Source organism: Verruconatronum alginivorum, assembly GCF_056590205.1.
Window position 1 is genome coordinate 4,149,818 of record NZ_JBWPVQ010000001.1, and the last position, 230,686, is coordinate 4,380,503.

At 58.9% G+C, this 230,686-nt stretch carries 146 protein-coding genes and 2 tRNA genes (2 of these 148 cut by a window edge); 94 read left to right on the forward strand and 54 right to left on the reverse strand.

The annotated features are described in order from the left end of the window. Positions 1-895, forward strand: partial view of a TIM-barrel domain-containing protein gene (locus tag ACWUI2_RS14920; RefSeq protein ID WP_486983649.1) — the 3' portion only. It extends 428 nt beyond the left edge of the window; the window shows 895 of its 1,323 coding nt (coding positions 429-1,323); its start codon lies beyond the left edge, outside the window; the stop codon is at positions 893-895. A 3-nt stretch (positions 896-898) separates the two neighbouring features. Here the strand turns inward: ACWUI2_RS14920 and ACWUI2_RS14925 are convergent. Further along, a protein-coding gene (locus tag ACWUI2_RS14925; RefSeq protein WP_486982479.1) for an IS630 family transposase occupies positions 899-2,028 on the reverse strand; the annotation gives its coding sequence in 2 pieces (ribosomal slippage) (positions 899-1,602 and positions 1,602-2,028; 1,131 coding nt in all). A 73-nt stretch (positions 2,029-2,101) separates the two neighbouring features. Continuing rightward, on the reverse strand, positions 2,102-3,268 hold the full coding sequence (locus ACWUI2_RS14930) for an IS4 family transposase (RefSeq protein ID WP_486981265.1): 1,167 nt from the start codon (positions 3,266-3,268) through the stop codon (positions 2,102-2,104). Between the two features lie 198 nt (positions 3,269-3,466). On the opposite strand from ACWUI2_RS14930, the gene ACWUI2_RS14935 reads away from it, so the two are divergent. From ACWUI2_RS14935 to ACWUI2_RS14980, 10 genes are all read left to right on the forward strand, one after another. Then, positions 3,467-4,387 (forward strand): alpha-amylase family protein, encoded by a 921-nt coding sequence (locus ACWUI2_RS14935; protein ID WP_486983650.1) that lies wholly within the window; start codon positions 3,467-3,469, stop codon positions 4,385-4,387. Positions 4,388-4,501: 114 nt separating this feature from the next. Continuing rightward, positions 4,502-4,633: a hypothetical protein gene (locus ACWUI2_RS14940; protein ID WP_486983651.1), complete on the forward strand. Its 132-nt coding sequence runs from the start codon at positions 4,502-4,504 to the stop codon at positions 4,631-4,633. A 463-nt stretch (positions 4,634-5,096) separates the two neighbouring features. After that, a complete protein-coding gene (locus ACWUI2_RS14945; protein WP_486983652.1) occupies positions 5,097-6,953 on the forward strand; it encodes an FAD-dependent oxidoreductase in 1,857 nt (618 codons plus the stop codon). A gap of 25 nt (positions 6,954-6,978) precedes the next feature. After that, entirely contained in the window at positions 6,979-9,399 is a 2,421-nt protein-coding gene (locus tag ACWUI2_RS14950; RefSeq protein WP_486983653.1) for a hypothetical protein, read from the forward strand. A 143-nt stretch (positions 9,400-9,542) separates the two neighbouring features. Further along, positions 9,543-11,042, forward strand: coding sequence for a glycoside hydrolase family 16 protein (locus ACWUI2_RS14955; protein WP_486983654.1), 1,500 nt, complete (start codon positions 9,543-9,545; stop codon positions 11,040-11,042). 195 nt (positions 11,043-11,237) lie between these two features. Continuing rightward, the gene (locus ACWUI2_RS14960; RefSeq protein ID WP_486983655.1) at positions 11,238-14,438 is read left to right on the forward strand and encodes a glycoside hydrolase family 16 protein; all 3,201 of its coding nucleotides are present in this window, start codon (positions 11,238-11,240) and stop codon (positions 14,436-14,438) included. Positions 14,439-14,589: 151 nt separating this feature from the next. Next, positions 14,590-17,820 (forward strand): hypothetical protein, encoded by a 3,231-nt coding sequence (locus tag ACWUI2_RS14965; RefSeq protein ID WP_486983656.1) that lies wholly within the window; start codon positions 14,590-14,592, stop codon positions 17,818-17,820. Between the two features lie 22 nt (positions 17,821-17,842). Then, positions 17,843-19,540: a right-handed parallel beta-helix repeat-containing protein gene (locus ACWUI2_RS14970; RefSeq protein WP_486983657.1), complete on the forward strand. Its 1,698-nt coding sequence runs from the start codon at positions 17,843-17,845 to the stop codon at positions 19,538-19,540. A 107-nt stretch (positions 19,541-19,647) separates the two neighbouring features. Then, entirely contained in the window at positions 19,648-22,464 is a 2,817-nt protein-coding gene (locus tag ACWUI2_RS14975) for a glycoside hydrolase family protein (RefSeq protein WP_486983658.1), read from the forward strand. A gap of 12 nt (positions 22,465-22,476) precedes the next feature. Then, the gene (locus ACWUI2_RS14980; RefSeq protein WP_486983659.1) at positions 22,477-25,137 is read left to right on the forward strand and encodes a right-handed parallel beta-helix repeat-containing protein; all 2,661 of its coding nucleotides are present in this window, start codon (positions 22,477-22,479) and stop codon (positions 25,135-25,137) included. Here the strand turns inward: ACWUI2_RS14980 and ACWUI2_RS14985 are convergent. The 8 genes from ACWUI2_RS14985 to ACWUI2_RS15020 all read right to left on the reverse strand — a co-directional run bounded on the left by ACWUI2_RS14985 (position 25,110) and on the right by ACWUI2_RS15020 (position 37,807). Continuing rightward, positions 25,110-25,355, reverse strand: coding sequence for a DUF4143 domain-containing protein (locus ACWUI2_RS14985; protein WP_486983660.1), 246 nt, complete (start codon positions 25,353-25,355; stop codon positions 25,110-25,112). The two genes, ACWUI2_RS14980 and ACWUI2_RS14985, sit on opposite strands and share 28 nt — an antisense overlap. A 631-nt stretch (positions 25,356-25,986) precedes the next feature. Then, positions 25,987-26,655 carry a type II secretion system protein gene (locus tag ACWUI2_RS14990; protein ID WP_486983661.1) on the reverse strand — a complete coding sequence of 223 codons (669 nt, stop codon included), beginning with the start codon at positions 26,653-26,655 and terminating at the stop codon, positions 25,987-25,989. 143 nt (positions 26,656-26,798) lie between these two features. Continuing rightward, positions 26,799-28,256, reverse strand: coding sequence for a sulfatase family protein (locus tag ACWUI2_RS14995; RefSeq protein ID WP_486983662.1), 1,458 nt, complete (start codon positions 28,254-28,256; stop codon positions 26,799-26,801). 236 nt (positions 28,257-28,492) lie between these two features. Continuing rightward, complete coding sequence (locus tag ACWUI2_RS15000; RefSeq protein WP_486983663.1) at positions 28,493-30,328, reverse strand: glycoside hydrolase family 2 protein; 1,836 nt, start codon at positions 30,326-30,328, stop codon at positions 28,493-28,495. A gap of 288 nt (positions 30,329-30,616) precedes the next feature. Beyond that, positions 30,617-31,471 carry a hypothetical protein gene (locus tag ACWUI2_RS15005; protein WP_486983664.1) on the reverse strand — a complete coding sequence of 285 codons (855 nt, stop codon included), beginning with the start codon at positions 31,469-31,471 and terminating at the stop codon, positions 30,617-30,619. 176 nt (positions 31,472-31,647) lie between these two features. After that, entirely contained in the window at positions 31,648-32,766 is a 1,119-nt protein-coding gene (locus ACWUI2_RS15010; protein WP_486983665.1) for a LacI family DNA-binding transcriptional regulator, read from the reverse strand. Positions 32,767-33,010: 244 nt separating this feature from the next. Beyond that, positions 33,011-36,349, reverse strand: coding sequence for a hypothetical protein (locus ACWUI2_RS15015; RefSeq protein WP_486983666.1), 3,339 nt, complete (start codon positions 36,347-36,349; stop codon positions 33,011-33,013). 120 nt (positions 36,350-36,469) lie between these two features. Continuing rightward, entirely contained in the window at positions 36,470-37,807 is a 1,338-nt protein-coding gene (locus ACWUI2_RS15020) for an FAD-dependent oxidoreductase (RefSeq protein ID WP_486983667.1), read from the reverse strand. Positions 37,808-37,891: 84 nt separating this feature from the next. Here ACWUI2_RS15020 and ACWUI2_RS15025 point away from each other — a divergent pair, with 84 nt between their 5' ends. Further along, on the forward strand, positions 37,892-38,983 hold the full coding sequence (locus ACWUI2_RS15025; protein ID WP_486983668.1) for a PocR ligand-binding domain-containing protein: 1,092 nt from the start codon (positions 37,892-37,894) through the stop codon (positions 38,981-38,983). Between the two features lie 37 nt (positions 38,984-39,020). Here ACWUI2_RS15025 and ACWUI2_RS15030 read toward each other — a convergent pair whose 3' ends face one another. The 5 genes from ACWUI2_RS15030 to ACWUI2_RS15050 all read right to left on the reverse strand — a co-directional run bounded on the left by ACWUI2_RS15030 (position 39,021) and on the right by ACWUI2_RS15050 (position 45,697). Further along, positions 39,021-40,208 carry an MFS transporter gene (locus tag ACWUI2_RS15030; protein WP_486983669.1) on the reverse strand — a complete coding sequence of 396 codons (1,188 nt, stop codon included), beginning with the start codon at positions 40,206-40,208 and terminating at the stop codon, positions 39,021-39,023. A gap of 36 nt (positions 40,209-40,244) precedes the next feature. Then, complete coding sequence (locus ACWUI2_RS15035; RefSeq protein ID WP_486983670.1) at positions 40,245-41,141, reverse strand: mechanosensitive ion channel family protein; 897 nt, start codon at positions 41,139-41,141, stop codon at positions 40,245-40,247. Between the two features lie 130 nt (positions 41,142-41,271). Beyond that, positions 41,272-42,597 (reverse strand): C39 family peptidase, encoded by a 1,326-nt coding sequence (locus tag ACWUI2_RS15040; protein ID WP_486983671.1) that lies wholly within the window; start codon positions 42,595-42,597, stop codon positions 41,272-41,274. Further along, entirely contained in the window at positions 42,594-44,327 is a 1,734-nt protein-coding gene (locus ACWUI2_RS15045; RefSeq protein WP_486983672.1) for an ABC transporter ATP-binding protein, read from the reverse strand. Before ACWUI2_RS15045 ends, ACWUI2_RS15040 begins: the two co-directional genes overlap by 4 nt. Positions 44,328-44,554: 227 nt before the next feature. After that, a complete protein-coding gene (locus ACWUI2_RS15050; protein ID WP_486983673.1) occupies positions 44,555-45,697 on the reverse strand; it encodes a substrate-binding domain-containing protein in 1,143 nt (380 codons plus the stop codon). Between the two features lie 249 nt (positions 45,698-45,946). Between ACWUI2_RS15050 and ACWUI2_RS15055 the strand changes: the two genes are divergently transcribed. The 5 genes from ACWUI2_RS15055 (at position 45,947) to ACWUI2_RS15075 (ending at position 55,126) form a co-directional block, all read left to right on the forward strand. Further along, a complete protein-coding gene (locus tag ACWUI2_RS15055) occupies positions 45,947-47,347 on the forward strand; it encodes a sugar porter family MFS transporter (protein WP_486985071.1) in 1,401 nt (466 codons plus the stop codon). A gap of 125 nt (positions 47,348-47,472) precedes the next feature. Beyond that, positions 47,473-51,327 (forward strand): LamG-like jellyroll fold domain-containing protein, encoded by a 3,855-nt coding sequence (locus ACWUI2_RS15060; RefSeq protein WP_486983674.1) that lies wholly within the window; start codon positions 47,473-47,475, stop codon positions 51,325-51,327. 66 nt (positions 51,328-51,393) lie between these two features. After that, positions 51,394-52,080 carry a DUF1559 family PulG-like putative transporter gene (locus ACWUI2_RS15065; protein WP_486983675.1) on the forward strand — a complete coding sequence of 229 codons (687 nt, stop codon included), beginning with the start codon at positions 51,394-51,396 and terminating at the stop codon, positions 52,078-52,080. A gap of 81 nt (positions 52,081-52,161) precedes the next feature. Next, positions 52,162-53,097, forward strand: a complete 936-nt coding sequence (locus ACWUI2_RS15070; RefSeq protein WP_486983676.1) for a carbohydrate kinase family protein — start codon at positions 52,162-52,164, stop codon at positions 53,095-53,097. Between the two features lie 40 nt (positions 53,098-53,137). Next, positions 53,138-55,126 carry a glycoside hydrolase family 32 protein gene (locus tag ACWUI2_RS15075; RefSeq protein WP_486983677.1) on the forward strand — a complete coding sequence of 663 codons (1,989 nt, stop codon included), beginning with the start codon at positions 53,138-53,140 and terminating at the stop codon, positions 55,124-55,126. Positions 55,127-55,203: 77 nt separating this feature from the next. On the opposite strand, the gene ACWUI2_RS15080 is transcribed toward ACWUI2_RS15075, so the two are convergent. From ACWUI2_RS15080 to ACWUI2_RS15095, 4 genes are all read right to left on the reverse strand, one after another. Further along, entirely contained in the window at positions 55,204-56,592 is a 1,389-nt protein-coding gene (locus ACWUI2_RS15080) for an FAD-dependent oxidoreductase (protein ID WP_486983678.1), read from the reverse strand. Then, positions 56,576-58,177, reverse strand: coding sequence for a sodium:solute symporter family protein (locus ACWUI2_RS15085; RefSeq protein ID WP_486983679.1), 1,602 nt, complete (start codon positions 58,175-58,177; stop codon positions 56,576-56,578). Before ACWUI2_RS15085 ends, ACWUI2_RS15080 begins: the two co-directional genes overlap by 17 nt. 31 nt (positions 58,178-58,208) lie before the next feature. After that, positions 58,209-59,468 carry an exo-alpha-sialidase gene (locus ACWUI2_RS15090; RefSeq protein WP_486983680.1) on the reverse strand — a complete coding sequence of 420 codons (1,260 nt, stop codon included), beginning with the start codon at positions 59,466-59,468 and terminating at the stop codon, positions 58,209-58,211. Positions 59,469-59,857: 389 nt separating this feature from the next. Further along, entirely contained in the window at positions 59,858-60,907 is a 1,050-nt protein-coding gene (locus ACWUI2_RS15095) for a LacI family DNA-binding transcriptional regulator (RefSeq protein ID WP_486983681.1), read from the reverse strand. Between the two features lie 335 nt (positions 60,908-61,242). Here ACWUI2_RS15095 and sufT point away from each other — a divergent pair, with 335 nt between their 5' ends. Continuing rightward, positions 61,243-61,788, forward strand: a complete 546-nt coding sequence (gene sufT, locus ACWUI2_RS15100) for a putative Fe-S cluster assembly protein SufT (RefSeq protein WP_486983682.1) — start codon at positions 61,243-61,245, stop codon at positions 61,786-61,788. Between the two features lie 324 nt (positions 61,789-62,112). Here the strand turns inward: sufT and ACWUI2_RS15105 are convergent, their stop codons facing one another. Beyond that, a complete protein-coding gene (locus ACWUI2_RS15105) occupies positions 62,113-62,400 on the reverse strand; it encodes an NfeD family protein (RefSeq protein ID WP_486983683.1) in 288 nt (95 codons plus the stop codon). Next, the gene (locus tag ACWUI2_RS15110) at positions 62,397-63,320 is read right to left on the reverse strand and encodes a 3-methyladenine DNA glycosylase (RefSeq protein ID WP_486983684.1); all 924 of its coding nucleotides are present in this window, start codon (positions 63,318-63,320) and stop codon (positions 62,397-62,399) included. The genes ACWUI2_RS15105 and ACWUI2_RS15110 overlap by 4 nt, the downstream gene beginning before the upstream one ends. A 214-nt stretch (positions 63,321-63,534) precedes the next feature. Here ACWUI2_RS15110 and ACWUI2_RS15115 point away from each other — a divergent pair, with 214 nt between their 5' ends. Both ACWUI2_RS15115 and ACWUI2_RS15120 read left to right on the forward strand, forming a co-directional pair. Then, complete coding sequence (locus tag ACWUI2_RS15115) at positions 63,535-65,892, forward strand: PAS domain S-box protein (RefSeq protein WP_486983685.1); 2,358 nt, start codon at positions 63,535-63,537, stop codon at positions 65,890-65,892. A 72-nt stretch (positions 65,893-65,964) separates the two neighbouring features. After that, the gene (locus ACWUI2_RS15120; protein WP_486983686.1) at positions 65,965-66,528 is read left to right on the forward strand and encodes a 4a-hydroxytetrahydrobiopterin dehydratase; all 564 of its coding nucleotides are present in this window, start codon (positions 65,965-65,967) and stop codon (positions 66,526-66,528) included. Between the two features lie 54 nt (positions 66,529-66,582). Here the strand turns inward: ACWUI2_RS15120 and ACWUI2_RS15125 are convergent, their stop codons facing one another. Then, positions 66,583-67,551 (reverse strand): AEC family transporter, encoded by a 969-nt coding sequence (locus ACWUI2_RS15125; protein ID WP_486983687.1) that lies wholly within the window; start codon positions 67,549-67,551, stop codon positions 66,583-66,585. 1,779 nt (positions 67,552-69,330) lie between these two features. Continuing rightward, positions 69,331-70,422, reverse strand: a complete 1,092-nt coding sequence (locus ACWUI2_RS15130; protein ID WP_486983688.1) for a substrate-binding domain-containing protein — start codon at positions 70,420-70,422, stop codon at positions 69,331-69,333. A gap of 110 nt (positions 70,423-70,532) precedes the next feature. Between ACWUI2_RS15130 and ACWUI2_RS15135 the strand changes: the two genes are divergently transcribed. The 9 genes from ACWUI2_RS15135 (at position 70,533) to ACWUI2_RS15175 (ending at position 87,341) form a co-directional block, all read left to right on the forward strand. Then, positions 70,533-71,510, forward strand: a complete 978-nt coding sequence (locus ACWUI2_RS15135; protein ID WP_486983689.1) for a LamG-like jellyroll fold domain-containing protein — start codon at positions 70,533-70,535, stop codon at positions 71,508-71,510. A 41-nt stretch (positions 71,511-71,551) separates the two neighbouring features. After that, a complete protein-coding gene (locus ACWUI2_RS15140) occupies positions 71,552-72,565 on the forward strand; it encodes a LamG-like jellyroll fold domain-containing protein (protein WP_486983690.1) in 1,014 nt (337 codons plus the stop codon). A 144-nt stretch (positions 72,566-72,709) separates the two neighbouring features. Beyond that, complete coding sequence (locus tag ACWUI2_RS15145) at positions 72,710-73,573, forward strand: LamG-like jellyroll fold domain-containing protein (RefSeq protein ID WP_486983691.1); 864 nt, start codon at positions 72,710-72,712, stop codon at positions 73,571-73,573. Positions 73,574-73,750: 177 nt separating this feature from the next. After that, entirely contained in the window at positions 73,751-75,850 is a 2,100-nt protein-coding gene (locus ACWUI2_RS15150; RefSeq protein ID WP_486983692.1) for a LamG domain-containing protein, read from the forward strand. 287 nt (positions 75,851-76,137) lie between these two features. Continuing rightward, the gene (locus tag ACWUI2_RS15155; RefSeq protein WP_486983693.1) at positions 76,138-79,671 is read left to right on the forward strand and encodes an SUMF1/EgtB/PvdO family nonheme iron enzyme; all 3,534 of its coding nucleotides are present in this window, start codon (positions 76,138-76,140) and stop codon (positions 79,669-79,671) included. Between the two features lie 180 nt (positions 79,672-79,851). Next, the gene (locus ACWUI2_RS15160; protein ID WP_486983694.1) at positions 79,852-82,608 is read left to right on the forward strand and encodes a LamG-like jellyroll fold domain-containing protein; all 2,757 of its coding nucleotides are present in this window, start codon (positions 79,852-79,854) and stop codon (positions 82,606-82,608) included. A gap of 70 nt (positions 82,609-82,678) precedes the next feature. Beyond that, positions 82,679-84,994 carry a hypothetical protein gene (locus tag ACWUI2_RS15165; protein ID WP_486983695.1) on the forward strand — a complete coding sequence of 772 codons (2,316 nt, stop codon included), beginning with the start codon at positions 82,679-82,681 and terminating at the stop codon, positions 84,992-84,994. 18 nt (positions 84,995-85,012) lie between these two features. Further along, positions 85,013-85,618 carry a type II secretion system protein gene (locus tag ACWUI2_RS15170; RefSeq protein WP_486983696.1) on the forward strand — a complete coding sequence of 202 codons (606 nt, stop codon included), beginning with the start codon at positions 85,013-85,015 and terminating at the stop codon, positions 85,616-85,618. Positions 85,619-85,640: 22 nt separating this feature from the next. Further along, positions 85,641-87,341: a glycoside hydrolase family 2 protein gene (locus ACWUI2_RS15175; protein WP_486983697.1), complete on the forward strand. Its 1,701-nt coding sequence runs from the start codon at positions 85,641-85,643 to the stop codon at positions 87,339-87,341. A gap of 590 nt (positions 87,342-87,931) precedes the next feature. On the opposite strand, the gene ACWUI2_RS15180 is transcribed toward ACWUI2_RS15175, so the two are convergent. Continuing rightward, the gene (locus ACWUI2_RS15180; RefSeq protein WP_486983698.1) at positions 87,932-88,816 is read right to left on the reverse strand and encodes a hypothetical protein; all 885 of its coding nucleotides are present in this window, start codon (positions 88,814-88,816) and stop codon (positions 87,932-87,934) included. A gap of 528 nt (positions 88,817-89,344) precedes the next feature. On the opposite strand from ACWUI2_RS15180, the gene ACWUI2_RS15185 reads away from it, so the two are divergent. Next, positions 89,345-90,574 carry an SGNH/GDSL hydrolase family protein gene (locus ACWUI2_RS15185; protein WP_486983699.1) on the forward strand — a complete coding sequence of 410 codons (1,230 nt, stop codon included), beginning with the start codon at positions 89,345-89,347 and terminating at the stop codon, positions 90,572-90,574. Between the two features lie 1,049 nt (positions 90,575-91,623). On the opposite strand, the gene ACWUI2_RS15190 is transcribed toward ACWUI2_RS15185, so the two are convergent. After that, positions 91,624-92,538, reverse strand: coding sequence for a GntR family transcriptional regulator (locus tag ACWUI2_RS15190; protein ID WP_486983700.1), 915 nt, complete (start codon positions 92,536-92,538; stop codon positions 91,624-91,626). A 209-nt stretch (positions 92,539-92,747) separates the two neighbouring features. Here ACWUI2_RS15190 and ACWUI2_RS15195 point away from each other — a divergent pair, with 209 nt between their 5' ends. From ACWUI2_RS15195 to ACWUI2_RS15250, 12 genes are read left to right on the forward strand one after another with little or no spacing between them, the layout of a single operon-like run. Beyond that, positions 92,748-95,153 (forward strand): FAD-linked oxidase C-terminal domain-containing protein, encoded by a 2,406-nt coding sequence (locus ACWUI2_RS15195; RefSeq protein ID WP_486983701.1) that lies wholly within the window; start codon positions 92,748-92,750, stop codon positions 95,151-95,153. Beyond that, a complete protein-coding gene (locus tag ACWUI2_RS15200; protein ID WP_486983702.1) occupies positions 95,150-96,364 on the forward strand; it encodes a (Fe-S)-binding protein in 1,215 nt (404 codons plus the stop codon). Before ACWUI2_RS15195 ends, ACWUI2_RS15200 begins: the two co-directional genes overlap by 4 nt. A gap of 5 nt (positions 96,365-96,369) precedes the next feature. After that, complete coding sequence (locus tag ACWUI2_RS15205) at positions 96,370-97,017, forward strand: cyclase family protein (protein WP_486983703.1); 648 nt, start codon at positions 96,370-96,372, stop codon at positions 97,015-97,017. Beyond that, positions 97,014-97,964: a DUF6786 family protein gene (locus ACWUI2_RS15210; RefSeq protein WP_486983704.1), complete on the forward strand. Its 951-nt coding sequence runs from the start codon at positions 97,014-97,016 to the stop codon at positions 97,962-97,964. The genes ACWUI2_RS15205 and ACWUI2_RS15210 overlap by 4 nt, the downstream gene beginning before the upstream one ends. A gap of 16 nt (positions 97,965-97,980) precedes the next feature. After that, the gene (locus ACWUI2_RS15215) at positions 97,981-98,481 is read left to right on the forward strand and encodes an ureidoglycolate lyase (protein ID WP_486983705.1); all 501 of its coding nucleotides are present in this window, start codon (positions 97,981-97,983) and stop codon (positions 98,479-98,481) included. Continuing rightward, positions 98,478-99,323 carry an SDR family NAD(P)-dependent oxidoreductase gene (locus tag ACWUI2_RS15220; protein WP_486983706.1) on the forward strand — a complete coding sequence of 282 codons (846 nt, stop codon included), beginning with the start codon at positions 98,478-98,480 and terminating at the stop codon, positions 99,321-99,323. The genes ACWUI2_RS15215 and ACWUI2_RS15220 overlap by 4 nt, the downstream gene beginning before the upstream one ends. Positions 99,324-99,327: 4 nt before the next feature. After that, the gene (locus ACWUI2_RS15225; protein ID WP_486983707.1) at positions 99,328-100,080 is read left to right on the forward strand and encodes an SDR family NAD(P)-dependent oxidoreductase; all 753 of its coding nucleotides are present in this window, start codon (positions 99,328-99,330) and stop codon (positions 100,078-100,080) included. 21 nt (positions 100,081-100,101) lie between these two features. Further along, positions 100,102-100,905, forward strand: a complete 804-nt coding sequence (locus ACWUI2_RS15230) for a fumarylacetoacetate hydrolase family protein (RefSeq protein ID WP_486983708.1) — start codon at positions 100,102-100,104, stop codon at positions 100,903-100,905. Positions 100,906-100,909: 4 nt separating this feature from the next. Further along, positions 100,910-101,944, forward strand: a complete 1,035-nt coding sequence (locus tag ACWUI2_RS15235; RefSeq protein ID WP_486983709.1) for a zinc-dependent alcohol dehydrogenase — start codon at positions 100,910-100,912, stop codon at positions 101,942-101,944. A 15-nt stretch (positions 101,945-101,959) separates the two neighbouring features. Continuing rightward, the gene (locus ACWUI2_RS15240; RefSeq protein WP_486983710.1) at positions 101,960-102,721 is read left to right on the forward strand and encodes an SDR family NAD(P)-dependent oxidoreductase; all 762 of its coding nucleotides are present in this window, start codon (positions 101,960-101,962) and stop codon (positions 102,719-102,721) included. Positions 102,722-102,730: 9 nt separating this feature from the next. Beyond that, positions 102,731-103,933 carry a glycosyl hydrolase family 28 protein gene (locus ACWUI2_RS15245; RefSeq protein WP_486983711.1) on the forward strand — a complete coding sequence of 401 codons (1,203 nt, stop codon included), beginning with the start codon at positions 102,731-102,733 and terminating at the stop codon, positions 103,931-103,933. A 28-nt stretch (positions 103,934-103,961) separates the two neighbouring features. Beyond that, positions 103,962-106,529, forward strand: a complete 2,568-nt coding sequence (locus ACWUI2_RS15250) for an alpha-L-rhamnosidase-related protein (RefSeq protein ID WP_486983712.1) — start codon at positions 103,962-103,964, stop codon at positions 106,527-106,529. A gap of 43 nt (positions 106,530-106,572) precedes the next feature. Here ACWUI2_RS15250 and ACWUI2_RS15255 read toward each other — a convergent pair whose 3' ends face one another. Then, positions 106,573-106,998: a glycine zipper 2TM domain-containing protein gene (locus ACWUI2_RS15255; RefSeq protein ID WP_486983713.1), complete on the reverse strand. Its 426-nt coding sequence runs from the start codon at positions 106,996-106,998 to the stop codon at positions 106,573-106,575. Then, positions 106,991-107,356, reverse strand: a complete 366-nt coding sequence (locus tag ACWUI2_RS15260) for a hypothetical protein (protein WP_486983714.1) — start codon at positions 107,354-107,356, stop codon at positions 106,991-106,993. The genes ACWUI2_RS15255 and ACWUI2_RS15260 overlap by 8 nt, the downstream gene beginning before the upstream one ends. Before the next feature lie 223 nt (positions 107,357-107,579). Between ACWUI2_RS15260 and ACWUI2_RS15265 the strand changes: the two genes are divergently transcribed. Further along, entirely contained in the window at positions 107,580-108,020 is a 441-nt protein-coding gene (locus ACWUI2_RS15265) for a putative signal transducing protein (RefSeq protein ID WP_486983715.1), read from the forward strand. Positions 108,021-108,114: 94 nt separating this feature from the next. On the opposite strand, the gene rpmB is transcribed toward ACWUI2_RS15265, so the two are convergent. The 4 genes from rpmB to ACWUI2_RS15285 all read right to left on the reverse strand — a co-directional run bounded on the left by rpmB (position 108,115) and on the right by ACWUI2_RS15285 (position 112,075). Beyond that, the gene (rpmB, locus tag ACWUI2_RS15270; RefSeq protein WP_486985072.1) at positions 108,115-108,345 is read right to left on the reverse strand and encodes a 50S ribosomal protein L28; all 231 of its coding nucleotides are present in this window, start codon (positions 108,343-108,345) and stop codon (positions 108,115-108,117) included. Positions 108,346-108,457: 112 nt separating this feature from the next. Continuing rightward, positions 108,458-109,759 carry a GTPase HflX gene (gene hflX, locus ACWUI2_RS15275; RefSeq protein ID WP_486983716.1) on the reverse strand — a complete coding sequence of 434 codons (1,302 nt, stop codon included), beginning with the start codon at positions 109,757-109,759 and terminating at the stop codon, positions 108,458-108,460. A 201-nt stretch (positions 109,760-109,960) separates the two neighbouring features. Further along, positions 109,961-110,230 carry a Sec-independent protein translocase subunit TatA/TatB gene (locus ACWUI2_RS15280; protein ID WP_486983717.1) on the reverse strand — a complete coding sequence of 90 codons (270 nt, stop codon included), beginning with the start codon at positions 110,228-110,230 and terminating at the stop codon, positions 109,961-109,963. A 111-nt stretch (positions 110,231-110,341) separates the two neighbouring features. Continuing rightward, positions 110,342-112,075 (reverse strand): tetratricopeptide repeat protein, encoded by a 1,734-nt coding sequence (locus ACWUI2_RS15285; RefSeq protein WP_486983718.1) that lies wholly within the window; start codon positions 112,073-112,075, stop codon positions 110,342-110,344. 420 nt (positions 112,076-112,495) lie between these two features. On the opposite strand from ACWUI2_RS15285, the gene coaE reads away from it, so the two are divergent. The 11 genes from coaE to ACWUI2_RS15340 all read left to right on the forward strand — a co-directional run bounded on the left by coaE (position 112,496) and on the right by ACWUI2_RS15340 (position 128,151). Next, positions 112,496-113,071 (forward strand): dephospho-CoA kinase, encoded by a 576-nt coding sequence (gene coaE / locus ACWUI2_RS15290; RefSeq protein ID WP_486983719.1) that lies wholly within the window; start codon positions 112,496-112,498, stop codon positions 113,069-113,071. Between the two features lie 59 nt (positions 113,072-113,130). Beyond that, positions 113,131-115,356, forward strand: coding sequence for a transcription termination factor Rho (rho, locus tag ACWUI2_RS15295; protein ID WP_486983720.1), 2,226 nt, complete (start codon positions 113,131-113,133; stop codon positions 115,354-115,356). A 74-nt stretch (positions 115,357-115,430) separates the two neighbouring features. After that, entirely contained in the window at positions 115,431-117,170 is a 1,740-nt protein-coding gene (locus tag ACWUI2_RS15300; protein WP_486983721.1) for a GspE/PulE family protein, read from the forward strand. 40 nt (positions 117,171-117,210) lie between these two features. Beyond that, on the forward strand, positions 117,211-118,293 hold the full coding sequence (locus tag ACWUI2_RS15305; protein WP_486983722.1) for a type IV pilus twitching motility protein PilT: 1,083 nt from the start codon (positions 117,211-117,213) through the stop codon (positions 118,291-118,293). A gap of 19 nt (positions 118,294-118,312) precedes the next feature. Then, complete coding sequence (locus ACWUI2_RS15310) at positions 118,313-120,004, forward strand: GspE/PulE family protein (protein ID WP_486983723.1); 1,692 nt, start codon at positions 118,313-118,315, stop codon at positions 120,002-120,004. A gap of 6 nt (positions 120,005-120,010) precedes the next feature. Beyond that, on the forward strand, positions 120,011-121,267 hold the full coding sequence (locus ACWUI2_RS15315; protein ID WP_486983724.1) for a type II secretion system F family protein: 1,257 nt from the start codon (positions 120,011-120,013) through the stop codon (positions 121,265-121,267). A 160-nt stretch (positions 121,268-121,427) separates the two neighbouring features. Then, the gene (locus ACWUI2_RS15320; RefSeq protein WP_486983725.1) at positions 121,428-121,988 is read left to right on the forward strand and encodes a peptidylprolyl isomerase; all 561 of its coding nucleotides are present in this window, start codon (positions 121,428-121,430) and stop codon (positions 121,986-121,988) included. Positions 121,989-122,225: 237 nt separating this feature from the next. Beyond that, positions 122,226-123,116 (forward strand): phosphatidylserine decarboxylase, encoded by an 891-nt coding sequence (locus tag ACWUI2_RS15325; RefSeq protein ID WP_486983726.1) that lies wholly within the window; start codon positions 122,226-122,228, stop codon positions 123,114-123,116. Between the two features lie 440 nt (positions 123,117-123,556). Next, on the forward strand, positions 123,557-124,426 hold the full coding sequence (locus tag ACWUI2_RS15330; protein ID WP_486983727.1) for a bifunctional methionine sulfoxide reductase B/A protein: 870 nt from the start codon (positions 123,557-123,559) through the stop codon (positions 124,424-124,426). A gap of 139 nt (positions 124,427-124,565) precedes the next feature. Beyond that, positions 124,566-126,569 (forward strand): TonB-dependent receptor plug domain-containing protein, encoded by a 2,004-nt coding sequence (locus ACWUI2_RS15335; RefSeq protein WP_486983728.1) that lies wholly within the window; start codon positions 124,566-124,568, stop codon positions 126,567-126,569. 748 nt (positions 126,570-127,317) lie between these two features. Then, positions 127,318-128,151 carry a hypothetical protein gene (locus tag ACWUI2_RS15340; protein ID WP_486983729.1) on the forward strand — a complete coding sequence of 278 codons (834 nt, stop codon included), beginning with the start codon at positions 127,318-127,320 and terminating at the stop codon, positions 128,149-128,151. A gap of 147 nt (positions 128,152-128,298) precedes the next feature. Here ACWUI2_RS15340 and ACWUI2_RS15345 read toward each other — a convergent pair whose 3' ends face one another. From ACWUI2_RS15345 to ACWUI2_RS15355, 3 genes are all read right to left on the reverse strand, one after another. After that, entirely contained in the window at positions 128,299-128,742 is a 444-nt protein-coding gene (locus tag ACWUI2_RS15345) for a type II toxin-antitoxin system VapC family toxin (protein WP_486983730.1), read from the reverse strand. Then, entirely contained in the window at positions 128,739-129,116 is a 378-nt protein-coding gene (locus tag ACWUI2_RS15350) for a hypothetical protein (RefSeq protein ID WP_486983731.1), read from the reverse strand. The genes ACWUI2_RS15345 and ACWUI2_RS15350 overlap by 4 nt, the downstream gene beginning before the upstream one ends. 575 nt (positions 129,117-129,691) lie before the next feature. After that, a tRNA-Ser gene (locus ACWUI2_RS15355) sits at positions 129,692-129,784 on the reverse strand. A gap of 165 nt (positions 129,785-129,949) precedes the next feature. Here ACWUI2_RS15355 and ACWUI2_RS15360 point away from each other — a divergent pair. Next, positions 129,950-130,963, forward strand: coding sequence for a Gfo/Idh/MocA family protein (locus tag ACWUI2_RS15360; RefSeq protein ID WP_486983732.1), 1,014 nt, complete (start codon positions 129,950-129,952; stop codon positions 130,961-130,963). A gap of 235 nt (positions 130,964-131,198) precedes the next feature. On the opposite strand, the gene nadA is transcribed toward ACWUI2_RS15360, so the two are convergent. The 3 genes from nadA to ACWUI2_RS15375 all read right to left on the reverse strand — a co-directional run bounded on the left by nadA (position 131,199) and on the right by ACWUI2_RS15375 (position 133,108). Next, positions 131,199-132,185, reverse strand: coding sequence for a quinolinate synthase NadA (nadA, locus tag ACWUI2_RS15365; RefSeq protein WP_486983733.1), 987 nt, complete (start codon positions 132,183-132,185; stop codon positions 131,199-131,201). A gap of 93 nt (positions 132,186-132,278) precedes the next feature. Next, entirely contained in the window at positions 132,279-132,641 is a 363-nt protein-coding gene (locus ACWUI2_RS15370; RefSeq protein WP_486983734.1) for a TPR end-of-group domain-containing protein, read from the reverse strand. 5 nt (positions 132,642-132,646) lie between these two features. Continuing rightward, on the reverse strand, positions 132,647-133,108 hold the full coding sequence (locus ACWUI2_RS15375) for a Fur family transcriptional regulator (RefSeq protein ID WP_486983735.1): 462 nt from the start codon (positions 133,106-133,108) through the stop codon (positions 132,647-132,649). Positions 133,109-133,199: 91 nt separating this feature from the next. On the opposite strand from ACWUI2_RS15375, the gene priA reads away from it, so the two are divergent. Continuing rightward, complete coding sequence (gene priA, locus ACWUI2_RS15380) at positions 133,200-135,443, forward strand: replication restart helicase PriA (RefSeq protein WP_486983736.1); 2,244 nt, start codon at positions 133,200-133,202, stop codon at positions 135,441-135,443. Positions 135,444-135,915: 472 nt separating this feature from the next. Here priA and ACWUI2_RS15385 read toward each other — a convergent pair whose 3' ends face one another. Both ACWUI2_RS15385 and ACWUI2_RS15390 read right to left on the reverse strand, forming a co-directional pair. Further along, complete coding sequence (locus ACWUI2_RS15385; protein ID WP_486983737.1) at positions 135,916-137,286, reverse strand: MFS transporter; 1,371 nt, start codon at positions 137,284-137,286, stop codon at positions 135,916-135,918. A gap of 154 nt (positions 137,287-137,440) precedes the next feature. Further along, positions 137,441-139,363, reverse strand: coding sequence for a sialidase family protein (locus ACWUI2_RS15390; RefSeq protein ID WP_486983738.1), 1,923 nt, complete (start codon positions 139,361-139,363; stop codon positions 137,441-137,443). Between the two features lie 348 nt (positions 139,364-139,711). Here ACWUI2_RS15390 and ACWUI2_RS15395 point away from each other — a divergent pair, with 348 nt between their 5' ends. After that, positions 139,712-141,121: an arylsulfatase gene (locus tag ACWUI2_RS15395; protein WP_486983739.1), complete on the forward strand. Its 1,410-nt coding sequence runs from the start codon at positions 139,712-139,714 to the stop codon at positions 141,119-141,121. A gap of 10 nt (positions 141,122-141,131) precedes the next feature. Here the strand turns inward: ACWUI2_RS15395 and ACWUI2_RS15400 are convergent, their stop codons facing one another. From ACWUI2_RS15400 to dgoD, 4 genes are read right to left on the reverse strand one after another with little or no spacing between them, the layout of a single operon-like run. Beyond that, the gene (locus tag ACWUI2_RS15400) at positions 141,132-142,082 is read right to left on the reverse strand and encodes a 2-hydroxyacid dehydrogenase (RefSeq protein WP_486983740.1); all 951 of its coding nucleotides are present in this window, start codon (positions 142,080-142,082) and stop codon (positions 141,132-141,134) included. Next, complete coding sequence (locus ACWUI2_RS15405; protein WP_486983741.1) at positions 142,082-143,173, reverse strand: PfkB family carbohydrate kinase; 1,092 nt, start codon at positions 143,171-143,173, stop codon at positions 142,082-142,084. The genes ACWUI2_RS15400 and ACWUI2_RS15405 overlap by 1 nt, the downstream gene beginning before the upstream one ends. A 4-nt stretch (positions 143,174-143,177) precedes the next feature. Beyond that, a complete protein-coding gene (gene eda / locus ACWUI2_RS15410) occupies positions 143,178-143,855 on the reverse strand; it encodes a bifunctional 4-hydroxy-2-oxoglutarate aldolase/2-dehydro-3-deoxy-phosphogluconate aldolase (RefSeq protein ID WP_486983742.1) in 678 nt (225 codons plus the stop codon). A gap of 7 nt (positions 143,856-143,862) precedes the next feature. Then, positions 143,863-144,987: a galactonate dehydratase gene (gene dgoD, locus ACWUI2_RS15415; RefSeq protein WP_486983743.1), complete on the reverse strand. Its 1,125-nt coding sequence runs from the start codon at positions 144,985-144,987 to the stop codon at positions 143,863-143,865. Between the two features lie 64 nt (positions 144,988-145,051). Here dgoD and ACWUI2_RS15420 point away from each other — a divergent pair, with 64 nt between their 5' ends. After that, positions 145,052-145,876, forward strand: coding sequence for a helix-turn-helix transcriptional regulator (locus ACWUI2_RS15420; RefSeq protein WP_486983744.1), 825 nt, complete (start codon positions 145,052-145,054; stop codon positions 145,874-145,876). A 22-nt stretch (positions 145,877-145,898) separates the two neighbouring features. Here the strand turns inward: ACWUI2_RS15420 and ACWUI2_RS15425 are convergent, their stop codons facing one another. Next, positions 145,899-147,935: a beta-galactosidase trimerization domain-containing protein gene (locus ACWUI2_RS15425; RefSeq protein WP_486983745.1), complete on the reverse strand. Its 2,037-nt coding sequence runs from the start codon at positions 147,933-147,935 to the stop codon at positions 145,899-145,901. Positions 147,936-148,125: 190 nt separating this feature from the next. Between ACWUI2_RS15425 and ACWUI2_RS15430 the strand changes: the two genes are divergently transcribed. Next, the gene (locus tag ACWUI2_RS15430) at positions 148,126-150,885 is read left to right on the forward strand and encodes a sulfatase family protein (protein ID WP_486983746.1); all 2,760 of its coding nucleotides are present in this window, start codon (positions 148,126-148,128) and stop codon (positions 150,883-150,885) included. Positions 150,886-150,907: 22 nt separating this feature from the next. Here the strand turns inward: ACWUI2_RS15430 and ACWUI2_RS15435 are convergent, their stop codons facing one another. After that, positions 150,908-151,828 (reverse strand): AraC family transcriptional regulator, encoded by a 921-nt coding sequence (locus tag ACWUI2_RS15435; RefSeq protein ID WP_486983747.1) that lies wholly within the window; start codon positions 151,826-151,828, stop codon positions 150,908-150,910. Between the two features lie 341 nt (positions 151,829-152,169). Between ACWUI2_RS15435 and ACWUI2_RS15440 the strand changes: the two genes are divergently transcribed. The 5 genes from ACWUI2_RS15440 (at position 152,170) to ACWUI2_RS15460 (ending at position 159,432) form a co-directional block, all read left to right on the forward strand. After that, the gene (locus ACWUI2_RS15440) at positions 152,170-152,883 is read left to right on the forward strand and encodes a type II secretion system protein (protein ID WP_486983748.1); all 714 of its coding nucleotides are present in this window, start codon (positions 152,170-152,172) and stop codon (positions 152,881-152,883) included. A gap of 227 nt (positions 152,884-153,110) precedes the next feature. After that, on the forward strand, positions 153,111-154,472 hold the full coding sequence (locus tag ACWUI2_RS15445; protein ID WP_486983749.1) for a sulfatase-like hydrolase/transferase: 1,362 nt from the start codon (positions 153,111-153,113) through the stop codon (positions 154,470-154,472). Between the two features lie 76 nt (positions 154,473-154,548). Continuing rightward, positions 154,549-156,891 carry a right-handed parallel beta-helix repeat-containing protein gene (locus tag ACWUI2_RS15450; RefSeq protein ID WP_486983750.1) on the forward strand — a complete coding sequence of 781 codons (2,343 nt, stop codon included), beginning with the start codon at positions 154,549-154,551 and terminating at the stop codon, positions 156,889-156,891. 55 nt (positions 156,892-156,946) lie between these two features. Beyond that, a complete protein-coding gene (locus ACWUI2_RS15455; protein ID WP_486983751.1) occupies positions 156,947-158,299 on the forward strand; it encodes a sulfatase family protein in 1,353 nt (450 codons plus the stop codon). 230 nt (positions 158,300-158,529) lie between these two features. Continuing rightward, on the forward strand, positions 158,530-159,432 hold the full coding sequence (locus ACWUI2_RS15460; protein ID WP_486983752.1) for a hypothetical protein: 903 nt from the start codon (positions 158,530-158,532) through the stop codon (positions 159,430-159,432). Positions 159,433-159,759: 327 nt separating this feature from the next. Here the strand turns inward: ACWUI2_RS15460 and ACWUI2_RS15465 are convergent, their stop codons facing one another. The 3 genes from ACWUI2_RS15465 to ACWUI2_RS15475 are packed head-to-tail and all read right to left on the reverse strand — an operon-like array spanning position 159,760 to position 162,851. Beyond that, entirely contained in the window at positions 159,760-160,680 is a 921-nt protein-coding gene (locus ACWUI2_RS15465; protein ID WP_486983753.1) for a carbohydrate ABC transporter permease, read from the reverse strand. Continuing rightward, positions 160,673-161,566 carry a carbohydrate ABC transporter permease gene (locus tag ACWUI2_RS15470; protein ID WP_486983754.1) on the reverse strand — a complete coding sequence of 298 codons (894 nt, stop codon included), beginning with the start codon at positions 161,564-161,566 and terminating at the stop codon, positions 160,673-160,675. The genes ACWUI2_RS15465 and ACWUI2_RS15470 overlap by 8 nt, the downstream gene beginning before the upstream one ends. A 4-nt stretch (positions 161,567-161,570) precedes the next feature. Then, positions 161,571-162,851 carry an ABC transporter substrate-binding protein gene (locus ACWUI2_RS15475; protein WP_486983755.1) on the reverse strand — a complete coding sequence of 427 codons (1,281 nt, stop codon included), beginning with the start codon at positions 162,849-162,851 and terminating at the stop codon, positions 161,571-161,573. A gap of 137 nt (positions 162,852-162,988) precedes the next feature. Between ACWUI2_RS15475 and ACWUI2_RS15480 the strand changes: the two genes are divergently transcribed. The 21 genes from ACWUI2_RS15480 to ACWUI2_RS15580 all read left to right on the forward strand — a co-directional run bounded on the left by ACWUI2_RS15480 (position 162,989) and on the right by ACWUI2_RS15580 (position 212,590). Continuing rightward, entirely contained in the window at positions 162,989-163,945 is a 957-nt protein-coding gene (locus ACWUI2_RS15480) for a helix-turn-helix domain-containing protein (protein WP_486983756.1), read from the forward strand. A 111-nt stretch (positions 163,946-164,056) separates the two neighbouring features. Further along, a complete protein-coding gene (locus ACWUI2_RS15485; protein WP_486983757.1) occupies positions 164,057-166,366 on the forward strand; it encodes a hypothetical protein in 2,310 nt (769 codons plus the stop codon). Further along, entirely contained in the window at positions 166,363-168,219 is a 1,857-nt protein-coding gene (locus tag ACWUI2_RS15490; protein WP_486983758.1) for a hypothetical protein, read from the forward strand. Before ACWUI2_RS15485 ends, ACWUI2_RS15490 begins: the two co-directional genes overlap by 4 nt. A 182-nt stretch (positions 168,220-168,401) precedes the next feature. Further along, a complete protein-coding gene (locus ACWUI2_RS15495; protein WP_486983759.1) occupies positions 168,402-171,698 on the forward strand; it encodes an FAD-dependent oxidoreductase in 3,297 nt (1,098 codons plus the stop codon). After that, the gene (locus ACWUI2_RS15500; RefSeq protein ID WP_486983760.1) at positions 171,695-175,060 is read left to right on the forward strand and encodes an FAD-dependent oxidoreductase; all 3,366 of its coding nucleotides are present in this window, start codon (positions 171,695-171,697) and stop codon (positions 175,058-175,060) included. Before ACWUI2_RS15495 ends, ACWUI2_RS15500 begins: the two co-directional genes overlap by 4 nt. A gap of 306 nt (positions 175,061-175,366) precedes the next feature. Further along, positions 175,367-177,442: a hypothetical protein gene (locus ACWUI2_RS15505; RefSeq protein ID WP_486983761.1), complete on the forward strand. Its 2,076-nt coding sequence runs from the start codon at positions 175,367-175,369 to the stop codon at positions 177,440-177,442. A gap of 36 nt (positions 177,443-177,478) precedes the next feature. Beyond that, on the forward strand, positions 177,479-179,089 hold the full coding sequence (locus tag ACWUI2_RS15510; RefSeq protein WP_486983762.1) for an autotransporter outer membrane beta-barrel domain-containing protein: 1,611 nt from the start codon (positions 177,479-177,481) through the stop codon (positions 179,087-179,089). Between the two features lie 312 nt (positions 179,090-179,401). Beyond that, complete coding sequence (locus ACWUI2_RS15515) at positions 179,402-182,761, forward strand: FAD-dependent oxidoreductase (protein WP_486983763.1); 3,360 nt, start codon at positions 179,402-179,404, stop codon at positions 182,759-182,761. 6 nt (positions 182,762-182,767) lie between these two features. Continuing rightward, the gene (locus ACWUI2_RS15520; RefSeq protein WP_486983764.1) at positions 182,768-185,521 is read left to right on the forward strand and encodes an FAD-dependent oxidoreductase; all 2,754 of its coding nucleotides are present in this window, start codon (positions 182,768-182,770) and stop codon (positions 185,519-185,521) included. An 11-nt stretch (positions 185,522-185,532) separates the two neighbouring features. After that, positions 185,533-187,065: a sulfatase gene (locus ACWUI2_RS15525; protein WP_486983765.1), complete on the forward strand. Its 1,533-nt coding sequence runs from the start codon at positions 185,533-185,535 to the stop codon at positions 187,063-187,065. Between the two features lie 778 nt (positions 187,066-187,843). After that, on the forward strand, positions 187,844-191,188 hold the full coding sequence (locus ACWUI2_RS15530) for an FAD-dependent oxidoreductase (RefSeq protein WP_486983766.1): 3,345 nt from the start codon (positions 187,844-187,846) through the stop codon (positions 191,186-191,188). A 403-nt stretch (positions 191,189-191,591) separates the two neighbouring features. After that, positions 191,592-194,594 (forward strand): FAD-dependent oxidoreductase, encoded by a 3,003-nt coding sequence (locus tag ACWUI2_RS15535; protein WP_486983767.1) that lies wholly within the window; start codon positions 191,592-191,594, stop codon positions 194,592-194,594. A 198-nt stretch (positions 194,595-194,792) separates the two neighbouring features. Further along, positions 194,793-198,104: an FAD-dependent oxidoreductase gene (locus tag ACWUI2_RS15540; protein WP_486983768.1), complete on the forward strand. Its 3,312-nt coding sequence runs from the start codon at positions 194,793-194,795 to the stop codon at positions 198,102-198,104. Positions 198,105-198,143: 39 nt separating this feature from the next. Next, entirely contained in the window at positions 198,144-200,927 is a 2,784-nt protein-coding gene (locus ACWUI2_RS15545) for an FAD-dependent oxidoreductase (protein WP_486983769.1), read from the forward strand. A gap of 636 nt (positions 200,928-201,563) precedes the next feature. Further along, the gene (locus tag ACWUI2_RS15550; RefSeq protein WP_486983770.1) at positions 201,564-202,760 is read left to right on the forward strand and encodes a hypothetical protein; all 1,197 of its coding nucleotides are present in this window, start codon (positions 201,564-201,566) and stop codon (positions 202,758-202,760) included. A gap of 53 nt (positions 202,761-202,813) precedes the next feature. Next, a complete protein-coding gene (locus ACWUI2_RS15555; protein WP_486983771.1) occupies positions 202,814-204,778 on the forward strand; it encodes a carbon starvation CstA family protein in 1,965 nt (654 codons plus the stop codon). Positions 204,779-204,946: 168 nt separating this feature from the next. After that, positions 204,947-205,615 carry a DUF1559 family PulG-like putative transporter gene (locus ACWUI2_RS15560; RefSeq protein ID WP_486983772.1) on the forward strand — a complete coding sequence of 223 codons (669 nt, stop codon included), beginning with the start codon at positions 204,947-204,949 and terminating at the stop codon, positions 205,613-205,615. A 39-nt stretch (positions 205,616-205,654) separates the two neighbouring features. Beyond that, on the forward strand, positions 205,655-209,305 hold the full coding sequence (locus tag ACWUI2_RS15565) for a hypothetical protein (RefSeq protein ID WP_486983773.1): 3,651 nt from the start codon (positions 205,655-205,657) through the stop codon (positions 209,303-209,305). A gap of 55 nt (positions 209,306-209,360) precedes the next feature. After that, positions 209,361-210,374, forward strand: a complete 1,014-nt coding sequence (locus tag ACWUI2_RS15570; RefSeq protein WP_486983774.1) for an SGNH/GDSL hydrolase family protein — start codon at positions 209,361-209,363, stop codon at positions 210,372-210,374. A gap of 174 nt (positions 210,375-210,548) precedes the next feature. Beyond that, a complete protein-coding gene (locus ACWUI2_RS15575) occupies positions 210,549-211,610 on the forward strand; it encodes a glycoside hydrolase family 130 protein (RefSeq protein ID WP_486983775.1) in 1,062 nt (353 codons plus the stop codon). Between the two features lie 32 nt (positions 211,611-211,642). Next, positions 211,643-212,590, forward strand: coding sequence for a DUF1861 family protein (locus tag ACWUI2_RS15580; protein WP_486983776.1), 948 nt, complete (start codon positions 211,643-211,645; stop codon positions 212,588-212,590). 905 nt (positions 212,591-213,495) lie between these two features. On the opposite strand, the gene ACWUI2_RS15585 is transcribed toward ACWUI2_RS15580, so the two are convergent. Together ACWUI2_RS15585 and ACWUI2_RS15590 are read right to left on the reverse strand one after the other, a co-directional pair. Next, positions 213,496-213,570, reverse strand: a tRNA-Arg gene (locus tag ACWUI2_RS15585). A 152-nt stretch (positions 213,571-213,722) separates the two neighbouring features. Next, positions 213,723-214,637 carry a YihY/virulence factor BrkB family protein gene (locus ACWUI2_RS15590; RefSeq protein ID WP_486983777.1) on the reverse strand — a complete coding sequence of 305 codons (915 nt, stop codon included), beginning with the start codon at positions 214,635-214,637 and terminating at the stop codon, positions 213,723-213,725. Between the two features lie 245 nt (positions 214,638-214,882). Between ACWUI2_RS15590 and ACWUI2_RS15595 the strand changes: the two genes are divergently transcribed. The 6 genes from ACWUI2_RS15595 (at position 214,883) to ribB (ending at position 223,383) form a co-directional block, all read left to right on the forward strand. After that, the gene (locus ACWUI2_RS15595; RefSeq protein ID WP_486983778.1) at positions 214,883-215,482 is read left to right on the forward strand and encodes a DUF1439 domain-containing protein; all 600 of its coding nucleotides are present in this window, start codon (positions 214,883-214,885) and stop codon (positions 215,480-215,482) included. A gap of 22 nt (positions 215,483-215,504) precedes the next feature. Then, positions 215,505-217,391 (forward strand): DNA mismatch repair endonuclease MutL, encoded by a 1,887-nt coding sequence (mutL, locus tag ACWUI2_RS15600; protein ID WP_486983779.1) that lies wholly within the window; start codon positions 215,505-215,507, stop codon positions 217,389-217,391. A gap of 71 nt (positions 217,392-217,462) precedes the next feature. Further along, positions 217,463-219,967, forward strand: coding sequence for a glycogen/starch/alpha-glucan phosphorylase (locus ACWUI2_RS15605; RefSeq protein WP_486983780.1), 2,505 nt, complete (start codon positions 217,463-217,465; stop codon positions 219,965-219,967). Positions 219,968-220,131: 164 nt separating this feature from the next. After that, complete coding sequence (locus ACWUI2_RS15610; RefSeq protein WP_486983781.1) at positions 220,132-221,025, forward strand: DUF3108 domain-containing protein; 894 nt, start codon at positions 220,132-220,134, stop codon at positions 221,023-221,025. Between the two features lie 147 nt (positions 221,026-221,172). Next, on the forward strand, positions 221,173-222,210 hold the full coding sequence (locus ACWUI2_RS15615) for a hypothetical protein (protein WP_486983782.1): 1,038 nt from the start codon (positions 221,173-221,175) through the stop codon (positions 222,208-222,210). Positions 222,211-222,258: 48 nt separating this feature from the next. Further along, a complete protein-coding gene (ribB, locus tag ACWUI2_RS15620; RefSeq protein ID WP_486983783.1) occupies positions 222,259-223,383 on the forward strand; it encodes a 3,4-dihydroxy-2-butanone-4-phosphate synthase in 1,125 nt (374 codons plus the stop codon). 345 nt (positions 223,384-223,728) lie between these two features. Here ribB and ACWUI2_RS15625 read toward each other — a convergent pair whose 3' ends face one another. Next, positions 223,729-224,187 carry an NUDIX hydrolase gene (locus ACWUI2_RS15625; protein WP_486983784.1) on the reverse strand — a complete coding sequence of 153 codons (459 nt, stop codon included), beginning with the start codon at positions 224,185-224,187 and terminating at the stop codon, positions 223,729-223,731. 231 nt (positions 224,188-224,418) lie between these two features. Here ACWUI2_RS15625 and ACWUI2_RS15630 point away from each other — a divergent pair, with 231 nt between their 5' ends. Continuing rightward, positions 224,419-225,225 (forward strand): Fpg/Nei family DNA glycosylase, encoded by an 807-nt coding sequence (locus ACWUI2_RS15630; protein ID WP_486983785.1) that lies wholly within the window; start codon positions 224,419-224,421, stop codon positions 225,223-225,225. Between the two features lie 174 nt (positions 225,226-225,399). On the opposite strand, the gene ACWUI2_RS15635 is transcribed toward ACWUI2_RS15630, so the two are convergent. Continuing rightward, on the reverse strand, positions 225,400-226,905 hold the full coding sequence (locus ACWUI2_RS15635; RefSeq protein WP_486983786.1) for a glycine--tRNA ligase: 1,506 nt from the start codon (positions 226,903-226,905) through the stop codon (positions 225,400-225,402). Between the two features lie 378 nt (positions 226,906-227,283). On the opposite strand from ACWUI2_RS15635, the gene ACWUI2_RS15640 reads away from it, so the two are divergent. Next, a complete protein-coding gene (locus ACWUI2_RS15640) occupies positions 227,284-228,543 on the forward strand; it encodes a 6-phosphofructokinase (RefSeq protein WP_486983787.1) in 1,260 nt (419 codons plus the stop codon). A gap of 31 nt (positions 228,544-228,574) precedes the next feature. On the opposite strand, the gene ACWUI2_RS15645 is transcribed toward ACWUI2_RS15640, so the two are convergent. Together ACWUI2_RS15645 and ACWUI2_RS15650 are read right to left on the reverse strand one after the other, a co-directional pair. Beyond that, entirely contained in the window at positions 228,575-229,381 is an 807-nt protein-coding gene (locus ACWUI2_RS15645) for a Rieske (2Fe-2S) protein (RefSeq protein WP_486983788.1), read from the reverse strand. Positions 229,382-229,392: 11 nt separating this feature from the next. Continuing rightward, complete coding sequence (locus tag ACWUI2_RS15650) at positions 229,393-229,911, reverse strand: DUF2231 domain-containing protein (RefSeq protein WP_486983789.1); 519 nt, start codon at positions 229,909-229,911, stop codon at positions 229,393-229,395. A gap of 650 nt (positions 229,912-230,561) precedes the next feature. Here ACWUI2_RS15650 and ACWUI2_RS15655 point away from each other — a divergent pair. Continuing rightward, on the forward strand, positions 230,562-230,686 hold the beginning of the coding sequence (locus ACWUI2_RS15655; protein WP_486983790.1) for a transposase. It continues 412 nt past the right edge of the window; 125 of the gene's 537 nt are visible here — the first part of the coding sequence; it begins with the start codon at positions 230,562-230,564; the stop codon falls past the right edge of the window.

The window sequence follows — 230,686 nt, forward strand, 5'->3', positions numbered from 1 at the left end:
GATGGCTGACCATGCCGCCTATAGTGGTCGATCATTGCGGGATGTCCGAACCACGGTTGAGATGACCGGTTTTGATATGGATTCAGTCCGCCATGATCGCAGCTTGATCCGCATGCAAAGTAATTTCGTCATTTTCCCAACGCATGGATTTGCAAAAGTGAATATCGAACCCGGTGAAAAAGTGGTTCGAATTACCGAGGAAGAAAATGTGCAGGGTTCCAGGGGTATTCGCTCATTGCCTGCGCTCTATTACTTTGTTGGTTCGCCCAAGCAAATCTACCAATCTTTTCTGGATGTGCGAAACAAGGAAGGGTATCCGGTTTATAAACCCAAATATAGATGGTTTGGTGTGGGTTGGGAGGCTTTTGGAGCTCTCGCTTGGAACACCAACCATGAAACGGTCAAAGAAAATATCAATCAGTATCTTGAACTGGGGTTTCCTTTGGAATGGATGGTGATTGGTTCCGGATTTTGGCCGAGTGGGGAAGGTGAATTTGATGAACATGGTAACCCTATAAGGAGGTCAAGAACCGATGAGGAAGCGGCCGGAAAATTACGGGCCACGACCAGTTTTGGCATGTGGGATGCGGCGAAGTATCCTGACCCGAAGGCAATGATCGAGTATTTCCAGGGCCGGGGCTTGAAGGTGAATATCGGTATGCGCATCGGCTTTATCGAAGGCGGTCCATTCACGCAGGAGGGATTGGACAACAATTATTTCATTGAGAATGAAGAAGGCGAACCCCGACTATTCAGAGTAGCCTTTCCAAGGTCGCCGTCCTATCTGTTGAATACACGAAATCCTCAAGCGGTCGAATGGTATGTGGGGCTCAGCCAAAAATGGCTGAATTATGGCATCGATGGATTTAAAGAGGATCTCACTAGTATCCTGTAACATTTAAAACTTCGGATATAGTCGGCAGAGTTTCGTTCGGGCTTTCTCAGTGCTAAATTGCCAATTGACCAAGGTGTCGCGGTTGTTACGTTCGCGTTCCCAAGCCGCTGCTTGGGTTCTCATCTCATCGATTTCAGATATTCGTCGATTTAGACACTGGGACTTGAGAACGCTAAACTCGATCTCCGCGATGTTCAGCCAACTCCCATGTTTTGGGGTGAAATGGAGTTCCAGACGACGAGCAAGTGCCCGAGCCCTCTGGGGTTCAAATGCGACATAGAAGGAGGCAAGCGTGTGGGTGTTGAGGTTGTCCATTACCAAGCGAACCTTTTCGGCGTTTGGATATTTTTCGACCAGCAAGAATTCAATGAAGGCGGCCCAGTCCTTAGCGGTCCGGCGTTCTGTGATCGTAACGTAGCGACGTCCCCGCAGCGGCTCCACCGCTATGAAAATCTGGGCAACACCGTTTCGCACGTACTCATGGTCGATCAATTGTGGGTGTCCCGGCGCCATAGGAATGGGCGCGGCCACTTCTCCGATCAACTGTTGTGAGGATTCATCCATGCAGACCACAGGATAAAGCGGATCGTACGGCCGGTGATACAGATCGAGGACATCCTCCATGCAAGCTACAAATTCCGGATTTCGATCCGGCGGAATCTTCCAGTATTTGCTCAGGTGAGGCTTAAGTTCGTTTTTTTTAGTGTCCGTTGAATTGTCATCACGGAAACTTCTGGAGCGATCTCAAGTTCGACTACCTTCTCGGCCAACAGGCGCATTGTCCAGCGCTTGCGACCATCCGGCGCAGCCGAACAGGCCAGCGCCGTCAGGCGTGCTTCAAAGGCGCCATCGAAAGTGACTTCTCGTGGCGTGCATCGCGGCCGCGGCTCAAGCGCGGCCTCGATGCCCTCCTCAACAAAGCGCTGTTTTACATGTTCGATGGTGCGCGAAGTCACACCCAGCGCCTTGGCAACCTCCACGACCGTCCACGGTTTTTCCTTCGATGCGTAATCGCACAGAAGCAGGGCACGCGCATGAATGAACTTGCGGGCCGTTCCCTTGCCTTTTCTGGTCAGAGTCTCCAGGTGTTGGCGTTCTTCGCCAGTAAGAGTCACTCGGTATCTTTTGGCCATTCACCCAAGATCAATGACCGAGGAGAAATGTCAATTTGCGAAATTGTTTGTGTTACAAGATACTAGCGTCCAGTTAAAAGTCCTTGAATACCAGTTGGTTCGAAATATCATTCGCGGGTTTTCCGTTATTATAGTTTGCAAATAGCTGATTCATAGGGGTCTTCTGAAATACGTTGACGCTCAAGATTTGTAGAATTCGGCTGAGACTTTCATCGAGTCCATGGACCTTATTGAGACAGGCCACCATGAGGTAGACGCACGTGGCGATCCATATCTGGGTGCGCACCGCGTTGTCACTGGTTCCGTAGAATGCTTTTATTCGAAGATTCTGCTTGATCCATTTGAAGAAGAGTTCGATCCGCCAGCGGCTCTTGTAAATCGCGGCGATGGTTAACGCAGGCAACGTTAAATTGTTTGTAAGGAATGTCAGGCGCTTGTTTGTTTCGGTATCGAAATAAGAAATACGGCGAAGGCGGTCAGGGTAATCCCGTTTTCCCTTTTTCGTCCGCAAGACGATCACTTGATCGCATCTGAGACCAGTGGATTTATCAACCTGCCGAGATTCACACACGGTGAATCGGGTATTGGATTTACTGCGAATAACGAAGAATGCACCAGCCAGATGGATACGGAAAAGGCGGGCGAAATCCAGGTAGGCACGATCAAAAACATAGATGCTTCCCTCCTCAAATGCCATGCGATCGAGAAAGTTGACGTCATGAATTGATCCATCGGTAATGCTGATGAACACAGGGATCGAGCCGGCAAGATCGATCTGGGTATGCAGCTTGATCGCCGCCTTCGTTCTTCTGAACTTCGCCCACGGGAAAATAGAAAGGCACAGGTCGATAGTCGAGGCGTCAACCGCGTAAACCATCTCATCCATCTCCAAGCCGTTCGGCTCGTTGACGTAAAGGCGGCGCGCCTTACGAATGAGAATTTGGCCGAGCGCTTCATAAATTCGCCAATCCCGAAACTCGTTCGCGTAAGCAATGTTGGTTCGGGTGATGTTGCCCCGAATTCCCATGGCGTAGAGATGTTGACTGTTACGTAAACAAGCTTCGATATCACGCAATCCTTCGCGAAATGTGATCTGCGCAAATGCCATTGCCAGGAATTGGTCACGTGCGCTCATTCCCCGACTCTGGCGAGGCATCGGGTAGAGAGCAACGCAACGCTCAAACTGCTCGCGGTGCAGCGTATCCATTACTTGGGTGAAAATGAGACGGCCTTCGTTCATGAGGCCAGTCTCAATAAGCCCGCCCCGAACACCAGACCAAGCTTCAAATGCGTCACAACAAACTCACCTCTTTAGATCATGAAAATCCGTTACTTACAAATCCGAGGTGGCCCCTTAGCTGGACGCTAGTGAGAGGATCTGTATGGTTTTCCCCAGGAACTGCCGGATGATTTGATTGACCCGGTTAACCGGGCCTTGATGGATAAGGGAGTTTATATTATGGGGAGAAATCAGTATCTGGGCTCCCCGTCCGATATCCACCGGTATAATGATTTTAATTATAACCAGTCCCAGGATCGCGGGGCAATTAACGGACTGGCCTATGCCTATTCCGGCTTTCCTTACGTCTATCCAGATATTATTGGGGGCACCGGATTAGCTACCGGTCAATTCGGAAATGAACCGAAAGATATCATGAGGATGTATCTCATGCGATATGCCGAATACGCGGCTTTGCACCCAAGCATGTCGTTTGGGTATGGCCCCTGGAATTTTGACGAAGAAGTCGTCCGGGTAACCCGTGGTGCCGCGATGCTTCATGACCGGCTGCAGCCTTATACCTACAGTTACGCGATCAAGGCTTACAAAACCGGGTTCCCTTACCCGATGACCCCGCTGCCGCTGGTTTATCCGGACGATCCGGGCGTTTACGGCCTGGCTAATGCAACTCGTCGCAGTTACCAGTGGCTGATTGGAGAATCGCTCCTTGCCACTCCTTTGTATGGCGATGACTACGCTACGGCAACGGGCCGGGATGTTTATCTGCCGAAAGGCACCTGGATAGAGTATGACAGCGGTGAGGTCCATCAGGGGCCCACTACATTGGAGAATTACCCGTTGCCGGTTGGCAAAACGGCTTTATTTGTAGGAGGCAGCGGTATTGTGGTGGAAGAAGTTAACGGGCAGCTAAAAGGACGGTTGTATCCGGTTACCGACAATGCGGAGATGATTTTTTATGACAAAGATGGGGAAACTCAAAGCACGATTACTCTTGGCGATACGGATTGGGAGAATCCAACGGTGGTGGATCAAACCAACGGGAAGCCGGTAAGCGGAAGCTGGAACCGGCATGCCTATGAATTCTTATTTGTCCCAGGAAGAGATTACAGAGTTGAGTAAAATTGAGTTACAATCCGCTTGACGGGATTACACTGCCATCGGCTGGCTGCGCAAGGCGTGGAATACCTGGTGGCCCTATGCCGAGGGATGGATCGCCTATCTGTCCCGGCTGCGATGAAGAATGCTCTTTTCGTCGCCTCAATCCTCTGGATAACCGGTGCCATCGTTCTGCTGCCGGGAGTTCTGGTTCTCGTCGGCTCGCGGAAGATCGCCGCCAAAGCCGGTCTCGGTTTGGCGACTGAATAGGCCGATACAGGGTCAACGGTGTACCGGATAACGGTTTGTCCAGTGCATGGCTCTTGATTCAGTGTTTTTCATAAGAAATTGGACATGATGACTGGTGAGGCCCTTTCGGCTTATCGCCGGTGGGATGACAAATTGATGCGATACCTTGCGATAGTTTTACTGCTGACGGCCCCTGTTTGGTTAGGGGGGACGGATTTGGCGAACGATCGCTTCCAGGTGGAAGTCCTTACCGATCACCGGGTTCGGGTGACGGAGAAGGGGACCGGAGCCTCTGCGGATTTCGCGGGACCTTTCACAGTCAAATACCGCGCGAGCGATCCGGTCATGCGGACCGGCACCACGGAGGAAGCCCTGGGCGGCGGAACATTTCGGGTGCCGGAATGGAGCGGTGAAACCGATCTCTTTGCCAAAGCAACGGACCGGGTATCGAGTCGATGCCCGGCTACAAATACCATAAATAAAAGTGGCGAAAATTGATTTACATTCATTGACTTGCGATCTGCTGGTGGCGGGTGGTGGCCCGGCTGGGGTGCCGTGCGCGTTGGCCGCGGCCCGCAACGGTGCCAAGGTCATTCTCTGCCAGGATCGGTCGGTCCTGGGCGGGAACGCTTCCAGCGAAGTCCGGATGCACATTGTCGGGGCGGACAACCAAGGGGCTCGATCGGAGGAACTGGCGACCGAGGCGAGGGAAACCGGGATCATCGAAGAGATTCGGCTCGATACTTGTGTGCGCAATCCGCAAAAGTCGGCTTCGATGCTCGACCTGATTTTTTACGAGAAATGCCGGGCCGAGCCGAATCTCACGCTCTTGTTGAATACCACGGTTTGCGGCGTCGAAATGAAAGACGGACGAATTGCCGCCGTGCGGGCCGAACGGCCCAGCACCGAGGACGCCTTCGAAATCGAAGCCAAAATGTTTGTCGATTGCACGGGCGACGGGAGGATGGCTCTCGAGGCGGGCGCTTCATACCGGCACGGGCGTGAAGCTAAAGCGGAATTTGACGAAAAGCTCGCCCAAGTGGAGGCGGACGGAAAAACGCTCGGGTCGACCATTCTTTTTCAGGCTCGCAGACACGACCAGCCGATGCCGTTTATCCCCCCGCCATGGGTACGCAAGTTCACCGAAGCCGATCTAAAATTTCGTCCCCACGGGAAGCCCGGGCTCGATCAGGGACTGGAATACGGTTACTGGTGGGCCGAGTGGGGGGGACACCTTGACACGGTGAAGGACAACGAGTCCATCCGCGACGAGCTCCTCGCCATCACCCTTGGAATCTGGGACCACGTCAAAAACGGCGGCGATCATGGGGCCGATAACTGGGCGCTCGAATGGTTTGGGTTTCTTCCCGGGAAGCGGGAAAGTCGCAGGTTTATCGGCCTTCATACCTTGAATGAAGGCGATGTGTTCGAGTCGGCGGAGTTCCCCGACGCCATCGCCTATGGAGGTTGGCCAATCGATATTCACCCTCCCGAAGGCGTGGACAGGCCCGAAGAGCAGCCGTGCACGAAGCATATGATGCCGCATCTCTACGACATACCGTTGCGGGCCTGCATCTCCAAAGATGTGCCGAATCTGATGTTTGCGGGACGCAACATGTCGGCCACGCACGTCGCCTTTGCCTCGACCCGGGTCATGGCTACTTGCGCGGTGGTCGGACAGGGGGTGGGGACGGCGGCGGCTCATGCGCTGGCCAAAAACCTTCTTCCGGCTGAACTGGCCGCGGACTCCGTGGAGATGGGTGAGGTGCATCAGCGACTTCTGCGCGACGGCTGTTATCTCGTGGGACGCAAAAACGAAGAACCAGGCGACTTGGCGAGACAGGCTGAGGTCCGCGCATCAAGCGAGCAACCGGGAGGGGAGGCGTCCAATGTTTTGACCGGGCAGGCTCGAAGCGTGCACGGGAAATACGGCGCTCCTCCGGGGCGATCGGTTGCGGGCAGCAACCGTTGGATGAGTGATCCGTCACAAGGACTGCCCGCCCACCTCGAACTGAAATGGGAAGCGGCAGTGACGGTGCGGGAAGTGCAACTGGTATTCGACACCGGCCTCCACCGGCTGCTGACGCTGAGTCATTGCGCAGAGTACAGTCCGGACATGGTCTGGGGAAGGCCGCAACCGGAGACGATCGCGGATTACGAGATTCAACATCTCGGTGAGAGCGGATGGGAAACGGTCGAGACGGTAAGAGGAAACTGGCAACGCATCCAGCGTCATCGCTTTGCCAATCCTTTTGTCGCCAAGGTCCTTCGGATCGTGGTTACGGCGACGAATGGTATTGACCATGCGAGAATATGCGAAGTCCGCGTATACGCGGAATAATGGTAAACCGGAAGGAAATGATACGATGACACAACGAATGCAAACGATGAGAAAACTCTGCCGGACGGCCATTGTCGCCAGCCTGTTCACCGTGGGTGCGGCCCCCATGCTGTCGGGGGCGGACTGGGTCCATGATGTTTCCGAAACTGAAGAGGGCATCGTCGCATCCAGCGCGAACTATGAACTGGAGATCCTCAAGGAAGGCTTTCGCTATTTGTTCCGCGCCACCGATGGGAGGGTGATTGCCGATGCCCATCCCGAATCGGGAATCCGTTTCAGTGCTCCGGGCGGAAAGGAATTGTATGATGTTGCGAGCACGCAGTTGGACTCCGTCACGGAAAATCAAATTCGGATGACGGTGACAACCACGAACGGTGGTGTTGCCGAGGTCAATATTGACCTCTTCGAACACCATGCGAAGTTCAGCATCATCCCCCGTCAGGAGAACTCCGGGGAGGAGGCGCCGGGCCGGTTTATCATCGACGCCCGCACCGCCGCGCTCGATCCCGCGTACGGCTTGGGTGATTTCGGTTCGCATTCGAATGAATTCCGCGACGTCGACGCCCCGTGCAGCAACAATGTCGACGCCCGGGACAACGCACGATTGATGGGGATGGTGCGGGATGAAATGATCAACCAGGGAAGCTGCAGACGTTTTCTCTCCAATTTTGTCATTTTCCCAAGCCACGGGTTCGCCCAGGTTCTTTTCAATGACGGGAAAAAGCGAGTCGGCCTGACGGAAACCGAGAACCGTCTGGGCGTGGCGGATGAGGAAAAAGTGGATACGCTCTATTACTTCATGGGCGATATGGAGCAGATTTATTGGGATTACCGGGTGGCGCGCTACAATGAAGGTTACCCGGATGTGATGCCCCGCTATACCATGTTCAACGTCGGCTGGGAGGCATATGGCGCTCTTGGTTGGAACACCTTCCAGGCCTCGGTCATGGAGAACATTCAAACCTACCTCGACCTTGGATTTCCGTTGTATTGGGGCGTAGTCGGTTCCGGCTTTTGGCCCGGCGCCCGGAATTCCCGGACCCAGGGTACGACGGTCAGCTTCGGCATGTGGGATAGCACGCCGACCGAGAGAGACGATGGATTGCCAAATCCCCGCTACCCGGATCCACAGGCGTTGAAGGATCTGTTTGAGGAAAAGAACCTGAAACTGATCCTCGGACTCAGAAATCATTTCAAAGCACCGGACAGCCCCGGTTTCTCCGAACAAAACGATGGACGGTTTCCGTTGGAGGCGGTGGAAAGAGATCTCCTGCTGAGAGACAGGGAGGGGAACCGGGTTCGTTCCGAGATCAATCAGTTTCCCCGCGGGCCGATCTATTTCATCGATAGCTACAATGAAGCAGCGCTTGATTGGTACGTGCAGGGTGTGGCCAAGTGGAAGGCCGACGGCTTCAAGGAAGACGCGATGATTTATGACCGCCTTTACCATGACGGCATGTGGAACCGGTTCAACGAGAGACTGGCGGAGGAAGGGTATCTGATCATGGTTCGAAACGCGGCTTATTCGGTGCCGGGTGACCTGATCCGAATCAATGATTCTTATGCCGGAACAGGGGAGAATTTTCATTCGGATCCGCATCGGATGCCTCTCAATCTTCTGAATAATGCCGCCAGTGGCGCGGCGAACGGATACCCGGACATCATCGGCGGGACGCCGACCACCGATTCGTCGACCGAGACCTTCCGGAAGTATTTCGTCAGAAACGCCATGTTTGCCGCCTTGACCGCCGGCATGTCTTTTGGACGCGGACCGTGGGTCATGGAGCATCCCGAATATGAGGAGATCGCGTTGAAGGCGGCGTTGTGGCACGACAAGTATGCTCCTTATATCTACAGTGCCGCCATCGATAGTTATCATACCGGTTTTCCGTATACGATGACGCCTTTGCACATCGCTTTCCCGGATGATTCGGAAACGTATGATCTGATCGATCGGGAACGGAAGCAGTATCAGTGGATGCTCGGACCGTCCATGCTGGCGACACCCCTCTTTGGCATGGATTTCGAGACCGCGATGTCGCGGGACGTGTACCTCCCGGCGGGGACGTGGATCGACTATGAGACCGGCGAAGTTTACACCGGACCGACCACTCTGAAAGATTTCAGTCTGCCGGAGAGTAAAATCCCCGTCTTTATCGGCGGCAAAGGAGTGGTTGTATCCAAACAGGAACCACGTTCGGAAAAGATGAATGTCGAGGTGTTTCCGGTGGCGCGGGACGGTTCACAATATACCTACACCTACATTGATGGCAGGACGACTTCGACGATCACCAATCAAAACGACGGATGGAGTCCGGAGAAGATCGTGATCACCGACACCACGGCAGGTCAATCGGTCGACTTCGAACATAACGCGGTTACTGGATCGTTTACCTTCGCTTTGACTCCCGGGCATGACTACGAACTGACCGGCGGGAGTGAGTAGTATCTCGGATCAAACGCTAATGAGGATCGTGAATCATGAAGCGATCTAACTCTTTACTCTCACAACGCATCGGACGAGAAGGCAGGCTGTGCGCACTGCCGGGAATGGTGTCACTGTTGATCGCTGCGTCCACATCCGCGGCGATGGCGAACGAGCAAGCGCGGCCCGCGATCGATTTCCCCGAGGAATTGGTTCTTATTTTTGAGGATGAATTCGCGGGAGACGCGCTGGACGAGGCGGTGTGGCGTTCCCCTGATTACGGTGAGATTACCGGCATGAAGCGGGAGACGCTGCGTGGTCCCGGTAACATCGAGGTGCGAGACGGCGAGTTGCATCTTGTTACGCGCCTGGAACGCCGCGAGCATCGGGGGCGATTCTCCAAATGGACATCGGGGTATGTCTATATGATCGAGCCCTTGGAGAACAATGTGTATCTGGAGGCGCGGCTGCGTCCCGGTGACGCAGCCGGTGTCAATAATGCCTTTTGGCTGGCCGCGATGAGTGATCCGGGCGGAGCCCTCCGTGATCGCTACGAGATCGATATTGTGGAGGCGAGAAAACACGTCGAATCGGGCGAAGGAAGAGCCCATTTGGCCTGGCATGATTGGAAAACCAGAGCGTATGCGCGCAATGCTCAAGGCGCTTCCGATCATATAGCGCAAGGGCACAGCCTCCGTCATCCCTGGGGAGAATACCAGACCTGGGGACTATGGTATGGCGAGGAGGAGATGATCTGGTACTTGGATGGGCGTGAAGTCTGGCGGGGAAAGACGCATCCTCGTCTCGGTGAGCAATGGTGGACCGGGGTCGGCAAACTCGATCAATGGTTTCCGGATGAGGAAAAAAGGGCTTATGGCCGATATGGGCAGGAAGACTGGCTTTACCGGGGCGGCTACGCCGGTGACCGTCTGAATCTCATCTTCAGCACCCTTCCCTGGGAGGCCAGCTGGTCGCCCATCGTGGAAGAAGAGGTCGACGGGGATCGAATGATTATCGATTACGTGCGGATCTTTCGTCCACGCCGTCTCCTGGAGACCGAGCCGTCCCAGCAAACCCGCCCTCCTGGTCGCGAAGCCACTCTGGCCCCGGGGGCGAGCTGGAAGGTTGACCTCGACGAACCATTGGTCCTCGAACGGGAGCATCCCTGGTATTTTTCCCTGCCATTGGAGCGGGCGGGGGGCGGTGCTCTCCGGCTGAGCTTCGAGGATGCAACGGGCAAGGTGGTTTCCGTGGCTGAGGCTGGGAGCGATGGCCATTTGCAGGTCGGTTTCACCGAACCGGCGAGCACCGTTGATTCCTATCCCGCTATTTTGCGGACCTCTCCTTTTGTTGGCGAGGACCAGGAGCACCTTTTGGTGGTGCGCTACACACCCTTGCATGAAGAGTTGTCCGGCGCGGGCGCCTTCAGTTTCTCCGCGTTTCCGGTCGGCGAGGCGCCGGAACGGGAGCCTTATTTTTACCGCAACGTCGACGCTCGCGGAAATTCGTCGATTACGCAGGGGTGGGACATCAACCAGCGCGGCGAATCGACCGGTGTGATCGCGGTCGTTCGCGTCGAAAATGTGGGGGATCGGCCGGTTGGGGTTGGCCCCTTCCGGTCTGCCGCCAGTTATCTCGCCGTGAGCCAGACAAAGGAGCCATGATTCTGAGGAAAGGGCGTAGTGAGGGGCGGACTTTCCGCAAAGATTTCCAAAAACAGGATATTAGTATGAACAACTCTCATTGCCGTTCTCATTCCGTTCCATCGGGATTGGGACCTGTGGTGCCCTGACAGGCCACCTTTCTTTTAAATCCGCCCCTCCGCGTTGAATCCTGCTAACCTTCTCATGATTCTCATTATGAATAGACTCTCCTCTCTTATTCTGGCACTTTCATGCCCCGCGCTATTCCTAGCCTTTTCCGGGCAATCGGTGGCATCGCCGCCGGACGGATACGAATTGACCTTCAGTGACGACTTCACGAACGGACTCGACCCGGAGGTTTGGGTTATTGATTCGCAACGCTCCAATGTCGAAGTTGTCGACGATACACTCCAACTTGTGACCGAGCAGTTGTCTGAAGATACCTGGCGCGAAGGGAGGGTGTCGACCAGAAGGTTTCTTCAGCGGTTCGGGTATTACGAGGCCCGATACCGGATCGGAGCGGAGACCGGCTTGAACAACGCTTTCTGGTTGAACACCCCCGCCGCTTATTCAGTGGCTGCCAACATGTACGACCGGTTCGAGATCGATATCCAAGAAGCACATTATCCGAGCATGCTGCGTTTCAACGTTCATAATTGGGCGCCGGTTCACTATGGGTTGGGCAGCAGGGCCGTGGAGGTGTCAGAGGATCTCAGTGTCGACTACAACACCTACGGGCTGGAGTGGGCGCACGACAACACTCTCCGCTTTTATTTCAATGGAGAATTGATGCACACCGTGAGCGGTGCCACGGTGCGGAATGCGGGCAATACGATTCCCCTCGAACTGCTCTTCTCGACTAGAGTGATTCCGTGGGCTGGCCAGCCGGGGCCAAACCTGGACGGAAGTCGCATGATTATCGACGAGGTGAGAGTGTATGACCGTCCGGGGTTTCTCGGTTCCAACCATGGGAACTTTGGAACGGATGCGAATTGGGGAAGCGGACGGTATCCAAGAATTAATGACGCCGCTGTGTTCAATCGTCCCGTCGCCCACACCACCGTCACTGTTGCCGGGATTTCCAAAGAGGCTCGCGAGATCTATTTTGACCATCCCGACCTTCCCGGATTCACGTTTATCCCCCGCTCGGATTTTCCGGATGCCGTGCTGCGGCTGGGATCCGGCGGAGCCGCGGGTATCACCCTCAACAACACCGTTCCCACGGCGCAAGTCTTCGACCTTCCCATTGTGGCGCTTGAACGTCTGGCCCTGAGCAACTTCAGCACGAAGCCCGGCGCGCTGCTGGACCTGCGGGGGCCGATATCGGCTGAGACTCCCGGCGTCGGAGTGCTGTTCTTTAACGACGGCCCGGTGCTGGCGCAGGGGCCGCTCGAAAGCTCGATCGGCAGGGTCGATAAATACGGCGACGGCGAGGCTATTCTCGCGGCGGCCAATCAGCACGCTGGCGTGACGCGGGTGGCCCGGGGCGCGCTTGTTGTCGCGGCGGATGGAGCCCTGGGTTCGACGGGGCAGGGGACGGAGGTCGTGGCCGGAAGCACGCTTTCGCTCGCCGGCGTCGATTATTCTTTGCCCGAGCCGTTATCACTCGCGGGCGTCGGCGTTTCCGGATCGGCCGGGGTGCTCGAGGCGCGGGGCGGCGAGGCGTCAGGCTTCGCGGGGCCGGTTACGCTGGCGGCCCACGCGACGGTCGGTGCGCAAGATCCCGGAGGCTCCCTGCTGTTGTCCGGACCTGTGGGCGCCGAAAACAGTGGGATGGACCTGAGCCTGGCCGGGGCCGGTTTTACTGAAGTAAGCGGCGCCATCTCCACCGTGCGCCACCTCTTCGTGCGCGGCCCGGGAGTCGCTAAGTTATCGAACCCGGCCAATACCTTCGGTAGCGGAGCGACCGTTTACGTGGTGGCCGGTACTTTGCTTGTGGCCGCCGACTCTCCAAACGACGCGCCGGGCGCGCTCGGTGCCTCCTCCTGGCGGGTGCGGGTCGGCAGCCCTCAGTCGGAGCCGACGGACAACGCGGCCTTGCTGACGGTTGGCCCCCGGACGATCGGCCGGCCCTTGCAAATCGAGCCGGGCAATTTCCTCGGTGTCTCGAAGATCGGCGGCAGCACGCCGGATGTATCCACTTTTTCCGGCGCCATTTATTTTGGGCGCGAATTGACCGTCGAATCGGTTGAGGGAGGCGAAGTCATTCTTTCAGGAGCCTTGGTCAACCTGAACGCATCCGGCAGCATCAGGAAAACCGGAGCCGGGGCGGCCCGCCTCACCGCCAGCAATTCATACACGGGAACCACGACCGTGGAGGAGGGCTTGTTGCGGATCGACCAGGCCAGCTCGCTGCCCGGGGCCACCACGCTGATTGTCAAGCCGGACGGTGTATTCGACCTGGCGGGACAAAGCAGAGGGATTACCGGTTTTGTGCTCGATGGCGGACGCCTGATCGACTCGACCGGTTCCGGGAGCACTTTTCTCTCACTTGGAAACGGTGTGCCGTTCGATCTGAGGTCGGGCGAGGTCTCCACTCGTCTCGGCGGAATTGGGGGAGTGGTAAAAACAACGGACGGTGAGGTAATTCTCGCCGGGGGGCACACCTTTCAAGGGTCCATTACCATTGAGGATGGAACTTTGACGATCGACGGATCCACCACCGCCAGCGCCTCGGTCTCCGTGAACGGCGGCTGGCTTTCCGGGCGCGGCGTCATCGGCGCGGGTGTCTCTGTCGGCGGGGCGGGAGGTCTGGCATTTGGCCTTGATGGTCCGGCATCGGCGCATCAGCCGCTGTCGGTGAACGGAGCACTCGCCTTCGCCCCGGAAGCCCGCGTGCGACTGGCGATGGGCGAGGGAGCTCAGCCGGGTGTTTACCTGCTGGTGAATGCAGCGGGTGGTCTGACCGGGCCTCTGCCTGAGCTCGATCTTCCTTTCGGCTGGACCGGCCAATTGAAGGTGAATGGTTCCGGCATGCTTGAGGTGACGCTCGAGCAAGCGGAAATATCGGGGATCACCGCGTGGCGCGTCCTGCATTTCGGTGATGGTGAAGCGACCGGAGATGCCGCGGACGATGCCGATCCTGACGGAGACGGGTTGCCCAATATACTCGAGTATGCCCTGGGCGGAAAACCTCTTGTCGCCGATCCCTCCATTTTGCCGCGGCCGGGCAGTGAGTCTGGCAAAATGGCGTTGACGTTCAGCCGGGTAGGAGATCCAGAAATCGAATACATTGTTGAAGCGCGCAACAATCTTGGTTCTGCTGTCGAGTGGGAGACCATCTGGATCAGTTCAGGGGAGGCGAATACCGAAGGAGAAGTGACGGTGCAGGACACTGTTTTCATTGGCGAGCGCACCAGCAGGTTTCTCCGGTTGCGGGTGCGGTATCTTTACGAATCCGGAGAGCCGGGGGATTGATTTTTTCCAGCGGCGTTCGGAGCAAAATCCAGCAGGTCAACTGTCGAATTAGAACTGTCTTGGGTCGTTTCCGCTTTTCAATACTGTCTCCATTTGAACTGGGGCACCCCTCGCTCTCATCTTTCATTAGACCACAAACAACGATTGAATTATGAAATACTTACGATCCCTCCTTACCACCATGGCCTTGACGGCCGCCGTCAGCCTTCAGGCGACGATCTCGATCACCTCCGAGCATTTTTCTTATTCACAGGATTTCGATTCGCTGCCGACCGGCAGCTCCGGTTCCTCCCTCGACTGGACCAATAACAGCACGATTCCCGGATGGTACCAAGGGTATCAGGGTAGTACCAGCTTAACCACGGAATGGAGCTTTCAAGTGGTGCCGGACGGTGCCGGTCTTGTGACAGGTGGTGGGATTAGCACCAATCTCTCGGCCCGGTTCTCGAATCTCGGACATGCGAACTCCACCGACCGATCCGTCGGCCTCTTTCGCGCTAACAGTCTCACCGGTTCCGTGGGTGCCGTCTTCCTGAACAATTCCGGGATGGCACTGCCTGGATTCGCGGTCGGCTACACTGGCGAGCAATGGCGCCGGGGTGGAACCCAAGAGACATCGCTCTACTTTGAATACCAGGTCGTTGCCAGCGTGGATGGTCTCGACATTAATTCGGCCCCGGAAAACTGGACCCGGGTCGATGCGCTTCGGTTCGACAGTCCAAGAATCAACGGTGGTGGCCTGAATTTGGATGGGAAGTATCCTGCTCATCGCCAGGTGATCGCCCCGGTCGCGATCATGACCTCGATTCCGGAGGGAGAATTTCTGGTGATCCGTTGGCACCAGGACCGCAGGAATACCGATGGCGATGCCGTCACGGTATACCATGTGCTTGCGATCGATGACGTATCGTTGGCGGTGGCGATGGTCCCCCACCTGGCCGTCGATCTGGAGGCGGAGATGATCGATTACGCTTTTGGAACGGTCTATCTTGCCGATCCCGTTGCGGACAGTGAAGTTCGGAGCGTCCGTTTTTCGAATATCGCGGATGAGGATGTGGTCATCGAGACGATCTCGCTGTCGGATGACGCGGATGGAGCTTTCGCTTTGGGCGCGGGTTCGGAGACGCCGTTTACGATTCCGGCGGGAGGTAGTTTCGACGTCGAGGTTCTCCTTGGGGCGGCGGTAGCCGGAGGGGCGAATCTGGAGGGCGAGCTTCTGATCGAGTCCAGCCTCGTTTCCGATCCATCCGGCCCTCGGCCCCGGGTGGAGATGGCGTTGACCGGGCAGGTTTATACTGCGGGCGACATGCTTCCGCTGAACTCGAATCCGACTCTGGACGACGGCCTCAGCGGCTGGACGGCATCCGCGGGTGGAGTTCACGTTTCTCCCGGCTTCGACGGCTCCCTGGGGAAAGTCCGGTTGAGAGGGGAAAATGACTTGGGCGGTCCCGACAGTTTCGGGCAGACCTCGTTTCCGCAGGGAGGCAGCAGCTTCCGGGTCTCCTACCTGCTGGCCATCCCGGATTTTGAGGACGCCGTTGGGACCGCGCCGAGCGGAGAGGCGTGGGACAGGTCCTTCCAGTTCATTTTGCACTCGGCGACAAATATTCCCGTTGGGAGCGGCGCCATCTGGAGTGACGCGCAAGCTGCCACCGCGATGGTCAATCTCGCCTATCTGCCGGCGGGCGACGGATCGAGCGGAGAAGGGTTTTATCTTTATGACGGAGAGACCTGGCAACACTTGCCGGCACTCGGAACGTTGGAGAAATCGGTTGATCTCGATGGGAATGGGAACCTCGATGCCGCAGCCGGAGATACCGTCAATGTTTACCAGGTCACCTTGGCCGCTTATGACTTCGGAACTCCCGAAGCGAGTTATGACCTGTCGATTTCGGCGCCAAATTCGACGGCGGTCGCCGCCACCGCCACCGGCCTGACGGTTTCTCATTCGTCATTAATCGATGAATACACACTGGCCGCCTATACGTTCACCACGGGGGATCATTCGACTTCTTCAGGAACCGGTTCGACCAACCCCGCCTGGTCCTCCTCCTTCTGGATCGATGAAGTGACCTTTACTGCTCCGGTCGCTTTGCCTCATCCGGTATTTACGGTGACCGAACCGTTGATTCCGGTGCGGGCCTGGTCCGATCTCGGGATTCGCACGTTCACCATCGCCAACGCCGGTCTGGGTGAGGATTTGAATATCTCCTCGGCCTTCTTTGGTGACAGCCGCTTTCGTCTAGTGGTTCCGTCGGCGCCGTTCAGCATCGCGCCCGGCGAAGAGAAACGGGTGACGGTGGCATTCGATCCGAGAGGTCTTGTCGCGGAGGATGTGGTGTTGAGCGACATGGCGATTGCCAGCAACAATCCGTTGAACGCCGCAGATGTTCTCGCGGTGGAAGGCCACGTTTTGGAGACCGGAAATTACATCCTGGGATCCTTTGAAGTTCCCGGGACGGACCCGGTGGAGGGGACCGATACCTTCGCCGGGTGGCTTGAACTTGGAGCACCCGAATTGGCGATTGCGGTTCCTGGTTTGATTGACGGATCGACGACTGCCGCTTACCTGGGTGGGAGCACATCGAGTTCGGCCGGAAATCAAAATGCGGCGATTTTCGGCGGTTTGCTCAGGCCACTGAGTGATTTTGAACTCTCCCTCGCCTTCGCCATCCAGGCCGGCAGCAACCGTCAGTTTTCGATCATTCTTTCATCAAGTCCCACAGGAGTCGGGCTCAATCGATTGAATATCCGGTATGAAGGAGGAACCTGGGGCGCACATGATGGCAGCCAATTCCGAGCACTGTTTGGAACTTCGCTCACGCCCTCGGTGGATTCCAATGGGAACGGCAGCCTCGATGATCCCGGTGATACGAAAGTGGTTTACCGGTTGGTCGTCACCGGCCGGGATTGGAATGATGCGGACCTGAACGAATACGACGTGGCGGTGTATGATTCGGACGGGACGCTTCTCGGTTCGACAAGCGGTATCCAATATTTCACGCCTTCCGCGGCCACCGATGGTCAACCCTTTGCCGGTATTTCCATGTCGGCCGAATGGGGTTTCAATCCCGGATTCTGGGTGGACGACGTCGTGGTCACCGCTCCGGCCGGCGTCGAGCAAAGGTTTGGTGTTAACTCCGCGGCTTTTGATGCTCCTTCCGGGAACGTGACATTGCGGTGGAATGATACTGGCGCCACTTATTACATTCTTTCGTCCGCCGACCTGTTCTTCGATGACGCTTCCTGGATCGAGGTCACGGAGGAGAACGGAGTGGTCGACCGCACGACCGTTCCGGGTGAAGTGCGGTTTACCTTCGAGGATCCGGCAGCGACCGGTGACCGGCATTTCTGGAGAGTCTTCCAGACCGTTCAGGAGTGATTCGTCCCGGATCGGCAAGAAGATGATTGAGAAGGGCAAAGCAGTGAAGACAACCTGGACGATTCTGATTCTGGCACTCGCCCTTCCGGCCTCGCTGCTCGGCAAGAGCTTACATGTATCCGATTTCGGGGCGATTCCCGATGACGGGAAATGTGACATGCGAGCCATCAACGAGGCGATTCAGGCCGCGAAGCGGATGAACGCCTCGGAGCTGGTGTTTGACGCGGGGACCTATGACCTGATTGAGACGGTTAGCATTCCCGGCCGCGGCCATGGCAACTACATCGGCATCTTCGACGCCGAGAACCTGGCCCTTGTCGGCCAGGTCGACGAGGATGGAAGACCGGCGACCCGGTTGGAGCGTCACGTTGAGTTGGATAACGAGGCGATGCCGTATTATCAGGTGCGGATTGAGCATTCGAGCGGTGTGGCACTTAAGAACTTCGTCTTGACCAATACCCCCCCGCTCGGGTCGACCGCTCGGGTAATTTCGGTGGACAAGGAGAAGGACACGGTGGTCGTCGAAGTGCTTCCGGGCCTGCCCGCCTACGATGGAATGCGGGCCGCCTCGGCTCACGCGTGGGACTTGGAAACCGGAAAGCTCAAACGCTTCGGGCGCAGGCCGAGCGAAGGGACCCTGACCATCGGACTGAATATCACCGCCTTCTGGGAAGCTGTTCCGGAAACCGAGGCGCGACAATTGAAAATGACCGGCGCCGGCTTCGCGGAGAAAGTCGAGGTCGGCGACGGGATCTCGTGGCATCACAAAGCGACCGATTCCCACAATCAGACCCGGGTAATGCATTCCCGTGATCTCCTCTTCGAGAACATCATCATGCCGAATGTATCGAACATGGGCATGCTTGCGGGGTTCAATCATAATGTGACATTCCGCCAAATGCGTTTCGAGCCGGAGAACGGGAACCTGGCCGTTGGTGGACGCGACGCGCTCCATCTGAGCATGACATCGGGAGAGCTGTTGATCGAGGACTGCTATTTCAAGGGCTTGCGGATGGACCCGCTGGTGATCCGCAAGACCTTCGGAATTGTTGAGGAAATCAAACCGGACGGCGGCATTGTGGCGCAACCCGCGTTTGATGTTCCGGAAGGAGGGATTATTCGTTTCTGGGTCGGAGACGAACCGCAGGATCGGACGGTGGCGAGTTCCGATAGGCTTCGCGGCACCCGGTTCCTTTACACCTTTGCCGAGCCCATTCCGGAGGAGGCGGAGGTCGGGACGGCGGTGATGTATCAGAGCTACACCCTGGAGAAGGGGGTGATCCGGAACACGGTTTTTGAGGACAACTTCGGCAGTGCGATCGTAAATTTCGCCGATAACATCCTGGTCGAAAACTGCACCTTCGACAACAACGCCTACCAGATCAAATATGGCCCGAACCCGGTGGCGGGAGGTTTTGTGCGCAACAATGTTTTTCGCAACAATATTTGCCGAAACGTCAGTTGGATCGACATCGCCCGCCGGGGGCAGCCATCCATTCTGACCATTCACTCGTTGAACCGTTATTTCGAGGATCCGCTCTACAACCAGTACATTGAGATCACCGGCAACCTGTTTCAGAATCCGCACAACGACCCGGAGGCGACCGCGATTCATCTGATGCATGCGGCGGACGTCGATGTTCATGGCAATACCTTTGAAGGCTTCCAAGAAAATGTGACGGTCGACGAGCGGACCACGAGGAATATTCGGGTGAGATAGCGGAGAGAATGAGGCTCACGCTTGAAGCGTGAACAGAGCCCAGACAGCCAGGACAGGCAGGAATGCCTGTGTCACTTTCAATCCCGCAGGAGGCGGAACGAAAAAGCATGGACAGAACACGAAGAATCGGACGATGGGCGGCGACCCTATTGATCATCAACCCACTCATGGCACTCTCGGCTTCGCCCGACACTTACCGGTTGAACCTGTTGGAGGATCATGCGGTCGAGGTCTCGGTAGGGGGTGCCGAGCCGGTGCGGTTCGAACCGAACTTCATCGTCCTTTTTGCCGAGGAAGACCTCAGGCAGGTTCGGCAGCGTATTCCGTTGCCCCGGTATAACGTCACCGCCTGGCAAAAAGCCGGCGAGGATGGTCTGATTCTGGATCTCTTCGATGCGGCCACGCCGATCGATATCCGGGCGCAGTCGGCTGAGATCTCCGGCGAAACGATTCGTTGGAGCTTCGGCGAGCATTCTCATTTCGAATTAAGCGCCAGGTTGGAGCCATCGCCGGATGTTCGGGAACCGCGCCTGCGTTTTCAAATGACCGCCAAAGTCCCGGGAGCCTATTCGGTGGGGTATGCCGGGGCGCCGGAAATGCGAGTGGAGGAGACGGATGGGATTTTTCAACCCCTGGTGTGGCACGAGCGCCGGTTTCCCGAAAAATCGTATTTGACCCTGGAATACAATTGCTCGATCCCGGGAACCCTGGTGAGCGCCGGTGGGCTAACCTACGGAGTATTGGCCGACCCGAAATCTCTTCCATTTCGAGTGCCGACCTTGCGAAACAATCTTTTTGGGGTGACGGTGCGCAATGCCTCGGGCAATGCCCAGCCGATGGTTTTCGCTCCTGTTCCCGGCGGAGACGGATCGGTATTGCAGGCGGGGGATTCGATCGAACTCGACCTGTTGCTGGTGGTCCAGCCGGGAGAGTGGAATCAAACCTTTGAATACGTGGCGCGCAACGTCCTCGGTTTTCATGACTATCGCGAGAACACCATCGCTTCATTGAACCAGGCGTTTGAGAACATGTTGCGGTATGGGATGAGTGAATACAGCAGGTTTCTCGAAGAACACCGGGGCGCTTCTTATGCCACGGACATGCCGGGCGCGGTGAAAAACGTAAGCGCGCTCGATCCGTTTGGGGTCGCGCTGGTGGTCGACGACGAAGCGATTTTTCAAGAACGGGCGAAACCGTTGATCGAGTATAATCTTTCGCGGGAGAAGTTGTTGTTCTCGCCGTTGGGAGAAGTCGGTTCCCAAACGGCGACCAGTAACATGCGGGGGCCGAACGTTCCCATTTCGGAATTGGCCGAGCTGTATCAACTCAGTCGCGGGCGGACCCCGGTGTTTCTTCATTATGTGAAAGAACTCTATCCGGTGGACCGGGTCCTGAATATGGAGAAAGTTACGTATGGCGGGACCTGGAAAAAGGACTTTTCTCTCTACCAGGCCACCGGCGACCGAACCCATTTGGACGAAGCTGTTCGCAAGGCGAACGACTACATTGAAGAGCGGATCGGGAATCCGCCCAATCATTTCGAGGAGGCGATCGGCACCTCAATCGAGGCGTATGCCGGCCATTTTTGGGATGATATCCTTCCTAATTGGGTGCATCTCTTTGAGTTGTATGAGGAGACCGGAGACCCGGCGCACCTGGAAGCGGCGCTGCACGGAGCCCGGCAGCATGCTTCGATTGTTTGGTTTTATCCACGGATTCCCGATGAAGAGGTGCTGGTAAATGAAGGGGGGCAAGCACCGCTTTACCGGGGAGGTGAGCCGTTGAAGGCGCAGGAGAAACGAGTACCCGCCTGGAGGGTGTCGGAAGTCGGGCTGATCGCCGAGGGAATCGGCACCGCGGGGGGAACGCACCGGGGACTTTTTCTGAACACCTATGCTCCCTATTTTCTGCGCATGGCGCACCATACCGGGGACCGTTTCTTACGCGATATCGCTCGATCCGCGGTGGTTGGCCGTTACAGCAATTTCCCCGGCTATCACATGAACCTCGCCTATTCCACGATCCATGAAGAGCCCGATTTTCCTTTGAGAGCGCATCAGGAGCTGACCAGCACGTCGATGCACTACAATCATGTCTGGGTCCATATCAGGATGCTGTTGGATTACCTGGTGGCCGACGCGTTCGATCGATCCGAGGGAGCGATCGATTTTCCCTCCCGGTTTGTGGAAGGATACGCCTTTCTCTATGGGAAGATATACGGGGACAGGCCCGGGCGGTTTTATGAAGATGAGGATGTCCAACTCTGGATGCCTTCCGGGATTGTGAAGGTGAGTGATGTTCAGGCGAATTACCTGACAGCGACCGGCAACGGCAACTTTTACCTCGCGTTGAAAAACCAGGCGGACCGTGAGATCAAGGTCGTGGTGGAGTTGAACGATGACCTGCTCCCGGGCGCCCGCGCGACTGATTATCCGGTGCGCCTCTGGCGTGACAATGTGGCGGCCGGGGGGAGCCGCGTGAGCGATGGGCAAATCGAGGTGAAAATTTCTCCCCGGGGGATCACCGCCCTGGCGATCGACGGGTTGAGCGGCCAACCGGCCTTGCCTCCCCGGCTTCTTGCCGGGAATGGACCGCTTTCCCAGCAAAGCTTTGGGTCGGTTGATTCATTGGTCGGATCTGGCGACGGCGTTCCCGGGAAGCCGGCAGGGATGATTCTATCCTTTGGGGAAGAGACCTGGGCTTATGGATACCTCCGGGGATCATTCGGTGAATTGGTCGACTTGGAGGAGGTGGTCTTTCATTACCGGATGGACGATGCTGAATGGCGACAGGTTCCCAACCGTCAGTTTCCCTGGGAGTTTTCCACTTCGGGCTGGAATGGAGAGAAGCAGGTAGAGTTTTACATTTCGACCCAAACGACGGAGGGAGAGGAACGGTCTGAACGAGTTACCTTGCGCTGGTGAGTTTCCACCGCGATGAAATCCTTGCGAACCCTTATTGCAATCCTGGTCTTGACGATTGCCGTCACTGTTCAGGCAGCCATATCGATCACCTCCGACGAATTTTCCTACTCGCAGAATTTCAATTCGCTGCCAACGGGTGGGGAAGGAGCCTCTCTCGATTGGACCGACAACAGCACCATTCCCGGATGGTATCAGCGATATCAGGGCAGTGCGACCTCGCAGACGGAATGGAGCTTTCAGGTCGTGCCGGACGGGGCAGGACTCGTCAGCAGTGGCGGGGTCAATACGAATACTTCGGCACGTTTCGCCAATATAGGACATGCCGACTCCACCGACCGTTCCCTGGGACTCTACCGTGCTTTCAGTCACACCGGCTCCGTCGGGGTGGTCTTCCAAAACAATTCCGGAATGACGCTGCCTGGATTTGCGGTCGGCTACACAGGCGAGCAATGGCGCCGGGGTGGAACCGAAAAGACATCACTCTACTTCGAATACCAGGTTGTTCCCAGTCTGAATGGTCTCGACATCGACTCGGCGTCCGAAAACTGGAAGCGGGTCGATGCGCTCCGGTTCGACAGTCCGAGGTTCGATGGCGGGGTTTTGAACCTGGATGGGAAGCATGCCGCTCATCGCCGGGTGATTGCTCCGGTCCAGATCATGACCGCGATCCCGGAGGGAGAGTTTCTGGTGGTTCGTTGGCATCAGGACCGCAGGAATACCGATGGCGACCTTGTGACGGTCTATCACATGCTTGCCATCGACAATGTATCGATGAGCCTGGTTCCTGAGCCGTCTCAGGCCGGGGAACTGCGGATCATCTCTTTTTCGAGGAATGAACAGGATGACCTCGTGTTGACTTTCCGTTCGCCGTTTGCCGATCGCGAGCACGTGATTGAGCATCGGGACGATTTGATTGCCGGGGAATGGCGTGAGCGACCGGGCGTAACCACGACGGCGCTCGGCGAGGACCAGTACGAGGCCCGGTTTCCGTTTGACGAAGGTGTTCGTGGATTTTACCGGCTGGTAGTTCAACAAGAGGAAATGGTTTTGTCGGTGAGGGATTTCGGTGCGGTCCCCGATGACGGAAACTGTGACGCGGCGGCGATTAACGCAGCGATCCAGCATGCCCGCGCCACCGGGGCGACGGTGGTGGAATTCGAGGCGGGAGTCTATCATTTGAAATACCGGGAGGATGAAGAATCCCCTACGCTGATTATCAACAGTGTGAATGAACTGGCGTTGCGGGGGCAGTCCGATTCCACAGGGGCGCCCGCAACCGTCCTGGAATTGAACCTTCCTTTGCGGAATAACTTCGGAGTCAGGCATCTGGATGCCCGGAATAGCCGGAATTTGACGTTGGAGAACCTGGTGTTTGACCTCAATCCCAGGTTTTCGACATCCGGAGAGGTCGTCGAGGTGATACCCGAAGATCAGGAGGTGCGGGTGGAGATCCTACCGGGGCTGCCCCATTTCGAGGGGATGAGGTGTTATTCCGCCAACGCGTGGGACTTGGAGACGCGGGAACTGCTCCCGGTTCCACCATTAACCCTTAATATGCAGGAACCTTACTTCGAGAACCTGTGGCATCGGGTGGAGGACGAAGAACGGATCATTTACTCCATACGCAACATGCCATTTGTGGATCTCGTCGAGCCGGGCGATGGTATTTCGTGGCACTTTGCCGTGCAAACAACGGCGGGATTTACCCTCGCGTTCAATACGATTGATGGTCTGGACCTGCGTAACTTACGTATTTACAATTCCATTACCCTGTCCATGAAGGCTTACGATACGAGGGATATCACCATCACCGATGTTCGGATTGAACCGGAGGGCAATTCCCTCGCCGTCGGTCCTCGCGATGCGATCCATATCTCCAACCCTCGGGGGGAACTCCTGGTCGACAATCTGTATGTCAAAGGCGTGCGTTGGGACCCCTTTGTGAGCCGGGTCAATTTTGTGACCGTGGTTGAGGTGAATGGCAACAGTCTCGAATGCGTGTATAGCACGGTGGGCAACGCGGAGACCTTTTTTCAGGTCGGTGACCAGATCGATTTTTGGACTGGTGAAGAACCGTTCAAAATGGAGGTGGTCGCCCTGGAGGTCCTGAGCCCCAGAGGGGAAAAAAGGTTTTTGCTTGAGTTTGACCAGGAAATCCCGAGTTCCGTCCAAGTCGGCACCTTGATCAGTCCGCCGACCTGGGACCATGCCGTTATCCGCAATTCCACCTTCGAAGGAAACGTTGGCACGGCGATCGTGTGGGAAAACTCCAATTTGACGGTGGAGGAATGCCGGTTCCACAACAACACCTACAATGCGATCGGAATTGGGCCAACAAGTCTCAATACGGGTGCTTTTGGAGAAAACATCCTCATTCGCAACAACCATTTCAGCGCTTCAAACTGGGTCAGCAAATACGGGCGAAACCACGGTATGATTACGACCTTTGAGCAACACCCGGCTTTTACGAATGAGCCCTACAATCGTAATATCACGATCATTGGAAATGTGTTCGAGGATATTGAATACAACCCGGCAGTGGCTGCGATTCAAATTCGCAACGCGCAGAACGTCCATATTTCCGCAAACACATTCCGGAATGTGAGCAATACGGTGGTCGTCGATCCCGGGTCAACCAACGATATTTACATTGATAGCGGGACGGGGGATTGAGCCTGAATCCGGTACCGCGGCCCTGATGACGAAGATCGGAAAATCTTCAAGCTCTTAACAAGGCGCTTGCCGAAATTTCGATGATAAGGAGACAGCAGAAAAATCACAAAAGAAGCTTCCAGAATTGAAAGCCAGTCATTTTGTGAAAAATCCAAGTAGCACTTTGAAATTACACAACCAGGGTGTCGGGATAAAAATCTTCGTCCTGCACCCCGCACCCCGATAACTGAAACCTCGTACTGGCTCGTTCGCGCCGCTGACTATGCAAATCCCCGCAGTCACACTGTCAGCGACGACCGGCCCGGCCGGAAACACACCCCACCGCTCTAGCGAGCGGTAAGCCCCCCTCTCAAGAGCAAAAATCCGGACTGCGCCCGGGGAACAACATAGAATGAAACTTGGTTTCCGAGGCGGAGCCTCTTTGGAGTGCTCCGCGTCCCCGCGGAGCTTTCGAGCGGGCGGAAGAGCTTCGGTCGTCGAATGGCTGCCGGGCGCGCGGCTGTCAGCTGACCATTCGAAGCGGTGCGTCCCCGCACCGCACTCCAAAGCGCTTCGCGCGAAAACCTGATCGCCCTCCAACCCGCATGAACAGTGTAGTTTCATAGAAGGGGGTCTTTTTGTAAGCAGTTCCCCTCTTGAGAGGGGACCATGCGCGAGCATGGCCGTCGTCGCGCTGGCGCGCTTTGCCGCGCCGCGGATGGGGTGTATCGTCTGCACCGCTGTTCCAACCAAGCGAACGCCCGAAACCCTTTTCGGATCCCCTCTGGCTATGATCCTTGCAGCGAGGCCGGACCGATCGGAGGCCTGGAGGGCGATCTGTTTGAGTTGATCGGAGGTTATTTGATCAGCTTACCAGAAGTAAGTAAACCCCCCTATCGACTGCTGTGCTTCCATTTCGTCGAACGGCCGCCATTCGACCGAGCCGTCCACTCTCACGATGTTTCCGCCTTGGGGAACGTTGCGGGGCGCATGTCCGCTCCGGGCCTCAAAACCGCCGCTGGATTCACTGGTGATATCGACGACGATTTCCTGGCGTTGGAATTCTCCGTAGGTAGTGGTCGGGTAGTCGTGTCGTGGATCATCCGGAAAGGTCATACGCGGGTTTCCGGCGATGATCAAATAGCCGATAACGGGGCGCAAGGGATCGGTGCGAAACCATAAATCGTCCCGGTTCCAGGAAGGGTTGCCGGGGCAGTAAAAGACATCTCTCGGCAATTCGAAGTGATTGATGATAAGGTCGGAATAGCCATTGTGATCTCGGAGGTGGTTTGGGTGGTTGAGCCCGGGATCCATGAAGCGATCGTTATTGTAATCCTGGGCGATCAATATATGGGCCAAACCGAGTTGCCGGATGTTGGAGGTACATCCGGCCCGGCGCGCGCTCTCCCGGACTTTCCCGACGACCGGGATCAATATCGCCGCGAGAATCCCGATGATGGCAATGACGGTGAGCAATTCAATAAGGGTGAAACCTCGGCGCGAGGTTGGGCTAAGAAGGTGACGTGGAGGAGTTTTCATGATTGGCTTATGGTTGCGCGCCCAGCGGCGATACGGGACACCTGAACATCATTGGAAGCTGGGCGTTTGGATTTATAAGAATATGACCCGGAAGTTTCCTCCGAGACAAATGATTAGTGGGTACACAGTTGACAGGAATCCGGTCATCTCAATTCATCGAATTCGGGGTTTACGGCTCGGTCGCCGCCGCGCTGAAGAATGGCCCGCAACTCGTTGGGATGTTCTGGATATTGCCCAAGGTCGGGGGTTTCCACTTTCCATTTCGCCAGGATCATGCGATGGCGGGCCAGTTCTTTCGCGTATTTTGGATCGTGGACCAGGTTATTGGTTTCGTGAGGGTCCGCTTCCAGGTCGTAAAGTTCTTCGGCCGGACGCTCGTCGCTCATGAAGCGAGCCTGGGTTTCATTCAGTTTTCCTTCCACATGCAGCTTTCGCATCACTTGGGTGTAATCGAAGACATCGCGATATTGAGGCTGCATCCAGGGACGGTCCGTCATGAAGTTACGGAGATACTTGAAGCGTGCGGTGGTCACGGATCGAATGCGATCGATGGCGATTCCGCACCGGTCGCGTGCCGCGATCACATACTCCCTGTGGAAAGTCTCGTCGAAGATATCCATCCCGTGCATGTGGGGGGGCACAGCAATACCAGCCAGGGTCAGCGATGTCGGCCCGATGTCGATGCCGCTAACCAGATCGTCGCGAACCTCGCCTTTCGGGACTCCGGGTCCCGCAACGAGCATCGGCACTCGGATCCCGCCTTCGTAGAGGAATTGTTTGTGTCGCGGCAACGTCATTCCATGGTCGCTGAAGAAGATGATGACGGTGTTCCGCAACAGGTCGTCCTCTTCCAGCCGCCGAAAGATTTCCGCAACTTCACGGTCGGTCTCATGGATGGTATCGTAATGATGGGCGATCCATTCCCGAATCACCGGGTGATCGGGATAATAAGGCGGCACGTCGACGGCGGCCCGGTCGGTGACTTGTGGGATCTCTCCGCGCGGGTGTTTGTCGCCCAACAACTGGATCTGGCCGAAGAACGGTTTTCCTTCCGGACGGCCGGACCACTCGAAGCCATCCACCGCTCCGTTGAAGCCGAGGGGGCGGCGGTGTTGGTCGTAGATCGCATCCGGATCCCAAACGAAATTGTAGTCATCCTTTTGCGAGCCCGAATTGAAGGTGTAATATCCGGCCTGCCGGAACAGTTCGGTGATCGTCTTCACTCCCAGATAATTGGGCGCCCAGAGCGTCGGGTCCTCGTGGAAGCGGGAACTGCGGTGGTGATGGGCGTTGATGGACGTCTGATACATGCCGGTAATCAACGCCGAACGGGCCGGAGAGCAGACTCCAGCCGTCATGTAGGCCCGGTTGAAACGGACTCCCGTGTCCGCCAATCGATCGATGGACGGAGTGCGGGCGAGTTCGTCGCCGTAGCACCCCATCCAGTCATTGGTATCCTCAGCGACGATCCATAGGATATTGGGGCGGAAATCGTCAGGTTCCGGTTCTCCCGCGTGAATCTGCCCGGCCGGCCACAGAAGAGCTCCGGCTGTCAGCCAGGGGAACAGCCGGGGGGTGAGTATCGTTTTTAATCGTTTCATCGTAAGCTCCCTCCGTTTACCAGGCGAGGTTGCGGCCATCGCGGCAATCCAAATGACGCACTCCGAATTCATTCCGCAACGGCAGGTTCAGTTCCAAAACCGTGATCGGCTCCCTGAGCGGCGGATGGCGTACTGAAGCCGCAGGTGATCGTTCCGGCGATTCGCACCGCCCGGCCCGGCGGTAATTCGATTCGGGCGATGGACTTCAGAGCCATGGCTGCCGGATGGAGTTGTTGTTACCGGGAAGGATGGGAAGTCATCCACTCCTGCTGCCGAAAACTTTGCATCATGTGGAAGAAAAGGCTGCGGGGAGTTCGGTACTCATCCACCAAACCCCAGCGGCGGTATCCATCCGGTCCACTGCCTGCATATCGACTTTGGTAGTCATTGAATGCCCAATACGAAAAACCGCAGATCCAGGGCCGCTCCCTGACAAAGGCAAAAACCTCCTCGAAATGAGCGATGCGATCCTTTTCCTCGAACTGGTCCGCCCGGCGTCCGTATTCGCCCAAAAACACCGGCTTTTCCGGCCAGCGCTCATTGACCGGATCGACGAAGTCCGGAAGGTCGGCGGGTGCGAAATAGGAGCTGAGGGTGATGATGTCGACGTGGTCGAAGGCATGTTCCGCGTCGGGGTCGTCCCGCCCCTCCTTTATCTCGCGCAAGGCGGTTCCGAGGGTGTTGAATGTCACCAAACGAGTCGGATCGATCTCCCGGACAAACTCCGCCATGTCGCGGGTCCAGGCAACACCTTCTGGAAGCCACGATTCGTATTCGTTGCCGAGACTCCAGCCGATGACGCTGGGATGGTTGGCGGCGGCCTGGATCATTTGTTTCATTTCGAACTGGAATTGCTCGCGCAATTCCCGCGAGGCCTGGTCGGGCGCGGTGTAGCCCCACATCGCAATTTCGAGAATAAGGAGGAAGCCGTGCTCGTCGGCCCAGCGCAGAAGGCTCTTGCTCGGCGGTGTGTGCTGAATCCGGGTAAAGCGGAGATTGGCCGCTTTCATGAGTGTCAGGTCGTGAGCGATCAGCTCAGCCGGGTCACGCCCGCCGTGGACGGGGTGTCCCTTGGTGCGGTTGGCTCCGGGGAGCCTGACCACTTCTCCGTTGAGGTACAAGCGACCGTCGCGGGTTTCGATTTTGCGAATGCCAAAACGGTCTTCGAGCCTATGTTGACCGGCATCGCTGTCAACGCGTGCCGTGACGGAGTAGAGAACAGGATTATCAAGTTCCCACAATGCCCATTCGGCATCCTGCGGAACCTCCCCGTGAAGGCGGACCGTCTGTTCGCTTCCCGCGCCAATCGACACTTCCTGACGCAGATTCAGCAAATCGTCTCCGGCGTCGACCGCCACTACGGCCCGGATCTCTTCGGCGGTGTCATTCTGGACCGTAACCAGAATCTCAATCGACGCCGTCTCCATGGTTTCGCTTAGCTCGGTGCGGACCGCCTGTCTGCGGATGTAAACAGGGCTGTGTCCGGTCAAGTGAACATCCCCGAGGATTCCTCCGTAGTTGAGCCAGGCATACATTTTCGAATTCGGCCAGCCCTCGCGGCCGATGGTGGGGGTCCGGGCTCCCGGTAGAGCGCGGAAACGGACGTCGTTGTTTACCTCCACCACGATAAAATTATAGCGTCCTCGTTCGAGTTGTTCGGTTACGTTGAACTCGAAGGGTGTATAGCCACCCTCGTGCTCGCCGACCAACGTGCCATTTACCCAGACCCGGCAGCGCTGAAAGACCGTGGTGAACCGCAACCGCCAGGTCAGGTTCTCATCCACCTCGGCCGGAACATGGACCGATCTCCGGTACCAGGCGGTGCCGGTGTATCCATAACGCGGATCCGTCAGGAAGTCATGGGGGACATTTGCCTCATCCCATCGTTCCGCCGGATGGGGGCGGGCGCCGTCCCATTCCTCAATGGGCGCATGCCAGGCGGTCTTTTCGCCATGTTCCACAGGATCGAGGGCAAAGTGCCACGGGCCGGTCAGATCGAGGATGGTCTCCGGATCTCCGTATGCCACCAAGGCGGATTTCAGTAGAAGAGCGATGAGTAACAATTGTTTCATTTGATTAGTTATCCGTTGTCTGGGTGTTCATGGAAGAGAAAATCCGGGCTGCGCCCGGTGAATATAATGGAATGAAACTGGTTCTCGAGGCGGAGCCTCTTTGGAGTGCTCCGCGTCCTCGCGGAGCTTTCGAGCGTGCGGAAGAGCTTCGGTCGTCGGATGGCTGCCGGGCGTGCGGATGTCGTTGGCCGTTCGAAAGCGGTGCGGGGACGCACCGCACTCCAAAGCGCTTCGCGCGAAAACCTAATTGAAGTTTCATGGCTTTCCCGGCGAGTGGCGGGCGGGTGATTATCGTCTCATCAACCTCCGGCGGCGCGCGATCGCCAGAAGCAAGCCAAGCGATCCCAAGGCTCCGACGTAATGGGACGGTTCGGGAATCACGGTCATCGATACGTTGTCAATCGCAAGCACGTGGTAGATGGTGCTAGGGTCTCCGGCCGAGTTGACGCGTGCCTGGTACCAGCGGGTTACGAGGAACTCACCCTCCTGGATGGTTGCCATGATGGTGACCGGGTCGATGACCGTGCGGTTATTGGCATGTTTTCCATCCAGGTCCACAGCTCCGCCAACGGAGTTCGGACTGTTGAACTGAAGAGCATCGACCCGGGTCCAGTTTTGGGGGGCCGAGTTGATATTCAGCCCGTCGACACTGGCGACAATCTGGTATTCGAAGAAGAGCGGTGTCTCTTCGGCTCCGCCCCGCCGCCATTGTTCTCCGGTGTAGCCGAGTGAGAATCCAGTCAATGTCATCCCGGAGTTGTTCTGGAAGACCGCTCCGACGGATCCGGTGAGACTATTCGCGCGATAAAGACCGACGGAGCGGTCGGTGGATTCGGCATGCCCGAGATTGGAGAACCGGGCCGACGTATTCGTGTGGAATCCGCCACTGGATATACCTCCGAAGCCGCTGGGAACCACTTGAAAACTCCATTCCACCTTCGTCGTGCCGGAATACCCCTGGTACCATCCGGGAATGGTGCTGTTATTGGTCCAATCGAGGGACGACCCTTCGGCGGCGGTCGGCAGGGAATTGAAGTCCTGGGAGTAAGAAAACCCTTGCGAGGTAATGGGAATCGCTCCCTGGAGAGTGGCGGCGGTCGCCGCGAAAGTGAGGATTGATCCGATGAGTCGTAAGTTCTTCATGGCCGTTGATTATTTGTGGTTTCTGTTGAAAGAAATAAAAGCGATTGGTCGCACTTCAGAAGCGACTCTTAAAGAAAAATGGAGCCGATCCAACCGACATCCAGCTCGACAGTTGACCTGCTGGGCGCATCGCGATGAAGCGGGGCATGCTGATCTTAAAACCGGGAATTGGCCTATCAGCTCTTGTCCTCGATCAGGTCTGTCTCCGCCTTGAGCGGCATATCCTCCCGGAATCTTGGCGGCCGGCAGCGACGTTTGCGGCCATCGGCCGGGCGGAAGTCGTCGGCCAGGGAGAAGCCGGGTCGGAAATGACTGTCGACCAGGACCACTTTGGGCGATTCGGGCAGGCCGGTCAGATTCAGGTGGATCTGCGACAAAAGGAGTTTAATGGTCTCGCTGCCGACGAGGCGGTAGCGGTGGTTGGCGCCGGCCACCTCTTTGGGAGGATCGCAAATGTCGAGACTGGCAAAACCAAGATCGTCGGGGACCTTGAGGTTGATCTTTTCGAGCATCGAAAAAATAAAACCGGGACCGACGATGACCTCCGGTTTGTAGGCGGATACCCATCTGGCCAGGCTTGCCTCGGAGATCTGCCCTTTGGGCAGGATCGGGATTCTTTGGTCCGCCGGAATATGGGCTTGGTAAAAGAGATAGGAAGAGGAGAAGAGTTTGTGGCCGATGCCTCCCTCCTTGTAATGGAGCACCAGCCCGATTCGCCGATATCCCCGGGCCAGAACGGCTTCCAGGATCTCATCGAGCATCTGAAGGTAATTCGGACAAGAGCGGTGGAGAAGGGGACCGATGAGGCTGTAACCCGCGGTGGCGGCGGAGAACCCGGAGAAATCGAATTTCATGTCGCCGGGACCACTCGCGAAGGGAGCGACCATGATCCCCTTGATGCCCCGGGTGAGAAGGATGCTGCGCAGTCGTTTCGGGGTGATTCCCCGCTCTTCCAGAAAGAATAAATCCAGACCGAAACCGGCTTCTTTGGCTTGTTCCCGGGCGCCTTCGATCACTTCGTTGATAAAGGTTCCGGGCAGTTGGCTACTTTTGATTTCGGGAACCAGCACGGCGAGAGTGGAGACTTGACGCTTCGGCCGCGCTTTTCGCAGATGTTCCATCAGTTGGACCACCATCGGATCGCTGCGATAGCCCATTTCACGGGCGATGCGCTGAATCTCCTCGCGTTGCGCGGCGGAGACTTTTGGATGATTCCGCAGCGCGAGGGAAACGGCGGATACGGAAACCCCGGCCTTTCGGGCAATTTCCCTTTGGCTGACATACGGCTCGGACATGGATGTGACGGGTGAAACGATTGTGAGCGTTCCCGTCAACGATCCATACGGAAGGTAAACTGTCAACCTGTAATTGGCATTGGCCGACTTCCCGCTATTTCGATCTGGTCGATTTGTTGGAGTCCCGCCTTTAGGCGGTCTTTTCCTCTGGGCGAAGACCGCATGAATGCGGGACTCCAACAGGGCTGACGCCGCACCGCGGGAGGCTTATCAGAATGGAGCCCCATGGTTCTTCGGCGGTTAATTACCGGGTCTCCTTCCACTCAACCGTTCCGAAGGATTCGAGGAAGACGCGGATGTTGACCACGTCGGGATGGTGGTTGGTGTAGCCCAGGTATGGAGAAGTTCGATACGCGGGGAGGAGGCTTTCTTCGAATTCCTGGCGGACCTCTTCGGTGGACGCGTGGCGCACATAGGCGACGATGTTCAATAAAGGGCGACGAATGCTGCCGAGGGTGCGGGGGGCGTCGAAGAAATACTGGTTGGCTTCCGGCCAGAGGTCCTGGTAGGGACGCTTGGTGACCGGAAGGCCCCAGAGGAGATAGGAATACGGGTTTTGGACGTCGTCGCGGGCGTTGATGATCAGCTGGGATGATCCGGCGAATTCATTGAACTCGACATAACGTTCCCGCATGGCGAGTTCCACGTCCTCCAGGCCGACCCGGCCGGTTGCTTCGGAATTGGCCGCGCTCCATGGGCGGTGGCGGCGGACGTAGTGGATTCCGGTGGCGGCGGCGTTCAGGGAAACCAATTGCATCGTCGCCAGATAGGCTGCGTATTCCTCGAGTTCCGGCTCATTCAAATGCCGGGCCATGCGTCCGACCCCGAGCAGGCCGGCATAGAAAACGCCGCTTTCCTGGAGGCCGTTGCCGATCCGGGTGCCGGTGAAGAAATCCCAGCTTTGGTTGATCGCCCAGTCATGGCTATGGGGCAACAGATTGAAAATCTGTCGGATCAACGGCCAGTTCTGTTCGACCTCATCCCAGGCGTCGAGGGCGTCGGCGATTTGCCAGATGGCGTGGAGGCGGAACGATTCCATCACGACTCCGTCGAGGCCGCCTCGGCGGGCGTCGCGGGCGTTCATCGCCATCTCAAGGCCGTTGAGGGGATCGACCACCTTGGTGATCACCGGTTCATTCCGAAACGCTTCGGGCAGGCGCTGGGCCACGTCGGAGTCGGGGACGCCCGCCAAGAGGAAGTTTTCTCGCAGTTCGTTGAGCAGGATGTTCGAGAGTTTTTCCTGCAGTTCCTCCGACAGGAACGGGAGGGCGAGGGTGAAATGAGAGGTGGCGTCAGCGGCATAACCGGCCACGACTCCGCGGCCACGGATGGAACGGCGCCATGGATGGAGGTCGAGCGGTTCGGCGGCGATCGCGGCGCGGACGGCTTTTTCCAGGTAATCGCGGGCGTTTTGAAAGGAGGGATCCTCCTCGTCGAGGTCGGTCACTATTCGCTTCTGGCGCATGTAATGGAGCAGGTCGCGCACCTGGAACCGGACGGAGTCCGAGCGATGGGCGAGGACCAGGGGACCATGCAGGGTCGGAAGGGCCGGATCGATGATCGGGCGGTCGAAATCTATGTCGAGGTTGCCCGAGATCGCCGACATGACCAGCGTGGGTGACAGGGGGGCGTCGGTGGTGGGGGAAGTTCCCCAGGCATCGGAGATTCGCGAGAAGCGAATGCGGTCTTCCACGGTGAGTGCGTTGTTCTCGAAATCGACCGCGAAATCGCGTTCGACGAATTCCGGGAAGTGCAGGAGGGAGCGGGACCAAAAGGAGGTGGAGCGGACGATGTCGGTGGGAAGACGCCGCTGCCAGTCGGCGGTTTCCCCGGGAAACGGGAGTCTTACCCCGAAGAGAGGCATGCCGAAAAGATGTCCGGCCGGACCTCCGAATCGGAACCGCAGGGAATCTTCCCCGGCGGCGACGTTTTCCGGCCGCTGCTGGATGACAAAGAGCCAAGGCATGTCGAACGAATCCCAGTTCTCGCTGCCGTTGAACCAGACCAGTATCCAGTTTTCGCTCATTTCGTTTCCGTTCAATCCTTCGGCGGCATCACGGATCCGGACTCCGCCGGTGGTGGCGAATGCGAGGTGAGAAGGTTGTCCGATTCCCCATTCGCTCAGTTTGCTGAACAGGTGGATTTCCGGCTCATCGGTGCGCAGGCGGAAGGCGGGGGAGAGGGAGCTGTTGGTGAATTCAAGGGAGGCGCCGTCGGGATAGCGGAGGGTGTAGTGCCGTTGGGACCAGTTGGCGTCGACGTCGATCGTCCGTGGCGCGGCGGATTGTCCAATGGAAACGTAGCCGATCGGCCAGAGGTCGTTGTATCCGTCGTAGCGATTTCCCTGGGGGGTTCGCGGTGAGGATTTAGGTGCGGCGTGCACGTTGGTTTGATACAAAAGAATGTCAGGATAATCTGGAGACACCAGGGAAGTGAAGGTGAGCGATCCTCGGATGTCGTCTTCGCGGACGGCGGGATCGAGTTCTCCGTGGGCGTCGACCCGGCGTCCTCCGTAATGACCGACCGAGTCGTGGTGAATGCGGTGAGTCTGATTGAAGGAGACTTGGAGATCGCGGAGTTCGCGATCGACGGGGAGGGTGATCCGTGCGGGGCGTTGTTTCCGGGTAAAAGGCAGTTCGGCTGACCAGACCGCGTCGCCGTTCGCCCCGACCAAAGCCACCTCGCAAACGAATTCGCCCTCGGCGGGAACGTCCAGGGTGAGCAGGGGGGAGATGAACCGGCGGTAGGCGAGGGCGAATGATTCCGCTGATTCGAACACGGTTTCCCCGGCCTCGTCCCGCACGCGGAGCCGCAACTCGTATTCGGCGCCATGTTTCGCTTGGTTTAGCCCGGCGATTTCCGGATGAAGGCGGATTGGATTGCCGTAGAGAAACTCATTGAGGTGGACGGAAGGGGTGAGGTAATGAAGAAAAGCATCGCGATTGAAGGCGTTGTCCGCGGTATTCGGCCGAGCTTTGAGCGCGAAATTGACGGAGACTTCGTTCGCCAGGGAGGAAAAACGGTAAGGACCATCATACATGCCTCCGCCGGAACCGACGCGGACGCGAATCGCGAGGTCGTTGGTTTCCCCGAATCGAACCAGGGACGGGGCGACGAGATACCGGCGACGAACTCCCGAGGCTCCGTGCGACGGTTCGGCCGGGGGAAGGTTGCTGAAATGACCGACCTCCTCGCCATTCAGGTAGACCTGGTCGAAAACGGAGATGCGGCCGAGGTCGAGCAGGAAGTCGCGGTCGCTTTCCCAGTCGGCGGGGACGTCGAAACGGACCCGGTACCAATAGAAACCGGCGGGCGGATGTCCCTGGGCGGCGAGACCCATGCCCACTTTCACCGGACTCCAGCCTCTTTCCCCGGCGGCTTCGGGCTTGGCCCAAGCCGGATCGTCGCCGCGGCGGATCCGCCAAGTCGTCTCGGTCAGATCGATCGAATTCTCCATCCGGTAATCGAGATCGAACATTCGTCTCTGGTCGATCGGCCGGGAATCGGATTCGGCGGCGCCGGTGATCAGCGTTCCGGCCAAGCCGAGAGAGAGAAACGTGAGGAAGGTGAGGGATTTTTTCATCGGTAGTTGGACTGATTTTGCCGGTTTTCGGGCACGCGTTTCCGATGGGGAAACGGGAACCGAAATCGACGTGGCGCGCCATGGGAGGCGCGGGTGATCGGTTGGGTGAGTGAGATGGAATTAGACGAAGGCGCCGGCCCCGCGCAGATGCTCGCGCAATGCGTTCGGATCGAGGTCGCGGCAATCGCGCAACCCGGCGGCGACGCAAAGACCGGCCGCCGCCCCCGCTCCCTGGCCGATGGCGACCACTTGCGGAGTGATCCGGATGGCGGCATGGGCTTCGTGGGTGGAATCGATGCACCGGGAGGCTATCAAGAGATTGCGCACGCCTTTGGCGCAGACGCTCCGGTAAGGGACTTCGTAAAACTCGCCATCCGGCGGAGATTGGATTTCCGTGCCTTCGCCGCTTGGATTGTGGATGTCGACGTACCAGTTGCCGCGGGCGATGGCGTCGGGAAAACGGACACCCGAGGTGATGTCTTCGCCGGTGATGGTGTAATCGCAGGAGACGCGCCGGGTTTCCCGCACGCCGATGTGGCTCGCGGTGGAACTGACGTGGGCCGAGGCGAAACCGGGGACCCGCTTGCGGAGAAAACGGGCAATCTCCTGGACCTGGCGTCGACCCTCGATCATCGCTTCGCTGATGTCTTTGATTTGGGTTCCGTTCTTGCCGATGATCCGGGTGGTGTTGAAGACCCAGCGCCCGCGGACCGGCATTCGGCTCAAAAGGACGTTTTCGCGCGGCACGGTGACTTCGCCCGCCGTCTTGGCGGCCATCCAGGCCCGAGTGAGCCGGAAATCCCGGGCGCAAGCCGCTTCCGCCGCCTCGTCGTCGACGCCGTCCATGGTGAAAATCATCGTCATCGGTTGGACGCCGTTGTCGCCGTTGCGCCCGTAGCGGGTCTGCACCTTGGCGGCATGAGCGACATCGCCGTCGCCGCTGCTGTCGATGTAGTAGGTGCCGGTGATGACGCTGCGTCCCTGTTTCGATTCGACGACGATGCCGGTGATGGAATCGCCATCGCGCAACACATCGCTCACCTGGAGGAAAAAGTAAGGGATGACACCGGCCTCGATCACCATGCGGTCGAGGACCACCTTCATCGTTTCGGCGTCGTAGGTGCCGCCGAAGCCCGCGGTGTCCTTCACCGCGGTCGCGGCCGGACTCGACGGATCGTAGGGATCCTCGGTCGGGCTTTGCCACCAACCTTCGGCATCCGCGAGATTCTGTTGGATTTCGGAAAACAAACCGCGGACGAAGGGGAACGGCATGATCGAACTCAGGAGGCCGCTGGTCCAAGTCCCACCGAGCGCGCCGAACCGTTCGACCAGAATTGTCCGGGCTCCGGTCCGGGCCGCGGCGATCGCGGCGGCGACGCCACCGGGGCCGCCCCCCAGGACCACGACATCGGCGTGGTCCAGCAACGGAAGCTCTCGCTCTTTCTCAATGAATTTCACGGTAGAGGGTGCAAAGGACATAGTTGTTGCCCTAATCATAAATGCATTGCTCTTTCCTCACAATAGCATTTGATGACGTTAATTATGGCAGAAGATGATTCGATTCCCCCCGATGGCGGATCGCCCCCGCAAGACAATCCCCGAACCGCCGAAGCCCGGCCATTGGAGGCTTTCCTGAAAGTGATGGAGAAGCTGACCGGTCTTCAGATTTGCATCTATGATTTGAATTTCTTTCTTAACGAATCGCCCAACCTCACGGTGCCGAGGCGGTTGCGGATCCACAGTTGCTCTTACTGCCAGTTCATCAAGAGCAATCCCGAAGCGTATGCGAAATGTATCAAAACCGAGAACTGGCGGACGGCGAAGGCGGGGACGGCGGCCGGGCCGATTTTGCACACCTGTCACGCGGGGGTGACGGATCTGATCGTGCCGGTCCGGGCCGGCGGGACGCAGGTGGGTGCGGTGTTCCTCGGGCAGGCGTTGGCCGGCAACAATCGGGCGATTCAGGTCCGGTTGCAGAAACTTTGCGCCGCCTACGGCTACAAGCAGGAAGCTTTGGAGAAAGCGGCGAACGAGATGCCGCGGGTATCTACCGCCGATCTTCGCAAGGTCCAGCCGGTCGTCTCAGCGATCGCTGATTATCTGGAGCAGGCCGAGCGATTGGTGGCGCTTCAGGGAGAGAGCGATTATTGGGCCCACATGCAACAGGCGTACGAGTCGCTCCCTTCCGGGAAGATCAGTCTCGAGCAATTGCCGACTCCGGCGTTGGACCGGATTCGCACCTCGATTCAATCGGACGAGGACCGCCGGATTTGGAAATCCCTGGATTTGATTCGAGCCAGTTATCATAAAGCTCCGCCTTGCCAGGAGATTTCGCGGGCGGTCGGGATGAGCCAGTCGCATTTCAGTCGGGAATTTCGGCGGGTCACCGGGATGACTTACCGGCAATGCCTGTTGGAGTGCCGCCTCAACGCTGCTTTCTATCTGATCAAGCGGTATCGATTGACGATCGAGGAGGCGGCGGTGGTCGTCGGTTACGGGGACGGTTGCGCGTTGCAACGAGCTTTCAAGATGTTCATGGGGATGACGCCTCATCAGTTTCTCCGGCGTTACCCAAGGGCCTTCATGCTGGAGCGTTTCGAGGCCAACGAAAAAGTCGGCCGACGTAACAGCTGAATGAATACGTTTGCGGTGGTTTAAGGGAACGCGGGTGTCACCCATGTCCTGCCTCCGCGACGTGCTCGCGGAAGTTGAACGTGAAGAGCGCGACGGTAGCGATCCCGAGGCCGGCCGCCGCGAAGGGGACGAGCCGGAGGTCGAATTGGGCGAGTTGTCCGGCGGCGACGATGCCGATGATCCGGGAGATTCCGATGATGCTCATCGCGTAAATTCCCTGGATCGAGTTGCGAAACCGATCTTCGGATTGGTGGTTGAGGTAGATGATCGGTGAAATGAAGAGGGCCAGGATGATCATCCCGTGAAACACCTGCGCCAGGATGGCGATCCAGACGAAAGGGAAGAGTCCGAGCAACAGGGATTGGGCGACAAAACAGGCCGCGCCCCAAATCATGATGTTCCGCAGACCGAGCCGGGCTTGGATCCAGCCGAGTCCGAGGATGAAAAAGATCTCGAGAAGAACCCCGAAGTTGAAAATCAGTCCGACCCACTGCGGTTTGGCTCCGACGATCTCGACCAGGTAGAGCGGGTAAAAAACGCCCATCGAAGCGGAGCCGAGGGAAAAGAGGAAAATGGCGGCGCAGAACACCCGCATGTGGGGCCGGAAAAGGAGCCGGAAAGCCAAGGCGGTCGGGAGTCTTTGAGCGTCGTCGCCGTCATCGCGCGGTCGGAGCCGGGGATCCGGGAGCCGCAATACGTGGATCAGTGCGAGGGCGGAAAAGATCGAGGCGCAAATCAAGATGGCGGAGATGTTCCATCCCGCTTCCATGCCGAAATAGAGAATGATGCTCGGGACGATGAATCCGATCGTGCCGAAGACCCGTATCCGGTTGTAGGGGACGGTGGCGACCCGGGCGATTTCCTGTTTTCGCTGGATGCTGAATGCCATGCCGTCGTGCAGCGGGACGACACCGGCGTAGGCGAGGCTGTGGATCGCGAGCAAGAGCAAGGCGATCCAAAAACCGTGGGAGAGGAACAGCGTCAGCAGCGCCGTTCCACTGAGGGCGAAGATCAACGCCGTCAACCGCCGGGGATCGAAGCGGGTGTCGGCCAGCCACGTCATCAATACGGGCGTGAACAGAATCGACACCCCCGCGAGCCCCATCACCAAGCCGATTTGCCCTTCCCGGAAACCTTGTTCCTGTTTCAGGTAAATCGGGAGGAATGGGATGAGGCACCCCATGATCCCATACGCCAGAAAGTATTGTCGCTGGAGAACGTTCAATCGATCGGGCGATACCGGCGCCTCGGCTGGCTGGCGTTAATTTTTCGCACTCCCCGAGTCCGAGAGCACGTGAAGCGGAGGAGCGCTTCCTTGTTTATCCTGCCCCGGGTAGAGAGTGATGTGCGGGAACGGAATTTCGATATCGAGTTCGTCGAACCTCTTTTTTAACCGCTTGTTGAACTCCCGTCCGACCCGCCATTGTTGGATCGGTTTGGTGGTGGTCCGGGCGCGGACCACGACGGCCGAATCGTCGAAGCGATCGAGTCCGAGCACTTCCAGCGGGGAGAGAATGTCGTTTTTGAAATTCGGATCCTCGCGAAGTTCCTCGTCGACTTGTTTCATCACCTCGATGACCGCGTCGACATCTTCCCGGTAGGCGACACCGATATCGAAGACGTAACGTGAGAAATCCTTGGTCATGTTGGTGACGACGGTGATCTCGCCGTTGCGAACGTAATGCACGTTTCCGGCAAGGTCCCGCAGGATGGTCATCCGGAGATTGACGTGTTCGACGAGTCCCCCTTTTCCGGCGATTTCGACGACGTCGCCCACGCGGATCTGGTCCTCGAGCAGGATAAAAAATCCGGCGAGGATGTCGCGGACGACGTGTTGGGCGCCGAAGCCGATGGCCAAACCGAGAACCCCGGCGGTGGCGAGGATCGGGGTGATATCGACCCCGAACATATCGAGCAGCATCATTCCGGCGATGAGAAAGATCGCCACGATCAGGATGTTGCGGATCACGCCGCTCAAGGTTGCCGCCCGTTTTTGGGTTTCCGGATCGTCCGCGTTCCGCTTGCTGAATATCCGTTGGAGAAATCCGGATACCAGGTAGGAAGCCTTCAAGCCGAAAAGCAGCAAGGCGATGATGATCAGGATGGCCGGTCCGTTGGTGAGGATCCAGCTTCCGAGGTCTTGTAACAATTCTTCCATAATTCGAAACGGTTGGCTCCGGTTCACCCGGGCTGTCTGTTTAAATAGGAAAGATGCGGCCTCCTGTCACGCAGGAAACCGGAGAATGCCGAAGGGACTTTTACCCGAAGAATTTCGATCCCCGGGGCGGTCAGGACCGGCGGACCGCGCTGGGTTCGATCTCAACCAGAGGGAGGCGATAGCTGCGGTCGTCGCGCCAGACCCAGCGTAGACTGAAATCGAGGGGGCGCACTTCGGTGCGACGGACGGTTCCGTCCGGACGATATTCGACGGCCCGCAGATTGTTGCCGTTGAAACCATAAAGAAGAATCATCCCCGGACCTTCATCGAAATTTTGCGGGGCCGCCAACAGTAGACCGCGATCCAGGGCGATCCGGACGAACTCCAGTCCTTCGCGTCGGGCGAAGGAACGGGTTTGTCCCTGGGAAGCGCGGAGGTCGAAACGGTTCGCGTCGCGCACCTGACTTTCGATCCCGTTTTCGCCCAGACGGTCGGCCAAGGTCTGCAAAGAATCGGGGCGGGTGATTCGGACCGCTCGCGAGACGGTCTGGAGAAAGTCGGCCCGTATTTCCGGGTCGAGGCCGGTCACTCCCCCGGGGGCGGGTTGAGGGCGGGGAAAAGCGATCAGGGCGCCGGTGACCAACGGTTCGAGGATGCGATAGTCGAGGGGTTCCGAGCGTTTGCCCAGGGCCGGATCGAGCACCCAGAATCGGCGGCGCCGATCGTCGTAACCGATCGCGACCACCGCGTGTCCCGATTGGAGGTTTTCGTAGGAAATGATCACCGGTCGACCATCGGCGAGCGCGGTTCGGATGCCATCAAGGAGGTTGCGGCGTCCGGCGGTGTCGCGTCGGGAGGGAGGCGCGCTGAGGATCACCGTGTCGAGGCCGAAATTGCGCATGGCCCGGGCCAAGGCGGCAAAATCGGTGCCGGCGCTGCGGGCGGAGTCGCGCGAACTCACCCGGGCGATGTAGTCCTGGTCGAAATCGAGGCCGTGGAACCGGAGGACCATTTCGGCCGAGGCGGGAACACAAAAATTCTCGCGCTGGCTGACGTGACGCAGGCCCCGGATGTCGACCTGCGGGGGAAGCGAATCGGTCGGGAAATTCCCGGCTTGGTAATACCGGATCAAAGCGGCGTGTCGTTCCCGTTCGAGGAGGGCGAGGTGGTCGCGGTCAGCGGGCGAGAGTTGGGCCCGGCGGAGGGTGACCTCCCGCCCCCGCTGGTTGAAAAGAACGATCCTGTCGCCGTCGACTTCCTTGATTCGGCCGACGAATCGGCTTCCGGATGTGCTGGTCCAGACTCGCGACTCCTGGTCCCAGCCGGGCAGACCGCCTTCCGCTGCTTCCGGTGCCGGCGCGCCGACGGCGGCCCCGATCGTCCCGAAAAAGAGGAAGACCAGCCCGAGGAGATACCCACGGGACAATGAAGAGGCGAATGATCGTCGAAGTTTCATTTCACGGCTTGTTTGTCGTAAAGACCGCGATAAGTCGCATTGGTTTTGTGTAATTCGTCGTGGGTGCCGGTTGCGGTGATCCGGCCCTCTTCGAAGAGGAGGATTCGATCGGAGTGAAGGATGGTGCTGAACCGATGGGCGATGATCAAGACGGTTCGTCCGGCGGCCAGCTTTTGGAGCGCCTCCTGCAGCAACGACTCGCTCTCGGAATCGAGGGCGGAAGTCGGTTCGTCGAGGAGAATGATCGGGGCGTCTTTCAAAAAGGCCCGGGCGATCGACACCCGCTGGCGTTGTCCGCCGGAAAGACTGGAACCGCGTTCGCCGACCACGGTTTGGTATCCCCCGGGAAGAGCCTCGATAAACGAATCGGCGTTGGCCATCCGGGCGGCGGCGGTGATTTCTTCGTCGGTGGCGTCCGGTTTGCCGATCCGGATGTTGTTCGCGACGGTGTCGTCGAAAAGGATCGCCTCCTGCGAGACCAGGGCGATCTGGGCCCGGAGGGCGCTCTTCGTGACCTGGCGGACGTCCATGCCGTCGACGCGGACCGTGCCTTCGCTGACGTCGTAAAAACGCGGGATCAGGTTGAGGAAAGTCGATTTGCCGGCCCCGCTTGGACCGACCAGGGCGAAGGTTTTGCCGGCCTCCAGATCGATGGATACGTTTCGGAGAACGGGGGCCTGATCGTAAGCGAACCCGACGTTCTCGAAGGTGATCCGGCCGCGGGGTCGCGGAAAATCCCGGGGAGCGGCTGGTTCCGGAACGCTGTCGGGTTGGACGAGAATGTATTCCAGGCGGTCGAGCGACGCCTCGGCCCGGCGGATGGAGCTGTGCATTTGGCCCAGTTTTTTCACCGGCTCGTACCCCATGTAGAGAGTTCCGAGGAGGGCGGCGATGGTTTCCGGGTGGATGTCGGTGTCGATCGCGATGTAAAGAGCGAGGACCACGCCGACGGCCGAGACCACTTCGATCGTCGGGGTGAGGATTTTCTGATATTTGACCACCTTGAGACTGACCTTGAAGAAGTAGCGGCAACTCTCCTGGAAGCGGGAGATCTCCCGGCGTTCCATATTGTAGGCGCGGACCTCCCGGATCGCCGACAAATTCTCGTTGAGAATCCGGTTCATTTGTCCCGCTTCTGCTTGGACCTTGCGCGCTTTTTTCAGGACGCGTCGTCCGAAATAGCGGATCGGCAGGACGCAGGCGGGGACGGAGGTGAGGGCGATGAGGATGAAGCCGATTTCCCGTTGTTGGAAGGCGAGGTAGGTGAGGGCTCCGGCCGCGCCGAGCAAGGTCGCGGGTTGCTTGATCAAGTCGTTGACGACGGCGATCAAGGCTGTTTGCAACTGGGCCGTGTCGCCGAGGACCCGGCTCATCAGGTCGCCGATGGAGTTCTTGCTGAAAAACGTGAGGGGCAGCTGTTGAAGGCGGGCGAAAACGTCGAGCCGCATCCGCTCGAGGACATGGAGGCCGCAATAGGCCATCAAGTAGGAATTGAGGAAGCCTCCGACGGCCCGCAAAGTCAGGACGAGCGGCACCAAGGCGAGGATGCCGATCAGCAAGGCACCCCGGGGCGGATCGTCGCCGGTGACCAATGGAACGATCCGGTGGATGATCAACGGGATGCCGAGGCCGGAGGAGGCACCGTAGAGGATGCCAAAGGCGAGGCCGAGGCCGAACGGGAGCCGGACTTGTTTTAAATACGATAGATACGGACGAAAACGCTTCAGCATGTTTGTGGGGGAATCATTTGCAATGTGGCGCGGGAAACAAGCGTGTTCTTCCGGACCTGCGGGTCCGAACCGCGGAGGCCGGTCCAAGCCGCCTGGCGACGCGGGGTAGGGTCGTGGTTCGGTGGTCCTCGGCCGTGCTGTCGGGCGGGCGCGAATCTTCGGGGAAGATTCGCTACTTTTCATGCTATTTGCGCTCTTTTGCGGCTAGCCCAACTGCGGGGTCTCGTTCATCGGTCTGTTTGTGCGGGGTCATGCCTTAGTCGGCGTTGGCTCCCACAGGATTGGCGGATGATCAGCGGTGCATCGATCAGGATTTTACGAGCCGGCATCTCGGGGGATTCGATCCGGCTCAGCATCGTGCTGACGGCGGCGTTCCCGATCCAAGTGCATGGTTGATGGATGGTGGTCAGCGGTATTCTCAGCAACTTCGCATAACGGACGTCATCGAAGCCGGCCACGCGCACTTGGCTCGGGACCGCTACACCGATGTCTTCCAAGCTGTGCATCAATTCCCCCGCCGTCATATCGTTTGCGCAAATGATGGCAGTTGCTCCGTGGTCGATTACCCGCCGGACAAAGCCAGCATCCTCTGGATCTCCGTAATGAACCCACTCGGGATTTGGGAGGATCCCGCTTTGACGGAGCGCCTCCTGGTAACCGGCGACGCGGAGGTCCACAGTGGAGGCAGAAAGGGGACGACTGACAAAGTCGATCCGTTTGGCGCCAAGGCTGAGAAAATGTTGGGCGAGGACGAACCCGGCCCGCCGGTTATCAATTCCCACCAGGTCGTAACTGGATCGATTGGGTTCGGCTACCAGGTCGGAGTCGAGTAGAACGACGGGGATATTGGCTGCTTGAAGTTTGCTGAGGATCTTCGAATTGACCCGGTCTTTTTCGGTAGACAGCTCAAGCGGGGCGAAGAACACCCCGGCGACCGAGCGTTTGACAAGTTCGTCGCAAAGCCGCTCCACCTCTTCGGGCGTTGGTCCAGTCTGGGCGTCCCCGGATTGGCTCCAAAGAAGGGCGTGTTCCGAAGCATGGAGGCTCCGGGCAATCTGGGAGCAGATCGGTTCGAAAATCTCCGTCCGGTTCAATCCCGGGAACAATAATCCGAAGATCATTCCAACTCGATGATCACCGGAAACCTGTTTGATGTAGGAACCGGACCCGACCCGCCGTTCGATGAAGCCCTCCGTCGAGAGATCGCGAAGCGCCCGGGCGACGGTCGGACGGGATGCGGCAAAACGTTCAACGAGTGCGCTCTCCGAAGGCAGGCGATCGCCCGGCTTGGAACCGGGGGCTGTGATCAGACTGTAAAGGTATTTGTAAATTCTTTCATGCTTGGCCATCGCCGGTTCTCTTAAACTCATGCTTGGGAACATGGGCAAGTCACCGGCAAGCGCAAGCACTTAGGCGAATCTGCTATTACAACTTTAGTGTAGTTGAAACATATTTGCCTGCAAATAGGTAAGTTTTTTATGCGTTTATGTGTTGACAGGAGGAACTGCCATTTCCTTAATGGGCGTCATGACGTGCGATGAACCGACCCCTCCCCGTTATGGAGACTTTCGCGTTGGCCGGAGCCATAGGTTGAAAAAAGAAGGAGCGCTGTTGAGATGATGAATTCCTACGTTTTCAAATGTGCCATTGTGGCGGCCATGGGGGGATTTCTCTTTGGTTTCGATACGGTCGTCATTTCCGGTGCCGAGCAAAAGATCCAGAGGCTTTGGCAACTGAGCGATGCGATGCACGGTCTGGCGATCAGCATTGCCCTTTGGGGGACCGTTCTGGGCGCCTTGCTGGGAGGGTGGCCGACGAATCGTTTCGGGCGTCAGTGCACGCTGTTGTGCATCGGTGTTCTCTATTTGGTGTCGGCTCTTGGGTCGGCTTTGGCCGTGGATCCTGTGACGTTTATGGTCTCGCGATTCATCGGCGGTTTGGCAGTCGGCATCTCCACGGTGGCCGCTCCCCTTTATATTTCTGAGATCGCTCCGGAACACTTGCGTGGGCGCCTGACCGGGATGTTTCAGTTCAACATCGTCCTCGGGATCCTCATTGCTTTCGCCTCAAACGCGCTGATCGCGGGATTGGGCGAGAACGCCTGGCGGTGGATGCTTGGTGTGGAAGCCTTTCCCGCGTTGGTGTTCGCCGGATTCTGTCTGACGATACCGGAAAGCCCTCGCTGGTTAATCGGCCAACGGAACAATCGGGAGGCGGCTCGGAAGACCTTTGCTTTGGTGCAACCTCACCTGACCGCGGCGGAGTTGGATTCGAAGGTGGAGAAGATATCCGCCGCGGCTCATGCCAGTGGGAGCACCGTTCCGTTTTGGAGCCGCCGCTTGAAGGCGCCGATCACCTTGGCATTTCTCATCGCTTTCTTTAACCAGTTATCCGGGATCAATGCGGTGCTGTATTTCGCCCCCCGGATTTTCGAAATGACCGGGTTGGGGGAACGGGCCGCATTGCTTCAATCGATCGGAATCGGAGTCACGAATCTCCTCTTCACATTCGTCGGGCTCTGGTTGATCGATCGAATCGGCCGTCGCACGCTTTTGTTGGTGGGCTCCTTGGGGTATATCGTTTCCCTCGGGTTGGTCTCATGGGCGTTCTTTACGGAAAACTTCAGCTTGGTGCCCATTTGTATTTTCGCCTTCATCGCGGCGCATGCGATGGGGCAGGGGGCGGTGATCTGGGTCTTTATTTCGGAGATCTTCCCGAACCGGCATCGGGCTTCGGGCCAGGCATTGGGGAGTTCCACCCACTGGGTTTTCGCGGCCTTGTTGACCCTTGTCTTTCCCATTACGGTGAGTGCCTTCGCTCCCGCTTATGTTTTCCTCTTCTTCTGTTTCATGATGCTCCTCCAACTATTCTGGGTGATGTTCATGGTTCCCGAGACCAAGGGCAGAGCACTGGAAGAAATTGAAAAGAACCTCGCTGGCCTCCCTGCGGGGAACCCGGAACAAGAAGTCGCCTCGACGGAACGGTTGACCGAAGGAAATAAGACACTGGGCTTGAAGTAATCGATCAAGGGGGGCTCTAGCGCTCTCTCGCTCGGATCTTCCGTTTCAACATCAAACTATCAACCAGACCCTTAATCATTTAATGCACCAACGATGGTGCCCTAACAAAACAACCCACCCATCCCATGAAAATCAAAAAACAAACGTTTAAAGCAACCAGCTTGGTTGCCTTGGTCATATTTGCGTGCCAATCCCTCGGTGCGATCGGTATCACGGAAAACCTGTTAGGACATTGGGCTCTCGATGAATCAGACCCCCAGAATTTACAGGTCATTAACTCTGCTCCAGTCGCCGACCCTGAGCATGGGGTTCGAACGGCAGGCATTGAAGTGAATCAGCCCGCACCGACGGGGGCGGGTTACCTCTTCAATGGCCTTACCAATAACGACTACGTGGATTTGGGGACTTCCTTTTCGCCAATTCTTCGATTGACGAATGAGTTGACCATCAGCGCTTGGATTAATCCAGCCTTTCTTCGCTCCGGTTCGGGGGCAAACTCTCGGCAGACAATCCTGGGAGCCAACACCCATTTACAGTTCTCTTTGGAAAACGAGGGGCAGTTTGTCTATGTTTACCGAAGGGACGAGGCGTTCGTTACTGTTCGATTTGGGAATGCACCCAAGGTATCGGCGGGCGAGTTTATTCATGTCGCTATTACCCATGAGCATGATCCTGATAATTTTAATGATGATGCGATATCGCTCTATGTTAATGGAGAGTTGTTCGAACGCGTATATCCATTTCCCAGCATTCAAAACTTCGAAATCGATGGGAATACGTTGTTCCTCGGAAGATACGAGGGAAACACCACCCGTGACTTCGACGGCTTGATGTCTGATGTCGGCTTGTGGGCCGGCCGAGTATTGTCCCACCAGGAAGTCGCGGTAACGGGGGGTGTTGGCCGGGCAGGTTTTCCACTCACTTCCGCTGAAATCGATGATCTCCTTGCGGTGTACTCCGCAGGCGAGGGAACGGTGACAACAGGTTCATGGACGTGGACCTACACTAACAACGTGGGGACCCCCGCAGATGGATCATCTCTTGCCATGGGCAAGCATTTTTATGGAGAGGACGGTAATATATATGTGATTCTAGATGGTTCTGCTGGAGCCTGGACGGGGCTGAAGGCTGAGGGAGGTATTCCGTTCACCTTGCCTATTCGGATTGTGCAGGAACCGGCAGATCAAGAGGTGGATTTCGGAGGTTCTGCTGCTTTCTCGGTGGAGGTGGAAAGCCCTGGACCGGTCCAATACCAGTGGTTCTTTGGGACTTACGGGTCGGCGTTGGCCCTCGATGGTGAAACGACGTCTGTGTTGCATATAGAAAACGTGGGCCTCTCCGACGAAGGGACCTATTTTTGCGAGATCTCGAAGTCAGACGGTGACTTCTCCGTAACCACCCGCCAAGCTCAGTTGACGGTTTTGAATAAGCCAACCCCTGAGTCTGGCCTTGTCGGGCATTGGAGGTTGGATGAAATGGATCCTGAAAACTTGACCGTATTCAATTCGGTCGCAGGAGCATTGGAGCATGGAGTCCGAAATCCGACAATCGAGGTAGGGCAACCATCGCCGATCGGCAATAGTTATCTATTCGATGGGGCAGTGAGCGACAATCATTTGGTTGAACTCGGATCGTGGGTCGGCAGTGAGCTCACCGAAACCAACAGCGTCACCGTAAGTGCGTGGGTCAATCCAGATTTTTTCAGTCAGGTTTCGGGAGCGAATAGTCGTCACATAATTCTGGCGACGAACTTCCATTTTCAGTTTGCGCTCCATGCTCAAGGCCAACTTTTCTTTTTCTTCCGGGACGGTAATTCATCGAACGTCACCCTGGTTCAGTCGAGTGAATTTGAGGATCGAGTTCGAATCGGTGAATGGAACCATGTGGCCGTCAGGCGAACTGGTTCAGAAGCGGCCCTTTATCTCAATGGAGTCGAAGTGGGTTATCGAAACGACCTCCCGGCCGACAACTTCACCATGGACACCACTCAGGTGCGTCTCGGGTGGGATGGTGCCAACACGGTGCGGGTTTTCTCCGGCTTGATGAATGATGTCGGGCTCTGGAGCGCCGAATCCCTGACTCCGCAGGAGATTTCGGTGATAGGTGGGCTTGGGCGGATCGGTTTACCTCTTTCTTCCAAACTCGAAATGGAAGAAATACTTGCCCTATACAATGCGCAGACCGGAGTTGTCGTGACGGGCGATTGGGAGTGGAGTTTTGTTACCAGCTTTCCCGACCCTCGCGATGGATCCAGTATCGCAATGGGAAAGCATTATATTGACGTCAATAACGAGGTTTATGTGGTTCTGGGCGGAAGTCCGGGAGCATGGCAAGGTGTTCGAGGGGCGGGCGGCCCGTTGTGGGGTCCTCCCATTGAAATCGTTGAAGAACCGCAGGACTTGGAAGTTGAGCTGGGAGAGTCCGCGACCTTTCATGTTACTGTCAATAGCGCGGGGGATGTGAAGTATCAATGGTTTCAAAAAAGATACGGTGCAACGATCAGACTAGATGGAGAGACCGCAGACACTTTGCACATAGAGGACGTCGGGCATTCCGACGAAGGAAGTTATTTTTGCGAAATCTCGGAGATCAATGGGGATTTTTCCGTGACCACGCGCCAAGCTCAGTTGACCGTATTGAATAAGCCAATCGCCGGGCCCGGTCTCGTCGGACATTGGAGGCTCGATGAAACTCATCCTGATACCTTGCTGGTGAATAATTCGGCGGCGGGAGCGCCGGAGCATGGAATCCGGAATCCGGCGATCCAGGTGGGGCACCCATCGCCGATCGGGAATAGTTACCTTTTCAATGGGGCGGTGAGCGACAACCATATCGTCGAACTGGGCTCGTGGGCGGGGAGCGGTTTGACCGAAACAAACAGCGTGACCGTAAGTGCGTGGGTCAATCCAGATTTCTTCAGTCAAGTGGCGGGCGCGAACAGCCGTCATATAATTCTGGCGACGAACTTTCATTTTCAGTTCGCGCTCCATGCTCAAGGCCAACTCTTCTTTTTCTTCCGGGACGGCAATTCATCGAACGTCACCTTGGTTCAGTCGAGTGATTTCGAGGAGCGGGTTCGAATCGGTGAATGGAATCATGTGGCCGTTCGGCGGACTGGTTCGGAAGCGGCCCTTTATCTCAATGGAGTCGAAGTGGGTTATCGAGACGATCTCCCGGTCGATAATTTCACCATGGACGTCAATCAGGTGCGTCTTGGCTGGGAGGGCGTCAATACGGTTCGGGTGTTTTCCGGTCTGATGAGTGATGTTGGATTGTGGAGTGCCGCATCCCTGACCCCGCAGGAAATATCGGTGATTGGCGCGCTTGGGCGGGTAGGTGTTCCACTTTCCGCCGCAACTGAAATGGAAGCAATACTCGCCGTTTACAACGCGCAGAGCGGAGTTGTTGTGACAGGGGGCTGGGAGTGGTCCCCGACGGAGATATTCGCTGTTCCAGGGGATGGCTCGGCCATCGCCCTGGGACGTCATTATGTCGGTGAAGATAACAAGGTTTATGTAGTGCTCGGAGGCAGTGAGGGGGCATGGACCGGAATGGTCGCCGAGGCGGCTGATTTGGAGGGTTTCACGGAATGGGTTGAGAAGAACTTCAACGAGGATGAGCAAGCGAATCCGAATATCAGCGGACCCTACGCCACGCCGCTGGGAGATGGCGTGTCCAATCTAATGAAGTATGCGTTCGGTATGGAGCCAAAAGTTCCGGCTCCCCGCGAGAGATTGCCGCAATCCGTAGTTGAAGATGGTGAGTTAACGTTTACCTATACTCGCGCGAAGGCTCTTTCGGATGTCGATTTCGAAATCGAATTTTCGGTGGATTTGATAGATTGGGAACCGGTTTCCGAATTTACGGAGCAAATCGTGGATGACATTGAAACCGAATACGTGACCGTTAAACCGATCGGTTTGTCCGACGATTTTGATCGGATGTTCCTGAGATTACGAGCTCTTCTTCGGGATTTTTAAACCGATCCTTAGTGAATTCGACGAGATAAATTGAATTATTTAAAAACTTCAAACGAAGGTTGCGTCATGAGAAAATCAACCAGTGCGTTTACTCTTATCGAGTTACTTACGGTTATTGCAATTATTGGAATATTGGCTGCAATGCTCATTCCTGTTGTGGGTCGTGTGCGGGAATCGGCGAAAAACGTTAAGTGTTTGACCAACGTCCGGCAATTGGGGATGGCCGCCCTGCTTTATGAAAATGAGAATGAACATTTGCCTTGGGGAACGTTTCCTTCAGGATCCGCCTGGACCTACCATTTGATTCCTTATGTTGAAGGACAGGACCGGCTCACTGAACGAAATTGGAATCCTGTTCACGAATGTCCATCCAGGGCTCTTCCACCGAGGCCGGGCGTCGAATTTACGGTGACCTACGCCGCTAACCGAGCTGTTTTTACTCTTCCGTCTGAAGGAAGCAGACCCCCGAGCGTGTCTCAAATTGGACGCCCCACGGAAGTGGTAATGTTCGGAGACGCGACGCAACTCGCCCATGGGGATGCCAACAGTACATTTGGATCTTTTCCGGTTGCTGGAAGCGAAAGGAACTCCGATCAGCCAGTCGACATCGGACCGGATTCGGACCCGTCCACATCCGGAACATGGCCGCGCTATCGACATCAAGGCCGCGCAAACTTTGTCTATGTGGACGGACATGTTGCGGGGATTGCCAAGGGAAGCCTGCTTTACAGGAATGTTGTTTGGAATTATTGAATTCATAATATGAATGAAGACTATTAATTTTGTGAATAAATGATTTTAGATAGAACTATCTAAACTATTATGGCGAGATGTATGGATGTTGTGGAAACTGGATTTGAGGATAGTAAGCCGGTGGTAGTCGGGTTTGGAGAAGTGTTATGGGATAACTTTGTAGAACAATCTTCATTCGGGGGCGCTCCCGCTAATTTCGTCTGTCATGCCGCGGCAATGGGGGCCGATGCCCACTTGGTAAGTGCCGTAGGAAACGATGTTCTCGGTGACAAGGCGTTGACGATCTTACGGAAAAAGGGGGTCAATGTGGATTCCGTTCAGCGTAGTGGCGAATTACCCACGGGAAGTGTGGATGTGAGCGTTGATTCTTTAGGTCGTCCCTCTTATACGATAAACACTCACTCGGCTTGGGATTCGATCGGTTGGACTCCCGGATTAGCGACATTGGCTCGACAAGCGGACGCGGTCTGTTTTGGCACGTTGGCGCAGCGGGGCCTGGCCTCTCGCCGGACTCTTGCCAGATTTCTGGAAATGACGAAGCCGTCCTGTCTGCGTGTGTTTGACGTCAACTTGCGAGGCGATTTTTTCGACCGGGAAATGATTGAAAAGTCGCTGGGACGAGCTTCGGTGCTTAAGGCGAGTGATGAGGAACTGTGGGTATTATCCGAATTGTTCGACCTCAAAGGGCAGGGTGAACGGGATCGCATGAGGGAGTTGATCTCGCGATTTGATCTCAGGTGGATGGTTTTGACTTGCGGGCCGCGAGGGGCGGTTGTTGTGGGACCCGATTGCGAAATTGTCGTTGATGCACGCTCGGTCCGGGTCCACGATACGATTGGAGCGGGCGATTCTTTTTCCGCTACGATGACAATCGGTCTACTTCTGGGGTGTAGACTGGAGCCACTGGTTTCCCATGCATGTCGGGTTGCCGAATATGTATGTTCTCAAGCTGGTGCTCTTCCGAGTCTTCCCGAGTCTCTGGTGAAGCTTCCGGTTTATGAAGCGGGTAGAATCTAATATCCGTCTGAGGGATTATGAACCTTCCTCACCTAAGTTTATGAATAGAAAAATACTTAAAAGTCTGATCTTCTCGCTCGTTGTCATTGTGCCCTTGAGCGGCTACTCGGCGGAACGGGCCGATGTCGTTCTGGCGGATTTCGAAGGGGAGACCTTTGAACCTTGGCAGGTCTCCGGAGAATCTTTTGGTAAAGGTCCTTTCCGTCCGTCGGAGAATTCCTCCGGACCCGCGATTGAAGGATTCGAGGGGAGGGGGTTGGCTTCCTCGATCAACCGCGCCACCGGTTGGGCGTCGCAAGTGGGTGCCCTCCATTCTCCGGAATTTGTGATCGATCGCAATTACATGAATTTCCTGATTGGCGGAGGGGATTACGCTTTCCGCGCTTCCGTTTCGCTTTGGGTCGATGGCCGGATCGTTCGGACCTCTTCGGGAAACAACAGCAACCGTCTCGAATGGGTGACTTGGGATCTCCGGGACCTCCAGGGGGAGGAAGCGTGGATCGGCATTTACGACAATTGCATTGAAGACAGGCCGGGCTACGTTCTGGTTGACCAAATTACCTTGAGCGACACGGCCAGAGCGAAGGCCGGCGGTGATGTGGAACAAGCCATTCGTCAGGTCCGCTACCAGGCGGTCGAGGCGATCCGCCGGAACGCTCCCGTTGCCGCGGAAGATCCATGGCGGCCGATATACCATTATACCCCGCCGGCTCAAAGAATGAATGACCCAAATGGTCCCGCCTGGTTCAACGGCTATCATCATTTATTCTACCAGCACATGGTGTTCGTGGGTTCCGGGCCTGCTCGGGACGTGCATTGGGGGCATGCCCGAAGCCGCGATCTGGTCAACTGGGAGACTTTGCCGTTGGCCATTCCTCCCGCTTATGAGCTGGGCGAGCTGAGCGTGTTCTCGGGAAATATTGCATGGGACAAGGAGAACAATCCGGTCCAATTCACCACCATGGTTCCATATAAGAAAAACACTTTTCGCCGGGTGTGGGCAGCGAGGCCCGTCGATGACGACTGGATTGAGTGGGAGCGAATTCCGGAGGCTCCCGAGGGGCTGGTTCCTTATGGCGATCCGAATCAAAACCTGAAAGATGCTTTTCCGTTTAGTGCGGGTGACCGACGATTCCTGGTTCTGACGGCGCGCGATATTCCCATCTATGAAGCGGTAAATAACGATCTGTCCGAATGGAAATATCGTGGTTCGTTGGTGGAAAAGAGTGCCGAATGCCCGAATTTTTTCGAATTGGACGGGCATTGGGTTTACCTTTCGTCGCCCCACGGCCCGGTCCGCTACGCGGTAGGGGAGTTTGATCCGGAAACGGCGTCGTTCGTGGCGCATACCGAGGGGCTCATCAACCATCATCCGGGCGGGTTCTATGCGTCTACCGCGTATCGTGACAACGAGGGACGAACCATTTTGCATGGCATTACCCGCGGGCAGCGGAGCGGACGAGGTTGGACGGGGGCGTTATCGATGCCGAGGATTTTGACCCTCGGACCTGATTTGCGTCCGCGAATGCATCCGTTGCCTGCGTTGCAACAATTGCGACGGGAGTATTTCAAAAACAATGGATCGATCCATTTGAATAATGAAGGGAAAGTGATTGAAGGCCTTGAAGGCGACGCGATGGAGATTATTGCCCGCTTCAGTATCGATGATGCCTCGGCCTTTGGATTACGAGTGCGGCGCAGCGATGACGGGGAAAGGTTCCTTCGCGTCGAATGGCGAGAGGGGAGGATCATCGTGATCGCGGAAAACGCGGAGTATCCGTGTGAATATGAGATCAATCCGATGACCAATGAAGTGACGTTTCGGGTTTTTCTCGACAAGGGAATTCTTGATGCCGTCACCGGCGATGGCAGGGTTTTTGAATCCCGTATCCATTATGCTCCCGTGGATGATCTCGGAGTCGAGGTGTTCGCTGAGGGGGGGAGTGCGACCTTACTCTCCCTTGAGGCGTGGCAGATGGCGCCAGCCGAAATCGACCACTCGCTTTTGCTGTCGAGCGAAGTGCGATAGGGCAAGACGCCTGATCCCGTTGCGACTCGTTTTCCATCCGTGCTGCGGAAAACGAATCGCGGCGGATCCTCCCGATGTTACCTCGGATCCTTGCACCAGGGATATCCGAAATCAGGCCCTTCGTTCATGTAAGGGATTTGCGTGCGAACCCAGCTGCCATCGATTCGGGAGACCGGCGTGGCTGTTCGCACAGCTTCGGCGGCGGCGATGCCGGCGGCTTCACCGATGGCGTGCATCGTGGCCATGACGCGGATCGCCGCCGCGGCCTCATGCGATGCCGAAATCGCCCGGCAGGCGACGAGCAGGTTGGGGCAATGTGGGCTCACCATACTGCGAAACGGAATCTCATAAAAATCGCCCGGTGGAGGGCCGAATCCAGCTTTCACCCTGCCTCGGCCTCCGACCGTTTGATGGGGATCTCGGGTGCCGGTTGGATTATGAATATCGATGAAATAACGGGACCGGGCGATTCCGTCCTCGAATTTCCTCGCTTCGACGATATCGTCCATTTCCATGCGGTAAAGTCCGTCGATATGGCGAGTTTCCCGGACGCCGACCTGGCAGGCGATTTTATCGACGAAAGCGTCCTTAAACCACGGCACGCTTTGGACCAACCAGTCCCCGAGAACATAAACCTGCCGCCTGCCTTCAATTTCCGCGGTCGTCAGGTCTTCCGTCTTCAATCCTGAAACATTCGTAATCCGGGTCATATTGAAGTGAAGGATCCCCGGACGCGGATAATCGTAAAAATGAATAAAATCCCGGTAGGGGTAGTGCAATTCACCGGACGCCAGCGCGGACTGGAAGAATGCTTCCACCAGTTCCCGGGCCGCGCGCATGCTTCCGCTGGCGATCATTTCACCCTTATCGACATTCGCCATTCGGAAGCTCACGGTCATGGCTTGGGTCAATCCATCTTGATTTCTTCCTACTTGAAATGGACAACCTGCCAAGGCGGCGAGATCACCATCCCCGGAACAGTCAATGAAGGTATCTGCTGAAAACTCCGCGGGTCCGCCTTTCGATACTGTAATTACCGAATCCAATGCCCCTTCGTTCAAGCGTATATCATTCAGTTGGGTGTGGTAGCGAATGGTTACGCCGGCCTGAGAAAGCTTTGTGTCGTAAATATGTTTCAGTAGTTCCTCGTCGAATGCCCCGTTCATCAGGGCGGAACCAAATCCACCTCGATCCCGCAATTCCGTAGCGATTTCCTTGAAGATTCCCCCGATCAGGGAGGCGCTGTTTTGATTCGGAGCGAGTTGGTCTTCAAAGGCATGTCCCGAGAAAGGGTTGACCAGGGCCGCGGTTGCCATGCCTCCGCAGAAACCGTATCGCTCGATGAGGAGGGTTCTGCATCCGTTGCGTGCTGCCGCCAGAGCCGCCGCGACGCCGGAGGGTCCCGCGCCACACACCACAACGTCATAATGCTGCCTCGTCCGTGGTCGCCTATGTTCTTTTTTCATGAGATTCCTCAACGTTTGATCGACGAGGTCTATGGGACACGATCAAGCCGACCAGAAATATGCACAGCGTGGTGAAAACCACGGACATGTAGGTATGGAAAGAGCTTCGCAATGCATTCGGCAGAACTTCCAGATTCGGGGATACGATGAGCCAGATCAGCAGGCACAAGCCCGCGCAAAAGCCTGTTGCGGCTGACGTTTTGTCCGCCTTTCGCACGATAAAGCCGAGGAGAAACAGTCCGAACATACCTCCGAAGAAAATCCCACTCAGCTGCCACCAGGCGGCCAGGATGCTTTGAACGCCAATCATGGCCAAGGCCGCCCCCGTGGCGACGGCGCCCCAAACCAGCGTTGCACCATGCAATACTCTCATCGATTTCTTTTCATCTGCCTGAGGGTTAACATAGCGTTTATAGAAATCGCGCATAATAATGGTGGCCGAACTATTGAGACTGGAATCAATGCTGCTCATCGCGGCCGCGGCAATCGCCGCCAATAGCAGGCCGGCAAACCCGGCGGGAAGTCGATTGGCCAGGAAATGAGGAAACGCCCGATCCCCGACATCCGCGCTGGTGTAGGAGGCGGCGAGTTCGGCCACGGCATCCGGTCCCCTCAAGCTGGATTCCGGGGAAATGTCCCGCGAAGCAGTCGTCATAGCGACTTGCATCTTGAGGTCGTGATACAACTCCGGATCCGCCTGGTAATAACTATACAGCAAAGTGCCGATAAAAAAGAACAATGCGGATACGGGAACGTAAAGAAGAGCGCCTAACCACACTGCCTTGCTCGCTTCCCGATTGGACCGAGCGGTATGAAATCTCTGAACGTAGTTTTGGTCGAAAGCATAGTTCCCGGTATTCATGAAAAGGGCATATAGAAAAATAACCATCACTGTCGCCGATGTCAGTGATGGTTCCCATGATCCTAAGGAAAACTTGCCTTCCTCCGTGGCCGCGGCGATTGCTTCCATCGGTTCCGCCTGGATCGTAAACAACAGCAGGAAGAGGATGATGACGGCTCCGGCGGTCAGAAGAATTGATTGTGCGACATCCGTCCAGATGACCGCGGCGACGCCTCCTATTACCGTATAAAGGGTTACCGAGGCCCCGGCTATTATAATGATGGTAACAAGATCCCATCCGGTGAGCACATGCAACGCGAGGGCCACGCCGAACATGATCGTCGCCATTCGAGCAATCTGAGTAAACAGATAAAGAGCGGCGCAAAAGGAACGAGCCCAGCCTCCGAACCGTGCCTCCATATGGTGATAGGCGGAGATTTCCCCGGCATTCCGATAGAAAGGGACGAAGTAGCGCACACCAATCCACGCCGCCACCGGAAGGGTGAGACTGAAGACGAAAAAACTCCAGTCATAGCCAAACGCCCGGCCTGTCACCCCGATAAACGTATTGCTGCTCAAGTAGGTGCCGAACAGGGATAGCCCAATGGCCCATCCGGGAAGGGCGCCTCCCGCCACCATGAATTCGTTACTGGTCCGGCTTTTCCGGTAGAAAAAACACCCCAGTGCGACTACCGCGACGAGGTAGGAGCCAAATACGATGAAGTCAACTCCCAGTAGCGTCATGGTCTTTCAGGTTGTGCGACCATTTTTTCGATTAATTTGCCGGCGCCTTGAAGATGGTTGCCGCGATATAGCGATATGGGGGAGCGGTTTCCAGATCCGCATGATTGTAATAATAAATCGTGATGATTTTTCCGTCGGGTCGTTGAAACGCGACCGGATAACCCATGTCGTCGGTGACTCCATCCTTGCCCCGCACCAGGATTGGTTGACTCCAGCTAAGTCCTTCGTCGGAGCTGAAGGTGGCATACATGCCTCGTCCCTCGGGGGTTGTTTCGATGCGTCGGATTCCGTAGATCAGCGCCAGTCGCCCGTCCTTGAGTCTCAGGAGAGCGGGTGGATGACCGTTGGCGTCAACTGTCGCCGGATCTGGCAACTGACGCCAGGTCAGCCCATTGTTTTCGGTCAGATAACTAGCCATTTCCGGCGGATTCGTCCTGCGCATCGTCGTTATCATCCGGTTCGAGGACAGCCGCAGGGAAGAGGGCATGATGCTGTTCACCCGCTCCGGGCCGATCCAAGCCAGATGTTTCCAGGTGCGTCCGCCGTCCGTGGTGCGAACGCAAGCGACCTCTCTCCAATTCGCTCCTTCTTCACGGAAGGCCACCGTCAGGAATGCCGTCATGGAATGCGGGCCATCGACGATGTAATCTGTCCGACTGACAATACCGGTGGGAGTTCTGTCCGGAAAAGCCACTTGAAGATCAAAGGGGCCATTCCAGGATCTGCCGCGGTCATAGGAATAGTAATACGAAGACGGACCGTTCGTCAGGTTCTCCATCCGAAAGGTCATGGCAAAGTCCGGATGTTCGAAATCGATCGCTTTGCTCAACTCTTCCGTCGGTTGCGATTTATCTCCGATTTGGTGCTCGAAGGTTGCGCCGGTGATCCCGCTTGCATAGCCATCCTCAATCTTCCAGGTTTCTCCTCCATCGAGGCTGCGCGCGAATTGGGTCCGTGATGTCGATCGGTCATAGGTGTGACCGGACCGCTCCAGGTGATCGGCAAGGGTGAAACCCACCAGAATTTCCTGGTCCCAGGCCCAGGCCCCGAAATTCGCCGGCCATCCCCCGAATTTGCCCTCCTCGTAATAGACTGTGACATGTCGATGTTCGGCGGGCTCACCCAGAGAGGCGAATGGATCTTCCCGTCCGTCGACATGGATGGCGGCCAGACTGAGGCCGCACAGTGCCGCTCCGGCCACCCGGAGTAAAGGCGTGGCTGAGGCGAGAGTGATGCCGAGGTTCGTTTTCCAGGGGAATTTCCCAAGATGCCGATGTTTTTTCCGGTTCATTTATTATGTTGGTGTTCCTGATCGGAGAATCGCGAGATTAGACGAACGCCATCATGGTGGATTTGGTTCCGGAGAAAAACCGGTCCTTACTTTTTCTGTAAAACTGTGGGTTTCTGGACCAATTCGGAAGATCGTGCGTTTGTTTCCGCGCGCGCTCTCTTAGAGAAGGGCGATCAGGTTTTCGCGCGAAGCGCTTTGGAGTGCGGTGCGTCCCCGCACCGCTTTTCGAACGGTCAGCGATAGCCGCACGCCCGGCAGCTATCCGACGGCCAAAGCTCGCCAGCGCGCTCGAAAGCTCCGCGGGGACGCGGAGCACTCCAAAGAGGCTTCGCCTCGAAAAGCAGTTTCATTCCATGTTACTCCCCAGGCGCAGTCCGGATGTTGGCTTCCTATCGATGGTTCCGATTCCGCATACGAGTCGTGGTTCCATCGGTCCAATCACCTTCGATCAAGAGACTAAACGGGCGTCTCGGGATTCCTTTTTCGTTCCGATGGATCATTGCCACCACGGTTTCCACGGCCTGGGCCCCGATATTGGGCACATCTTCATCGATGCCGCTGATGGTTGGATCCAGGTAGGGCACGGAGGCGGCGGCGAGTGATACGTCGCGCGGGATTTTCAGACCGAAGCGGACAATCCATCGGGAGATCGGTTCGAGGAGGGTCGGGGAGACGACGATCGCGTCGGGATTATTTTCCCGGAACCATTCGGTGAATGCGACTTCGCCGAAATCTTTGGCCAGAAGGGGAGTCAATCGCGCGGCATCCGGAGGAAATTCGCTTTGGGCGACAAGGAAACCTCCCAAATAACTGTGGTCGACTCGTTGGTCGTTTTCCGCCGGCATCGCCAATCCAATTCGGCGATGGCCCATTTCGTTCAGTTTTTCAACGACCCGCTTCATGTTTCGGAACTGGTGGTTCATCACCACGTGCAGTTTGGGGCTTCCCAGGGAGTAACCCAGTGCCACCGGACAAAACTGCGACCAATCCAGTTTCAATTTACTGTGGGCTTGCGGCAGCGGCGCGATGATCAATCCACGAATTCCCCGAGCCAGCAGGATGTCGGTCGCCCTTTGGGCGTTCAGTTTCGGTTCCCCTATCCAGAATGATTCGAGGCGGTAGCCCAGTTCGTCCGCCCTCTTGGATGCGCCATCAAAATACCCCAAAGCCTGAATCAGTGTTTTCCACCCATCCGGACTGGAGAAATTGGTCACCCAGCCGAGAGTGCCATGGAACGACTTTGGCGCATGCTTATTGCGGTAAGCGTTCAGGGCGGACAATGCGGGATCGGGGCGGTAGTCATGCTGCGCCGCCAGCTTTTTGATGCGCTGGCGGGTCGTCGGCGAGATGGACTCGTGGTCACGCAAGGCCAAGGAAATGGTCGTTGGGGAAACATTGGCGATTTTGGCCAGGTCCCGCTGTGTGATCCGTTTATCCATTTCCGCGCATTTCAGTTGTTCGTGAGGTCGTTATCCGCAGGTGTCGCATGGTTGGCCTCCGATTTTTCTCTACCATGCGGGTTACAGACCGTGCAACCTTTCGCTCATCGCTGAGCGGAACCCGTGCACTATCTGACCGATAAGTTGTTTGGCGGTGGGGCGAGTGCCTTGTTGGAGTCCCGGCTTTAGCCGGTTCTGAGGCGAGGTGGGGGTCGGCTAAAGCCGCTTAAAGTTGGGGACTCAAACAAATCGGCCGGATGACATAACTTTGGGTGGGCTTGCACGAGGAATCTTTTCCTTTGATTTTGCCGGGGTGGGCGATAGGTTTTCGGCTTATGCTTCACGAAGAGATCGTTTTGAACCGGGATTGTCCGGCTACGGTGATTCCGGCGGGTGACAAGGTTTCGCTTCCGAAAGGAACGCCGGTATATGTCACCCAGGCGCTGGGGGGCACGATCACGGTGCGGGCTCAATCGGGGTTGTTCCGTATCGACAGCCGGGATCTCGACGCTTTGGGCGACGAGGTGGCCGAGGCGGTGGCGGCCGGCAACGAGGAGGTGGCGGGGGATTTCAGCGAGGAACGGGTTTGGGAGTCGCTTCGCGGCTGTTACGACCCGGAGATCCCGATCAACATCGTCGATCTCGGATTGATCTACAATCTCGCCATCGAGCCGCGGGAAAACGACCGGTTTTTCGTCGCCGTGAAGATGACCCTGACCGCCCAGGGATGCGGAATGGGGCCAGTCATTGCCGAAGATGCGAAAACCCGGATCGAAGCTCTACCGCAAGTTGAAGGAGCCAGCGTCGAGATCGTCTGGGATCCGGTTTGGACCCCTCAAATGATCTCCGAAGAGGGAAAGAAAAAGCTCGGGCTACTGTAAGAGCCGCTCGTCGTCCGATGAGCCAAGGTAGTGGGGTTGGCTGCGCCGCCCCATTGCGGGTCCGAATTGGCGGAGATCGATTCTACCCGTCTGCGACGCGGGGCATCGTTGTCGTTCGAAGGTCCTCGGCCGCAGCTGTCGGGCGGCGGAGGCAACCCGACCACGGCATTCCGGCGGCGGAGACCGAACCAAGCCGTTTTTGACGCGGGGATCGTCGTTGTTTGGTCGTCCTCGGCCGCTGCTGTCGGGCGGCGGAGCCAACCCGACCACGGGATCCGGGCGGGGGCATTTGCGCCGTTCCGGGCCAAATCGCACGCGATGTATTCAGTTAGGTTTTTCCACCGTCAGGCGGAAATCGCGCAGGCCGGTGACGCGAACTTCTTCGAATGGGTCGATGTAGGCTCCCATGGCCACCGCGTCGTAGGTTTTGCCTTCGATGTCGATCTCTCCGGTGGGATGAAGCGCGGTGGTCGTCCGGCCGGTGCGGCCGATCAATGGGTGCCGGTCCTTTTTGGGATCGTTGCTGAAGGTCGTGGCGTGGTTTTCATGAAGGTTTTCCAGAGTCCACTTTCGCCGGCGCCGATTGTTTTTCCTGGTGGAATCGTCGCTCATTCCGGATCGCTCTTGAGGAGGTCGATGCAGAGATCGATCAATGCTTGGCGGAGGGGTTCGCTGCGGGCGGCGAATTCCCGTTGGTGGCGTTCGTAGCAGGTTCGGCCTTCGGGGGTTTCAATCAAAATCGGCTCGAAACCGAGGCTCCGGAAGTCGTAGGGACTGGCCCGCATGTCGATTTCGCGGATCTCCGCCGCCAGGACAAAGGTGTCGGCCAACAACTCCGAAGACGCCCAGGGAAGGAGTTTGTAGGCCCATTTGCAGAGGTCCATGTTGACATGAAGGCAACCGCGCTGGTCGAGATTTGTCTGGTCCGGTCGGGTCAACTGGAATTGGTTGCGGGGCCGGGCGGCGGAAGTGAAGAAACGAAAAGCGTCGTAGTGCGAGCAGCGGAGGGACGAAGCTTCAACCACCTCGGCGATCTCTTCGGGGGAGAGCCGGAGGGGCCAGGCGGAATGGCGGACTTCCGGGCTGCGGTAAACCATCGCCCATTCGTGGAGCCCGAAACAGCCGAATTGGGGCGGGCGTTCCCGGCAGCCTTCGAGCAAGGTCAGGAGCCAGGCGACCGATTTCCGCCGGGCGGACGGGAGAGTCGCCGAGGCTACTCCGATTCCCCCGGGAAAACGGGCATAGTAGCGGTGGGAAAGATATTCGTCCGCCTGGTCTCCGGCCAATAATACCCCCGCCCCCGGATGCCACCGGAGCAGATGGGAGGCGCGTAATCCGTTGTAGTCGAAGAGGAAATCGTAAACGGGATGCTTTTCACCGAGTTTTCCCCGGGCCAGGTGGGGACCGACCCAGGGGGCCAGGCGCTCGAGATGGCGATTCCGCGCTTCGATCCATTCCGCCTCCGGGATTGTCCGAACCGGATCGGTGGCGGACGACTGCGGAGAAATTGTCTGACGGGCTGGAAACGGCATCTTCGTATCCTTTACGTGGAAGGTTCAAATCTGTCAAAATGAAGCGGTAGGAAGATGCTCGACTTTCTCCGCGTCCCGGGTAAATTGGGGGCACTTAGCGAGTGAAAGCCGGATTTCGTGTTGAGTATCGTCATTCTCTTCTCAACTTGCGGGAGCAAGGGGAACTCACGTTTTCCACTCACTCAATGATGAAGTCCGGAATTGAAAAATATACATGGGAAAGGTTTTGAACTCAGCCGCCATTGAGGAGCGGATTATTGTTTGTGTCGCCGATGGCAGGGACGCGGAAAAGGTTGAATCCGTTTTGCGGGAGCACGGAATTCGAGTGGACGCGGTGCAGGATCCCGCCTTGCTTTGGGAGGAGGCCCGGAAAGGAGTCGGGGCGGTCATTCTCGGCGAAGAAGTCGCCACCAAGGAAAAGTTGAACTCCCTGCTCTCCTGTCTGAACGACCAACCGGCCTGGTCGGATCTCCCGCTGATTTTGATCGTGGCCCAAGGAGAGGAGCTCTGGAAGCGATTGGAGAGCAGTGATTTGGGTCCGAGCGGTAACATCACTTTCGTGGAGTCCCCGGTCCGCGAGCTTTCGTTGATCAACGCCGCCCAGGTGGCGTTGCGGGCTCGTCGCCGCCAATACGATGTGCGTGATCTGATCGAGCAGCGGGAGGCGATTCTAACCAGTATTCGGGATCCCTTTGTTCTACTGGACGAGAATTTACGTTACATCTATGTCAACGACCGGGCGGCGGAGGATCGGGGCCGCGACCGGGCGGATTTGTTGGGTCAGTCGCAAACCGACGTGGTTCCCGGTGTCCTGGGATCCCCTTACCACGAAGCCTTGTTGGAAGCCGTGCGGGGGAGGGAGCCGCGCCGGGTGGAACATTTCGACTCCGGGATCCGCCGCTGGTATGAGATGCGGATTTACCCGTCCGGCGCCGGGGTGGCGGTCTTCGGCAGCGACATCACTGAACGCAAACAGGCGGAAGAAGCTTTGCGCCAAAGCGAGGAGCGGCTTCGTTTGATGATTGAAAGCGCGATCGAATACGCGATTTTCAGTATGGATTGCGCGGGAGTGATTACCTCCTGGAACAGTGGGGCGGAGCGGATTCTCGGCCACAAGGAGGATGAGATCATCGGCAAGCCGATGGATTTGATCTATACCGCGGAAGACCGGGAAGCCGGAATTCCCGCTCAGGAACGCAACCTGGCGGAGGTGAGCGGGCAGGCGGAGGATGAGCGGTGGCACGTCCGAAAGGACGGAACCCGGTTTTGGGCTGGCGGCCAAGTGATGTCGATGGTCGATTCCGAAGACAAAGTCCGGGGGTATGTCAAAATCCTCCGCGATTACACCGGCCGCAAACGGGCGGAAACCTGGCTGATGGCATTGAACGAGACCCTTGAAAAGCGGGTGGCGGAGCGGACCGCCGAAGCCGAGCAGCGGGCCACTCAATTACAAATGCTGGCGGGGGAACTGACCGAAGCCGAAGAGCGGGAGCGGCGCCGCCTCGCCGAACTCTTGCACGATCACTTGCAGCAGATCCTGGTCGCCGCCAAAATGCAGGTCGGCATGCTTTCGCAACGTCCCTTGGACAACTCGGTGACGGAGGCCCTGCAGCAGGTGGACAACCTGTTGAAGCGGTCGATCGAAGCGTCCCGTTCGCTGACCGTCGAACTGAGTCCGCCGATCCTTTACGACGCGGGACTTTGCCCGGCGTTTCAATGGCTCGCCCGCCGCATGCAGGAAGATCATGGGATCCAAGTGAAAGTGACCGCCGACGAGGAGGTGAATCCGGAATCGGAAAATCTCCGCGCGTTTCTTTTCCAAGCGGTCCGGGAGCTTCTCTTCAACATCGTGAAACACGCCGGGGTGAAAGAAGCCGAAGTGAAGCTGGTCCGCTCGGAAGGAACGGTCGAAGCCACGGTCGAGGACCGCGGGGTCGGCTTTCAACCCGGCAAACCGGGGTCGAGTTTCGAGGGGAGTGGATTCGGCCTCTTCAGTATCGGCGAGCGGGTGAAACTTTTGGGTGGCTCCATTCACATTGACAGTTCCGTCGGCACGGGCACTTCGGTTCGGGTGAGGGTGCCGTTGATGCAACCGAAACGGGCCTCATCGGCTAAAACCCGTATATTTGAAGTGGAACCGGCGGTCGAACCGACCACCGGCCGGATCCCGCCCCAACGGGTGGAAGGTCCCGAGGACCGGATCCGGATTCTCCTGGCTGACGACCATAAGATATTGCGCGAGGGACTGGCGGGGCTTTTGCGGGAACAGGCCGATTTCGAGGTGGTGAGTGAAGCATCCGACGGCCAGATGGCGGTCGAGATGGCGCGCGAGACGAAGCCCGATGTGATCATCATGGACGTCAGCATGCCCCGCTTGAACGGCATTGAAGCGACTCGCAAGATCACCGAAGAGATGCCTGAGATCAAAGTGATCGCCCTATCGATGCACGCCCAGGAGGATATGGCCGACGCGATGCGACAAGCTGGAGCGATCGCCTACATGACGAAGGGAGCCCCTTCGGAGATCCTGACGGCGGCGATCCGAAACGCGGCGTCCGGCGGGAGCAACTGATTTACCCGTCCGCGCCAGCCCTTCCGTCCGGACGGTTTTGCTTCCCGGGGCGGTTTCGGGTATCTTGGAGGCATGAGCATACTCAGTCAGGTATCGTGCACCCCTTGCCGGCCGGGCGAACCTCCGATCACCGATGAAGAAGTCGCGGTTCTGCATCCATTGGTCCCGACCTGGCGGATCGTCGATGAAAGCGGCGTGCGAAAATTGCGTAATGAATTTGAATTCGACGACACTGGGGCAAGTCTTGAGTTTGTCCGGCGCCTGGAGGAAATCGCCTCTAAAGAGGATCATCATCCGAAGGCCGAAGTGCACGGAAAGAAAGTGACTGTCGCCATTTGGACTCATGTGATCCATGGATTGCACCCCAACGATTTCATCCTGGCCGCCAAAGCCGACGGTGCTTTCACCGAAGTGATGGTCGGGGCGGAAGGAACGATGTACGTCAACGAATCGCTCCCCCGTCTGGGCGATCTGCCGCGGTTCCAGCATATGATGCAGCGACGGATCGCGCGAAGGCGGGACGATGATCCCGAGGCCTCCCGCCGGGTTTCGCTGGCCGGTCGAAATCGAATCGGAAGAAGATCGGTTGATAGCCACGAAAAGGCACAAAACACCCAAAAAAGAGAGCTGATTTAGTTCTTTTTACGCCCTTTGTGCTTTTTCGCGGCTATCCGAATCGCGGATTGCGGGTCAAAACAACACCACGATCAACGCCATGCTTGGAATGCAGAGCAAGGTGCTGAAAACGATCGATCCGGAGGCGAGAGCCTCGTCCCCCTTCATTTCTTTGGCCATCACGTAAGAGGCGACGGCGGTCGGGGAAGCGGCGAGGAGCATCAGCACCAGCAACGCCTTGCCCTCGACTCCGGCCAGCGTTCCCAGCCAATAACAAACCAGCGGCAGGGCGATCACCTTGAGCACCGAAGCGACGACGGAACTACGGATCCTTCCGTGTAAAGGCACATAGGCCATCCCGCCTCCGACGACCAGCAGGGCGGCGGGAGCGGCGATTTGTCCGACGAAGGACAGGGTTTCAAGCACCGCTCCGGGGAGATGCCACGGAAGAAGGAAGAGGCCAATGCCGATGAACGCGGCGAGAATCAACGGGTTCCGGGCGATCTTGATCACCATGGTCCGGAGCGGTCGATCGTCGCCACCGGTTTGCTGACTCCGCACCAGCACCACCACGGCGACGCCGTTGTAAAGAATCATTGTCGGGACGAACGCGAAGATGAACTGGGTGACCAAGGGCGAGGAAGTCGCCTCATCCAGCCCCCGGAGGGCGAAAACCAGCAAGGGCAAACCGACGTAGGCCAAATTCCCCCGGAAGGCGGCTTGGACGAACGTTCCCATCGATTGGATCGGCAACCGGAGCCACCACCGGTAGCAGATCAAACTCAGCCCGATGATGACGAAGGTACCGATGTAAAGGACGCCGATGATGCGGGCGGTTCCGTCGGGCACCGTCCCGGCGGTGGCGATGCTATGAACAATCAACGCCGGCAGTGCGACCCGGAACAGCAAGCCGTTCATTTCATTGAGAAACGATTCGCTCAACGAGCGGCGCCGCGCGAGGAAATATCCCAGTGCGATGATCACGAAAACAGGAAGCAAAGTATTGAATACGGCGGTCACGATCGAAAAATTCGCTCCGATCATCACCACCGGAGACGAAAAGATACAGCGGAAAATCGGCGGATGCTCCGGGCGGAAAGAGCGGCGCGCTTCAGTCGCCGTGGAGGGACGACCTCCGTGTCGTCCGCGGCGGATCGGCAGCTCGACGGATGCTCTGGTTAGCCCAATGGGCTTTCGCCCTCCAGCCCAGGGTTCGGCCGAGTGAAACGAGGCCTACCCTGGGTAAACCATCGACCCTCGTGAACCGCAACGCGGTTCCGCCGTCAGATCGGACGGGCGTAACCCCTTCGGGGTAAATTCATTGCGGGACCGATCCCAGGGTAGCCCGCGTTCGCGGGCAACCCTGGGCTGGAGGACGAAACGCCGTTGGCGTATGCGACGTCGAGGGTCGGCGCCGACGCGCGATTCCCGGGCTTCGAAGCGTGGAGGGACGACCTCCGTGTCGTCCGCGGCGGATCGGCAGCTCGGCGGATGCTCTGGTTAGCCCAACGGGCTTTCGCCCTCCAGCCCAGGGTTCGGCCGAGTGAAACGAGGCCTACCCTGGGTAAACCATCGCCCCTCGTGAACCGCAACGCGGTTCCGCCGTCAGATCGGACGGGCGTAACCCCTTCGGGGTAAATTTATTGCGGGACCGATCCCAGGGTAGCCCGCGTTCGCGGGCAACCCTGGGCTGGAGGACGCAACGCCGTTGGCGTATGGGACGTCGAGGGTCGGCGCCGACGCGCGATTCCCGGGCTTCGAAGCGTGAAGGGGACGACCTCCGTGTCGTCCGCGGCGGATCGACGGATGCTCTGGTTAGCCCAACGGGCTTTCGCCCTCCAGCCCAGGGTTCGGCCGAGTGAAACGAGGCTTACCCTGGGTAAACCTCTCGTGAACCGCAACGCGGTTCCGCCGTCAGATCGGACGGGCGTAACCCCTTCGGGGTAAATTCATTGCGGGACCGATCCCAGGGTAGCCCGCGTTCGCGGGCAACCCTGGGCTGGAGGACGAAACGCCGTTGGCGTATGCGACGTCGAGGGTCGGCGCCGACGCGCGATTCCCGGGCTTCGAAGCGTGGAGGGGCGACCTCCGTGTCGTCCGCGGCGGATCGACGGATGTTCTGGTTAGCCCAACGGGCTTTCGCCCTCCAGCCCAGGGTTCGGCCGAGTGAAACGAGGCCTACCCTGGGTAAACCATCGACCCTCGTGAACCGCAACGCGGTTCCGCCGTCAGATCGGACGGGCGTAACCCCTTCGGGGTAAATTCATTGCGGGACCGATCCCAGGGTAGCCCGCGTTCGCGGGCTACCCTGGGCTGGAGGACGAAACGCCGTTGGCGTATGCGACGTCGAGGGTCGGCGCCGACGCGCGATTCCCGGGCTTCGAAGCGTGGAGGGGACGACCTCCGTGTCGTCCGCGGCGGATCGACGGATGCTCTGGTTAGCCCAACGGGCTTTCGCCCTCCAGCCCAGGGTTCGGCCGAGTGAAACGAGGCCTACCCTGGGTAAACCATCGACCCTCGTGAACCGCAACGCGGTTCCGCCGTCAGATCGGACGGGCGTAACCCCTTCGGGGTAAATTCATTGCGGGACCGATCCCAGGGTAGCCCGCGTTCGCGGGCAACCCTGGGCTGGAGGACGAAACGCTGTTGGCGTATGCGACGTCGAGGGTCGGCGCCGACGCGCGATTCCCGGGCTTCGAAGCGTGGAGGGGACGACCTCCGTGTCGTCCGCTGCGGATCGGCGGATGCTCTGGGCGGACCAGACGGAGCTGGTCCCTCCCAGAAAGGAGCGGCGCGCTTCAGCCGCCGTCGTGGGGGAGCGCTTCAACGCCGCCCGGCTTTGTCCGGCAAGGAGTTCCCTTCTTTCCACGCGGGGGCGGTGACGGATGTGTGGGGATATTTCGGAAGTCCGAGGACGTTTCGCTGGAGGCGGCTGACGAGGTAGTCGATCACGCGGTGGCAACTGACTTCGACCCCGGTGTAGATGCCGCTATATGGGTTGGTCGCATCGTGGATGTTCAGATCGACCAAGGCCGTTTCGTCCGGGATGGAAACACCTTTGGCGCGCAAGACAGGCACGCAGGCGGTAAGGGCGAGACTGTTGGCGAGCAGGACATCCGGGCGCCAGCGGTCGTACCATTTGGCGAAGGCGTCGGGCAAGTTGCGGTCTTCCGCCACCAGGACCGGGAGGCGGCGGCATTTGCGGGTTTCCTGGACCGAAGAAAGAAACCCGGCACGCCATCGTCCCTGGGTCCGATAGTCACTGCTGGCCAATGAAATGTAACCGGGACGGGTGTATCCCCGTTCCAGGCAGGTTTTGAACGCGAGGCGGGCGCCGCCGTGATGGTCGCCGTCGACCCGGTCCATGGCTGGTTTGACGATGCTGGTGCTCATGGTGATCGGGGCGAAATGCTCCCAGTTCAAATCGATGATTTTTCCGTCGGGACGTTCCGGGGGAGGGAAGAAAAGGCCGCGGATGTTGCGGGCGTGGAGGGCTTTTTCCAGGCGTCGGGGGTCGTTGCCGTAATCAAAGATCTCGAAGTGATCGAGTTTGTAGCCGAGGTCGGCGGCGTGGATGGAGGCGGTTTTGTAGATGAGGGCGACGTAACCGTTGTCGACGATCGCATTCGAGTCGGGGGACCGGGTGATGAAACCAAGAGTTCCCTGGAAATCGGGTTGGGCGCCGGTCCGGCGTTGTTGCATGAGAGCGACGACCATCGGATTGGCCCGGTAACCCATCTCGGCGGCCAGCTTTTGCAACCGCTCCCGGGTATGGGCGGGGAGTTGCGGACTGTTGCGCAACGCCAGGGAGACGGTGGTCACATGGACGCCCGCCACCTCGGCGATCTGCTTCAAGCTGGTCGCCCGGGGCCGGGAACCGGAGGGGGAGGAGGAGTCGGGGGATTTCTTTTTCATTGGTCGACTCTACGATTAGAGTAACAAACCTGTCGACTTGAAAACGTCTTTGAGTGACCTTGGTGCATCCAATCGCAGCATCTTTCCACGCCCAACAGAAAGGATAATTTATGAAGTTACTTCGCCCGATCCGCATTGCGCTCTGCCTCGGTTTCGCTTATGCACTCACCTTCGTTTCCCCCGCCGCGGCCGGGGAAATTGTCGGACTTTGGCATTTTGATGGGAATGTGACCGATTCGTCCGGCTATGGTTCCACCGCCAATCAGTGGGGCCACATCCTGTTTGATTTCGAGACAAAGCAAGTGGGAACCGCCTCGGTGCATATCGATCAATCGGAGGTCCAGAGCGGCATCCGGCTGAATCTGAGCCCGGAGGCCGCCGCTCTGAAAGGGAAAACGGAAATCGGGTTTTCGGTCTGGATCTATCGGAACCGGGACGATGCGGGAAATCAGCGAGTGCTCGCCTTTAGCGATCACGCCAACGCGAGTCCCACGTTTCGGCTGCAGCGGTCGGCCGCATGGCCAAACAATCCCAACCGCTACCTCCTTCAAGCTCCCGGACTCAATTTGCCGAGTGGTTCGACCAACAGCCCGCAGATCATACTCCCTTTTCGGGAGTGGACCCATTTCGCCATAGCCTCGGATGGAACCCACGCTGGAGTTTATGTGAACGGCGAGCGAATTGGTCCGCTGGCAGAGGTGGGGACTGCTGGATTCGAGGCCGGCGCCTACCTGCAATTGGGAATGGAGGCCAGCAACGTCGGCAACCGGTCGGATGTGTTTTTCGACGATCTCGTTTTATACGATGGGCCGGCCGACGCTGACTGGGTTGCCCATCTGTATCAACTCGGTCTTCAAGGGATCAACGCCTTCATTCCCGAGCGGGAGCCGGACGAACCGGTGCCGGTTGCGATTCGTCAGGCGGGCGAGTTGGAGTTCGCGACGGAGGTAGGAAGCGTCTATCTCGTTCAATCCTCCGACGACGGTGAAACGTGGACCAACGAAGGAACCATGTTCGTGGCGGACGGCGAGATCACGCGGCGATTCGTCTCCGGGGACCGTCAATTCTACCGCGTGAGAACCCAGTAACGATCCCTTCGTCCAACCCCTTACTTCAAGGAGACACCAACATGAACTTTCGCACTATCACAAACACGATTCCTTCGGTCATCCTTTTCGGATTGCTGGCCGGCGCCGCTCCGGCGGGCGCCCATGTCGTCGGACTCTGGCACTTCGACGAAGATTTCAATGACTCGTCCGGATACGGCAGCACCTATTTTCATGAATATTCCGAGGATTGGGGAACTCCGGTGATCAGCACGGAGGTTTTTCAGGTGGGAACCGGATCGGTCAACTCGGGAGGCGTGAGCAACCCGCTCGACCCGCTTTCCGACACCGGGGTCCTTCGGCTCGACCTGAGCGAAACCGCCAAAGAGTTAAAAGGGTCCACCGAGTTCGGCCTTTCGATGTGGGTGTTTCGAAATCAGGACACCACCGGAAACACCCGGATCTTCGCGTTCACCACCGGGGAAACCTTTGCGGAAATCGAGCCGAAACTGGTGATCCGCACCCGGAGCACGACTCCGGCCGATCAATATTTCATCACCAATGCCGGTCTGAACGGGCTTGGGGAAGACACTAATCCGTTCTCGTTGCCCTTTCAGGAATGGACCCATATCGCGATCACTGCCGACGGATCGACCGCCGGGCTCTATGTGAACGGGAATTTGATCCATAGCACCAGCATCACCTCAGCCGACGGGGCCAATTTGGGAGACTACATCCACTTGGGATCCCTTCACGCCGGGTCGGGAAGCTACGCGAATTCCTTCTGGGACGATCTCGTTCTCTACGACGGGCCGACGGATGGAGAATGGGCGGCGACGGCCTACCAATTGGGGCTCGCCGGGGCGAATTTCGTGACCGAGGCGGAATTGACCCAAGACGTTCCCTTCGTGAAGAACCCGGCGGTGAAACTGGAATTCGAGACCGACGTGAACCGGTCCTACCAACTGCAACGGTCGGCGGACCTGCAGTCCTGGGAGGACGACGACCTAATCTTCCCCGGAACCGGCCAAACGGCCCGCCGGTTCTATGAAACCCGGGAAAAAGGGAAAGAGTTTTACCGCGTGTTGGGGGATTGATCGACGTTCCCTAAACACACAATTCTCGACGTGAAGGAGGTCGGGGATCTGCTAAATTCCCAGATACTCTACGATTAGAACAATGCCAGAATCGACGCCACATGCCGAATCTTCAACGATCGGGCCTGCATTCAAACCTCAAGAATGAAACCAACCAGAACAAAGCATATCATGAATCTTAGAACAATTATCCGAAACGTTGTCTCTCTCTCCGCGCTTGGACTTTTGACCTGCGGTTCGAACGCGGGAGCGAATATTGTCGGGCTCTGGCATTTCGACGGCGATTTTAATGATTCGTCAGGGTATGGAAGCACCGTTAATTCATTTGGTGATGTCACCTTTGGTTCCAGCCCTTCCCAAGTCGGGACCGGCGCTGTACATGTCGATCAATCGGAAGTCCAGAGCGGCTTCCGGTTGAATCTGAGTTCAGAAGCAACCGCACTAAAAGGGAGCACGGAGGTGGGGTTTTCGATCTGGATTTACAGAAATCGCAATGATACAGGGAACAATAGATTGTTCGCCTTTAGTGATGCCGCAAACGGCAGTCTTGCATTCCAACTGCAACGGTCCGATAGTTGGAGCGCGAACGCCAATCGCTATTATTTGAACGCTCCCGGCCTTGGCTTGCCCAGCGGAACTAGTAATAGCCCCCAAATACTCATTCCCTTTCAGGAATGGACCCATTTTGCCATTGCCTCGAACGGAACCCAGGCCGGAGTTTATGTGAATGGATCACGAGTCGGTGCGTTCGCGACGGTCGGCGATGTAGGTTTCAACTCTGGAGCTTATCTTCAATTGGGTATGGCTCTGAGTAATTCGGGAAACCGATCGGATGTCTTTTTTGACGAACTTGTTCTCTTCGATGGCGCCACTGACGGAGACTGGGTCAGTCAGATGTATGCCATGGGCGTCGCCGGGCAAAACATTCCGGAGCCGGCCACGACTGCCGCGCTGATTGGATTCGGGGTGTTGACCTTGGTGATCGCTCGTCGGCGCTGGAAGGCGTAGTTGGCGGCGAGGAGAACACACCCCACCATGCTGGCGCATGGTCCCCCCCTCTCAAGAGGGGATCAGCGTAGAGGAAGTTCCCCTCTTGAGAGGGGGGGACCGCTCGCTAGAGCGGTGGGGTGTGTTTCTGCACGAATTGCAGCAGCCGATGCCATAAACGAAAAATTCAAAGAACGAATGAAAATCACCCTCTATCGGCCGCTCGCGCTGATTCTCGCCATCAGCGTGGCGGCGACTTCCCTCGCGGCTGCCAGCGACGGCGAGATCGAGATCGTCGGTTTGTGGCATTTCGACGAGAACATGGATGATGCCACCGGTTCGTGGAGCGGTTTCGGGCGCGGATCGCGGGGCAAGATCGACCGCGAGGAATTTAAGGTCGGGTCCGGTGCCTACTCGGCGGTCCACGGGGAGGAGTCGGCCAGTAATTGGCGGCACCATGCCACCGGGCGGATCCTGTTAACCAATCACGCCGAGATCGATGGGGCCGAGGCCTTCGGCATTGCTTTGTGGATACGTCCGGTCAAGTCCTGGGCGAGGGAGGGACGGGTTTTCAGCTTTGGCCGGAATGCCTTCGGTCTGGCCGCGGTGCCGGGAGAGGAGGGGCGATTTCGGTTGGCCGATCCGGGGTTCGCGGCGGCGGATTCGCTTTCTCCGCTCGACCTTCCACTCGACGAATGGAGTCACCTCGCGGTGGCCGCCGACGGTGGAACGGTCCGGGTCCTGGTCAATGGCGAACTGGTGAACGAAGTCCCTCAGACCGGTCCGCTGAAAGGCGGGAGTGTTTTGTATCTGGGCGCGCTCGACAGCGGGGGCGTCGGTTTATTCGGAACCTGGATCGACGAGTTGGTGCTGGCACGGGGACCGGTCGACGCGGCGTGGGTGAAAGGTGTCTATGAGCAGACCCGGACCGGCGAGCCGCTGCCGTATGAACCACCCGCTCCGCCCGAGTTTGTCGCGGTGGAACGCGATCCGGGAAAGTTTCTCCGGTTGTCGCACGACCGGCTGGAGTTGACCGCCTCGCAGACCAAACGGCTGTCGATCACGGCGACTGAAACGCCATTGTTCGGTGGATACATTCCGTCGCGGATGATGAGCAACGAAGAGGAGGTGCGGGAAATCATCCGCGACTTGGAGGCCCACAATTGCAATACCATTATGGTGTCGCTGGAGTGGTGCATCGCGCGGGCCTCGTTGTTGCGGTTGTTTCACGAACACGACTTCCGGGTCTTCGTGGTCCTGCCGCCTCCGTATGGGGCCGATTTCGTGCGGCAAGTCCCGGACGCCGCGCAACGGGACGGCGAAGGGAATTCGCTGCGGACCGCTTCATTTTACGATCCCCGCTTTATCGAACATTTGCGGGAGAATTTTCTCGCCGAAGGATTGGAAGGGCGGGGGATCGACGCGCTGATTTTGGACGAACCGTCGCACCGCGACTACCGGATCGCCCTGCGCGAAGGAAGGCTGTATCACGCGCATCCCGCAGAGCAGGAAGCGTATCGGCAAATGCATGGCCGTCCCTTGGGGGAGCTCAATTTGAACACCCATCCGCCCGATCGCGCCGACTACGACCGGTTGATGGAATTTCGCCGGAAGATGATGCACGACTGGTTGGATCTGGTCGAAGAACTCGTCGCGTTGCGGGCACCGGGAGTCGATTATCATGTGGTGCTCACTCCGGACAACGTGACCAACTACCGCTACGCCGGCTACCTGAGAGGTCGGGAGGCGACCGGGGTCGATGTCGAAACATTGTTGCAAAGCGAGCGGCTCCGCGGAATTCAGTTCACCGCCTATATGAATGCCTGGGGGGACAAGGATCCCGAGTGGGTGGCTGGTTTTCTGCCTTTGTTCAAGACCCGGGCGCACGAGCAGGGCAAAGCTTCGATTTTCTGGGCTCAGGCTTATACGGAATCGCCGACCCAGGTGAGCCGAGGATTTCATCCGGGAGGGATCGGCGGATTGGTCGACGTCACTGTCGGTGAGGGCGTGGATGGGGTGTTCCTTTGGAGTTATCGCGGCTTTTCCCGGGAAGGATACGGTTGGCCGGAGTTCTTCAAGGAGTTCGCGGAAACCGCGGGACAATACCGGGACCGCCCCGCGGAAGGATTGACCTTCGCGCTTGATCCGACGGAGGCGACGATTTCCCTGGACGTCTCGCCCAAGGGGAATGGTCGGTATGATCTAGCGGTTCGAAGCGCCCAGCCGGGCGAGTTCACCTTGCGAGTGCGGAACCGGGCGGGGATTGAACAAGTGATTCCGGTGGTGGTCCGACGGTGAGAAGCATCGTTTTTTTAACCACGAATAGACACGAATGAACACGAATGAAGAGTCTGGGGAAACAACGGAGGATCTTCCAGCCGACCGAATACGAGAAGACGGCAGGATGCCATCCCTCCCAGAGCTCACGAATCAAATCGGAGGGTTGGCTTCCAGCCGACCAAATGCGGTGCTCACGCCGTTACTTACGCACTGCGGACGGCAGGATGCCATCCCTCCCAGTGCTCACGAATCAAATCGGAGGGTTGGCTTCCAGCCGACCGAATGCGGTTTCAATTTAAATTAGGATGAGAAAATGTCCGAAAGTTTACCCCAAGGTCGCTTCCTGGTGGATTCGAATCTTTGCCGCGGCGGTGACGGTGTGGGCTGTTCTGTCGGCGGCGGAGGCGCGACCGCCGGTGATTTTGCCGGGACCCGCGGGAACGGAGGAGACGCATCAGCTGGTTTGGGAAACCGTCCCGGGAGTGCGGTATGAAGTGCAAACGACGACGGATTTGTCGGACCCCGGGGCCTGGGAAACGGTGGTCGGTTATCCGGTGGAAGCCGCGACCGTGGTCGATTCGTTGCCGTTTTCCACCGTCGGCCAGGCGGCGCGGTTTTTCCGGATCATTCCGATCGACGAGCAGGCACCGACGATCGCGGGCCGTTTTCCAGAGGCTGGCAGTTTCGCGGTGTCACGTGTCTCGCCGTTGGTGATTGAATTGATGGATTGGAGCGGAATCGATCCCGCCACGATTTCGTTGGCCGTCGGAGGACTTGGAACATTCGGTCTGGGCGATCCGGAACTTTCGTATGTGGACGGGACGTTGATTTTCGACCGGGGCAACATTCCGCTCGGGGCCTATGGGGCCCATGTCGGCGTCCATCTCGTCGTCGCCGACACTCTGGGAAACGCGGGCAGCCACGCGTGGTCGTTTCGGCTCGAACAGGAGCCAAAGTTGGCGGGTGATCTTTTGGTCCTCGGCAGTCCGGAAGCGTTGGCGGCGGGCCAGCAACTGACCCCGGAACAACAGGCGGTCCTCGCGGCGGTGGCGTCCGCCGACGAATCCGGCGCGATGGCGGCCGGGAGCCGATGGTGGAGCTTGAGCGGAGTCACGCCCGGCACCTTGGTGTTCGACTATGACGGCGGCACGCCTCCGGATTTTCAGCCGGGGCAATTTTTGGCGAATCTCGCCCCGGGTCATGTGGACGAAGTTTTTTACCGGCAAGTGATTTCGGTCGCCGACCAAACGCCCGGATCCGGTCAGTTGACCGTCCAGACTGCGGATGTCGGTTTGTTGGAAATCTTCGAGCAAGCCTCGATTTCCAGTTCCAGGGAAACCGGCGGGCAAGTCGTTTTCGCCGTCGATGGAGATGGCTCGCTGGTGGGCGAGGGAGCCGGCTTCAGCGTCGGCGGCGCGTTCGAAGAGACCCTCGATTTCCTCGACGGAGGGATCGATTTCGATCTGGCGGGAATCTGGCTGTCCCAACCGGCGCTGCGGGTGGCGATCGACATCGAGGATTCGCGGGTCGAGGAATTCTTTTTCCGATACGACGGACGGACCACGATGCGGGTGGCCCCAACGGTCACGGTGGCGGGTCCGGCCGAGGAAACGGTGACGACCGATCTTCCGCTCCTGTCGAGTCAGCATCTCGTCTATCTCGGACAAGCGGGAGCGGTTCCGGTCTGGATCGATCTCGGCTTCTTGCTGGACGCGGAGGCGGGAGTCGAGGTCTCGGGGCCGGCCAGTTTCAGCGCCGCAGTGGAAAAGACCGAACGGATCTTCTTGGAGGCGAATTTCAGTGCAAGGGAACCGACGCGAAACGAATGGAAAACGTCGGGACCGATCACCGCTCTTTCGACGGAAGGGCCGAGTGTAGCCGTCGATGGATCCGCCAGGATCTGGGCGACCTTGTTGCCGCAGATCGATGCCGGCTTGGATGGCTTGTTTGGCCTCGATTTCGAACTCGCGTCCTCGTTGGAACTCGACGGCAACGGCTCGGGCGGAAGCGGGACTTTCGATCTGACGGGACGGATCCTCGCCCGGGCCGGCCTCGACTTGAGTGGGGTCGACGAGGAGGAGCTGCCGGTGTTGGCCGATCATGAACTGGCGAGGCAGCCCTGGCGTTTCCAACAACCGCCTCCGGGTTCGTTGACGATTCTGGAACACCCGGCGTCGGCTTCGGCCCAGTTGGGGGAGAGCGTGGTTTTCCGTTCCCTGGCGGTGGCGGGATCGGCGATCTCGTATCAATGGTATTTCGATGGGATCCCGCTTCCCCGTCAGACCGGACCCTCGCTCAAGCGGTCGCACGTGCGGCTCGAAGATGCGGGCAATTATTCGGTATTAGTGACTTCCGGAGGAGAATCGTTGATGTCGGAAGTCGCCACCCTGACCGTGACCCTGCCACCGGGACCGCCGGCCCCGGAAGGCCGGATTGTCGGATTGTGGCACTTCGATCACGATTTCAGCGACTCCTCGGGTTACGGCAGCACCGCCGATTACAATACCAGTCTCGGGACCCCGGTGATTAGTCATGAAATTTTCCAGGTCGGGTATGGATCGGTGAATTCGGGAGCCGCGTCGGAAATTAGCGTGCTTCGGTTGATCCTGAGCGAAGCGGCGGGGGCGCTCGATGGCTCCACCGAGTTTGGCCTGTCGATGTGGGTTTACCGCAATCAGAATGCCACCGGCAACACCCGGATGTTTGCGTTTTCCGTGGGGCCGAGGGATCCGACGGGGTTACATATTCGCCGGACGAGCGGAACTCCGCTGGATCAATATTTCCTGGCCAATGCCGGTTTGAACGGACTTGGGGGCGGAGCCTTTACCCTGCCTTACCAGGAGTGGACCCATATCGCCATCACCGCCGACGGCCAAAGCGCCGGGCTCTACATCAATGGCGAAATGGTTCACAGTACCGTGATCACGGATACCGGGACGCAAGGGGTCAGACTCGGAAATTTCATCCATCTCGGATCGCTGCATGCCGGATCGGGAAGTTACCTGAACACGTTCTGGGACGAATTGGTTTTGTATGATGGTCCGACCGACGGCGCCTGGGCGATGGATTGGTATGAACAAGGAAGTCAAACGGCACCGGTGGGCATGGTGACGGTTTCTGGAGGGACTTTGCCGGCGATCTCGGGACTGGGGGAGCTGGATGTCGGGGATTTCCATCTCGGGCGGAACCTGGTGACCTGGCAGGAGTGGCAAACCGTGCGTGACTGGGCCGTCGACCACGGGTACGATCTAGCCGATATCGGCGCGGGGTGCGACGCCCAGCACCCAGTGCATTCGGTCAACTGGTACGACGTTCTCAAATGGTGCAACGCCCGGAGTGAAATGGAAGGGTTGACACCGGTTTACCTGCTGGAAGGGGAAGGAACGATTTACCGGAGCGGAGAATTCGGACGGAGAGGAGCCGGAACAGTGACCCAGGACGCGGCGGCCGACGGCTACCGCTTGCCCACGGAGGCGGAATGGGAATTCGCCGCGCGCGGCGGAAACCAAAGCGGGGGGCATACCTTCAGTGGAAGCGACGACCTGAACCTGGTTGGCTGGTATGTCGAAAACTCCAGCGGAGCCGCTTGTGGCTTGTCCCAAGGGCGGGGAACCCATCCGGTCGGTCAGAAAGCCCCGAACGAACTCGGCATCTTCGACATGAGCGGCAACCTGTGGGAGTGGTGCTGGGACGCCGCCAACGACACCAATCGACGCATTCGGGGGGGAGATTGGAGCTCCGGCTACTTCATGTGCGCCCTCACCGTGAGAAATTTCAATTATCCGGACCTCCGCACCCAGGTCGACGGTTTCCGGATTGCTCGAAGGGTCAACGAGTAAGGGGTTCCCGGACTCCCCACCACACCAATTCCGAATGTTTCACTCTACGATTAGAGCAATAAGAGTATGGACTCCACAAGCGCATTAAAGGATCGTTTTAGCAGAGATCGAAGTTTCCCGATGAAGGTGACCCTCCCAGAAAAAAAAATCCGCTGTCGCAGGCAGAAAAGCATCCGACTCTTGGGTCGCGCTATCATTTTTATCATTCTAGTTTTCAGCTACTTGCAACTGGAATCGGTCCATTTGAACGCGGAGGTGGTCGGTCTTTGGCACTTCGAGACGGACTACCGGGATTCTTCGGGATACGGGAGCACCGCGACCGCGAATCTGGGAACCCCGCCGATCAGCCATGACGTTTTCCAGGTCGGAACCGGAGCGGTCAACTCCGGCGCCGCCAGTGGAATCGGCGTGTTGCGGCTGAATCTGAGCGAGGAGGCGGCCGCCTTGAATGGGGGCACCCGTTTTGGGATCTCCGTTTGGCTTTACCGCAACCAGGAGGCGGCTGGAAACCAGCGGATGCTCACTTTCAGCGAAGAGACCGGCGGCGGTTTCGGGATGACGATTCGGCGGGCCGGCACCTACACCGACACCAGTCGTTTCTTTCTGGAAGGCGCTGGATTGAATGGTTTGGGGGGGAACACGGTTGACCGGCAAATCAGGCTGCCGTTCCGGGACTGGACCCATGTGGCGATCACGGCCGACGGCGAGACCGCCGGGCTGTATGTCAACGGCAAGTTGGTCCATAGCACCAACGTCACCGGTGGAGAGGGGATCAACTTGGGGAATTTCATTCACCTTGGAGCCCAATCCGCAGCGACCGGCGGCTACATCGACACCTTTTTCGACGAACTGGTTCTCTACGACGGAGCCGCCGATGCCGAGTGGGTGGATCAATGGTATCAGCGGGGGCGGATCGTCGGCTTGTGGCCGTTCGATGACAGCACCGGGGATGTCACCGGCTCGTGGAGCGAGTTCGGCCGGGGATCCCGGGGCGGGATTGATCGGAATGTCCAGCGGGTCGGCACCGGGGCTTATTCGGCGATCCATGGAGAAGATGCCACCACCGATTGGCGGCATCATGCGACCGGGCGCATCCGGTTCGCCAACCATGCGGTGATCGATGGCGCGGAAAAATTCGGCATCGCGCTCTGGGTGAGGCCGGTGAAAGTCTGGACCACCAACGGCCGGATCATCAGTTTTGGCAGCAATAACTTTGGACTGGCGAACGTTCCCGGATCTCCCGGGTGGTTCCGTTTGATGAACCCCGGAGTCGCCGGCGCGGCCTCGTTTTCGCACTTTCAATTGCCGATGGACGAATGGAGTCATGTGGCGATCACCGCCGACGGCCAGACCGTCCGGTTTTTACTCGACGGAGTGGTACAAAACGAAGTGCCGCAAACCGGTCCGTTGAACGGGGGAGAACAGCTTTTCATCGGGGCAATCGATAGCGGGGGAGTCGGCCTGCTGAGCACCTATATCGATGAGTTGGTCATCGCCCGCGGATCGGTCGGGGTCGAATGGGCGCAGTATGTTTACAACACCACGAAGACCGGAACGCCGTTGCCGTATTCCACAGTGCCGCCGCCCCGTTTTCAACCGGTGGATCGGGATTGGTCGAAGTTTCTGCGGTTGTCGGAGAGCGAACTTCAATTGACCGCCGGACAGCCCGCCCAGTTCCCGATTCAGGCGCAGGAAACGCCATTGTTTGGTGGATACATTCCACCCGGGCGGATGACCAGCGAAGCTGAAGTGCTGGAAATCATCGCGGACTTGAAGGCGCATCATTGCAATACGATCGTGGTGCCGCTCACGTGGTGCATCGAGCGAGTCGCCTTGTTGCAACTGTTTCACGAGAACGATTTCCGGGTCTTCGTCAACGTGGCGCCGCCTTACGGCGCGGAGTTGGTTTTGCAGATTCCGGACGTGGCCCGCATCGACGAAAACGGCGACGCGCTTTCGACCGCCTCGTTCTACGATCCGCGTTACGTGGCTCATCTGGTCGAAACCTTTTTGGCGCAAGGAGTCGACGGGCGCGGGGTCGATGCCTTGATCCTCGACGAGCCTTCGCAACGCGATTACCGGATCGCTCTGCGGGAGGGACGTTTGTATCACGCCCATCCGGCCGAACAGGAGGCGTATTACCGGATGTTCGGCGAACCGTATCCGGACATCGATTTAACCGCGAATCCCAATCCGGCGGATTACGAGAAAGTGATGCAATTCCGCCAACGGATGATGCACGACTGGCTGGAGTTGATGGTTGAAAAGATCGTGCAACGTCGTGCGCCCGGGGTCGATTATCATATCGTCCTGACTCCCGACAACGTTTCGAATTCAATGTATGAAGGTTACCTGAGGGCGCGCGAGGCGACGGCGGTCGATACGGCAACGCTGCTGGAAGGCGACTACCTGGCGGGTATCCAGTTTACCGCTTATTTGAACGCCTGGGGCGACCGGGCACCGGAGTGGGTGGAAAACTTTCTGCCGTTGTTCCGCACCCAGGCCCATGCCCAGGGAAAGGCGTCGATCTTCTGGGGTCAGGCGTATCTGGAGTCGCCGACCCAGGTGGAGCGGGGGTTCAATCCGGGCGACATCGCCGAGTTGATCGACCGGACGGTCGGGACCGGAGTCGACGGGATGTTCCTGTGGAGTTACCGCGGATTCTCCCAGGATCCGTATGATTGGGAGGATTTTTTCGCGGAGTTCGGAGCAGCCGCGGCGCAATATTCGGATCGTCCGGCTAACGGCGTCACCTTCCGAGCGGATTCGCCGGACGGAGGTCTTTCGGTCTCGGTATCGGAACAGGGCGCCGGCGCCTATCAGTTGACCCTTCAAGCCGATCAACCGGGTGAATACGTTTTGGTCGTTCGAAATCGCGCGGGGATCGAACGACGGATCCTGGTGACCGTGAACGGATCCCATCCGGCCGAGGGCTGATGCCTATTTTTTATTTAACCAGCAATACACCAACCTTACACACCAACAGGAAGAGACAGGAGAAGATTTGATGACGGGAAAGATCACACGAGCGGCTGCAGGCGGAATTCTTGGATTGGCGATGGTATCGCCGGCCATCGCGTTTGATAAATTCGATGGCGTTCAATTCATGTCGGCGATGGTCCGCGATCACTCGATGGAAGACCGGAACGCGATGGCGCTAACCGATGCCCGAATGCTCGCCCGGCTCCACCAGATCGGGGTGGAGTTGGATTACTTGCCTCACCAGGAAATCATGTGGCAACGACTGAACGAGACCAGCGCGTTCTGGGGCACCAAGACCTTGATCCGTTTGCCCTACAGTCCCGAAGTGATCGATGAAGAGGGGAACGTCTTGTTTCGGCTCGGTCCCATCGAAGATCCTGAACGGAACCTGTTCGACCACGGCCACGCGGAGAAACGCCAGCTCGCGGCGGAAGCCATGGGACGCACCGTCGCCTCGCTCACGAGCGACTGGGTGATGATTGATGAACCGTTCTGGAGCTACCGAGGAATGGAGGATGCCCGTCAACTCCCGATTTCCCAAGCCCTGAGCGATTTGGTCCGCGAGCGGACCGGACGTCCGATCGAGAGCGTCGACGCGTTCGAAGAGGACCCGGAAGTTTGGCACGCTTTCGTTTACGAGCGGCAGCGCGCGCTGGCCAAGTCGTTGACGATGTTCAGCGAGGCCGCCCGCGAAGCCGGAAAGAAGATGGCGATCAACGTCTTTCCCGCCGCGATGGAAAGTGGGGCGGTGACCGGTTTCGAAATCGCCACCGCGATGGATGTTTTCGGAAACAACATTGATCAAATCGGGATCGATCCTTACTACACCTTGTTTGTCGAAGATCCGAGGTATGCCGGGTTCATGTTGCGGATCCTGGACGACTCCACTCCGCGCGACATGCCGATGATGGGGTGGATCGACGGCGTGAACGGACTACTCGAGCGGTTGGCTCTCAAGAACCCTCCGCCGGAAAGTATGAAGCCGCAGATCGCCACTTACCTGGCCAACGGCAGCGACCATCTCGCGGTTTGGGCGCACTCATATCTCGAAAGCATGGGCAACCGGGAGGCTTACCAGGAAATGGTCCGTTGGGTCCGCGACAATCAGGCGTTGTATAGCGGCAACCCGGAAATGGTGTCGGACACGGGACTTTATTATTCCAACCTCACAGTCGCGATGAACGATTATTTCCCGATCGGCTGGACCCATGGAACGGGACCGTTCGGTCAGTATTTCACGGCACTCAACACCTATTACATGGCGACGGTCACCCACGTTCCGGTCCGGGTGCTCTCCACTCCACTGGGTCATGAATACCGGCTCGCCGAAAAACTCGAACGGTTGCGGCGCCTGATCGTAGCGGATGCGACTGTCATGAGCGACCCGGAAATCGATGTCATCGAAGAGTGGGTACGGACCGGAGGCGAATTGATCGTCATTGGGGATTCCGGAAAACTCGACGCATTCAAACAACCGCGCGAAGCCGGGCTCAACCGGATCAGCGGAATCGCCCTGACCGAAGTGAAACCGCGGAGCTCGTTGCGATTCACGGAAGAGTGGCCGCGGAGTGGCGAAAACGCGCTCGCCGTCGAGATCAACGGCAGCAACGAATGGCTCTTCATCGACCGTTATCAGGACAACCGGGCCTACGCCCTGAACCCGGACCACGACGAACGCGCGCGCTATTTTCCGGAACGCTGGCCGCTGCATCTGCGGTCGACTCCGCTTGAGCCGACCCGGAAGTTGGAGGATCCGCAATATTCCGACTGGTCGCCCGGCGGGGCTCCCGGGTTGGAGGTTGGGGAAGATGCCGTGGTGCTGGCCCGCTACGACGACGGCGACGCGGCGATTGCCGAAGTTGCGGTCGGGGAGGGGAGAGTGATCCATGTCGCACCTTCCGATTGGTTGACCCGCTATCGCGATCCGGTGGCCCGCCAGGCGGCCCGGAATTTGTTTCACGACGTTTTGCAACCGGAATTCGTCTTGTCGGGGGCGGACGAAGCCGACCTCGCCTCGCTGGAGTTGGTCGTCACCGAGCGTCGCCACGGCGACCGCCGCGGAATCATGGTGCATCTCGTCCGTCACATCCATGACGATCAGGCGATTATCCCGAGCGGCGAAACGCTACGCGACATCACGGTGGAGCTTACCCTCGACCCGGGTGAAACGGTGCAATTCGTCACCCCGTTCTCGCCGGATACGGAGACTCTCAAATTGCATCACAGTCAAAATGACCGAACGCTGAAAATCACCTTTGAAACAATGGATGTTTACAACGCCGCCCTGATTGGCACGGGTCGGCAAGCGGAACATTCGTTGACCGGAAAGTTCCAACCTTAGAATGGAGATGAAGTTACCATGAAAGAACCACATTTATTACGCGGCCGGATGCTGCGTTCACGCGGGTTCACCTTAATTGAATTGCTCACGGTTATCGCGATCATCGGCATTCTTGCCATGATCCTGATTCCGGTCGTGGGCAAGGTCCGGGAGTCGGCCCGCCGGACGAAGTGCAGTTCCAATATGAGACATATCGGTCTGGCGATCGCGATGTATATGGACGAACACGACGGATGGACGCCACCGGCGGTGTTCACCTCTTCCGGGGCGAACAATTACTGGAACGCCTGGCGGGAACCTCTCGAACCGTATGTGGAAATTCATGCCGAGCAGCTGTTTTTTTGTCCGACCGGTGTTTCCGAACGAGGGTATGTCGGCCGGTCGCGGTATCGGATGCAGCCGCGCAGCAGTGGCGCGAATCCACAAGCCTGGCATCCGGTGTTGGCTCCGGGGCGGCCCTACAATCCGGATGTCAGCAACCTCGAACCGAGCAACGTTGTGCTCCTCCTTGATACTTCTCCCTTCTATCACGGGCGCCACGAAAGCCCCTTGCTCTTTTTCGATTTTTCGGTCCGGATCGGCACATGGATGAATTACTTCAACGAAAGTCAATTCGCCGAGTGATCGCTGGCGTATCGAAGGAATCATGACATCGGCTTCGGTTCTCCTTCCTGCGTTGCCGGTCGGGGCGGCGAACATCGAATCCCTCGACGGGCTTTGGCGCTTCGCGTGGCTCGGTGACGTCGATCCGACGACGGTCGATTGGAATGCGCCCTGTTGCGAACGGATGCCGGTGCCCGGCTGTTTCGATACCTTTCCCGATCATGCCGGGAAACGGGGTTTGGTCCGCTACGAACGGGATTTCCGGCTGGTCGAGCCGGGTCCGTGCCGGTTGTGGTTCGATGGAGTCCACCATTGGGCCCAAATCTTCGTCGACGGACGTCCGGTCGGCGAGCACTCCGGTGGTTTCACCCGCTTCGCCTTGGATGCCGGAGATCTCGGCGCGGGCATGCACACCATCGCCTTGTTGGTCGACAACCGAATCGATTATGACCGTTGCCCGCTTCACCTCGATTATTTCGATTGGTATCACTACGGTGGGATCGCCCGTGGAGCCTGGTTGGAAAGGTTGGAGCCAGCTCGTATCGAACGGGTGGATATATCGACCGAAGAACTCGCAAGCCGACGGATGCGGGTTCGACTGATCCTGGACCGCGGCGCCTCATCGCCGGAGGCGACGCTGCGGATCCGTGTCGATGGACAGATCGAGCTGGAGGAGCGGGTTAAACCGGAGGAGTACGGGGAACACGACGTGATCGAACGAACGTTCGAACTTCCCGGAGCGGATCTTTGGTCCCCGGCGAATCCGGCGTTGCACGAGTTGGTAGTCGAGTTTGGGGGAGCCCGGCGGCGTTTGCGGTTTGGGATTCGAACGATCCGGGTCGACGGCAACCGGTTGTTGTTGAACGACGAGCCGCTCCATCTGCGCGGCGTATGCCGTCACGAGATCAACGAACCGTATGGTCACACCCAGTCGATGGGATTACTGGTCGCGGACCTCCAACGGATCAAACAATTGGGAGCGAATTTCGTCCGGGGGAGCCATTACCCGCAGGACGAGCGATTTCTCGATCTCTGCGACGAACTCGGAATTTTGGTCTGGAGCGAGGCGACCGCGTGGCAACCGGCAGTGGAGCATTTGACCGATCCTCATTTTCTGAAAGCCCATGCGGTCGTGGTGCGGGAAATGGTGGCCGCCGCGAATCATCACCCGTGTGTGATCATGTGGGGAGTCTTCAATGAAGGGGCCGCCCACGATAAGTCGGTTCGACCGGCGTATGCGGAGGCGCTCAACCTGTTGCGCGAACTCGATCCCACCCGACCGGTGACGGCGGCATTCCACCGGATTGAAGAGTGCGAATGCCTCGACCTCGTCGATCTGGTGGCGGTCAACACCTATCCCGGTTGGTATGGCGGCGAAATCGAAGAGATTCCCACGCAATTGGAATCGGTCCGACAGCATGTCATCAATCGCGGCGGAGCGGGCAAACCGCTCTTGATTTCGGAGCTTGGCGGCGGCGCGATTTACGGTTGCCGCGACACCTTCGGCGACCGGTGGAGCGAATCCTACCAGGAACGATTGTTCGACGTGGCGCTTTCGCATCTTTTCGCGAACCGCGAACATTTCCTCGGCATCGCCATCTGGCAATTCGCCGACGGCCGGACCTCCGAGTATCCGAACCCGGTCCTGGCCCGCCCCCGCGGCTTCAACAACAAAGGCCTCTACGACGAATACCGCCGCCCGAAGCTGGCGGCGGCGACGGTACGACGTCATTTCGGGGGATAGAGTCTCCGTAGCATCCGGCTTTCGCCGGATGATCTTCCGCCTTACCCGCAAGCCCCCCCGGAGGACCCAATCATCGAGCGAAAGCTCGATGCTACCGCACTCCGTAGCATCCGGCTTTCGCCGGATGATTTCCCGTCTTGCCCGCACGCCCCCCGGGAACCGTTCCCAACCCCATCATCGAGCGAAAGCTCGATGCTACCGCGACACGATGGCCTCCCGTAACATCCGGCTTTCGCCGGATGATTTCCCGTCTTGCCCCCACGCCCGCCCGGAGAACCCAATCATCGAGCGAAAGCTCGATGCTAGACGACGGCCTCCGTAGCATCCGGCTTTCGCCGGATGATTTCCCGTCTTGCCGCACGCCCCCCCGGGACCGCTCCCAACGCAATCATCGAGCGAAAGCTCGATGCTACCGCGACACGATGGCCGTCCCGTAGCATCCGGCTTTCGCCGGATGATTTCCCGCCTTGCCCGCACGCCCCCCCGGGACCGCTCCCAACGCGATCATCGAGCGGAAGCTCATTCAACCGCCGGTCTTGAAACGAAGAACCCCCCGGCGGCGCTTTAGAAAGATTCAGCGGACGATTGAATCAGGCGTGTGCGCGTCCGCGCCAGATGACCGCGCCCATGGCGAGGAGGCTCATGAGCGCCCCGTAGAAACGGGGTTCGGGAATCACGCCGATGTCCACGCTGCCGATTTCAAATGAGCCCCTTCCGTTGTTGCCCGAGCGCTGATAGCCAATGACGAAAGCGCTGAATGTATCGAGCTCGGAGGCAATCTGAACTTCATTGCTAAAGGTCGCAGAGGTCGCTGTATTCAAATAAGTTGATCTTAGCATATAGTTTTCTCCGCCGAGAGCTTCAATTGAAAACGTGATATGCATAATATCACTGATATTGGCATTCGTAAACGCAAATAGGGAACCACCTGATGACGCTGTACCTGAATATGGGGCTGGTCCGGTATGACCGATGAGACTATCCGGACCGTCATAAGGCACGAAAGCCTCAACTCCAATTGCTGTTTCCCGGGAATCAGCCCTGTTGATGGTCGCATGTCCTAACCAGCTCTCATTGATGAAGCCCATGCCAAAGAAGTTACTATTATTTGCAATATACTCAAGTCCCTTAAAGGTAATAGTCGCACTCAAAATGTCACCCGCATGTAGTGTTTGAGGAGTTATTTCCACATACATTTTCCCATGGTTGGTGGAATGCTGGCTGGCTGAACTTTGGTAAACCATGGAAGTCCCGAATCCGGTACTTGCACTATTCCACGTCATGCTGGAACCTGATCCTCCGGAGATCAAGGTCCAGTTGTTAATTCCTGAACTGAAATCTTCGCTGAGCAGGGTGGTTGCACCCGCGGCTGGGACCATTGCTGATGCGATCAGCAGCAGGACAGCGGTTGTGACGGATTTTTGACGGTTGGAGGAACGAGTTTTGAGTGTGTTAAGCAGGGGCTCAGTAGTCATAGTCTTGGATGTTGGTGATTTAACTTCATTTAGGCAGTTACCCCATGGGAGGGAGATAACTTAATTGGAAGATTCTTGCCGGTATTCTCTGGTAGTCGATAGGGAGATTACTCTAATCGTAGAGTCCAACGGTCTGAATCTCTCCTTCGTTGAAAACCGTTGGGTTTGGGACGGTCTCGTCGGCTCCCTGTCGAACAGACTCCCCTGACGGTCAACGGCCGAATGGTTTGGCTTGAGGTCGATTCTGCAGTGTCGAGGTGGCGGCGGAGTTCGCGGCGGACGGTTATCCAGTTGCAAACTCATGTTCGATCAGGACCGATTTCCGCTGCTTTGCTAAAGCGCTTCGAGAAATGTTCGACGGATTATCGGTGTCCGAAGGTGGCAGCCACGACGGTGAGGCGACATTTCCGGGAGTAGGGCGAAATCCGCACTCTACGATCAGAATGACAAGAGCATCGCCTCCTGGAGTTCTCCTTTCTTTTATACAAACCCACTGGAATCCACTAACTTTCAACTCAAGAAGACGACATGATTACCAAACCGGACGCTCGACTGCTCTCGCAAATCACGGAGCCCCCCATCGCAATTTTCGGAAGACAGATTCCAAGTCGGACTCAAAAGGCTTTCCACATGATGAAGCACCGCTCGATTATCTCCGCCTTCGTCCACGCGGCCGCCATGGTGCTTCCGCTGGCCAGTTTGACCGCTGTCGCCGAACCGGCCGCGATCACCGATGGCCTCACCTGGTACGACGCTCGCGAATTCACCGTCGAGGGGCGCGGGTTCAAAGACACCGAGGGGAAATGGGACCGTCTCCCGGCCCGTGCCAAGGCAACTGTTCCGCCAGATGTCTGGAAGCTCAGCAAGGACAGTGCCGGCATCTCTGTTCGCTTCGTGACCGACGCCAAAGAAATCCACGCCGACTGGGATGGTGGCGGCGGTATGTGGCATATGCCCGCGTCGGGGGTGAGTGGGCTCGACGTTTATGCACGCACTGCCGAAGATGAGTGGAAATACGTCGCCACCGGCAGGCCCGATAAAACTCGCACCGTGAGGCGAATTGTTCGATCGCGCCCCGGCGTGGAGACCGAGTATATCGTGTTCCTTCCACTGTATAACGGCGTTTCCGAACTCAAACTTGGCTTCCCCGAAGGTGCGAAAGTTTCTGCTGCTCCGGCCCGTCCCGCCGGCCAGAAACCTATTGTCTTCTATGGCACCTCAATCACCCAGGGCGCCTGCGCTTCGCGCAGCGGCATGGGGCACACCTCCATTCTCGCGCGGCATCTCGATCGTGAAGTCATCAACCTCGGGTTCAGCGGAGCCGGCAAAATGGAACCCGAACTCGGCGATTTGATTACCGAAATCAACGCTTCGCTATACGTCCTGGAATGCCTCCCCAACATGAAGCTTCCAATGATGGAGGAGCGTATCGATCCGTTCGTTCGTCAACTCCACAAGGCCCATCCCGAGACTCCGATTCTGCTCGTCGAGAACTATACCATGTCCAGTTCGGCGACACAGAACAAGGCCCTCCGCAGCATCTATGAGCAACTCGTCGCCGATGGCGTCACCGGACTGCATTACCTCGCGAGTGAAAACGTCATCCACGCCGGTGGTGAAGAGGGCAGCGTTGACAATCTCCACCCGACGGACCTCGGCTTCGTCCGGTTGGCAAAACAGTTTGAGCCCGTGTTGAGGGAGATCCTGGAGCTGGAGCGGACAGTTGGGGAGCGCGCTGCCAATCAATGGACGCCTTAGAGTAGATTGATACCCGTAGCGAATCGAAACGGGTCAGCTCAGCGGATAGCCTGAAAAGAGGCGTTATACTGGTGGAAAGCTTTAACCACGGAAGGGAAAGCAAAGTTTCCTGATATTGCCGCCGAATTGTGGTTTAATTCTCCCTGCCTGCACGGGCTTCAGAGGTGACGTTGCGGATTCGGGTCGGTGGACGAATCGAAGTTAGAGGATCGGGTTAAACCGGATGAGGAGGCGGAGGTCGACGGGAACGAACGACGTTCGAGCTTCCCGGGGACGGATCTTTGGTCGGCGAATCCGGCTTCAACCTGGACGGGTGGGATCGATGTCGCGTGGCATCCGGCTTTCGCCGGATGATCTCGCGCCTTGCCCGCACGCCCCCCCGCGAACCGCCCCCAACCCAATCATCGAGCGAAAGCTCGATCTACCGCGACACGACGGATCCCGTAGCATCCGGCTTTCGCCGGATGATTTCCCGTCTTGCCGCACACGCCCCCCCGCGAACCGCCCCCAACCCAATCATCGAGCGAAAGCTCGATGCTACCGCGACACGATGGCCTCCCGTAGCATCCGGCTTTCGCCGGATGACGACGCCTCCCGTAGCATCCGGCTTTCGCCGGATGGTCGTCTGTTTCGCCCGCACGAGCCCGAGGGACCGTATCCAACCCCCCAATCATCGAGCGAAAGCTCGATGTTACCGCGACACCGTCGCCGGAAGGGCTGATCTCGGGGTTGCCATACTCGGGCGTCGGGCAGACCTGTTACCTGGAGAATCATTGATCGCATATCGCCGACCCCAAAAGATTCCCCCTCTCGTGTAAGGACAACTTTGCCGATGTTTTCCAGGTTCTGAAGGATCGCGTGGGCGTCTTCCGCGTCGGTGTGCATCGGCAGGATTTGGTGAATGACGGGCCGAAGTTTGCCGGTCGCGAATTTGTTCCAGAGTAGCGACTCCGTCCTCCATTTTCAACAGGTCCGGCAGCGTGTCTTCGGTGGCACGGACAATCTTATCTGTGGTAGAAAAAAACAGGCAGGAATGCCTGTTTCACGAATTACTCACTTTGGCGAAGGGCTTTGAGCAGCATGATCTCGGCTGTATTCAAATGGCGGAGCAATTCTTTGCGTGCGGTTTTCCAGTTGCCTTGATGGATTGCGTCCAGAACTTTCAAGTGGTCTTTGAGGCCTTCCTGGAGTTGGGCTGGGGGCATGGCGGAGTGGGCGAACTCGTATTCGATCAGGATGTAGATAAAGCGATTGTGTTCGATCAGGAACCGATTCTCGCTGCTGTGGAGCAGGGTCTCGTGAAAGGCGCGGTCGACTTTGAAACCGCTGACAAGGTCGAAGGTCGCACCAGTCAGGAGCTTTTGCGTCGACGCCCGGATTTTGTTGAGAGCTTTCAGATGAACCGGCTTGGAACCGGTCGCCAATCGATCGAGACAATGGAGTTCGACGAGGCGGCGGACCTCCATCAATTCGGCGACCTGGTTGTCGGTCAATTTGGCGGTTTGCCAGGAACGGCGCTCCCGGCGGATCAGTAGACCGAGGCCCTCGAGGGACCGCATCGCTTCGCGAACCGGAACCGTGCTCATGCCGAGCGCTTTGGCGATGCCGACCTCCGTGACCGGCATGCCGGGCTTGATCCTTCCCGACGCGAGGAGTTCGATCAAGTAGGCGCGGGCTTGATCCTCGCGGCCCCGGTATTCAACCTCGGTTTGGGCCAATGTAAGCGTTTCGGGCGGAGCGGTCCAAATCCATCCGTGATCCCCTTTGCGAATCCATCCCTGCGCGTGCATGTAAGCGAGCGCTTTCCGCACCGTGGTGCGGCTCACCCCGCAGAGTTCCTTCAGCGAATGCTCCGTTTTCAGTTCGGCCCCCGGTTCGTCCCGTTCAGAACCAGCCACAATCGTTGCGATCGTCTGGACGACCAGCGGTGAAGTCTCGGCCGGAGGTGAGTGTCGGTTTTTCATCAGCTGATCGTGCGCGTGGCGGATTGAAGGGGGCAATTCTTAGATGATTCCAGAGATTGTCGAGCCATCTCGAGCGTTTGGCAAGGTGCGGGCTATGCAGTGATCCGACGCGTCCGAGCTCTGGATCGGGCGACATGTTGCCGGGTTTCAAAGAGTGATCGACGATCCTGAATGTTTTTAATTGACAAAAAACAATAAGGTTCGTCTGAATGGATTCTGATATGACCCTGATCCCGCTGCATGAAAAACTCCTGCGCCAAGCCTGTCCCCGAGGGCGCTTGTTGACGCGTCCGACGGAGTTGGCGGGGTATCAATCGGATGGATTGGGTTACAAGACGTATCAAGCTGATGCGGTATTGATCGTTGCGGATACGGACGAGTTGAAGGCCGTGGTTTCGTTGATGAAGAAAATAGAGGTTCCGTTCGTGATCCGCGGAGCGGGAACATCGCTTTCCGGCGGACCGGTGACGCCGCAGGGCGGGGTTATCGTGCATACCTCGAAGTTGCGGCGAATTCTGGAGGTCAACGAGGAGGAGATGTATTGTGTCGTGGAGAGCGGTGTGGTATTAAATCGGCTGAACGAGATGCTTGTCCCGCGGGGACTTTATTATCCGCCGGATCCGTCGAGCGGTTTCTCGTCGACGCTCGGCGGCAACGTGGCTTGCAACGCGGGGGGAATCCATTGTTTCAAATACGGCGTCACGAGCAATTACGTTCTGGGAGTCGAGGTCGCCTTTCCGGATGGCACGGTCCGGCAATTCGGGGGTCCTGGCGGGGGGGCGGGAAGCTGCTCCATGGATTGGAAACGACTGTTGATCGGGTCGGAAGGAACTCTCGGGACATTCACGAAGTTCTGGCTGCGGATGGTTCCCGCCCCGGAAAAGGTTTGGACGTTTCGGGCCACGTTTCGGGAGTTGGACGAAGTTGTCTCCTGCGTGCAGCGATTGGCGGCGCACCCGGTGTTTCCGGCGGCGTTGGAGTTGCTCGATCCGCGGGGTGTTGATTTGGTGGAGAACAGTCAGATGGCCTGCGGGTTGCCCAAAGGGCGCTGGCTTCTCCTCGCGGAGATCGACGGTCCGGCGGTGATCGCCGATTCCTGGGTGAAGGCGATCGCCTCGGTGTTTCGCGAATGCGGGTCCGACGATGTGGCTTGGAGCGATGAGGCGGAAAGGCGAAAGTCCTTATGGCATGCCCGGAAGTCCTCGGGGGGATTGTTGGGGCAAATCAGTCCGCATTTTCTGGTACAGGACGCGGTGATTCCGAAGCGCCATTTGGCGGAATTACTTGAAACGGTCTACGCGGAGGCGGATGCGGCGGGTCTTCCGGCGATCAATGTGTTCCATGCCGGAGACGGGAACCTTCATCCGAATTTCCTCTTCGACCCCGACGTGCCGGGCCATCTGGAGGCGGTGGAGCGGATCAGCACCCGAATCATGAAGAAGGTGGCGGAGCTTGGAGGCACCTTGTCCGGCGAACATGGCATTGGGAACGACAAATCGAAGTATATGGATCTTGTATTCAGTCCCCGGGCACGACAAATGCAGCTTTCGATACCACGGTTGTTCAATGGGAATCATCAGTTGAACCCGGAGAAGATTTTTCCGGAGCGGCATTTTGAGTTTTCGGGTGAAGCGTCATCGGCCCAGGGCCGGAACAGGGTGTTCGGGGGCGGCGCCATGAAAGAGCGCTTGTTTGAGCCATTCTTCGATCCGATCGATATGACGGTTTGTTGTCCGGCGGCGATTTTGGAGGAGGATCTGAAGAGTCGGATTGACGGAACCGGTTGTTATTTTCCGCTCTTCCTCGACGGAACCACGCCTTTGTCGGAGCAGGTGGCGATGTTGGAGTATGCGCCACGTTCCGCGCGATACGGTGCTTACGTCGACAACATTCTCGGAATGAACTGGGAGTTGCCGGACGGCGGGCGAGTTCGAATCGGGGAACGGGTGGTAAAGAATTCGACCGGCTACGACTTGATGCGTTTCCTTTTGCATGCTCCGGCCCGGTTTGGACGGGCGACCGATTATGTGTTGCGACTGCGGGCCAAGGCGGGGAGTTTTCAGACTCGGCGATTGACGGGGGTTTTTTCCAACCTCGATGCGGCGCGGCGGGAACTGATTCGCTCGCCTTGGCGACATGTCATCGATGCGATGAGGTTGATCTTTGGAGGGGCAGATGCGTCGGGATTTCTAGAGCTGCAATATGATGCGCCAACAGGAATAGGGGCGGCCTATGCCCGGTTTGTGAATGAATTGGGCGAGCGACATTCATTGGCCGTTACTTCGACGGAACTCAATTGGCAGGCCAATTTCCGAATCGGGGCCGCGATCAAACTAACGCCGGGTGAAGCCGCTCGAACAGGTGCGGAGATCGCACGGATTCACGGCTGGGGGACGGCTTGTGAAATCTCCGTCGGTTATTTGGTGGTTTATCTTCCGAAGGAGATCGAAGCGGTCGGAATTGAACTTTTGGATGCATGGCAGGCGAAGGCGGAGGCGCTGGGCGGTCATGTCCGGGCACCGGGATTTCGTCCGACCCATCCGGAAGAAGAGGAATGGGTGGAAACATTATTGTCCAGTTGGACCGAAGTGATGGAAGCGGAGGGTGTTGAATGATCCCGGTCAGCTTTTATAAAACCGGGAGGGATGAAACCGTGGGGCCGCTCGGGCTGACCAAGGCCCAGTTGGACAGCTGCACGCATTGCGGGCTGTGCCTGGAGGAGTGTCCGACCTACCGGTTGACGGGCGAGGAGAACAATTCCCCCCGCGGTCGTCTGTATCTTTGGAAAGCGGTTGAGACGGGCAGGCTGGAGAGAGACGATCAAATTGATTTTTTCTCCGATGAGTGTGTCGGGTGTTTGGCCTGCGAGACTGTTTGTCCGGCTAACGTTCCTTACCGGGAAATGCTTGAGCAGGTTCGGCGGTCTCAGGTTTCGCGGGGTAAACGGAGTGAGGTGCCGGTGGAGATTGCGGGCAGGCTGGTTCGCCATCCGAGATGGTTCGGAGCATTGCTGACACCGGCGCGACTTCTGCGGGGGAAAGGATTGCTGCCGCACTCGATGGTATTTCCGGGATCTCCGGCGGTGTTCGAGACCACAGCGGCCTACGCTCGGCGGTTGATGGCGAAGCACCGGCCGGATGGACCAAAGGTGGCCTTACTCACCGGATGTTTGATGGAGGGACTCTTTCGCGAGATAAACTTCGCCACGGTGCGGGTGCTGATTCGCAATAATGTCCAGGTGGTGATTCCAGAAGATCAGGGATGCTGCGGCGCGTTTCTTGAACATACCGGACTGCCGGGGGTCTCGGCCTTGCGCGAGCAAAACCGGAGGGCGTTCGACCTAGCGGACGTGGAGAAGGTATTGGTCAACTCCGCCGGTTGCGGCCTCGGATTGAAGCATGCGCTGGGAGACGAACGAGTAGAGGATGTCCTCGGGTTTCTGGCGGGATTGAAATGGATGGACGTGCCTCGCCGGACAGGGGCGAAGGTCTTCGTCGACCTGCCGTGCCATCTGGTCCATGGCCAAGGCGAGACGATCGCCCCCGGCCTCCTGGACGCCATCGGCCTCGATTGGGAATTCGCGCCCCGCGCGAAAGACTGTTGCGGTTCGGGAGGCGTCTACAACCTGCTGAAACCGGAAAACGCCGATGCGATTTTAAAAGAAAAATGCGCCTTCCTCGAAGAATGTAGCGCGCCTGAAGTGATTCTCGCCACTTCCAATCATGTTTGCATGATGCAGTGGCAACGCGGACGGAAATTCACGAAACGACCCTATCGGGTGGCTCATGTCATCCAACTGTTGGACGAAGCAAACCCGTTAATCTAAAACTTATGAAACTAATCGACCTCTCCCATCCCCTTGAGCATGGACAAAAGAATTTTCCCTTTGATCCGAAAATCAGCGTGCTCGTCCACAACAGTGTCGCCACTATCGGCTACAACATGACGGAGATCAGTATGGCCACCCATCAAGGGACCCACCTGGATGCTCCGTATCATTTCTACGACGACGGCAAGACGATCGACGAGATGGACCTCGAACGATTCTTCGGTCCGGCAACCTTGGTCGACCTTGCTCCCGGAGGAAATCTTGAAGGCGAAACCCCGATCACGGTGGAGATGCTTGCCCCGCATGCGGACAAATTTCAGCCGGGGGCGAAGATCCTCTACCGCACGGGATGGGATCGAATGTTCGGCACGGATGAGTATTTCTCAAAATTCCCGACTCTGACCTTGGACGCGGCGAAGTGGATTGCGGAGCGAAAGATCGGTATGCTGGCGATGGATACGCCGACGCCCAGCACGTCATGGAAAGAGGTCCATCTGGTGTTGTTGGCTCCCGGCTTGGAAATCGTGATCGTCGAGGGCTTGCGCGGACTTGACCGGTTGCCGGAGAGCTTCACGTTCATTGGATTCCCTCTCAACATCAAAGGCCGCGACGGTTCGCCGATCCGCGCCGTTGCCCAGATTTCATCATGAATCGCCCCACTTCAATCATTTGGACTCGTGGCGAGGCGCTGGCGGAGATCTTGCCGGATCGGGGCCGCTTGCTCGGGATGAAGGTAAACGGGTACGATCTGTTATGGTCGCCGACAGAAGTCGAACACTCTTGGAATCTCGGCGGCGAACGCCTTTGGATCGGGCCCGAATCGGATTGGTTCTGGCAGAAAACCGACCGGGTCGATTTCGAACATTACCAGGTGCCGCCGGGACTCGATCCGGACGAATGGCGGGTCACGGAGAAAGAGGATGTCTCGTGCGTCGCGGAGTTGGCCTTGAATCTTGCGTCGGCGCATTCGGAAAAGAGCCTCGATCTTCTGGTCACCCGGGCCTTCGAACTGTTGCCGGAGGAAACCTTGGCGGAGGAGGGCGGAGGTATCGGTGTGCGCATGACAACTTCGGTGGAGATCCAAGGAGGCACACCCGGGCAGGCGGTGGATTTGTGGTCCATTCTCCAGGTTCCGTTCGGAGGCAAAATGCGGGTTCCGGTGATCGGAGCGCCCGTGGTCCGCGACTATTTCGACCCGTGTCCGGCGGATGAAATGGAGGCGCGTCCCGGTCTGTTCAGTCTGAGGATCGGCGGAGGGTCGATGTTCAAACTCGGCTTGAATCCCGGTTCGATTTGCGGACGGATCGCTTATGCCCGGCCGGTGGAGGAAGGGATGCTGGTGCTGACGCGAACCTTTCCGCTTCATTCGTCGATGCGATATTGCGACGCACCCTTGGCCGCCTTGGACTCCCAGGGCGACGCGATCCAGTTTTTCAACGATGGCGGGACGATGGGCAACTTCGGCGAGATGGAACATCGGTCGCCCGCTCTTCTGTGCGGCATTGGCCCCCAGCGATATACGGAAACCACCGTCACCACTGCCTTTCTTCAATCAAACGAGGACCACCGAACCTGGCTTTCCCGGTTCGCTCATTGACCCATTTTCGCTACTTATGCTAAAAAAAACCATAGAGAATCTGACTCCGGAAAGTTTTCGGGAGTTCGGCGGCTTTGCCGATATGTTGGCTCCTTCCACGGAAAAACTCGGCGTTCCTCCGATCGAGTTCTATCGCGACATGATCACCCAAACGTTCGGTTCCTCCACCATCGCGTCGTATTCGATCTGCCGGGTGGAGCCGCGCGAGTGGATCGTGGATGTTTCGGAATACCACAATCAAACCGCGGAAATGGCGCTGCCTCTTGATGGGGATACGATCATGCATTTCGCTCCAGCCACAGCTCCGGGGGTGGATTTCCCGGCGGACAAAGTCCGTGTGTTCCGGGTTCCGAAAGGTACAATGGTCGTGCTCAAGCCCGGGACCTGGCACCACGCGCCCTTCTGTGCCGGCGAAACGCCGGTGAACGTATTGATCGCCCTTCCGGAGCGGACCTACGCCAACGACTGCTTCGTGGCAAACCTCCCGCCCGAGTTCCGGATCGCAATTCAGTCATGAGACTTCAGAAGAAAGTGATCATCATAACCGGCGCCGCTCAGGGATTGGGTGCCGCGACGGCCGTGGTTTGCGCGCGGGCGGGAGCGAAAGTCGTGCTCGCCGATCGGGAAGGTCTTCGGGTGGAGGTTGTGGCGGAAGGGATCCGCAACGACGGCGGTGAGGCATTGGCGATCGCGGCCGACGTGACCAAAGTCGACGATTTGAATCGATTGGTCACGACGACGGTCGAGAAGTTCGGCGGCATTGACGGCCTCATCAACAACGCGGGGATCAACTATGTGAAGCCATTCCTTGAAATCGATCCGGTGGAGTGGCGCCGCGTGCTGGAGGTGGATTTGACGGGCACTTTTTTGCTGACCCAACTCTGCGCCCGTCGGATGGTCGCGCAAGGCGGAGGAGGCTCGATCGTTCAAATTGCCAGCGTGCATACCCACGCCTCGCTCGCCGGCGCGGCACCCTATGACGCGGCGAAGATGGGCGTGGTTGGATTTAGCAAAGCCGCGGCGGTGGAACTGGCGGATTTCGGCGTTCGGGTAAACATTCTTTCGCCCGGCCTGTGCGAGACCGCGATTTGGAAAGAGATTCTCGCCGCCGCTCCCAGTGAAGAAGAATGCACGGCTTACTGGAATGCCAACATTCCGGGGAAGCGACTGATCCAACCGGATGAGATCGCCAAATGCTGCGTCTTTCTTCTGAGCGACGATTCGTCGGCCATCACCGGAGCCAACCTTTTCGCGGATCTGGGAATGACGAGCTTGCTGGTCAGTCGGGAACCGTATGCCTCGCGCTCGATCGGCGGAAAGGATGGCGAATCAAGCCAAACGGATTGCGGGACCAACTGACTTCATGATCACAGATAGAACATTTTTCGACCAGGTGGCGATTGTCACCGGCGGAGCCGACGGGCTTGGTTTCGCGTTGGCGGAACGCTTGGTCCGACAGAACGCATTCGTGGCGCTGTTTGACATCGATGCCGGGAAACTGGAACGGTCGCGCGCAGCCCTTGGAGAGAGGAGCCGCGTTTTTCGAGTAGATGTCACGGACACGTTGGAGGTGAGTGCCTCGATCGCTGCCGTTGTCGAGGAATTTGGACGTATTGACATTCTGGTGAATTCGGCCGGCATGACGGGTCGGACCAACATAAAGAGTCATGAAGTCGATCCGGAGGATTTCAAGCGGGTGATGGAATTGAACGTCATCGGTTGCCTCCACACGTTTCAGGGAGTGGTGCCCCATATGTTGAAGCGAAAATACGGGCGGGTCTTGCACATAGCCTCGATCGCGGGCAAGGAAGGAAACGCCGGGATGCTTGCGTATTCAACTTCCAAGGCGGCGGTGATTGGGATGACGAAAGTCCAAGGCAAGGAGTATGCCGAGACGGGAATCACCATCAACGCCCTTGCGCCCGCAGTGATCCGGACCGAATTGGTGGATAATATGCCGCCGGAGCAAGTGAAATACATGACCGATAAAATTCCCGCCAAGCGATGCGGCAAGCTGGATGAATTCGCGGCGATGGCGGCGTTTATTGTCTCGCCGGAGAACAGCTTCTCCACCGGTTTCTGTTTTGATCTTTCCGGGGGGCGGGTGACTTATTGAACATTCCAAACACGAATACATATGCGAATAGTTAGATATCAAGATCCACAAGGAGAGATTCATTATGCCAAGGAGGCAGGTGGCGGCGAATACCTGCGGATCACCGGAGACATTTTCGGTGACTTCGAGGTGAGTAACAAATCGGCGGAGGTGGTGAAAATCCTCGCCCCCGTGGTGCCGTCCGCCGTGCTTTGCATCGGCCTCAATTACAAGCAACACGCGGCGGAGAGCGGCATGAAGGTGCCGGAGATGCCGGTGTTGTTTTGTAAAGGAGTGAATACTTTGCAGAATCCGGGAGATCCGATCCTCATCCCCACCAAGATGGCCAGCGAGGAGGTCGATTATGAATGCGAATTGGCGGTGGTGATCGGGAAGCCGTGCAAGAACGTTTCACATGAGAAGGCGCTTGATTACGTGCTCGGATATACCTGCGCGAACGACGTCAGCGCCCGGGACTGGCAACTTCAGAAATGCGGGGGGCAATGGTGCCGTGGGAAGTTTTTCGATACGTTTTGTCCGCTCGGCCCCGCTTTGGTGACGACTGATGAGATCCCTAATCCGAATGCCCTGAAAATCGCCACGGTGTTAAATGGGGAACGGGTTCAGGATTGGACGACGAGCGATATGATTTTCGATGTGGCGGCCTTGATCGAGTTTCTGAGCGGCAGCACGACCCTGTTGCCGGGGACGGTCATCTTGACCGGAACGCCTCAGGGGGTCGGAATGGCGGCGAAGCCTCCGCGCTGGCTAAAACCAGGGGATACCGTGTCGATTGAAATCGAAGGTATCGGGAGTTTGGTGAACCCGGTCGAACTCGAGGCCTGATCGCATGAAAGCCATTCGACTTCATGGGGCCCGGGACGCCCGCTACGAAGATGTTCCAGATCCGACTCCCGGTCCGGACGATGTCCTGATCCGGGTCAAAGCCGTCGCGATCTGCGGTACCGACGTCGAACTCTTTGATGGCACGATGTTTTATCTGACCAGCGGACTCGCGAAATACCCCTTTACCCCCGGCCACGAATGGAGCGGGGAGGTTGTGGAAACGGGCTCCAACGTGACCGCGTTTCAACCCGGAGACGCGGTAGTCGGGGAGTGTTCGATCGGGTGCCGTAAATGCAAACGTTGCCTGAGCGGGAACTATCACCTATGCGCGGACCGGTCCGAGACGGGTCTGCTGAATCAACCTGGGGGGATGGCTGAATACATCAGTTATCCACAACATTTCCTGCATAAAGTCGATGGTTTGTCATTCGAGCAGGCAGCCTTCATCGAGCCGACCGGTATTGCAGTGAATCCGGCCCGAAAGATCCGGATTTCGCCCGCGGACCGGGTCGCCGTTATGGGACCCGGTCCGATCGGTTTGTTCGCGGTCCAAGTGGCTAAAGCCTATGGAGCGAAACAGGTCATCCTGGTCGGCGGGAGCGATTCCCGGTTGCAGGCTGGGATTAAGCTGGGAGCCGACGCGGTGGCTGATTATCGCAAGGGAGATGTCGGAGAACAAGTCCGAGCGGCGACGGGAGGGGAAATGGTGGATGTTGTCATTGAAGCGGTGGGACGAAAATCGGTTTGGCCGATGATCGCGTCGATTGTCGCTCCCGGAGCGCGGGTGGCGATGACAGGGCTTTTCGCTGGCGATATCTGTGATGTCGATTTCGATCCCCTTGTCGTTCAGGAGATCTCGATCTTCGGTTGCCTGGGCGCCCCGGGAATGTGGCCGGAATGTATCTCCCTGCATCAACGTGGTCTGGTTCGTTCGGAAGGGATTGTCACCCATCGTTTGGCTTTGGCGGATTTCACCGAAGCGGTCGAAATTTCGCGGACCCGTCGCGATGGGGCCATCAAAGTTGTTCTGACCCCGTAATCGATGATATTCGAATTGAAAAACAAACATGCGCTCGTCACCGGCGCCGCATCCGGAATCGGGGCGGCGATCGGCACCGCTTTTTGTAAGGCGGGAGCCACGACCTATCTGGCCGACAAGAATCTGGATGGCGTCGAAACGCTGGCGGCCGAGTTGCGGTCGAAAGGAGGGGGGGAACCCCGACCGGTTCGCCTGGATGTCGCGGATTTGGCGGCATGCCTTGCCTTGGGGGACGAGTTGAATGGTCGGCACGGGAGCTTGGATATTTTGGTGAACAATGCCGGAATCGGTGCTGTCGGAACCATGCTGGAGGCAACCGGCGACGATTTGGATCGGCTGTTCGCGGTCAATGTCCGGGGTGTCTTCAATGTCACCAAGGCGTTTCTTCCCGCAATGATCGCGGCCAAACGCGGATGCATCATCAACATGGCTTCGATCGGCGGCGTGATCGCCATCAGAGATCGGTTGGCCTATTGCACGACAAAATTCGCCGTGGTCGGCATGACCAAGAGTTTGGCCCTGGATCATTCGGCCGACGGGGTGCGGGTGAACTGCATTTGCCCGGGACGTGTGGAGACCGATTTTGTAAAAGCCCGTATTGCGGAATATCCGGATCCCGAGGCCGCGTATCGCGAGATGAGTGCCACCCAACTCTCGGGCCGGATGATCCGTCCGGACGAGATCGCCGCCTCGGCGGTGTATCTGGCCAGCGACGCTTCGGAGATGGTCACCGGAACGGCATTCTTGATCGATGGCGGTTGGAGCGCGGGGAAGTGAGGTTGCGCTATGGACGGTGATGAATCCGATAAATATTGCGTTGAGTTGCCCGGTGTGGAAAGTGTGAATGCCTGGGAGGTTTTGCAACGCGGTCTCGACAGCGGGGCCAGGGTGGTTGAGATTCCGCCGGGTCTCTACCAAATCGATCGTTCATTGAAGATCCGATCGGGGACGCATCTGAGACTGGATTCAAAGGCCCATATTCGCTTGGCGGATGGGAGTGGAAAAGATCCAAGTGTCTTTCTGTTGACCAACGAGGATCCGGAAGCGGGGAATGCCGACATCACCGTTGAAGGCGGAATCTGGGACGGAAACAATCCGGGCAATCCCCGCGGTCCTGAAGGGGAACCTGATAGTTACACCGGAGTGACGATCTGTTTTGTGAACGTTCGCAACCTCGTGCTTCGGAACCTGAAGGTGCGGGACGCGGAAACATTCTCGATTCGGCTTGGCGAGGTGCGCGGTTTCACCATTGAAGATATCGAGTTTGAAGCTCCTCATCTCCGGCCCAATCAGGATGGTATTCACATCGGCGGGTTTTGTCAGGACGGCCGGATACGGCGCTTGAGCGGGGTCGGCCCCGGTTGTCCGAATGACGATCTGGTTGCGATCAACGCCAACGACGACGTCACCCGTCCGTTCAATATTGGATTGAAGGAAGGGCCGATCAGGAACATCGAAGTGGAAGATCTGGCCGCCGAAGATGCATATACCTTCGTGCGGATTTTGAGTCAGGAGGCGGCAGTGGATGACGTTCGGATTCGGAGGATCCGCGGAGGATGCCGTTATTACGCGTTGAATTTGAATCGTTGGCGGTTCGCGCCGGGCAAAGGGAATATTTCAGGGGTAAGCATCGATGATGTGGAGGTGAATAAACTTCCGTCCAGGAACGGACATGCCTTGGTGCATTTGACGTTGACGGTGAGGGACATCGAGATACGAAATTTTGTGCGGCCCTGCGACAGTCGGCCGGAAGTTCCGACCCTTGAGATCGCGAATGGAGTGGAGTGTGCGGTCGAGCTCGACGGTCTCGCACCTGGGCAAGTCGAAGGATTGAAGGCGGCTTCGAAGAATTTTGTGGTGGAGTCGGAGGTGTTTTCGGTTGATGACCGATACGGTCAGTGCAATCTGCGCCTGCAGTTGAATCCGGAAAGCATCCTGCGTTTACCCGGTGGTGGGTTCGGCCGTTTGCGGGTTCGATCCGAGCCATGATCAGTTGTATTTAGAACAGCGGGAAATTATGAAAACGAAACACGATATTTCCGAAACGAACGTGGCGCGCCTGCCCATGGCCGATGCTGCGGAAGCGTTTCCGTCGGCCGATTGGCGGGCGGCGTGGATTTGGACGCGTGAGGGGACGGAGGGAATACACGATTATGTCTCCTTCCGTCGGGAGTTCGAAGTCGCGAAGCTGCCGAAACAGGCGCTTTTACGAATTGCGGCTGAACGAGACGCCACGGTTTGGATCAACGGGGAACTCATCGCCTACGGGCCTCCAATCTCCGATCCGCGGTTCAAGCGATACGAAACACATGACATCACCTCTCATATAGCCGGCGGGGTGAATTGTGTGGCGGTGCGGGTTTATCATGATGCCACCAAGCGCGGCGCGTTCACCGCGCACGCCGATGCCCGGGGACTGCTTTGCCAACTGGAACTCGACGGAGCGGTAGAGGTTGTCACCGATGAACGATGGCGTGCCCGGCGCAGCCGAGCTTACATCAAGCCTAGCGTTCAATTTGGTGACTCCATGTGGCCGGAGTTTTTTGACGCCAACCAGGATACTCCCGGTTGGACCTCGCCTGGATTCGATGCCTCAGGCTGGCCGGCCGCAGCCTGCGTGATCGCGTCCACCCATCAGCTATGGGCGGCGGCCCAACCCCAAGCGCGTTTTTATCCCTGGGTAAACTTGATTCCGTGCGAGACCCGTCCGCTTCGGCGCGAACGACTCTTGCCCGTCGCCGTTCAAACGGTGGGCGAAGTGATTTTGCGCCGCGAAGCGCAAGCGCAAGACACAGCCGTTCGGATGAGTCTGGAGCCGGTGTTTCCTGTGGAAAAAACCTCTATCGAAGGCGTCGAAGGGCTGCTCAGCGGAAATGGTTCGGTAACGATTCGAAACTCGTCGCTGGAAGAACCGTATGAAACCTTTGATGGTCTTCGCAACGCCACTATTGTGCTGGATTTTGGTCGCTTGATTAATGCTCGAATTGGTATTCGATTAGATACTACAGGAGGCAGCGTTGATGTTGGATACGCTTATCAACTCGAAGATAACCGAGTAGTCCCATTCGTATCAAATCGCTCCGCCACCGCGAATCACTACATCGCGCGTTCCGGGAACCAGACTTGGGAAACCGCTGATTGGCATCACTTTCGTTATATCCAGCTCACGTTTCGGAACCTGCGGGAGCCGCTGATATTACATTCAGTTTGGGCCGAGGCGGTAGGGAATCATTTTGAATCGAGGGGAGAGTTCGTCAGCAATGATCAAAAATTGCAGAAGATTTTCGAAATCGTAAAACGTACTGCAGACCTGAATACGGTGGATCGAACGATGGACAATCCGTCCCGCGAACGAAAACAATATCTCGGAGACTGTTCAAGTATTCTTTCGGCCATTACCAGTTGCTTTGGTGACGCAGCTATTTTGCGCCGGTATTTCGCGAATGTCGCCGAAGGGCAGCACGCTACCGGCCAATATCGATACAGTTATCCTGGTCACGACGCCGATCGTGCGTCGCTCTTTGACCATGCCCTTTCGCTTCCGCTTCGCCTGTGGGAGCATTACCGGCTTTTCGCCGACAAGACGTTGGTTGAAAGCATGTGGTCCGGACTCGAACGATTCTTACAGCTTATGATCAGTTGTCTTGGTAAAGATGACCGGATCGTCCTGCCCCCGTATAATGTATTCTTCGATTGGGGGCACATGGACCGACGTGGAGTATTTTTGCCCTTGCAGGCAATGGCGATTGAAGCGTTGCGCTGCTCCGCGGAACTGGCCGACGCGATCGGAGTCGACGCCGCAGAATGGCATGAACATGCCCTTCGGATGAAGGCGCGTATTCCTGATTGGTTTGATCCAGAGCGGGGAGTTTTTGTCGACGCCATTGTGGATGGCGAGCGGCAAAGGCATTGCAGCGAACACGCCAACAGTCTGATTGCGAAGTGGAAACTGGCTCCGGATGCGATGATCCAGTCGGCGCTCCAACGCTGGTCGGTCAATCGTGAGGAGTTTGGTCAGGCATCCCCCGCATGGGAGTATCTTCCGTCGGCATTCTTTTGTGCAGGCCGACCCGAATTGGCGATCCGCTGGATGCATGAACGGCTAGGGCAGATCGAGCGTCGCGGATTGGAAACCTGGCCGGAGACCTGGTGTTTGCATGGCGAGCGCACGACAGGCTCCTGGCGTTGCCGCAACTCGCGGGCCGTCGCCCAGGGGGCGGGGCTTGGCATTCCGACAGCGTTGTTGGAGGGTTTGTGTGGAATCCAGCCCGGAACGCCCGGCTTTCGGACGGTCTATCTGGTCCCCCAGCCCGGCTCTTTGGATTTTGTGAGAGGCGTTCGTCCCGGGCCCGATGGAGATTATACGTTGGAATTGAGCAAAAACGCGGACGGATGGCGGTTGATCCTGGAAATACCGTCGGCCCGACCGGTGACGCTCGACGCGGCTTTCGCCCCGGGAGCGCGGGCGCGGTTTGCCTCTGGCGAACGCCTCGAGCCGGTGGGGGAGGTCGAATTGGGCGGCGGGGTCAGTTGCAATCGATTCAAATGGCAGGCGGAGAGAAAGACCGAACTGTACTTCGTCTGAAGTGACAAAGTCTCGTGCGGGAACGGGAGCGGCCTGCTTCCTCTTATTCCGCCGGGTTCCGGCGGACGGTGAATAAGGGACTCGCTTGGAGGAGCAATTGTTGGCGCTCCGCATCGGTCAGTTCCGGGCGGACTGGACGGGGAGGGGGAGCTGCGGTTTCGGCGACCGATTCAATGATTTCGGACTGACGGGCCACCTGTTGTTGCAAATGGGATTGGTCGTGCCGGAGGCGGCGCTGGTCTTGTTTTTGTCGGTGGACGGTCGAGCCGATGGCGTAGCCGGCGATTGATCCGAGGATCGCCCCCTCGGTCCTGTGCCCGGTTTGGTGTCCGATGATCCCGCCGGCGGTGCCGCCGGCCGCTGCACCGATCACGGCTTCTTTGTTTAAAACCTTGGCCGCTTCGACGGTCGATCCGAGCGGGGCCAGCATGCAAAATGCACTGAAAAGAAGGGCGGTTTTCTTAATCATGAATGAAATCCTCCTGAAGAGTGATTGGGTGAATGACCCAATAATCGCCGTTTCGATGAATATTGAATCCTGCAGCGTAGGCGACCGTTTCAAGGACGAGCGTCGCCTGGGCTTTCGTCTTGATTGAGATCAATCGCTCCTCCGGGCTGCGGATAAAGGTGTATTGGAGACCTGTTCGCTCAAGAATCCGGGGGATCAATTGATTGGCGTCGGCGTCGGTGACGTCGATCCGGACTTCGTTTTGCCGGTGGGCGATCCGTTCGAAGGGGGTCAACGGACGTTCGCTGGCATGGATATTGCTTGAGAATGGGAAAGCAACGACGAGGGTTAATAGCAACAACCTTGGAATAATTTTCATAATTAAAAGGATTTAAAAGGAAGATAACAGGTGGAGACCCATCCGGCACGTGAAATCGCCAATTCGAGAATGACTTTCGCTCAAAAAGAGATTTATTGCAGGTATAGACCAGATCGGGAGTGCGTGGTTCCTTTCCCGCGGGCTTTTGGATCGGTGGGGGATGCGACCAATCGTCGGGAGATGGAACACGCAAACTTTAACGAAACAAATGCAAGGTGAACCGATGATTACAATTTCTGCCTACACGAACAAGGAGGAGGCGTTGATATCGAAGGCGCTGCTGGAGGCGGCAGGGATTCCCGTGACTTTGAAAGATGACTCGGACGGCCTCCAATTGCAGGTGCGCGATACCGATGCCGAATTGGCCCAGGAGGTTTTGATTGCGGACGATTCGCCCGAGTGGAAACGACGGGGTCCTCCCCGCTACCGGTATTATCGCTTGAGTCGCGGATCCGGAGCCGGCACCTACTTTCTGAAAGGAGGAGTGGTGGCGGTGGTCGGATTCCTGTTGGTTTCCCTCCTGATGCTGCCGTTGGGCGTCACGATCCGGGTGACTCCGTTTCTTCTACTGTTCCTCTTCGTCCTGGGAGGATCGGTCTCTTTGGTTCGTAAATCATTTCGGGTAAAGGAGAAACCGAAACGGAAACGAAGCCCGGACCTTTGAATCCATCGGCTATGGTCCGGGGGCGTGGGGACGAAAAAAATCCGGCGTTCGAAAAGCGCCGGATTTTTTCATGAAAACAAGCTGAGCGAGACGATCAGGCTTTGGTGATTTTGCCCGCCTTGATGGCTTTGACGGCGACCAGCATGCGCTTGACTTGGCCGCTGGGAAGAAGGACGCGGACGCGCTGGAGATTTGGGCGGAATTTCCGTTTGGTCACCTTGGTCACGTGGGTGCCGATTCCCCCACTTTTCTTCGACTGCCCCTTGCGGTGAATGATGCTGCCTTTGGTGGGGCGCTTTCCTGTGATCTGACAAATTCTCGACATTTGAATGTATGGATTGAGATTAAACGGAAAGAAATAAGGCCCCGTTCCGGCGAGACGCAAGTTTCTTTTTCAGTTTTCGTTCCCGCAGCAACACGGTGCGTGCCGGCGAGGATCAGGCGGTAGCCAGTTCGGGGGGTTCGATGACGAAATGCTCGACCTCGTCGTAAACCTCGGGCGGGATATGGCCTTGGATCAGGACGCCGTCGTCGTGGGGCGCCTGGGTGCGGACGCAACCGATGCGATGGAGTCGGGAGACGAGATCGTAACGGGAATGGGGGATCAACAGGTGGAGCGAATGGAGGTCGTCGGCCAGCATCTCTTCGATCCGGTCGATCAACCCGCCGAGGCCCTCGCCGGTCCGGGCGCTCAGGAAACAGGCGTCAGGGTAGATCAGTCGGAGCGCTTGGACTTGTTCCGGGTCGGTCGTGCAATCGATTTTGTTGAAAACGGTGATGATCCGTTTGGTGTCGGCGCCGAGTTCCTTCAACACTTCGAGCGTGGTGGCGTGGTGGCTTTCCGCTTCCGGGTTGGAGACGTCGACGAGATGGATCAGGAAATCGGAGACGACCGCTTCTTCCAGGGTGGCCCGGAAGGCGTCGATCAGGTTGTGCGGCAGGCGCCGGACGAATCCGACGGTGTCGGTGAGAAGGATTTTTTGACCGCCGGGAAGACCGAGATGGCGGGTGGTTGGGTCGAGGGTGGCGAAGAGTTTGTCTTCGGCCAGGACCGTGGCTCCGGTGAGGGCGTTCAGGAGGGACGATTTGCCGGCGTTGGTGTAACCGACGATGGCGGTGGTCGGCACGGAGCGTTTGAGTCGTCGTTTCCGTTGGACGTCGCGCTGCTTGATGACCGTGGCGAGTTCGCGCTTGAGCCGGCTGATTCGGTCCTGGACGAGACGTCGGTCGCTTTCGAGCTGGGTTTCCCCTTGGCCCCGGACAACGGTTCCGCCGCCGCCTCGTTGACGGCTGAGGTGGGTCCAGGCCCGTTTCAGTCGGGGAAGGGAGTAGACCATGCGGGCGAGTCCGACCTGGAGGATGGCCTCGCGGGTGTGCGCTCGCTGGGCGAAAATATCGAGGATCACCTCCTGGCGGTCGATCACGCAAACGCCGGCCTCCTTTTCCCAGTTTCGCTGTTGGCCGGGGGAGAGATCGTCATCGAAGACGATCACGTCGAGATTCTGTTCTTTGACGAGGGCGATCAATTCCTGCGCTTTGCCGGAGCCGATGAGGAAGTGCGGATGGGGTTCCCGAAGGTTGACGATCGTGCGTTCGATGACCGGGATTTCGAGGGTTTGGACCAATTCGGCAAGTTCATCGAGAAGATTGCGGGCTTCGTCGCGAACCATGTCGGGCCGTTGAATTCCTACCAGAAGGGCCCGTTCGACTAATTTCGGTTTTTCTCTGACTTCAAACATGCATGTAGTTAAAATTTACTGATTTTGGGGGAATTGGCAACCAGGCGGGGGGCATGGGCACGAGGTAGGGATGGACGCCCGCTTGTGGCTCGGCGGCAAAGAAAAGCGGTTCGGGCCGGGGCGACCCGAAGGGAAGGGAGATTCGGCTGGTTGGGAGTGTGCCGGAGGAGGCCAATAGGCGGGATGGTGTGGAGGGACGGGTTATTCGGAGCCGACTTTACGGGCTTCGGTGTTGGGAGCGCGTTCGGGCTTGCGGGGAGCAGCCGGTTCGTCGTCGAGGGACGAGCGGATGTCTTCTTCAATTTCGTGGGTGGTCTTTTTGAACTCGCGGACGAATTTCCCCATCCCGCGACCGAGTTCCGGAAGGCGTTTCGCTCCGAAGAGAAGAAGGATCAGGAAGACGACGACGAGAATCTGGATCGGGCTCAGGTTCTGAACAAATCCGAGAATTGGCAGAGCGGTGCTTGACATGATCGGAAAACTTACCTGAAACCACGCCCCTGTAAAGAGGGAAAGCATTTTCATTTGGGCGAGGCCGCGAGGTTTGATCGTGTCATTTGGCCGACGGCGGGCGGAGTCGGCTCACCGCCCGCCGTTCAAGGCCTGTTCCAGCCGGCGGAAACGCCGTTCGATCAAGCGGATCTCTTCGTCGCTCAATTGCGGCTTGAGCTCGGCTAACGCGGCTCCGGCGGCTTCGACGCCCCCCTGTTCCGCCGCTTTGAACATAAACGCGGCGTCCGTCCGATCCTGAAGGGTCAACCTTCCTTCGAGGTAAATTTTTCCGAGGTGGAACTGGGCTTCCGCGTGACCGAGATAAGCGGCGGCTTCCAGGCATTCCAGTCCCAGTGCGGCATCGGCTTCTGTCCCGATTCCGTGCAGGAGGCAGAGCGCCGCCTGGTAGGTTGACTCGGGGTCGTTGCGGTTCAATCCTTCGACGAAGGCTTCGAAGGCGGCCCGTTCGTTTCGTTCGACCCCCTTTCCATGAAGTTTCAACATCCCGACCATGCGGAATCCGTAGGGAATTTCCTTTTCGGCCAATCTCGTGAAGTAGGCGAGGGCACGGGCGTGATCCTGGGGGACCAGTTCCCCGGCGTAGTAGGCGCGCGCGAGATTGTATTCCGCGACGGTTAGACCCTGCTCGGCGGCCAAGCTGATCCAGCGCATGCCTTCGTCGGAATCGGCTTCGGTCCCGACGCCGTGCAGGTAAAATATGCCGACGTCGTTCTGCGCGATTGCGTCGTCCTGGAGTGCGGCGCGGAGAAACCAGTGGAAGGCCGACTCGACGTTCTTTTCAACTCCGGCGCCGCGATTGTAAAGGTGGCCGACTTCGCGCTGGGCTTCGGCGTAGTCGTTCTCGGCCGCTTCTTTCAAGTATTGGTAGGCTTTGTCGAAGTCCTGCGGTTGACCGAGACGGCCGTGGCGGTAAATGCTGCCAAGGGCGAAGGTGGCCGGGATATGGCCTCCGGCCCGCGCCCGTTCGAACCACTCGATGGCCGCCTCGGGATTCCGCAAGTAACCGTCGCCGGCATGGATCCGGGCGGTTTCGTGTTGAGCTTCGGCATGCCCGAGCTCGGCGGCCTGGCGGAACAGATCGTAGGAACGTTGGTAGTTGTCCCGGCTTTGCTGATACTTCGCCCGCTCGAAAATCGCCTGGGCAGCCTCAGGCGTGGCAGTGGCCGACGCCGCCGGACGGTCCGGAAAGGAGGCGTCGAACAGGGGTTCGAACTTCACCTCCTGAGTGGCGGCCAATAAAAGGACGGCCGCCAGGAGGAGCGGTGGGACCGAGGCGGCCGCGGGAAGGAGACCGAGCAAAATGGGATGGGGCTCCGGGCGGTAGTGCGGCGGGAGGGCGTAGGCTTCGCGGATGCGGGTGAACGCCAACAGGCCGTAGACGACCGCGATGATGGCGGGCAGGACCCCGAAATAGAGGAGATAGGAGCGGGGATAATCGGAGGAGAAGGTGAAATAGCCGAGGAGAGGCACAGCCAGCAGCGCGGTGAGGAGCGCCGTTCCCAGGTAAAACCACCGGGCGTCCCGGGGATTCAAATAATCATCGGTCCGTACGAGGACCCACCAGGAAAGCACCACCACCAAGAGGGCCGCTCCGGAACCGACGGCCGGAATCCACGAAAGCGGTTTCCCTTCGTGCAGGGCGTGAACGAAAATCAGGGCGAAGCTAAGGAGAAATAAAACCGAGAGGAATAACAGAAGCCGGCGGATCAGGGCGAGAAGCATGTTGGACTCGAAAGGATGGGTTTGACTCTCATGGATGAAGAACAAGCGCGGGGCCGAAGAACGGTCCCACAGCCGATTCATTGCAGAAGCGGATTCGCCGCACAAGAAAAAGCGTCGGGACGCGCGATCGCGGCGAAATCGTCGACGGTTGGCGACCGCCCGCCGGGTGGTTTGCAAGGAAGCGGCGACCGGATGAACGGACCGCCGGATCGTCGCGCGTTCCGATTCGGTCTCCTCCGCCGGAATTTGGCGGGTGGTTTGTCGTTTTTTTCATTGTCAGGCGCCGGATTTCCGGGGATTGAATGGAGGGGCATGCCGGGCGCATGGTCGATCCCCTGTTCCGTCGATTCGAAAGACCTTCGTTTATTGTTTCCGTCGTTGGACCGTTTATTTGAATTCCGATATGAAAGTCATGAGATCCTCTGATCCGGCGGGTGGTTCCGCCGGACATTCGTTCGGTCGACGCTTCGGGGGAGGTTTTACACGGGAGTGAAGTCGGAAATGATCAAGTTGGGACTTACGGGCGGGATGGGGTGCGGCAAGAGCACGGCGGCAGCCTTTTTCGTCGAGGCCGGATTTCGATCGGTCGACACCGACGCGGTGGTTCATGAGTTGTTGGCGACCGACGAACGGGTCCGGCGGGAGATCGCGGAATATTTCGGACCGGGGGTATTGGATGAGCGGGGAGGGATCGACCGGCGGAAGCTCGGGGCCCGGGTGTTCGGCGAGGTGGATGCGCTCCGGTGGTTGGAAGGGCTCCTTCATCCGCTGGTGCGTGACCGTTGGCAGCGGGAGATGACGGAAACGGGAAATATTTCCTGGGTGGTGCAAATCCCGTTGCTTTTTGAGAAAAAACTTGAACAATCTTTCGACTTGACCGTTTGTGTAGGAACCAGCGCCGAGATTCAGCGCCGACGGCTGCTGCGGCGGGGGTTGTCCGAAGCGGAAATCGTTCAACGGATTTCCCGCCAACTGCCCATCGAAGAGAAAGCGGCCCGGGCTGATTTTTTTCTCCTGAACGACGGATCTCAACAATTTTTGCGTCAGCAAGTGGAACGGCTTTGCCGCCGGTTTTGACCATCGCTGGACGAACTTCCTGCGGCGCATTTCCTGAACCAAGTTTTTATCATTTCATTATGGCCTCCGAACAGTTACCGATCCTCTTCGAGGATGCGGCTCCAAAGACCAAGCGAAAAAAAGTTTCCAAGAAAAACGACATGCAGAGCGAGGAAGATTGGACCCCTCGAGCCAGTGCGGCCGAGGAAAAACCCGCGACCGTCAAGGCCGCTTCAGACGACGCCGGCGAGACCAAGCCGCGGTCCCGCGCCCGGAAGCCCCGCGCGCCCCGGGCGAAAGCCGACACCGAGGCCGGCGAGACGGCTCCGGTGAAAGCTCCCCGGAAACGCCAAACGAAGGCGGCCAAGGCGGCCAAGGCCGAAGCCGAGGATTCGAACGAACGTCCGGCGCCGAAGGCCGAAACTCCGGCACCCGCGAAGACGGCCCCGGAACCGACCGAAAACCGGGAGCCCCGCGAGGTACGGACCCCGCGGGAATCCGCCGCTCCGGCGCCCGCATCCGAAGCATCCGCTCCTACAGGAGAGTCGGGTGGAAGGCAGTCCGGCGGTTCTTCCGACGGATCCGAGCCACGTGAGTCCCGGGAGAATCGCGAGCCGCGCGAGCCGCGTGAAAACCGGGAATCGCACGAAGCCCGCGAACCAAGGGAGCGGGAGCATGGGAACCGCGACCGCGACAACCGCCCGCCACGCGAGCATGGCCGTCGGGAAGGCGGTCACTTCGACGGGGGTGCCCAGGACCGCGGGCCACGCCCCGGCGGGGGAGGCGGCGATTTCCGCGATCGTCAAGGTCCGGGACAAGGCCCCGGGAATTTTCGCAACAAGAAAAAGAAGGGGAAAAAGGGAGGTCGTTTCGAACGGGGTCCCGGGGGCGGCGGCCCTGGCGGCGGCGGACCTGGAGGCGGCGGAGGTGGAGGCGGAAGTCCTCCGCAGATTCCGGCCCGTCCGGGGGATTTGCCTGATCCCGGCCGTTTCCAGAACATTGATGAACTGGAGCGGGAAGCGGTGGAGAGTCAGACCGGCGAGCCGCTTTACATCGACGCGCTTCACGAATGCACGCTTTCGGCCCTGGTGGAACAAGCCAAGGCGATGGGAATCGTCCTCGACGCCGCCCCGAACCGCCGGGTTTTGATCGGCAAAATGTTGGTCAAGGCTCACGACGATAAGCGGCCGTTGATCGAACGTGGCGCGTTGGAGCTCACCGACCGGGGTTACGGTTTCATCGTCCGGCAATCTCATAATTACCGGACCCAGCCGCAGGACAGCTACCTGGCGGAGAGTTTCGTGCGCCGATTCGGCCTGAAGAAAGGTCACCAGATCGAGGCCCAGGTGTATCCGCCGCAAGGCCAGGAACGTTGTCCGGCGGTGGTCCGGGTGATCAAGGTGATGGGCGCCGAGCCGTCGAAGATCGCCGACGTGGTGCCCTTCGAGGATTTGGTCCCGTATTATCCGTTGCAGCGGGTTTTGATGGAAATCCCCGACCAGGAGAACGGCAAGGACGTATCCATGCGGGCGGTCGACTTGTTGACCCCGGTTGGTTTCGGTCAACGCGGGTTGATCGTGGCTCCGCCGCGGACCGGTAAAACCGTTCTTCTCCAGCAGATCGCCAACTCGATCGCCCGGAACAATCCGGACGCCCATCTCATCGTGCTTTTGGTCGACGAACGGCCGGAGGAAGTGACCGATTTCCGCCGTCACACCAAAGGCGAGGTGGTCTCGTCGACGTTCGACGAACCGGCTTCGAGCCATGTCGAGGTGGCGGAGATGGTGATTGAAAAGGCGCGTCGGATGGTTGAGGCCGGACAGCACGTGGTGATTCTGCTCGATTCGATCACCCGTTTGGCCCGGGCTTACAACACGATGATGCCGAGCAGTGGAAAAATTCTTTCGGGCGGGGTGGAAGCCAACGCGTTGCAGAAGCCGAAGCGCTTTTTCGGCGCGGCCCGCAACATCGAAGGGGGCGGCAGCCTGACCATTCTGGCGACGGCGTTGATCGACACCGGAAGCCGGATGGACGAAGTGATCTTCGAGGAATTCAAGGGGACCGGCAACATGGAGCTCCACCTCGACCGGGCTCTGGTCGAGAAACGGATCTTCCCGGCATTGAACATCGAGCGGAGCGGCACCCGGAAGGAAGAGTTGCTCTACCACCCGGATGAATTGAACCGCATTTACTCGTTGCGCCGGGCGATCCAGGGCGTTCCAATGGTCGAGGCCATGGAAATGTTGGTCCAGCGGTTAAAAAAGACCCGCTCCAACGCCGAGTTTCTGCTGGCCATGAACCGATGATTTCGGTTAATCCGCAGATGAATGCTTCGAAAACTTCTGGCACAAATTAGAAATCTCTCCAGACTCATTACCTTGTGACCTCCGCTGATGAATTCATAACGCACCTGATTGTAGAACGAGGATTGGTGCCGGCCGACGTCGTCGACTCGGTTCGCAGGAAAATTCAGGACGAGATATCGGATCCCGATGCACCACGTCGGGATGTGGTGTCCGAACTCTCGGCCGCTGGTCATATCGACGCCATCCAGGTCACGCAACTGCTGGCCGACGAGTTCGGGATGACGATGGTGGAGCCGGGACGGCTGAAGCCGACCGACGTCGCGATCCAGTCGATGTCGCGCTCGCTCGCGATCCGTTACCACGCCTTTCCTCTGACTCGCGAAGGCAACACCTTGAAAGTGGCCATCGCCGACCCGCTCGATATGGACGGGGTCGACAGCCTCAGCCATGTGTTGCAACTCTCCATCGAGCCCTGTGTGGCGATGCGGGAGGAAATCGACGCGGCCATCGAGAAGTTTTACGGGTCCGAAGACAGCGTGGAGCACATGCTCTCCGAGATGTCGAGCGATGGGGAAGGGGGACCGGGCCTGGAGGATCTGGTGGAGAAAATGGGAGCGAAGGAGGACGACACCGTCCAGGAGAGCGACGCTCCAATCATCAAGCTGGTTTACAAGATTATCACCGAGGCGATTCGTCGCCGGGCATCCGACATTCATTTGGAGCCCTTGGAGAAACGTTTCCGGGTCCGTTACCGAATCGACGGCGTGCTCCACGAAGTCGACAATCCGCCGAAGCGACTCCAATTGGCGATCATTTCCCGGTTGAAGATCATGGCGGAAATCAGCATCGCCGAAAAACGGATCCCGCAGGACGGCCGGATCCACTTGGATCTCGGGGAAAAGGAACTCGATTTCCGCGTATCCTCCCTGCCGACCGAACACGGCGAGAGCATCGTCATGCGGATTCTCGACAAGGAGGGCCTCCTGCTCGGTTTGCCGGAACTCGGTTTCTTCAGCGACGACCAGGCCCAGATGGAGAAATTCATCTCCTTGCCGGACGGGATTTTCCTGGTCACCGGGCCGACCGGTTCCGGAAAGACCACCACGCTTTACGCCTGTTTGAACTACATCAACCGTCCCGACCGCAAGATCATCACGGTCGAAGATCCGGTGGAGTATCGACTGGCCGGGATCAATCAGGTCCAAGTGCGGACCGAAGTGAAGATGACCTTCGCCTCGGCCCTCCGCTCGATGCTCCGGCAGGCGCCCAACATCATCATGATCGGGGAGATCCGGGACTTGGAGACGGCGGAGATCGCGATCAATGCTTCGCTCACCGGTCACATGGTCTTCAGCACCCTGCACACCAACGACGCGCCGAGCGCGGTCAGCCGTCTGGTCGACATCGGGGTGAAGCCGTTTCTGGTGGCCGCCTCCCTCCGGGCGGTTATGGCCCAACGACTCGTGCGCCGGATTTGCACCAAGTGCAAGGAACCCTACACGCCCGACGCCGGACAACTCCGTGCCTTGAACATCACCGAGAGCCAGGCGTCCGCGGCCACGTTCATGATCGGCAAGGGATGTCCGAATTGCCACGGGACCGGCCACCGCGGCCGGATGACCATCGTCGAAATTTTCACCGTCACCGAAGAAATCGAGCGACTGATTTATGAGAACTCCACCGGCACGACCATCCGCCGGAAAGCCCGCGAAGGAGGGATGCGCTCCCTGCGGGAAGACGGTATCCGCAAAGTGACCAGCGGATTGACCACACCGGATGAAGTCTTGTCCGTCACCGTGGGCGATTCCGAATAACCGGCGGCCAGTTTTTGATCCTTACATTCTTCTTTCTCCTATGAGCTACGAAATGAACGACCTTTTGACCCTCGTCTGCGACGAGGATGCTTCCGACCTCCACCTCCAGGTGGGACAAGCGCCGACGTTGCGCATCTCGGGGAGCATGGTTCCGGTCGATGGTCCGCTTTTGACGCCGGCCGACGCCGAGCAGTTGATGCAGGCGATCACCTCCGATCACAACCAGCAGATGGTCAAGACCCAGGGGGGCACCGACTTCGGGTTTGCCTTCAAGGATCGCGCGCGGTTCCGGGTGAGCGTCCTGAAGTCCAAGGGAAATTACGGCTTGGTCCTTCGACAGATTCCGAAGAAGATGTTCGGCCTCCGGGAAATCGGTCTTCCGGACAAAGTCAAAGAGCTCCTCTTCCGTCCGCGTGGTTTGATCCTGGTCACCGGGCCGACCGGTTCCGGGAAGAGCACGACGCTCGCGTCGATGGTGAACTACATCAACGAAAACCGCGAAGGTCACATCATCACCATCGAGGATCCGATCGAGTATTATCACGAGCACAAGCGGTGTATCGTGACCCAGCGTGAGGTCGGGACCGACGTTCCTTCCTTCGCCGAGGCGATCAAACGCGCCTTGCGTCAGGACCCGGACGTCATCCTCGTCGGGGAAATGCGCGACTTGGAAACCATCGAGGCGGCCGTCACCGCCGCGGAAACCGGTCACTTGGTGTTCGGAACGCTCCACACCACCGGCGCCGCCCGCACCGTCGACCGTATCGTTGACGCCTTCCCGGCCAACATGAAGGACCAGATCCGGACCCAGCTCGCTTCGTCGATCATCGCGGTCCTTTCCCAGGTGCTTTGCCGCAAGCCGACCAAGGGCCGTATCGCCGGTTTCGAGTTGATGGTTGCGACCAACTCCATCCAGGCGTTGATCCGCGACAACAAAACCTACCGGATTCAGTCGGACATTCAAACCGGGGCCAATCTCGGGATGATCACCCTCGACGCCCATTTGCTCAGTTTGTATAACCGCAACCTGATCAGCGCCGACCAGGCGGTCGAGCACTCGCAGCAGATGAACGAGATGAAGGAAAAACTCCTCGCTCTCGGGGCGGAGTTGAAGAGCCACTGATCCAACCGGGACCTTTTCCATGTTTGAAGCCCATAATCAGACCATCTACGACCTTCTGAAAGAAGAAGGGACGATTGAATTGGACCAGCTTCGGGAATTGTTCGAGGAGCACACCCGCAGCGGATTGCCCATGGCTGAAGTGATCTTCGACGCCGGGATCATGGAAAGGGAGGCGCTGCTGCGCAAAGTCGCCGAATATCTCGGCTCGGAATTCATCAAACTCCCAAGCCAACTCGAGCCCGATCAAGTTAAGCTGCTCCAGGGGAGTATTGCCCGCATGTACGGCGTCGTTCCTCTCGGGCAGGACGGGAACACCCTCAATCTCGCCGCCCTCGATCCGTTCAATAATCAGATTGTCGACGACATCACCTTTGCCCTGGGCAAGGACGTCAACATTCTGGTGGCCGACCCTGATCACGTCGAAAAACTCCTGAAGGACACTTACGGCGAGGACGACGCCTCGGTCGACGAACTTCTTAAGGAGCTCGATTCCTTTTCCTTTGAAGGAGGGGACGGTGACGATGTGTCCGAGAAGGATCTGGAGGCCGTCGCCAGCGAGACTCCAATCATCCGTTTTGTCAATCTGGTCCTGAACCAGGCGATCAAGGACCAGGCGTCCGACATCCATTTCGAACCGTTCGAGGAAGAGTTCAAAATCCGTTACCGGATCGACGGCGCGCTCTATGAAATGGCGCCGCCGCCGAAGACTCTGGCCTTGCCCGTGACGTCCCGCATCAAGGTCATTTCCGGACTCAACATTTCCGAACGCCGGATTCCCCAGGATGGCCGGATCAAAATGACCATCGGCGGACGTCAGATCGACCTCCGGGTTTCGACTCTGCCGACCCAATTCGGGGAGAGCGTGGTGCTCCGGGTGCTCGACAAAGGGGTGGTCAACCTCGACCTCGACGCCCTGAATATGCCGGAAGATGTTCACGAGACCATCCTCGACGTCGTCCGCCGCCCGAACGGGATTTTCATCGTCACCGGACCGACCGGTTCCGGAAAAACCACCACGCTTTACAGTTGTCTCCGGATTCTGAACGACGTCGAAACCAAGCTGCTGACGGCGGAAGATCCGGTCGAATACGAAATCGAAGGGATCATGCAGGTTCCGGTCAATCCGGGGCAAGGCCTCACCTTCGCCAAGGCGCTCCGCGCCTTTCTCCGGCAGGATCCGGACGTCATCATGGTCGGGGAAATTCGAGATCTGGAGACCGCCCAAATCGCCATTCAGGCCTCTCTCACCGGTCACTTGGTGATGAGCACCCTCCACACCAACGACGCCCCGGGCGCTCTGATGCGTTTGATCGACATGGGGGTTGAGCCGTTCTTAATTTCCGCCTCCCTTGAAGCGGTTCTCGCCCAACGGTTGGTCCGCCGGATCTGCAAAAATTGCCGGACCGCCTACGAACCGAGCGATACCCTCATCGCCCAACTCGGCGTCGATCCGATCGATATCGGGGACAACCAGTTCTATTACGGCCGCGGTTGTGATGTTTGCAATGATTCAGGCTACAAAGGGCGTCTCGGCATTTACGAGATGCTTCGGGTCACCGATTCGTTGCGCGACATGATCAGCCAGCGGGCCCCTGTTCTGGCGATCCGCCAGAAAGCGATCGAGCAAGGGATGCGCCTTCTCCGGGACGACGGCCTGCGGGCCATCTTCGATGGTGCAAGCACGATCGAAGAAGTGATAAAATACACCTAAAATACCATGCCGAAATTTTCCTACACTGCCATTGACGCCAGCGGTAAACAAAAGGCTGGCGTTCTTTCCGCTTCCAGCACCGAAGACGCGACCGCCCAAATCAAATCGATGGGGCTGTTCGTCACGAACCTGACCACCCAGGATAAGGCAGCCAAAGGAAAAGCCAGGAGTCGGGCGACCGCCGGATCTTCCACTCGGAAAAAGCCGGTCACTCTCGGACGGGTCGTCAGCCAGAAAGGGTTGTGTATTTTCACCCGCCAGATGGCGACCCTCCTTCAAGCCGGTCTTCCGTTGCTCCGCAGTATCGAGGTCTTGATCCGGCAGGAAAAGAATCCCTCCTTCAAATACGTCCTCGAAGAACTTGGGGAAAATGTCCGTTCCGGTAACACGTTTTCCGACGGTCTTTCCCAACATCCGAAAGTTTTCAATCGGTTGTACGTCAATATGATCCGGGCCGGTGAGGCCGGTGGTGTGCTCGACGTGGTGTTGGTGCGTCTCGCCCGTTTCATGGAGAAGAGCATCAAGATCAAGGGCAAGATCAAGTCGGCGATGGTTTATCCGATGATCGTCTTGTTCATCGCCATGGCGATTTTGACCTTCCTGATGATTTTCGTCATCCCGCAGTTCCAGGAGATTTTCGACGAGTTGTTGGAAGGAGCTCCCCTGCCGATCCTGACCCAATACGTCATGGCGGTCAGTTTCTTCGTTAAAGACCAGTTCTTGCTGACCGTCGTCATTCTGGTCGTCGTCTTCATCATTTTCAAGGTCCTGAAATCGACCAATGTCGGGGCCAGGGCGGTCGACAAGGCGATGATCACGCTCCCGCCGGTCGGAGACCTCTTCAAAAAGGCAGCCATCGCCCGGTTCACCCGGACTTTCGGCACCTTGCTTTCCAGCGGGGTTCCGATCCTCCAGTGTTTGACCATCACCCGCGACACCATCGGCAACCGCATCCTGATGGACGCGATCGAGAAGGTGCATGAACGGGTGAAGGAAGGGGATTCGGTCTCGGCGCCGCTGGAAGCTTCCAAAGTGTTTCCCACCATGGTCACCAGTATGATCGACGTCGGCGAGGAGACCGGGGAACTCCCCGAGATGTTGAACCGGATCGCCGACAACTATGACGAAGAAGTCGACAACGCCGTCGCCGCGCTCACATCGATCATTGAACCGATCATGATCGTGCTCCTGGCGTTGATCGTCGGGGTGATCGTCATCGCGCTCTTCCTGCCGATCATCGGCGTCATCGAAGGCTTGAGCTAAGCTTTTCGACCACTCTTTTCCTCCGGGCCCGGATTCGACCGATGGATCGCCCGCGTCCGGAGGTTTTTCACCAACTCCAACCAGTTAAGTTATGAACAAAAAATTCATATCCCGTTTTTTAGGGTTTACATGTGCGCTCTCTCTACTTGCATGCAATGCGATGGCAGAAGAAACCAAAGAAAAGAAATCGAACGAAATCGCTCCCGATGAAGAGGTGGCCGTGATTTCCACCGTCCACGGGGAAATGGTCGCTAAATTCTGGCCCGATGTGGCCCCGAAAACGGTGGAGAATTTCAAGAAACTGGCGAACGACAAGTTTTATGACGGGACCGCTTTCCACCGGATCATCCCGAACTTCATGATCCAAGGTGGATGCCCGAACACCAAGGAAGGCGCGCGCGGCATGCCCGGAACCGGAGGTCCCGGCCATAACGTCAAAGCCGAGTTCAACGACCGTCCCCACGTCCGCGGCGTCCTCTCGATGGCCCGTTCCCAACACCCGGATTCGGCCGGCAGCCAGTTTTTCGTGGTCCACGGCGACGCCCGTTTCCTCGATAACCAATACACGGCCTTCGGCGAATTGATCTCCGGCGACGAAGTTCTTGAAAAACTCGCCACTTCGCCGACCCGCCGCGACGGCCGTGAAAACAGCACTCCGGCCGAGCGCCTGGGAGTCGAAAGCATCCGGATCGTTAAATACGGCGAGCTGAAAAAGGACTAAGGAAATCGGCTCGGGCAGCCGCATCCTAAGAATTCTCTCACCCATGGAGCGGCGGAATCATTCCGCCGCTCTTTTTGATTCCGCCGAAAAGAGATTTAACCACGAATAGACACGAATAGACACGAATCCGGAGTGGATGAGTGGGGAAATCGAATGGGCAATTGGAGTAGCAACTACTGTGTCTCCGTTTTTATTAGTGTTCATTAGTGTTTATTAGTGGTTAAAACTCATTCCTCCATGGAGATCCGCTTCTTCAACCGATACACCGGCCGCGTCGAAACCGAGACGGTTTACGGCGACAAATGGCTGCGTTGGACCTATGACACGGTCCCGGGCCGGTTCTGTCTGAATGCGCTGGTCCGGCGCCCCGCCTTCTCCCGGTGGTATGGCCGGGCGATGGACAAACCGGCCAGCAAGGTGCGGATTGCCCCGTTCATCGAGCAATACGGGGTCGATGCCTCGGAGTTTCTCGACGATCCTGGGAGTTACGGCTCCTTCAACGAGTTCTTTTACCGCCGCCTCACAGCGGAGAGCCGTCCGATCAGCGGAGGGGAGGGGATCGCCTGCGCCCCGGCCGACGGACGGCATTACGGGTATCAGGATTTGTCGGACGTAGCCGGTTTTATCGCCAAAGGCCAGCGCTTCGACCTTCGTCGGTTCCTGGACGACGACCGATTGGCCGAACGTTACGCGAACGGTTCCGCGATCATTTCGCGCCTTTGTCCGGTCGATTACCACCGCTACCATTTCCCTTGCGCCGGAACCCCTGGCGAAACCCGGCTGATCAACGGCTGGCTGTATTCGGTGAACCCGGTCGCGCTCCGCCGCAATGTCCGTTACCTGATCGACAACAAGCGGAGCTATTGCCTCCTGCGGTCACCGGTTTTCGGCCAGGTTCTTTACGCCGAGATCGGCGCCACCTGCGTCGGCAGTCTCTGCAACACCTACGCCCCCGGCCAACCGGTGGAAAAGGGGGAGGAGAAAGGCTATTTCAAGTTCGGCGGCTCCTGCACGATTCTCTTGTTTGAAAAAGGCGCAATTCGCCTCGATAATGATTTAGTCGAAAACACCCGGAATTTCCTGGAAACCTACATCCGGATGGGAGACCGAATTGGGGCGGCCGATTGATTCCCAACCAAAGATGGCCGTAAAAGAGAATACAAAATACTTAAAATCAATCCGATGTGTTGGAGTTCCGGCTTCAGCCGATCCCTACCTCGATTTAAAGACCGGCTGAAGCCGGAACTCCAACGAACAAACCCTTCACAGAAGCAACAATCCTGACTGCGCCCGGGGAACAACATAGAATGAAACTTGGATTTGAGGCGAAGCCTCTTTGGAGTGCTCCGCGTCTCCGCGGAGCTTTCGAGCGTGCGGAAGACCTCCATCAGTCGAATGGCTGCCGGGCGTGCGGCTATCACTGACCGTTCGAAAAGCGGTGCGGGGACGCACCGCACTCCAAAGCGCTTCGCGCGAAAACCTGATCGCCCTGCAACCCGCATGAACAGTGAAGTTTCATAGAAGAAGAAGAAGTTGGTCCTTTTCGCGGTTATTAACCGATTTTTAGGATGACTGATCCAGCCGACGACAAGCAGTTTAATTCTCTCACTCCCGAAGAGGAGCGGATCCTGATCCACAAGGGGACCGAAATGCCATTTTCGGGGAAATACAACAATCACCACGAAGCGGGCGTTTATCTTTGCCGGCGGTGCGACGCTCCGCTCTATCGCTCCAAGGACAAATTTGACTCCGGCTGTGGATGGCCGAGTTTCGACGACGAGATCGAAGGGGCGGTGAAGCGGGTGCCTGACGCCGACGGCCGCCGCATTGAAATCGTCTGCGCCAACTGCGGGGGGCATCTCGGGCATGTCTTCGAAGGGGAGCGTCTGACCGCGAAGAACACCCGTCACTGCGTTAATTCCGTTTCCCTGGGTTTCCGTCCGACCGATCCTCGCAGACGGGAAACCGCCATCTTCGCCTCCGGCTGTTTTTGGGGGACGGAATACTTTCTCAAGGAAGTGGATGGCGTGATTTCGACCGATTGCGGGTATACCGGCGGCACAAAGGAGAATCCGACCTACGAAGAGGTTTGCACCGGCGAAACGGGCCACGCCGAAGCGGTCCGGGTGGTTTTCGATCCGGAAAAGGTCAGTTACGAGGAATTGGCGCGGATTTTTTTCGAAACCCATGACCCGACCCAGGTCAATCGGCAAGGTCCCGACATCGGCACCCAATACCGATCCGCTATCTATTACGGGGATGAGACCCAAAAGCGGATTGCCGAAAATCTAGTCCGTCTCTTGCGCGAAAAAGGCTATGTGGTCGCGACCGAGCTCACCCCGGTCCAGACCTTCTGGCCCGCCGAAACCTACCACCAAGACTACTACGCGAAGACCGGCCGCACACCGTACTGCCACGGCTATCGGCGATTGTTTTGACCCGCCCCCCTGGTTTCACGCGGGGGAATTCATCCGTTCGCCGCATCGGTTTCCGTTGAGGACATCGCAAAAATAAGGCGATTCCCTCATGGTGAAATCAGCGTTTCCCTGATACTCTTGACGAAAGTTTTACAATCCAATGCCCATCCTTAATCGCGCGAGCTCCCAGGTTTTTCCGAGATTTTTTCGCCGAACCTGTCAGTTGGCGGTGGCGGGTGCGGTGGTTTGTATCCTGTTTCCCCATACCGCGGTCCGGGCCAGATCCTCCACCCTCGACGCGTATACCAATTTGTCGCTGGAGGACTTGATGAATATCCGGGTGACCTCGGTTTCCAAAAAGGAGGAGGACCTTCAGACCGCCGCCGCCGCCGTTTTCGTCCTGACCCGGGATGACATCCAACGTTCAGGCGTCACCACCATCACGGACGCGTTGCGAATGGTTCCCGGCATGAATGTCGGTTCGATCAACTCGGCTCAGTGGGCGGTCTCGTCACGGGGATTCAATGGGTTCCTCGCGAACAAACTCCTGGTCCTGGTCGATGGACGCTCGGTTTACAGTCCGATATTTGCCGGCGTGTTTTGGGATTTGCAGCAAGTGATGCTGGAAGATGTGGACCGGATTGAAGTGATCCGGGGACCCGGAGCGACTTTGTGGGGAGCCAATGCGGTCAATGGTGTCGTCAATGTCGTGAGCCGGAGCGCGAAAGATACCCAGGGAACGGTTCTTTACGGCGGTGGGGGCAACGTCCATCAGGCGTTGGCCGGGGTGAGACATGGCGGCCAGACCGACGAAAACACCTTCTACCGCATCTTCAGCACCTACCATGCGAAGGACGCCTATCGGTTGCCGGAAGGAGGTTCGACCGAGGATGGCTGGAACGCGTGGCATGGCGGGATGCGTCTCGACAAATACCCCGCCTCCGATATCCAGATCACCTGGCTGGCGGGAGGAACGGTGCTCGACTTGCAGGAGGGCGAGTCCGACGCCTACAATATCCACACGCTCGGCCGCTGGTCCCGGGACCTTCTCTCCGGCGGCAATATCGAAATTCAAGCCTACTACGCCCGAACGGCCCGCTACGAGGGGCGGGAGCGTAGCAACAGCGCCGTTGATACGTTGGATTTCTCTTTCCAGCACACAGTGGAATTGGGAGACCGCAATGAATTGATTTGGGGCGCCGGCTATCGGTCGATCGTGACGGATCACTCGCAGGCCCCGACTCCCATCCGGGTGCGCAGCGACGGATCCAGCTTTTCGTTGAGCAATATTTTTGTGCAGAACGAGTTCCAGGTGATTCCGGAACGCTTCTCCCTCACCGCCGGCAGCAAGGTCGAGCACAACGACTTCACCGGTTTCGAGATTCAGCCAAGTCTCCGGGCGACCGCCCGTTTGACGGAGCGTCAAACCGCTTGGGCGGCCGTATCGCGGGCGGTCCGCACGCCCAGCGAACTCGAAGGGCGCGACCTTTTCCATATCCCGTTCATGGATGCTTTTCCCGGGCCGGGAGGCATCCAGTATCTTCCGGTTCTGGAAGGCGGTCATGACATTCGTTCCGAAGTCTTGTGGGCCTATGAGATCGGTTATCGGATCCAGCCCGTCGAACGGGTGAAATTGGATTTCGCCGCCTTCTACAATGTTTACGACGACATCATCTGGCTCGGTGATCTCGCCCGGTTCGAAGGGGGTGCGCCATTGGGGACCGCGGTTTTCCCCTGGGCCAATGTTGTCAGCGGAAACACCTACGGCGGGGAAGCCTTCGCGGTATGGGCGGCGACCGACGAACTCCGTTTGTCGATCGGTTACTCGCTTCTGTTGGTGGATCTCTCCAGTCAGAATACCTTGGGATTGAACAATACCGACCGCAGTGCTCCCAAAAACCAAATCCTCTTGCGATCGGATTATGATTTGTCGAGCCGGACCAGTGTGAATGCCTTGGTGAGATACGTGGACAACGTCTGGACGGTGCCGGCTCATTTCACCGCCGATCTACATTTTTCCTACCGCCTCCGCGATGATCTCAACCTGTCGTTAGTCGGTCATAATCTGTTGCATAATCACCGCCGGGAACAACCCGAACAACCGGTGGCGACCGTAGCCGAAGTCCCCCGGGGCTTTTACGGCAAACTGACCTGGCGATTCTGATGGGTTGGTTGCCTGATTCGGGGGCAGGGCTATTTGATCTGAGCGATGAACTTCCCGCGGTAGAGTATCTGCCCTGTTGGTTCCGGCTTCAGCGTCGCGCGAAGCTCCTGCTGATAAAGGGGGTTGCCCTGGGCGGGTTTGTTCATGCTGGTCCCAGGGCGACGAAATCGGAGGGTTGGCTTCCAGCCGACCTTCTTCTGAACGACGCCGACGGCGGACGGCAGGATGCCATCCCTCCCAGTGACGGGGGAGAACGTCGCCAGTCCCCGTAGTCGGGTTGGCTTTGCCGCCTGACAACAGCGGCCGAAGACGGCTGGCCGGAAGTTCGATATCACACGTCGCCGATGGGATCGCTTGTCTCCCGTTCGGACATCAAACGGTGGGGCGGCAAAGCCAACCCCACTACTTCAAACGGCTTCTATGCGAGCGAAATCGGAGGGTTGGCTTCTAGCCGACCTTCTCCTGAACGACGCCGACGGCGGACGGCAGGATGCCATCCCTCCCAGTGCGGGCAGGTTTCACTTTAGGATATTCGCTCGCGCGAACAGGGTTGTTTTATTTGGCCGATGAACTTCCCGCGGTAGAGTATCTGCCCTGTTGGAGTTCCGGCTTTGGCCGGTTTTTAGATCGAGGTGGGGACCGGGTGAAGCCGGAACTCCAACAAGGCGGCCAGATAGCCCTGGGGCTGGGGGATGATCCCTCGGAAATCCATTGCGGTGCGATTGTTTGCTTCATTATCGTTGTCGGCATGAACCTTCTTTCGTTGTTGCGGTTTTCTTGGGGGGTGCGGTGGGCTATCGGGGTAGGAATCGGGTGCGGATTTGTCGCGATCCAGGCGGCGGCGGCCGAATCATCCATCACGGTGCCCGGGGCGCAGCGGGCAATTGAACGCTATGAGGCGGCGATCGCGCAGGCGGAGGCGACCTTCCGTGAGGCGGGAGAACGGGCGGAGGGACGCTGGGATAAGGCCGCCTTTCTTCGGCGGTCGGCGGTCACCCATACGGCGGCGGTCGAGAGCGCCACGGAGGAATTGAGCACCGAGTTGAAGCGGATCGAGGATTGGCTGCTGGGACAGGTGGAAAAAATCCGGTTGCGCAGGGAGGAGGCCGAAGCCGCCAAAGATGCGTTGGCCAGCCCCTATTTTTTCGGGACGTTACACGTGGTGGTGAAAGGAAGCGCCGATGTTTATCTCAACGGCGAGCTTCTGGCCGCGATGGAGAACCCGAATGCGACGCACCACAGCAGCACTAAAACGCGGTTTCGCTCGGGGGATTTCCTGGTCTTCCGAGTGCGGTCGCCGTTTGTGTATCGCTCGTTTCGAGCCGCCATCGTCACCGAGGAGGGTCATGTGATTTCGCTCACGACCACGGAACGGCTCCACGTGACCGACAATGGCGAACTCGATCCGGCGATGACGACCGCGATGGATCTCGATGAAGGGTGGTCAAAGGTCAGGTTGGGGCGTTCTGAATCGGAAATGGACCGGCGTTGGGAGAGCCTGCGATTGAAGGACGATCAGACCAATTGGATCGGGCTCCCCGCCCGGGGAGAAACCTACCTTTTCGCCGTGGTTGTTCCGTGAAGCAGAAGGGTGAGGGAGTTGAGTTCGTTTCGCGAAAGGCATTCACATGCCAAACACCTTTTCGGTACGTCAAATGGCGGAGAGAGAGGGATTCGAACCCGACTGGCAAATAAATGGCAAATCGGCCGGCCCTGCCAGAGCGTTTTTTCATTTCACGACAACGGTCTCAAAGCCTCTGGCTTTTGCCAACGCTCCCTGGTCCTTGTCACGGGTTAGAAAGAGATCCGGATTGATTTGCTCCAGTAAGGCGACGTGCAGGACATCCGCGCTGCGCATTCTCATGTGGCTTCCAAAAGCGGCGCTCAACTGCTGGCAATCCCGCAAGGCGTCTTCCCAACTGATCTCAATCAGCTCGAAAGGTCCCGCACGGTGGAGGTGCTTGAAAAACCGGACCAGCGCCTCGATGCGCGGCGCCTCCGCCCCGGCAAGGCACAACTGCCGCAGGCTGTTGATGGTCTCGATTTGCGACCATGAGCTCGTCAGCCAATCATCGCCTGCGTGCTGCCTGAACGCATCCCGTGCGCCCGCATTCGCTATGTCTCCCAGGTAGAGGAAGGAGACGAGAAACGAAGTGTCGGTATAAATTTTCAAGACTCGTCTTCCTGCAAGAAGGCAAGCGTGTCGATCTTCGGCTCGCCCTCACCCAGCCGGTCGATCTGCTCTTCGATGTCGGCCGCAGTCCACTTGCGGCGCTTTTGACGAGAGACAACTAGGCCTCCCTCCCTGTCCTCGATCAGGACCGATTCGCCAGGCCGGATGGAGGTCAGCCGCGACGGCTTTCTCGCCAATTCGCGTTTCGTGATTTTCTTCATGCTGACAATGTTGACTGACAACCGGCGACGAGCAAGCCGGTTTTCTTCATCCTCTACGTGCCAGGAGAGGCTTTGCTCGTCGCGTTTCTGTGCGCAGGGACCAGATAACGAGCCCTCATCCGTAAACTCCCACAAACGCTGAAGCTCATTCAAACACCACCTCTTTCTGAGCCCTCCAGAGAGCGGAGGCGGGTGTGGCGCCGTCGGCGAGTTTTTGCCAAAGCTTCCGGCATGAGGTGGTCGTATGGCCTCCGGCCACCCCATCTCCGCTACGCTCCGTCAAACCCTATTCTCGGGTTCAAATCCCTCTTCGACGGTTGGCCCCGGCGATAAAGACGTTCACATACAGGCATACCGCCTTTTCGGTGCGTCAAATGGCGGAGAGAGAGGGATTGGGTTCGCTTCGCGAAGTCTTTCAGACCGGCCTCCGGCCACCCCATCTCCGCTACGCTCCGTCAAACCCTCTTCTCGGGTTCAAATCCCTCTTCGACGGTCGGCCCCGGCGATAAAGACGTTCACATACAGACATACCGCCTTTTCGGTGCGTCAAATGGCGGAGAGAGAGGGATTGGGTTCGCTTCGCGAAGTCTTTCAGACCGGCCTCCGGCCACCCCATCTCCGCTACGCTCCGTCAAACCCTCTTCTCGGGTTCAAATCCCTCTTCGACGGTTGGCCCCGGCGATAAAGACGTTCACCATACAGGCATACCGCCTTTTCGGTGCGTCAAATGGCGGAGAGAGAGGGATTCGAACCCTCGGAACCCCTTTTGGGGGTTCGGCGGTTTAGCAAACCACTGCTTTAGACCACTCAGCCATCTCTCCTTGAGGTGAAGGTCAAAGAAAAGCATTTGAGGGAAAAAAACAAGGGGATTCTTTAGCTTTTTCATTTTAGGGGAATTGCAGACGTGCGGGACCGGGTTTGCCGTTATCGGTTTCGAAAACTTCGGCGTTTTCATTCGGTCGGTTTTGGGGCATAACGGAGGAACTATGGCTTTGGATAAGATTCGCGTGGGGATCATTGGGGCGGGAGAGAATACCCGGAAAATGCATATCCCGGGGTTTCAAAAAATTCCCGGAGTTTCGCTGACGATGGTCTGCAACCGTTCGGAAGCTTCGTCGCAGCGGGTGGCCGATGCGTATGGAATCGCGCGGATCGCCGGGCATTGGCGGGAGGTGGTGGAGGCGGAGGACGTGGACGCCGTCATGATCGGGACTTGGCCCTGTCTCCACGCCGAAGCTTCGATCGCGGCTTTGGAGGCGGGCAAACATGTCCTGACCGAGGCACGGATGGCGCGAAATCTGGCGGAAGCCGAGCGGATGTTGGAGGCGAGTCGCCGCCATCCCGACCGGGTCGCCCAGATCGTGCCCGCGCCGATGTCATTGGACGTCGATTCAACGGTGGCGGAGGTGTTGGAAAGGAAGGAACTTGGCGATTTGCGGGAAGTTTTGGTCACCCACACCGGGGGCCAGTTCCTCGATTCCTCCAAGCCGATCACCTGGCGGCAGGATTTCGAGTTGAGTGGATTCAACGTCCTGACTCTGGGGATCTATCATGAAATCGTCCAGCGCTGGATCGGCTTGGAGCCGGAGCGGGTGATGGCGGATGCGGCGGTCTTCACCAAAGAACGGCCGGGGGAAGCAGGCGAGGGAAAGATGGAGGTGAAAATCCCGGACAGCGTTTCGGTGTTGGCCCGGATCGGGGGCGCCCGTTTGGTTTATCATTTCAGCGGAGTGGAGGCGGGGAAACCACGGAACGAAATTCGGTTGAACGGATCGCGGGGCGGACTTCGTTTCGACGTGGCGGCCGGGGAGTTGTATCAGAGCGACGGATCGAAGGAATGGAAGGTTGAGATTCCGGCGGAAAAGCGGCGCGGTTGGCGGGTGGAAGCCGATTTCATCGAAAGTATCCGAACCGGAGCGCCGGTGCGCCTGACTTCGTTCGAAGAGGGCGTGAAATACATGCGGTTCACCGAAGCGGTCCATCGCGCCTGGGCGGGTTAAAGGAGTTCTCAATCGTAGCATCGAGTTTTCACTCGATGATTCTTCCGCCCGCGATGGTCATCCGGCGAAAGCCGGGATGCTACGGAGCAATCGTAGCATCGAGTTTTCACTCGATGATTCCATTCGCGATAGTCATCCGGCGAAAGCCGGGATGCTACGAATACCAGCATCGAGTTTTCACTCGATGATTCCATTCGCGATAGTCATCCGGCGAAAGCCGGGATGCTACGGAGCATCACCGGCTCCAGTCGAGCATCCGTTTCAGCGGCTGGTAGGCGGCTTGGCGGAGGTCTTCGGGCATGGTGATCTCGGGAGAGAGGTCGCGGAGGGCGTCACGGACCTTTTCAATGGTGTTCATTTTCATGAACCGGCATTCATTGCAGGCGCAGTTGTCGGTCGGACCGGCGACGAAGGTTTTCCCCGGGACCTCGCGGCGGAGGCGGTTGAGCATGCCGGTTTCGGTGACCACGATCAAGGTGTCGGACGGATGCGATTTGGCGTAGCCGACCATTTTTTCGGTGCTGCAAACTTCGTCGGCCATGTCGCGGACCACCTCGGTGCATTCCGGGTGGGCGACGATCGGGGCGCCGGGGAATTCGCCGCGCAACCGCTCGAGCGAGCGGACGGTGAACATGATGTGGACGTAGCAACTCCCCGGCCAAAGGCGCATTTTGCGGCCGGTCTGTTTGGCGACCCATTGGCCGAGGTTTTGGTCGGGGACGAAAAGGATTTCGCGGTCGGCCGGGATGTTTTCGACGATTTTGACCGCGTTGCCGCTGGTGCAGATCACGTCGGAGAGGGCTTTGACCTCGGCGGAGCAATTGATGTAGGCGACGACGTAGAGGCCGGGGTTCGCTTCCTTGTAGGCGGCGAGTTGTTCCGGCGGGCAGGAGTCGGAGAGGGAGCAACCGGCTTCGAGGTCGGGGAGGATGACGGTTTTGCCCGGGTTCACGATCTTGGCGGTTTCGGCCATGAAGTGGACGCCGCAGAAAAGGATGACGTCGGCGTCGGTTTCGGCCGCGCGGTAGGCGAGGCCGAGGGAATCGCCCACCACATCGGCGATTCGCTGAATCGGCTCGATCTGGTAGTTGTGGGCGAGGATGATGGCGTTGCGCTCCTTCTTGAGCGCGAGGATTTCCTCCTGGATCGGAGTCAACGGTTCCTCTTCCCGGCCGTCGCGGGGAGCAAACACCATCGGTTCGTAGTCGAGAGTCTTGGCCATGTCGTGAAAAACGTGAAAACGGGAAGAAGATAGGGGAAAGCGCCCGCCGTCAACGCCGGAGGACGTTTTGCAAAAACCGCCGGTTGATCCGGATCAATTGTGGGGGTTGATTTCCGCCAGCAGCTGGAGGAATTCGGGATGGCTCTTGATTCCATCGAGGTCGGGATCCTGCATCAGCCAATCGAAGTCACTGTAGCCGAGGGAGATCGCCTTGTGCAACGTATCCATCGCCTCGGAGTGCCGCTTCTTGAGGGCCAGGCTGCAGGCGAGGTTGTAATGGGCGTTCGGGTTTTCGGGAAGCAGGCGCACCAGGCGCCGGTCCATCCGCAACCCGTCGGCGATCCGTCCGCTGCGGGTGTAAAGTTCTCCGAGCAGTTCGATGACGTCGGTGTATTTCGGGTTCCGCTTGAGGACGGATTCGTAGAATTCGATTTCGAAATTGTATTTTTTGGACATTCCTCTCAGGCGTGATTCTTGCAGGTCCCTTTTTCCCGGTATTGTTGACATTGTGCGGTGATTTGCAGGCGTTGGGAGATCGGGACGAGACCGAACTTGGACGAGACGGTATTACCATACCACTCCATGAAGGGTGCATCAATTTCAAAAATTTTCTCGCAATCGACGCAAAAAACCTGGGCCTGCTGGTTGTTTTTGCCGGTTTCGGCCCGGTAATATTTGAAATCCTTGCCGACGTCGACTTCCCGGAGGAGGCTGCTTTCGATCATGATCGGCAGGGAACGGTAGACGGTCGCCCGGGAGACGGAGCTGTCGATCGAACGGGCATGCTCGAGCAACTCGTCGGCGGTGAAATGGTCCTCGAACTGGAAGGCCGCCTCGAAAATGGCCAACCGCTGGCTCGTCACCCGCAGTCCGCAGTTGCCAAGGAAGTCCTTGAACCTTTCTCTGCAATCTTCAATCGTCACACGTTGAAGTGTTTTTCTCCCGTTGCTCCTGTCAATCTCCGTTGTCAAACGGAGCCGGTTTCCCGGCCGGGCGCGACGACAAATTTCCTCCATGGACCGCGACATCGTCACTGTTTTTCCGCTGGCCGGCTTCGACAAGGAGCTGGCTTACCGCGTGCCCGGACGGCTGGCGGGACGGATTGAAGTCGGTTCGCTGGTCCGGACCCCGATCCGTCACACCGAGGCCTTGGCGGTGGTCTCCCGGCTCGGCTCCCACGACGGATTTCCCGCCAACCGGTTGAAATTGATCACCCACCTGGTGCAGGAGGAACCGGTCTTGCCTCCCGACCTGATCGAACTCGCCCGGTGGATGCGGGTTTATTACGCGGCCCCGCTCGAATCGATCCTGGAGCGGATGGTGCCGGGGCCGGTCCGCCGGGGGATGAAAATCAAACAGGAAACCTACCTGAAAGCGGCGCGCCAACTCGCTCCGGACGAATTGGAGGAACTGGCCCGGCGGGCGCCGAAACAGGCGGTCCTTTACCGCTTCGTCGCCCAGCAGCTGATCCCGCAGAAAAAAAGTCTGTTGCTGCAACGGACCGAAACCAGTCCGGCCGCCTGCAAGGCGTTGGTCGAGAAAGGGCTATTGATCGAAGAAGCCCGCCGGGTGGAGCGGGAAGCCTACGGAGACGATCTGGCCGACAGCGAATCGGTGGCGGGAGCGTCGTTCGCATTGAATGCGGAACAAGAAGAGGCGGCGGCCGACATCGGACGGAGCATCGAGGCGGGGAAGTTCGCGGTCCATTTGCTCCACGGCGTGACGGGTTCCGGGAAGACCGAAGTTTACATCCGGTTGTTGCAACAAGCCCTGGACCTCGGGGGAACCGTCATTTTCCTGGTGCCCGAGGTGGCCCTGACCCCCCAGACGGTCGGACGCCTTCGCGGGCGGTTGGAGAAGGAGAGCGGGGTGAAGACGGTGGTTTGGCACAGCCATTTGTCGGAAGGGGAACGCTTCGACGCCTGGCAATCGGTCGCGTCCGGCGAGGCGCGGGTGGTGGTCGGCGCCCGGTCGGCGATCTTCGCCCCGTTGCGGAATCTCCGGCTGGTGATCGTCGACGAGGAACACGAACCGGCCTACAAACAGGAGGAGACGCCCCGGTATCACGGACGCGACGCCGCCGTCTACCGGGCGATGCTGAATCGGGCGGTCTGCGTGCTCGGATCGGCCACGCCTTCGCTCGAATCGTTGCACAATGTCAAGCGGGGCAAATACCGGGTCAACCGCTTGTTGAAACGGGTCGACGACCGCCAGTTGCCGTTGATCCATGTGGTCGACATGCGCTACGAACTGATGAACAAAAAAGGCTCGTTGCCGCTCTCCCGGATGTTGGTGGAGAAAATGCGGATCCGCTTCGAGATGCGGGAGCAAACCATCCTCTTCATCAACCGGCGCGGCTATTCGTCGAGCATGATTTGCCCGGAGTGCGGCTATGTCTGCGGATGCGAGCATTGCAGCGTCACCCTGACGTATCACCGCTGGGACGAAACCTTGAAATGCCACCTCTGCGGTCACGAACGCGGCGCTCCGCTCGGTTGCCCGCAATGCAATTCCCCGAAAATCCGTTGGCGCGGCTTCGGCACCCAGCGGGTGGAGGAGGCGTTGCGGCAGGCGATGCCGCGGGCGGCGGTGGAGCGGATCGACACCGACTCGATGTCGAAGAAAAACCGCTTCCGCGAGATCCTCAGCGCCTTCCGCCTCGGCAAAATCGACATCCTTATCGGAACCCAGATGATCGCCAAAGGACTCGATTTCCCGAACGTGACCCTGGTCGGTTTGATCGACGCCGACCTCTCGTTGCACATCCCCGATTTCCGGGCGAGCGAGCGAACCTTCCAGTTGCTGGTCCAGGTGGCGGGCCGGGCCGGCCGGGGCGACCGGGCGGGGGAGGTGGTGGTGCAAACCTTCACCCCTCACGCCGCCCCGATCCAGTTCGCCCGCCGGGGCGATTTCGACGGATTCAGCGAAGACGAGATGGAATCGCGCCGTCAGTTCGCGTATCCGCCGTTCCGGCATCTGATTCATCACTTGTTTCAATCGAAGAACCCGGAGAAAATCGCCTTTTTCGCCGAGCAATGGGTCCGGCTGGTCGAGGCGGAATTGGGGGACAAAGTGGAAATCCGCGGACCGGTTCCGGCCCCGCTGGAAAAAGTGAAGGACAACTACCGCTTTCAGGTCTGGTATTTCTGCGGCAACGTCTCCCGGACGATCCCGCATCTGCGGCGGTTGCGTCAGGATTTCAAATGGCCCGACGACATGACCCAGGTGCTGGACGTCGACGCGGTGAATTTGTCGTGAGGGGGAGTTGATGGAAACGGAACTGGGAACACACCCCACCGCTCTCGCGAGCGGTCCCCCCCCTCTCAAGAGGGGAACTTTTTCACACCCCACCGCTCTCGCGAGCGGTCCCCCCCCTCTCAAGAGGGGAACTTTTTCACACCCCACCGCTCTGGCGAGCGGTCCCCCCCTCTCAAGAGGGGAACTTTTTCACACCCCACCGCTCTGGCGAGCGGTCCCCCCCTCTCAAGAGGGGAACTGCTTACAAAAAGATCCCCTCTTGAGAGGGGGGGACCGCTCGCTAGAGCGGTGGGGTGTGTTTCCGGGCCGGTCCGGCAATCCGCCTGGATCGCGGGGGGCGGAGCGGGTGCATCAGCACGGAGCGGTTGTTCGGTCGATGAAGCGAGCAAACTTGCGGCACCGAGGAGACCGGTCAGAACTGTTCGCGCGGTCGATCCGGACCCTGACGTCGATGCGCCGAATCCGTCATTGTTTACGCGGGTTTCTCGGCTTTCGGTTCCATCTTCGGCAACGGAACGATGAAAAGGAGGAGGAGGGCTCCAAATCCGATTATGGTGGCGATGGTGAACATCGGAACATAGCCGTAGGCTTCCTGGACGAACCCGGCCAGCGCGCCCGGAAAAGTGAATCCCATTCCCATCAGGCTGGTGGAAATGACCAGCAGGGAAGTGCGATAGGGGCCTTTCGCGATGGCATACATGAAGAATAAAAACGGGGCGAATCCCATCCCGTATCCAAAACTCTCGAGGCAGGAAACGATGAAGAGGGTGGTCGGGAAAGTGTCGCCGAGGAAGGTAAAGGTGGCGACGGGTTGGGCCCAGGCCAGGTAAATGTAACCGATGTTCGGGAGGTTCAGCAGGATGCCGAGAAGGAGAAACGTGGCGGGCAGCCCCCATCGGGCGATGATGAACCCGCCGAGAATGCCTCCGATGGTCATCCAGGGAACATCCGTGTAGGTCTTGAGCATCGCCACGGTGGAGGCGGTGACCCCCATGCCGCCATCCTCGATCGAATCCATGTAGAAGGGGGCGGTCATGAAAAACTGCATGCCTTGACCGAACCGGTAGGTGAGGATCAAGAGGATGATGGCCCAGACCCGCTTCATTTTAAAATATTCTTTGAGCGCGACCAGCACCGGGAATTTCCCCTGGAAATCGACCGGGACATCTTCCGTTGGCCGGGGAAGGAAGATCTTGCAATAGGCGGCGCTGATCCAAAAGGCGACGGCGGCGCCGGCCAGGACGACGGCCCAACCGATCGTGGTCGTGCCTCCGGTGTCGCCAACGATGGACTCGTTGATATCCGCCCCGATTCTAACCAGAAGGATGAGACCGAGGATCATTCCGGCCCGGATGGAGGCCGTCATGATTCCGCTGAACTTGGCCTGTTCCTTCAGGGTGAGAGCCCGTTGATAAAACCCGTTCGCCGCGATGGAGGTGGCCGCGAACAGGATCGACATCGAAAAGAACAGCGTCAGGGTAACGACGGTGAAGAAGGAGTCGAGCAGCATCGCCCCGGCCAGGAACATTGAGGCGAGTCCGAGACCCGCGAGCAGTTTCCAGATAAGCGAGCGTTTGGTGTCGAACGAGTCGAGGAACGGGGCGATCAGGAAAGCGAACGAAGCGGGGAGCCCGAGGAGGGCGAGCATCCCTATGAAGGAGTTCGGATAGCCCAAATCCTTGTAGAGGACCTGGGTCATACCGCCGATGATCCCCCCTTGGCCGAGACCGAAAACGATGTAGAGGATCGGGACGAAGATCCAGGGAGAGGCGATGACGCGTGAACCGAAGCTACCACTTTGTTCGGGAGGCGGGGTTTCTTGAGCGATGGTCTTGGATGACATGGGATCGGTGGATCGACGTTGCGGTGCCTCTCCAGAAAAGGGGGGCTGATTTTTCAATTAGACTTGAAAGGATCGTCTTCGGGCGAGTCCTGAAAATAAGAGAAACCGGACATTGAGTGCGGGTCGGGGCGTCCCCGGCCCGCCTTTCGATGTTTTACGAGCGGGCGGCCCCGTCGAGGTTCGCGTAATTTCCGACCGGATTCCGCATGGGAATCACAGGCTGGGCCAGCCGTTCGGCCAAGGCGATCGCCTCGCAGGTCATCAGGGCGCGGTTGTGAACGGAGAGGGTTTCGACGGCCGCATCGACGAATAGTCTCTTCCGGCCTTCGATATTGAGCAGGTGGGGACTGAACCGGCTCCATCCGAATTGCAGGTCATTCCCTCCGTCGCAGAATTTTCCGTCGACGATCAAGCTGACGATGTTCGGTCCGCCGTCGACGATTACGGCCACGGAGTGCCGGTTTCCCGGCTTGAGCAAGCCCGGTTCCGATTCATGCACGGTTTGGGTTTGATCGCATCCGAGCCAGAGCCGGACGCCGCCGGTTTCCAGAAGTTCGAATCGGAGTCCGGAGCGCCCGAACTTGGTCCGATTGTCCAGCAGGGGGAGAGGAAACCTTCCGGCCGTCGGCACTTTCACCGAAAAAACCAGCGAGAAGCCTTGGCGCAAATTGACCAGGCCGTGATCGGGGCGCCGCATATCCCGTTGGCTGAAACGGGGCAGCGTCGGCATCTCGACTTCGCATCCTCCCTGGTCGACCTCGAGGATACAGCCGCCTTCATCTACCTCCAATCCGTCGAATTGTCCCCAGAGTTTTTCCAGGAAGCCCGGGTCGATGCGATGAAGCCGGGCTTCGTTTTTGTGGGTTTCGGTCACGTACAACCCATCTTCGAGTTCGATCAGATCGGGATAGCTCATCCGAATGACCGGATCATCGTCGTACAGCAGGATCTCGGGTTCGGACCAGACGAGGATTTTTCCGTCCGGCCCATCCTGCTCGATACCGGCGGAGACCCATGCCGGGTTGCGGTCTTCGTAGGGACTTTTTACGGGATAGTCCAAGCCATGGTCCCCGACAAAGCGGCCGCCGTGGTTGTGAAACCATTGCAGATATTTCCCGTTCTTGCAGCGCCAGACGAAGGCCGCCGCCCGTGGATTCTTCATCGGCCGCCCGTCGCGGTAACGCTTGTAGCCGGGTTCCGACCAGGTGCAGCCGCCGTCGCGGCTGTAGCTTTCGACCAGGTATCCGTCGATCGTCCGATAGACGCAATAAATGGAGTCGTCGCTCAGGACCGAATAACTCTGTTCCTCGGCGATCGGACCGCCTCCCGGAGGGGTCCGCAGGCCGACGTCTCCGCTCGGAAGGGTCTCCCAACGGATCTTTTCCGGGTCGCGTTCGGTGAGAAGATTGTCACTACGAACCAGCCATCCCTCCGAGCTCTCGATGAACCCGTCTCCGAAGCCGCCCACTTTGTGGATCGAAATGTAAGCGGCCCCGTTCAAGGTGAAGGGACGTCCTACGTTCCACATGAAGCGGATCGACCCCTTGCGGACGTTGTTGCGGTCGATCGACGATTCGCGGATCGGCACCTTGTAATACCGGTCCGACCAGGTTTTCCCATGATCGTCGGAGTATTTGAAGACATGGTAGCCGAGGGTGTCGACCCGGTATGTGTATGGATTTCCTGGATACTCAGTTTCGATCCGGCGGATGTTGTCTTCGTTGAAATTGTAAAAGCAATAGAGGCGGCCGGACGGCGTCTTTAAGAGGACGGCGTAGGAGGATTCCGGTTTGTCGGGCGATTCGACCGCCACCGTTTCCTCCCAGGTCGATCCGTCGTCCGTGCTTCGGATCACCGCGACGTGTTGGCCGCGGCATCCTTCCCGTCCCACGCCGGTCGTCACCACGCAAAGCAGAGCTCCGTCGTCGGACTTAATCAAATACGGTTGGTCCGCGTAGGAAAGGGTCGGGATGATGATCCCGTCGGTCCGCAGCCGCCAATCATGGGATTGATCAGCCAGAAGCATATCTTTGGAGATCCCATCGGGAACGCATGCGTCGTTTGGATGGTAGGACATTGTCGAAAAATTGGTTATGGGACGCGCGGAAATCCCGTGTAAGGGGATCGCGCGACCGGGACTGATTCGTTGGCATTACTTTTGCCCTCCCGATCCTTTCCCTCAAGTTGCTTTCCTATGAGGATGGGGACAAAACGTGTGGGTTTTCGTCCCGCCGGGGATGCGGGAGGAAGGGCATTCTGCCGTCCGCCGTCGTGCTCATTTTGGTTGGAGCGTCGGCATTGGCGCTCGGCTGGAAGCCAACCCTCCGATTTTAGGGAACCTTTCGTTTTCTCCTATCATTTGGCCGGATCACGGCATTGAATTGTCTTTACGCCGGGATTGCGACGCCGCTTCCTGATGGAACCAATGACTCGACCGAATATCCTGTTTATCCTCGCCGACGACATGGGTTATGGCGACTTCGGCTGCTTCAACTACGGAATGTCGTCCACACCGAACCTCGACTCCCTGTTGAAGGAAAGCGTCTGCCTGACCCAGCATTATTCCGCGTCCGCGCTGTGCGCTCCCGCGCGGGCGGCGTTGCTCACCGGCCGCTACCCCCTCCGCACGGGGGTGATTGATACGATTTGTCTGAGCCGGCGCGATTGCCTGGCCACTCGGGAAGTGACGATGGCCGACCTCTTCCGGAGGAGCGGGTACCGGACCGGGTGCGTTGGGAAATGGCACCTGGGAAGCGTCGAGGCGAAGTATCATCCCAATGCGCGGGGCTTCGACGAATTCACCGGCTTCAGGGCCGGATGGACGAATTATTACGACTACCGGCTCGATCGAAACGGATCTCTCCGGCAGGGCGATGGCACCTATCTCACCGATGTTTTTACCGAGGAGGCGATCTCCTTCATCGGCCGTCATCGCACCGAGCCGTTCTTTCTCCATCTCGCCTACAACGCTCCCCACACTCCGTTGGAGGCGCCGGACGAAGATCTGGCGCCGTTTCTGGAAAGCGGACGTCACAACCGGGCCGTCAGCCATCTTTACGGCATGATCAAGCGATTGGACGCCGGGGTGGGACGGGTGATGGAGTATTTGAAGAAAACCGGGTTGGCGGAGAACACCATCGTCGTCTTCACCAGCGACAACGGCCCGCAGTTCGGAGGGGAAGGGGAAATGAAGCTGGACCGGTTCAATTGCGGTTTCCGCGGGGCGAAGGGAAGTGTCCATGAGGGCGGGATACGTGTTCCGCTCATCATCCGGTGGCCGGCGGGGCTTCAGGGGGGGCGTTTTTACCATGACCTGGTCCATTTCACCGATTGGCTGCCGACGCTCGCCGGCGCGGCCGGAGTTCCCTTGCCCCGGGAGATTCCGATGGACGGCCAGGACGTTCTGCCGGCGTTGAGGGGCGAAGGGCGGACGAAGCTGCCGGCGAAACGTTTTTGGCAATGGAGCCGTGCGGTGCCGGTCGCGACTCACAATGCGGCGATGCGGGACGGCGATTGGAAGCTCGTGCGGCCGGGCGACGTCCTGGCGAACACGATGGCGCCTCTTCCCGGATGGGACCATGATCTGGAGTTGTACCAGGATGTGGATTTTTATCCTGAGAAATACCAGAATGGTGTTCCGGAAGCCGCGGGTGTTCCTCCTTGCGTGGGGGTGCCGTCCGATCCGCCCCTGCTCTTCAATCTGGCCGCCGATCCGCTCGAGACCACGGACCTCTCCGGAGTTCATCCCGAAATCGTTTCGCGGATGTCGCGGGAACTGGACAATTGGTTCGACGAAGTTGAAGACGATCGCCGAACGATTGCCGCCGAAAAATAGCCCGGTCGCTTCAGCCGGGTTGGTTGACCGGATGGGGAGGCTTTTGCCCGGCCAGCACCGCGGCGACGTTTTCGCAAGCCATCCGCCGGGTCGCTTCCCGTGATTCCCTCGTGCCCCCACCTATGTGGGGAGTCAGCACGACGTTCTTCATCCCGATGAGCGCCGGATGCACGTTCGGTTCGTTCTCGAAAACATCGAGGCCGGCTCCGCCGAGATGCCCCCTTTCGAGCGCAGCGGCCAGGGCCGCCTCGTCCATGGTCTGTCCCCGTGCGAGGTTCAAGAAGATCGCACCCGGTTTCATGCGGGCGAAGCGGTCTTCGCTCATCAGACGACGTGTTTCGGGCTGAAGGGGGACGTGCAAGGAAACGACGTCGGCCACCGGCAGAAGTTCGTCGAGGGAGCGGGACCGGGGGTCGTCGGAGGAGACCGGATCGTAGAAAAGAATCCGCATGCCGAAGGCGTCCGCCCGCCGGGCCACCGCTTTCCCGATCCGGCCAAACCCGACGATCCCGAGAGTCTTGCCGGTGAGCTCCATCCCATCCCAGCGGCCGGGCTGGAAACTCTTCCATTCGCCCGAGCGGACGAAAGTATCCGCTTCCAGGATACGCCGGGCGACGTTGAGGAGCAGCGCCAAGGTGCAATCCGCCGCCGATTCGACGAAAGTGCCGGGGGCGTTGGTCGCCCAAACCCCTCTGCGGGCCATCAACGGCAGGTCCAGGTTGTCGGTCCCCAAGGCGACGTTGGCGACGATTTTGAGATTCGGGGCGGCGTCGAGCAGTTCCTCGTCGACCTTCAGCTCCGCCTGGTTGACGATCGCGGTCAGGCGGGGCGCATGGCGCAGCACCTCCTCGCGCGGCATGAGGTCGCCGTTGGCCGGCCCCATGATCACTTGGGCTTTTCCTCGCAGGACCTGGAGGACCGTTTCGGGAACGGTGTTGGTGATTAAAACGATCGGTTTCATTAGCGTACCACCCTTCCGGATGCGTTTCCTTTCATTAATTTTTCGACGTCGGCGCGGGAACTGAAATTGAAATCTCCTTCGATCGAGTGGGCCAGGCACGATGCGGCCGCGGCAAAACGAATCGCGCTCGCCGGATCGGAGAGTTCGCCGGTGTTCAGCGCATAGATCAACCCGGCCGCGAAACTGTCGCCGCCGCCGACCCGGTCGATGATCGCCCGGATCTCGTAGGGGCGATAGTTGTCCTGGGATTCGGGGGCAAAATACGCCCGGTCCGGTCCCGGCTCGTAGAGCATGGCGCCCCAGTTATTGTGGGTGGCGGAAATGCTCTCCCGTAGCGTGATGGCGACCTGGCCGATATTTTTGAATTGGCGGCAGATCTCCGCCGCGACCCGCGGATATACTTCGATGTTCAATTTGCCACCGTGCACGTCGCTCCCTTCGGCCTTGATGCCAAGGACATCGGACGCATCCTCTTCGTTCGCGATCACCAGGTCGACGAGCGGCAGAATTTGGCGCATGCACCGGCCCGCGAGGTTCTTCGCGTCGAAACCGGTTTCCCATTGCCAAAGTTTGTTCCGGAAGTTCAGGTCGCACGACACTTTTAAATTTCTTTTCCTGGCTTCCCGCACCGCGGCCAAGGTCGATTCGAACGCCTTCCGCGATAGAGCCGGGGTGATCCCGGTTACGTGCAGCCATTGCGCTCCATCGAAGGCGGCCTCCCAATCGAAATCAGCCGGTTCCGCCAGGGCCAGGGCGCTGTGGTCGCGATCATAGGTTACCTCGCTCGGGCGCTGGTTGGCACCCTTTTCCACGAAATAGAGCCCCATTCGTCCGGCCGTGGTCCGGCGGACTTGGCGGGTGTCGACTCCGATGCCCTGCAAGGTCTGGAGGCAAGAGGCGGTTAGAACATTGTCGGGCAAGGCGGAGACGAATTTCGATCGGCCTCCGAGGAGCGCGATCGAGGCGGCGACATTTGCCTCGGCCCCGGCGAAAGTCAGTTCCAACAGGCCGGGCAGGCTCTGGCGGAAGCGTTTATGGCCAATGGGACAAATTCGTCCCATGATCTCACCAAATGTGACGATAGTATTCATTTTTCTATGACTTCGTTTGTTCAATGCAATCCATGGCGCGTCGCGCCGTTTTAGAGATTCCATCCCAATCCTCCGCCTGGATCTGTTTTCGGGGGGCGATCCAGGATCCGCCGACGGCGGGAACGCACGGAAGCGCGAGGTAATCAGTGAAGTTCCGTTCATCGAGGCCCCCGAGAGGAATGTAACCGAGACCGAGATGAGCGTAGGGGGCGTTCATGGACGTCAAATAAGCGGTTCCTCCGCTCGGTTGGGCGGGAAAAATTTTTAACAAACGACACCCGATTTCGACGGCTGCCTCCACTTCCGAAGGGGTGACGATGCCGGGAGCGAACGGCAAACCGGCTTGCGCCGCTTCCTGGACCACCTTGGGATTGAAGCCCGGAGCGACCGCGAAAGCGGCCCCCCCGGCCACCGCCTGCGCGACCTGGTCTTGGCGGAGGAGGGTGCCGAGACCGACCAGCATTTCCGGGCATTCACTACGGATGCGGCGCAACGATTCGAACGCGGTCGGGGTTCGCAAAGTCAATTCGATGGCCTGGATGCCGCCCCGCAAAAGGCCGCGCGCCAACGGTACGGCGTGTTCCGGATCGTCGATGACGACCACCGCGACGATCCGGGCTTTCCGGACCCGCTCAAAGAGAGCGTCCGGGAAGAGGGAGGGGGAATTGGGTTCTGTATTCATAAATCAGTTACCATTCCGCGAAGGAACCATCTTTGCGGGTGAACTGCGGAGTTTCCCAGACGCCGTCGAAGCGGTGTTCCTCCAGCCGGGATTCGTCCACTTCGATTCCGAGGCCCGGGCCTTCGGGCACCAGGGCGAAACCATCTTTCACCTGCAAGGGATCCTTTAAATATCCTTCCCCGAGGGTGAGATGCTCTTGGCAGAGGAAGTTCGGGGTGCAGGCGTCGATTTGCAGGCATGCGGCGAGCGCGATCGGGCCGAGGGGGCAGTGTGGAGCGATCGGGATGTCATGGACTTCGGCCATCGCGGCGATCCGGCGCACTTCGCTGATTCCGCCCGCGTGGGAAAGGTCGGGTTGCGCCACGGAGATTGCCTGCTCGTGCAGTAGCGGTTCGAAATCCCAGCGCGAATAGAGGCGTTCGCCCGCCGCGATGGGGATGGTGGTGGCTTGTTTGATCTCCTTCAAGGCCCGGGGGTTGGTCGGGAGCACCGGTTCCTCCACGAAGAACGGACGGTAGGGTTCGAGGACGCGGCAAAGTTGTTTTGCCACCGCCGGGCCGCAGCGTCCGTGGAAATCGAGCGCCATGTCGATTGAATCGCCGAGCGTCTCGCGCAAGCCGGCCACGGTGGCCGCGGCCCGGTCGATGAACGCCGGGGATTCCAGAGGTTCGCAGGCGGGAACCGGGACGAATTTGTAGGCGGTGAATCGGTCTTCCTTCTTGTTCAGCGCCTTGGCGACGTTCGTCACATAATCCCCCGTGTCGGCCACGTTCAGCCAACCATAAAGACGAATACGATCGCGGACTTTGCCGCCGAGGAGTTGATGCACCGGCACCCCGAGTGACTTGCCCAGGATGTCCCAGAGCGCCTGGTCCACGCCCGATAGCGCCGACATTAAAACCGGTCCGCCGCGGTAAAACGTCCCGCGGTGGATCCGTTGCCAGATCCGTTCGATCCGGCGGGGGTCTTCTCCGATCAAGACCCGCGCGATTTCCGCCACCGCCCGCTCGACGGTTTGCGCCCGGCCTTCCAGGACCGGTTCCCCCCATCCGGAGATGCCGGCATCGGTTTCCACTTTTAGAAAAAGCCACCGTGGCCGCACGTGGTAGGTCTTGAAGGAGGTGATTTTCACGCCTTCGATGATAATTGAAAAATATTGCAATTTCTTGCACTTCCATGCCATAAACATGCACTTTATGCACAAACGCTGGAAGATGATCGTCCCCCCGGATTATGCCTTCCACATCTCGGTGGGGTTGGACGAAGCCCGGATGCCGATCGGTCTCCATGACCACGACTTCGCGGAGGTGAGTTGGGTCGCGGAAGGACGGGGGATCCACCGGATCAATGGACGGCGGGTGGAGATCCGGGCCGGTGATCTGGTCATGATCCGGCCCGCGGATCGACACGGGTTCGCCGCCATCCCGGGTGAAAGCTTCCGTCTGGAGAACGTTGCGTTTCCCCGAAAAGTATTGGCGCGGATGCGGCTGGCATATTTTCCGAACGCCAGCACCTGGTTTTGGACCGACGGCCCGATGCCGTTCACGCTCTTTCTCGACGCGGTCCGCCTGGCCGCGCTGCAGGAGGAGCTGGAGTGGCTGCGCCGGGCTCCCCGGGATTCGTTCTCCCTTGATTATTTTCTTTTGTCGCTCTTTCGCCGGATCGGCGGAATGGGACGGTCCGACCGGCGTCTTCCGGATTGGCTCGACGGGGCCATCGGTCATTTCGGGACGCCCGACGATTTGCGGGAAGGAGTCCATCGTTTTTATCGTTTGGCGGGGCGCTCCCCCGGGCATGTCGCCCGGGCGATGCGGGCGCTTTGCGGCCAGACCCCTTCTTCATGGGTCAACGACCAACGGATCGACTACGCCGCCCGGCTTCTGGAGACGACTCTGCTCCCCGTGACGGAGGTCGCGGCCGAATGCGGGATCGAGAACCTGAGTTACTTTCACCGGCTCTTTCGCCGACGCCATGGGACGCCGCCGTATCAGTATCGGAAGCGGCTGCGACCTGTGATGTGACTGATGGGAGGCCGTCGGAAAATCAGCGCGTCAGTTCGATCATTTGGTGGCATTCGATCCGAGGGACTTTGAAGGTGACGCTTCCCCCTGATTGTTCGAAAGGCAATGGTTCGCCGGAAGGAACCAGTTTCACCGCGCGGATGGGTTGGGGAAGGCGAAGGGTGAAACGGACGTCGTTGATTGGAACGATGTCTTCGATCACTTCGATCGAGTCGATCTTCCACGCGGGAAAAACGCGGTCTCCCCGTTTGATCGGAGTCGCGTAAAGGGCGTGGAGAATGTAGCGGTTTTCGTCGGGCTGATCCATCAGGCTGATACGCCCCGACGAGGGGAGGGAAGTGACAGTGGGCATTTTCCCGCCGAGCAGGACTTCCATCACGGCGTAGACCTGGTCGCGGACCAGGGCCGTGGCCCGGTCGGCATATTCGGTGAAGACCTTCGGGCCGAAGTAGGCGATGTTTCCGGCGGCGGTCACGAAAGCGGCGGGAAAACCGCTCTTCTTCGCGTCGGGCGCGTGTTGGTGGGAGCAAAAATGGGCCAGGGTCCGATTGAAATACGGTTCGATCAGGTCGACGAGTACGCGAGAACCCTTCTGTGGACGCACGAGGGAGGAGCCTCCGTTGATCACGAAGGGACCGTCGATGAGCCGGTCTTCGGCGTCGAGTCGCCGGAGTGCGGGGCGGGCCCGCAGAAACTCCATTTCAAAACGGCTGGCGCCTCGGTAATCGCCCACGGGGAAGTGAAAGACGTCCCGGCCGACCTGGAGCCCGGATTCGCCGGAGAGGAACAGTTTGCCGCCGGCATCGAGGAAACGCCGAAGTTTGGTCGCGACTCCATCCGGGAGGCGGCCGTCGTCCGGGAGGATGATCAGGCGGTAGGCCGAGAAATCGGCGTCGGTGTCGATCACATCGAACATGACATGACGTTCCAGTAACATCCGGCAGGCTCCGACGTCTCCCCTCGCGCTGGGATCGACCGGGGTCGATGACTGGAGGGGATCGGAACCGAGCGATTCGATCGAAAGCAAGGCGATCTCGGAGACCGGACGGACGTCCCGGCACCAGGGCTCCTTCGCTTCGACTTCGGCGTAGGCCTTTCCGATCCGCCGATAGGTGTCGGGGTTCATTTCACCGTTCGGGTGAAGTTGGTCGCCGATGGAACAGCGGGCGCCATAGGCGAGCATCGCGGCGCATTCGTAGCGCAGGGCGTTGGGATGTTTGAAGCCCCCGAAATCGCCCCACGAGGTATGAAATTTTCCGGTCATTCCCAGGAAGCCGACGCCGGGCAGCGTCGCCGCGTATTTCGCCGAAAGCGGGAAGTGATCGTACCCCCAGCCGCCCGTGGGGAGTGACTCCAATTCCAAATGGGAAGCGTATTCAAGAAATACCTTGTCTCCCTTCGGGATGTGACCGGCGTTGTGGAAAACGGGCATCGACTTTTTCCGCTTCCGCGCGGCGCGGGTGGCCGCTTCGAAATAACCGCGTTGCACCGCCCGGGCGTGGGCGAGGACATCCGCCGGATCAAGCGGGTCGAGATTTCGGATTCTCATCTCGCGCTGGGCGGTCAGACTGACATCGGGAGCGATTCCGACGATATCGAGAAAAATGCCATCCACCGGGTAGAGCCGGGTCACTTCCTCGATGATCGAGCAGAGGTAGTCGAGGTATCCCCCGCTGAGCGAAAGATGTTTCCAGCCGACGCGTCTCGTATCGAGCCCCTCCGGGGGGACGACCAGCCATTCGGGATGGTCGTGGGCATCGAGTTCGGACCATCCGGCGGTGATGTAAACCGGGGCCTTCACCCCGATCTCGTGGCAGGCTTCGATCTGGGCCCCGAGCAAATCGAAGTCGAGATGAGGATGAACGGTTCCGATCCTGGTCGGATAATACGAATACCCATGGTGGCATTTCGCGAACAACGTGATGGAGTCGACATGGCCGGCCTTCAACATCTCCTGGAATTGCGTCCGGGAAAAGCGGCTGCCGACTCCGGGAATGGCCGGAGAAGTGTGGAAGTCGAGATGAACCTGGCGGAAACGAAGCGAAGATCGGGTGGTCACGGTTGTCCAAAAAGCCGACTTCCCGCCACCGGGTAAAGTCGAATTCGTGGCACCATTCCGCCAATTCATAGGAATACCGTGAACGCGTCCGCTACAGAGGGAAAACCGCGCAGGAACCATCATTTGGCGAGACTGTCCTATTCTTGCCGCTTTACCGGGGATCCCCGCATACCAAGACTGAAAGCATCAGATGAACCGCCTGTATCCCTACGACCTCGTTTTCGATCCCCCCGTGGCGGCCCGGCCGTTGCGTGCCGCCCGGCCGGGTATCCGTGGCCTGGCCTGGATCGTCGCGCTGTGGGCCGCAGCGGCCCTTGGTCCATGGGCCGGGGCGACGCCGAACGTGGTGTTTATCATGGCCGACGATCTGGGGTGGGGGGATCTCCGGGTCTATGGGAACTCCCAGGTGCAAACTCCCGTTTTGGATCGACTGGCCGACGAAGGGCGGTTGTTTCTCCATGCCTACTCAGCCGCCGCGGTCGGTTCGCCGAGCCGGGCCGGGATATTGACCGGAGCCCATCCCGCCCGCGCCGGCATCCACGCCGATTTCGGAACGCCGGAGGCAGAGGCCGATACCGGAATGCCCGGAGCCCTCCCGCACAATCCGCCGATGCTGGCCCGGACCTTGAAACAGCAGGGATACCGCACCGGACATTTCGGGCGCTGGCATCTGGGGGAAACCGACGCCCGGCTTTACGGGTATGAAGAGGCGCGCACGCTCGCCGGCGGAGGGAGTCAGAATGCCTACGATCCGGCTGCGTTCGGCGGGGAGATCGGGTTGTTGCGTCAGAGTTCGGAACAAATCACCGACGATGCGATCGATTTTATCCAACGCCACCGCCACGACCGCTTCTTCCTGCAGGTATGGTATCATGAACCCCATGGGCCCAACCTGCCGAACGAACCCTTTCTCGACTGGTATCCCGCCGCCGACGGGGTGCCGCAACAATGGTTGATCCAAGACCCGCTAATCGCCTATCACGCGGTCGTTTCCAATCTCGATTATCATATCGGCAGGCTGTTGGACGAGTTGGACGCGCTCGGACTCGGGGGCAACACCCTGGTCGTTTTCGCCAGCGACAACGGTCCCGCGGATCACCACGCCTCCGACGTCGATAATCTATTGGGGATGGGGAGCGCCGGGCCGTTTCGGGGGCGGAAGCGAAGTCTTTACGAAGGTGGCATCCGGATCCCGTTCATCGCCCGGTGGCCGGGCACCGTTCCGGCGGGCACCGTTGATTCGACGAACATCGTTTCCTTGCTCGACCTTTTTCCGACCTTCGCCGCCCTGGCCGGGGCCAACGTCTCGGGACTCGGGCTGGAGGGACGGGACATCCGCCCGGCTCTGGATGGGAATTCCATCACCCGGAATCAGCCGTTGTTCTGGGAGTGGCGCCATGCGGGCGCAAGATACACGATCAACCGGAGCCCGACCCACGCGGCCCGCCTCGACCGCTGGAAGTTCCTGATGAACCACGACCAAACGCGCGAAGAGCTTTATGATCTTCTCGCTGACCCTATGGAAGTGGATAACCGGGTGGAAGAATATCCGCAGGTCGCCGCCGATCTGAAGCAGGCTCTCCTGCAATGGCGCGCCGGCCTTCCCGCGTGGAGCGGCTCTCCCGAGGCGGGGCAGCATCAATACGCCTGGCCCGAACCCCAGGAGGGAGGCTACGTCATTCCCGCGGTCGACGCCCGGGCCCTCGATTCATTCGACCGCGCGGATTATGGGTCCGAGTCCGTGCCTTTGGCCGCATTGGCGGTGTCCGGTGGGACGGGTTGGCCTGCCGGAAGTCTCTGGACGGGTGACTCCCGGGTGACTTTCGCTTTCGGCCAGAACCTTTCGTATTGGGCGTTCGGGTACCGGGACGTCGGAGAGGAAGCCGGCGGCGCTTTGACGATGAACGCGGCGGCCAACGTGGACGTGACCCGACGGTTCGCTCCGGGGACGGTCGCCGGGCCGGTGGTATGGACTTCGTTTCTGGTCAACCGGCAATCGGTGAATTCGGTGCTGGACCGGAGCGGGATCACCCTGATCGACGGCGACGGCAACGCTCTCTACATCGGAAGCCGGGCCGCCGGCTTCGGATTGGGATCGACGGTCGGGATCCTCGACCTGGCTGAATCGCCGGGGGTGTTCGGGGGGAACGAAACCCACTTGGTGCTCGCCCGAATCGATCTGGGCGGCGGCCGGGCGGATGCATGGCTGAATCCGCCTGATGTGACGTCGCAGACGAGTTTGGGAACCCCGGACGTGAGTGCCGCGATCCCTCATCAAGTGTTGGATGGCCGGGTCTTTGCCCGTTTCGGGGAGAATGGGACTCCCCGCATCACTTTCGACTCCTTTCGATTGGCGTGGGGAGAGGATGCCGAAGCCGTCTTGAGCGCGGTGGTTCGGCCCAGGAAGGGAATTCCCGCGCCGTTTTTCGCGGTGGCCGGTCCGTTGGAGGAGAGCCGGGCGGCGATCGGACGGACCTACCTGCGGGCGCTGGAGATACACCTGGCCGATGGGGTGGAGCCGTTGCGCATGGAATTCGAGAAAATCTCCGGTCCGGCCTGGCTCGAGGTTTCGGCTGACGGGCTTTTGAGCGGATCTCCTCCAGCCGGAGCCTCCGGGATGAATCGATTCACGGTGCGGGTGCGAAACGCGGCCGGTTATATCCATACCATCGAACTCGCGATTCTCGTCGGTTCGCCATCCGAGCAACCGCCGCCCGCTCCAAAAATTCGTATTCACGGATCGGAGACATGGATACATCTCATTTGGGATGACCTGGAGATCGACGATCTCTCCCATTACGAAGTATGGCGGTCGGAAGACCTGGTGGATTTCGAGCCGGTGGCCGGTCCCTTTTGGAGGGCGGAGTCCTATCAGGAGAACGTCATGGGAAGTGACCGCGCGTTCTATCGGATTCGGGCGGTGGACACCTCGGGAAACCTCTCCCGATGAATTTTTCGGGGCGGGCGGGGAATCACTTGCCGAGCTTTTCGCGGTATTGGCGGGGGGTCAGCTTGGTGTGCTCCCGGAAGATCCGGCAGAAATAACTGACGTCGGTGAATCCGACCGCGTGGGCGACCTCCTTGGTTCTGCTTCCTTCGTTGAGAAGGAGATCGCACGCCGTGTGAATTCGTTTGGTGAGGAGGAAGTTGGGAATTGTCTTGCCGGTGTGTTCCTTGAAGATCCGGCTTAGATGGCGATGGCTGTATCCGAATTGGCACTCCATATCGCGCATCGTTATCCGCTCGGAAAGATGGGTGCGCAAAAACTCCTCCATCCGGTAGGCAAGTTTCAGGTTGGCGGAGGACTTGCCGATCTCCTCCTGGAAGCGTTTGTCCTCCTCCGCGAAGAAATCACCGAAGAAATCCGCGATCAATTGGACAATGAAAACCTGCATCAATTGTCCCATCCGGTGGGGTTGGAGGGGAAGCGCCGGCCGTTCGTTCGCGGCGTCCCAAAGGTTTTTTCGATACTGCTGGAGCATGGACGAGAGGGCGAAGCGGTAAGAGGAGGTCTGGCAGCGATCGCAAATGCGGGTTAGAATCCTTTCACCGCGCGAATCGACCGGGAAGAACCCGAGCATGTAGCTTTCCAGTACGAGAGGCGCGGTCCGGGTTTTCCAACTATGTTCGACGCCGGGGGGGAAGATGACGATATCGCTGTGGTCGGGCGTGATCGCCTTTTCGGCGGTTTCATAGGTGATCGCCCCGTCCTGGACCATGCTGATATCCCACCAGGGATGGGTGTGGCAACCGATCTGGTGGTCTTTGCGCGAGGTTCGGAGCAGGTGGAAATTGATTTCGATCCGCACCGGGCCGAGGTGGAGATCGGGCAAACCGGGGATGACGTGGGCGAGCAGTTGGTTGATTTGTCGAATGGACCTTTGCGAATTCACGGCGGAAGGGCTGTCAGAAGAAAAGTTCCAGGGAATGCCGTTTCTCGGCTCGATCCGAAAAGTTTGATGCCCGGCGAACCGGGGGCAACTTTTATCTGACCCGGAATGGTCTACTCTTAGTAAATGTCCTGATTTTCATATCTGAAAGCAGGACATCCCCGATGCCGGGCGGGTCCGAGGGGAGGCTGGGTCTTGAAAGAGAGGTGCGAGCGGTGGATCTCCATGGAAAAGTCGCACTTTTTGTCTCTTTCCTCCTAGCAAAGATTCTTGAGGACCGGGGGCTTAGGGGCAACGATCACAGCATACATTCGATTCATTGAAGCATCCCAGACCCTATCATCATGAAAGCACATACCAGACATCGTCGCTTACCTCGGAACGGTTTTACTCTTATCGAATTGCTCACGGTCATCGCCATCATCGGGATTCTCGCGGCAATCACGATCGTCACGGTCGGGAACGTGCGGACCGCCGCCGACCGCGCGCATGCCAGCAGCAATCTGCGGGGGCTGTTTTATGCCGCCACGACCTATGCCAACGACAATCAGGACAGAGTGCTGCCGAACCGTTACCAGAACCCTTGGTTCAACAACCAAAATTGGCGGCAGTATCTGGTCGACCTGGGGTACTACGAAGCGGCGGAATCGCTTGAACGAAACGTCGAAGAACTCGGTCACCGTGGATTTGTGAGACGGCATGGGGAGCAGGCTGGTTTGGCCACTTTTGCCATGAACGTACGCATGGGTTACCGGCCGAACCCCGCCGCCGCGCACGGCCCGGGCACCTTTTCCATCGCGGAAGTGCCGACCCGCACGCTCTTCTTCGTCGGCGGGGTTTACCGCGAAGGCTTTTTTCCGGATTCGAGCTACAATGACGTAGCCTGGCCGCAAAACCAGCCCGGGCTTTTCCCTGACGCCGACGATGGCGGGAAAGTCGTGTTACTTTTCCTCGACGGTCATGTGGAGGTTTGGGACGTCAACGACATTCCGCGCGACGAAGCCGCTAATACCGAGGGACGGTTGTTCTGGCGAGGGACCTACACGCGATATCATTGAGTGCTGTGACCGCAGCCGTGCCGGGGCGCCCGGCTCCGGCGCGGTGGAACCGAAAGGCCTAGCAAATGTCTCGATTCTCGCATCGAAGAACCTTGTCCGCTCCCGGCGGCCCATGATCAGAATAGGGCCGCTTGAAACCGATCCTCCTTATGCCTACGAAACGCTCTTCCTGTCACCATTCTTTCTTTCGGCCGGTCCTGTTTTGTCTCGTTTTTTGCCTGTGCGTGATGTCGGCGCCACAATTGTGGGCGAAGGAGCGGCCGAACTTCATCTTCCTGTTCGCCGACGATCTGGGGTGGGGGGATGTCGGCGCCTACGGTAATCCGCTGATCAAGACACCGAACCTCGACCGTTTGGCGAAGGAAGGCCGGTTGTTCACTCACGGGTACGTTTCCGGGTCCGTTTGTTCGCCGAGCCGTGCGGCGGTATTGACCAGTCTCTATCCGGCGAGGACCGGAGTGCACGCGCATTTCGCCTCCCCGGAAGTCAACGCCCAGCGCGGCATGCCCGACGAACTGTCCCCGGATTTGCCGATGCTCTCCAAGACCCTCCAGGAAGCCGGCTACCGGACCGCGCATTTCGGCAAGTGGCACCTCGGAAACGTCGATGCGACGTTGTATGGATTCGATGAGGCGAAAACGATCTCCGGCGGTGGGAGCGAGAACGCGTATGACCAACGCGCCCTGGGAGGCCGGCCCCATCTTTTGCGCCAATCCTCGGAGCTGATTACGGACGACTCCATCGATTTCATGCGGCGCCATCGCGACGAGCCGTTTTACATCCAGGCCTGGTACCAGGAGCCGCATTCCCCGAATCTGCCCCATGAGAGATTTCTAAACCTTTACCAAAAAGCGGGAGGAGTTCCGGCCCAATGGCTGATCCAGGACCCCCTGATCGCTTATCAGGCCGTGGTCAGCAACCTGGATTATCACATCGGGCGTTTGATGGACGAACTCGACGAACTCGGGTTGGGCGAAAATACGTTGGTGATTTTTTCCAGCGACAACGGTCCCGAAGACCATCATATTTCGGGGCAAGCCAACACCCTGGGGATGGGGAATCCGGGGCCCTTCCGGGGGCGCAAGCGGAGCCTTTACGAAGGGGGGATCCGCGTGCCGTTTATCGCCCGGTGGCCGGGACGCGTGCCGGCCGGCACCGTCGATTCGGAGAGCGTGGTCGGATGTATCGATCTTTTCCCGACATTCGCCGCGTTGGCGGGCGAAGACCTTTCCGGCCTTTCCCTCGATGGCGTGGACATTAGTTCGGCCCTTTTCGGACAACCTTTTTCCCGGCCCAAACCTCTATTCTGGGAATGGAGGTATGGGGTGACCGGATACCGAATCAATGTCAGCCCGACGCACGCCGTCCGGTCGGACCGGTGGAAATTCATGATGAACCACGATGGCTCCCGGAAAGAGCTATACGATCTCGTGACCGATCCTACGGAAGTGAACAACCTCGTGCGCGAGCAGCCGCAGAAAGCCCAACAACTGGAGACACTCCTTCTCCAATGGCGCCAGGAGATTCCGACATGGGACGGACCGGCGCACGCCGGGCGGAACCAATATCCCTGGCCGCAGGGCAACTGAGCGGTCCCGGTCGGCCGCCATCGAACGGATGCGGGGAAGGAGACCGCATGACGGATGCTTTATGAAAACAACTACGATGAAACCTGGTTCTTGCCTGGCGCTCTTCCTTTTCGGCGTCCTTAGTCTCTCCTGCACCCAGGCCGAGCCCGGTAGCAGGGTGGTCGAACTGTTCGTCGCCCCCGACGGTTCCAACGAGTGGGCGGGCACGCGGGAGGAACCGTTCGCGGACATCGCGCGGGCGCGGGACGAAGTCCGCCTTCGCAAGGCCGCCGACCGGTCCGCCAGTTTCGTCGTCAATTTGCGCGACGGGGTTTACCGCATCCGGGAGACATTGACGTTCGGCCCGGAGGATTCCGCTTCACGGGGAACCACTATTACCTATCGCGCCTACCCCGGGGAACGTCCGGTGATCTCGGCCGGGGTTCCGGTGGAGGGATGGCGCCGGACCACGGAGTATCCGGACGGGATTCCCGCCGAAGCCCGGGGACAACTGTGGGAAGCCGCCTTTCCGGATGGGATCGACCACTTTTTCATGATGTTCGACGACCAGGGGACGTTGCCGCGGTCGCTGGGCCCTGAACACAAGCCGACCCTTCCCCGCACCGATCGCCGGGTGGCCGATCGAAAAACGCTCCACTTTTCCCCGGGCGCGATCCAGAATTATGAGAACCTCGCCGACGTCGAGCTCTGGATCGTGGCATCCTTTCAATGGACGCAAAACATGCTCCCCCTGGTCTCCGTCGATGAGGAACTCGGCGTCGCCCGCACCGGGGTCCATGGCACTTATCCGCTGGCCCAGCGGGAACGGGGCTATGACCCGAGCCGCTTCCGCGTGGCGAACGCGGCCGACTATGTCGATGAACCGGGCCGATGGTTCATGGACTCGGCGAAACGGACGGTATGGCTATGGCCGCGCGACGGGGAACGGCCCGAAGGCGTCGTGGTGCCTGCGCTGATGGAAATGCTCCTGGTGGAGGGAGACGTCGAGGGCAAGAAGCCGGCGTCGGGCCTGGTCTTCGAAGGGTTGACCTTCAAGCACAATGAACGGGACCGGATGACCGACGACGATATCGGATTGCAGCATGACTGGGAATTCTGGGACAAGCCGAACGCGATGGTCCGATTCCGTTGGACCGAGAACTGCGCAATGCGCGAATGCCTTCTGACGGAGGGCGGGGGCGGGGGAGTCCGGCTCGATCTCCATTCGAAAGGCAATGTCGTGGAAAACAACGAGATTTCGTGGCTCGGCGGCACCGGCGTGGCCCTGGTCGGCGACCTGGTGGGGAGGGATTTTGTGAATCGGGGCAATCGTATCCACAATAACCATATCCACCGGATCGGTCTGGAGCATCATGGCAGCGCCGGCGTCTTCGTCTGGCAAAGCGGGGAGAATGAATTCACCCACAACCGCGTCCATCACACCCCCTACAACGGCTTCAGTGTCGGCGGAGTGATGCCGCCCCATTTTTCGCGGGAGTGGCGGACGACCCGGAAGCGCGAACTGGGCCGGGTGATCGACTATGACCGCTTGCCGTTCGGGGAGATGGACCGGACCCATAGTCCCGATGTGACGTTCCCGATGATTCTTCCGTATTTGTATACTCGCGACAACCTCTTCGCGTTCAACCGGATTTACCGGAACATGGAGGTTTTGGGAGACGGGAATCCGTTCTACATCCGCATGGCGGGAGAAGGGAACATCATTCGCCGAAATTATTTTCACGACGACCACGGCGATCATTCCGCGGGGGCGATGCGCTTCGACGGTCAGCAATCGGGCACATTGTTTGAAGAAAACATTATTTTCCGCTGCACCGGCGGCGCGATCGATTTCCATAAGAAGAACCGGATGCTGAACAACATCATGGTCGATATCCGGGGAAATCCCCAACTCCAGCGGGTGACCGGGGCCTCTTTCACCGGGGCGGACATCGAGAACGCGGGCAACTTTATCCGCACCACTCCGGGCTCGGGATTTCCCAAGGTGGCGATTCCCGATTATTACGAGTCCGAGGTCCGCGGAAATGTCATGGTTCAGCTCTCGCGGAACTTCGTCCCCTTTTATGGGGACACCCGCCATTGGAAGGAGCGCGGGGCGCGCTGGACCGATTTCCGATTGGTGACGAAGACCGACGGCAACCTGATGTGGAGTCCTCACAATGAACGGAGACTACAGCGGTGGCTCGCCGAGGACATGCAGGCGGCCGGTCGCGAGCGGAACACGGTGATCGCCGACCCGATGTTCGTCGATCTGGAGCAACAGGATTTTCGGTTCAAACCCGAGTCGCCCGCCCACGCGTTGGGCATTCCGAGCCTCGACCGCCGGGAGATGGATCTGACCGCTGACTTTCCCGAATGGCTGGCCGCCCGGGTGCGGGACGATTACAACGAACCCCTTCGGATCTCGGGAAATCGCTGATTCCGACCGCCGTCGAAGCCATCACACAGAACACCAACGAAAACCACAAATCACGATGAACCTACGCAGATTCCTCCCCCTTCTCATCGTTCCACTTCTCGCCGTTCCCCTCCGGGGCGGCGATGCCGTGGAACGGCCTAATTTGATCCTAATTCTTGCGGATGACCTCGGCTATGGCGATGTCGGTGCTTTTGGCAGCGACATCCCGACGCCGCACATCGACTCGCTGGCCCGCGACGGGATGAAGTTGACCAACTTCCACGTGCCGGCTTCGGTCTGCACGCCGACCCGGTCGGGGATTCACAGTGGCATCCACCCGGCCCGGTTCGGCGTTTTCGATGTGGCCAACCGGGGCGTCCCGCTGCCCGATGTTCCCACGCTCCCGGAACTCTTGAGGGAAGCGGGCTACCACAACGGGATGGTGGGCCGTTGGGACATGGGCGACCTCAGCCAGGGGCCATTCGATCTGGGATACCGCGAAGTTAGTCGGCGGCCGGACCCGCCGGAAGGGGGGCATGTCCCCACCTACCTCGGCGACGACGGCAGCTACTGGACCGACAACAACATCGAGGAATTGCCGGAGTTCATCGACCGCAATGCCGGACGGCCGTTCTTTCTCTATTTCAGTCCGTTGGCGGTCCATACGCCGGTGACGGATGTTCCGCAATATTACCTCGACCGGGTTCCGTCCACCATCAAACATCCGATGCGGCGGGCGATGGCCGGCACCACGATCGCGCTCGATGACGCGGTCGGGGCGATTCTCGAAGCGCTCCGGCGGAACAACATCGCCGACCGGACCCTGATCTTTTTCACCAGCGACAACGGCGGAGAGTTGAGCGATCACGCGAGCAACGCTCCCTGGCGGGGAGGGAAGGCGACCTACTATGAAGGGGGATTCCGGATGCCGACCGTGGCCCGCTGGCCCGGACGGATCCCCGCGGGGACCGTCTTCGACGGACTCGCCTCGGGCATGGACATCCTGCCGACCTTCGTGGCGGCGGCGGGCGGGACTCCCCCGGAAGACCGCGACGGCAAGAACCTCTTGCCTTATCTTGAGGCCCGAAAGTTCGGGGACGTCCACGAGGCGCTTTTCTTCCGTTATTACTCCCCGGGAATTCGTATCCCTTATAAGGATATGAAAGGAATTCGCAGCGGGCCGTGGCGTTATATTGAATACACCGGCCCGCATAGTCCCGTTATTCAAGGCCGGGAACTCTACCGGATCGACACCGACCCGGGTGAACGGCACAATCTGATCGACCGCGAACCGGAAACGGCGGAACGCCTGCGGGCGATGCTGATGGAATGGAACGAAGGCAATCCGCCCCTTCCCGAAGAGCCGACCCATGGAACGGCCGCCTCGCAGGTCGTTCCCCCTCCCGGCCGCGGCTGGGAAATCCGTTGAGGAAATCAAATTCTTGAACGAAAGGCCGCCACCGATCCGGGTGCGCGGCCTTTTCTTTTTCCGGCAATGTTAAAAAGAGCCGTGCCGATAGTGCCGCACACCTGAGAACTATGCTTTGGCCGGATAATCTTATCCTTGGGAATTTACCCCAATCGCCCGAATCATGAAGATTGTGCACCATAAGTTTTTGGACTTACCCATATCTGAATTCGAACCCGAAAATAGAACCCATGAAAACCAATAATCGTATGACCCTCCGAACCGTTACGGTGATATCAACTCTTCTTGTATCAGCGACCTTGACCGCCGGCGCGCAGGTGATGCTGGTGTCGGACGATTTCAATCGGTCTGACTACGGTGAGACTCAGGTTTCTATTCACGGCACTTCCGGGGGGACGGGTTGGCCCTCCGGCACCTGGAGTTCATCCGGGACGGGCATCCACTTTGCCGAGGGTCCCAATTTCACTTACACCGCACAGGGCTACAGCAATACCGGTGACGGGCCGGGGGCGATGAGGTTGAATTCAGATGCGAGTGGAATCGCCTCCCGCGCGTTTTCTGCTTCTCCGGTTGACACGGATTTTCTTTGGGTATCGCACATCGGGAGGCAGAATAGTGTCACCGGGATTGCGCGCGGTATGGGGTTTCACCTGTACGATGGTACCAACGGAATCTATGTCGGCACACGGGCGGCAGATTTTGGTATTGGCAATGCCAACAATCACACGGTCGGCGTGGCTAGTCAGTCGGGGGCGATTGTAGCCCAACAAGTTTACATGGTGTTGACGAGGATCGATCTGACGACCGGGACCGTTTCCACATGGCTGAATCCGGCCGACGTCCGTTCCGAAGTAAGCTTGGGTGCGCCGACGGTGACTGCTACCGCCGCGCAGCTTGGCTTCACCCTCACGAGTCTGAACGGAACGTTTGCGGTGCGCATGGAGGAGAATGCGAGCCAGGCCAAGGTTTTCGATGCCCTTCGCATCGCTTGGGGCGATGATTCCGAGGCGGCTCTTCAGGCGGTGGTCACTGCCATTCCGGAGCCGGCGACGGTCTCTTTCCTGACGGCTCTCGCCGCCGGATTGGGGGTCTTGTTGCTCCGCCGCCGGATCGGACCGGGCCGGAGCCGCTGACCGGTTTCCCAGGCGGGCACGGTCCAGAGACCGAACGGATTCAATTTCCTGCGACCCGGACGGTGTCCTGCTGTCCGGGTCGCTTCGTTTCTCCCCCCCTTACTTTGAGGCCGGGGAACAACATAAAATGAAACTTCACTTTCGAGGCGGAACCTCTTTGGAGTGCTCCGCGTCCCCGCGGAGCTTTCGAGCGTGCGGAGGAGCCTAGCGGTGCGGGGACGCACCGCACTTCAAAGCGCTTCGCGCGAAAACCTGATCGTCCTGTCTCAGGGTTGGGGAAGGTTTCGCTCGGGTCAACTCCAGCCCGGCGGAGTCGACCGATTACCATTACTTGATTCCGGTGGTCGAAATGCCTTCGATGAAGCGTTTTTGGGCCAGGAAGAAGAGGATGATGATCGGGATGACCATCACGGTGCTCACCGCCATGATCAGATGCATCGGGGAGCCTTCGGGACGGCCCATTTCAGCCATGAATCGGAGGATCCCGAGGGGCATGGTGTAGAGCCGTTCGTCGTGCAAGTAGATGAGCGGTCCCCAGAGGTCGTTCCAGGAGCCGAGGAATGAAAAAACCGTGACCGTGAGCAAGGCCGGTTTGGAAAGCGGGATGAAAATGGTCCAGAGTATCCGAAATTCGGATGCGCCGTCGATTCGGGCCGCTTCGATGTAATCTTTGGGCAGGGTCAGGAAGAACTGGCGCAACAGGAAGATGGCGAAGACGTTTCCGCCGAGCCAAATGGGGAGGAGGAGAGGCATGAAGGTGTTTATCATCCCGAGTTGGGCGAAAAGCATGAACTGCGGGATGATGGTGACCTGGCCGGGCAACATCAGGGCGGAGAGAAGGAGGGCGAAGAGGAATCCGCGGCCCGGCACCTGGTAAACCGCGAAGGCGTAGGCGGCCAGGGTGCAGGAGACAAGGGTTCCCAGCACGGTGAGGGCGGTGATGAAAAGGGAGTTGAACAGGTAGCGGCCGAAATTGAAGGAGCGGAACGCTTCGGTGTAGTTTTGCCACTGCGGTTGTTCGGGAAGAAGGACCGGCGGATAGGCGTGGACTTCCGGAAAGGTCTTCAGGGAGGTCGCGACCATCCACACCAGCGGAATCAGCATGATCGTCGTTCCCCCGATCAGGACCATGTAGAGCAGCACTCGAAGGATGTGCCGTTTTCGTTCGGCGACGGTCGCGGCGGAATCAACCGGATCCATGTTCCCGCCGGATTGCCGAGGCGCCGTTGCTTGGGGCAGGTTATTCATGGTGGACCCAGCGTTTGGCGGCGATGAAGTTGATCAAGGTCAGCAGGGCGATCGCCAGGAAGAGCATCCAGGCCATCGCGCTGGCCAGTCCGAAGTGAAAGTGATTGAAGGCCTTGAGGTAGAGGTTGAGCACGTAAAACAAGGTCGCCCGGGCCGGGCCGCCAGGGACCAGGCCGGCCGCCGATCCGAAGACGAAGGCCGAGTCAAAGACTTTCATGGCGCCGATCAGTCCCATCACGAGGTTGAAGAACAAGACCGGGGAGATCATCGGGAGAGTGACGTGGCGAAGTTTGCCCCACCAGCCACACCCGTCGAGTGAGGCGGCTTCGTAAAGCGAGCGAGGCACTCCCTGCAGTCCCGCGAGAAAAATCACCATCGCTCCGCCGAATCCCCACAGTCCCATGATGATCAATGCCGAAAGCGCCCAGTCGGGAGAGCTGGTCCAGGCGGGGGGATCGGCGACTCCGGCGGTCCGGAGGAAGGAGTTGAGCAAGCCGTTGGTCGGATGAAAAATCCAGACCCAGACGATGGTGGAAGCGACGGCGGGTAAAATTGAGGGAAGGAAAAAAGCCGTGCGAAAAAAACCGATACAGCGAACGCGGGCGTCGAGCAGGAGGGCAACGCTGAGCGAGAGAACCAGTCCGACCGGGACGCTGACACCGGCGTAGATGGCGGTGACTTTGACAGACGGCCAGAACGAGGGATCGTGGATGAGGAGGTAGGTGTAGTTCCGCCAGCCGATGAACCGAGGAGGGTGGACGACATCGTATTGGGTGAAGCTCAGGTAAAGGGAGTAAAACATCGGTCCGGCGACGAAGACCAGGAATCCGAGGAAGGCGGGTCCGGCCATGAGCCAGAAGTAGACGATTTGTAAGCGGCGGCTCATCGGGTCAGCGTCGTTCGCGGTGGGAAACGGTGTCGATGAAGGCGTTGGCGGCCCGGGTGGCCCGCCTCGCCGCTTCTTCCGGGGAGTGGCGTCCGGCCATCATCAAGTCGATCTCCGGCTGGACAATGTCGAGGGCGAGTTCGAGGAAGTGGGGGTGGGAAGGAATGGGGGTGGCGGTTTCGAGCGCCTGGTAGGCGGCCCGCCAGTTGGCCGGGCGGGTCTCGGAGCCGCGCCCCCCTTGGATTTCCTCGGCCAGGGAGAGGCGGGCCGGGAGGAAGCCGCGTTGGGCGAACGGCCGCAGCCCGTCGACCGAGCAAATGAATTTCAGCAGGCGCCAGGCCTCTTCGGGGTAGGGGGTGGTGTTGGCGATGCCGAAGCTCTCGATGGCGAGTTCGCCTCCGGAGACGCCGGTGGGACCGGCGGGGAGGACTTCGACATCCCAGTCGAGGTCGGGGAATTCGTTGTAGACGGTCCAATTGCCGAGGTGGCCGCCCCATTGCATGGCGAACCGGCCGCTGGGGAATCCGGTGGCGGGACCTCGTCCCGGCGCCGGCGAGACACCGTGGGTATGGACTTTGTCGTAATAAAAACGAAGGCCGACCAAGGATTCGGGTCGGTCGATGAGGGCGCGGCGGAGGTCGGGGGAGAGAAAGTCGCCTCCCGCCTGGCGGACCAAAGTCAGCCATTCCCCCCACCAGCCGAGGATGACATCACTGCCCCATTGTTCGACTCGGCCGCCCGGGCTACGCCGGGTGAGGGTTACGGCGGCTTCCAGATAATCGTCCCAAGACCAGTCGGATGAAGGAAAATCCAAATTCGCTTCCTCGAAAAGGGTTCGGTTGTAGTAAAGCAGGGAGACGTTGAAAAAGCGCGGCAGGAGAAACCATTTTCCGTCTTTGCGGCTTGCTTCGAGGAGGCGCGGATGGAAGTCGTCCAGATCGATCGCTTCGGCGTCGCGTTCGACGAACGGTGTCAGGTCGAGGAGGAACGGGAGTTGGCCGGCGAGCCAGACATCTCCGCAATAGAAAAGGTCGGGGGTTTGTCGGGCGGCGGCCAACGTTTTGAATTTAACCGAATACTGATTGGCGGGTACCCACATCAGGCGGATTCGGATGTCGGGATTCTTTTCCTCGAATTCGGCCGCCAGCTGTTCGATCGCCCCCTTGTGTAGATCGAGGGTGACCAGCCAGGTCAGCTGGGTCCGGGCGAAGAGGCCGGGCAGGGAGAATATTAGAAGGACCAGAGCTCCGAACGCCGGACGAAAGAATCCCGATGGTGGTTTCAAGAAAGGCAGCATACAGAATTCCGAGGAGGGCCGCATTCGATTTTTCAACGAACGGAAAATGGAACTTCCCGCGTCTTGCGTCGAGACAAACCCTGTGATTGGATTCGATCGATCCGTCAACGTTACCTTTTAAAACCATGCCACGTGCCAGTCGTTTGCCACCCGCCGCATCCGTTTCCGCCAAAGGTTCCGAAGGTCCGCCGCTCCGCGATTGGAGCACGCCCGGCCGTGTCCGGGAGGCGTATGAAAATTCCCGGGCGATCATCCCGGAGTTGAAAATCTTCGGTTGGCTCCATTTTCACCAGGCGCTCCCAAACGCTTTGCGCCCGGACATCCACCGGAATACCTACGAAATCCACTACATTATGAGCGGAAAGCTCGATTGGTGGATCGGGGACCGGGTTTACGAAATCCGCGCCGGTCAGGCGGTGGTCGTCCGGAAGGGCGAACTCCACGGAGCCCGGCACAACGTTTTGCAACCGTGTCAGAAGTTCTGGCTGCGGGTGAATCTCGACGAACCGCTTCCGGGTTTGGGGGCGGCCGAGACGCGGCGGTTGAAGAAGATCATCGACGAGCAAACCTCGCACGTGATCGCCATCACACCGCGGGTTCTCGATGTTTTCCAGCAACTTCTCGAAGAGCATCGCCACCCCTCGAAGATGTCCGAGTTAGTCTGTCGTTCTCTCTTGCATATCATCCTGGCTTTCGTGGCCCGGCATTCCGGCGACCTCCCCAGACCGGTCGATGAGTCGGAGCGCAAGATCTCCTACGCGATTCGGAAGGTGTTGACCCATATCCTCGAATGCGAGCAGACCGAGGAGCGTCCGCCGACCGTGGCCGCGCTGGCGGAAGTAGCGAATATGAGCGAAGGAGCGTTCCGGCGGCGCTTCGAGCAGGAGGTCGGTTTTACTCCGTTGGGATACATGAATTACCGCAGGATCGAGCGGAGCAAGGCGATGTTGCGGGCCGGTCGGACCGTCACGGAAGTCGCCTTCGATCTGGAGTTTTCCTCCAGCCAGTATTTCGCGACGGTTTTCAGGAAGATCACCGGGATGACGCCGTCGGAATTTGTCGGCCGTCCGTCGGCGCCCTGAATGAGGGACACTGTTTTTCGAGCAGTGCGGATGCTGAACGTCCCCAGAAGGAATCTTCGTTATGCTGGACGGATGACTTGCGTATCCCCGCGATGGGTTTTTCCCGTTCTCATGACTGCAATTACCTCCCCAGCCAGTTCTTACGCGGAGGATCCGGTGCGACCGGCTCCTCAGGCGGAAATCCGCTGGCTCCAGCCGGTGCCCGCCGGACCGCTCGACCTCCAGATTCCGGATTGGCGCGAGATCGCCGTTACGTTCGACCGGGTGGTCTTCGATTTCGAGCGGGAAGGGAAACATTTTCCGATCATCTGGCGGGATCCCAGCAAGCGGAATTACCCGCAGGAGACGATCGGCATGCAGTCGTATTTCGGCGACACCCGGCAGCAATGGAACAGTCAGGAAGGCATCGTCGTAATCGGAAGCGTCCTGGGAGGTGTGCTGGCCGGAGTCGATAAACGTTCCCAGGATGGGCGGGATTACGTCGGGAAAATGTTGAATTTCCACAATCGCGACAACGGGCGCGACGTGGTTCTTAACCGGACGGACACCCCCAACTCATCGTTTTGGTATGACCTCTATCCGGCGGTCCTATTCTTCGGAATTGCGGACCGGTTTCCAGACGACGAACAACTCTCGGCGGTCGTGCGGGCCCAGGCGGACCAGGTAACGCGGGCGGTCGAGGTAATCAATGGCAAATACGACGTTACCGCCTATGATTTTCTTAAGCACCAGCCGATCGTGAACGGACGATGGATCGAGCCGGACGGTTCGGCGGGCCTCGCCTGGCTCGCTTACGCCGGGTATCAGAGATTTGGAGATGATCGCTACTTGCAGGCGGCGCGGGCAGGGTATCGGGCCTTCGAGGCGCGGGAAGGGAATCCGCATTATGAAGTGATGGGACCATTTGGCGCTTTGCTGGGAGCGCGGCTTGCGGCCGAGCAAGGTGATTCGGTCGATATCGGCAAGGTGTTGGCGTGGGCCTTCGAACCGGACAGCGCGGCCCGACGGGGGTGGGGGATGATCTTCGGCGAATGGGGCGGATATGAAGTGAACGGGCTGCACGGCAGCGCCGCCGACGGAGGAGGATTCGCCTTTGCGATGAATACCTTCAATCACGCGATCCCGTTGGCGCCGTTGCCCCGTTACGATCCCCGCTTCGCCCGCGACATCGGCAAATGGCTGTTGCACGCCTTCAATAACGCGAGACTCTATTATCCCGACGCGCTTCCGCCCGAGCTGCAAACCGGGTATGAGTGGCGCGAAGCTACCGAAGGAGGGATACCCTACGAAGCAATCCGGCGCGACTGGGGCGGCCTCAGCCCGTATGCGATGGGCGACCCGCTCGTCCATGGATGGGCGCCGACCGATTACGGTATTTACAGCGGGATGTTGGCAGGGGTCTTCGCCGCGATCGGCAATCGCACTTCCGATCCCGCCATCCTGGAAATCGATACCCTCGCGACCGATTTCTTTCGGCCAGACGCGTATCCAACGTTTCTTTACTACAACCCGGCAACGGAAACGCGCCGATTTGCGGTCGATGTCGGAGATACGGCGGTCGATCTGTATGATAGTGTCTCGAAACAGGTGATCCTCCGGAACGTCCGCGGCGAGACCGAACTCCGGCTCGGCGCGGGCGGCGCGGCGGTAATCGCTCGCATCCCGGCCGGTTTGGAACTGAGGCGTGAAGGCCGCCGGTTGATCGCCGATGGCATCGTGGTCGATTATGATCTCGCGCCGGAAGCGATCCTGACCGAACCATATCGGGACGAGGCGCGGGTGTTGCGGGTTCCTCGGGCGACTCCACGTATCGACGGTCAGACCCGCGACTGGAATCGCCTGGCTCGTACGGCCGATCCCGTTCAACTGCGCACGCCCGAAGGCGCGGAAGTGGAGTTTCGCTTCGCCTGGGACGATCGATATCTTTACGCACTGGTCCGGGAGAAATCGGCCGGCGTGCCGCCCCGTGAAGCGGCGAACCCTGAAGTTTACCGCCGCTCTCCCTGGGAGCACGATGGTATTTCGCTTTATTTCGATCTGGCCAACGACAACCGGGGGGAACGCTACTGGGAAGTGGCGGTTCGTGCTGGATTTTCCTCGGATTCTTTGGAGGAGGCAATCGTCGACCAGATCTACCGGACCGGACCGAACGTGCCGCGCGGCCTTCGCGAGACGCGGGCGGCCGCCCGGGGACCTCACGGAGAGCGGGTGATTGAGATGGCGGTGGCCTGGAGCGATTTGCGGCGGCTGGTGCCGGAAGACCGCCGGGGCGGGTGGACCGAGGGAGCGCCGCCCCGGGGATTCCGTTTCGGTTGCGAACCCTCTGTCCTGCTCAACAGTTGGCGCGCGGAATATTGGTTGTCCGGCACCCGGGCTCCCGCCGGCGACGATCCATTCTCCATCGACCTCGAATTGAAATGAACAAGTTGAACTGGCCAGCTCTTGCCGCGGGAGTCCTGCTATTGTCGGCTCCCTTTGCGTCGACGGAAACAGGGGGCTCCGAGTCCGACGGTGACCGGGCGCAAATCCGGATCCCGGAGATCGAGCGGTTGCCGAACCGTCCGTCCGATTTTCACCTGCGGGATTGGAAGGACGTGGCGGTGAAATACAATGCGCTGGTTTCCGATTTCGAGGCTGACGGGAAGTATCTCCCCCTGGTGCGATGGGATACCGGGGAACCGAATTTCCGGGGATTGCCCACTCCCTACACCCCCTCCTTTGTCGGCATCAGCAAGGGAGGCGACGCCTTGAACCTGTTTGGCACCATTGTTGGAGCAACGGTGGCGGGGATCGACCAGAGCGACCATGGCGGAGAGAATTGGGTGTTGTCGATGAAACAGTTTTACGGGCATACGGCGGGCCGTCACATCATCGGGAACAACAAACGGGGAGCTCGTTCGACCGGCCTGTGGTACGATGTCGTGCCGGGGATTTATTTTTTCCAGGCCGTCGATCTGTATCCGGAGGTAGCGAAGATCTCATCGCCCTATCGGACCGGGGGAGGAACCGCGACCATGCTCGATGTGATGCGCGCCACTGCCGACGAATGGCATTCGGTGCTCGATTTTCTCGGGGGGAGCGAGACCGGTTCGGCGGATTTCTGGGGAGTCGTAGGTTTCGATACGGTGAACATGGAAATCGATGACCGGGACGGGACCCACCCTGGAGTTCCGGAATCGGCCGCGGGATTGGCCTGGATCCAATTCATGGCCCATCGACAATTTGAAGACCCCAAGTTCATGGAAGGGGTCGAGTGGGCCTTGTCCTTTTTGGAGAAGACCGAGCGAAGCCCGATGCACAACGGAGTGCAATTATCCTATGGCAGTTTGATCATGGCCCGCATGAACGCCGAACATGGACGAGACTACGATGTGGAGCAGATGATCCGCTGGTCGTTCGGGGAAGGGGAACCGTTGCGAAACGGCTGGGGGGTGCTCTATGGCAGTTGGGGGGACCGGGAAGTCGGCGGGTTGATCGGCAGCAGCGCGGAGCGCGGGGGCGCCCGCCGGGCCTATGCCTTGCAAGGATTCCACATGGTGGCGGCGCTGGCTCCACTGGCCCGTTACGATGCCCGGTTCGCCCGGACCATTGGCAAATGGATCCTGCACAAAGCCAGCAGTTCGCGCCATTATTATCAAACCTGGTTGCCGGAAGAATACCGGGATTCGCCATTCTGGGAGGGAGATCCCGATGGCGTGATCCCATTCGAAAGTCTACGGGGAGAGCATTCGCGATCCTATTTCGCGGATTACCTTCGCCGGGTCGAAGGGTCCCAGCGAGGGAATCCCGAAGTAAAAGCGAAGCTGGAGAAAGCGATCGCCGATCCTCCGGCGCTCTGGGCATCGGGCCGGACGGGGGCCGTTCTGGGCGGAATCGGCTTGTGCCCATATTTCGGGGGCGCGGTCGGATATCTCGGGGCGGTGGTGGCGCCGACGAACGTGGAGGAGATCCTCCGCCTCGACCTGTTGGTCACCGATTTCTTTCGAAGCGAAGCGTATCCAACCTTCCTTTACTACAACCCCTACGACGATGAGCGGGAAGTCGAACTCGACGTCGGTTCCGGCGAAATCGACGTTTACGACACGGTTTCGGGACGGAACCTCCTGACGGGCGTTACCGGTACCCAGAGATTGCAAATCCCGGCGGATACGGCGGTTGTCCTCGTTTTCGTTCCGGCCGGCGGACCGGTCGAGTATGAGGGAACCAGGCGGATCGTCGACGGGGTGATCGTCGATTACAACGCCCGCCTTCCGGACGGCGCGCGCAAAGAATGAACGTTTCGATGGCATGTCGAAAAAAAGACCAGCCGAAAAGTTGAACGAGGAATTCAATGCGGAGGGCGTATAATTCCTTCTGGCGTCATACATCCGCGCAACCGAGCCGAGTCGGCCCGTTCAACCATCCCTTTTGTTCCTTCGCAATTTTTTGAACACAACACACGCAACCAACCTGAAACATGTTACTTCGTCTCTCGAAAACTCCTGACCTTCTGATCCGTGCGATTGCCATCGCCGCCCTGGTAATTCCGTCCTTCTTTGCCGCGACGACCGCGACGGCGGATTCCATCGTCGTTGAAACGTTCGATAGCCTGAGGCCCGACCGGACGCCGCAAGGGTGGCGGATTGGCGGGACGGCGTCTGAAATGACCGTTTGGAGCGTCGACGGTGGTTCGGATGGCTCGGGATGGATCGGGGTCAACGATGACCGGAACGATGCGTTTGGCTTGTGGTTTTCGCCCACCTATCCTTTGCCAGGAGTGGAAGATGCGGTCGGGGCGGAGGGGGATCCGCTGGTGTTGACGATTAGCTTGAGCGTCCGTCACCGGATCGAAGAAGGACGGATGCGGGCCGTGCTCAGGGCCTTTTCCGCGGAAGGCCGGGGGGTAGCATCGACGAACGTTGAGTTGTTTTCGGGAGAGAGCGAGGGATGGAACCGGGGACGATTTCAGCGGGGCGATTTCGTGGTCAGCGTTCCCGGCGAGACCCGGGCGGTTCGCCTGGAATTCGCGTCGGGTGGCGGGGCCCATCCCACGGGAGAGATTCACATCGACTCCTTCGCCATCGCCCTGGCGGCCGACACCGAAGCCGGCCGGGCGTGGGTGAGTGCGCCAGCCCAGTCGCACGGGGTGGTCGAAGCGGCGCGGCTCGCCGTGCGTTACAACGCCTCGCAGATTCCGAATCCACAAACCCTCTTGTTCGAGGATGACTTCATGAATGGTTCGTTTGGAACGATTCCGGCCGGGTGGAGGGACCTCACCTATCAGCCACCATCGAGAAACTGGGCGGTCGATGCCAAAGGATACCTCCGGCCGGTCTTGAAACATTGGCAGGGGCTCGTCGCTTATGAAGGTTCGTTAACGTCGGGCGAGAGCGCGGGGGAGTTGCGGAACTACGTGGTTCAATCCGCTTTCAAGACGACGGCCGACTCCGACGTTTTCTTTGGAATCGCGGGCCGGATCCAGGATGAGAACAACTACTACACGGTCCGGTTCGTCGGGCATGACCGGGTGCGCATTTTGAAGGTTTTGAATGGCGAAGAGCAGTTGCTCAGCGAGCTGGTTTTGTTGCGCCGCTACCACGACGGAACTCGTTGGGAAATGGAGGCATCCTTTTATGAAGACCTCATTACCGGCATCATCCGGAACGAGCAAGGCCAGGTCATGGCCCGTTTGGATGGCCGGGACGGCGAGTTTCGTCAAGGGACCTTCGGGGTGAATGCCACCGAATTCGCTGCCGCCGCCGATGTGCGTTGTTCCGCGCAAACGGAGGTGGAAACGGTGCAATCGGTGGCTGAGGCGCGCGACCAAAACGCGGTTTTGCAGATTGTCTACGGTGGATATGATCTGGTGCATCCGATCATCGATCACCACGACCTGTTGTCCTCGTTCGATTCGTTGGATGCCGACTATGACGTGGTGGTCGCCGGGGGCGGCAGCGGAGGATGGGCGGTCGCGATGCAGGCGGCCCGGATGGGACGCCGCGTGCTCATGCTGGAGGAGACGGATTGGCTGGGCGGCCAGATGGGGGCGGCTGGCACCACGTCGATGGACGAAGCCGGGGCGCAGGTTCGCGAGCGCGGCCTGTATCGGGAATTCCATGAAAGCATCTCGACCTATTATTACGGTTTGGACAAAACCCCGTTCAAATCGTATTACCATGGCGACTCCGCTCAAAACCAGATGCAGGGCGGTTACGAGCCGGCGATTGTCCAGGCGATCCTTTACGGATACATCGACCAGGTTCGTCAGCAAGGGGGAACGCTCGACCTCGTAGTTCGCTCGACGGTGAGCCGGGTGCATCTGGAGGAGGATGGAAAGAAGGTGGCCGGGATTACGGTGCGCCGTTGGGACCTCGATGGCGAACGGGAGCGCGAAGTCAGTTGCCGGATCCTGGTCGATGCGACGGAATATGGGGACGTTATTCCATTGACCGGGGCGCCTTATCGCGTCGGCAACACCCGGACCGACAATCTCGACCTCGACGGTCCGGTTCAGTCCCACGCATTCAACATCATTTTCCGGGAATATCCGGACGGCATTCCGGATCACCTCCGGATGACGACACCTCCGCCGACTTATGAAACCGAACGCCGCCGGTTCGATCGCGGTCAGATTCACGGGGATTGGGATTTTCACCGCGCCGAACGGAACTTCCGCATCCTGATGGCCTGGCGAGGGGCGGCCGACACGCACGGCCCCTTGACCGGCCGGATCAGCGAGGAGCGCCACACCGCCGCGAGCACCAACTGGTCGAACAACTACCGGGTGTCGGCGCGAACGATTGAATCGCTGGAGCAGCGTTATGAAGATGAACGAACCGGCGTTTACCGGATGCTCTCCCTCTTGTATTACATTCAAAACGAAATGGGACTTCCGTGGTCCGCCGCCGAAGAACAAGGCTTTGACACCCCCTACAATCAATTGATGATGGAGCGGCGAGGGATCAGCGAAGAAATCATGCCGTTCGCCCGCTTGATGTGCCAGATTCCCTACGTTCGGGAGAGTCGGCGTATTATGGGCGTTGATACGTTGGTGGCGGACGATCTCACCCGTTGGGACGAAGCCAAGCATATGCCGACCTCGGTGGCGATGGGCGATTATTTCATGGATCTACACGGGACCTACGAAGGGATTGAGCCTGATTTGGACGGCACCGAACACCCCCGGGGAAATGGTCCGTTCCAGGTTCCCTTCGAGGTCTTTATCCCCAAGGAGCTGGACGGCTTCTTGGCGGCGGAAAAGAATTTCTCGCAATCGAGACTGGTGAGCGGAGCGACCCGGTTGCAACCGATCACGATCCTCACCGGACAGGCGGTCGGGACGACCGCCGCGCTGGCGATTGAAAGAGGAGTCCAGCCCCGCGCTTTGAATCCGGTCCAGGTGCAACTCGCCCTGCTCGACCAGGGGTCGACCCTGATTCAACGCTGGTATACGGACGTGGAGTGGGGAACCGATCTCTGGCGGGCGGTGCAACTTCTGTCGCTTTACGAGATCATCGACCGACCAGGAGGATTCACCGGACGGCAACTCATGACGATTCAGCCGGCCCATGCCTGGGGAGCGGACGAGACCGTGACCCGCGCAGAGGCCGATCGGGTCCTGCGTCGCCTGGAAGAAGTCTGGGGAAGCGCGGTGAGCCAAAAAGTCGCTGAAATCGGAAAAAACCGGAACGCGAGTCGCGGCGAGTTGGCCGTCGGCATCTTGCGGGCGGTCCAGGCGGAAGTCGGTGGAAACGGGGAGTGGGCCGGTCGATGAAGGCGAAACGATTCGGGCGGGTCTGGAGTGCCGTTCTCTTCGCGGTTGCGACTCTGCTGGCCGGTCCTGCGGGCATGGCGCAGGGCGCGTATTGGTCGACATCGTTTGAGGAAGGGCGGGATGGCGCGCCGGACGGATGGCAGGCGGGAGGATCCGATTCGGAGATGGCCCGGTGGAATGCGCGGGAAGGGCAATTGCAGTTGTTCGATGACCGCGACGATGCCTGGACGGCCTGGATCTCGGATTTGGTGGAAGTGCCGGAAGTGACGGATTTCGTCGATGAAGGAGAAGTGCGCGAATTCGGAGGACATGTCTTTATAGACGTGGATTTCACGGTCCGACACGACATCCGCAACGGGATCATGCGGTTGAGTCTCCGGTTTTTCACGGAGGATGGGGAATACCTTACTCAGAGTGACATCACCTTCCGGGGACAGAGCAACGGCTGGCAGGAAGGTCGACTGATCCGCGAGATGCGGCGGATCCAGGCCCCTCCGCGGGTGAGGCAGGTGGAGTTATCCCTTGTTTCGGGTGGACCGTATGCGGTCACCGGTGAAATCGCGTTGGGAGAAATCAACATGAATCCGCTCTGGGCTCCCGGGGTGGAGACTCCCGAGTTCGCTCCGGTCATTTCCCAATCCTACGGAATGGTGCGGCCCGATGTATTGCGCCGTCAATACAATGCAAGAGAAGTGCCGGCGAAAGGGTCGGTTTTGTATGAACTCAATTTCGCGGCGGCCGAGTTCGGGACCATCCCTCCCGGCTGGAACGACCTGCAAAACCGCCGTCCCTCGCGGAACTGGGCGGTCGATGCCCAGGGATTTCTCCGCTACATTCTTTTCCGCAACGAAGGATTGATCGCCTACGAAGGAGCCCTCACCAGCGGCGGGGAGGTTGGCGATTTGGAGAATTACGCGGTTGTGGCGGGCTTCAAGAAGACCCGCGACGCGGATGTTCAAATCACGCTCGCCGGGCGTATCCAGGATCCGGATAATTATTACCGGGTCGGGGTGGTGGGGGACAACCGCCTGGTGATTGAAAAAGTGGAGGAGGGAGCGGCCCGGCGACTGACCGACATCGTGCTCCTGGAGCATTACAACCATCCGGAGGAATGGCAGTTGACCGCGTCGTTTTACGAAGACCTGATCTCGGGAATCGTCAGGAACGCGGAAGGCCGGGTGGTGGCGCGGGCGGATGCGCGGGATGCGGTCTATGCGCGGGGAACATTTGGGATCCATGCCACGGAATTCGCGGCGGCCTCCGGGATCACCTGCTACGCCGCCACCGAACTTCCCGTCACGCGGGCGATGGATCAGATCCTGGAGGAAAACCGGCAAACTTCGCCCCTTTATAGCGGATATTCGTTGACCCAACTGGTCGAAGAAATCGAGCCGCTCGACGTGGCAATCGATGACCTGCGATCCGAATACGACATCGTGGTGGCCGGGGCCGGGACCGGAGGATGGGGGGCGGCGATTCAGGCGGCGCGGATGGGACGCAGCGTGCTGTTACTGGAGGAGACGGATTGGTTGGCCGGACAAATGGGGGCGGCGGCGGTGACCTCGATGGATGAAAGCGGAGCCCAGGTGAGGGAGCGCGGCATTTACCGGGAGTTTCACGAAAGCATGATCCTTTATTACTACGGTCTCGATATTGGACCGTACAAGGCTTACTGGTCCTACGACCACAACCCGCGGGGGCAATTTGAAGGAGGGTTTGAACCGAAACGGGTCGAGCAACTCTTTTACGGATTCATTTCGGAGGCACGAAAAGCGGTGGAAGCCCAGGGCGGCGCGCTCGACGTGATCAAGCGAACCCGGGTCGTCGAAGTGGAGCGGGAAGGAAACCGGATCGACGGAGTCACGGTGGAGCGATGGGATCCGGAAGGTGTATCCACTCGCCGGATCGCCAGCCGGATTTTGATCGATGCCACGGAGTATGGAGATGTGATCCCGCTGACCGGCGCTCCCTACCGGGTGGGGAACACCCGCAGCGACGATTTGAACCTGGAGGGATCGGTCCAGGCGCATTCCTACAACATCGTTTTCCGGGAATACCCGGACGGAATTCCGGAGCACCTGCGGATTCGCACGCCTCCGCCGGGGTATGACCGGGAGCGCCGCCTCTTCGAGCATGGAACGATCTATGGGGACTGGGAGTTGCAGACGGGCCAACGGATGTATCGGGTGTTGATGGCATGGCGGGGTTTCGCCGATTCGCATGGTCCGATGGTCGGGCGCCAGAGTGAAGAACGGCATACATCGGCCAGCACGAATTACGGCAACAACTATCGCGTATCGGTACGAACGATCGAGGAGCTGGATCAACGGTATCGGGATGAACGGATCGGAATCTACCGGACTCTTGGATCTCTCTATTACATGCAAAACGAACTGGGAGTGGACTGGTCGTTCTGTGACCGGCACGATTACGACACGCCCTACAATCGAAAGATGATGGAGAAGCGGGGAATCTCCGAGGAAATGATGCCGTTCGCGGTCCGGCTTTGCCAAATCCCCTACGTGCGGGAAAGCCGGCGTATCATAGGAGTGGAGACATTGGTGGCGGATGATCTGACCCGTTGGGAGGAGGCGAAGCACATGCCGACGTCGGTGGCGATGGGAGACTATTATATGGATCTCCACGGCACGTATGAAAACCTGGAACACGATTTGGACACTCCTGATTTCACTATGGGAGGCGGGCCGTTCCAGGTGCCGTTCGAAGTCTTCATTCCCCGGGAACTCGACGGATTCCTGCCGGCGGAGAAGAATTTCTCCCAGTCGAGATTGGTGAGTGGCGCCACCCGGTTGCAGCCGATCACGATGTTGACCGGCCAGGCGGTCGGGGTGATCGCGGCGCTGGCGATCGACGCGGGGGTGCAGCCACGCGAGGTGAATCCGTTGGCGGTGCAAATGGTTTTGTTGGACGAAGGGGCGACTTTGATCCAACGGTGGCACTCGGACGTGGAGTGGGGAACGGAACTCTGGCGCGCGGTCCAGTTGCTGAGCCTTTATCGCATCATGGATCGCCCCGGACCCTTCACCAGGCAGGACGGCATCAAGTTCGACACCTCCCATGAATGGGGGGCGGAACGGACGTTGACCGCAAATGAAATCCTCGAGCCACTCAATCGCCTGGCCGGGCTGCTCGGCTATGAAGTTGACGAATCCCCATCCGTCGCCGCTCCGGACGAGCCACTGACCGAGGCAGCGTTTCAACGTCTGGCAATCAGGATCGCCCCCGGCTTCGCGGCTCATACCGGCGAAGTCGATTCGGAGAGAGCGGATCTGACCGCCGCGCGTTTCGCCTTGTTTAGTTTGAGTGCCCTTCGGGCGAGCGCGGGTGGGGTGGAACCGTGATGATCGGCAGGGGGAGCAAATGCTATGACAACTTCCAGCGTTCCGCCATCTTTTGTCGTCAAGGCCGGGACGTTGTCGGTCACGATCGAAGCGTTGCCAGGACAGGCTGGATATGGTTACCGCGTCGGGTACGAGACAGAAGCGCGGGCATGGCACTCGCCCCTGAATCCATTCGTTCGGGGCGCCAGCTTCGAATTGTTTCCGTCTGAATGGGTCTCCGCGGACCCGTCCCGCGCTCAGCTTCGTGGCCGGCGGGAAGCTAAAACGATCGGGGGGGCGGCCATTCATTACGATTATTCGGTTTCTGTGTCTACGCTGCCCGACAGCGAGTGGATCTGCTTTGAGGTGGAGCTCGATCTGCGGGAAGACCTCCAGCTTGACTTTAGCGGCGGCTACGAACCCGAGTTGACGGTCGATCTCGATGAACTGCCGCCTTATGAAAGGGGAGATCATGTCTGGTTTGTCACGAATGTCCGAAATCCAACCAAGTGGAATGACGAGGAGTATGGGAACGACATGCCGGCGTGCTACGTTTTCGATCCGTATCTGCACCTCGAGTTAAAGCTCTTCTTTGACATGGAGGAGATGAGCTGGATGAGTCATGAAAATCTCAGCCGGTTTCATTGTTACCGGTGCGGCTACCGCCGGCGTTATCCGACCACGCGCGGGCGGGCTGATTTCGGACTGCACGCGGCGGGGTTTTCGAGCAAAGTGATTCGAAAAGGGAAAGTCCGGTTTGTCTACTATCTCTCCGGACGTTACCGCGACGATAGAACGGATGCGGTGGCGGCACCTGATGCCATGCGCTTGCTGGTGGATGACTGTTTGTCGCTGTTGCCCTCGACGGCACCATGGCCAACGGGATTTGAGAGCTGGCGACAGATGGCGGTAAAATGTGCCGAGGAAATGAATACGGATTCCCTGGCCTGGAGAATTGATAAGACAGGCGTTGAGTATGTTCTCAATTATGTGAACGCCTACAGCCCCGGGTGGAAGGCCTCGGTCGAGGCGCGGGGGAGGGTATTCAATATAGACCGTCCCTGTCTCGACACCGCCGCGTGGAGTGTGATCGCCCTCGATCCCCTGGTCACCGCGTTGCCGGACGACGCCGCGATTTTCGACGTGTTACGCCAACGTTTGCTTCGCTTCGTCGAATCCATGATGACCGGGGGAGACTCCCCCCGCTTCGATCAGCGACGAGCCGCCGGATCCGGCTCCGCGCCGGTCGGTTGCTGGCAGTATGTGTTCACTCTATACTGTGTGTTGCGTTCGGCGCGGCACAACGGGTGGAATGAAATCGTGGATCGGCTGGAGGCGGACGTGGACCGGTATCTGGTGCCGGGTGCCCGGACGTTTTCCTACCTCTTTCCGCTGCACTGGGATATGGCTGAACGTCGCCAATTACGGACCGGCGACACCTACGGGATCAATGGCATTTATGCCACGCTGATGCTTGATCGGTACGAGCGCGATGGCGATCGCGAGTGGTTGGTCGAGGCCGAACGAGCGATTGCTGTTCTGGAGCGGCTGCCGCCGAATTCGTTGCATCAGGAGATATTCCTGCTCGGATTCGCGGTTCATGCCGCGACACGGCTGTTTGTGCTCACGGGAAACGCCCGGTATCGGGATACCTATCGCTACCTCCTGGCTCAGACGCTTCGGGCGATTTACTGGTTCCGGGATCGAAGTGTGGCTGACTGGGAAGCCGTGAACATTCTCGGCACCTTCCATGCCTGTTCGCCGATCAATTACGGGGCGCTTTTTGAGAACATTGAAACCGTTGCTCGAATTGCTCCGACCCTGAAAACCTTCGTCCCGTCCGAAGGGTTGCTGAAGGTTATCAATCTCAATCGGATCAATAACCTCTACTATTTTCCGCAATGCCTGCCGGACAAGTTCAGGACAAGTGATTCGATGTATGTTCCTCGTGAGGACATTCCGCAGCTTGGGGGCCCCGGTGAAGAGGCATTCATCGGGCAGGAACTGTATGGCGCCGGTTATACCTTTCGCGCCTACACGCTTTGGGAAGCCTATGCGGTGGCGGAAAATCGGGACGTGATGGTCCTGCACCTCGATGCGTATGAGGAGGAAAAAGGGCGGAATGACGTTACTTTTATTCTCTACAATCCGGGAGAGGCGCCAGTGGAAACACGTATCCATCTACCTGTCCTCGGTCGCGGCGCCGGTCGCTTCGTTCTCGGCTCTGAACCGGGCGGGTTTGGCGAGGAACGATGTGCGGTCACTACGGATGGATTCCTGATCAAACTCGCCGGTCATTCGTTTAGATATTGCCGGGTAGAAATCCTGTGCGGAAAACGATTCTTTGAAAAACCGAACGCGGGAAAAGGCGACAGCGGCTATACTAACTCGTTTCAACAGTAACCCTAGTCCCCTCAAGGACTTCAACCTGAATAAAATATGAAAAAATTCGAAAAGGCTATGGGCCGTGATCGATCGGTATATTCCCTGATGGCATTTTTCCTTACCCTGTTCTTTTCAACGGCTTCCGTCTGGGCGCAGGGGACGACCTGGACCTGGACCGGCGATGCCGGTACGACCGCCTGGGCGAACGCTGACAATTGGGACCAAACGTCCTTTCCAAGTCTCAATAGTAACAACGTCATCCAGCACGTGGTAATCAATCATGGCACGATCGAAGCGGGGGCTCGCGACATTGCCCGCAATACCGTTGGCAATACCCAGACAATGACCGGTGGCACGGTTACCTTTAATGGTAATTTTCGTATCGGCATCCTCACGGGTTCTCAAGGAAGCGGGTTTCAAAGCGGCGGCGAGGTCATTCTGATAAATGGCGGTACAATTAGACTCGGAGTCCAGACCGGGACGGAAGGCAGTTATGAACAAACCGGGGGCAAAGTGGTCTCAGCTGGAATTGTGCAGTTGGCTTCAGCGGATGGGGCAACCGCCACCTACGACTTGTCCGGGGAGAGCACGTTGGAGATGACCCACTTTGCAATCGCCAGTGGCGGAGGCGATTCGGTGGGGACGTTCAATCAAATGGGCGGCACAGTGAGCGCCCATGGCCCTGCCGGGTCGTTTATAGGTCACTTTGGGAAAGGAACCTACAATTTATCCGCCGGCCTTTTGACCCGAAGCAATGGAGGACTTAATCTCGCTCCCGCCGCCTCGGCTGACGGTCTTCTCAACCAGACGGGGGGGCATATCGAGCTCACCACTGGAGGAGTCTCTGTAGGCGGGGTGGGCAAGGGAACTTATTCGATTTCCAACGGAAGTATCAATGCGCAGTACCTTGCGGTGGGGCTTGGAATAAGTGGCGTCGTGAATGTTGGCGCCAACGCGGAGATGGAATTCGGGGGGGATTTTGACTTGCATGCAAACGGAACGGTGAACTTTGCCTTCAGCGAGACGACAGTTTCCAGCATGAACTTTGGCGGAATTGGATCGATTTCTCCCGACGGAAACATCTTTGTCGATGGTTCCGAATACAACGGATCCGGGGGGATTTATACGCTGATTAGAAGCTCCTCATTTAGTGATACTCCGGTCATTACACTCACCGGCTTTCCTGAGGATACGGTTTCGAGCTGGAATCAGGAGACCGGGTGGTTTACCATCAAGATTCCCGGCGATGTTACCGCTGTGCGCGGTGTGCCGATCGATTGGTATCAGCTGCAAGGTTTTTCCTCCTATGAAGACGCGGGAGCGGAGTCCTGGGAGGCATTGGATGAAATGGATACGACGGGACACGGCATGCCAAATTGGCAGGTTTATCTGGCCGGAACAAACCCCGCGGATCCGACCGATCGATTTGCAATTGTCTCAATTGAATACGATGAAGAGGACCAGTTGATTTTGCGGTGGCGCGGGGGATTGTTTGGTCCGGAAGCACCCTATATTCTGGAGTGGGCCGAAGAGTTGACCTCGGGAACGTGGACTGTCTTTGGCACATTACCCCGGGACGAAGGGATTTTAGAGTGGATCGGTCCGGATCCAATCGAAGAGGAGTCTACTCGCGGGTTTTACCGGATTCGAGCGGTGGAGCTCTAGCAAAACGTTCGCGGGGGTCCTTGACCTTCTTGGGGCTGGCGGGCCGACGTTGGTACATAAGCCGGTTTATCACAGACAAGAATGTCTGTGCTACGTCTTGCCTGTCTTTCTGGAGTGGGGCCTCACTTCCTATCAACAGATCGATCAGGTGATACGGTCGATGTGTGAAAAAGAACAAGGGGCAAAATCGAACGGCGGGAAAAGGTTCATTCTGCTATGCTCGGTTGATTGTTATAGGGTTGTGCGCACGGGGTGATGGAGCCGCCGGGGCCAGCCTGTCAAGTTGCTTCACCCAGGAAAGAAAAATGTAACATGATGCGGATTCCCAGACCTTCAGCAGGTTTCCGCCGGTTGGCGTGTCTCCTCTTTTTGTGTGCGCTTACGGCGTCGGTGGGATGCGGTCAGGAGATCGTCACCTTGCGATTTGACGGTTTGAAGCCGGATGAAGCTCCCCCCGGTTGGATAGCGGGAGGAAACGGGCCGGAGATGGCTGTCTGGACCGTCGATGGCGGGACGGACGGAACGGGAACGATTGGTTTTGACAATCAACGGCATGACGCCGCCGCCTTATGGACTTCTCCCCATTTTACCCTGCCGACGACCGAAGTCGCAGTCGACGAGAGGCACGCGGTAAAGGTCAGCTTAAATCTGCGCTACTATGTCGACCACCGAAGGATGCGACTCCGCCTCAGGTCTTTTTCCAAAGACGGGCGGCAGATCGAAGCGAGGCAGATCGCCTTTTATCATGGCGCTACCGAAGGATGGCATGACGGCAGGTTCGTCGAGGAGTCGTATCTTGTCACCGTTCCGGGGGAAACTCGGCTGTTGCAATTGGAGCTCTCTTCGGGCGGGGAGGAGGCATCGGGTGAGCTTTACATCGACGAAATTCGGATGACGCTCGCTCCGCCGGACACGATGGTGACCGCCCCCGCCCAATTGCATGGCCGGGTGCAGGCCAGCCGGGTCACGGCCAGTTACAGGGCGGACGAAGTACCGCGGAGGGGAACCCTGTTGTTGGAGGATCGTTTCGGCGATGCTGAATTCGGAACGATCCCTCCCGGATGGAGGGATCTGGCGCATCGTCGGCCTTCCCGCAACTGGGCGGTCGATTCGCGCGGCTATCTGCGCCCAATCGTCAAACACCTGCAGGGAGTTTTGGCGTATGAAGGACATCTGACATCCGCTGAAGAGCCGCGGAAACTCAAGGATTATGTGATCCGGTCGACCTTCAAGACGACGGGCGATTCCGATGTGTTTTTCGGCATCGCCGGGCGTATCCAGGACGCGAAAAACTTTTACAGCGTGCGGGTGGAGGGAGATGACAAGCTTCGCATTTTCAAAGTCATCGACGGAGAGGAGAAACTCCTCAGCGAATTGGTCCTGCTGCGGGGATATCCGCCTCAGGCCGATTGGGAACTCGAAGCGTCCTTTTACGAGGACCTGATCACCGGGATCGTCCGGGACGAAAGGGGGAGGATCATGGCCCGCGCGGACGGCCGGGACGGGGAGTTCAGTCAAGGCACCTTTGGTTTCCACAACAGCGAGTTCGCGGCCGTCGCGGATGTGCGCGGCTATGCGCAGGCCGAGGTGGCGAAGGTTCAGAAGGTTGCCGAGGCTCGCGGTAAGAATGAGCGTCTGCAACGGGTTTATGAGGGTCATCCCCGGGTCCAGCCGATTATGGACCACCAGGATCTCTTGACGCCATTTGAGTCATTGGACGACGACTACGACATCATCGTGGCTGGCGGAGGCACGGGAGGCTGGGGGGCGGCCATGCAGGCGGCCCGGTCGGGGAAACGGGTCCTGATGATCGAGGAGACCGACTGGCTCGGCGGACAGATGGGGGCAGCCGGGACAACTTCGATGGATGATGCCGGATCGCAAGTCCGTGAGCGGGGACTCTACCGGGAGTTTCATGAGAGCATGGTGACCTATTACTATGGCCTGAATAAGAGTCCGTTCATGTCTTACTATCATGGAAATTCGGCGCAAAATCAGATGGAAGGCGGATATGAACCCGCTGTTATCCAGGGCGTGTTCTACGGGTATATTCAGCAAGTCCGTGAGAACGGCGGGAAATTGGATGTTTGTATTCGAACAAAGGTGACGGAGGTGCATCAGCGAGACTCCCGGGTGACCGGGGTGACGGTGCAGCGGTGGAACCCGGATGGAACACCGGAACGCCAGATCAATTGCCGGATTCTGATCGACGCCACCGAATACGGGGATGTGATTCCGCTTACGGGCGCGCCTTACCGGGTCGGAAACACCAGTAGTTATGATTTGGATATGAATGGGGCCATCCAGGCCCACACATTTAATATTATCATGCGGGAGTATCCGGACGGAGTGCCCGAGCATCTGCGCATGACGGTTCCACCCCCCACCTATGAGCGGGAGCGGGGAAGGTTTTCGCGCGGCAAAATTTCCGGGGACTGGCAAATGCACCAGGGCGACCGCAACTTCAGGATCCTGATGGCGTGGCGGGGCGAGGCTGATTCGCAGAGCCCCTTGATCGGACGGCGGAGTGAGCAGCGCCATACCGTGGTGAGCGGAAAGTGGGGGAACAACTACCATGTATCGGTGGCGACGATCGAATCTCCCGAGCAGCGCCATGAGGACGAGCGCACCGGGGTGTATCGAATGTTGTCACTCATTTACTTCATGCAAAACGAATTGGGGCTGCCGTGGGCGGCGGCGGACGAGCAGGGGTTCGATACGACCTATAATGAAATGATGATGAGTGAACGGGGCATCAGTGAGGAGATATTGCCGTATGCCCGCTTGATGTGTCAGATCCCTTACGTTCGGGAGAGCCGGCGAATTATCGGGATTGAGACGCTGGTGGCCGACGATCTGACCCGGTGGGACGATGCCAAACACATGCCGACATCGGTGGCGATGGGGGATTATTTTATGGATCTCCATGGAACCCATGATGCGGCCGAGCAGGACCTCGACGGGCCCATCCGGCCGCAGGGGAACGGTCCGTTTCAAATCCCATTTGAGATATTCATCCCACTGGAACTGGACGGATTTTTGCCGGCGGAAAAGAACTTCTCGCAATCCAGGCTGGTCAATGGGGCTACCCGCCTGCAACCGAGCACGATGCTGATCGGGCAGGCGGTGGGAGCGATTGCGGCGGAGGCCGTGGAGGATGGAATCCAGCCGCGTGAGTTGAGCCCGCTGGCGGTGCAGTTGGCGCTGCTGGAGGCGGGGTCAACCTTGATTCAACGCTGGCACAGCGATGTCGAGTGGGGGACCGAGCTCTGGAGGGCGGTGCAATTCGCCGCGCTTTATGAGATGATGGACCGTCCGGGGCGACTTGCCGGACCGCGTCGAATGGATTTCCAGACGCCGGATGCCTGGGGGAGTGATGAAAGACTGAGCGGCGAGGAAGGCTTCGCCGCACTGCGTGGCCTGGCTGCGGTTCTGCGACTTGAAGCATCCGGGGACGCAGCAGCCTTGAGGAGGCGCGGAGTGCTTTCGCGGGAGGATGTTTTGCGAATGGCGGCGGCGGTTTCGCCCGCGCTGGGCGAAGGATTTCGAGCTGCGCGGCCCGAGGGTAACGGCGATTTGAGCCGGAGTGATTTTGCGGTTTGGCTCCTGCGGGTCGCGGAGCGAGAACGGGTGGTGGTGGCGGAAGATGAACGCGGAGGCATAGGGAATTAAATGATTATGATGAAACGGAGTAATGAGGGGTGGTGGCGATTGGTGGCTATGCTTGTCATTGCGTGGCCGCTTAGTGAAATCAGTGCGAGCGACACGCGCGTTCTTTACTCCATCGACTTCAACACGACGCCGCTGGGCGGGACTCCCGCGGACTGGCACGATTTCGGCGTGCTTCGATCGGCTCCGAATTGGAGCGTCGATGGACGAGGATTGTTGCGCACGGTATGGAAGGGCGAGCACGGCCTGATCGTTTATAAAGGGGATCTTGGAAACGGTGAGCCTGGCAGCGAGCTCGCCGACGGGACGATCACCGCGACCTTTCGGAAGACACCTTGTGCGGAGGTCTCGGTAGGGGTGGTCGGGCGGGTCGTCGATGCGCGGAACTATTATGCGGTTCGGTTTTCCGGCATGAATGAAATCGCGTTGATCAAAGTGGCCGATGGCGAGGAAGAGGTTCTGTCGGATTTTGTCACGATCCATCGCTACCAGGAAGGAGAAGAGTGGAGGATCTCTCTGACCTTGGACGGCGATCGTCTCACGGGCCGCGTGTGGGACGCGAATGGCATGGAGCAAGTCCGCGTGGACGGGTTGGACAAGGGCGGCTTTTCAGCCGGCGCCGCGGGGCTTCAGTGTACAAACTTCGCGGCGGTGGGAGGGCTCACGATCGAAGCCCTCCAGCCCTTCCGGGCCGAAGGTGTCCGGGAGAGGACGGGGCTGACGGACGTTCAGCCGGGATCGTCTGGCACCGTGCTCGAGCCGGCGATGGATATCGAGACATTGAATACGCCATTCGACCGGTTGGCGGACGCCTACGATATCATTATCGCGGGGGCGGGCACGGGCGGATGGGCGGCCGCGATTCAGGCATCGCGGCTGGGTGCGACGGTGCTATTGGTGGAACAGTCTGACTGGATCGGAGGCCAGATGGCGGCGGCGGCGGTGACCTCGATGGACGAGGAGGGGCTTTGGTGGAAATTCCCGGTTCGCGAACGGGGACTGTATCGTGAGTTCCACCAAAGTATGGTGAACTATTATTATACACTAAACAAAGACCCCTTTCGCGCTTATTACGCATGGCCCGAGCAGACGGAGGGCGGATACGAGCCAAAAGTGGTCCGCGGTGTTCTTTATGCCTTCATCGACCACGCTCGAAAAGCCGGCGGCACCCTTGACCTGGTCACCGGCACTCGTCTGACCGAAGTTTTCAAGCAGGGGGATCGAGTCACCGGAGTGGCGCTTGAGAAAGAGGGGACTCGAAGGACACCCGCCTGCAAAGTCCTGATCGAATCGACGGAGTATGGCGACATTCTCCCGATGGCGGGGGCGCGCTACCGCGTCGGAATTTCCACGAGCGATGCGATTGACCCCGATGGCCCGATACAGTGGCACACCTGGCTGGGAGTGATACGGGAGTATCCCGAGGGCTTGCCCGACGAATTACGCATCAAGAGCCCGCCGCCGGGATATGATCCTGCGTTATTGCAGCGATCGCAACTCTATGGCCGGCTCGTCTGGGGCGCTCCAGGCGTCGGTTATCTGGGCCCGCGAGTTTACCGGGTGTTGCTGGCCTGGCGGGGGATGGCCGACAGCGATAGCCCCATGACGGGGATGGCGAGCCAACGGCGCCATACGCAGGCGGGACTCAACGGCGGACGCCAGGATTACCCGGTCACCGTAGCGGGCATCGAAGTCATGGCTGTGCGCCGCGAGCAGCAACGGGAGGGGATTTACCGGACGTTTCACGAGATCTATTACCTGCAAAACGAACTTGGCCTCCCGTGGTCGGTTGCGGTGGACGAAGGCTATCTTACCCCGTATCAGGAGGAGCAAATGGCGGAGCTCGACCTTCGGCCGGACCTGCTTTCGATCGCTCTCCATCTGCCCCAATGGCCCTACGTGCGCGAGAGCCGGCGAGGGATTGGCGTCTATACCTTGCGCGCTTCCGATCTCGGCCGCTTCGAAAACGTGCGACACTTTTCAACCTCGGTGGCGATGGGCGATTATTTCCTGGATATCAACCATGGCGGGACAGGCCATATTCGGGAAGAGGACCTGGACCCGGAACCGGCGCCCCGGATCGGCGGCCCGTTTCAGGTGCCGTTTGAGGTCTTTATTCCGGAGACGATCGATGGCCTGGTGCTGGCGGAGAAGAACATTTCGCAGTCCCGGCTCGCGAGCGGCGCCACGCGGTTGCAGCCGATCACGATTCTCACCGGGCAGGCCGCGGGCGTGATTGCGGCGCTGGCAACCCGGGAAGATATCTCGCCGCGCGAGGTAAGTCCGATCGCCGTCCAGGCGGCATTGCTCAAGGCGGGCTCCAATCTGATCCAGCGCTGGTATGAGGATGTCCCCTGGGGAACGGAGCTCTGGCCGGCCACTCAGTTGCTCGCTTTGCACGGTGTGATGGATGAGCCTGGTCCCTATGTGAGGGAGGATGAGACGGAGATGGGGGCCGGCAATTTCTGGCGTCCGTCCGAACCTTTGGATGCCCGGACCTTTTCCCGCGCGATCCGGACGTTGGCAGAACGGGCGGGCAAAACCGTCCCGCGGGCCGCCACCTCATTGTCGCCAACGTGGGAGGATCTCGACGCGCCGCTTTCCGCGATTTCTCCACGCTGGAAGGACGGCTTATCGATTGGCTCGCCGGGCGAAGCGGTTACCCGTGGCGACTTCGCCCTCGTTGCCGCCCAGGTATTGCAGCAGACGGGGAGAACGATCCTGCTGAGTGACGCTAACCCGACATCCACTGAACTCCGATGACCCACACGATTATGAAACAGACGAAGGCACTTTTCATCGCCCTGGCCGCCTTGGGTCCGGCGCTCGCGGTCACGGCCGAGCGGCCGAACATCGTCCTTATCGTCGCCGACGATCTCGGCTGGGGCGACCTGAGTTGTTACCCGCAGGGCAAGGAGTGGGGTGAAGAGGCCTTTACGCCGACACCGAACATCGATGCTCTCGCAGCGAGCGGCGTGCGTTTCACCCAGGCCTATGCGACCGGCGCGGTCTGCTCGCCCTCGCGTGCGGGATTGTTGACCGGGCAACAGCAGGACCGGTTTGGCTTTTATGGTTTCGAGGATACGCTGGCTCCGATTCCGACGTCGCTCAAGTTGATGCCCGAGGCGTTGCGGGAAGCGGGATACCGGACGGGGATGATTGGCAAGTGGCACGTCAGCTCGGTCAACGGATCGCGGCCGCTGGACCGGGGCTTTGAGCGATACTTCGGCTTTCTCGGCGGGCAACACGACTATTACCAGCCGAACGTCGGTGAGACGATGCTTGGCGTGGGACGAGGAGCGGATGCTTATATCTACGATCAGGAGACACCCGTTTCGGAAATCCAATATTTGACTGACGAGCTCACCGAGCGGGCAATCGAGTTTATGGCTCAGCCGGACGAGAGGCCTTTCTTCCTCTACTTGCCCCACCTTACTCCGCATACGCCCTTGCAGGTGCCGTGGGAATTCCTGGAAAAATACGCGGAGCGCCGTCCGGACGGCGTCGCCACATCCCGTTGTATTGCCCAGGCCATGATTGAAAGCATGGACGCCAATGTCGGCAGGCTGATCGATTGGCTGGATCAGAATGGATTGAGGGAGAATACCCTGATTATCTTCACCAGCGACCACGGCGGGAGCGATGGTGGACCCGGCCGCGTGCTTCAGCACAACGGAGGCCTGAAAGGTCGCAAGGGTACCTATTATGAAGGCGGGGTGCGGGTCCCTCTTATTCTGAGCTGGCCGAATGAGCTGTCGGGGGGCGACGTTTATACCCGACCGGTCTCCCTTCTGGATTTGTATCCGACGTTTCTCTCTGCCGCGAACGGGAGTGATGTGGAAACTCAACCCCTCGATGGGGTGAATCTGATGCCGTATTTGCAGGGCGGGGAAACGGGAACTCCGCAAACCCGGTTGTTCTGGCATGGCGCGCACGCGGAGACCTGGGCCGTCCGTGATGGAGATTGGAAATTGATCCGGGAGGATGCCCATCCGCACACCCTGTCGGCGCGGTATCGAATACCGAGGGACGCACCGCGTGAATACAAGCTTCAGCTCTATAATGTCGAACTTGATCCCCACGAGACGAACGATCTCTTGGCAGCCGAACCGGCGGTTGCGGCGCGTCTCCAGGAAATCAGGGACGAATTCAAGGAACAGTTGCCCCCGCGCCTGGCCACTCCCGAGATTATCGAGGCATGGCGGGCGCTTCTTGAACGACGCGAGAAGGAAACACCGGAGTTGAATCAAGGCCGGTATTCCCCGGCCGGATCACCGGAGCATGGGAGAGGGAGAGGCGTTCGATGAGTGAATTGGACGCGATGTTCGGAAAAAATCCAAGGGGAAATCGGACGATTCGAGGATGCTCATTGCGACCTTCGCAGTGCCTCGCCTCGCATCTCTCGGATTAGTGAGTTTTGACGGGCTTTCGTGCTCGACGATTGTGCGCTGGGTGGCGCCGCAATTGAGCTGTGCGGGCAGCGGGAAAAGTACCGCTGCCTTGCGGGGCGGCCAAATCGAGAGGGTTGGCTTCCATCCGACCAAGCACGGCGGTCAAGCCGCTGCTGACGCCGATGCCGGGCGGCAGGATGCCACCCCTCCCAGTGCGGGGAATCATCCGCCATTCGCCGTAGTCGGGTTGGCTCCGCCGCCCGACAGCAGCGGCTGAGAACATCCGGAGTCAGGGGATGTCGTCCGTCGCCAATGGGGTCGGATAGGTTCCCCACATTGCGAACCTCCCGGAAAACGGGGCGGCGAAGCCAACCCCGCTACGTTAAACGGCTTCGTGCAGGCCAAATCAGAGGGTCTTCCAGCCGACCTCTTTCTGAACCTGACGCCGACGGCGGATGCCAGGATGCCATCCCTCCCATCGGCTTCTAAATCAACGTAATTCCCGTAGTCGGGTTGGCTCCGCTGCCCGACAGCAGCGGCCGGAGACGATGTTCGGAAAAAATCCCAGGGGAATTCGAACGATTCGAGAATGCTCCTCGTGATAGTCTTAGGACGATCAAGGAATGCTTCGCAGTGCCTCACCCCGTATCTTTCGAAGGAGTGAGTTGGACCCAATCGTTGAAAGGAGAATATCATGATTCAGGTTGGCAGACGTTCAGGGTGGTTCCGCCGGGGGTGGCGTTTTTTGCTGTTGTTTGCTCTTACCGGAGCCCCGGCCGTCGGCGAGGAGGTCGTCACTTTGCGATTTGAGGGATTGAGTCCCGATACGGTTCCGGAAGGATGGCGACCCAGGGGGAGTGGACCCGAGATGGCTGTCTGGACGGTCGACGGAGGCACGGGCGGCACCGGGACGATCGGTCTTGACGTTGACCGGCATGATGCCGCGGCCATGTGGACCTCGTCCCGGATCCCTCTGCCGGAGCCTGAAGTTGCTGTCGACAGGCGAGCCTTGAAGGTCCATGTGAATCTCCGCTACAACGTGGACCATAGAAGAATGCGCCTGCGGCTGCGGAGTTTTTCCGAGGCCGGACAATCACTTGAAGCGAGGCAGATCGCCTTCTATCATGGAGAAACTGACGGATGGAATGAGGGACGGTTCGTCGAGCAGTCGTATCTCGTCACCGTTCCGGGAGAGACCCGATCGTTGGAGCTGGGAATTTCGTCGGGCGGGGAGGAAGGCTCGGGTAAACTTTACATCGACGAGATCCGCATTGCTCTCGCTTCGACTGACACGATGGTGGTCGCCCCCGCCCAGTTGCATGGCCGGGTTGAGGCGAGTCGTGCGGCTGTCTCCTATCGGGCGGATGAGGTGCCGCGTCCGGGAACACTGCTGATCGAGGATGATTTCAGCGGCTCTGAATTCGGAACGATTCCGCCCGGTTGGAACGATCTGACTTATCAGCGGCCCTCCCGGAACTGGGCGTTGGATGCGCAAGGATTTTTACGCCCGATCGTCAAGAACCTGCACGGGCTTATTGCCTACGAAGGGAACCTGACTTCCGGTGAGAACGCCTGGGAGCTTCGTAATTATGTGGTCCGGTCCGCGTTCAAGGCGACCGGTGATGCCGACGTTTTCTTTGGCATCGCCGGCCGCATTCAGGATAAGAACAATTTTTACTCCGTGCGTCTGGCCGGCGCTGACCGGGTTCGGATTCTCAAGGTGTTGGACGGCGAGGAGAAGCTGCTCGGTGAACTGGTCCTTCCGCGGCGGTATCCAGATTTGGCCGACTGGGAACTCGAGGCCTCTTTTTACGAGGACCTCATCACCGGAATCGTGCGCGATGATCAGGGCCGAATCATGGCCCGGGCAGATGCTCGTGACGGAGAGTTTCGCCAAGGCGCCTTTGGCTTCAACAACAGCGACTTCGCGGGAGCGAAAGACGTTCGTGCCTTCGCACAGGCGGACGTGGCGCAGGTTCAGTCCGTTTCAGCGGCGTTGGGAAAGAATGAATACAGCCAACAGGTCTACCGCGGGCACCAGTTGGTCCAGCCGATTCTCGACCACCAGGAACTGCTGACACCGTTTGAGTCGTTGCAGGACGATTATGATATCATTGTCGCCGGCGGCGGCACGGGAGGATGGGGAGCGGCCATCCAGGCTGCCCGCATGGGGAAGCGGGTTCTGTTGCTGGAGGAGACCGACTGGCTCGGGGGGCAGATGGGGGCCGCCGGCACGACCTCGATGGACGATGCGGGAGCCCAGGTCCGTGAGCGAGGACTCTACCGGGAGTTTCACGAAAGCATGGTGACCTATTATTACGGCCTGCATAAGGGGCCGTTTATGTCGTATTACTATGGTAACTCCGCGCAGAACCAGACGGAAGGCGGATATGAACCCGCGGTGATCCAGGGGGTGCTTTACGGGTACATTCAGCAGGTCCGTGAAAACGGGGGGCAGTTGGATGTTTGCGTCCGCTCAAAGGTGATCGAGGTGCATCAGCAGGACTCGAAAGTGACCGGGGTAACCGTGGAACGCTGGAACCCGGATGGAAAACCCCAGCGTCGCCTCAGTTGTCAGGTCCTGGTCGACGCCACGGAATACGGCGACGTGATACCGTTGACGGGAGCGCCCTACCGGGTGGGCAACACTCGCAGTGACGATCTGGACCCGGACGGTGCGGTTCAGTCCTACTCGTTTAATATCATCCTGCGCGAGTATCCGGATGGCATACCCGAGCATCTGCGGATGACGGTTCCACCGCCCACCTATGAAAGGGAGCGTTTGCGGTTCGCGCGCGGCCAGATCCATGGGGATTGGCATTTACACAGGAACGAGCGCAATTTCAGGATTCTGAAGGCCTGGCGAGGCGAGGCCGATTCGCACAGCTCATTGATCGGCCGGATGAGCGAACAGCGCCACACGGTCGCGAGCACGAACTGGGGAAACAATTACCACGTATCAGCGGCGACGATTGAATTTCCCGAGCAACGGCACGAAGACGATCGCACCGGGGTGTATCGCATGTTGTCGTTGGTTTATTACCTTCAAAATGAGCTGGGACTGCCGTGGGCGGCGGCGGTCGAGCAGGGCTTTGATACCCCCTACAATGAGTTGATGATGAGAGAAAGGGGTATCAGCGAAGAGATCATGCCGTATGCCCGTTGGATGTGCCAGATTCCCTATGTCCGGGAAAGCCGGCGCATTATCGGAATTGAGACGCTGGTGGCGAATGATCTGACCCGTTGGGATGAGGCCAAGCACATGCCGACCTCCGTTGCGATGGGGGATTATTTCATGGATCTCCACGGAACCTACGATGCGGTGGAGCCCGATTTGGATGGTTCCTCGCATCCGACCGGCAATGGCCCATTCCAAGTGCCTTTTGGGGTGTTTATACCGCTCGAACTTGATGGTTTCCTGCCGGCTGAGAAAAATTTTTCCCAGTCCAGACTGGTCAACGGCGCCACCCGATTGCAGCCGATCACGATCTTGACAGGACAGACGGTGGGAGTGATGGCGGCACTTGCCGTCGAGCAGGGGGTGCAGCCGCGGCAATTAAACCCGCTAGCCGTCCAACTCGCGGTGTTGGAAGCGGGATCTACCTTGATTCAGCGCTGGCACAGTGACGTGGAGTGGGGGACCGAACGCTGGCGGGCGGTTCAACTCGCCGCGCTCTATGAAATCCTGGACCGCCCGGGAAATCTTGCTGGACCGAGGCGGATGCATTTTCAAACGCCGGATGCCTGGGGGAGCAGTGAGCCTCTCAGCCGTGAAGAGGGTCAGAGGGCGTTGCGCCGTTTCGCGTCGCTTTTAGGTATCGAAAAATCGGACAACGGGGCGGAGAGGAGTGGGCGGTCCGCGCTATCGTGGGAGGACGTCACTCAAATGGCCGACGCCATTTCCCCGGCGCTCGGCGAGCGATTCCGGACGGTGGATCTCGATCGTTCAGGAGAACTGACCCAGAGTGATTTCGCCATCTGGGCTTTGCGGATTGCCGAGCAGGAAAATGGATACACTTCCAACCTGGTCGCGCATTGATCCGCCGGAAGCAACATCCAACCCTATCCAAGAAGAGGAGAAATTTAACATGAAGCAGCTGGTCAAAATTTCAGCGTGGAGTCATCGGTGGTGGTGGGCGGCTTTCTTTTTTGTTGTTTCGGCGTCGACGGCTGCCGCGGATGCTGACAGTGCAGGTATCGTGTTGAGATTTGAAGGGTTGCGACCGGATACTGCCCCGGCCGGATGGAGCCAAAGCGGTTCCGGGCCGGAGATGGCTGTCTGGACGGTGGACGGCGGTACGGATGGGAGCGGGACGCTCGGCATTGTCGACGACCGGAACGACGCGTTGGCCTCCTGGCTCTCGAGACCTATCCCTTTGCCAATGGATGAAAGCCACTCGGGCCGGCGCGCTTTCGATGTCAGGGTGAATTCCCGCCACCGCATGAGTGAGGGGAAAATGCGCCTCTTTATCCGGTGTCTTCCCGAAAGCGGGCGGCCATTGGAATCGAATAACATCGTGACTTTTGACGGAGCCAGCGATGGCTGGAATCAGCAACGCTTTACTCAGGAGTCGTATCTCATCACCGTTCCGGAAGGAACGCGATTTGTGCAAGTGGGGATCATCTCGGGAGGCGGGTCGCATCCGACCGGGGAGCTTTATATTGATGAGATCAGCATCGTTCCGGCCAGGCCAGGCACATTGATCGCCGCACCGGCCCAGTTGCATGGCCTGGTGGACCCGGGCCGTGTCGATGTTCGCTATAATGCAGCCGAGGTACCGCATATCGGAACGCTCCTGATCCAGGACGACTTTAGCGGCTCTGAATTCGGAAACATTCCCGACGGATGGAACGATCTCAATTATCAGCGTCCCTCCCGGAATTGGGCGATTGATTCGGGCGGATATTTGCGCCCGATCGTCAAGAATCTGCAAGGGCTTTTGGCATATGAGGGACACTTCACTTCCGGCGAAGAGCCCTCTGAGCTCCGCAATTATGTCGTTCGATCCACCTTCAAGACGACGGGCGATTCCGATGTTTTCTTTGGCATCGCCGGCCGTATTCGAGATAAGGATAATTTCTACGCCGTTCGGTTGGTCGGGAATGAGCGAGTCCGTGTTCTCAAGGTGGTGAACGGGGAGGAGAAGCTTCTCAGCGAACTGGTCTTCCTGCGGCGGTATCCGGACCTGGCCCGTTGGGAGCTCGAGGCTTCTTTTTACGATGATCTCATTACCGGGATTGTCCGCGATGAGCAGGGACGGATCATGGCGCGGGCCGATGGCCGGGACGGGGAATTTCGCGCGGGCGCGTTCGGTTTCAACTGCAGCGAGTTCGCGTCCGCGGCGGACATTCGTGGCTATGCGCAGACATCGGTGACGGAAGTTCAGTCGGTATCGGAGGCCCTCGGGAAAAATGAGCGCTCGCAACAGGTCTACCGCGACCACAGGCTGGTCGAGCCGATTCTCGATCACCACGATCTGTTGACACCGTTCGAGTCATTGCGCGACGACTACGACATTATTGTGGCGGGCGGTGGCAGTGGAGGCTGGGCCGCGGCCATCCAGGCGGCACGCATGGGGAGCCGGGTTCTGATGCTGGAGGAAACCGACTGGCTTGGCGGCCAGATGGGGGCCGCCGGGACTACCTCAATGGACGACGCGGGATCGCAGGTGAGGGAACGCGGGCTTTACCGGGAGTTTCACGAAAGCATGGTGACCTATTATTACGGCTTGGATAAGAGCCCGTTCCAGTCCTACTACTTCGGGAATTCCGCGCAGAATCAGACGGAAGGTGGATATGAGCCGGCAATCGTCCAAGGCGTGCTGTACGGTTATATTCAGCAGGTTCGCGAGGATGGAGGAAACCTGGACGTTGCCGTTCGCTCAAAGGTGACTGAGGTGCATCAGCGGGATTCGGCAGTGGCCGGAGTAACGGTGGAACGCTGGAATCCGGATGGAAAACTGAATCGTCAATTCAGTTGTCACGTTTTGGTGGACGCCACGGAGTATGGGGACGTGATGCCGCTGACGGGGGCTCCCTACCGGATCGGAACCACTCGCAGTGACGATCTGGACATGGACGGCGCGATCTCGGCCTACGCGTTCAACATTATCATGCGCGAGTATCCGGATGGGGTTCCCGAGGAGCTTCGGATGACGGTTCCTCCGCCCACGTATGAGCGGGATCGCGGGCGATTTTCGCGCGGGCAGATTCATGGGGACTGGCATATGCACGACGGCGAGCGCAACTTTAGAATCCTGATGGCCTGGCGAGGCGAGGCCGATTCCCACAGCGCAATCATTGGCCGGTTAAGCGAGCAGCGCCATACGGTCGTGAGCACGAACTGGGGGAACGATTTCCACCCATCGGTGGCGACGATCGAAACGATCGAGCGGCGCCATGAGGACGAGCGCGCGGGCGTCTATCGAATGTTGTCGCTCATTTACTACCTGCAGAATGAACTCGGTTTACCATGGTCGGCGGCAGTCGAGCAAGGATTCGATACGCCCTACAATGAGTTGATGATGAGAGAACGAGGCATCAGTGAGGAAATGATGCCGTATGCCCGCTGGATGTGCCAAATCCCCTACGTTCGCGAGAGCCGGCGCATCATTGGAATTGAGACCCTGGTCGCCAACGACCTGACCCGGTGGGAGGAGGCCAAACACATGCCGACTTCCGTGGCGATGGGCGATTATTTTGTCGACCTTCGGGGAACCCTCGATGCGATTGAGCGGGACCTGGACGGAGCGACCTGGCCAAGGGGCACCGGTCCCTTCCAGGTGCCCTTCGAGGTGTTTATCCCGCTCGAGTTGGATGGATTTTTGCCCGCGGAAAAGAATATTTCGCAATCCCGGTTGGTCAGTGGCGCCACGCGGTTGCAGCCGAGCACCATTTTGACCGGTCAGGCGGCCGGCGTGATCGCGGCGCTGGCCGCGCGGCATGGAATTCAGCCGAGAGAGTTGAGCCCGATGGCGGTGCAGATTGCGCTCCTGGAGGCGGGATCCACCTTGATTCAACGCTGGCACAGCGACGTCGAGTGGGGGACCGAGCTCTGGCGGGCGGTTCAACTCGCCGCGCTCTATGAGATGATGGACCGTCCGGGGAGACTTGCCGGACCTCGGCGGATGGAGTTTCAAACCCCGGATGCCTGGGGGACGGATGAACTCCTGTCCGGGGCTGAGGGAATGGCTGCCCTCCGCACCCTCGCGGTGCTGTTGCGTCTCGAAGCCAACCGTAATGAACCCGATGGCAGCGGGAAACCCGCGCTTTCGGGAAGGGATGTCATTCAGATGGCCAGGGCAATTTCGCCCGAGCTCGCCAGACGGCTCCGGACTTTTCGCCCCGAGGGAACAAACGAACTGACCCGGGGCGATCTCGTCGTCTGGGCCTTGCGGGTCGCCGAGGAAGAGTTTGGCTCGGTGACCGGTTTAGTCGCGCGCTGATCAGCGGGGGTACTATGTTCGGAAAAAATCCAAGGGGAAATCGAACGATTCGAGGACGCTCAATGTGATAGTCTTAGGACGATCAAGGAATGCTTAACAGTGCCTCACCCCGTATCTTTCGGAGGAGTGAGTTGGACCCTATCGTTGAAAGGATAAAATATGATGCAGGTTAGCAGACGTTCATGGTGTTTTCGCCGGGTGTGGTGTGTTTTACTGTTGTTCGCTCTCTCCGGAACGGCGGCGATCGCCGAGGAGTTCCTCACCGTGCGGTTCGATGGATTGGATCCCGATAGGATTCCGGACGGGTGGCGAACCGGCGGGACGGGACCGGAGATGGCGGTCTGGAAGGTCGATGGCGGGACGGACGGCACGGGGATCATCGGTTTTGACGTCGAGCGGCATGATGCTTCGGCATCCTGGACCTCTCCCCGTTGGCCGTTGCCGGAGGCGGATGTCGGGCCCGACGAAAGGCGGGCGTTAACGATCAACGTAAACATGCGCTACCATGTCGATCACCGGAGAATGCGGCTCCGCCTCACCAGTCATTCCGAAGCCGGGCGACAGCTGGAAGCAAGGCAGATCGCCTTTTATCATGGAGAGACCGAAGGATGGAACGAGGGACGGTTCGTCGAGGAGTCGTATATGGTTACCGTTCCGGGGGAGACTCGATTTCTGCAACTGCAGTTTTCCTCGGGCGGGGAGGAAGCATCGGGTGAATTGTACATCGACAGCATCCGCCTGGAACTTGCCCCGATGGATACGATGGTGACCGCTCCGGCCCAATTGCACGGGCTCGTGGAGGCGAGCCGCGTGGGCGTCTCTTATCGGGCCGATGAGGTCCCGCATCAGGGAAATCTTTTGTTCGAGGATGATTTCAGCCGCACCGAGTTCGGGACGATTCCCCCCGGTTGGAGGGATCTGACCCATCATCGTCCCTCCCGTAACTGGGCGGTCGATTCGAGCGGTTACCTGCGCCCGATCGTGAAACACATGCAGGGAGTGCTGGCATATGAAGGAAACCTGACAACCGCCGGCGAACCGCGGCGCCTGAGGGATTACACGGTTCGGTCCACCTTCAAAACCACGGGCGATTCCGATGTGTTTTTTGGCATCGCCGGGCGTATCCAGGATGCGAAGAATTTTTACAGTGTGCGGGTGGAGGGGAACGACATGCTGCGCATTTTCAAAGTGGTGGACGGAGAAGAAAAACATCTCGGTGAACTGGTCCTGTTGCGGGGATATCCGGCCCAGACCGCCTGGGAGCTGGAGGCCTCCTTCTACGAAGACCTTATCACTGGAATCGTCCGTGACGAAAACGGAAGGATCATGGCACGGGCGGACGCCCGGGACGGCGAGTTCCGCCGAGGCACCTTCGGTTTCCACAACAGCGAATTCGCGGCGGTGGCGAATGTGCGCGGTTACGCGCAAGGCGAGGTGGAGGAAGTCCGGTCGGTCGCGGAGGCCCGGGACCAAAACAAGCCGCTTCACGAAGTCTACCGGGGGCATCCGCGAGTTCAGCCGATCATGGACCATGAGGACCTGTTGACTCCGTTTGAGTCATTGGACGACGACTACGACATCATCGTCGCCGGTGGAGGCACGGGCGGTTGGGGGGCGGCCATGCAGGCGGCCCGCTCGGGGAAACGGGTTCTGATGATCGAAGAAACTGATTGGCTGGCCGGCCAGATGGGAGCGGCCGCGACCACCTCGATGGACGATGCCGGATCGCAAGTTCGCGAGCGGGGGCTCTACCGCGAGTTTCATGAGAGCATGGTGACCTATTATTACGGGTTGGATAAGAGTCCCTTCATGTCGTATTACTACGGCAATTCCGCGCAGTATCAGATGGAAGGAGGCTATGAGCCGTCGGTCATCCAGGGAGTTTTTTACGCCTACATTCAGCAAGTTCGTGATAATGGAGGGACGCTGGATGTTTGTACCCGCACAAGTGTGACAGAAGTGCACCAGGAAAACTCCCGGGTGACTGGGGTGACGGTGGAGCGGTGGAACCCGGATGGACGACCGGAGCGGCAAATCAGTTGCCGGATTCTGATCGACGCGACGGAATACGGGGACGTGATCCCGCTGACCGGCGCGCCGTACCGGGTTGGAAACAGCCGCAGCGACGATCTGGATCTGAACGGCGCGGTTCAATCCTACGCGTTCAACATCATGATGCGCGAGTATCCGGACGGTATTCCCGATGATCTCCGCATGACGGTTCCTCCGCCCACTTATGAGCGGGAGCGGGGCAGATTCACCCGTGGGCAGATCCATGGGGACTGGGTGATGCATAATGGCGAGCGCAACTACCGGATTCTGATCGCGTGGCGCGGCCAGGCTGACACCCACAGTGATTTGATCGGCCGGCGAAGCGAGCAACGTCATACGGTCGCGAGCACGAACTGGGCCAACAACTTCCACACCTCGGTGGCGACGATCGAGTCTCCGGAGCAACGCCATGAAGACGAGCGCATCGCGGTGTATCGCATGTTGTCGCTGATTTATTTCCTGCAAAACGAATTGGGGCTGCCGTGGTCGGTGGCCATCGAGCAAGGCTTCGATACTCCCTACAATGAGTTGAAGATGAGAGAACGCGGCATCAGTGAGGAAATCATGCCGTATGCCCTCTGGATGTGTCAGATCCCTTACGTCCGGGAAAGCCGGCGTATCATTGGAGTGGAGACACTGGTAGCCAATGATTTGACCCGCTGGGACGAAGCCAAACATATGCCGACCTCGGTGGCGATGGGGGATTATTTCGTCGATCTCCACGGAACCCACGATGCGGTCGAACGGGATTTGGACGGAACCACCTGGCCGCGGGGAACCGGCCCATTCCAGGTTCCATTTGAAGCTCTCATCCCGCTTGAATTGGACGGGTTTTTGCCGGCGGAAAAGAATTTCTCGCAATCCCGGCTGGTCAATGGGGCCACCCGTCTGCAACCGAGCACGATGTTGATCGGGCAGGCGGTTGGCGCGATCGCGGCGTTGGCCGTCGAGCAAGGGGTCCAGCCGAGAGAATTGAATCCGATTGAGGTTCAGGTGGCGTTGTTGGATGCGGGATCAACCCTGATTCAGCGCTGGCATAGCGACGTCGAGTGGGGCGGTGATTTGTGGAAGGCGGTTCAACTCGCCTCGCTTCACGGGATTTTGGATCGCCCGGGAATCATTACCGGACCTCTCCGGATGGGATTCGGAACACCCAACGCCTGGGGAACCGGTGAGCCGGTGACGCCCGAGGGCGCTGCCATCGCGCTCGGCAGGCTGGCCACGGTCCTCGGACTCGAAGTCGCCGGTGAGGCCCCGGAAAACCGGAGGGGCGGATCTTCGGTCTCATCCGCGGAGATTGTCGAGATCGCCGACGCGATTTCGCCGGGTCTTGGCCAACGGTTCCAGGCGGTTCAATCTCACAATGGCGGCGATCTGACCCGAAGCGATTTCGCGATTTCGATCCTGCGGGTAGCCCAGGATGCGGGAAGGCCGGTGGCCGGTTTGACCGCGCGATGAGGAACAGTCGTAACCACGTTTCGAAAGAAAGATTCCCTCATGTCAAAGTATCTGTCCAAGGCGACCGCGATCATTCTCGTGACTTTCGGTTTCGCTTCTTCTCCTGATTTGACCGCTATGTCCTACGAAGAAAAATTCGCTGAAACGGAGTATGGTCAGACTCCCGCCAACTGGCGCGATGCATTTCAATCCCGTCCGACCCGGGCCTGGGCGGTGGACGCGAACGGGGGCCTCCGGCAGTTGCTGAAGCAGCAATTCGGGCCTTACCCGGACGACCGGTCGGGGCTGTTGTTGCTCACCGGCGATGACGGTGGAGCTTCCGAGGGCTTTCACGCGATCACGGACGGGGAGATCTCGGCGCGGTTCAGGAAGACCGAGGACGAGCCGGTTTTTTTTGGGATCGCGGCGCGCGCGCTCGATTCGGAAAATTATTATCTGGCCCGTTTTCGCGGGGCGGATCGCCTGGAACTGTTAAAATCGAAAGAAGGCGAGTTGGTTGCCATCGATTTCGTGAATCCGATCGCCGAGACCCACATGCTTTCGATCTCGGGGACGCGGATGCCGGGAACGACGACGCTGAATCGCTATCGCGAAGGCGAGGAATGGACGCTCGCCTTGACCCTGGAAGGCGAGTTTCTCACGGCGCGGGTTTACGATGAGCGGGGAGTCGAACAGGCGCGGACCAAGGCGAGGGATGCCGACTTTGCGCACGGATATGTGGGACTGTGCTCGACCCGGTTTGCGGCGGCCTCGGACATCAAAGTCGAGGCGAAGGTGAAGAAGGACGTGCCGGTGACCGCGGGATTCGCGACGGCGTTCGTTCCGCCGGTTCATCCGGTGGTGAAACCATATTGGAACACGGCGGAAATGGATACGGCGCGGGCGGACCTGGCGGATGATTACGACGTGATCGTGGCGGGAGGCGGCACCGGGGGATTCGGGGCGGCGATCCAGGCGGCGCGGATGGGTATGCGGGTCTTGATTTTGGAGGAGACCGATTGGCTGGGCGGTCAGATGGCCGCGGGGGTGACGACGATGGACGAAGCCTCCGGGTGGTGGAAATACTCGGTGCGCGAACGCGGTATTTACCGGGAATTCAACGAGAGCATGTTGATCCATTACCTGTCGTTGGACAAAGACCCGATGCTGGCGTATTTCACCTACCCGCATCAAACGGAAGGAGGTTACGAACCACGGGTGGTCCGGGCGGTCCTTTATGGGTTCATTCATCGCGAACGTGAAAACGGGGCGGTCATCGATATCAGCCTCCGCTCCCGGATCACGGCGGTGGAGAAAGCGGGAGAGACCGTTCGCGGCGTCGAGGTCGAATTTCTCGACGAAGACGGACTCTCGTCGCGCTCGATCGGTTGTTCCATTCTCGTCGAGGCGACGGAGTATGGCGATGTGATCCCGTTGACGGGAGCCCGTTACCGGAGCGGCAATCGGATCAGCCCCGACCTCGACCTCGCCGCCCCGGTGCAGGACCATACCTGGCTGGCGATTGTGCGGGAGTATCCGGAAGGGATACCCCCGCATCTGCAGATGAAGGAGCCGCCGCCGGGTTATGATCGGATCAAGCGACGCTTCTCGGCGTATTCAACCTATGGACACCTAATTTGGGGGCCGGAAGGAAGAGGAATGAGAAGGCCGTCCCATTGGCGGAGGTATTTCGCCTGGCGGGGATTGGTCGATTCCGCGAGCCCGCTGACGGGGACGCGGAGCACGGACCGCCACACCCGGTCGGGATTCAACGGCGGTAATGATTATCCTGTGACAGCCGCCACGCTGGAGGATCCGGCGCAACGGTTGCTCGACGAACGCGAAGGGATCTACCGCTCGCTGGCGATTCTCTATTATTTCCAGCAGGAGCTCGGCATACCGTGGTCCGTGGCGGAGGACGAAGGGTATGACACGTTTTACAACCGGGTAAAGATGGAACGCCTCGATTTGCGGCCCGATCTCCTGGAACTGGCCGTGCATTTGCCCCAGCAACCGTATGTGCGGGAAAGCCGGCGCATCGTCGGGGTGGGGGTGGTAAGTGGGGACGACCTCTCGGAACGGGACGAAAAAGCGACCCTGTTTCCGACATCGGTGGCGATGGGGGATTATGGAATGGACCTGGACCACGGGGATACGGCCGGAGCGTATGAGAAGGACCTCGATAGCGGGCCGCTCTCTCCGCATAGCGGTCCGTTCATGGTGCCGTTTGAGGCGTTCATTCCGGAGTCGGTTGATGGATTCGTGGCGGCGGAGAAGAACATTTCGCAGTCGCGGCGGGCCAGTGGAGCGACCCGGATGCAGCCGAGCACGATGTTGACCGGTCAGGCGGCGGGAGCGATTGCGGCGCTCGCCGTCCGGCAGGGGGTTCAGCCCCGGGATTTGAACCCGCGGGAAGTGCAATCGGTGTTGCTCGACGCGGGCAGCACCCTGGTTCCCCGTTGGCATGTCGACGTGCCGTTCCGCAGTGAAGTTTGGAAGGCGACCCAATTGTTGTCGCTCTATGAAGTCATGGATCGGCCCGGATTCCTGACCAAGGATATGCGCCCGCTCGGGGTGGATCATCCGTGGGGAGTCGATGAGCCCCTGAGTGCGGACGAATTCCATGCGGCCTGCGCCCGGTTGGCGGAATTGGCCGGGCGGAGCGGCGTCGGACGGCAGGGGCGGGGCGACCGTGTGTCGCGGGAGAATGTCCGGGCGGCGCTGGAGGCGATCGATTCGAATTGGGGCGGAGTGGTGGCTGCGGTGGAGTTCAAAAATCCGGACCAGGTGACTGCCGGAGAATTCGCCCGGGTGGCGGCCGGTTGTTTGCTGGCGGGGAGGTGACCGATGGAGCGGTAGACCGGGGTTTCGTCATCGTGCATCACACGATCCTGGGAGTTCTAAAGCCGGCCTTCCTGGCCAATTTCGATTGGCGGATGGCTGGGGTGATGAACTCTTTCGCCGCGACTAGCCTGGCGCAGGCTACATGGAGGGAATCGAGAGTTCGGCACCCGGTGCTTCCATTCCAGTCGATATAAACACTGCGAAGAACGCCCGCCGCGACATCGTTTTCAATGAAACACATGGATGAAACTGATTTTCGAGGCGAAGCGCTTTGGAGTGCTCCGCGTCCCCGCGGAGCTTTCGTGCGTGCGGAAGAGCTCCGGTTGTCGAATGGTGTCGGGCGTGCGGATATCGCTGAGCGTTCGAAAGCGGTGCGGGGACGCACCGCACTCCAAAGCGCTTCGCGCGAAAATCTGATCGCCTTCCAGCCCGCATGGCATGGACGGAACCGCATGCATGGAAAAATCAACTTTTGGCCATACTTCAAAGTCTTGCGTTCGGATCAGGCGAGGTTTGTGCGTTAAACGGTTTCGATGAAAAACAAACGCTGGATGGCGCTCGATTTTGCTAATGTGGAAGCCGCCACTTGAGTGGCACCTGTTTTTTAATCTCCATCAACCCATACCTGAAGCACCTATGAATACTATCCTTAGTCGCACCGTTCGCATGCCCGGGCAGTTGCGAGTCCCGGTGGCCATCGCCGTTACCCTCTGCGCGTTTTCACTTTCCGCTCAGGGTCAAACCTGGATTTGGACCGGCGATGCCGGCACGAGCGCCTGGGCGACCGCAGGGAATTGGGACCAGCCGACAGCGCCTTCCCTCAACAGCGCGGGTATCGTTCAGCATGTCGAAATTCATTTAGGGACGGTCGAATCCGGTGCCCGTGAAATCGGGCGCAACACCGTGGGCAGCACCCAAACGATGACCGGCGGGAGTTTGACTATTGCCGGCAGTCACCGTTACGGAGTGTTGTCCGGTGCCGAAGGGAGCGGAACGCAGTCGGGTGGAAGTATTGTTTCATCCGGTCTATTCCAGCTGGGGGTGCAAAATAATACCAGCGCCACCTACACCCTGTCGGGAACAGGGTCATTGGAGGCGTCCCACATCTCGATCGCCGCCGGCGGGGTGGACACCGTTGCAACCCTGAATCAGAGCGGCGGATCCTTGGTCGCGAATGGGGCGTCAGGCTCGTTCATCGGTCACCAGGGCACCGGAACTTATAACTTATCCGGGGGGACCTTCAGCCGCAATTCGGCGGGTTCCGTGGCTGTCGGTCAGACGGCCACCGCTACCGGCATCTTGAATCAAACCGGAGGGTCGATCACGCTCACCGGGGGAGGCGGATTGCAGGTGAGCCCGACCAACGGGGGAACCGGCACCTATTCAATCTCGAATGGCAGCATTTCCGCCGGTTACCTGATCGTGGGAAGGGGAGTGAGCGGAACGGTCAACATCGGTCCCAATGCCGTGATGGATTTCACCGGCGATTTCACTTTGGATGCGAACGGCGTCGTCAATTTCGCCTTCTACGAAGCCGGGGTTTCCGGGATGACTTTCGGAGGAGTCGGGTTGATTCATGCGGCGGCGGAGATTTTCGTCGATGGCTCCACTTATACCGGAGGAATGCAAACTTTCAGCCTGATATCGGCTTCGTCCTTCAATGAAACCCCGGTGATTACCTTGTCGAATTTCGCCCATGGAGCCAGTTACGACTGGGACGAGGCGGAAGGGCTCTTTACTGTCACGGTGATTCCGGAGCCTTCGGTCTACGCATCGCTCCTGGGAACCGCTTTCCTGGTTCTGGTCGCCTGTCGCCGTCGTCGGCGGGCGTGACCGCAGTCGATCGGGCGTATCATCGAGAGTTGAGAGGAACGTTTTTTAGCTGAATGGAAGTCTTATTGATCGCCCTGTTGGCCGGGGTAGGGTTCGTGGTCGCCTACCACACTTATGGGCGTTGGTTGGGGCGGCGAATTTTCGAATTGTCCGCGAACACGATCTGTCCTTCGGAGCGGCTTTCCGACGGACGGGATTATGTGCCGACCAAGACGGCGGTGGTCTTCGGGCACCACTTCACCTCGATCGCCGCGACCGGACCGATCGTCGGCCCGGCGATCGCGGTGATCTGGGGGTGGTTGCCTGCCCTTCTCTGGGTGCTTTTCGGATCGATCCTGATCGGAGCGGTCCACGATATGGGGAGTCTGGTCGTTTCGTTGCGAAATAATGGCCAGACGGTCGGAGACATCGCCGGCCGGGTATTGAATCGTCGGGTACGGCTGTTGTTTTTGTGCGTGTTGTTCCTGGCGCTGGCGATCATCATCGCGATTTTCGGTTTGGTGATCGCCGCGGTCTTCCGGCAGTATCCGGCCGCGATTTTTCCCTGTTTGATTCAGATTCCGATTGCGGTGGCGATCGGTTTGTGGCTCCACCGGCAGGGGGCCAGTCTCGTCATCCCGTCGATTTTGGTGCTGGTGGTGATGTACCTCACCGTCATCTTCGGAGACAGCAACTTCGCGTTTGGATTTTTGGGATATCAGGCGGGGGAGTGGGGGCTCCATGCGGTCAACCAATGGTTCGCGTCGTGGCCGACCATCGTCTGGGTGGCGGTTCTCCTGGTGTATTCCTATGTCGCGAGTGTGATCCCGGTTTGGGTTTTGCTTCAGCCGCGGGATTACATCAACGCCCTGCAATTGATGTCGGTCCTCGGGTTGGTGATGCTCGGGCTGATCTGTGCCGCCGCGTTCGGAGGAGCTCCGGTCGTCGAGGGCGGCCTGCGGCAACCGCTCGAACTGAGCGCGCCGATGGTGCAATGGAATCCGCAAGGGGCGCCGCTGATTTTCCCGTTCCTGTTCATCACCATCGCCTGCGGGGCCATTTCCGGTTTTCATTGTTTGGTCAGCTCGGGAACCAGCAGTAAACAATTGCGCCGGGAGACCGACGCTCAATTGGTCGGCTACGGATCCATGCTGACAGAAGCCTTTTTGGCGACGTTGGTGATTCTGGCCTGCGTGGCTGGATTGGGTCTCGGAGTCGCGGCGGCGGACGGGACGATTCTGACCGGCGCGGCGGCCTGGGCAGATCATTACGGTTCGTGGGGGGAAGCGGGGGGATTGGCGGCGACGGTGGCGGCGTTCGTGGCCGGAGCGGGGAATTTTCTGGTAGCTTTGGGAATTCCTCCGGCGATCGCCACGGCGCTGATGGGGGTATTCGTGGCATCGTTTGCCGCGACGACGCTCGACACCGCCACCCGATTGCAGCGTTACGTCACGCAAGAGCTGGCGGCGGCCGTTGCGGGACCTGGGCCCTCCGTCGGGGGAGTGCAGCGCACGGCCAACCCGGTCGGGTGGCTGCGGAATCCCTACGCCGCCACCCTCTTCGCGGTCGTCACCGCCGGAGCTTTGGCGGCGCTCCCATCCCCGACCGCCGCAGCGTGGACGTTGGAGACGGCGGGAGGCGGCGGCTTGATTCTCTGGCCGGTCTTCGGGGCGACGAATCAACTGATGGGCGGACTGGCGTTTTTGGTCATCGCTTTTTGGCTGTGGCGGCGGGAGAAACCGATCTTTTTTATTATCGTCCCCTTGATCTTCATGTTGATCGTTCCCGCGTGGGCGATGCTCTGGCAGGTTTTCGTCCAGGCTCCCGGGCAGGAAACCAGTTGGCTGGACGACAGGAATTGGGTTTTGATCGGGATCGCCCTGGTGACGATCGTGCTTGAAGTCTGGATGATCATCGAGGCGGTCCGTCTTTTTCCCACCATCCGCGGCGTGGAAGAGCTTCCGGCACCGACCCTTAGGTCGGCCCTGAAAGATCCAGCGGAGGGGGGAGCTCAATCTCGTTCCCAACCATCCACATGATGTCCGGCTTCAGCGGTCTTTTCCGGACGCCCGGAGGGTAGTGCTTATCGGCTTGATTGCGCGGGGTCGTGTGGAAAAAACTGTTGTGGAAAAGTGAACGCCGGAACCGGGCCGATTTGCTATAGTTCCACCTGCAATCGATTCGATTAACTCCTTTCCCAGATCGTTATGCTCAAAATTAATCTAAACATTCCGGCAAGTTCCGAGTCGAGGCATTCGTCCGGTCCTCATGGAAAACCGGTGAAAGCCAAGGGGGCATTCACCCTGATCGAACTGCTGACCGTCATCGCGATCATCGGCATTCTCGCCGCCATTTTGATTCCCGTGGTGGGGGGCGTACGGGCTCAGGCCCGGGCCACCAAATGCAAGAGCAACCTTCGCCAGATCGGCTTGGCGTATCTGTTGTATGCTGAGGACCACAACGGTTTTCTCCCGGATCGAAGCGCGATTCCCGGTTATGGAGACCTGATGCGGGTCGTGCTCGGACCCTATTTTGAATATACCGGCCAGACGCACAGCATGTCGGATCCGTTAGGGCGTCCGGACGGTGTGGCGCGTTGTCCCAGCGGTCCCGAACCTTGGGGTTTTACCTATTATCCGAATTTCACCTTGTGGACGTCCAATCAGGTCGCGATTTCGACCATCGTCGATCCGGGCCGCACGATTCTTCACCGGGACCGGGGAGGATCGGAGGCCTCTCCGGGTGGGGCCAACAACACCCCGGGGACTCCCGCCTGGCATGGTGGCGATGTCGCCTACAATGCCGTCTTCGCCGACACCCACGTCGAAACTTTGTCCTATTCTGAACTTGTCTCGGTTCTTCAGGGGAACCCCTGAGCGACCGGATCATCACCCAAACCCAAATACAGGATCCCCATGTTTCCGATGAAAAAGGCGGCCGCCTTTTTGACTGCGGCCCTATGCGTTCAATTGTTCCCGGTACCGGCGGCTGAGGCGACGCCCGGGACCGGTAGTCTGATCGATCAACTCCCGGATAATCCTTCCAGCTACCTGATGCGGGACTGGAAAGATGTCACGATCAAGCTCAACGCGCTCGCCACCGACTTCGATGCGACCGGGGAGTATTTGCCGGTGGTCTGGTGGGACACCGCCCGGCACAATTATGACATCGACGTGCCGTACATTCCCTCCTTTGTCGGGATCTCGCAAGGCGGTGATGCCTTGAACCTGTTTCCGATGATCGTCGGCGCCACCCTGGTGGGGATCGACAAGAGCAACGTCAACGGCCACGACTGGGTGCGGGCGATGAAGCAGTTCCAAGGGCGTTCGGTCGGACGTCAGGTCGTCGGCAATAACAAGAACCAGCAACGGTCCACCGGATTGTGGTACGACGTGATGCCGGGGGTTTACTTCATGCAGGCGGTCGATCTCTATCCGGAGTTGGCCAAGGTCGAAACTCCCTTCAGCGGACAACAGCCCACGGAGGGCCTGGTTTCTTTCACCGGTTCGTACTTCCAGAATTTCGACGGCCTGCATCCGACGACCCGTAGCGCCGAGTTGTTGCCCGCCTCAGGATACCCTCACCACCTGCAGGAACCTCCGTTTACCGGGGCCTCCGGAATGGATGGTTGGTATGTTCGCAATCTTTCCAACCCCGCATTAGCTTACCGGGTTTATGATGAGTTGACTGGAACCGCCAGCGGATTCATCAATTTCGGGATCGGGGCGGACCGGGCGCTCGGAGGTATTTCCAATGGGTCGACCGCGCGTCCCCGGATGGGAGTCGTGCTGCGAAACGACACCCAGGAAGTCATCGCCGCCGTCGAACTCTCGTTTGCCGGGGAGCAATGGCGGGCGACCGGGAATTCCGACCGGCTCGCCTTCAGTTACCGGGTCAGCATTTCGCCCAGCATCGACGAGGGCGGGGTGATTTTCGACGACGAAGAATTCGGAGAAGAGCCGCCCTTTATCGTGCCGGGAGGCACGTTTGATTTTGTCGGTTCCGCCCAGCTGAACGGGATCATCGACGGAAGCTCCACCGGCCGGGTCGAAGGAGTGGGTGGAAAGTTATCGGGTCTCCATTGGCTGCCCGGCGATTTTCTGGTCTTGCGATGGACGAATGCGGCAGCTGGAGCCGGATTGGCCATCGACGATTTCAGTATTTCCATTACCGAGCCTGAGCCGGACGAGCCTGTGGTGGAAACAGAGGTGGTCCCCTTCACCGGTGCGTATTCCCAGAATTTCAACGGCCTGCATCCGACGGCCCTCGGGGCGACTCTCTTGCCCGCCGCAGAATTCCCTCACCATCTTCAGGATCCGCCGTTTACCGAGGCCTCCGGAATGGGCGGTTGGTACGTCAGCAATCTTTCGAATACCGCTTTGGCTTACCGGGTCTTTGGGCTGAGCGGAACCAACAGTGGATTCATCAATTTTGGGACCGGATCGGACCGGGCGTTGGGAGGGATTTCCAATGGGTCGACCGCGCGCCCCCGGATGGGAGTTGTGTTGCAAAACGAGACCGAGGAAGTCATCTCCGCCGTCGACCTGTCGTTTGCCGGGGAACAATGGCGGGCGACCGGGAATCCGGACCGTCTCACCTTCAGTTACCGGGTCAGCATTTCTCCCAGCATCGACTCGGGCGGACCGATCTTCGATGAGGAAGGTGCCGGAGAAGAACCGCCATTCATCGAGCCGGGAGGGACGTTCGATTTCGTCGGCTCCGCCCAGCTCAGTGGAATCGTCGACGGAAGCGCCGCGGGACGGGTCGAGGGGCTTGGCGGTCAACTGACCGGTCTCAATTGGTTGCCCGGTGATTATCTGGTGTTGCGTTGGACGAATGCGGCGGCGGGAGCAGGATTGGCCATCGACGATCTGAGCATCACCAACCCGGACGCCCCGATGGCGACGACGCTATCGTTGGTAGGAACATCTGAGGAGTTCGAAGGGGCGAGCATGGAGGACGTGATGTACCAGACTGCGGCAAAATGGTGGGAAGTCCTCGATTTTCTCGGAGGGAGCGCCGACGGTTTCGCAGACTTCACGGGGGTGGTCGGCTTCAACACAGTCACTATGGAAATCGATGGCCGGGATGGCACCCATCCGGGCGTCCTGGAAAGCGCCGCCGGGCTCGCCTGGATCCAATACATGGCGTATCGAAAATTCGGTGACGAAAAGTTTTTGACCGGCGCCCAGTGGGCGATGAATTACCTGGAGCAGGTCGAGCGGAATCCGATGCACAACGGCATGCAGATGGGATATGGGGCCTTGGCGATGGCTCGGATGAACGCCGAGCTCGGATTCAATTACGATGTCGATCAGATGTTTCGTTGGACCTTCGGCGAAGGACAACCCTTGCGCAACGGATGGGGGGTCCTCTATGGCAGCTATGGCCCGTATGAAGTGAGCGGTTTGATCGGTACGGAAGGGGCACGGGGCGGAGAGAATCGGGCGTATGCGAAGCAGGGATACAATCTCGCCGCCTCGTTGGTGCCGATGGTTCGCTACGATTCCCGCTACGCCCGGGCAGTCGGCAAGTGGATGCTCCACCACTCGAGCAGTTCCCGGCATTACTATCAGACATTCATCGGTAGCAACAACGTCGACTCTCCGTTTTGGGCCGGAGATCCCGACGGGGTGGTTCCGTTTGAAAGTCTACGCGGTTATCACCCGAAAAGCTATTTCGAAGAATATCTCGGATTCCTGGACGCGAGGCCGAACTCGAATCCGGCCGTGCGGGAAAAGGTGGTGGCGGCCATCAACAATCCTCCTTCGCTTTGGGCCTCGGGGCGCTCCGGCGCGGTGAACGGCGGGATCGGGATCTGCACCTATTTCGCGGGGGATGTCGGCTATGTCGGTGCCATCGTCCGGACGACGAACCGCAACCAGGTCCTGCAATTGAATTTGCTCGCGACGGATTTCTTCCGGGACGAGGCGTATCCGACATTCCTTTACTACAATCCGTGGGGCACCAGTCAGTCGGTGGCAATTGATGTCGGTCCGAATAGCATCAGTTTATACGACACCGTTACCCGGACGTTCGTCCTGGAATCGGTTTCGGGGACCGTCAACGTGCCGATCCCGGCCAAGCAGGCGAGGGTGCTGGTTCATGTTCCGGCCAATGGCGTCCAATCCGTTTCCGGCAGAAAGTTTTTGGTCGATGGGGTGACGGTCGATTATTACCGGGAAGGGAATCACGATTCGCTTTCCGGCTATTGGAACTGGGCGGCGGATCTCCCCCATGGGCGTCAAGGCCCACTCCAGGACGCCTTCAGCGAAGGCTTCCCGAACCTGATGCGTTACGCATTCGGACGGCCCGCCCAACCTGGTTTCTTCCGACCGGAATTGATGACGATCGGCCAATCGGGCCCGTACTTCCGGGCGGATCTCCGGGCCGGGCTGAATTTGCGACCGGAAATTTCGCCGGACTTGCAGACTTGGGTCCATCCGAGCGAGGTCACTGGAGCGACGTTGCAACTTTCTCCGGCCGGATCCGGGTTCGAACGTTTGGAACTTTTCCCGCCGGCGGAGTGGCCGCGTTCGTTCTTCCGTCTCGGCATCGAGTTTTAATTCCGGCGCGACCGGAGGTTTTGAACACTGGATTATGTTTAAGGGTATGTTAAGAATGAATACGTTGTTCTGTGCGCTCGCTGTTGCGGTTTCCGTGGTCTCCGTCCTGCCGCCGAATTTATCGGCGCAGAGTCCGTCGACCGTCCGGGCCGCCACCGCCGTGCTTCTCGGGCAAGCCACCGTGAGTCCGGAAGAGCAGCCGACCCTTGATCGCCTGGTCTCCGTCGCGGTGGGTGAGCCCGAGGTGATCGCGGCGTTGGTCGATTTTGAAACGGCCCGGGCGGAACACCGGGTGAACCAGCGCAAGTTCCCGGCCGAGCGCGACCCGGAGGTTTCGGCCCGTTTCCGGCGGGCCTCCACGAAAGTGGATGCGGTCATGCGGGACGCGATGCACCGCCATGATCCGGAGGCCGCCGAGCGTCTTTTCGCCGCTCTCAGTGTTCCGGATTCGCCCAACCAATTGGCGGTCGCTCCGATCGAGGACCGTCCCGGCCTTCCCCGTGTTCTTTTGATCGGCGACTCCATTTCCATGGGATACACCCTGGACGTGCGGGCTCGATTGGAGAATGTGGCGAATGTCCATCGAATTCCGGTGAACGGCGGGGCCACGGAGGTCGGTCTGGCCAATATCGATTCGTGGCTGGGCGAAGGTCCGTGGGCCGTGATCCATTTTAATTTCGGTTTGCATGACGCCAAATACCATTCGGAAACGGAGCAGCGGGCGTCGCGGGAAGAGTATCTGGACAATCTCCAGCGGTTGGTCGACCGGATGAAGGCGACCGGGGCCCGCTTGATTTTCGCCACCACCACACCGGTGCCGGAAATGCTCCGGCACGGGAAGGCGACGGGAAACAGGGTATTCGATAGTATTCCCGATCGGAACGCGTTGGCGGTGGACCTCATGGAGCGGAACGGCGTCGCCGTGAATGATCTCCATACGGTGGTGGAGAACGGTGGTCCCGACATCGCGCGTCCCCATGATGTTCATTTTCCTCCGGAAGGATATGCCATTTTGGCCGATGCGGTGGCCGGTGCGATCGCGCGAAATCTTGATCAGGAAGGAAGATGAGTTTTCCCGAAGTTCCCCTTGCGAGGGTGTGTCGCGGGGAGGCGGGTGGTGGGTGGTGTTCACGTTTAATGTGCGGCGGAATGCGAACGCGGTTCGCGAAAATTGCGGTAAGATAAATTCGGTCCAAGTGCCAACCCGGGCGGCTTCGGGAGGAAACTCGGATTATTCGATACGATGACTCCCGTGACTTCCAGTTTTGCCCGGCGCTTTGCCGCGAACCCGTTGTTGACCATCGACCAGGTGCCGCCCAGCGGGCCGAAGTTCGAGGTGGCCGGTGTTTTTAATCCGGCCGCTTTCGTTTGGGAAGGGCGAACCTGGCTCCTGGTCAGGGTGGCGGAACGGCCGGTGCCACGTTCCGGTTGGGTGCGGGTGGCCGAGTTCGTCGACGGCGTCGCGTGGGTCACCGAGTTCGCGGCGGACGATCCGGATCTCGACCTTTCCGATCCGCGGGAGGTTCGTCACCGTGGGCGAACTTATCTCTCCGTTCTGTCGCATTTTCGTCTGTTTGTGAGTGACGATGGAGAACGCTTTGCGGAAGCCCCATTTCCAATTCTGGTCGGGGTGGGGGAACACGAGGCGGCCGGCATCGAAGATCCCCGCGTTACACTTCTGGAGGACGGGGCCTTTGCGATCGCCTACACGGCGACTTCCCGGCATGGTTATGGAGTGGGGCTTCGGCTCACGCGCGACTGGCGGACCTTTGAGAATGTGGGCATGATTCTGCCGCCGGCGAACAAAGATGCCGCTCTTTTCCCGCGTCAGGTGGACGGGCGATATGTTTGTCTGCATCGCCCCTCCGGGGTCATTCTGGGGGGTAATTATATCTGGATCGGGTTTTCAGAGGATCTCCGGCATTGGGGGGACCATCGGTGCGTCGCCCACACCCGGGAGGGGTATTGGGACGAAGCGAGGATCGGTGGGGGCGCCGCCCCGATCGAGACGGCGGACGGGTGGCTCTCGATTTACCATGGGGCGGACCGGTCCAATCGTTATGCGCTGGGCGCGATGCTCCTCGACCTCGACGAACCGTGGCGCGTTTTGGCGCGGAGCGAAGACCCGATCCTCGCTCCGGAGGAACCTTACGAACGCGAAGGCTTTTTTCCGAACGTGGTTTTCACCAATGGCCACACCGTCGCGGGCGACGTGGTCAACGTCTATTACGGGGCCGCGGACGGATGCGTGGCCGCCGCAAGATTTTCTATCGCCGCGATCCTCTCGTCCCTCCGTCGTCACTGAAACATGTTTATTTAACCGATTATCCACTATCAATGAACCGATTGTCTTCATCGTTTGTTTCGTCGGGACCTCCCGGGTGTACCGAGTTGCTTGTTCACCGGTCCAAGGTTCTCGATCCGCGCCAATCCGGCAAACTCTCGTTCGCCGGAGTTGGCGCACGCGATGTTTACAACGTATCGGCTCCATTCATGTTTCATGGGGAGCGGGTGATCGCCGGTCGGGTGGAGCCACGCGAAACGGAACTCGCCGAAATCGTTTTCTTCCGTGAGGCGAGCGAACGAGTCTGGCATCCGGTTCCGGGAGCGCTCACATTCCCGACTTTGCAGGACCCGTGTGTTACTTTCGTCGGAGGAGAGCTGATTTTGGGGGGCGTGGAATATCCGATCCGTTTGCCTGACGGACGGCATGTCTGTCGGATGCGGTTCTATCGATGTCCGCGGCTTGACCGGATGGAAGTCGCTTTCGAAGGACCCTTGCGGATGAAAGATATCCGCTTGGTGGAGATGGCGGATGGCCGGATCGCTTTCTTGAGCCGTCCCCAAGGCCTGCGCGGGGGCCGCGGGAAGATTGGGTTTGGCGTGGTTCCGAGCCTGTCCGATCTGACAGCGGAGGTGATCGATCAGGCTCCTCTTCTCGCGGATCAATGTCCGGCCGACGAGTGGGTGGGGGGCAATGAAATGCATCTCCTCGCCGATGGCACCATCGGGGTGCTCGGGCATATCGCCAATTTCGACGAAGAGGGTAATCGGAATTATTATAGCGTCGCTTTCGTGTTGGATCCGGAGACGGCGCAGACCACTGCCCTTCGGATCATCGCCAGTCGCTCCGATTTTCCGGATGGCCCGGCGAAGCGACCCGATTTGAAGAACGTGATCTTTTCGGGCGGTTTGGTGAGAAAAGCGGGCGGCACCGCCACCCTTTACGCCGGCCTCAGTGACGCCGAAGCCGGTTGGGTCCGGATCCCTGATCCGTTTGTCTGAGAGTTGGGTTGGGATTGCGGCCTGAAGGGCTGCTATTCGAACCGTGATCGCTCCCACATCGTGCATGGCGACCTTTCAGGCCGCGGCACCCGGGGTTCTGTTTACCCAGCCCTGCGGACTGGGCTGTAGAATCAGGCACCTACGGCGCCAAAAGATGCGATGGCATTCAAATACCAAGAAACGCCGAACCGGTTCCCCTGCGCCGAAGGCGCGTAATCCTTCGGTCCAGTCCGCAGGGCGGGGGGCCGGCGAATCAGTTCCGCAGCGCCGAAGGCGCGGAATCCACCAGCCCAGTCCGAAGGGTTGGGTGGGCAGGTGAATTTTCTTGCGGCCTGAAGGGCTGCAATTCGAACCGCGATTCGCGCCCACCCCACGCATGGCGACCCTTCAGGCCGCGGAACCGGGGGGTCTGTTTACCCAGCCCTGCGGACTGGGCTGTAGAATCAGGCACCTACGGCGCCAAGAGATGCGATGGCATCCAAATGGTGAGAACGTCGAATCAGTTCGCCAGCCCGAAGGCATGTAATCTTCCGGCAGTTCGAAGGGTGGGCCGCCGAACCAATTCCCCAGCGCCGAAAGCACGTAATCCTCCGGCCCAGTCCGAAGGGCGGGGGCCGGTGAACCAGTTCCGCAGCGCCGAAGGCGCGGAATCCTCTAGCCCAGTCCGCAGGGCTGGGTTTGGATGGTGAATTTTCTTGCGGCCTGAAGGGCTGCTATTCGAACCGCGACCCGCGCCCACCCCCGCATGGCGACCCTACAGCCGCGCGGCACCGGGATTCCGTTTACCCAGCCCTGCGGACTGCGCTGTCGAATCAGTCACCTACGGCGCCGAGAGATGCGATGGGATCCAAATGCCGAAACGGCGGAAGCACGAAGCCGGTTTTTTTAGCTTTCGCCGAAATGAGTGGTGCCCCCGGCGGGAATCGAACCCGCATTAACGGTTTAGGAAACCGCGGTTCTATCCATTGAACTACAGGGACCGCTGGCAGTCTCTGAGTCTTTTGCGGCGGGGGGTAAAAATCAATCCGAAATCCGGGAAAAGAGGAACGACCGGCCTAGACGCCGGTATCACCCGAGGCGATGCCATCGCGCGAAGGCGGGGAAGCGGTCTCGAGGTGCCGAGATTGGTGACTTATTCGGGGAGCACTTCCTCTTCGGTTTGTTTTTCCAGGGCGGCGTCGAGTTCGGCGCCGAGGAGGATGACGAAGGCGCTGAGGTAGAGCCACATCAGGAGAATGATGATGCCGCCGATGGAGCCGTAGGTTTCGTTGTAGTTGCCGAAGTTGGCGACGTAGAACGAGAAGCCGGCGGAAAGGATTACCCAGAGGATCGTCGCGGTGGCGGACCCCCAGGTGAGCCAGCGGAATTTCGGTTGCCGACGGGAGGGGCCGAAGCGGAACAACATCGCGATTCCGAGGATACCGATTAATAGCAACAACGGCCAGCGGGCGAGCGAAAGCGCGGTTTGGGCGGCGTCGGGGAGGGGAAGGGCGTTTAGTAGCGGGGGAAGGACCACTATCATCGCGATCGCGAGGAGTCCGAGCAGGATCAGGCCGAAGGTCAGTCCGAGGCCGATCAGGGAGAGTTTGATCATGCCCCGGCTTTCGGTTTCCTCGTAGGTGATGTTGAGTCCCTCCATGGCCGCTTTGGTGCCGCGCGAACCGGCCCAGAGGGCGAAGAGGATTCCGACGATGGCTCCGACGCCGGCGGCCGCGCCTTGGGCGGAAATGTCCGCCATCTGTTCGAGGAGCAGTTCATTGGCTTCCTCCGGGATGACTCCTTCCATTGCTTCGAATTGCTGCTGGATGTCTTCCGGGTCGGCCACCAGTCCGTAGATCGAGATGGCGGCGGCCAAGCCGGGGAAGATTCCGAGCATCACGTAAAACGCTACCCCGGCGGCCACGATCGAGAGGTGGTGTTTGCCGATGCCGTTCTTGATGTGGAGCAGGATCTCTTTCCAACCCGGCTTGGAGATGCGGGTCGGCTTCCGCGGCGACGGTTTTTCGACGGGGGAGTTTTCGTTTTGCTCGGATTCGTGGTCTGCCATGACGTGGGGATTAGCTGGATTCATGCCAGCGACCGGAGTGAAGGCCGGTTTGGGAGCCGGGCGCGGGCAGGAGTGGGGATCTTGGGTGTCGTTTGGGGACAGACAGGAATGTCTGTGTCACGGGGGGCGCACAGACAAGGGGACAGACAGGAATGTCTGTGTCACCGGGGAGGGAGATCTTGCAAATGGTCGGATCGGGTGGTTGAACGGAACGCAAATCGCACGGTGGACGGCGCGGTGTTGATATGAAGAAGTTGATCTTGATTCTGGTTTTGTTCGTGGCCGGCCTGGCGTTTTTGGTTTATTACCTGCGGCAGCAGGAGTTCACCGTGGTGATTTCGGAGGCGGAGTTGCAGCGGCAGATCGAGGGGGCGTTTCCGGTGGAGCGGCAGTATATGCTGGTGGTCACCCTGCGCTTGAGCGAACCCCAGGTGGCGTTGATCGAGGGGGCGGACCGGATCCACTACGGGATGCGGGCGACCGCTTCGGGGGCGGGGCAGCGGTTTTCCGGACAGGGGCGGGTTTCCGGCGGATTGCGTTACGATCCGGAGACGCGGCGGTTGTATCTCCAGGATTCGATTGTGGAGGAACTCGAGATCGACGGCTTGCCCTCGCGGTATCGAACGGTGCTGCGCGAGGGGGCGGATCTGGTGGCGGGGCAGCATTTGGACCGGCATCCGATCTACACCATCGACGAGGAATTCCTGGCCCAATTACCCGGTCCCGTGGAACTGCGGGACATTCGGGTCAGGGATGGCAAAGTCCGCGCGGTGTTCGGCGTCGCCGGGGACCTTAATCTTTGGGAGCGGTTGGTGGAAATGGTCCGGGGCTTCCAAAATTCGTAATTCCTGATTTATATTTTTTTCAATGTCTTCGATTCGAATTCTTTCCGACCGGGTGGCCAATCAGATCGCCGCGGGCGAGGTGATCGAGCGGCCGGCGGCCGTGGTGAAGGAGTTGATCGAGAACAGTCTGGACGCCGGGGCGACCCGGATCGAAGTCGAGTTTCGCAATGGCGGCCGGTCGTACATCCGGGTGGAGGATAACGGGTGCGGGATGTCGCAGGAGAACGCGTTAATGTCGTTGGAGCGGCATGGGACGAGCAAGATTTCGGATACGGCCGATCTGCAGAAAATCACGTCGTTCGGGTTCCGGGGCGAGGCGATTCCGTCGATCGCCAGTGTATCCAGATTCGTGTTGCAAACTCGGACTGACGGGGCGGAGCATGGGACGGAGATTTTGGTCAACGGCGGGAAGTTCGTCCATGTGCGTGAGTGCGGGACGCCGGTCGGGACGCGGATCGAGGTGAACCAGTTGTTCAATTCGGTGCCGGCCCGGCGGAAGTTTCTCAAGACCGACGCCACCGAGTCGGCCCATATCATCCAATGCGCCCGGCTGCACGCGATCGCCCATCCGGCGGTCGGTTTCAAGGTGATTGAAAACGACCGGGTGGTTTTCCAGTCGGGTTCCTGTCCGAACCTCGAGCAGCGACTGGCGGAGATCTTCGGGCGGAGTCTGGCGGCGCAGCTGTTGTCGATTACGGCGGACCAGGATGGGATGACCTTGTCGGGGTTTATCGGACGCCCGACGGCGAGCCGGGCGACGCGGCACGAGATGCTGACCTTCGTCAACGCCCGGCCGGTGGAAAGCCGGACGCTGGGTTATGCGTTGTTGGAGTCGTATCATAACGCGGTGCCGAAGGGACGTTATCCGATCGCCTTTTTGTTTTTGGAAATCGATCCGGCCGGAGTCGATGTGAACGTCCATCCGGCCAAACGGGAAGTCCGTTTCCGGGAAGAAGCGAAGGTGCGGAGTTTCGTTATCCGGTCGGTATTGGAGCGGTTGCGGGAAGAAAGCCACCCGGTCGACGTGGGGCCATCGCAGGCCTCCGTGCCGTCCGCGCCGCCGCCGGAACCGTTGGACGAAAGCGTGTCGCCGGTCGGCCTGCCCGCGAAGATGCCGCTCGCCCCGGTGGCGCCGATCCCGTCGCCGCCGGTTCCCGGAGGGGCATTCCGGAATCCGCCGCGGCAAATCGTCCGTCCAGCGATGCCGGGGATGCCGGCGGCGGCCGTCGACCCCGATCCCGCTCCCCAAGTAGCCGCGGTAGCCGCGGCCCCTGCGGCAGCTGCGACGCCTGTAATCCCCGCGACGGAAAACCGACCGAAGGGGCGCGACGAAGTTTGGCGGTGGCGATTCATCGGTCAGGCGAAGGGATCGCTGGCCCTGTTCGAGACAGCGGCCGGTTTGGTGGTGTTGGACCGACGGGCGGCGCATGAGCGGGTGGTTTATGAGGAGATTCTGGAGAAGTTTCGGCGGGGGGAGAAGCGGGGGCAGGGGCTTCTGTTTCCGGTCCCGTTGGAGCTCGATCCGGTGGCGACGGCACTCTTGGCCGATCACCTGGAGTTTCTCAATGCGAACGGATTCGGGATCGCGGTTTTCGGGAGGAATTTCTTTCGGGTGGAGGCGGTGCCGAATTGGTTGGAGCCGGGGATGGCCGAGGAGTTCGTGCGGGATCTTTTGGCGGTGATCCGGGAGAAGGGGTTGCCGGAAAACCAGCCGGAGTTGGCCCGGGAGCGGATCGCGCTTCTGGCGGCGAAAAAAGCGATCCGGCTGGGCGATCGGGTGACGGAAGAGGAGATCGTGTCTTTGGCCCGGCGTTTGATGAAATGCGCCAACCCGTTGACCAGTCCGCTCGGTCGGGCGACGTTTTTCGAAGTCGGGGCGGGCGAGATCGAGAAGCGGTTGCAGAAGTAAACCATTCTTTGACAAGCCGCTCGGAAATCGTTTTGTTAGCCCCCGGCAACCGAACAGATTTTAAAAGAATAATGAGTAAAACCAAGACCACCAAGTCCAAGGCCGGAGACAACGGAAACGGCTCCTTCAAATTCGCGGTCGGCCATTCGGTCGAGGACATCAAGCGATCGATCCGCAACCATCTGAAATTTTCCCTGGCCCGGGACGCCGAGACGGCGACGGTGCGCGATTGGTGGGTGTCGACATCGCTGGCGGCCCGCGACCGGATCATCGACCGGATGATCCGGACCATGGCGACCCACAATCGGGAGAATGTGCGCCGGGTTTATTATTTTTCGCTCGAATACCTGATGGGCCGTTTGTTGACCAACAACCTGCTCAACGCCGGGATCCTGGACCAGACCAAGGAGACCTTGACCGATCTTGGGCACGAGTTGAAGACCATCGTCGAAGAGGAAGCCGACATGGGATTGGGTAACGGGGGTCTCGGCCGGTTGGCCGCTTGTTTCCTCGATTCTCTGGCGACCCTCGATCTGCCGGCGGTCGGTTACGGGATCCACTACGAGTTCGGCTTGTTCCGTCAGGAGATTTTCAACGGTTACCAGGTGGAGCATCCGGACAACTGGCTCCGTTACAATGATCCATGGGAGCTGGTCCGACCGGAATACACCCAGCAGGTGCGACTTTACGGCCGGGTGGAGACCCGTTTCGACGACCACGGCCGGAGCCGCCAGGCGTGGGTCGACACCAAGACGGTGTTGGGGGTGCCTTACGATATTCCGATCTGCGGTTACGGCACGGAAACGGTCAATTTCCTCCGCCTCTGGGGGTCGAAGTCGTCGGAGGAGTTCGACTTCCGGGTCTTTAACGCCGGGGGTTACGTGGAGGCGGTCCGCGAGAAGACGATGGGCGAGACGATTTCCAAAGTCCTGTACCCCAACGACGCCACCGAATCGGGGAAGGAACTCCGTTTGGTCCAGCAGTATTTCTTCGTTTGCTGCTCGCTGCACGACATCATCCGGCGCTACCGGAAATACAATAAAGGATGGGACGCCTTCCCGGGGAAAGTCGCGATCCAGCTCAATGACACCCACCCGGCGGTGGCGACGGTCGAGTTGATGCGGATCCTCCTCGACGAAGAGGAGCTCCCGTGGAAAGAGGCCTGGAAGGTCGTCACCGGTGTTTTTTCCTACACCAATCACACCCTGCTGCCGGAGGCTCTCGAAAAGTGGAGCGTGCCGCTGTTCGAAAAGGTGCTGCCTCGCCACCTCGAAATCATTTACGAGATCAACCGCCGCCACTTGGAGGAAGTCGACCGCCGGTGGCCGGGCGACGACGCGAAAAAGGCCCATCTTTCGCTCATCGAGGAATCGGAGCCGAAGATGGTGCGGATGGCGTTCCTGGCGGTGGTCGCCAGCCATACGGTCAATGGCGTCGCCGCCTTGCACACGGAACTCCTGAAGAAACATCTGTTCGCCGATTTCAACGAGATGTTCCCGGAACGGTTCCAGAACAAGACCAACGGCATCACCCCGCGGCGCTGGTTGAAAGCCTGTAACCCCCGTTTGTCCGACCTGATCACCAGCCAGATCGGAGAAGGCTGGGAGAAGGATTTGAAGCGGTTGAAAAAACTGGAGGAGTTGGCCGGCGACAAGGCTTTCCAGAAAGAGTTCATGGAGGTCAAACAGGCCAACAAACGTGACCTCGCCGAGGTGATCGAAGACCGGATCGGACTGGTGGTCGATCCGAACGCCATGTTCGACGTTCAGATCAAGCGTCTTCACGAATACAAGAGGCAGCATCTCAATTTGTTGCACATCCTCGGTTTATACCGTCGCCTGTTGCAGAACCCGGATCTGGAAATGGCCCCCCGGGTGTTCATTTTCGGAGCCAAAGCCGCTCCCGGTTACGATCTGGCGAAATTGATCATCAAGGGGATCGAGTCCGTGGGAGAGGTGATTAACCACGACAACCGGATCCAGGGAAAACTCAAGGTCGCCTTCCTGCCCGATTACGGGGTGAGTCTGGCGGAGAAAATCATTCCGGCCGCCGATCTCTCGGAGCAGATTTCGACCGCCGGCAAGGAGGCGTCGGGGACCGGGAACATGAAGCTCGCTCTGAACGGCGCCCTGACTATCGGCACCCTCGACGGAGCCAATGTGGAGATTCAGGAAGAGGTCGGGGAAAACAACATCTTCATCTTCGGTCTGAAGGTGGAGGAAGTCGAGGAGTTGGTCGCCGCCGGCTACGATCCGTTCGATTATTATTACCGCAGCGAAGAACTGCGGGCGGTGGTCGATTGGATCGGCTCGGGGTATTTCACCCCGCACGAAAGCAACGTGTTGGCCGGGATCAAGCACCGGTTGCTGGAAGGGGGCGACCCGTTCCTTGCCTTGGCGGACTACGAAGCGTATTCGGCCGCTCAGCTCGAGGTCGACAAAGCCTTCCGCGACAAGGAGAAGTGGGCCAAGATGGCGATTCTCAACACTGCCCGCGTCGGCAAATTTTCCAGCGACCGGACGATTTCCGAATATGCCCGGGATATTTGGAAACTGCCGCCGGTGCCGGTGAAGTAAGGCAGACCGCGGCCGAAGGGACCGGCGGTGGAGGGGATCCTTCCGCCGCTCCCGAAGCGGATGGGCTTTGTCGGCTTCCGGTTTGACCTTATCGGGTTTTCGACGACGGTTTTTTGAGACAAATCCCCTAGACTGATGTCTGGGATTAGCAGAACTCATTGATTATGGAAAAAATCCTCAGAAAAGTATCTTCGACAATCCTCCCCCTGTTTCTCGCCGGTGCCGTCGGCTTCTGCGCGGCTTCGACCGCTGGGGCCGAAGAAGCTCGCCGGAACGCGACCACGGTGTCCCCGTCGCTGGAAGAGCGTCCATTCGCCGCGGGAGAGCGGTTGACCTATTCCCTGCGCTGGGGGGTGGTCCGGGCGGGAACGGCGGTGCTGGAGGTTCACCCGATGGTCAATTTCGGAGGCGAAGAGGTTTACCATTTTTCGCTGACCATCCAAACCAGCCGTTTCGTCGACACGTTTTACAAGGTGCGCGACCGGATCGACGGCTTCGCGACCAAGAATTTGGACGGGTCCGTCCTGTATCTGTTGAAGAAGGAAGAAGGGCGGAATCTTCGCGATGTCCGGGTCATTTACGATCATGAGAACGGGACCGCCACCTATTCGAATTTCGGCGAAGTGCACGAACCGATCGAGATCCCGGCCGACACTCTTGATCCGCTCTCGGTGGTGTTCGCCATGCGGGCTCATGCGTTGATCCCGGGAACGGAAGTCCATCTTCCGATCTCGGACGGGCGCCGGGCCAATCTCGGCGTCGGACATGTCCGGGGAATGGAGACCATCAACGTGCCGGCCGGCCGGTTCAAACAAGCGATTTTGGTCGAACCCGACATGCAGGACGTCGGCGGAGTGTTTGACAAGAGCGGCGATTCGCCGATGCAGATTTGGTTCTCCAACGATCATCGGCAAATTCCGGTCCGGATCTCCAGCCGCGTCGCGGTCGGAAGTTTCCGGGGGGACCTGGTCTCGATCGAGCAACTCGAACCGGGGGCTCCGGCGGTCGTTCGGACCGATGAGGAAGATAAATTGGCGCGAAACGGGGGCAGCCGCTAAGACGCCCTGGACAACGGCTCGAGGTCGACGAACCCGGGCCGCACGCCGGTTTTTCTTTACCGGATCGCATTTTCTTCTATGGTGACGCGATTTCCGGTTTCGGGCGGTTGAAGGCCGCCGATCCTTTTTCTCATGCAATTTCCCGATATGTTCCGCCGATCCACCACCTATTGCCTGCCTCTGGCCATCTGCCTCGCGTTGTTCTTTTGGGTGGGGTGCGACCCACGGACGGGGCGGGAAAGTCCGGTGGCCGGACAAGTTTTCCTGGTGATGCCGGACGGTGAAAGCCTGCGTTTGGGATCGGCCCGGTTGAAGGTTTTCGAAGAATCCGTCATCCGCGCCCATCTCGATGACCGGGCCGCTTTCATTGAGTTGCAGCAGAAAGCACTCAAAGAAAAGCTGGTCGAGGCGGAGAAGGCTCAACGGACGGCGCTCGCGGCGAAAGCGGAAGTCGAAGAGGCTTATCGTCGGCGGGAATCGGAGATCCGGACTGAGCTGGAGGCATTCGTTAAACAGTATGAAGCGAGGAAGTTGACGCTGCGGAGTCAAATCGCCTCCAACGCGGCCTTCATTGACTCGGTGGATCAACTTCCCCCTGCGCCGGAGGGCATTCCGAGCCGCGAGGAGTATCGGCGGTATGCCGAGCGCCGGGCCAAGTGGCTTTCGATGAATCGGGAGGAACGGCACGCTTGGGGGGCGGCCTTGGCTTCGTTGAACAGCGATCTCGAAGTGGAAATCCGGCAGATGACGGCTGCGCGGGAGTCGAAGATTTTCGCTTTCGCCGATGAACTGCAAGCTTTGGACGAGAAAATCACCGCCGCGACCGCTGCGGCGGAACGACTCGGTGGGGACGCGGAAGCCTTGCGCAAGGAACTTCGGGGTTTTCCGACCCACCGCGACTTTCTCGGAGGATTGCCGTCTCCCGTGCTTCACGCCCGGACCGATGCCGACGGGGAATTTGCCTTTTCGTTGCCCGCCAACCGTTCCTACGTGCTTTACGCCGATGTCGAGCGGACCTTGCGGGGCGAACAAAAAACCTTCCAATGGCTGGTGCAGATCAGTCCGGCCAACCTCCGGGGAACCCGGATTCTCCTGAGCAATCACAATTTCGTCGGAAGCGACGCCATGGAAAACGTCACGATCCGAATCGACGAAATCGCCGCGCGCGATCCTTCCGAGACCTGACGTTCGGAACCGATGGACGCCCGCGCCACCCGAACCCGAATACCGCCCATGTCCCGCAAAGCCCACGAAACTCCTTTTGATCCGGTCGAAACGGCCATTCAAGCGATCGCCGAAGGCCGTTTGGTTATCGTGACCGACGATGAAGACCGCGAAAACGAAGGCGACCTCGTCATGGCCGCCGCGAAGGCGACTCCCGAAGGAATCAACATGATGATCCGCCATGGACGCGGACTCATCTGCGTTCCATCGCTTAGCCACAACCTCCGCCGCCTCGGGATCAACCCGATGGTCCCGGAAAACCGGGAATCGCACCAAACCGATTTCACCGTCTCGGTCGACGCCGCCGAAGGCATCACCACCGGGATCAGCGCCTACGACCGGGCCCGGACCATCCGGATCCTCGCCGACCCCGACGCCCGGCCCGATGACCTGGTGCAACCGGGACACGTTTTTCCGTTGCGGGCCAAGCCGGGGGGAGTCCTCCAGCGGGCGGGCCACACCGAAGCTTCGGTCGACTTGGCTTCGTTAGCCGGTTTGCCGCCGGTCGGGGTTCTTTGCGAGATTTTGAATGAAGACGGCTCGCTGGCCCGGTTGCCTGATTTGGTGGAGGTGAAGGAGAAGTTCGGTCTGCCGATGATCTCGATCGCCGATCTGATCGAGTATCGCCATCAGCGGGAACGGTTGGTCGAACAAGTGATGACGCAGCCGTTCGAATCCGAGTACGGGCAATTCGAATTGCGGATTTTCACCAGCAAAATGGATGGCCGGCACCACTTGGCTTTTTGTATGGGGAAATTGGATGCATCCCCGACTTTGGTCCGGGTGCAAAGCGAAAACCTCCTCGGCGATTTGTTTCGGGGCAACGAGTGGAACAGTCACCGGACGTTGACTCAATCGCTCCGCCGCGTGGCGGAGGCCGGCAAAGGGGTAGTCCTTTACATGTGCCAACCGGGGGGGGGCGTGCCGAATTATCTCGCCAGCCGTCTCCCCGCGACCCCGGGAAGAAAAACCGGATCGGCCCCCGGCAAAATGGATTTCCGTGACTACGGAATCGGAGCCCAGATTTTGGCCGCCCTGGGGCTGCGTCAGATTCGTCTGCTCACGACCCATTCGCTCCACGTTGTCGCCCTCGACGGCTACAACCTGGAGATCGTGGAGCAGACTCCTTTGTAGTGCGCGAAGCGCGCATAGACAATAGCTGATAGACGATCGACGATGGGCGCCGTTCGAATGGCAGCCATTCAGGCCGCGGTTCCATCTGGATTGCCAACCCAGCCCTGCGGACTGGGCTGTTGGATTTCGCACCTTCGGCGCTAGGGAAGGGAACGGAGGTTCCCCGGCCTTCGGCGCTGGTGCGGAGCAGGAGTGGACCTTCGCGCTTAACCGAAGAGCGGCGGCCACGGGGGACGCGCGGAAAGCCTGTCATGCTCTCTGACGGCGGCTGAAGCGCGCCGCTCCTTCAAGCAGGAGCTTCGTGCTTTAGCCGAAGACCAGTGGAGGGTGGGAATACCGCGGTCACTACGGGCTCCGGGCCAAGAGATCCAGGAAGGGAATTTGGGCGGGGTTTATTTTTTCGCGGGCGATGGACAGCGGAAAGAAATCGGCGCGATCGACCTCGGGGAAATGTTGGATGCGGCCCGACTTGGGCGGCCATTCCATGGCAAACGTGTTCGAGGGCAGGCCGTCCGCGGGGCTCCAGTCTCCGGCGAAGGCCCAGGCATGGACTTGTTTGCCCCCTTTCTGACGGATTGTTCCGAGGGGGAGCAAAGGTCCGGCGGGAGTGATCCCGGTTTCTTCCCGGAATTCCCGAAGGGCGGTTTCTTCGAGGGACTCGTCCGGTTCGGGTTCGCCCTTCGGGATGGTCCAGGCGCCCGCGTCCTTGCGGGCGAAGAACGGTCCGCCGGGATGGACCAGGAAGACTTCGATTTCGTCACCGGAAACTCGATACATTAGAAGTCCCGCGCTTTCTTTGCTCATGTTATTTGCTTATCCTGACGAATTTCGAACGCAATAGAGAATCCGGGGATAGGGCAGGATGGCTATCGGTGGGGAGACGGGTTTGTTGGAGTCCCGGCTTCAGCCGGTCTTCTTGGACGTCAGGACCGCATGAATGCGGGCTCCAACGAATGCGGTTGAAACAGCCTTTCGCTAGCCCCCCTGAGGAATTTTTTGCTGGAGGCCCGTCGGTGGTTTCGTATGGGTGGAGGAATGCCGGAGTTGGCCGAAGTGGAGTTTTATCGGAAGCAGTGGGAGGCCGGGATCGGGGAGGTCGTGACGGCGGTCGCTTTGCATGCCCGGACGCGGGTTTTCCGGGGGTGCGATGTGGCCGCCTTGCGGAAATGGATGCCGGGAGCGCGGGTGATCGGATCGGAGGCGCATGGGAAGCGGATGTTGTTCCGCTTTAAAGCGAAGGAGGGCGGTTGTCTCTGGCTCGGTTTGCATCTGGGGATGAGCGGCAAGTTGGCGGTCGGGGAGTCGGACCGGGGCGCCGGGAAACACGATCATTTGATGTTGAACCAGCCGGGGCGGACCTTGGTGTTCAACGACCCCCGTCAGTTCGGACGGGTGGAATTCGCGCGGGGAGCGGAGGCGCCGGAGTGGTGGCGGGATCTTCCGCCCGCGATCCTTTCGCCCGGGTTCACCAAGAAGCGAATGGAGTCGTTTTTCGAGCGTCACCCGAAAACTTCGGTGAAGGCGTTGTTGTTGAAGCAGGAATACTTTCCGGGACTCGGCAACTGGATGGTCGACGAGGTCCTTTGGCAGGCCGGAATCCATCCGGGTAAGGTGGTGGGAGAGGTGTCGGGGGAGGAGCGGGTCGCGCTCTTCCGAGCCGTCCGGACGGTTTGTCGCGTTGCTTTGGATACGGTGGGCGAGGATTTTCGTGATCCGCCGGAGGATTGGTTGTTCCACCGGCGTTGGCGGAAAGGGGGAGAATGTCCTCGGACCGGAGTGGCGTTGGAATACTCGACGATCGCCGGCCGGTCGACCTGTTGGTCGCAGGCCGTGCAGAAGTGACCGCTTCCGACGCGACGCGGGCGATCTCTCAACTTAAATCCAGCACTTAGAGCAGCCGCGAAGAGGCACAAAAGGCGCAAAACTAAAGAGTTATGGCGACTTTCATGCCCAATATAAGCCTCTTCTTTTGAGTGTCTTGCGCCTTTTTGCGGCTATCGACGGATTTCTTTAGCCTCAGAGGGTCTTTTCGTCGAGGAGGGCGAGGAACTCGGCCTCGGACATCCGGACCTGTTCCATGGAGTCGCGCTCGCGGACGGTGAAGGTGCCGTTTTCGAGCGAGTCGAAATCGACCGTGACGCACCACGGGGTGCCGATTTCGTCCATCCGGCGGTAGCGTCGGCCGATCGCGCCGGCGGTGTCCCAGAAGACGTTGTGGCGCCGTTTCAGGTTGCGATAGAGCTTGTCGGCCATTTCGACCAGTTCCGGCTTGTTCTTGACCAGCGGGAAAACGGCGGCCTTGACCGGGGCGATCCGCGGGTGGAGCCGGAGAACGGTCCGTTTTTCGCCTTCCACCTCTTCTTCGGCGTAGGCGGCGCAGAGGGCGGCGAGAAGGATCCGGTCGACGCCGACGGCCGGTTCGATCACGTGCGGAACGTATTTCTTCTTGGAGGTCTCGTCGAAGTAGGCCATCGAGACGCCGCTGCTTTCCTGGTGTTGCATCAGATCGTAATTGCCGCGGGCGGCGATCCCCCAGAGTTCCTGGACGCCGAACGGATACTCGAACATGATGTCGGTGGTCCCCTTGGAGTAGAACGCGAGTTTCTCCTTGGGGTGATCGTATTCGCTCAGTTTGGCGGCCGGGAGTCCGATGGAAACGAGCCAATCATGGCACCAGTCGATCCAGTAGCGGTGCCATTTTTCCCAGTCGTCGTCCTCGCTGATGAAAAACTCCATCTCCATCTGTTCGAACTCGCGGGAGCGGAAGATGAAGTTGCGGGGGGTGATCTCGTTGCGGAACGCCTTGCCCATCTGGGCGATGCCGAATGGGATCTTGAACCGGCCGGTGTCGACCGTCGGTTTGAAATCGACGAACATCCCCTGGGCGGTCTCCGGCCGGAGGTAGGCGACGCTGGAGGCGTCCCGCATGGCGCCGACGCTGGTTTCGAACATCATGTTGAAGGCCCGGGGCGGGGTGAGGCTCCCTGGTTCGCCGGTGGCGGGGGAAGGGATCAACGGAATCTGCTCGGCGGTGGCATCGGTCATTTCGATCGGCGTGACCGGGGCGAGCTCGCCTTGGATCGCTTTTTTGCGCTTCAGTTTCTCGGCCTTTTCCTGGAGTTCGTCGGCGGTCCGTTCGCTTTCGAGAGCGCTGACGTAGCCGACGGTGTTTCCATCGATGACGACCGGGGAGAAAAAGAGTTGGTCGGCCCGGAAGCGTTGTTTCGACGCCTTGCAATCGACCAGGGGGTCGGTAAACCCGGCGACGTGGCCGGAAGCCTCCCAGACTCGCGGGTGCATGATGATGGAGCTTTCGAGTCCGGCGATGTCGTCGCGGCGGCGGACCATGTCGTTCCACCAGCAGTCGCGGATGTTTTTCTTCAGTTCCGAGCCGAGCGGGCCGTAGTCGAAGAAGCCGTTGATGCCGCCGTAGATTTCCGAAGATTGGAAAATGAAGCCGCGGCGTTTGCAGAGCGCCACAACTGGTTCCAGCGAAGTGAGGGATTGGTTCTGACCGGACATAATTAAAACAGTAACGAATGCCGGTTATCACGGGCGGGGTCAAGCTGGGAAGACCGGAACGATCGCGCCGGGGTGCAATCAGAAGTGAGATCACCATCGTGTCATTGCGAGGAGGCTCCGCCGACGAAGCAATCCACGAAATAGCGACCCGCGCCCCCTTTCCCGGAACGTGGATTGCCGCGTCAGTCGTTCCTCCTTCCTCGCAATGACAGACGGTTGTCTGTTTTTCCCGGCTACTTTCAATCGCGCCGATCGCGCCGGTAAGGGAGCCGCTTTCTGGAAGGATGGGAAAAACCCTGAGTCCGTGAGTTTTGATTTGCCTTGGGTTTGGGGTTTGGGTTTTTCTTAGCGGTTTATTAATCAAAAGCATCTACCACTATGGCTGAATTAGCAGGAAACGTCCTTGTCGCCCAATCCGGAGGGCCCACTTCAGTAATCAACGCCAGCATCGCCGGCGTCGTTTCGGAGTCGCTCAATCATGAATGCATCGAGGAGATCTACGGTGGCTTGAACGGCATTCTCGGGATCTTGAACGAGGAGTTGATCGATCTTGCGGCGGAGTCTCAACAGACGATCCGGGCTTTGCGCCATACGCCGGGAGCCGCTTTGGGGTCGTCCCGTTACAAGCTGCGCCGGGACGAGGATTTCGCCCGGGTGCTGGAGGTGTTCGAAGCGCACAACATCCGTTACTTTTTCTACGCGGGCGGCAACGACTCGCAGGACACCGCCGACAAGATTTCCAAGCTGGCGGTCGAGCGGGGTTATGAACTCCGGGTGATCGGGATTCCGAAGACCATCGACAACGACCTGGTGATCACCGATCACTGCCCCGGTTATGGCAGCGTGATCAAATACGTCGCCACCACCGTCCGCGAAATGGCCTGTGACAACGCCGGTTTCGCTTCCGGAGACTTCGTGTCGATTCTCGAAGTGATGGGCCGGAGCGCCGGGTGGATCGCCGCCGGGGCCGCCTTGGCGAAACGGAAGGATCACCCGAACGACCCCCCGCACATCATTTGTTTGCCGGAAGTTCCGTTCTCGACCGAGAAATTCCTCGACGACGTGAAGCGGACCTTGGCCAAGGAAAAATATTGCGTCGTGGTGGTCGGCGAAGGTTTGGTCGACGCGGACGGCAACTACGTCTCCCTCGCGGCCAGCGGCACCGACAACTTCGGTCACGCCCAACTCGGCGGCGCCGGCGACTACCTGAAGGGGTTGCTCGAAGCGAATTTGAATCTGAAGGCCCGCACCGCGAAGCTCGGTTACGTGCAACGCTCGGCCGCTCATCTCTCCTCCAAAGCCGACAACGACGAAGCTTTCATGGCCGGACAAAAAGCGGTCGAAGCGGCGGTCGGCGGCGAGACCGACAAGATGGTGACCCTGTTGCGCGGCGACACCGACCACTACACCTGCGAAACCGGGTTGGCTCCGTTGGCGGACATCGCCAACGGCGTGAAGCCGCTGCCGAAGGAGTGGATCCACGAAGATGGCATCAGCATGAACTACCAGTTCATCCGCTACGCCTCCCCGCTGATCCAAGGCGAGATCCCGATGCCGTACGAAAACGGACTCCCGGTGATGGCTCACCTGGAAAAGCACCGTGTCGCGAAAAAGCTGTCGGCCTTCCAGCCGGCGTAAGTCGCGGTTGTAAACCGCGGTTTTGAGTCGGTCAGATCTTCACCTCGATCTGACCGTTTTCGACCCGGACCGCGAAGGTCCGGAGATCGACCTTGGCGGGGCCTTTGGTGGCCTTGCCGGTCTTGAGGTCGAAACAGGAACGGTGCCACGGGCATTCGATTTGCCCGTCGACGATCGCCCCCTCGGACATCGGTCCGTACCGATGGGGGCAAAATTCCTGGAACGCATGGAACGTGCCGTCGTGGTTGACCACGGCAATCACCGTTCCGTCGATTTCGGCGCGAAGGGATTGACCCGGTCCGATCCGGTCGGCCGGGGCGACGGCGACGAATCCCCCCGCAGCGACGGTGTCGCGTTTGACGGTTTCGTCGGGCAGCGGCGCCTTTCGCCGGTGCCGTCCGACCGCCACGCCATCGTCGTAAACCAAGGCTCCGCCGAGGTAGCCGGAGTAGGATAACACCGCCACGGCGGCCAGCCCGACGAGGAATGGGGCGAACGGGACCGGATTCGCCTCCAGGTTGGGAAGGCGCAGGGCGAAGCTCACGCCGTAGAGGAGCAAGGCCACGATGTTCAACACCATGTGTTGACGGGCGATTTTCTTAGCTTTGGAATCCCGGCGGATGTCGCTAAAATCGGCGAAGCCGGGGATCGCCGCGATCAGACCGGTGAGGATGCCGAGACCGATTGCGTAGAAGGCGCCTGGAACGAGGGCGGGCCAATCGAGGAAGAAACTCAGGACGTCGCAGAGAAACGCGAGGGTGAAAAGTCCGATCGGCAGGTGGACCAGCAGCGGGTGGAGCGGATGTCCGAGCCATTTGCCTTGAAGAAAATCTCGCATCACAGGTTCTCCTATTTGTCGGGCAAAGCCGAATTCCCTTTTTCGGCGATCTTGCGCCATCTCGATTTGGATTGGCGGGCGATGCTCGTTCCCTGGTCGAAGACCATCCTTCCGCCGAACCAGCCGCCGACCAAGAGAATGGCGGTGCCGACGGCGGAAAGGGTCAGTTGAAGCCCGGTGACGTGTGGAGCTTCGTTGAAGGTGGGAAACCGGATCGCGAGATTGCCGAGCCAGACGACGACCGAGATTCCATTGAGGATGAGGTGGTAAAGTCCGAGTTTCCAGGCCGGTTTTTCCTTCTTGATGCCGCTCCAATCGGCGAGTCCCGCCGGGATGGCGGCGAAAGCGGAAAGCAGTCCGAGGGCGATCGCGAAAAACGACAGTTGGACCAGGATGTTGTTATCCCCGGCGGTCCGGGAGGCCAGATCGAGGATCAAGGCGGCCGGCCAGAGCCCCATCGGAATGTGCGCCAAAATCGGATGGAGCGGATGCCCCAGCCATTTCCCCTGCAGGAAGTATTTCAATCCCATCTTCGTTTCGCCTCCCGGGAAAAGAATAACACGGGTTTTTGCCGGAGTCTAACATTGATGTAGCGGGGTTGGCTTTGCCGCCCCGTTGCGGTTGCGTCCGTCGTCGACCGAAATGATCGGAAGTCGCGGGTGACGCGGGATGGTCGTCGGCAAGTGTAGGATCGTCGCCGCTGCGGTCGGGCGGCGGAGCCAACCCGACTACGGGGTTGAGGTAGCGGGGTTGGCTTTGCCGCCCCGTCTCGGTTTCGTCCGTCGTCGACCGAAATGATCGGAAGTCGCGGGTGACGCGGGATGGTCGTCGGCAAGTGTAGGATCGTGGCCGCTGCTGTCGGGCGGCGGAGCCAACCCGACTACGGGTGTCTGAAGTGCGGGGTTGGCTTTGCCGCCCCGTCGGTTGCGTCCGTCGTCGGCCGAAATGTTCGGAAGTCGAGGGTGCCGCGGGATGGTCGTCGGCAGGCGTTGGATCGTGGCCGCTGCTGTCGGGCGGCGGAGCCAACCCGACTACGGGGTTGAGGTAGCGGGGTTGGCTTTGCCGCCCCGTCAGTTTCGTCCGTCGTCGACCGAAATGTTCGGAAGTCGAGGGTGAAGCGGGGCGCTGTCTGTTTGTTTTCAATGTTGAGTCTATGGTCAAATTTAAGTTATTTGTTGGTATGAGATCGCCTTGGGAGGGACGGATCGTCGACATTCTTTACGACCAACTGCCGCATTGGGTTGTCGATTACGGTTGCTACGCGGTTACCGTGCGATGCGCGGGCAGTCTGCCTCAAGACATCAT

Excerpts from the sequence above, each read along its gene's own strand:
- ACWUI2_RS15310 (WP_486983723.1), top strand. The coding sequence starts at position 118,313 with ATGTTTGAAGCCCATAATCAGACCATCTACGACCTTCTGAAAGAAGAA.
- ACWUI2_RS15080 (WP_486983678.1), bottom strand. The coding sequence starts at position 56,592 with ATGAAAAAAGAACATAGGCGACCACGGACGAGGCAGCATTATGACGTT.
- ACWUI2_RS15515 (WP_486983763.1), top strand. The coding sequence starts at position 179,402 with ATGATGCGGATTCCCAGACCTTCAGCAGGTTTCCGCCGGTTGGCGTGT.
- ribB (WP_486983783.1), top strand. The coding sequence starts at position 222,259 with ATGTCCCGCAAAGCCCACGAAACTCCTTTTGATCCGGTCGAAACGGCC.
- ACWUI2_RS15150 (WP_486983692.1), top strand. The coding sequence starts at position 73,751 with ATGAAAATCACCCTCTATCGGCCGCTCGCGCTGATTCTCGCCATCAGC.
- ACWUI2_RS14955 (WP_486983654.1), top strand. The coding sequence starts at position 9,543 with ATGGCGAACGAGCAAGCGCGGCCCGCGATCGATTTCCCCGAGGAATTG.
- ACWUI2_RS15145 (WP_486983691.1), top strand. The coding sequence starts at position 72,710 with ATGAAACCAACCAGAACAAAGCATATCATGAATCTTAGAACAATTATC.
- ACWUI2_RS15340 (WP_486983729.1), top strand. The coding sequence starts at position 127,318 with ATGAACCTTCTTTCGTTGTTGCGGTTTTCTTGGGGGGTGCGGTGGGCT.
- ACWUI2_RS15610 (WP_486983781.1), top strand. The coding sequence starts at position 220,132 with ATGGAAAAAATCCTCAGAAAAGTATCTTCGACAATCCTCCCCCTGTTT.
- ACWUI2_RS15250 (WP_486983712.1), top strand. The coding sequence starts at position 103,962 with ATGAAAACGAAACACGATATTTCCGAAACGAACGTGGCGCGCCTGCCC.
- ACWUI2_RS15185 (WP_486983699.1), top strand. The coding sequence starts at position 89,345 with ATGATTACCAAACCGGACGCTCGACTGCTCTCGCAAATCACGGAGCCC.
- ACWUI2_RS15495 (WP_486983759.1), top strand. The coding sequence starts at position 168,402 with ATGTTACTTCGTCTCTCGAAAACTCCTGACCTTCTGATCCGTGCGATT.
- sufT (WP_486983682.1), top strand. The coding sequence starts at position 61,243 with ATGCTTCACGAAGAGATCGTTTTGAACCGGGATTGTCCGGCTACGGTG.
- ACWUI2_RS15205 (WP_486983703.1), top strand. The coding sequence starts at position 96,370 with ATGAAACTAATCGACCTCTCCCATCCCCTTGAGCATGGACAAAAGAAT.
- ACWUI2_RS15230 (WP_486983708.1), top strand. The coding sequence starts at position 100,102 with ATGCGAATAGTTAGATATCAAGATCCACAAGGAGAGATTCATTATGCC.
- ACWUI2_RS14940 (WP_486983651.1), top strand. The coding sequence starts at position 4,502 with ATGAAGAATGCTCTTTTCGTCGCCTCAATCCTCTGGATAACCGGTGCC.
- ACWUI2_RS14995 (WP_486983662.1), bottom strand. The coding sequence starts at position 28,256 with ATGAAACGATTAAAAACGATACTCACCCCCCGGCTGTTCCCCTGGCTG.
- ACWUI2_RS15260 (WP_486983714.1), bottom strand. The coding sequence starts at position 107,356 with ATGAAAATTATTCCAAGGTTGTTGCTATTAACCCTCGTCGTTGCTTTC.
- ACWUI2_RS15315 (WP_486983724.1), top strand. The coding sequence starts at position 120,011 with ATGCCGAAATTTTCCTACACTGCCATTGACGCCAGCGGTAAACAAAAG.
- ACWUI2_RS15575 (WP_486983775.1), top strand. The coding sequence starts at position 210,549 with ATGACTCCCGTGACTTCCAGTTTTGCCCGGCGCTTTGCCGCGAACCCG.
- ACWUI2_RS15210 (WP_486983704.1), top strand. The coding sequence starts at position 97,014 with ATGAATCGCCCCACTTCAATCATTTGGACTCGTGGCGAGGCGCTGGCG.
- ACWUI2_RS15535 (WP_486983767.1), top strand. The coding sequence starts at position 191,592 with ATGAGTGAGGGGAAAATGCGCCTCTTTATCCGGTGTCTTCCCGAAAGC.
- ACWUI2_RS15605 (WP_486983780.1), top strand. The coding sequence starts at position 217,463 with ATGAGTAAAACCAAGACCACCAAGTCCAAGGCCGGAGACAACGGAAAC.
- ACWUI2_RS14975 (WP_486983658.1), top strand. The coding sequence starts at position 19,648 with ATGGACAGAACACGAAGAATCGGACGATGGGCGGCGACCCTATTGATC.
- ACWUI2_RS15595 (WP_486983778.1), top strand. The coding sequence starts at position 214,883 with ATGAAGAAGTTGATCTTGATTCTGGTTTTGTTCGTGGCCGGCCTGGCG.
- ACWUI2_RS15545 (WP_486983769.1), top strand. The coding sequence starts at position 198,144 with ATGTCAAAGTATCTGTCCAAGGCGACCGCGATCATTCTCGTGACTTTC.
- ACWUI2_RS15215 (WP_486983705.1), top strand. The coding sequence starts at position 97,981 with ATGCTAAAAAAAACCATAGAGAATCTGACTCCGGAAAGTTTTCGGGAG.
- rpmB (WP_486985072.1), bottom strand. The coding sequence starts at position 108,345 with ATGTCGAGAATTTGTCAGATCACAGGAAAGCGCCCCACCAAAGGCAGC.
- ACWUI2_RS15555 (WP_486983771.1), top strand. The coding sequence starts at position 202,814 with ATGGAAGTCTTATTGATCGCCCTGTTGGCCGGGGTAGGGTTCGTGGTC.
- ACWUI2_RS15400 (WP_486983740.1), bottom strand. The coding sequence starts at position 142,082 with ATGAAACCGATCGTTTTAATCACCAACACCGTTCCCGAAACGGTCCTC.
- ACWUI2_RS15280 (WP_486983717.1), bottom strand. The coding sequence starts at position 110,230 with ATGTCAAGCACCGCTCTGCCAATTCTCGGATTTGTTCAGAACCTGAGC.
- ACWUI2_RS15645 (WP_486983788.1), bottom strand. The coding sequence starts at position 229,381 with ATGCGAGATTTTCTTCAAGGCAAATGGCTCGGACATCCGCTCCACCCG.
- ACWUI2_RS15045 (WP_486983672.1), bottom strand. The coding sequence starts at position 44,327 with ATGCTGAAGCGTTTTCGTCCGTATCTATCGTATTTAAAACAAGTCCGG.
- ACWUI2_RS15520 (WP_486983764.1), top strand. The coding sequence starts at position 182,768 with ATGATGAAACGGAGTAATGAGGGGTGGTGGCGATTGGTGGCTATGCTT.
- ACWUI2_RS15285 (WP_486983718.1), bottom strand. The coding sequence starts at position 112,075 with ATGAATCGGCTGTGGGACCGTTCTTCGGCCCCGCGCTTGTTCTTCATC.
- ACWUI2_RS15195 (WP_486983701.1), top strand. The coding sequence starts at position 92,748 with ATGGATTCTGATATGACCCTGATCCCGCTGCATGAAAAACTCCTGCGC.
- ACWUI2_RS15140 (WP_486983690.1), top strand. The coding sequence starts at position 71,552 with ATGAACTTTCGCACTATCACAAACACGATTCCTTCGGTCATCCTTTTC.
- ACWUI2_RS15440 (WP_486983748.1), top strand. The coding sequence starts at position 152,170 with ATGAAAGCACATACCAGACATCGTCGCTTACCTCGGAACGGTTTTACT.
- ACWUI2_RS15390 (WP_486983738.1), bottom strand. The coding sequence starts at position 139,363 with ATGTCCTACCATCCAAACGACGCATGCGTTCCCGATGGGATCTCCAAA.
- ACWUI2_RS15115 (WP_486983685.1), top strand. The coding sequence starts at position 63,535 with ATGGGAAAGGTTTTGAACTCAGCCGCCATTGAGGAGCGGATTATTGTT.
- ACWUI2_RS15060 (WP_486983674.1), top strand. The coding sequence starts at position 47,473 with ATGAAAATCAAAAAACAAACGTTTAAAGCAACCAGCTTGGTTGCCTTG.
- ACWUI2_RS15590 (WP_486983777.1), bottom strand. The coding sequence starts at position 214,637 with ATGGCAGACCACGAATCCGAGCAAAACGAAAACTCCCCCGTCGAAAAA.
- ACWUI2_RS15265 (WP_486983715.1), top strand. The coding sequence starts at position 107,580 with ATGATTACAATTTCTGCCTACACGAACAAGGAGGAGGCGTTGATATCG.
- ACWUI2_RS15225 (WP_486983707.1), top strand. The coding sequence starts at position 99,328 with ATGATCACAGATAGAACATTTTTCGACCAGGTGGCGATTGTCACCGGC.
- ACWUI2_RS15490 (WP_486983758.1), top strand. The coding sequence starts at position 166,363 with ATGAACAAGTTGAACTGGCCAGCTCTTGCCGCGGGAGTCCTGCTATTG.
- ACWUI2_RS15220 (WP_486983706.1), top strand. The coding sequence starts at position 98,478 with ATGAGACTTCAGAAGAAAGTGATCATCATAACCGGCGCCGCTCAGGGA.
- ACWUI2_RS15405 (WP_486983741.1), bottom strand. The coding sequence starts at position 143,173 with ATGAATACTATCGTCACATTTGGTGAGATCATGGGACGAATTTGTCCC.
- ACWUI2_RS15460 (WP_486983752.1), top strand. The coding sequence starts at position 158,530 with ATGAAAACCAATAATCGTATGACCCTCCGAACCGTTACGGTGATATCA.
- ACWUI2_RS15050 (WP_486983673.1), bottom strand. The coding sequence starts at position 45,697 with ATGAGTTTAAGAGAACCGGCGATGGCCAAGCATGAAAGAATTTACAAA.
- ACWUI2_RS14970 (WP_486983657.1), top strand. The coding sequence starts at position 17,843 with ATGATTGAGAAGGGCAAAGCAGTGAAGACAACCTGGACGATTCTGATT.
- ACWUI2_RS15625 (WP_486983784.1), bottom strand. The coding sequence starts at position 224,187 with ATGAGCAAAGAAAGCGCGGGACTTCTAATGTATCGAGTTTCCGGTGAC.
- ACWUI2_RS15530 (WP_486983766.1), top strand. The coding sequence starts at position 187,844 with ATGATTCAGGTTGGCAGACGTTCAGGGTGGTTCCGCCGGGGGTGGCGT.
- ACWUI2_RS15615 (WP_486983782.1), top strand. The coding sequence starts at position 221,173 with ATGTTCCGCCGATCCACCACCTATTGCCTGCCTCTGGCCATCTGCCTC.
- ACWUI2_RS15095 (WP_486983681.1), bottom strand. The coding sequence starts at position 60,907 with ATGGATAAACGGATCACACAGCGGGACCTGGCCAAAATCGCCAATGTT.
- ACWUI2_RS15395 (WP_486983739.1), top strand. The coding sequence starts at position 139,712 with ATGACTCGACCGAATATCCTGTTTATCCTCGCCGACGACATGGGTTAT.
- ACWUI2_RS14935 (WP_486983650.1), top strand. The coding sequence starts at position 3,467 with ATGGATAAGGGAGTTTATATTATGGGGAGAAATCAGTATCTGGGCTCC.
- ACWUI2_RS15560 (WP_486983772.1), top strand. The coding sequence starts at position 204,947 with ATGCTCAAAATTAATCTAAACATTCCGGCAAGTTCCGAGTCGAGGCAT.
- ACWUI2_RS15480 (WP_486983756.1), top strand. The coding sequence starts at position 162,989 with ATGCCACGTGCCAGTCGTTTGCCACCCGCCGCATCCGTTTCCGCCAAA.
- ACWUI2_RS15035 (WP_486983670.1), bottom strand. The coding sequence starts at position 41,141 with ATGGAAGAATTGTTACAAGACCTCGGAAGCTGGATCCTCACCAACGGA.
- ACWUI2_RS15570 (WP_486983774.1), top strand. The coding sequence starts at position 209,361 with ATGAATACGTTGTTCTGTGCGCTCGCTGTTGCGGTTTCCGTGGTCTCC.
- ACWUI2_RS15235 (WP_486983709.1), top strand. The coding sequence starts at position 100,910 with ATGAAAGCCATTCGACTTCATGGGGCCCGGGACGCCCGCTACGAAGAT.
- ACWUI2_RS15565 (WP_486983773.1), top strand. The coding sequence starts at position 205,655 with ATGTTTCCGATGAAAAAGGCGGCCGCCTTTTTGACTGCGGCCCTATGC.
- ACWUI2_RS15190 (WP_486983700.1), bottom strand. The coding sequence starts at position 92,538 with ATGAAAAACCGACACTCACCTCCGGCCGAGACTTCACCGCTGGTCGTC.
- ACWUI2_RS15000 (WP_486983663.1), bottom strand. The coding sequence starts at position 30,328 with ATGAAACAATTGTTACTCATCGCTCTTCTACTGAAATCCGCCTTGGTG.
- ACWUI2_RS15635 (WP_486983786.1), bottom strand. The coding sequence starts at position 226,905 with ATGTCCGGTCAGAACCAATCCCTCACTTCGCTGGAACCAGTTGTGGCG.
- ACWUI2_RS15065 (WP_486983675.1), top strand. The coding sequence starts at position 51,394 with ATGAGAAAATCAACCAGTGCGTTTACTCTTATCGAGTTACTTACGGTT.
- ACWUI2_RS15510 (WP_486983762.1), top strand. The coding sequence starts at position 177,479 with ATGAAAAAATTCGAAAAGGCTATGGGCCGTGATCGATCGGTATATTCC.
- ACWUI2_RS15245 (WP_486983711.1), top strand. The coding sequence starts at position 102,731 with ATGGACGGTGATGAATCCGATAAATATTGCGTTGAGTTGCCCGGTGTG.
- ACWUI2_RS15325 (WP_486983726.1), top strand. The coding sequence starts at position 122,226 with ATGGAGATCCGCTTCTTCAACCGATACACCGGCCGCGTCGAAACCGAG.
- ACWUI2_RS15130 (WP_486983688.1), bottom strand. The coding sequence starts at position 70,422 with ATGAAAAAGAAATCCCCCGACTCCTCCTCCCCCTCCGGTTCCCGGCCC.
- ACWUI2_RS15525 (WP_486983765.1), top strand. The coding sequence starts at position 185,533 with ATGAAACAGACGAAGGCACTTTTCATCGCCCTGGCCGCCTTGGGTCCG.
- eda (WP_486983742.1), bottom strand. The coding sequence starts at position 143,855 with ATGAATACAGAACCCAATTCCCCCTCCCTCTTCCCGGACGCTCTCTTT.
- hflX (WP_486983716.1), bottom strand. The coding sequence starts at position 109,759 with ATGTTTGAAGTCAGAGAAAAACCGAAATTAGTCGAACGGGCCCTTCTG.
- ACWUI2_RS14980 (WP_486983659.1), top strand. The coding sequence starts at position 22,477 with ATGAAATCCTTGCGAACCCTTATTGCAATCCTGGTCTTGACGATTGCC.
- ACWUI2_RS15105 (WP_486983683.1), bottom strand. The coding sequence starts at position 62,400 with ATGAGCGACGATTCCACCAGGAAAAACAATCGGCGCCGGCGAAAGTGG.
- ACWUI2_RS15650 (WP_486983789.1), bottom strand. The coding sequence starts at position 229,911 with ATGGGATTGAAATACTTCCTGCAGGGGAAATGGCTGGGGCATCCGCTC.
- ACWUI2_RS15370 (WP_486983734.1), bottom strand. The coding sequence starts at position 132,641 with ATGTCCAAAAAATACAATTTCGAAATCGAATTCTACGAATCCGTCCTC.
- ACWUI2_RS15025 (WP_486983668.1), top strand. The coding sequence starts at position 37,892 with ATGGCAGAAGATGATTCGATTCCCCCCGATGGCGGATCGCCCCCGCAA.
- ACWUI2_RS15090 (WP_486983680.1), bottom strand. The coding sequence starts at position 59,468 with ATGAACCGGAAAAAACATCGGCATCTTGGGAAATTCCCCTGGAAAACG.
- ACWUI2_RS15010 (WP_486983665.1), bottom strand. The coding sequence starts at position 32,766 with ATGTCCGAGCCGTATGTCAGCCAAAGGGAAATTGCCCGAAAGGCCGGG.
- ACWUI2_RS14960 (WP_486983655.1), top strand. The coding sequence starts at position 11,238 with ATGAATAGACTCTCCTCTCTTATTCTGGCACTTTCATGCCCCGCGCTA.
- ACWUI2_RS15450 (WP_486983750.1), top strand. The coding sequence starts at position 154,549 with ATGAAACCTGGTTCTTGCCTGGCGCTCTTCCTTTTCGGCGTCCTTAGT.
- ACWUI2_RS15640 (WP_486983787.1), top strand. The coding sequence starts at position 227,284 with ATGGCTGAATTAGCAGGAAACGTCCTTGTCGCCCAATCCGGAGGGCCC.
- ACWUI2_RS15125 (WP_486983687.1), bottom strand. The coding sequence starts at position 67,551 with ATGATCGGAGCGAATTTTTCGATCGTGACCGCCGTATTCAATACTTTG.
- ACWUI2_RS14965 (WP_486983656.1), top strand. The coding sequence starts at position 14,590 with ATGAAATACTTACGATCCCTCCTTACCACCATGGCCTTGACGGCCGCC.
- ACWUI2_RS15485 (WP_486983757.1), top strand. The coding sequence starts at position 164,057 with ATGACTGCAATTACCTCCCCAGCCAGTTCTTACGCGGAGGATCCGGTG.
- ACWUI2_RS15110 (WP_486983684.1), bottom strand. The coding sequence starts at position 63,320 with ATGCCGTTTCCAGCCCGTCAGACAATTTCTCCGCAGTCGTCCGCCACC.
- ACWUI2_RS15040 (WP_486983671.1), bottom strand. The coding sequence starts at position 42,597 with ATGAAACTTCGACGATCATTCGCCTCTTCATTGTCCCGTGGGTATCTC.
- ACWUI2_RS15385 (WP_486983737.1), bottom strand. The coding sequence starts at position 137,286 with ATGTCATCCAAGACCATCGCTCAAGAAACCCCGCCTCCCGAACAAAGT.
- ACWUI2_RS15630 (WP_486983785.1), top strand. The coding sequence starts at position 224,419 with ATGCCGGAGTTGGCCGAAGTGGAGTTTTATCGGAAGCAGTGGGAGGCC.
- ACWUI2_RS15085 (WP_486983679.1), bottom strand. The coding sequence starts at position 58,177 with ATGACGCTACTGGGAGTTGACTTCATCGTATTTGGCTCCTACCTCGTC.
- ACWUI2_RS15420 (WP_486983744.1), top strand. The coding sequence starts at position 145,052 with ATGCACAAACGCTGGAAGATGATCGTCCCCCCGGATTATGCCTTCCAC.
- ACWUI2_RS15180 (WP_486983698.1), bottom strand. The coding sequence starts at position 88,816 with ATGACTACTGAGCCCCTGCTTAACACACTCAAAACTCGTTCCTCCAAC.
- ACWUI2_RS15430 (WP_486983746.1), top strand. The coding sequence starts at position 148,126 with ATGAACCGCCTGTATCCCTACGACCTCGTTTTCGATCCCCCCGTGGCG.
- ACWUI2_RS15170 (WP_486983696.1), top strand. The coding sequence starts at position 85,013 with ATGAAAGAACCACATTTATTACGCGGCCGGATGCTGCGTTCACGCGGG.
- ACWUI2_RS15135 (WP_486983689.1), top strand. The coding sequence starts at position 70,533 with ATGAAGTTACTTCGCCCGATCCGCATTGCGCTCTGCCTCGGTTTCGCT.
- priA (WP_486983736.1), top strand. The coding sequence starts at position 133,200 with ATGGACCGCGACATCGTCACTGTTTTTCCGCTGGCCGGCTTCGACAAG.
- ACWUI2_RS15120 (WP_486983686.1), top strand. The coding sequence starts at position 65,965 with ATGAGCATACTCAGTCAGGTATCGTGCACCCCTTGCCGGCCGGGCGAA.
- ACWUI2_RS14950 (WP_486983653.1), top strand. The coding sequence starts at position 6,979 with ATGACACAACGAATGCAAACGATGAGAAAACTCTGCCGGACGGCCATT.
- ACWUI2_RS15335 (WP_486983728.1), top strand. The coding sequence starts at position 124,566 with ATGCCCATCCTTAATCGCGCGAGCTCCCAGGTTTTTCCGAGATTTTTT.
- ACWUI2_RS15165 (WP_486983695.1), top strand. The coding sequence starts at position 82,679 with ATGACGGGAAAGATCACACGAGCGGCTGCAGGCGGAATTCTTGGATTG.
- ACWUI2_RS15360 (WP_486983732.1), top strand. The coding sequence starts at position 129,950 with ATGGCTTTGGATAAGATTCGCGTGGGGATCATTGGGGCGGGAGAGAAT.
- ACWUI2_RS15580 (WP_486983776.1), top strand. The coding sequence starts at position 211,643 with ATGAACCGATTGTCTTCATCGTTTGTTTCGTCGGGACCTCCCGGGTGT.
- ACWUI2_RS15155 (WP_486983693.1), top strand. The coding sequence starts at position 76,138 with ATGAGAAAATGTCCGAAAGTTTACCCCAAGGTCGCTTCCTGGTGGATT.
- ACWUI2_RS15445 (WP_486983749.1), top strand. The coding sequence starts at position 153,111 with ATGTCGGCGCCACAATTGTGGGCGAAGGAGCGGCCGAACTTCATCTTC.
- nadA (WP_486983733.1), bottom strand. The coding sequence starts at position 132,185 with ATGGCCAAGACTCTCGACTACGAACCGATGGTGTTTGCTCCCCGCGAC.
- ACWUI2_RS15500 (WP_486983760.1), top strand. The coding sequence starts at position 171,695 with ATGAAGGCGAAACGATTCGGGCGGGTCTGGAGTGCCGTTCTCTTCGCG.
- ACWUI2_RS15320 (WP_486983725.1), top strand. The coding sequence starts at position 121,428 with ATGGCAGAAGAAACCAAAGAAAAGAAATCGAACGAAATCGCTCCCGAT.
- ACWUI2_RS15055 (WP_486985071.1), top strand. The coding sequence starts at position 45,947 with ATGAATTCCTACGTTTTCAAATGTGCCATTGTGGCGGCCATGGGGGGA.
- ACWUI2_RS15255 (WP_486983713.1), bottom strand. The coding sequence starts at position 106,998 with ATGATTAAGAAAACCGCCCTTCTTTTCAGTGCATTTTGCATGCTGGCC.
- ACWUI2_RS15175 (WP_486983697.1), top strand. The coding sequence starts at position 85,641 with ATGACATCGGCTTCGGTTCTCCTTCCTGCGTTGCCGGTCGGGGCGGCG.
- ACWUI2_RS15470 (WP_486983754.1), bottom strand. The coding sequence starts at position 161,566 with ATGAGCCGCCGCTTACAAATCGTCTACTTCTGGCTCATGGCCGGACCC.
- ACWUI2_RS15075 (WP_486983677.1), top strand. The coding sequence starts at position 53,138 with ATGAATAGAAAAATACTTAAAAGTCTGATCTTCTCGCTCGTTGTCATT.
- ACWUI2_RS15070 (WP_486983676.1), top strand. The coding sequence starts at position 52,162 with ATGGATGTTGTGGAAACTGGATTTGAGGATAGTAAGCCGGTGGTAGTC.
- ACWUI2_RS15465 (WP_486983753.1), bottom strand. The coding sequence starts at position 160,680 with ATGAATAACCTGCCCCAAGCAACGGCGCCTCGGCAATCCGGCGGGAAC.
- coaE (WP_486983719.1), top strand. The coding sequence starts at position 112,496 with ATGATCAAGTTGGGACTTACGGGCGGGATGGGGTGCGGCAAGAGCACG.
- ACWUI2_RS15015 (WP_486983666.1), bottom strand. The coding sequence starts at position 36,349 with ATGAAAAAATCCCTCACCTTCCTCACGTTTCTCTCTCTCGGCTTGGCC.
- rho (WP_486983720.1), top strand. The coding sequence starts at position 113,131 with ATGGCCTCCGAACAGTTACCGATCCTCTTCGAGGATGCGGCTCCAAAG.
- ACWUI2_RS15550 (WP_486983770.1), top strand. The coding sequence starts at position 201,564 with ATGAATACTATCCTTAGTCGCACCGTTCGCATGCCCGGGCAGTTGCGA.
- ACWUI2_RS15305 (WP_486983722.1), top strand. The coding sequence starts at position 117,211 with ATGAGCTACGAAATGAACGACCTTTTGACCCTCGTCTGCGACGAGGAT.
- ACWUI2_RS14990 (WP_486983661.1), bottom strand. The coding sequence starts at position 26,655 with ATGAAAACTCCTCCACGTCACCTTCTTAGCCCAACCTCGCGCCGAGGT.
- ACWUI2_RS15200 (WP_486983702.1), top strand. The coding sequence starts at position 95,150 with ATGATCCCGGTCAGCTTTTATAAAACCGGGAGGGATGAAACCGTGGGG.
- ACWUI2_RS15330 (WP_486983727.1), top strand. The coding sequence starts at position 123,557 with ATGACTGATCCAGCCGACGACAAGCAGTTTAATTCTCTCACTCCCGAA.
- ACWUI2_RS15455 (WP_486983751.1), top strand. The coding sequence starts at position 156,947 with ATGAACCTACGCAGATTCCTCCCCCTTCTCATCGTTCCACTTCTCGCC.
- ACWUI2_RS14930 (WP_486981265.1), bottom strand. The coding sequence starts at position 3,268 with ATGAACGAAGGCCGTCTCATTTTCACCCAAGTAATGGATACGCTGCAC.
- mutL (WP_486983779.1), top strand. The coding sequence starts at position 215,505 with ATGTCTTCGATTCGAATTCTTTCCGACCGGGTGGCCAATCAGATCGCC.
- ACWUI2_RS15005 (WP_486983664.1), bottom strand. The coding sequence starts at position 31,471 with ATGAAGAACTTACGACTCATCGGATCAATCCTCACTTTCGCGGCGACC.